Consider the following 230,686-nt stretch of genomic DNA (forward strand, 5'->3'; position numbering starts at 1 on the left):
AGCTTGCTCGCGATGAGGCCAGGTCAGTCAACCTCCATGTCGACTGATACACCGCCATCGCGAGCAAGCTCGCTCCCACAGGTTTTGTGCCAACTGAAAAGTCGCGGTCAGCTCACCACTTCCAGCATCGGCTGCTGACTGGAGCCAAGCGTCAGATACTCCACTAACTCGGCCAGCGGCAATGGCCTGCTGATCAAATATCCCTGCACCTGATCGCATTCAAACCCACGCAGCAGATCCAGTTGCTCCGGCGTCTCCACACCTTCGGCGACCACCTCAAGGTTGAGGTTGTGCGCCAGGTTGATCATCGCGTGGACCAGTTTGCGGTTTTCCTCACGCTGCTCCATGCCGCCGACAAAGCTCTTGTCGATCTTCAGCAAGGTGATCGGCAGGCTGTTGAGGTGCACGAACGACGAGAACCCGGTGCCGAAGTCGTCGAGAGAGAAGCGCACGCCAAGGCGCCCGAGGGCGTCCATGGTCTGCTTGACCAGTTCGCTACGGCGCATCACGGCGGTTTCGGTCAATTCGAATTCCAGCCACTGCGCCTCGACACCGCGCTCGGCAATCAGGCGACTCAGGGTCGACAGCAACTGGCTGTCCTGGAATTGCCGGAACGACAGGTTGATCGCCATGTGCAACGGTGGCAAACCCAGCTCAAGCAGCGCCTGCATGTCGCGCAAGGCCCGAGAAATCACCCAGTAGCCCAGCGGGACAATCAGACCGCTTTGCTCAGCCAGCGGCACGAATTCACTCGGGGGCAACAAGCCACGCTCGGCATGGCGCCAGCGCACCAGAGCTTCGAGGCCGACGATTTGCCCGTCCTCAAGGTTGAGGCGTGGCTGGTAGTGCAATTCCAGCTCATCGCGGCGCAGCGCCCGGCGCAGCTCGGTTTCGAGGTCGGCGATGCTGCGGGCATTGCGGTTGATGCGTTCGTTGAAAATGTGAAAGGTGCAGCCCTGGGTGCTTTTGGCCTGCTGCATAGCGATATGTGCATGCCACATCAGCGGATCCGCACCGGTCCGGGCTCGGGCGTAGGCAATGCCCAGGCTGGAACCGATCAGCAGGCTTTCACCATCGACCCAATAAGGCTCGGCCAATGCTTCGCTGATGCGTTCGGCCATCCATTCGGCACGCTGGGGAGCGCGACGGGTGTCGATCAACAGAGCGAATTCATCACTGCCCAGACGTGCCAGTTGATCGCCGGCCTCAAGCTGACTCTTGAGCCGCGCCACCACTTGCAGGATCAGGCGGTCACCGGCCTGATGGCCAAGGGCATCGTTGGCATAACGAAAGTTGTCGAGGTCAAGATGACCGAGGGCCAGGCCACGACCGTCGTTTTCCGCCAGCCGCGCTGTCAGCAGCGTCTGGAAGCCCTGGCGATTGGCGATGCCGGTGAGCGGATCTTGCTCGGCCAGGCGTTGCAGAGTGTTTTCCAGGACTCCACGCTCGCGCACATGGCGCAGGCAACGGCGCAACATGCCGGGATCGAGCAGATCGCGCACCAGCCAGTCACTCACACCGTCAGGCGGGGTCAGCGGCTCATGGTCGAGCAGCAACACCGTCGGCAGGCTGCAACGGCCCGGCGCCGGTTGAAGTTGCGGGATGGTCAATAACACCGCGCTGCGGTTGTCATCAAACAGGCTGCTGACCGACTCCCAACTCGGCGCGCTGATGAGCACGGCCGAGCTCCCCATAGGAGCCAGACACTCGCGCAACAACGCTGCCCACGCTGGCTCTTCGGCCAGTAGCAGCAAACGCAAGGGTTCGACAGGCGTAGACAAGCTAGCTCCCTAGACTCTGCAAAGATGTAGGCGACGGGCATTATGCCGTTCCGATGACCAATGACAATGACATCAGTTGGCAAAACGAGCCCTTTGTAACTGGAATTACGAACATTAGCCGCAAATTCGTTGCGCATCCTGCGTGAAAGTAACAAAACCGGCAATTGCAGAAAGCGCGGTACGTCACAAGTCGGACAGAGCAGCACAATTCGCTGAGCCTGTTAAAATGCCGGCCCATTTTGTGACTGACTCCTGAATTTACCTATGTCCCGACTCAATCCCCGGCAGCAAGAAGCCGTGAGCTACGTCGGCGGCCCTCTTTTGGTGCTCGCCGGTGCAGGCTCCGGCAAGACCAGCGTGATCACGCGCAAAATCGCGCACCTGATCCAGAACTGCGGCATTCGCGCCCAGTACATCGTCGCCATGACCTTTACCAACAAGGCCGCCCGTGAAATGAAGGAACGGGTCGGCACCCTGCTGCGTGCCGGTGAAGGGCGCGGGCTGACGGTCTGCACGTTCCACAACCTGGGCCTGAACATCATCCGCAAGGAGCACGTGCGGCTGGGCTACAAGCCGGGCTTCTCGATCTTCGACGAGACCGACGTCAAGGCCCTGATGACCGACATCATGCAGAAGGAATATTCGGGCGACGACGGCGTCGACGAGATCAAGAACATGATCGGCGCCTGGAAAAACGACCTGATCCTGCCGGCCCAGGCCCTGGAAAATGCGCGCAACCCCAAGGAACAGACCGCCGCCATTGTCTACACCCACTATCAGCGCACGCTTAAGGCGTTCAATGCGGTGGACTTCGACGACCTGATCCTGTTGCCGGTGAAGCTGTTCGAAGAGCACGCCGACATCCTGGAAAAGTGGCAGAACAAGGTGCGTTACCTGCTGGTCGACGAATACCAGGACACCAACGCCAGCCAATACCTGCTGGTGAAAATGCTCATCGGCAAACGCAACCAGTTCACCGTGGTGGGCGACGACGACCAGTCGATCTACGCCTGGCGCGGCGCTCGCCCGGAAAACCTGATGCTGCTCAAGGAAGACTACCCGTCCTTGAAAGTGGTGATGCTGGAGCAGAACTACCGCTCCACCAGCCGCATCCTGCGCTGCGCCAACGTGCTGATCTCGAACAACCCCCACGAATTCGAAAAGCAGTTGTGGAGTGAAATGGGCCACGGCGACGAGATCCGCGTGATCCGCTGCCGCAACGAGGACGCCGAGGCCGAGCGCGTGGCCATGGAAATCCTCAGCCTGCACTTGCGCACCGACCGCCCCTACAGCGATTTCGCGATCCTCTATCGCGGCAACTACCAGGCCAAACTGATCGAACTGAAGTTGCAGCATCACCAGGTGCCGTATCGTCTGTCCGGTGGCAACAGCTTTTTCGGACGTCAGGAAGTGAAAGACCTGATGGCTTACTTCCGTCTGATCGTGAACCCGGACGACGACAACGCGTTCCTGCGGGTGATCAACGTGCCGCGCCGCGAGATCGGTTCGACCACGCTGGAGAAGCTGGGCAACTACGCCACCGAGCGCAAGATCTCGATGTATGCCGCCACCGACGAGATGGGTTTGGGCGAGCATCTGGACAGCCGCTTCACCGATCGCCTGTCGCGCTTCAAGCGTTTCATGGACAGGGTGCGCGAGCAGTGCGCCGGCGAAGACCCGATCTCGGCCCTGCGCAGCATGGTCATGGACATCGACTACGAGAACTGGCTGCGCACCAACAGCTCCAGCGACAAGGCCGCCGACTACCGCATGGGTAACGTCTGGTTCCTGATCGAGGCGCTGAAGAACACCCTGGAAAAAGACGAAGAAGGCGAGATGACCGTCGAGGACGCCATCGGCAAACTCGTCCTGCGCGACATGCTCGAGCGCCAGCAGGAAGAGGAAGACGGTGCCGAAGGCGTGCAGATGATGACCTTGCACGCCTCCAAGGGCCTGGAATTCCCCTACGTGTTCATCATGGGCATGGAAGAGGAAATCCTCCCGCACCGTTCCAGCATCGAAGCCGACACTATCGAAGAAGAACGTCGCCTGGCCTACGTGGGCATTACCCGCGCGCGCCAGACCCTGGCCTTTACCTTCGCCGCCAAGCGCAAGCAGTACGGCGAGATCATCGATTGCGCACCGAGCCGCTTCCTCGATGAGTTGCCGCCGGACGACCTGGCTTGGGAAGGCAACGACGACACACCGACCGAAGTCAAAGCCGTGCGCGGCAACAACGCATTGGCGGATATACGCGCGATGTTAAAGCGCTAGAATTGACCACTTTTATATGACCTTCGGCGCACAGGCGCCAAAAGAGGACAGCTTCATGGAAGCCCTGCACAAGAAAATTCGCGAAGAAGGCATCGTGCTTTCCGACCAGGTCCTGAAAGTCGACGCCTTTCTGAACCACCAGATCGACCCGACCCTGATGAAGCTGATCGGCGACGAATTCGCCACGCTGTTCAAGGATTCGGGCATCACCAAGATCGTCACCATCGAAGCCTCGGGCATTGCCCCGGCGATCATGACCGGCCTGAACCTCGGCGTGCCGGTGATTTTCGCCCGCAAGCACCAGTCCCTGACCCTGACCGAAAACCTGCTGTCGGCGACCGTGTACTCGTTCACCAAGCAGACCGAAAGCACCGTGGCCATCTCCCCGCGCCACCTTACCAGCAGCGACCGCGTGCTGATCATCGATGACTTCCTGGCCAACGGTAAGGCGTCCCAGGCACTGATTTCGATCATCAAGCAGGCCGGCGCCACCGTGGCGGGCCTGGGCATCGTGATCGAGAAGTCGTTCCAGGGTGGCCGTGCGGAACTGGACTCGCAGGGTTATCGCGTAGAGTCCCTGGCCCGCGTGAAGTCGCTGGCAGATGGTGTTGTGACCTTTATCGAATAAAGCCGCCACAACGCACATCCCCCTGTGGGAGCGAGCTTGCTCGCGATTGCATAGTGTCAGTCGACATCTTCGTTGACTGATACACCGCTATCGCGGGAACGCTGCCGCCTCCGGCGCATCCAGCGCTGCCTTGCCCAGGTCCAGCACCTCGCTCAGCTTGAACTTGCTCTTGAGCCAGTTCAGCGCCCGCAACAGATCCCGCTCGACCTCGGTGAAATCACAGCCCAGCGGATACTCCGGAAACAGCTGCGGATGCCGCGCCTGAATCTCCTGCAAGCGTTGCGGACTGTTGTCGGCAAAACGCGGATCGAGACGGAAGTCCTTCGGCAATTTGCCGACCTTCTGCGCCTGCTCGATCAATCCCGACTGAAAACGCGAGTCGCTGATATTCAGCAGCGCCTCGATCACGGCCGCATCGGTTTTGCCGCGAAGATCGGCGATGCCGTATTCGGTGATCACGATGTCCCGCAAGTGTCGGGGAATCGTGCAGTGGCCATACTCCCAGACGATGTTCGAGCTGACGTCGCCGCCGGACTCGCGCCAGCTGCGCAGCAACAACACCGAGCGCGCGCCTTGCAGTGCATGGCCCTGAACCACGAAGTTGTACTGCCCGCCTACGCCGCTGAGCACACGTCCGTCTTCAAGCTGATCCGCCACCGCGGCACCGAGCAAGGTCACGGTGAACGCGGTGTTGATGAACCGCGCATCCAGGCGCTGCAAGCGCTTGAGTTCTTCCTGGCCGTAAAGCTCGTTGATGTAGCTGATGCGGGTCATGTTGAATGCAAGCCGCTTGCTTTGCGGCAACTCGCGCAAGCGTTCGTAGTAGCTGCGCGGACCGAGGAAGAATCCGGCGTGCACCGAGATGCCATCAATTTGCGCGGCCTCATCCAGGGTGCCGGCATTCGCCTGCTGTTGGGTCGCCACGTCCGGGTAAACCTTGCGCCGCACGATCCCGGCATCGGCTAGCACCAGCAATCCGCTGACGAACATTTCGCTGCAGCCATACAGGCCTTTGGCGAAGGGTTCGATGCCGCCTTCGCGCTCGATCAGTTGCGCCCACTGACTGAGGTTCACCTCGGCGAGCAACGCCTTGTAAGCGTCGTTGTCGGCCTGTCGCGCCAACAGCGCCGCCGTCAGCGCATCGCCCATGGAACCGATGCCGACCTGCAAAGTGCCGCCGTCACGCACCAGAGTGCTGGCGTGCAAGCCGATGAAATGGTCCTGACACCCCACCGGCATGTTCGGTGTGGAGAACAGCGTGGTGTTGTCCTTCTGGTCGATCAGAAGGTCGAAGGTGTCGATGCCGAGCTCCGCATCGCCGGGCATGTAAGGCAGATCGTTGTGCACCTGGCCGACCATCAGGATGGTTTCTCCGGCGGCGCGGCGCTTGGCAATCATCGGCAACAGGTCGAGGGTGATGTCCGGGTTGCAGCTCAGGCTCAAGCGGTCGGGATGTTCGGCATCGCTGGCCACCAATTGCGCCACCAGGTTCAACCCGGCGGCATTGATGTCCCGCGCCGCATGGCTGTAGTTGCTGCTGACGTAATCCTGCTGCGCCGTGGCACTGTTGAGCAGACTGCCGGGCTGCATGAAGAATTGCTGGATGTGGATGTTGCCCGGCAACGTATCGCGACGCAGGTCGGCGAGGAGATCCAGCTCCGGATAATCTCCGAAAACCCGCTCGATAAAGGGTTCGAGAAAGCGCTTTTGCAATCCGTCGCCCAAGGGCGGACGGCCCAGGCACAGCGCGGTGTAGATCGTCAGCCGCCGCTCGGGCAGTTGCGCGATACGTCGATACAACGCGTTGACGAAGTGGTTGGGTTTGCCCAGGCCCAGGGGCAGGCCCATGTGGATATGCGTCGGCAACCGTGCCAAGACGTCATCGACTGCCTGTTCGATAGAGCACAGCTGAACCATCGGATCCTCCCTCATGCGTCATGACTTGGGGTTGGACCGAGCTTGCCGGGTCTTTGCCGCAATGAACAGCCACCGGGGTCAAATCACAGGCACAAAAAAGCCGCTCGAAAGCGGCTTTTCAGCAGGAAGACCCAGGCTTATTTCAGGCCGGACATCTTCTGGATGGCGCCTTTGAGCTCGGCGTCTGCACAATCGGCGCAGGTGCCTTTTGGCGGCATCGAGTTGATGCCGGAGATCGCCTTGGCGAGCAGGCCGTCAACACCACCTTCTTTCTTGGCACGCTCGCCCCAAGCAGCGGCATCACCGATTTTCGGCGCGCCCAGCAGGCCTGAACCGTGGCAAGCGTTGCAATGTTTTGCAATCACTTCATCCGGGGTTTTCGCACCACCGCCGCCACCCGCGGAAGCGGCCACTTCCATGCCCTTGCACTCTTTACCCTGAACACAAACCTGGCCGACTGGCTCAAGGCGTTTGGCGATATCGTCGTTGGTCGCAGCTTGAGCGCTGACACTGACAGCCCATAGGGCCAATACGGTTGCTGGTGCAGCCAGCATTTTCATAATTAGGTTCACGCGTTCACCCTCAATGGTGGCTAGTCACGCCTACGGCCACGGTTCGCAGGCGGGCGCAAGTATAGCGGTAAGCCCGTCGCACTGAAACAACCCTAAAGTCGGAAGGGTCTTAGGCTGCGGCGGAAAAACGGCCCGGGCGCCTCTGCGATGCTGGCAGGACGCCTCTTCTCTTAGAAATTCGCCGGCGTGGCTGCGCTGATTAGTCGCGCTGGCGCATCGAACGGATTTCGGAAACGGTGTGGCTTGGTACTTTCAAAGTAGTAGCTATCGCCGGCTTCGAGGACAAAAGTTTCGAGACCGACCACCAGTTCCAGTTTTCCTTCGACCAGGATGCCGGTTTCCTCGCCCTCATGGGTGAGCATCTCGTCACCGGTGTCGGCGCCTGGCGGATAGATTTCATTGAGGAATGCGATAGCCCGGCTCGGGTGCGCCCGACCGACCAGCTTCATGGTCACGGCGCCATCGGAAATATCGATCAGCTCGTTGGCCTTGTAGACGATCTGGGTCGGTTTTTCCTGCAGGATTTCTTCGGAAAAGAACTCGACCATGGACATGGGAATCCCACCCAGCACTTTGCGCAGCGAACTGATCGAAGGGCTCACGCTGTTCTTTTCGATCATCGAAATGGTGCTGTTGGTGACACCCGCCCGTTTGGCGAGCTCACGCTGGGAAAGGCCTTTGAGCCTACGGATGGATTGCAGTCGTTCACCGACGTCCAAAGCTTGCGCCTCCAGGATTCAAAATTGTTGGGATAGTGAACGTTATCATGGCGACAGCGTTCAGTATTTACAACACTTTGACCTGAATCCTGTTCAGCGAGGCGACTTCCGGTCTGGAGCCCCGCGCACTAAGCTCCGGAATAGAGCAGTGGCACCCGGCGCAGGTTGCAGAAAATCTGGTAAGGAATCGTCCCGGCTGCCATGGCCACATCGCTGGCGAGGATGTTTTTGCCCCACAACTCGACGATCGAACCGAGACCGGCCTGCGGCACATCGGTCAGGTCGATGCAGAGCATGTCCATCGACACCCGGCCGATCAACTGGCTGCGCTGCCCGGCAACCAGCACTGGCGTGCCGGTCGGCGCCAGACGCGGGTAGCCATCGGCGTAACCCATGGCCACGACGCCAATGCGCATCGGTTTAGGGGTGATGAATTTGGCGCCGTAACCAACGGGCTCGCCAGCCGGCAATTCGCGCACACTGATCACTTTCGATTCCAGAGTCATAACCGGTTGCAGGCGCGAGGCCACTTCGTTGGCTTCTTCGAAGGGCGTGGCACCATAGAGCATGATGCCGGGGCGCACCCAATCGCTCGGAATCTGCGGCCAACCGAGCACCGCCGGCGAGTTGCGCAGGCTGACCTCGGCGGACAAGCCCTTGCGCGCGGCTTCAAATACCGCCACCTGATCGGCGCTGGCTTGCTCGTGCAGTTCGTCGGCACGCGCAAAGTGGCTCATCAGCACCACTTTCGCGACCTTGCCGCTGGCCAGCAGCCGTTGATAGGCCGCCTGATAATCCGCCGGATGCAGCCCCACGCGGTGCATGCCGGAATCGAGTTTGAGCCACACGGTAATCGGTTTGCTCAACGTCGCTTTCTCAATGGCTTCGAGCTGCCACAGCGAATGCACCACGCACCAGAAATCATGCTCGACGATCAGCGCCAGCTCATCGGCTTCGAAAAAGCCTTCCAGCAGCAGGATCGGCGCACGAATGCCCGCCGCCCGCAGCTCCAACGCCTCTTCGATGCAGGCCACGGCAAACCCGTCCGCCTCGGCTTCCAGCGCCTGGGCGCAACGCACCGCGCCATGGCCATAGGCATCGGCCTTGATCACCGCGAGGGCTTTGGCCCCCGTGAGTTCACGGGCGATTCGGTAGTTGTTGCGCAGGGCTTGAAGGTCGATCAGGGCACGGGCAGGACGCATGGCGGCAGACTTCTGGTCGGGTAATCGGGAAGAAAAACCGGTGCTGGCTGACAGCGTGAACCACCAACAGCACCGGGAGAGGGATCTTTTTTGACAGGCTTATGGCAGAGCGGCGACAACCGACAGCTCGACCAGGATTTGCGGTTCGCACAATTTCGATTCAACCGTGGCACGAGCCGGGGCGACGCCTTTTGGCAGCCACTTGTCCCACACCGCGTTCATGCCTTCGAAATGCGCATCGATGTCTTTCAGGTAAATCGTCACCGACAACAGATTGTGCTTGTCGGTGCCCGCCAGATCGAGCAAACGCTCGATGTTGGCGAGGGTTTCACGGGTCTGCTGTTCAATCCCGGCGTTCATGTCATCGCCGACCTGTCCGGCCAGGTAAACCGTGCCGTTATGGGTGACGATCTGACTCATGCGCTCATTGGTGAGCTGGCGCTGGACTGACATGCTTTGCAGGCTCCTGGGTTTTGCTGCCATAACGGGAAATATCGAGGCCTTCGGCGCTGATCTGTGGCTTTTTCTTCGCCATCAGGTCAGCCAGCAAGCGACCGGAGCCACAGGCCATGGTCCAGCCGAGCGTGCCGTGGCCGGTGTTCAGGAACAGGTTCTTGAACGGTGTGGCACCGACAATCGGGGTGCCGTCCGGGGTGGTCGGACGCAGACCGGTCCAGAAGCTGGCCTCGGCCAGATTGCCGCCCTGAGGATAAAGGTCGTTGACGATCATCTCCAGGGTTTCACGCCGACGCGGGTTCAGCGACAGGTCAAAACCGGCGATTTCAGCCATGCCGCCGACGCGGATGCGGTTGTCGAAACGGGTGATCGCGACCTTGTAGGTCTCGTCGAGAATAGTCGAAGTCGGGGCCATCGCCGAGTTGGTGATCGGCACCGTCAGGGAGTAGCCCTTGAGCGGGTACACCGGCGCCTTGATCCCCAGCGGCTTGAGCAGCTGCGGCGAGTAGCTGCCGAGTGCCAGCACGTAGCGGTCGGCGGTTTCCAGCTTGCCGTCGATCCACACGCCGTTGATCCGGTCACCAGCGAAGTCGAGGCGCTGAATGTCCTGGCCGAAACGGAATTGCACACCTAGGTTCGCAGCCATCTCGGCGAGCTTGGTGGTGAACATCTGGCAGTCGCCAGTCTGGTCGTTCGGCAGGCGCAGGGCACCGGCGAGGATGTCCGTGACGCTGGCCAGCGCTGGCTCAACGCGGGCAATGCCTTCACGGTCGAGCAGTTCGAACGGCACGCCGGACTCTTTCAGCACGGCGATGTCTTTCGCGGCGCCGTCGAGCTGGGCCTGGGTGCGGAACAGTTGGGTGGTACCGAGGCTGCGGCCTTCGTAGGCGATGCCAGTCTCGGCACGCAGTTCATCGAGGCAGTCACGGCTGTACTCGGACAGACGAACCATGCGCTCCTTGTTCACCGCGTAACGGCTGGCGGTGCAGTTGCGCAGCATCTGTGCCATCCACAAGTACTGGTCGATGTCGGCTGTGGCCTTGATTGCCAGAGGCGCGTGACGCTGCAACAGCCACTTGATGGCCTTGAGCGGCACGCCCGGCGCGGCCCACGGCGAGGCATAACCCGGCGAGACCTGTCCGGCGTTGGCGAAACTGGTCTCCATGGCAGCAGCCGGCTGCCGGTCGACCACCACCACTTCGAACCCGGCACGGGCCAGATAATAAGCACTGGTGGTACCGATGACGCCGCTACCCAAGACCATGACGCGCATTTTCAAATCCCTCATCGCGGCTAACCGCTGACGTTTGTTATTCAGAGCTTCAGATGCGCGCAGTGTAAAAAAGATTTGCCAGTGCTTTTCACTATATAAGCGCTTATATTTGGCGACAATTCTCGGCAAAAACCCTTTTCACGGAGGCGCATCCCCTATGCGTACCAACACTCAGACCAAACGTGAGCTGGACAAGATCGACCGCAACATCCTGCGGATCCTGCAAGCGGACGGGCGGATTTCCTTTACGGAGCTTGGGGAAAAGGTCGGGCTCTCGACCACGCCCTGTACTGAGCGGGTCCGGCGTCTGGAGCGCGAAGGGATCATCATGGGCTACAACGCCAGGCTCAATCCGCAGCACCTGAAGGGTAGTCTGCTGGTATTCGTCGAGATCAGCCTGGACTACAAATCCGGCGATACTTTCGAAGAGTTCCGACGTGCGGTGCTGAAATTGCCCCATGTGCTGGAGTGTCACCTGGTGTCAGGGGATTTCGACTACCTGGTGAAGGCGCGGATTTCCGAGATGGCTTCGTACCGCAAGTTGCTGGGCGACATCCTGCTCAAGCTGCCCCACGTGCGCGAGTCCAAGAGCTATATCGTGATGGAAGAGGTGAAAGAGAGCCTGACCTTGCCGATTCCGGATTGAAGATCTTTTAAACCAACACCTGCCGAGTGCTGGCCATGTACTCGAACACCTGCTTCTCCACCCGCGGATGAATCAATTCCACCGGCCCGCGGCCATTCGGGCACGGCAAGGTCTTGGTGGTGCCGAACAACCGGCAGATCAGCGGCCGCTCGTCATACACCGTGCAACCATTCGGCCCCAGATGCACGCAATTGAGCTCTTCCATGGCGGCATCCTGCTCGGCGCGGGTCTTGCGCGGCAGACGCGACATTTCTTCGGGCGAGGTGGTCACCGGCCCGCAGCAGTCATGGCAGCCGGGAACGCACTCGAACGAGGGAATCTGTTGTCGCAATGTGCGGATTGTCTGGCTGTTGCAGCTCATTGAAACGGTGACCGATAGCGGAATAGAGCGCGATTCTGACGCAAAAGCACCGATCCAGACAGCACCAGCCGACCAATGTTGCCCGTTCGGGAAGGTCCGGCTTATGCTCCGTCAGGTTTTCCAAACGCAAGCATCAGGAACACGCAGATGAATGCCCGTGCTCAACAGCCTGCCCTGAACCATGCCGCGTCCTACTACGCCGCCAGCAGCCTGCCGCAGCCCGAACTTCCTGCGCTCAAAGGCGAGGTGCTGGCCGATGTCTGCGTGGTGGGCGGCGGGTTTTCTGGGTTGAACACGGCGCTTGAGCTGGCCGAACGCGGCCTCAGCGTGGTGTTGCTTGAAGCCCATAGAATCGGCTGGGGCGCCAGTGGACGCAATGGCGGGCAGCTGATTCGCGGCGTCGGCCACGGCCTCGATCAGTTCACCAACGTCATCGGTGCCGAGGGCGTGCGGCAAATGAAACTCATGGGCCTGGAAGCCGTGGAAATCGTCCGGCAACGGGTCGAGCGCTTCCAGATCCCCTGCGACCTGACCTGGGGTTACTGCGACCTCGCCAACAAGCCCCGCGACCTTGAAGGCTTCGCCGAGGACGCCGAAGAACTGCGCAACCTCGGCTACCGCTACGAAACCCGTTTGTTGCAAGCCAACGAGATGCACACCGTGGTCGGCTCCACGCGTTACGTCGGCGGCCTGATCGACATGGGCTCAGGACACCTGCATCCACTGAACCTGGCCTTGGGCGAAGCTGCAGCGGCACAACGACTGGGGGTCCGACTGTTCGAGCACTCGGCCGTGACCCGCATCGACTATGGCCCCGAGGTCAAGGTCCATGCAGCCGAGGGCTTGGTGCGCGCCAAAACCCTGGTGCTGGGTTGCAATGCCTACCTCAATAACCTCAACCCGGAGCTCAGCGGCAAAGTCCTGCCCGCCGGCAGCTACATCATTGCCACCGAACCGTTGAGCGAAGAACTGGCTCACGCCCTGCTACCGCAGAACATGGCGGTCTGTGACCAGCGGGTGGCGCTGGACTACTACCGGCTCTCGGCGGACCGGCGCCTGCTGTTTGGCGGCGCCTGCCATTACTCGGGCCGCGACCCGAAAGACATCGCCGCGTACATGCGTCCGAAAATGCTGGAAGTCTTTCCGCAACTGTCTGGAGCGAAGATCGATTACCAATGGGGCGGCATGATCGGCATCGGCGCCAACCGCCTGCCGCAGATCGGGCGACTCAAGGACCAGCCGAACGTGTACTACGCCCAGGCCTATTCTGGTCATGGCGTGAATGCTACGCACCTGGCCGGCAAGCTGCTGGCCGAAGCCATCAGCGGGCAGCACAGTGGTGGTTTTGATTTGTTTGCCCAGGTGCCGCACATCACCTTCCCCGGCGGCAAGCATTTGCGTTCGCCGTTGCTGGCGTTGGGGATGTTGTGGCATCGGCTTAAAGAGTTGGTCTGAAAGATTCCCTGCGTCTTTGCCGACGCTATCGCGAGCAAGCTCGCTCCCACAGGGAATGATGGTGTTCACAAGATTTGTGTTCACCGCCGTTCCTTGTGGGAGCGAGCTTGCTCGCGATGAGGCCCTGAAGAACTCTGCAAAACTCAGATCCTCCAGAAAGGCTTCAGCCCCTCCTCCCGCGCCTGCTCCCGCGTCAGCCCGATATCCTTGAGCTGGTCGGCCGTCAGGGCCAGCAAGGCCTTGCGCGTGTGCAGGCGACGCCAGAACCGGTCCCAGCGACTCAGGCCGGACGACGCATTGTGCATGCCCGCCTCCCGCGTGCCGTTGTTCTGCCCGGTCGCCAGTTCCTGACTGTGTAACGTCAGCCGCACATCGCTCAAACCGTTCATCTTGGATGCTCCTGTTTACTTGGGTAGCCAGAGGTTCCATGATGCGTGGGCGCGCAAAAGCATTACAGATTCAAAGCACCTGTATTAAATCAATACAGTTTTGCCGATTCCGCTACTGAATCCTGATTTTTCGCCTGATCTGTACTGGTTAACCGAATCACCCCTATCGAGGCTGCACCATGACCCTTTACGTCAACCTCGCCGAGTTGCTCGGCACACGTATCGAACAGGGCTTCTATCGCCCCGGTGACCGGCTGCCCTCGGTACGGGCGCTGAGCGTCGAGCACGGCGTCAGCCTGAGCACGGTGCAGCAAGCCTATCGGGTGCTGGAAGACAGCGGGCTGGCCACGCCACGGCCAAAATCCGGCTACTTCGTTCCCGCCAGTCGCGAATTGCCGGATTTGCCGGCGGTCGGTCGACCGGCGCAGCGCCCGGTGGACATTTCCCAATGGGATCAGGTGCTGGAACTGATTCGCGCGGTCCCACGCAAAGACGTGGTGCAACTGGGCCGCGGTATGCCGGACATCACCAGCCCGACCATGAAGCCATTGCTGCGTGACCTGGCGCGAATCAGCCGGCGGCAGGACATGCCCGGTCTGTATTACGACAACATCCACGGCAACCTCGAACTGCGCGAACAAATTGCTCGCCTGATGCTCGATTCCGGCTGCCAGTTGAGCGCCAGCGAACTGGTGGTCACCACTGGATGCCATGAAGCGCTGTCCACCAGCATTCGCGCGATCTGCGAGCCGGGGGACATTGTCGCGGTGGACTCGCCGAGCTTTCACGGCGCAATGCAGACCCTCAAGGGCCTGGGCATGAAAGCCCTGGAAATCCCCACCGATCCGCTGACCGGCATCAGCCTGGAGGCGCTGGAACTGGCCCTGGAACAGTGGCCGATCAAGGTCATACAGTTGACCCCCAACTGCAACAACCCGTTGGGCTACATCATGCCAGAGTCGCGCAAACGCGCGTTGTTGACGCTTGCGCAACGGTTTGACGTGGCGATCATCGAGGACGATGTGTATGGCGAACTGGCTTACACCTATCCACGCCCGCGCACGATCAAGTCCTTCGACGAGGACGGTCGCGTCCTGTTGTGCAGCTCGTTTTCCAAGACCCTGGCACCGGGCCTGCGTATCGGCTGGGTCGCGCCCGGCCGCTATCTGGAACGGGTGCTGCACATGAAATACATCAGCACGGGTTCCACCGCGCCACAACCGCAGATCGCCATCGCCGAATTCCTCAAGGGCGGGCACTTCGAACCGCATTTGCGGCGGATGCGCACGCAATACCAGCGCAATCGCGACCTGATGATTGATTGGGTGACCCGCTACTTCCCGGCCGGCACCCGCGCCAGTCGTCCGCAAGGCAGCTTCATGCTGTGGGTGGAATTGCCGGACAGCTTCGACACCCTGAAACTGAATCGTGCACTGCACGACCAGGGCGTACAGATTGCCGTGGGCAGCATCTTTTCCGCCTCCGGCAAGTACCGCAATTGCCTGCGCATGAACTACGCTGCCAAGCCAACACCGCAGATCGAAGACGCGGTGCGCAAGGTCGGTGCGACAGCGATCAAACTGCTGGCGGAAACCGATCAGCTGAGCGACTGACTTTTATTCGGGAATCAGCGTCCATATGCCCATCTGCGCCGCCAAACGGAACGATCCTACGTGAGAGTCAGACAGCCCCTGCTTGCTCTTCTGCTGCTCGCCACGTTCCTGGGCGGCTGCTCCAGCTTCGATGTACAGCGTGTGCCGAGCCAGGCGTTACCGGCTTCAGACTCCGCATTCGGCCGCTCGGTCCAGGCGCAGGCCGCACCTTACAAGGGGCAATCGGGCTTTCGCCTGCTATCGGACAGCACCGAGGCCTTCACCGCCCGCGCCGAACTGATCCGTAACGCCCAAAGCAGCCTCGACTTGCAGTACTACATCGTGCATGACGGCATCAGCACGCGCATGTTGATCCAGGAATTGCTAAAAGCCGCTGACCGGGGCGTGCGGGTGCGGGTACTGCTCGACGACACGGCCAGCGACGGCCTGGACCGGGTCATCGCTACCCTCGCCGCGCATCCGAACATCCAGATCCGCGTGTTCAACCCGCTGAACCTGGGCCGCAGTACGGGGGTGACGCGCACCGTGGGCCGGCTGTTCAGTCTGTCGCAACAGCATCGACGCATGCATAACAAGTTGTGGCTGGCGGACAACAGCATGGCCATCGTCGGCGGGAGAAATCTGGGGGACGAGTATTACGATGCCGGGCCCAACATGAATTTCACTGACATCGACATGCTCAGTGTCGGTCCGGTTGCCGAGCAACTCGGGCATAGTTTCGACCAGTACTGGAACAGCGCCCTGAGCAAGCCGATCGACGAATTCCTGTCGAGCAAACCCACACCCCAGGACCTGGAAAACACCCGGGCCCGACTGGAAGAGTCCCTGACGGAAACGCGCAAACAGAATCACGCGCTCTACAAGCACTTGATGACCTTCACCACCCACCCACGCCTGGACATCTGGCGCCGCGAGCTGATCTGGGCCTGGAACAAGGCATTGTGGGATGCGCCGAGCAAGGTACTGGCCAAGGGCGAGCCCGATCCGCAGTTGCTGCTGACCACGCAACTCGCACCTGAACTCAGTAACGTCAGCAAAGAGCTGATCATGATCTCGGCCTACTTCGTGCCCGGCCAGCCGGGACTGGTGTACCTGACCGGGCGCGCCGATGCCGGCGTTTCGGTGAGTTTGCTGACCAATTCACTGGAAGCCACGGACGTTCCCGCGGTACACGGTGGTTACGCGCCCTATCGCAGGGCGCTGCTGGAGCACGGCGTGAAGCTGTACGAACTGCGTCGCCAACCCGGCGAGGAAGGCAGTAGCGGTAGTGGGCCGCATCTGTTTTCCAGCAGTTCCTATCGCGGCTCTGACTCCAGCCTGCACAGCAAGGCGATGATCTTCGACCAGCAGAAATCCTTTATCGGCTCGTTCAATTTCGATCCGCGCTCAGTGCTGTGGAACACCGAAGTCGGCGTGCTGGTGGACAGCCCGGAGCTGGCCACTCGTGTCCGCGAACTGGCGTTACAGGGCATGGCACCGGCCCTGAGTTATCAGGTGGAGCTGGAAAACGACCAGATCGTCTGGACCACCGAAGACGACGGCAAAATGCACACCCTGACCAAGGAGCCTGGGAGTTGGTGGCGGCGTTTCAATGCGTGGATGAGCAATACGGTCGGGCTGGAGAAAATGCTCTAGGCCGGATCGGCAAGCGCACCAAACGCCCCTTGCCGCGACACCACAATCAACACGCCCAAGGCCCCCACCGCCATCAACAACGGCAACGCATGACCGTTGATCCACTGGCTGCCGGCACCCGCCAGCAGCGGCCCGATCAGACAACCAATCCCCCACAGCTGTGCAATATGCGCGTTGGCCCGCACCAGTGCGTCGTCGCGATAACGCTCGCCGATCAGGATCAACGACAAGGTGAACAAGCCGCCGGCACTGGCGCCAAACAAGACCCACAGCGGCCAGATCAGCAGCGTGTCGATCAGCATCGGAATCGCCAGGCTCGACAACAGCAAGACGACTGCGCAACCGGTAAACAACGCCCGGCGTGACAAGCGATCGGCCAACGCACCAATCGGCAATTGCAGCACCGCATCGCCGACCACCACCGTACTGACCATCGCCAGGGCGATCTCCGTGGTGAAGCCCTGGCGCAGGCAATAGACCGGCAACAACGTCAGAATCATCGCCTCGAACGCGGCGAACAGCGACACCGCCCAGGCAATCGCCGGCAGGCCACGACAGAACTGAAGCAAATCACGCAGGGTCACGCTGCTGGCCTCGCTGCTCGGCGCACCACTGCGCCCCAGCAACAGAAACGGAGCTGCCATCAACAAACCGACACCCACCCAAAAGCCATAATCGTGCTCGGTGCCAAGGAAGCCCAGCAACACCGGCCCGGCCAGCTGACTCAATGCGTAGCTGCTGCCATACAGCGCCACCAGCCGCCCGCGCCATTGCTCGACCACCAGTTGATTGATCCAGCTTTCACCGATGATGAATACCAGGGTCAGGATCACCCCGATCATCAACCGCAAGACCAGCCAGATCGGATAGCTCGGCAACAACGCCAACAAACCGATCGAAACCGCCCCGGCCCACAGGCACAGGCGCATCAGATTGGCCGTGCCGAATCGCGCCGCCAGATGGCTGGAGATTTTCGCCCCCAGCAGGACGCCGATGGCCGGCATCGCCGCCATCACGCCAATGGCAAACGAGCCGTAGCCCCAGCTTTCCAGGCGAAACGACACCAGCGGCATGCTGACACCCAAGGCCAGGCCGACACTCAGGACAGATGCCAAAACGGCGAAATAAGTCGCCCAACGCATGTTCCACGCTCCTGTGGATATTTTATGTACAACACAAAACAATGTGGGAGCGAGCTTGCTCGCGATAGCGGTACAACATTCAACATTGAAGTCGACTGTTACACCGCTATCGCGAGCAAGCTCGCTCCCACAAGGGAACTGTGTCGTTCGGGAGGCCTGGTACTCAACAGGCCTCCGTCACTGACTTACAACTTGATCCAGGTCGCCTTCAGCTCGGTGTATTTGTCGAACGCGTGCAGCGACTTGTCGCGACCGTTGCCGGACTGCTTGAAGCCACCGAACGGAGCGGTCATGTCGCCGCCATCGTACTGGTTGACCCACACGCTACCGGCACGCAGTGCGCGAGCGGTGAGGTGAGCCTTGGAGATGTCGGCAGTCCAGACCGCAGCGGCCAGGCCGTACGGTGTGTCGTTGGCGATCGCGATGGCTTCTTCTGCGCTGTCGAAAGCGATGACCGACAGCACTGGTCCGAAGATTTCTTCCTGGGCGATTTTCATCGCGTTGCTCACACCATCGAAAATCGTCGGTTCAACGTAAGTGCCGCCAGTTTCCTGGAGCGTACGCTTGCCACCGGCCACCAGCTTGGCGCCGTCGGCATGACCGGATTCGATGTAGGACAGCACGGTGTTCATTTGCTGGGTATCGACCAGTGCACCAACGTTGGTCGCCGGGTCCAGCGGATTGCCCGGCTTCCAGGTTTTCAGGGCCTCGATCACTAGCGGCAGGAATTTGTCCTTGATCGAACGCTCCACCAGCAGGCGCGAACCAGCGGTGCAGACTTCGCCCTGGTTGAAGGCGATGGCGCCAGCTGCGGCTTCGGCAGCGTCTTGCAGGTTCGGCGCATCGGCGAACACGATGTTCGGGCTCTTGCCGCCGGCTTCGAGCCAGACGCGCTTCATGTTCGACTCGCCGGAGTAGATCAGCAGTTGCTTGGCGATCTTGGTCGAACCGGTGAACACCAGGGTGTCGACGTCGTTGTGCAGGGCCAGGGCCTTGCCGACGGTGTGGCCATAACCCGGCAGCACGTTCAGCACGCCTTTCGGGATACCGGCTTCGACAGCCAGTTCAGCGATGCGGATGGCGGTCAGCGGGGATTTTTCGGACGGCTTGAGGATCACCGAGTTACCGGTGGACAGCGCAGGACCGAGTTTCCAGCACGCCATCATCAGCGGGAAGTTCCACGGCACGATGGCGCCAACAACACCCACCGGCTCACGGGTCACCAGACCCAACTGGTCGTGCGGGGTGGCTGCCACTTCGTCGTAGATCTTGTCGATGGCTTCGCCGCTCCAGCTCAGGGCTTGCGCCGCGCCGGGAACGTCGATGTACAGGGAATCGCTGATCGGCTTGCCCATGTCCAGGGTTTCAAGCAGGGCCAACTCTTCGGCGTGCTGTTTCAGCAGGCCGGCGAAACGGATCATGGTGGATTTGCGCTTGGTCGGCGCCAGGCGCGACCAGACACCGGAATTGAAGGTGGTGCGAGCGTTTTCCACAGCGCGCTGGGCATCGGCGGCGTCACAGCTGGCAATCCTGCCCAGCAGACGGCCATCGACCGGGCTGATGCACTCGAAGGTCTCGCCGGAAACGGCGGCGGTGTATTCGCCATTGATATAGGCGCGGCCTTCGATTTTCAGGTCGCGGGCACGTTGTTCCCAGTCGGCACGGGTCAGGGTGGTCATGCGAGTGTCCTCCTCTTATTGATACGACACCCGCGTTCTTCGCGGGCGCTGTCAGGAATTCTGCCCGGCCAGCCTGCTTTTCGGCCCAAGGCATCCACCACCCTAAACCAGCCGCACATGAAGTTTCAATATATTTGACAAAACGCCGGCAAACGGCCTTGCGATGTTCATTTTAATAAACATAGACTTTGAGCCTTTCTACGTAATCACGGGGATAACAACAATGAACATCCAGAACGTCGTCGACTTCAGCCAGGCCACCACCGCCGCCGAACGCTACCGCCCAGACGCAGCCAAAGTGCTCAAGGGCGACCCGGAGCAAGCGGTTTATAACCACTACAACAGCCCTTGTGGTCAGTTGAACGCTGGCGTGTGGGAAAGTGAAGTCGGGCAGTGGACGGTGAACTTCACCGAGCACGAATACTGCGAGATCCAACAGGGGGTTTCGGTGCTGCGTGACAGCGAGGGCAATGCCAAGACCCTGCGCGCAGGCGACCGCTTCGTGATCCCTGCCGGCTTCAAGGGCACCTGGGAAGTGCTGGAGCCGTGCCGCAAGATCTACGTGGCGTTTGAACAGAAGGCTTGAACCCACATCGAAACAGTCGCTGACATCCTGCCGCTGGCCCAGGACAGCGACGCCGGGTAAGACTTGCTGACAGGTGCCACGTATTTCATCGTCGGGACGGTAACGCACAGGACGTGCAGCCACCCGGCGACGTGGGCGCCCCAACCAACAGTCATGCAAGGAGGCAACATGCCAGTCTTACCCGATCAATGCGATCTCGCCATCGCCCAATACACCATCGGCCAGAAATGCACCCCGCAACTGCTTGAAGAGGTTCGCGCCTTGGCCAACGGCGCGCCAGTGCGAGCTACTGGACCGAAGTACCCTTCGAGCTGGGACCTGCGCCCACGACGCATCAACCTGCATACCAATGCCGACAGAATCATCGTCAGCATCAACTGTGGCTGATTCGTTTCGGCGCTGACGGAACAACCTGATTCCCGCGCAACAAAAAAGGCCCGTATCTCGCGATACGGGCCTTTTTCGTAAGAGGGAAAAATCAATTACTTGATTTTGCCTTCTTTGTAGATCACGTGCTTGCGAACAACCGGATCATATTTCTTGATCTCGATTTTGTCCGGGGTAGTACGCTTGTTCTTGTCGGTAGTGTAGAAGTGACCAGTACCGGCGCTCGAAATCAAACGAATCAATTCACGCATGATTAGCTCCCTTAAACCTTGCCATCGCGGCGAAGTTCGGCCAGCACGACAGTGATGCCACGCTTGTCGATGATACGCATGCCTTTGGCAGATACGCGCAGACGCACAAAACGTTTCTCTTCTTCAACCCAGAAGCGGTGATGCTGCAGGTTCGGCAGGAAACGACGACGGGTTTTGTTGTTTGCGTGGGAAATGTTATTCCCGGTTACCGGACCCTTACCGGTAACTTGACATACTCTAGACATGCCTCAGCCCTCTAAAACCACATGCCCAACCCGGCATGGGTTGGCCGCTTAATCTCTCAGTCATTTGGCGCCAGGCGCCGCGTTTCTTTAGAGGTCTTACCGGCTACACCTACAGTGAAGGAACCGGGCCCCTAGAAAAGAGCGCTGCTTTATACCAGAAAGACTGGAGAGCAACAACATTCAGTGTGCGTAGAATTCACAAAAACCCCGCTTTCCGGGCTCCGAGCGCCTTGGACAAAGGCTATCGTCGATGGCGACCGCTCGTCGCAGAGAATCGCTCATCGAGCCAACCTGGGGTTTTGCTCAACCGCTGCACAGCAAAATCAGTCGCCTATAGTCCTCTCAAAATGAAAAAGGGGATAGTCATTTGCAAAAGAGCCCACTAGGGTAAGCCTTTTCCAGACTGCACTTGCAGATGGGCCTTCGATCTGTAAAGGAAGCCGACCATGCGCCTCGCTGTCCTACCGCTGTTGCTCGCCCCGCTTCTGCTGAGTCCACAAGCCTTTGCCGCCGCCCTGAGTGTCTGCACCGAGGCCAGCCCTGAAGGGTTCGACGTGGTGCAGTACAACTCGCTGACCACCACCAACGCCTCGGCCGATGTGCTGATGAACAGCCTGGTGGACTTCGACACGGCCAGTGGCAAAGTGGTCGCCAGCCTCGCCGACAGCTGGGAAGTCAGCCCCGACGGCCTGACCTACGTCTTCAAGTTGCACCCACAGGTGAAATTCCATCGCACGGAGTACTTCACCCCAACGCGTGACCTGAGCGCCGAGGACGTGATTTTCAGCTTCGACCGCATGCTCGACCCGGCCAATGCGTGGCACAAAGTCGCCCAGAGCGGCTTCCCGCATGCGCAATCGATGCAGTTGCCTGCACTGATCAAGAAAATCGACGCCCTTGACCCACAAACCGTGCGCTTCACCCTCGACCACCCGGATTCGACCTTCCTGGCGACCCTGACCATGGGCTTCGCCTCGATCTATTCGGCCGAGTACGCCGACAAACTGATGAAGGCCGGCACGCCTGAGAAGCTCAACAGCCAGCCGATCGGCACGGGGCCGTTCGTATTTACTCGCTTCCAGAAGGACGCCTCGGTTCGCTACAAAGCCAACCCCGAATACTTCGGCGGCAAACCTTCTGTAGACCCGCTGATCTTCGCCATCACGCCAGATGCCAACGTGCGCCTGCAGAAATTACGCCGTAACGAATGCCAGATCGCCCTGTCGCCCAAGCCTCTGGACGTACAGGAAGCGCTGAAAGAGCCGGCCCTGAAAGTCGAAAAGACTGACGCGTTCATGACCGCATTCGTCGGCATCAACAGCCAGCATCCGCCGCTGGACAAGCCAGAAGTGCGTCAGGCCATCAACCTTGCCTTCGACAAGGCCAGCTATGTCAAAGCCGTGTTCGAAGACACCGCCGAGGCGGCCAACGGTCCGTACCCACCCAACACCTGGAGCTACGCGAAAAACCTGCCGGGTTACCCTCACGACATCGCGAAGGCCAAAGCCTTGATGGCCAAGGCCGGACTCAAGGACGGCTTCCAGACCACCATCTGGACCCGCCCTTCCGGCAGCCTGCTTAACCCCAACCCAAGCCTTGGCGCTCAACTGCTGCAGTCTGACCTCGCGGAAATCGGCATTCAGGCCGAAATCCGCGTGATCGAATGGGGCGAATTGATCCGCCGCGCCAAGGCCGGTGAGCACGACTTGCTGTTCATGGGTTGGGCCGGAGACAACGGCGACCCGGACAACTTCCTTACGCCGCAGTTTTCCTGCGCGGCGGTCAAGTCCGGCACCAACTTCGCCCGCTACTGCAATCAGGATCTGGACAAGTTGATCAGCGCTGGCAAGACCACCGGCGAGCAAGGTGTGCGCAGCAAGCTCTACGAACAGGCCCAGGCGCAGATCCAGCAACAGGCGCTGTGGTTGCCTCTTGCCCATCCGACCGCGTTCGCATTGACGCGCAAGGATGTCGAGGGGTACTCGGTCAGCCCGTTCGGTCGGCAGGACTACTCGAAGGTGAACTTCAAGTAGTCCACTTCAAACGCAAAACCTGTGGGAGCGGGCCCCGCTCCCACATGGACTCTACTTAACGCCAGTCCCTCCTACATCCACCCATACTCAGCCATCGACAACGGATCGCCGTCGCCGATGATGAAATGGTCAAGCACCCGCACGTCAATCAACTCCAGCGCCTTTTGCAGGCGCTTGGTCAGCACCCGGTCGGATTGACTGGGGTCGGTGTTACCCGAAGGATGGTTGTGGCAGAGGATCAATGCCGCTGCGTTGTGGGCCAAGGCCCGTTTGACGACTTGGCGAGGGTGAACGCTGGTGTTGTCGATAGAACCGCGGAACAGCACCTCAAACGTGAGCACCTGATGCCTGGAGTCCAGAAACAGGCAACCGAATACTTCATGAGGCTCGTGGCGCAGCATCGATTTGAGGTACTCACGTACTGCCTGCGGATTTTCCAGCACCGATCTATGACGCAAACGTTCGGCCAGATGGCGTCGGCCCATTTCCAGTACTGCCTGTAACTGCGCGAATTTTGCCGGCCCCAGCCCCAAGTGCCCACTGAACGTTTTGAGATCGGCTTCCAACAACGAACGCAGACTGCCAAATTGACTCAGTAGATGTCGCGCCAGGTCCACCGCACTTTTTCCGGCCACGCCGGTTCGTAGAAAGATAGCCAGCAACTCGGCATCGGAAAGACTCTCCGAACCCTGCTCAAGCAACTTCTCCCGTGGCCGTTCCGCCGCCGGCCAATCGCGAATACTCATAGCACCTCCCTGTCTGTGGGCACCGCTGTTCCGTAGCGGTCGCTGTGATATCGTAGCCCATCTTTTTTGCGGGCGAATTCACCCTGGGGAGGGGGTTTCGCCACGTATGTCACCAACGAATTGAAAGGCAGGCCTATGCAGCGGCTGTATCGGAAACGCATTGTTCTGGGCGTCGGCGGCGGTATCGCTGCCTACAAAAGCGCCGACCTGGTTCGCCGTCTGATCGATCAGGGCGCCGAAGTGCGCGTGGTCATGACCCGTGGCGGCGCAGAGTTCATCACCCCGCTGACCATGCAGGCCCTGTCCGGGCACCCGGTCCACCTGGACCTGCTGGACCCGGCGGCCGAAGCGGCCATGGGCCACATCGAACTGGCTAAATGGGCCGATCTGGTACTGATCGCCCCCGCCACGGCGGACCTGATCGCCCGTCTGGCCCAAGGCATTGCCGATGACCTGCTGACCACGCTGGTATTGGCCACTGACGCGGTAGTCTCCGTGGCTCCGGCGATGAACCAGGCCATGTGGCGCGATCCGGCGACCCAGGCCAACCTGCAAACCCTCGAAAGCCGCGACATCAAGGTCTTCGGCCCGGCCTCCGGCAGCCAGGCCTGCGGCGACGTCGGCCTGGGACGCATGCTCGAAGCCATTGAACTGGCCCAGTGCGCCGCCGACTGCTTCCAGCGTCAGGCGCTGACCGGCAAGCACGTACTGATCACGGCCGGCCCGACCCAGGAAAACATCGACCCGGTGCGCTACATCACCAACCACAGCTCCGGGAAAATGGGCTTTGCCCTGGCCGAAGCCGCCGTGGAAGCCGGTGCCCGCGTAACCCTGATCACCGGCCCCGTGCACCTGCAGACCCCCGATCGCGTCACCCGCATCGATGTGGTCAGCGCCCGCGACATGCTGGCCGCCTGTGAAGCAGCGATCCCTTGCGATCTGTTCATCGCCTCGGCAGCAGTCGCGGACTACCGCCCGGAAGTCGTTGCCCCACAAAAACTGAAGAAAGATCCTACGAACGGCGACGGCTTGTTGCTACAGATGGTGCGTAACCCGGACATCCTGGCCACCATCGCCACCCGCCCCGACCGCCCGTTCAGTGTCGGTTTCGCCGCCGAGACCGAACACCTGCTCGATTACGCTGCGCGCAAGTTGAAAGACAAGAACCTAGATTTGATCGTCGCCAACGACGTCGCCAACCCGAGCATTGGCTTCAACAGCGAAGAAAACGCCTGCAGCGTCATCGACCGCGAGCTTCACGCCACACTTTTCGCCCAGACCAGCAAGAGCAAGATTGCTCGCCAGCTGATCACTTTTATCGCCGAACGTCTGAACCAGGTTTAATTTACATGCACGCTTTGCAAGCCAAGATCCTCGACCCCCGCATCGGTACCGAATTCCCGCTGCCGCAATACGCCACACCGGGCTCTGCCGGCCTCGACCTGCGCGCCATGCTGGAACAGGACACCGTGATCAAGCCGGGTGAAACCGTGCTGATCCCTACCGGCCTGTCGGTCTACATCGGTGACCCGAACCTGGCGGCGCTGATTCTGCCGCGCTCGGGGATGGGCCATAAGCACGGCATCGTGCTGGGCAACCTGGTGGGGCTGATCGACTCCGACTACCAGGGCCCATTAATGGTCTCCTGCTGGAACCGTGGCCAGACCGAATTCACCATGCCGGTCGGCGAGCGTCTGGCACAACTGGTGCTGGTGCCGGTGGTGCAGGCTCACTTCGAGATGGTTGAAGAGTTTGTAGAAACCGAGCGCGGCACTGGCGGTTTCGGCCATACCGGTACCCGTTGATCCGGTCACGCTCTTCTGTGGTGGGGGATCTGGCTCCCTCGCCACAAAATTCAAATTGTCATCTGCAAGGTTTAGCTCCGGAAATCAAGGCATTGCCCGGTCAAACCCTTGCCGCCAGGGCCGTCATGGCCATTTCACACCACGAACTCTCTGTGGAAAACGCCGTCATACCCTTCAGTTTGAACCTGCCGCCGAAGAATCGGCGGCCTGTCCAGCCACTTTCGAGATGGAGCATTTCCACAGATGAACACCCCGGCCAAAGTCGCACCCAAGTTCCCTGACAGTATCTTTCGCGCTTACGACATCCGCGGCACCGTCCCGGAATTCCTGAACGCCGAAACCGCTTACTGGATCGGCCGCGCCGTCGGCTCCCAAAGCCTGGCCCAGGGCGAGCCAAACGTGTCCGTCGGTCGCGATGGCCGTCTGTCCGGCCCAGAACTGGTCGCGCAACTGATCAAAGGCATCGCCGACAGCGGCTGCCACGTAAGTGATGTCGGCCTGGTCCCGACTCCGGCGCTCTACTACGCCGCCAACGTATTGGCCGGCAAATCCGGCGTGATGCTCACCGGCAGCCACAACCCGTCGAACTACAACGGCTTCAAGATCGTCATTGCCGGCGACACCCTGGCCAACGAACAGATCCAGGCCCTGCACGACCGCCTCAAGACCAACAACCTGAGCAGCGGCCAGGGCAGCATCACCCAGGTCGAGATCCTCGACCGCTACACCACCGAAATCGTCCAGGACATCAAGCTGGCCCGTCGCCTGAAAGTGGTCGTCGACTGCGGCAACGGCGCGGCCGGCGTGATCGCCCCGCAACTGATCGAAGCGCTGAACTGCGAAGTCATCCCGCTGTTCTGCGAAGTGGACGGCAACTTCCCGAACCACCACCCGGACCCGGGCAAGCCTGAAAACCTCGTGGACCTGATCAACAAGGTCAAGGAAACCAAGGCCGATATCGGCCTGGCCTTCGATGGCGATGGCGACCGTGTCGGCGTAGTGACCAACACCGGCAGCATCGTCTACCCTGACCGCCTGCTGATGCTGTTTGCCCGTGACGTGGTGGCACGTAACCCGGGCGCCGAGATCATCTTCGACGTCAAATGCACCCGCCGCCTGATTCCGCTGATCAAGGAATACGGTGGCCGGTCGTTAATGTGGAAGACCGGTCACTCGTTGATCAAAAAGAAAATGAAACAATCCGGCGCCCTGTTGGCCGGCGAAATGAGCGGGCACATCTTCTTCAAGGAGCGCTGGTTCGGTTTCGATGACGGCATCTACAGCGCCGCACGCTTGCTGGAGATCCTCAGCAAGGAAAAATCCTCGGCCGAAGAGCTGTTCGCGACCTTCCCGAACGATATTTCTACGCCGGAAATCAATATCCATGTGACCGAAGAGAGCAAATTCAGCATCATTGATGCATTGCACGATGCGCAGTGGGGCGAAGGCGCTGACCTGACCACCATTGACGGCGTGCGAGTCGACTATGCCAAAGGCTGGGGCCTGGTACGCGCATCCAACACCACACCGGTGCTGGTGCTGCGTTTCGAGGCCGATGACGAGGCTGAACTGCAACGCATCAAGGATGTGTTCCGCATCCAGCTCAAGCGCGTTGCACCTGATCTCCAACTACCGTTCTGATTCACCCGGAGCCCTGAATGACCCTCGAACGCGAAGCCGCCGCCAACACCGCCAAGGTCCTGTCCGAAGCGCTGCCTTACATCCGCCGATATGTCGGCAAGACACTGGTGATCAAATACGGCGGCAACGCGATGGAAAGCGAGGAGCTGAAAACCGGCTTCGCCCGCGACATCGTGCTGATGAAGGCCGTGGGCATCAACCCGGTGGTGGTTCACGGCGGCGGCCCGCAAATCGGTGACCTGCTCAAGCGACTGTCGATCGAGAGCCATTTCGTAGACGGCATGCGCGTCACCGACGCCGCGACCATGGACGTGGTGGAAATGGTCCTCGGCGGCCAAGTCAACAAGGACATCGTCAACCTGATCAACCGTCATGGCGGCAGCGCCATCGGCCTGACCGGTAAAGACGCCGAGCTGATTCGTGCGAAGAAGCTCACCGTTACCCGCCAGACCCCGGAGATGACTACCCCGGAAATCATCGACATCGGTCATGTGGGCGAAGTGGTCGGGATCAACACCGACCTGCTGAACCTGCTGGTCAAGGGCGATTTCATTCCGGTGATAGCGCCCATCGGTGTCGGCGCCAACGGCGAGTCGTACAACATCAACGCTGACCTGGTGGCCGGTAAAGTCGCCGAAGCGTTGAAAGCCGAGAAGCTGATGCTGCTGACCAACATCGCCGGCCTGATGGACAAGTCGGGCAAGGTCCTGACCGGCCTGAGCACTGCGCAGGTCGACGAACTGATCGCCGACGGCACCATCTACGGCGGCATGCTGCCGAAGATCCGTTGCGCACTGGAAGCGGTCCAGGGCGGCGTGGGCAGCTCGCTGATCATCGACGGCCGCGTGCCGAACGCGATCCTGCTGGAAATCTTCACCGATACCGGCGTGGGCACCCTGATCAGCAATCGCAAGCGTCACTAAGCGATCGCGCAAACAAAAAGACCCCGCTCGGCCTGGCTGAGCGGGGTCTTTTTATTTGTGTCGCTTTCCCTGTGGGAGCGAGCTTGCTCGCGATAGCTATTTATCAGCCAACATAGCCGTCGACTGACACTCCGTCATCGCGAGCAAGCTCGCTCCCACAGGTATTTCACAAAGCCATCAGACGCCGAACTGCGCGCGGTAGGCTTCCACGGCTGGCAGGTGCTGCTTGAGTTGTGGATCGTCCGCCAGGAATTCCAGCACCTGGTTCAGCGACACAATGCTGATGACCGGAATGCCAAAGTCACGCTCGACTTCCTGGATCGCCGACAACTCGCCGTTGCCACGCTCCTGACGGTTCAGGGCAATCAGCACGCCGGCTGCCTTGGCGCCGTCCTGGGAAGCGATGATTTGCATCACTTCACGGATCGCGGTGCCAGCAGTGATCACGTCATCGATGATCAGAACCTCGCCGGTCAGCGGTGCGCCGACCAAGCTGCCACCTTCACCGTGAGCCTTGGCTTCCTTGCGGTTGAAGCACCACGGCAGGTCACGGTTGTGATGTTCAGCCAGGGCCACGGCAGTGGTCGCCGCCAACGGGATGCCCTTGTAGGCCGGGCCAAACAGCACGTCGAACGCAATGCCGCTTTCAGCAATGGCGGCGGCGTAGAAACGACCCAACTGCGCCAGGGCCGAACCCGAGTTGAACAAGCCGGCGTTGAAGAAGTAAGGACTGGTACGCCCAGACTTCAGGGTGAACTCACCGAAGCGCAAAACGCCGCGATCGATGGCAAAACGAATGAAATCGCGCTGATACGCTTGCATGAAAAAAACCCCAAATACCACGGATTTAGCTAATTAGCTTGACGCCGTGTATCATACACGCACGCGATTTTTGGGGCCATTTATGCGGATCATCAGTGTGAACGTCAATGGTATTCAGGCTGCAGTCGAGCGTGGTTTGCTCAGTTGGCTGCAGGCACAGAATGCCGACGTCATCTGCCTGCAGGACACCCGTGCCTCCGCCTTTGAACTGGATGACCCAGCCTTCCAACTGGATGGCTACTTCCTTTATGCCTGCGATGCTGAAGTCCCTGCCCAAGGCGGCGTGGCTTTGTATTCGCGGTTGCAACCGAAGGCTGTCATCAGCGGTCTCGGTTTCGAGACGGCCGACCGCTACGGGCGCTACCTGCAAGCCGATTTCGACAAGGTCAGCATCGCGACCTTGCTGCTCCCTTCGGGGCAGAACGGCGATGAAGACTTGAACCAGAAGTTCAAGCTAATGGACGACTTCGCCCGTTATCTGGATAAACAGCGGCGCAAACGTCGCGAGTACATTTATTGTGGCTCGCTGTACGTGGCGCAACAGAAGCTGGATATCAAGAACTGGCGCGACAGCCAGCAATCTCCTGGCTTCCTGGCCCCTGAACGTGCCTGGATGGACGAGATTGTCGGCAACATGGGTTATGTCGATGCCCTGCGTGAAGTCAGCCGTGAAGGCGACCAGTACAGCTGGTGGCCGGATAACGAACAGGCGGAGATGCTCAACCTCGGTTGGCGCTTCGACTATCAACTGCTGACGCCGGGCCTGCGCCGCTTCGTACGTAGCGCACGCCTACCACGCCAGCCGCGGTTCTCGCAACACGCGCCGCTGATCGTGGACTACGACTGGACGCTGACCATTTAAGCGTCGTTTCGCAGACACAAAAAAAGCCGACAGCAATGTCGGCTTTTTTGTGGGTACTTGTTTTTGCTTTTCTGTGGGAGCGAGCTTGCTCGCGATGACGATGTATCAGATACCGATGCAGTGGCTGTCAGACCGCTATCGCAAGCAGGCTCGCTCCTACAGGGGATCTTCGTTGATCATTATTTGATCAATCGCCAGGTGAACGGATACCGATAAGGCTGCCCTTCATTGGCCTTCACCCCGGCAATGATCGTCAGCACAAGCGCACCGATCGCGATCAGGCCAAACAGGAAGAACCCGATAATCAACAGCATCAGCAGGAAGCAGATAGCCGAGGCGATCGCGACAGTGATCTGGAAATTCAGCGCCTCCTTGCCCTGGGCATCGATGAACGGGTCCATCTCGCGCTTCATCTGCCAGAGAATCAGCGGGCCGATGATCGTGCCAAAGGGAATCCAGATCCCCAGCAAGGCGGACAGGTGACAAAACATCGCCCACTGACGCACCTCTTGGCTCGGCGTGGGCAGCGGCAGTTGCTCGTCACTCATGGTGTCCTCCTTGTCTGGAGCGGTCCGGTCAGTCGGCCAGTGCGGCCTTTTGCAGTTCGAAAATCTCGTTCATGCCTTTCTTCGCCAGCTCCAGCATGGCGTTCAGCTCTTCAGGCTGGAACGGCGCGCCTTCGGCAGTGCCCTGGATTTCGATGAAACCGCCAGCGCTGGTCATCACCACGTTCAGGTCAGTCTCGGCGGCCGAGTCTTCCAGGTAGTCGAGGTCGAGCACAGGCTCGCCCTTGTACATGCCCACAGAAACAGCGGCGATCATTTGCTTGACCGGGTCGCCGCCCTTCAGGCCGCCACGCTTCTTGATGACTTTCAAGGCATCGATCAGCGCAACCATGGAGCCGGTGATCGACGCTGTGCGGGTGCCACCATCGGCCTGGATCACATCGCAGTCGACGTACAGAGTGACGTCACCCAGCTTGGACATGTCCAGCGCAGCGCGCAGAGAGCGACCGATCAGACGCTGGATTTCCAGGGTGCGGCCGCCTTGCTTGCCACGGCTGGCTTCACGCTGGTTACGCTCGCCGGTAGCACGCGGCAGCATGCCGTACTCGGCAGTCAACCAACCCTGGCCCTGGCCTTTCAGGAAACGCGGTACGCCCGGTTCAACGCTGACGGTACAGATGACCTTGGTATCACCGAACTCGACCAGCACAGAACCCTCGGCGTGTTTGGTGTAGTTGCGGGTGATGCGGATCGAGCGGAGCTGATCGGCAGCGCGACCACTTGGACGTATCATAGGGAATACCTGTACTGGGGACGGAAAACTGCGGAGCATTATAGAGCCGACGGCCGCCACTGGGCACTTCTAAAAAAATCTGCCGACGACCGATGGCTCTGCACCGCGCGTCGGCGAAGACCTGCCGCTCTTTGTCACACCGTGTGTTTGGGCGCATCCGCGCCACTGCGCTACAATCCTGCGCCTTTGCTGCCAGTCGGCTTTAATTCATTGATATCGGATTCCCGGAACCTCGGTTCTGTGCCGATCTGCCTTGCGAGGTACCTCCATGGTGCACAGCATGACCGCCTTCGCCCGCGTCGAGAAAGCCGGCGTCCAGGGCACCCTGAGCTGGGAACTGCGCTCGGTCAACAGCCGCTACCTGGAACCCCACCTGCGTCTCCCGGAATCCTTCCGTGACCTCGAGGGCGCTGTTCGTGAGGCCCTGCGCCAGGGAGTATCGCGGGGCAAGCTCGAATGTACCCTGCGCTTCACCGAAGAAAACACCGGCAAAGCACTGCAAATCGATCAGGAGCGCGCCGCGCAACTGGTCGCCGCGGCCGAGACCATCGCCAGCCTGATCAAGAACCCGGCCGCGCTGAACCCGCTGGAAGTCCTGGCCTGGCCCGGCGTCCTGGTAGGCGACGCCACCGACCCGCAAGCCTTGAATGCCGAAGCGCTGGCACTGTTCAATCAGGGCCTCAAAGAACTGAAGGCCGGCCGCGAGCGCGAAGGCGCGGAACTGGCGCGGCTGATCAACGAGCGCCTGAGCTCCATCGAAGAAGACGTGGTGACCTTGCGCGAACTGGTCCCGCAAATGCTCGCCACCCAGCGCCAGAAAGTCCTCGACCGCTTCGCCGACATGAAGGCCGAGATGGACCCGCAGCGCCTGGAGCAGGAAATGGTCATGCTCGCGCAAAAAAGCGACGTCGCCGAAGAACTGGATCGCCTGAGCACTCACATCATCGAAGTTCGCCGGGTGCTCAAATCCGGCGGCGCCGCCGGCCGGCGCCTGGACTTCCTGATGCAGGAACTCAACCGCGAAGCCAACACACTGGGCTCCAAAGCCTTCGACCCGCGTAGCACCCAGGCTGCGGTCAACCTCAAGGTGTTGATCGAGCAGATGCGCGAACAAGTGCAGAATATTGAGTAAGGCTACCCCGACATGACACACAGCACCGGCACCCTGTACATCATTTCCGCCCCTTCGGGCGCGGGCAAGAGCAGTCTGGTCAAGGCCCTGACCGACGCCAAACCGGAGATCCGCGTCTCGGTCTCCCACACCACCCGCGCCATGCGCCCCGGTGAAGTGAATGGCGTGAACTATCACTTCGTCGAACGCAGCGAGTTCGTGAAGATGATCGAGCACGGGGATTTCCTCGAGCGCGCCGAAGTGTTCGGCAATCTCTACGGCACTTCGCAAAGCCACCTGCAGCAGACCCTGGACGAAGGCCACGACCTGATTCTGGAAATCGACTGGCAAGGTGCCGAGCAAGTACGCAAGCTGATGCCTCAGGCCCGCTCGATCTTCATTCTGCCGCCGTCATTGCAGGCCCTGCACCAGCGTCTGACCAATCGCGGCCAGGACAGTGACGAAGTCATTGACGGCCGGATGCGCGAAGCCGTCAGCGAAATGAGCCACTACGTCGACTACGACTACCTGATCATCAACGACGATTTCGCCCACGCGCTGCACGATCTGAAGGCGATTTTCCGCGCCAATCAGCTGATTCAAAAGCGTCAGCAGCAGCGTCACGGCAAATTGCTGGCTGAATTGCTCGGTTAATCAGCTCTTCCCAAAACCGCTGCAAGGGCTTTACATTGGCACTTGCAGCGCGTTGAAGGGCTTGGTCAAAAAATCAGCGCTTCCCTAAACGCTGGTGATTTTTTAAACTGTCGAGTCCGCTCGCCCATCCGGGCAGCGCGCATATTGCATTTGCTACGAGGAAGACCATGGCCCGCGTAACCGTTGAAGACTGCCTAGAACACGTGGATAACCGCTTTGAGCTGGTCATGCTCTCTACCAAGCGTGCCCGTCAACTGGCCACCGGCGGCAAAGAGCCGAAAGTAGCATGGGAAAACGACAAGCCTACCGTCGTCGCCCTGCGCGAAATCGCTGAAGGCCTGATCGACTACGCAGCTATCGCCGAAGCCGAAATCGTTGAAGATGAACCGCTTTTTGCTGCATTCGAGGACGAGTCCAACGAGGCCGTCTAAGCCTATGCCTGGTCGACGTAGCACGGCGCGGGATAAAAGCTTACGGCAGGAGATATCATGCCGAGCATAGACGCCCTCGCCGATCGCTTATCGACCTACCTCGGCAAGGACCAGGTCAACCTGGTCCGCCGAGCGTATTTCTACGCCGAACAAGCCCACGATGGCCAACGCCGCCGTAGCGGTGAGGCGTACGTCACGCACCCCCTTGCGGTTGCGAATATTCTTGCCGACATGCACATGGACCATCAGAGCCTGATGGCCGCGATGCTGCATGACGTGATCGAAGACACCGGTATTGCCAAAGAGGCGCTGCAAGCGCAGTTCGGCGAAACCGTGGCCGAACTGGTCGATGGGGTCAGCAAACTGACCCAGATGAACTTCGAGACCAAGGCCGAGGCACAAGCCGAAAACTTCCAGAAAATGGCCATGGCCATGGCTCGCGACATTCGCGTGATCCTGGTCAAGCTGGCCGACCGCCTGCACAACATGCGCACGCTGGAAGTACTGTCCGGCGAAAAACGCCGGCGCATCGCCAAGGAAACCCTGGAAATCTATGCGCCCATCGCCAACCGGCTGGGCATGCACGCCATCCGCATAGAATTCGAAGACCTCGGCTTCAAGGCCATGCACCCGATGCGTTCCGCGCGGATCTACCAGGCGGTCAAACGCGCCCGGGGCAACCGCAAGGAAATCGTCAACAAGATCGAAGAATCCCTCAGCCACTGCCTGGCCATCGATGGCATCCAGGGCGAGGTCAGCGGTCGCCAGAAACACCTCTACGGCATCTACACGAAAATGCGCGGCAAGCGTCGGGCCTTCAACGAGATCATGGACGTCTATGCGTTCCGGATCATCGTCGACAAGGTCGATACCTGCTACCGCGTGCTGGGTGCTGTACATAATTTGTACAAGCCGTTGCCGGGGCGCTTCAAGGATTACATCGCGATCCCCAAGGCCAACGGCTATCAGTCGCTGCACACCACGCTGTTCGGCATGCACGGTGTTCCGATCGAGATCCAGATCCGCACCCGTGAAATGGAAGAGATGGCCAACAACGGCATCGCCGCCCATTGGCTGTACAAATCCAGCGGCGATGAGCAGCCAAAAGGCACTCACGCCCGCGCCCGCCAGTGGGTCAAGGGCGTGCTGGAAATGCAGCAACGCGCCGGCAACTCGCTGGAATTCATCGAAAGCGTGAAGATCGACCTGTTCCCGGACGAGGTCTATGTGTTCACGCCCAAAGGCCGGATCATGGAGCTGCCCAAGGGCTCCACGGCGGTCGACTTCGCTTACGCGGTGCACACCGACGTGGGCAACAGCTGCATTGCCTGCCGGATCAATCGTCGTCTCGCACCGCTGTCCGAACCGCTGCAAAGCGGCTCCACGGTCGAGATCGTCAGCGCCCCAGGTGCGCGGCCGAACCCGGCCTGGCTCAACTTCGTGGTCACCGGCAAGGCGCGCACGCACATACGCCATGCACTGAAGCTGCAACGCCGCTCCGAATCCATCAGCCTCGGCGAGCGCCTGCTGAACAAGGTCCTCAACGGCTTCGACAGCTCGCTGGAGAAAATCCCGGCCGAGCGCGTCAAGGCCATGCTGGTCGAGTACCGCCTGGAACTGATCGAAGATTTGCTCGAAGACATCGGCCTGGGCAATCGCATGGCCTATGTAGTGGCCCGTCGACTGCTGGGCGAGGGCGAACAGTTGCCAAGTGCAGAAGGCCCTCTGGCGATTCGCGGTACCGAAGGCCTGGTGCTCAGCTACGCCAAGTGCTGCACGCCGATCCCGGGCGACCCGATTGTCGGCCACCTGTCCGCGGGCAAAGGTATGGTCGTGCACCTGGACAACTGCCGCAACATCAGCGAAATCCGCCACAACCCGGAAAAATGCATCCAGCTCTCGTGGGCCAAGGATGTCACCGGCGAATTCAACGTCGAGCTGCGCGTCGAGCTGGAGCACCAACGCGGCCTGATCGCCCTGCTGGCCAGCAGCGTCAACGCCGCCGACGGCAACATCGAGAAAATCAGCATGGACGAACGCGATGGTCGCATCAGCGTGGTCCAGTTGGTGGTCAGCGTGCACGACCGCGTGCACCTGGCCCGCGTGATCAAGAAACTGCGCGCCTTGACCGGGGTGATTCGCATCACCCGCATGCGCGCCTAAGCCCCTAATTACAAGGAGTCCTACATGACCAAGACTGTTATCACCAGCGACAAGGCCCCGGCCGCCATCGGTACTTACTCCCAGGCGATCAAGGCTGGCAACACCGTTTACATGTCGGGTCAGATTCCCCTGGACCCAAAAACCATGGAACTGGTTGAAGGCTTCGAAGCCCAGACCGTCCAGGTGTTCGAGAACCTCAAGGCCGTGGCTGAAGCCGCTGGCGGTTCGTTCAAGGACATCGTCAAGCTGAACATCTTCCTCACCGACCTGAGCCACTTCGCCAAGGTCAACGAGATCATGGGCAAGTACTTCGACCAGCCTTACCCTGCCCGCGCCGCCATCGGCGTAGCAGCCCTGCCAAAGGGTTCGCAGGTTGAAATGGATGCCATCCTGGTCATCGAGTAATGCGTACGGCGCAGCCTCGGGCTGCGCCGACTGCTCTGCTGTAAAGAATGCTTGAAAGGATTCCACCCATGCGCAACGCGCTTGCTCTCTCGCTGCTCGCCCTGTTCCTGGGCGGATGTGCCAGCAACCCTGCCGACCGTGACATCAGCGGCACCTGGATCAACCAGGTGGCGATCGATGCTGCCGCCAAAGGCGTCCCCCTGCGTGAAGCGCTCCAGGCCTATGGCCCGAACCTGGAATGGGACATCAACACCAAGGCCGGTCAGGCCCGCTACACCAACGGTTTTGAAAATGTCGACGGCAAGCTGCTGGGTGAAGAGTCCGGCGCCTGGAAAGTCGACTTTTATGGCAGCTCGGCCAGTGAGCTGAAGCGTGACGGCAAGCAACTGAGCCAGTCCGCCAGCGACAATGAGCCTGAGCAAGTCTTCGACCGCGTACAAATCCAGGTACCGGATGGCGCACCGATGGGCGCCAGCTTCGAACGTGCGCTGTATTCCGCCTACATGGGCGGCGGCTGGACAATCGTCAACGGCCCAGGCGAAGGCAACACGGTTCAATTCCAGGCCGACGGCCAGGTGACCGGCCTGCCAGGCAGCGATCGCTATGCGTTGTGCCTGGCCGGCGATTGCGCATCCATGAGCGGTGGCAACGACAACATGTGGCTGCAACTCAATGGCCAGGGCAACGCCTGGATCTTTGCGCGCAAGGGCAAAGAGCTGGAGATTTTCCAGACCGTGAACACGGCGCAGGCGGACGAGATGCCCTCGTTCACCCCGGGTGAGCGCAAGTGGTTGCTCGAGAAGCAATGACCTACGCATAACCCATGTGGGAGCGAGCTTGCTCGCGATGAGGCCATAACATCCAACATCATCGGCCCATTCAGTCACACCCAGATACTCACGCAACCAACCCACCACATCGGCCAGCGCTGCAGGCGCGTCATCGACGCCAATGTAGACATCATCCAGCGCCACGCCACGCCGATCCGCCTCAAGCAGGCACGCCATCAACCCTGCGGCATCGTCGGCATGAATCCGATTGGCATACAACGGCGGATCAGTTACCACGCGATACCCCCGACGGACCTGAGTCAGTAGCCACTCACGGCCCGGACCATAAATGCCAGTCAGACGCACGATGCTCGCCGGAATACCGCTCTTGAGGGCAAGTTGCTCGGCTTCGAGCATCACACGCCCGGAATAGCCCGCCGCCACGGCCGGTGAAGACTCGTCGACCCATTCGCCGTTCTGCTGACCGTAGACACTGCTGCTGGACACGAACAACAGGCGATTGGGCATCTGCCCGTAGTCGTCCAGCCACTCCAGCACATGCTCCAGGCCCTGGACATACGCCGCGCGGTAACCGGCTTCGTCGTGATCGGTGGCCGCCGCGCAATACACCAGGTAATCCACGGCGCCGATTGGCCAGGTAGCCGGGCAGTCTTTGTTGAACAGGTCACCGGCCACGCCGATGACGCCCTTGGGCAGGCGTGAAACGTCGCGTCGCAGGCCATGGACCTCCCACCCTTCGGCCAGCAATTGTGTGGCCAGGCGGCTGCCGACATCACCGCAGCCGGCGATCAAAACAGTAGGCGCAGACATCAGAAAACTCCCATCGGAAAGCCACAGACTAGCGCCGGCAATAGACAGGCGGCTAGCAATGCAGGAAAAAAAGAGACGCTATTACTTTTGTTAACAAGAATTAATTGCAATAATGCCTTCCCACTTTTGTTCTCGGCCTTCGAGGCCTGGAAGAACATCACCCGTTTTTTCTCTCAGGTCCGGCCAGCATGACACGCAATCAATTCTCCGCTTCGCCAACCAAACGACCTCGCGCCTGGAGCGCGGTGGCCGCCCTGCTCCTCAGCCTGATGCTCGCGCCAGTCGCCGCTTTCGCCGATGCCCAGGCGCCAGCCACACCGGCCGCCACCGCACCGGCTCCAGCCGATCACGCTGCCCCGGCCGCCGCTCCGGTCGCGACCGATCCTGCCCAGGCCGCACCGGCAGAAGCGTTGGGTGAAGACGTCCCTGAAGTCCTCGAAGCCGACAACACCCTGGGCATGGCCCATGACCTGTCGCCGTGGGGCATGTACAAGAATGCCGACATCATCGTGAAAATCGTGATGATCGGCCTGGCCATCGCCTCGATCATCACCTGGACCATCTGGATCGCCAAGGGTCTTGAGCTGATGGGCGCCAAGCGTCGTCTGCGCGGTGAAATCGCCCAACTGAAAAAATCCGCCTCCCTCAAGGAAGCCAGCGCCACTGCGGCGAAGGAAGGCACCCTGGCCAACCTGCTGGTACATGACGCCCTTGAAGAGATGCGCCTGTCGGTCAACAGCCGTGAGAAAGAAGGCATCAAGGAACGCGTCAGCTTCCGTCTTGAGCGCCTGGTCGCCGCCTGCGGTCGCAACATGAGCAGCGGCACCGGCGTGCTGGCCACCATCGGCTCCACCGCGCCGTTCGTCGGCCTGTTCGGTACCGTGTGGGGCATCATGAACAGCTTCATCGGCATCGCCAAGACCCAGACCACCAACCTCGCCGTCGTCGCCCCCGGTATCGCCGAAGCCCTGCTGGCTACCGCGTTGGGCCTGGTTGCAGCGATCCCTGCGGTCGTGATCTACAACGTCTTTGCCCGCTCCATCGCCGGTTACAAGGCTCAAGTGTCCGATGCGTCGGCACAGGTCCTGCTGCTGGTCAGCCGCGACCTCGACCACCAGCCTGAGCGCAGCTCGCAACCGCACATGGTGAAAGTGGGGTAATCGGCCATGGGCCTGCATTTGAAAGAAGGGGCAGACGACGATCTGTCCGAAAACCACGAAATCAACGTTACGCCGTTCATCGACGTCATGTTGGTGCTGTTGATCATCTTCATGGTGGCAGCCCCGCTGGCCACCGTGGACATCAAGGTCGACCTGCCCGCCTCGACTGCCAAGCCGGCACCGCGACCAGAGAAACCGGTGTTCCTCAGCGTCAAGGCTGACCAGCGCTTGTTCCTCGGTGAAGACGAAGTGAAGGCCGAAGCACTCGGCGCCACCCTCGACGCCAAGACCCAGGGCAAGAAAGACACGACGATCTTCTTCCAGGCTGACAAAGGCGTGGATTACGGCGACCTGATGAGCGTGATGGACAACCTGCGCTCTGCCGGTTACCTGAAGGTAGGTCTGGTCGGACTCGAGACGGCAGCCAAGAAATGATCACGACGCGCCATAAGCTGACGCGTTACAGCGGTAGCCTGGCTGTAGTGCTGGGTGTTCACGCGCTGGCCATCGCGCTGGCGCTGAACTGGTCCGCCCGTCCGCCCATCGAATTGCCCCCGCAGGCAATGCTGGTCGAACTGGCACCGGTTCCTGCCCCGCCACCGCCTGCTCCGCCGAAGGTCGTCACGCCTCCGCAGCCACCGGCTCCGGTTGAAGAACTGCCGATACCCAAGCTCGCCGAAGCGCCGAAAGCTGAAATTGCCGTGCCCAAGCCCGTCAAGCCAAAGCCCAAGCCGCAGCCGCCCAAGCCGGTAGAGAAGAAACCCGAACCGCCGAAGGAAAAACCGGCCGAAGAAAAACCTGCCGAAGCGCAACAGACTCAGACGCCAACGGAGAAATCCGCCCAGCCTGCGCCGGGCCCTTCGCCGGCTCAACTGGCGGCCAAGGCCAGCTGGCAAGGCACGCTACTGGCGCACCTGCAGAAGTACAAAAAGTACCCGGCCAGTGCACAGGCGCGGGGCAAGGAAGGCATGAACCGTCTGCGTTTCGTCGTGGACGCCGAAGGCAATGTGTTGTCGTTTGAGCTGGTAGGTGCCTCGGGCACCGCCGATCTGGACCGGGCCACCCTGGAAATGATCCGCCGCGCCCAACCGCTGCCCAAGCCACCGGCCGACATGCTGACCAACGGCTCCATCGAAATCGTTGCACCCTTTGTGTATTCGCTGGAAAAGCGCCGCCGTTAAAACAGTACTGCCCTTGTGGGAGCGAGCTTGCTCGCGATAGCGGTCTAACATTCAACGTAGATGTCGAATGTTGGGCCCTCATCGCGAGCAAGCTCGCTCCCACAGAGGTTTCTGCCAGCAGGAAGGCCGCGTTCCAAGCCAAAAAGGCACCGAAAGGTGCCTTTTGCTTATCTGCCAGCGGCAAACCGGCATTGCCCGGTGTCACTCGACACTCTCAGTCTGATAACGTGCGTCTATCGATTGCAGCCGGTATGCTTGGCCCGCAACTACATGGACGCTTGCTATGACCCTCACAGAATTACGCTACATCGTTACCCTCGCCCAAGAGCAGCACTTCGGCCACGCGGCCGAGCGTTGCCACGTCAGCCAGCCGACCCTTTCGGTGGGCGTGAAAAAGCTTGAAGACGAACTCGGTGTGCTGATTTTCGAGCGCAGCAAAAGCGCCGTGCGCCTGACCCCGGTCGGCGAAGGCATCGTCGCCCAGGCGCAGAAAGTGCTGGAACAAGCCCAGGGCATCCGCGAACTGGCCCAGGCCGGCAAGAACCAACTGACCGCCCCGCTGAAAGTCGGCGCGATCTACACCGTCGGGCCGTACCTGTTTCCGCACCTGATTCCACAACTGCACCGGGTCGCCCCGCAGATGCCGTTGTACATCGAAGAAAACTTCACCCACGTGCTGCGCGACAAACTGCGCAACGGCGAGCTCGACGCGATCATCATCGCCCTGCCGTTCAATGAAGCCGACGTGCTGACCCTGCAGCTCTACGACGAGCCGTTCTACGTGCTGATGCCGGCGCAGCACCCGTGGACGCAAAAAGAATCCATCGACGCCAGCCTGCTCAACGACAAGAGCCTGCTGCTGCTCGGCGAAGGCCACTGCTTCCGCGATCAGGTACTGGAAGCCTGCCCGACCCTGACCAAAGGCAACGACGGCGCCAAGCACACCACAGTGGAATCCAGCTCCCTGGAAACCATTCGCCACATGGTCGCGTCCGGCCTGGGTATTTCGATCCTGCCGCTATCGGCAGTCGACAGCCATCACTACGCCCCCGGCGTGATCGAAGTGCGTCCGTTGTCGGCACCCGTGCCGTTCCGCACCGTGGCCATTGCCTGGCGCGCCAGCTTCCCGCGCCCGAAAGCGATTGAAATCCTCGCTGACTCCATTCGCCTGTGCTCGGTGGCCAAGCCAGCGGCGCAAGTCGCTGCGGGCTAAGCAACGGTCATGAACGAGTTGTCGCAAGTGTCGGTGACGGCACTCAAGGGGGTCGGTGAAGCCATGGCCGAGAAACTGGCCAAGGTCGGTCTGGAAAACCTCCAGGACGTGTTGTTTCACTTGCCCCTGCGCTATCAGGACCGTACTCGCGTGGTGCCGATCGGCGCACTGCGGCCAGGGCAGGATGCGGTCATCGAAGGCACCGTCAGCGGTGCCGACGTGGTCATGGGCCGGCGGCGCAGCCTGGTGGTCCGGTTGCAGGATGGCACCGGGGGCTTGAGCCTGCGGTTCTACCATTTCAGCAACGCGCAGAAAGAAGGCCTGAAACGCGGTACGCGGATTCGCTGCTACGGCGAGGCGCGGCCCGGTGCTTCGGGGCTGGAGATCTACCACCCGGAATACCGCGCCATCACCGGCGATGAACCGCCGCCAGTGGATGAAACCCTGACCCCGGTCTACCCGCTCACCGAAGGCCTGACCCAACAGCGCTTGCGCCAGTTGTGCATGCAGACCCTCACCCTGCTCGGCCCCAGCAGCCTGCCCGACTGGCTGCCGAACGAACTGGCCCGCGACTACCAATTGGCGCCGCTGGCCGATGCGATCCGCTACCTGCACAACCCGCCCGCCGATGCCGACGTCGATGAACTGGCCCTCGGTCACCACTGGGCGCAGCACCGTCTGGCTTTCGAAGAACTGCTGACCCATCAACTGTCGCAACAACGCCTGCGCGAAAGCATGCGCTCCCTGCGTGCGCCGGCGATGCCCAAAGCCACGCAACTGCCGGCCAAGTACCTGGCCAACCTCGGCTTCAACCCGACCGGTGCCCAGCAACGGGTCGGCAACGAAATCGCTTATGACCTCAGCCAGCACGAACCGATGCTGCGGCTGATCCAGGGTGACGTCGGCGCCGGCAAAACCGTGGTCGCCGCGCTCGCTGCACTCCAGGCTTTGGAGGCCGGTTATCAGGTCGCGCTGATGGCGCCCACCGAGATTCTCGCCGAGCAGCACTTCATCACCTTCAAGCGTTGGCTCGAACCGCTGGGCATTGAAGTCGCGTGGCTGGCCGGCAAGCTCAAGGGCAAAAACCGCGTGGCTGCGCTGGAGCAGATTACCAACGGCACGCCGATGGTGGTTGGCACTCACGCGCTGTTCCAGGACGAAGTGCAATTCAAGAACCTGGCGCTGGTGATCATTGACGAACAACACCGCTTCGGTGTTCAGCAGCGTCTGGCCTTGCGACAGAAAGGCGTCGGTGGGCGCATGTGCCCGCATCAATTGATCATGACCGCCACGCCGATTCCGCGCACGCTGGCCATGAGCGCCTACGCCGATCTCGACACCTCGATCCTCGACGAATTGCCCCCCGGCCGAACCCCGGTCAACACCGTGCTAATCACTGACACCCGGCGGGTCGAAGTCATCGAACGGGTACGCAGCGCTTGCGCCGAAGGGCGTCAGGCCTATTGGGTTTGCACACTGATCGAAGAGTCGGAGGAGCTGACCTGCCAGGCCGCCGAAACCACCTACGAAGACCTCACCGCCGCCCTCGGCGAACTGAAGGTCGGGCTTATCCACGGCCGCATGAAGCCTGCGGAAAAAGCTGCGGTGATGGCCGAGTTCAAGGCCGGCAACCTGCAATTGCTGGTCGCGACCACAGTGATCGAAGTGGGCGTGGACGTGCCCAACGCCAGCCTGATGATCATCGAGAACCCCGAACGCCTGGGCCTGGCGCAATTGCACCAGTTGCGCGGTCGCGTCGGCCGGGGCAGCGCCGTCAGCCATTGCGTGCTGCTCTACCATCCGCCGCTGTCGCAGATCGGCCGCCAGCGCCTGGGCATCATGCGCGAAACCAACGATGGTTTCGTCATCGCCGAAAAGGATCTGGAATTGCGCGGCCCCGGCGAAATGCTCGGTACCCGTCAAACCGGCCTACTTCAGTTCAAGGTCGCCGACCTGATGCGCGATGCCGATTTGCTGCCCGCCGTGCGGGATGCCGCCCAGGCATTGCTCGAGCGCTGGCCGACCCACGTCAGCCCGCTACTCGACCGCTGGCTGCGTCATGGCCAACAATACGGCCAAGTGTGACAACCGTCACGGTTTCTGAGGCGTGGCCCCAAGCAAGCTGGTTATACTCCTGCAATTGTTTTAGTCCGGATACAGACCATGACCGAAGTTGCCTTCGCACCCGACACCCCGCACGCTCCGTCGGTTATTCGGCTGATGCTGGGCAAGTTGGGCATTGCCTACGAAGAAGTGCTGGACCGTCATGGCCTGAATGCCGCGCGCAAAGTGCAGGCCGTTCTGCTGGATGACAGTGTTGGCGTGCTGATGGTGCTGTTCCCGCAGAGCCAATTGCTGGACCTCAATCGCCTCACTGAACTCACCGGTCGCCGCCTCACCGCCGTACCGACCGAACGCCTGACAAAAATGCTCGGCAAGCATAACCTCAGCTTGCTGCCGGGCCTGCCAGCGCTAACCAGCTCACCGTGCCTGTACGACGAAAGCCTGCTGCGCGAGCCGAAGTTGCTGATCAACTCCGGTGAGCCGGGCGTGCTGCTGGAAATCTACTGCGAAGACTTCAAGACCATGCTGACCAAGGCCAGTGCCGCCAACTTCGGCGAAAACCTGACCAGCATCCGTCCGAACCTCGACCGCCCCGATGACGACCGCGAGGAAATCACCCAGGCCGTCCAGGCGTTCACCGCGCGGCGCATCCAGCAGCGTCTGGAAGCGACCATCGAGATTCCGCCGCTGGCCGAAACCGCACAAAAAATCATCAAGCTACGCGTCGACCCCAACGCCACCATCGACGACATCACCGGCGTGGTCGAAACCGACCCGGCGCTGGCTGCACAAGTCGTGAGCTGGGCGGCATCGCCGTACTACGCCTCGCCGGGCAAGATCCGCTCGGTGGAAGACGCCATCGTCCGGGTACTGGGCTTCGACCTGGTGATCAACCTGGCGCTGGGCCTGGCCTTGGGCAAAACCCTGAGCCTGCCCAAGGACCACCCGCAACACTCCACCCCGTACTGGCAGCAATCGATCTACACCGCCGCCGTCATCGAAGGCCTGACCCGCGCCATGCCGCGCGCCCAGCGTCCGGAAGCCGGCCTGACCTACCTCGCCGGCCTGCTGCACAACTTCGGCTACCTGCTGCTGGCCCACGTGTTCCCGCCGCACTTCTCGCTGATCTGCCGCCACCTGGAGGTCAACCCGCACCTGTGCCACAGCTTTGTGGAACAACACCTGCTGGGTATCAGCCGGGAACAGATCGGCTCGTGGCTGATGCGCTACTGGGACATGCCTGAAGAGCTGGCCACCGCCCTGCGCTTCCAGCACGATCCACACTACGATGGCGACTTCGCTGAGTACCCGAACCTGGTGTGCCTGTCGGTGCGCCTGCTGCGCAGCCGTGGCATCGGCTCGGGCCCCGACGAAGACATCCCCGACGCCCTGCTCGAACGCCTTGGCCTGAGCCGCGAAAAAGCCAACGACGCGGTCAGCAAAGTCCTCGAAGCCGAAGTGCTGCTGCGCGAACTCGCTTCGCAATTCACTCAAGGCTGAAAAGCATCGCGAGCAAGCTCGCTCCCACGGGATTCAGGTGATCCCTGTGGGAGCGAGCTTGCTCGCGATGAATTTGACTCGGTTTAACTGACAGCCCTCAAGCCTTGGGCTTGGCCTTCTTCGGCTTCAAATACTTGGTCAGCCCCTGGAACCAGATCACCAGCGCAGGATTGCCCTTGATCTGAATCGACTTGTCCTGAATCCCCGTCATGAACGCCAGTTGCTTGTTCTTCGCCTGCATCGTGGCAAAGCCGTACGCGGCATCTTTGAAGGCAATCGCAAACGCAGGCTCGGCATGCACACCCGATTGGCTGGTGATGCGCTGGTCCTTCACACGGAAATGCCGCGCCACTTTCCCGTCCAGGGTCTGCAACTGAAACACCAGGTCCTTGTCACCCAACTGCTGCTGAAACGCCGGATTGGTCCGGCTGGCCTTACCCATCAACAAACCCAGCATCCACAGCAGAAAACGAAATTTCATGCGCACAGCCTCAAGAGAAAAATGAACGGCCGGGGCAGTTTAACGGCTTCAGGCGATAACACCAGTATCTGCTTGCGTTAGAAGAAGATCAGAACCATTACCCTCACGATGACCACCAAGTCACAATTATCAAAACCTCCCTCCAGACCGCTCCACACGCCACTTCTGCACCTGAAGAAACACATTCTGTAGGAGCTGCCGAAGGCTGCGATCTTTTGATCTCCCCACCCTGCAAACCTATCGGAAACTTCCTTCAAAATGCTGCGCTACGCATGAACTAGGCGAGTTTTGGATTCATCGATAACCTCTGATCGTCACCGCCAAAAACGGCGACCGGATGTGCAAGTCCGAAATCGGGAGCAAAACTTCTTAACCAAGGATTTACACCAATGACTCCGATACCCGACGCATCCGAAAACGAAGCCACATCCCCCTACGAATCCCTCGATTCCAAAAAACTCCACGAAGCCGCCGAACGCGCCCTCGATCACTATCTCGCCCCACCAAAACAGACACCAACGAAACGCAGCGGCCAACTCTTCAGTGTCTGCCCGGACATCAACACCGAAGCTCTCCTGGCCAACGCCTCGGAAGATCTGCTGTCCATCAGCGCCATCGCCGCTGACCTGGCTGACGATGTAGACGGCTCGCGCCGCTCAGTAGCCCTGGCGATCAGTCGCGTGGCTGAGGGGGCGCATTTGCTGGTAGAGCGGGCGCTGGATCATCTGGATGAACCGGAAATGGCGGCGATTCTCGCCAAGCAACAAAGCGGGCTCGGCTGATTCACCACCCACAAAAAATGGGCACCCAACCTTGGTTAGCGTGCCCATTTTTTATTCCACTCCCCCGCTGCGCGGGAGGTGAACACGGATTACGGATTAACGCTGTCTTTCAACGACTTGCCTGGCTTGAACGCTACGGTGTTGCTGGCCTTGATTTTGACGGGTTCGCCGGTTTGCGGGTTTTTGCCGGTGCGGGCACCGCGATGGCGTTGCAGGAAGGTGCCGAAGCCCACCAGCGTCACACTGTCTTTGCGGTGCAGGGCACCGGTGATTTCTTCAAGAACGGCGTTGAGAACGCGGTTGGCTTGTTCTTTGGTGAGGTCTGCTTTTTCAGCAATGGCTGCAGCGAGGTCTGGTTTACGCATGTGAGTGAAGCCCCTTTGACGGTTTGTTGTTGTTATGTCCGTGCTGCTCTCTGCGGAGCAGCGCCAAAAGCGCCGCAGGTGCTCTACTCTGCGGCAGACGGGAGTGAGGATGGCACGCAGTGAGGCCCCGCGCCAGTATCGGCGCGGCCATTGTTAGGGCAAAAGGGGGGTGATTCCGACAGAACGACCGGTATTTACGCCAACAGAGCCGGAAGCTCTTTGTTCAGGGCCAGTTTTTCCATCACGGCGGCACCGGTGAGCGCATAGCCGAGCAGCTTGCCCGCGGCATCGCGGCATAAAACCTTGATGTCGGCGCCCTGCCCTTCGACTGTCCAGATGCCCTCTGCGCCCCGTGGTGGTGGGGATACCACCAGCGGGCACACCGGGGTTTTGACGGTGATCGGCATCGGGCCATAGGTGACGGCGGTCGGGTTGCCGGCCAGGGTTTGCGCCAGCGCCCTCGCACAGCTCATCAGGGGCATCACGTACAGCAGGTTCAACCCATCGACCTCGGCACAGTCGCCCAGGGCGTAGATGTTGGCGTGGGAGGTCTTCAGGTGCCGGTCGACCATGATGCCGCGGTTGACCTGCAAACCGGCCGCTGCCGCCAGGTCGACACGTGGGCGCAGGCCAATGGCCGAGACCACCACGTCGCACGGGATCACCTGGCCATCGGACAGGTGTGCTTCCAGGCCGTCAGCCACACGCTGCAGGCGGTTGAGCACCGGCCCGAGGTGGAAGCGTGCACCGAGGCTTTCGAGGCCTGCCTGCACCGCAGCGGCAGCCGCCGGGTGCAACAGGGTCGGCATGACCTGCTCGCACGGCGCAACCAGTTGCACTTCGTAGCCGCCCAGGGTCAGGTCGTTGGCGAACTCGCAGCCGATCAGGCCGGCGCCGAGCAGCAGCACGCGGCGCTTGCCGGCCCCCGCCGCGCGAAAGCGTGCGTAGTCTTCCAGGTCGTTGATCGGGAATACGCAATCCGCCGCGTCGCCTTCAATGGGCACGCGCACGGTTTCGGCGCCCCAGGCCAGGATCAGGTCGCGGTAGATTACCGCTTCTTCACCGATCCACAGGCGTTTGTGGCCCGGGTCGATGCCGCTGATGCGCGTGTGGGTGCGCACTTCGGCCTTGAGTTGTTCGGCCATGGCGCCGGGTTCGGCCATGCTCAGGCCGTCGGCATCCTTGTTTTTGCCGAAGCCGGTGGAGAGCATCGGCTTGGAGTAGGAGCGCCCGTCATCGGCGGTAATCAGCAGCAGCGGGGTTTCGCTGTCGAGTTTGCGAAACTCGCGGGCCACGTTGTAGCCAGCCAGGCCGGTGCCAATGATTACGACAGGTGCGTTCATTCCTTACTCCTCAATTGTTCAGGCAGCGATTTCGATCATTTCAAAATCCATTTTGCCCACACCGCAGTCCGGGCACAGCCAGTCTGCCGGCACGTCTTCCCAACGGGTGCCCGGCGCAATGCCGTCATCCGGCCAACCGTCGGCTTCGTTGTAGATCAGGCCGCAGACGATACATTGCCACTTTTTCATCAGGTACTTCCTCAGGGTTCAGGCGTTTTGCCGGCCGGACGGTCGATGGTTGTAGCACTGCCGTCCAACTCAGCGCGTTTTGTACTGATCGGGGCCGTCGGATGCAAGCCTGTTCGGCGCAACGGCAGGCCATTTCAATCGATATCGGCGGCTGACATGTTAAGCTCGCCGCCTCATTTGCTGCCAATAATGACTCATTGTGCATCACACAGAATCCCCCTCTCCAGCTCCTCTCTGGCTCTCGCGCAGCGAACTGACGCCCCTCCCCGATGCCTCCACCCTCGACTGGCTGTTCGACGAAGGCTCGCTGACCAGACGTCTGATTCATCTGTCGAATGATGCCTTCAGCGTCTCGCCAATGTTCGAAGGCTGGCAGCCTTTGCGCACCGACGAATGCGCAGCGCTGGACCTGGCCGAAGGCAGTGAGGGCTGGGTGCGTGAGGTGTATTTGCGCGGTCATGGCGAGGCGTGGGTGTTTGCGCGCAGCGTAGCGTCACGCAGTGCATTGCAAGGCGACGGCTTGCACATGGACGAACTGGGTAGCCGCTCGCTGGGCGAATTGCTGTTTTGCGATCATGCCTTCCAGCGCCGGGCCATCGAGGTTTGCCATTATCCGCAAGCGTGGCTGCCCGCCGAGGCGCAATCGCCTGAGCTGTGGGGCCGCCGCTCGCGCTTTGACCGTGGTGCCTTGAGTGTTTTGGTGGCTGAAATTTTCCTGCCTTCCCTGTGGGACGCCGCCTGCGTCCAATCGGAGAACCATTGATGTACCAAAGCCTGCTCAAGTCCTTGAATCGCTTGAACCCTCGGGCCTGGGATTTCATTCAGCTGACCCGCATGGACAAGCCGATCGGCATTTACCTGCTGCTCTGGCCAACGCTGTGGGCGCTGTGGATTGCCGGCAAGGGTTCGCCGTCCCTGGCCAACATTGTGATTTTCGTCCTCGGCGTGGTGCTGACCCGCGCCGGCGGCTGCGTGATCAACGACTGGGCGGACCGCAAGGTTGACGGCCATGTGAAGCGTACCGAACAGCGGCCGCTGGTGAGCGGCAAGATCAGCTCCAAAGAGGCGCTGGTGTTCTTCGCATTGCTGATGGGCGTGAGCTTCCTGCTGGTGCTGTGCACCAATGCCGCGACCATTTGGCTGTCGTTGGGCGGTCTGACGCTGGCGTTCAGTTACCCATTCATGAAGCGCTACACCTATTACCCGCAAGTGGTGCTGGGCGCGGCGTTTTCCTGGGGCATGCCGATGGCCTTTACTGCCGAAACCGGTGAGCTGCCGGCTGTCGCGTGGCTGCTGTGGATCGCCAACCTGATGTGGACCGTGGGTTACGACACGTATTACGCGATGACTGACCGCGATGACGACCTGAAGATCGGAGTGAAATCCACGGCGATTCTGTTTGGCGATGCAGACCGGGTGATCATTCTGACGTTGCAAGGCTTGGCGCTTGGCTGCTTGTTACTGGCCGGGTCAAAGTTCGAGCTCGGTGGCTGGTTCCATCTCGGCTTGCTGGCGGCGGCGGGCTGTTTTGCGTGGGAATTCTGGTATACCCGCGACAGGGACCGGATGCGCTGTTTCAAGGCGTTTTTGCACAATCACTGGGCGGGATTGGCGATTTTCGTCGGGATTGTGCTGGATTACGCGCTACGTTGAAGCATCAAAAAGATCGCCGCCTTCAGCAACTCCTGCAGAGCAACGAAGGCAGCGATCTGGTGCGACAGGCTACAACCGTTACATATGCTCGCGAACGACGTGCCAGACGTCTTTTTTCTTGTCACCCGTCATGTCTCCGGGTTTTTTGTCGTCCTCGTAGTAGTACAGCGGCTTGCCGTCATAGGCCCATTGCATCTTGCCATCGTCACGCTTGACGACTGTCCATTTACCTTCGGCCTTGGCACCCGCCGGCGCCATCATTGGCGGCCAGTATTTGGCGCAGTCGCCGTTGCACATCGACTTGCCGCCCGCGTCCTTGTCGAACGTGTACACAGTCATGCCCTTGTGATCGACCATCATGCCGTCTTTCATCATCGCCGGGTCGGCGGCAAAGGCCAGTGTCGGCAGCGTTAACGCAGCAGTGACCAGCAAAGCCTTCCAGGATTGAGCAATGTAGTTCATGGAAACCTTCCTTTTGTGGTTGTCAGGATTCGGACTTAGAGCTTAGCCCAGGATCCAGCCAATCGCCGGCCGACTAAAATACTGTCACACGACTGCAATAATTCCGTTATCTAATGCGGCGCAAGACAGTTAAATGACAAGAGGATTAAGGGCATGGTTGGCAGGAGCATTCTGATCGTCGACGACGAAGCGCCTATTCGCGAAATGATCGCCGTTGCATTGGAAATGGCCGGCTATGACTGCCTGGAGGCTGAAAACTCCCAGCAGGCCCACGCCATTATCGTCGACCGCAAACCGGACCTGATCCTGCTCGACTGGATGCTGCCCGGCACGTCCGGCATCGAGCTGGCCCGTCGTCTCAAGCGTGATGAACTGACCGGGGACATCCCGATCATCATGCTCACCGCCAAGGGTGAAGAGGACAACAAGATCCAGGGCCTGGAAGTCGGCGCTGACGACTACATCACCAAGCCGTTTTCCCCACGTGAGCTGGTAGCGCGCCTGAAAGCCGTGCTGCGTCGCGCAGGCCCGACCGATGGCGAAGCGCCAATCGAAGTCGGCGGCCTGCTGCTGGACCCGATCAGCCACCGCGTGACCATCGACGGCCGTCCTGCCGAGATGGGTCCGACCGAATACCGCCTGCTGCAATTTTTCATGACCCACCAGGAGCGCGCCTACACTCGTGGCCAGTTGCTGGATCAGGTCTGGGGCGGCAACGTCTACGTCGAAGAGCGTACGGTCGACGTACACATTCGACGCCTGCGCAAAGCCCTCGGCGATGCTTACGAAAATCTGGTACAAACCGTGCGCGGCACTGGCTACCGGTTCTCAACCAAGGCCTGATGATCGCAGCGGTTCCACTTTCAAGGACGTATTTTTTTCGTGAACCAAAACTGGCATGGCACCCTGATTCGCCACATGCTGCTGCTGGTCACCGCCTGCCTGGTGATCGGCCTGATCACCGGCTATTACGGCTGGAGCCTCGCCGCAGGCCTGGGTCTTTACCTGGCCTGGACCCTCAAGCAATTGCTGCGTCTGCACGAGTGGCTGCGCCTGCACAAGCCCGATGAAGCGCCACCCGACGGCTACGGCCTGTGGGGCGAGGTGTTCGACAGCATCTACCACCTGCAACGCCGCGACCAACGGGTACGCGGGCGCCTGCAAGCAGTGATCGACCGGGTTCAGGAGTCCACCGCCGCGCTGAAAGACGCGGTGATCATGCTCGACACCGACGGCAACCTGGAGTGGTGGAACCGCGCCGCCGAAACCCTGCTGGGCCTCAAGACGCCACAGGACAGCGGCCAGCCGGTGACCAACCTGGTGCGCCATCCGCGCTTCAAGGAATACTTCGAGCAGGACAGCTACGCCGAGCCGCTGGAAATTCCTTCGCCGACCAACGACCGCGTGCGTATTCAGCTGTACATCACCCGCTACGGCAACAACGAACACTTGATGCTGGTGCGCGATGTGACACGCATCCATCAGCTTGAGCAAATGCGCAAAGACTTCATCGCCAACGTTTCCCATGAACTGCGCACACCGTTGACGGTGATCTGCGGCTACCTGGAAACCTTGCTCGATAACGTCGACGAGGTGAACCCGCGCTGGAGCCGTGCCTTGCAACAGATGCAACAGCAAGGCGGGCGTATGCAGACGCTGCTTAACGACCTGTTGCTGCTGGCCAAGCTGGAAGCCACCGATTATCCGTCGGACAACCAGCCGGTGCCGATCGACGGCTTGCTGCAATCGATCAAGAGTGATGCGCAGCAGTTGTCCGGCCAGAAAAACCAGAAAATCACCCTGGAAGCCGACCCGACAATTCTGCTCAAGGGCAGCGAGGCGGAGTTGCGCAGCGCGTTTTCCAACCTGGTGTTCAACGCGGTGAAATACACCCCGGCCGAAGGCAATATCCGCATTCGCTGGTGGGGCGATGACCAGGGGGCGCACCTGAGCGTGCAGGATTCCGGGATCGGCATCGATAACAAACACCTGCCGCGCCTGACCGAACGCTTCTACCGCGTCGACTCCAGCCGCAACTCCAACACCGGCGGCACCGGCCTGGGACTGGCGATCGTCAAACACGTTTTGTTACGTCATCGGGCACGGATGGAAATCAGCAGCGTACCGGGCCACGGCAGTACCTTTACTTGCCACTTTGCGCCGGCTCAGGTCACCAAATCACGGGTTATCAGCACCGCCGACTGATACCGGTCAGCACGCACCACTAGGCAACTGGCCGGTCAGCCGCTACATTGGCTGACTTGCGCCTGCCTTTCAGGTGCGGACTTTTCTTTCCTTTCGAATACACGGAACCCGCAAAACTCCATCATGGACCCTTCCCCTGGCTTGACCCTCGCTACAATTTTCGCCGACTTCGGCATGATTCTTTTTGCTCTGATCCTGGTTTTGCTCAACGGTTTTTTCGTTGCGGCGGAATTTGCCATGGTCAAACTGCGCTCGACCCGGGTCGAGGCCATCGCTGACAAAAACGGCTGGCGCGGGCACATCCTGCGCACCGTGCACAGTCAGCTCGATGCTTACCTGTCGGCCTGCCAATTGGGTATCACCCTCGCCTCCCTGGGCCTGGGTTGGGTTGGTGAACCTGCGTTTGCGCACCTTCTGGCGCCTGTACTGAGTGCCGTGGGCGTAGATTCCGCTGAAGTGGTCAAGGCGGTTTCGTTCTTCACTGCGTTCTTCATCATTTCCTACCTGCACATCGTGGTCGGCGAACTGGCCCCCAAATCCTGGGCGATCCGCAAACCCGAATTGCTGTCGCTGTGGACCGCCGTGCCGCTGTACCTGTTCTACTGGACCATGTACCCGGCCATCTACCTGCTCAACGCCAGCGCCAACCAGATCCTGCGCATCGCAGGCCAAGGTGAGCCCGGCCCGCACCACGAACACCATTACAGCCGCGAAGAACTGAAACTGATCCTGCACTCCAGCCGTGGCCAGGATCCGAGCGACCAAGGCATGCGCGTTCTGGCGTCAGCGGTGGAAATGGGCGAGCTGGAAGTGGTCGACTGGGCCAACTCCCGCGAAGACCTGGTCACCCTGGAGTTCAATGCACCGCTCAAGGAAATCCTGGCGTTGTTCCGTCGCCACAAGTTCAGCCGCTACCCGGTGTACGACAGCGAACGCCAGGAGTTCGTCGGCCTGCTGCACATCAAGGATCTGCTGCTGGAACTGGCGGCGCTGGACCACATTCCCGAGTCGTTCAACCTCGCCGAACTGACCCGCCCGCTGGAGCGCGTGTCACGGCACATGCCGCTGTCGCAGTTGCTGGAGCAGTTCCGCAAGGGCGGCTCGCACTTCGCCGTGGTCGAAGAGGCCGACGGCAACATCATCGGCTACCTGACCATGGAAGACGTGCTGGAAGTACTGGTAGGCGATATCCAGGACGAACATCGCAAGGCCGAACGCGGGATCCTCGCGTATCAGCCGGGCAAACTGCTGGTGCGGGGCGATACGCCGCTGTTCAAGGTTGAACGACTGTTGGGCATTGACCTCGACCACGTCGAAGCCGAAACCCTCGCCGGGCTGGTCTATGAGAGCCTCAAGCGGGTTCCGGAAGAGGAAGAAGTACTGGAAGTCGAAGGCCTGCGGATCATCATCAAGAAAATGAAAGGGCCGAAGATCGTTCTGGCCAAGGTGTTGATGCTGGATTGATGTGATTCGTTAAACCGCATTGATCCCAAAGCTTCAAGGCATCACTGCTTGCCCAACGCAAAGTTGGGCAGCGCGCCCACCGGCTGGTTGAACTGATACGGAATCGATACCAGCCCCAGCCCCGTATTGCGCTGCACCACAAAATGCAAATGCGGCCCGGTGCTGTTGCCGGTATTGCCGGACAACGCCAACGCGCTGCCGACCGTTACCCGCTGACCTTCCCGAACGCGGACCGAGCCTTTCTTCAGGTGCAGGTAAACACCCATCGTCCCGTCATCGTGCAGCACCCGCACGAAATTGCCGGATGCGTCGGTACCGCGCCCGCTCTGTCTGTTCTCGGTTTTCACCACCACCCCGCCTCGCGCGGCAATGATCGGTGTGCCTTCAGGCATCGCGATGTCTATGGCGTAACGGCTCTTGGGCCCGAAGTGGCTGTAGGGGCCATTGGCGCCCTGACTTATCCGGAATGGTCCGCCACGCCAGGGCAACGGGTACCGATAGCCCACCGTGGGCCCAGACGGGTCACCCAGGGAATACTTGAACTTCGGGACGTACGCGAGGGGCCTCCCACCTTTAGTCGCCGTGAGCTGCGCCAGGCGAACGCTGCTGCGTAGCGGTATCACCTGCCGAATCGTCCCTCCCGGCACACCGCTGCCGTTCTTCACCCCGGCAAAACTCAATTCGACTTCTACCGGCGCATACAGGTCATTGCGCACGTACACGCTGTGCACGCCGTTCTTCTTCATGATGACGAGGCGCACCTGACGCTCAAGGTGCTCGACCATGCCATCGCGAAAAACGAACACATGGGCGCCTTTGCTGGGGCGGTCGCTGTAGGAAACCACGCCATAGGCATCTTTGGATTTGTAGATGGTCATGGCCATGGCCGAGGTGGCGACCATGAACAGGCCACATAAAAGCAGCAGGCGCGTGAACATGAGCAAGGATTCTGTCGAGTGAGGCCTGGGAGTGAGCCTAGCAGCTGCAATGGACCCGAGTAGTCGACAGATGTTTCAGAAAGGGTGTTCAGCAGATGTGCGGTAACAGTGATGGCCCCATCGCGAGCAAGCTTGCTCCCACAGGATTCATGCCGGACCTGTGGGAGCGAGCTTGCTCGCGATGGCGGACTGTCAGGCGACGCGCCTCAAGCGCCTGGAATAAAGTGCTTCTGCGCCGTACCCCGCGCAATCAGGCGCGAGATGTAATCGAGCTTCTGCGCATCCTGATCGACAAAGCGGAAGGTCAGTTGCAGCCAGTCGCTGTCGGGCTTCGGTTCGTGGGCCACGACGGCGTGCAGATAGCCGTTGAGGCGGGCGATTTCGGCATTGTCGCCCTGCTCCAGGTCCAGCACGGCGCTGTCGAGGATCTGCGGCAGGATCTCGGAGCGCTTCACCACCAGCAGCGCTTCCTTGAGGCTCAGGGCCTTGATCACGCATTGCTGGATGCCGTTCGGCAAACGCAGTTGACCCTGGCCACGGCCATTGGCGGGTGCCGAAGAGGCCGCAGGCGCCTTGACCGGCGGACTGTTGAGCAAGCCTTTGGACGGTGCGGCTGTTGGCGTGGCGACGGGTGCCTTGCCACCGGTCAAGGCGGCGAGGGAGTCGTTAGCGAATGCCGGACTCGTTTTGGACGCGGCTACGTTGATCAAGGCATCGAGTTTGCCGACCTTGTGCAGCGCCTGCTTGACCTTGGTGAGCAGTTGCTCGTTGGTGAACGGCTTGCTGACGTAACCGGATACCCCGGCCTGGATCGCCTGGACGACGTTCTCCTTGTCGCCACGGCTGGTCACCATCACGAAGGGCATGGCTTTGAGGTTGTTTTGCTCACGACACCAGGTCAGCAGTTCCAGGCCGGACATTTCCGGCATTTCCCAATCACACAGGACCAGGTCGAATGCTTCCTTGGCCAGCATGGCCTGAGCCTTTCTGCCGTTGATCGCGTCTTCGACCCGCATGCCCGGGAAATAATTGCGCAGGCACTTCTTCACCAGGTCACGAATGAACGACGCGTCGTCCACGACCAACACACTGACCTTACTCATCCACCACCCCTTTAAAAAATCCCGGCCAGCATACCGCCTTGCTGATGGCACATTGCCAAAAACCTTCAGTCACGCCGGACTTTTCGTTCGCGGGTGCTGCTTTTCGAATTCGTCGGCCGCAAACAAAAACGCCCGGCCAAAAGGCCGGGCGCTTTACTTGGGCAACCTTACTTATCGTCAGTTTTGCCCGGAACATTAGCGGTTTCGCCACTGGTTCCTTCAACTTCTTCCTTCATGCGCTTGAGCCCCAGGTGCCGCACGTCAGTGCCGCGCACCAGGTAAATCACCAGCTCCGAGATATTGCGTGCGTGATCGCCGATACGCTCCAGCGAACGCAGCACCCAGATAATGCTCAGAACCCGCGAGATAGAACGCGGATCTTCCATCATGTAGGTCGCCAGCTCACGCAGGGCGGTCTTGTATTCGCGGTCGATGATCTTGTCGTACTGCGCCACCGACAAGGCCAGTTCGGCGTCGAAACGGGCAAAGGCGTCCAGCGCGTCGCGAACCATGTTGCGCACCTGGTCACCGATGTGGCGCACTTCGACGTAACCGCGCGGCGCTTCGCCTTCTTCGCACAGCTGGATGGCGCGGCGGGCGATCTTGGTCGCTTCGTCACCGATGCGCTCCAGGTCGATCACCGATTTGGAAATGCTGATGATCAGGCGCAGATCAGACGCTGCCGGCTGGCGACGGGCCAGAATGCGCAGGCATTCTTCGTCGATGTTGCGTTCCATCTGGTTGATCTGGTCGTCGATCTCGCGCACCTGCTGGGCCAGGCCGGAGTCGGCCTCGATCAGCGCGGTCACCGCGTCATTGACCTGCTTCTCGACCAGCCCGCCCATGGCCAGGAGGTGGCTGCGCACTTCCTCCAGTTCGGCGTTGAACTGCTGGGAGATGTGGTGTGTAAGGCCTTCCTTAGAAATCATGTTGTCTGCTCCGCAAAAGCTGTGAGCTGCAAGCTACAAGCTGCAAGCTGATGTGTTGTACCCGAACCGCCCTGACTTGCCGCTTGAAGCTCGCGGCTCGTGGCTGCTGCTAGCCGTAGCGACCGGTGATGTAGTCTTCGGTCTGCTTCTTCGCCGGATTGGTGAACAGGGTATCGGTGTCGCCAAACTCGACCAGCTTGCCCATGTACATGAACGCGGTGTAGTCGGACACCCGCGCCGCCTGTTGCATGTTGTGGGTCACGATGACGATGGTGAACTTGGATTTCAGTTCGTAGATCAGCTCTTCGACTTTCAACGTGGAGATCGGGTCGAGTGCCGAGCACGGTTCGTCGAGCAGCAGCACTTCCGGCTCAACGGCGATGGTGCGGGCGATCACCAAACGCTGCTGCTGACCACCGGACAGGCCCAGTGCCGACTCGTGCAGACGGTCTTTGACCTCGTCCCACAGTGCCGCGCCTTTCAACGCCCACTCGACGGCTTCGTCGAGCACGCGCTTCTTGTTGATGCCCTGGATACGCAGGCCGTAAACCACGTTTTCGTAGATGGTTTTCGGGAACGGGTTTGGCTTCTGGAACACCATGCCGACGCGACGACGCAGCTCGGCCACGTCCTCGCCCTTGCGGTAGATGTTGTTGCCGTACAGGTTGATCTCGCCTTCAACGCGGCAACCGTCAACCAGGTCGTTCATGCGGTTGAAGGTACGCAACAACGTCGACTTGCCACAGCCGGACGGGCCGATGAAGGCGGTCACGCGCTGTTTCGGGATGTTCATGCTGACGTCGTACAGCGCTTGTTTTTCGCCGTAGAACAGGCTCAGGCCCGGCACTTCGATGGCTACGGTTTCCTGCTCGAGGTTCAGGCTCTGTTTGTCGCGGCCCAGGGCAGACATGTTGATGCCGTGGGTATGTGCTTCGTGCTGCATGGGAGGCTCCCTGTGCTAACAAATTCGGTTCAGTGGGCTGCCGGCATCAGGGCCAGCAACACTTTCAATGTTTGGGCCAGCGATCAGCTGTCCAGCGCCTTGTACTTCTCGCGCAGGTGGTTCCGGATGTACACCGCCGACAGGTTCAATGTCGCGATCACCAGCACCAGCAGCAGCGCCGTTGCGTACACCAGCGGTCGTGCGGCTTCGACGTTCGGGCTCTGGAAGCCGACGTCATAGATGTGGAAGCCCAGGTGCATGATCTTCTGGTCCAGGTGCAGGTACGGGTAGTTACCGTCCACCGGCAGCGACGGCGCCAGTTTCACCACACCCACCAGCATCAGCGGCGCCACTTCACCCGCGGCGCGGGCCACGGCGAGGATCATGCCGGTCATCATTGCCGGGCTGGCCATCGGCAGCACGATCTTCCACAAGGTTTCAGCCTTGGTCGCGCCGAGGGCCAACGAGCCTTCACGCACAGTGCGAGGAATCCGCGCCAGGCCTTCTTCGGTGGCCACGATCACCACCGGCACTGCCAGCAGCGCCAGGGTCAGCGAGGCCCAGAGCAGACCCGGTGTGCCGAAGGTCGGCGCCGGCAATGCTTCCGGGAAGAACAGGCGGTCGAGTGAGCCGCCCAACACGTAAACGAAGAAGCCCAGGCCGAACACGCCGTAAACGATCGCCGGAACGCCCGCCAGGTTGTTCACCGCGATGCGGATCACCCGGGTCAGCGCATTCTGCTTGGCGTATTCACGCAGGTACACCGCCGCCAGCACGCCGAACGGGGTCACGATCATCGCCATGATCAGGGTCATCATCACGGTGCCGAAGATGGCCGGGAAGATCCCGCCTTCGGTGTTCGCTTCACGCGGGTCGTCGCTCAGGAACTCCCAGACCTTGCTGAAGTAGAAACCGATCTTGGTGGTCGTGCTCATGGCGTTCGGCTGATAGGCGTGCACCACTTTGCCGATGCCGATTTCGATTTCCTTACCGTTCGCATCGCGGGCGGTCAGGCTGTCACGGTTGAACTGCGCATGCAGATCGGTCAGGCGCGCTTCAACGTCCTGATAGCGGGCATTGAGTTCGGCGCGCTCCGATTCCATGTCCGCTTGTGCGGTGGCGTCGAGCTTGCCATCGAGCTCCAGCTTGCGACCGTGCAGACGGATGCGCTCGAGACCGGCGTTGATCGCGCCGATGTCGGTTTTTTCCAGGTTCTTGAGCTGTGCAGCCAGCTTGTTGACGCGGTCGACACGGGCCTGCAACTCAGGCCATGCGGCTTCGCCTTCAGCGACAACCTTGCCATCCTGTTTGACGTTGACCAGGTAGCCGTAGAAATTGCCCCACTCGCGACGCTCGATGGCCATCAGCTCCGGCGGCGTCGTCTGTTTGGTCAGCCACTCACCGACGATCCAGGTGAAGTCGTTGCCGTTCAGGTCACGGTTGCCGACCTTGATCAGCTCGCGGGTCATGAACTCAGGGCCTTCGTCAGGCACCGGCAGGCCGGCGCTCTTCAGGCGGGCACGTGGCACTTCTTCTTTCTGCACCACTTCGCCAATGACCAGGTGCTGGCCCTGGCCCGGCACGTCGTAGCTGGCATGGATCAGATCCGCCGGCCAGAAGTGACCCAGGCCGCGCACGGCAATCACTGCCAGCAGGCCAATGGTCATGATGACCGCGATGGACACCGCGCCACCGCTGATCCAGACGCCGGGGGCGCCGCTCTTGAACCATCCTTTCAGGGAGTTCTGTTTCACAGACTTCTACCTTTCTTAAAGCGACGAGTATTTCTTGCGCAGACGCTGACGAATCAGTTCCGCGAGGGTGTTCATGACGAAGGTGAACAACAGCAGCACCAGCGCCGAGAGGAACAGCACGCGGTAGTGGCTGCCGCCGACTTCCGATTCGGGCATTTCCACTGCAACGTTGGCCGCCAGGGTGCGCAGGCCTTCGAACAGGTTCATTTCCATGACCGGGGTGTTACCGGTAGCCATCAACACGATCATGGTTTCACCGACCGCACGGCCCATGCCGATCATCAGCGCCGAGAAGATGCCCGGGCTCGCGGTGAGGATCACCACGCGGGTCATGGTCTGCCACGGCGTGGCACCGAGGGCCAGGGAGCCCAGGGTCAGGCCGCGAGGCACGCTGAACACGGCGTCTTCGGCGATGGAGTAGATGTTCGGGATCACCGCGAAGCCCATGGCCAAGCCGACCACCAGGGCGTTGCGCTGGTCGTAGGTGATGCCCAGGTCGTGGGAGATCCACATGCGCATGTCGCCACCGAAGAACCAGTTTTCCATGAACGGGCTCATGTACAGCGACAGCCAGCCCACAAACAGGATCACCGGAATCAGCAGCGCACTTTCCCAGCCATCCGGGACTTTCAGGCGGATCGACTCAGGCAGGCGGCTGAAGGTAAAACCGGCGACCAGAATACCGATCGGCAGCAGCATCAGCAGGCTGAAGATGCCCGGCAAATGCCCTTCCACATACGGTGCGAGGAACAGACCGGCGAAGAAACCGAGGATCACCGTCGGCATTGCTTCCATCAACTCGATCACCGGCTTGACCTTGCGGCGCATGCCCGGAGCCATGAAGTACGCGGTGTAGATCGCAGCGGCAACGGCCAGTGGTGCGGCCAGCAGCATGGCGTAGAACGCGGCTTTCAGGGTACCGAATGTCAGCGGCGACAGGCTCAGCTTGGGTTCGAAGTCGGTGTTGGCGGCGGTCGATTGCCAGACGTATTTAGGCTCGTCGTAGTTCTCGTACCAGACCTTGCTCCACAGCGCGCTCCACGAGACTTCCGGATGCGGGTTGTCGAGCAGCAGCGGGTGCAACTTGCCGCCAGCTTCCACGATCAGGCGGTTGGCACGAGGCGATAGACCGAAAATGCCCTGGCCTTCAGCGACCGGTTCCACCAGCAAGGTGCGGTGGGCGGTACTGTGGAACACGCCAAGTTTGCCGGAAGCGTCGAGGGCAACGAAGCCCTTGCGACGCTCTTCGGCGGTGATTTCAACAATAGGCGTGGTGCCCATCTGGAAGGTGCGGATCTGCTTCAGGCGCTGTTCGCCATCCGGGTCGCGGGCCATGAACCACTGGGCCAGGCCACCTTTGGAGTCACCGATGATCAGCGAGATACCACCCACAAGCTGGGTGCTGGCGGTGACTTGCGCTTCACCGTCTTCAAGCAGTTTGTAGCGACCATTGAGGCTCTTGTCGCGCAGGCTGAACACGTCGGCCTGGGCACGCCCGTTGATCACATACAGCCACTGCTGACGCGGGTCGACGAAGATGTTCTTCACCGGCTCGTTCATCTGCGGCAGGTCGATGCGCTTCTGCTCGTTGGTGACTTCGCCGGTCATCATGTTCTCTTCGCTGGTCAGCGACAGAACATTGAGTTGCGAACCGGTGGCACCGACCAGCATCAGGGTCGAATCGTTGGCGTTGAGGCTGACGTGCTCCAGCGCACCGCCGGCTTCGTTGACCGCGATCGGCGCTTCGCCGTACGGGTACTCGACGGCCGGGGTGATGGTTTTCTTGCCTTCCGGGTAGCTGACTTTATAAGTGTGACGGAACACCAGTGCCTGACCGTTGGACAGACCAACAGCAACCAGCGGGTGACCTGGCTGGTCTTCACCGATGGAGGTCACGGTGGTGCCGGCCGGGATCGACAAATCGACGCGCTTCAATTCAGCGCCACTGTCGATGTCGAAGAACAATGCCTGGCCCTTGTCGGAAACCCGCATCGCAACCTGGTTCTGCTCTTCCAGAGAGATCATCAACGGCTTGCCGGCGTCTTGCATCCAGGCTGGCGTGATGGCGTCCTTGGCGGTCAGGCTGGCACCCTGGAACAGGGGCGCAACGACGTAGGCAAGGAAGAAGAAGATCAAGGTGATCGCGCCCAGTACGGCGAGGCCGCCAACGAGGACGTACCAGCGGGTCAGGCGATCTTTGAGCGCGCGAATGCGGCGCTTGCGTTGTAGCTCAGGCGTATTGAAGTCAATTCGCTTGGGGGGATTAGTAGTCATGTTGGAATTGGCCAGATCATTCATTCGCACACCCTAGCGATCCTGTATGACAGAAAGATGACAGTGCAGTGACGCAACAAATCCGCCGCTAGCGGTAACCAGCAGTGGATGGAGAATTAGAGGTGTATGGGGGCGGCTCCTGCCGCCCCCCATGTGAGTCCGGGGGGTTCACCCAGGACTCAATTTGTTACTTTTTTGCGACTTCAGCGCCGCCTTCCGCCAGACCCAGGTCAGCCAGAGCTTTTGCAGCTACTTTGGCCGGCAGTGGGATGTAACCGTCTTTCACTACAACTTCCTGACCCTGTTTCGACAGAACCAGTTTCACGAACTCGGCTTCCAGCGGGGCCAGAGGCTTGTTCGGGGCTTTGTTGACGTACACGTACAGGAAGCGGGACAGCGGGTACTTGCCGTTCAGGGCGTTTTCTTCGGTGTCTTCGATGAAGTCCTGGCTGCCTTTCTTGGCCAGGGCTACAGTCTTCACGCTAGCGGTCTTGTAACCGATGCCCGAGTAACCGATGCCGTTCAGCGAGGAGCTGATCGACTGCACGACCGAAGCCGAACCTGGTTGTTCGTTCACGTTTGGCTTGTAGTCGCCTTTGCACAGGGCTTCTTCCTTGAAGTAGCCGTAGGTGCCGGATACCGAGTTACGACCGAACAGTTGAACCGGCTTGTTGGCCAGGTCGCCGGTCACGCCCAGGTCACCCCAGGTTTTCACGTCGGCTTTAGCGCCGCACAGACGAGTGGACGAGAAGATCGCGTCGACTTGTTCCATGGTCAAGTGCTGAATCGGGTTGTCCTTGTGTACGAAGACAGCCAGGGCGTCCACGGCAACCGGGATAGCGGTTGGCTTGTAGCCGTACTTCTGCTCGAAGGCAGCCAGTTCGGTGTCCTTCATCTTGCGGCTCATCGGGCCCAGGTTGGAGGTGCCTTCAGTCAGCGCAGGTGGCGCAGTGGCGGAGCCAGCGGCCTGAATCTGGATGTTTACGTTCGGGTATTCTTTTTTGTAGTTCTCGGCCCAGAGGGTCATGAGGTTGGCCAGAGTGTCGGAACCAACGCTGGACAGGTTGCCCGACACACCAGTGGTCTTGGTGTAGCTCGGGATAGCAGGGTCAACAGCGGCAACCGCGTTGGCAGTCGCAACGCCAGCAGCGACAAAAGTCATTGCCGCCATCAAACGCTTCAGTTTCATGCCTTACTCCTAGCAGATAGGGTGTGTTATTCGGGGCCAAGTATCAGCAGGCCGTGTGAACACTCTATGGCTGAAATATGACAATTGGATGAAAGGCCAGCACTCCGCTAAGAAGGCTGGCCTTTCAGTTGTAACTATAGATGTGAGGAGTGCTGTGATCGTTCGCCGTCAGCGGCCCTTCTTCCAGAGATATGCACCTACCAGAATCCCGACCCCGCACAGCACCGCCACATAATAAGCAGGCCCCATCGCACTCTCCTTGAGCAACAGGCTGACGATCATCGGCGTCAGACCACCGAAAATCGCGTAGGCGACGTTGTACGAGAACGACAGACCGCTGAAACGCACCACCGGCGGGAACGCCTTGACCATTACGTACGGCACCGCGCCGATAGTGCCAACCAACAAGCCCGTCAAGGCGTACATCGGGAACAGCCAGTCAGGATGGTCGGCCAGGCTGTGATAGAAAGTCCAGGAACTGGCGAGCAACGCGGTACAGCCGATCACGAAGATTCGTCCCGCACCGAAGCGATCGGCCAGCGCGCCGGCAATGATGCAACCAAAACTCAGGAACACGATCGCCACGCTGTTCGCCTGCAGGGACGTAGTTGGCGAGAAGTGATAGACCGTCTGCAACACAGTCGGGGTCATCAGGATCAACACCACGATGGCAGCCGAGAGCAGCCAGGTCAGCAGCATCGAAATCGCGATGGCGCCACGATGGTCACGCAGCACTGCACGCAACGGCACTTCTTCGGCCAAAGCCTTGCGCTGTTGCAGCTCGGCGAACACCGGGGTTTCGTGCAACCAGCGACGCAGGTACACCGCGAACAGACCGAACACGCCACCCAGCAGGAACGGAATACGCCAGGCGTAATCCGACACTTCCACCGGGGTGTAGAGGCTGTTGATCGCTGTGGCAACCAGCGAACCGAGCAAGATGCCCGCCGTCAGGCCGCTGGTCAGGGTGCCGCAGGCGTAGCCGACATGTCGCTGCGGAACGTGCTCGGAAACGAAGACCCACGCCCCCGGCACTTCACCGCCAATGGCCGCGCCCTGGATCACCCGCATCAGCAGCAACAGGATCGGCGCCCACATGCCGATCTGCGCATAAGTCGGCAGCAAACCCATGATCAGGGTCGGCACCGCCATCATGAAAATACTCAGGGTGAACATTTTCTTGCGGCCCAGCAGGTCGCCGAAGTGCGCCATTACGATGCCGCCCAGCGGCCGCGCCAGGTAGCCGGCGGCGAAGATGCCGAAGGTCTGCATCAGGCGTAGCCACTCAGGCATGTCCGCCGGGAAGAACAGCTTGCCCACCACCGTGGCGAAGAATACGAAGATGATGAAATCGTAGAACTCCAGCGCGCCGCCCAAGGCAGACAGCGATAGAGTCTTGTAGTCGTTGCGGGTCAGCGGACGTGCGGGTTGGTCTGGCTGCGCGATGCTCGAGGGCGCTGTGGTCATGGCAAGGGCTTCTCTTATAGTCGGATCTGCAACCTCAACAACGCTGGCTGAGGTTTGGGCAGGTCCGGCACGATAGCAAATTGTTCGAAAAAGCACATAGAGGTGCGTTTTTGACGGTCAAAATGAGAACCGGACGGTCGTCGCGGAGTCTACCGACCGATATACTCAATGCTCACTCCGGTTTTTGAGGGGTTGCTGTGCGAAAACGCCTGTCAGGTTCATAGGCGATTTCGCAGAGTTTCCCTTTAGGCGCCTTATGGAAAACGTGACGAACGTAGTATGTTCGGTGCTGAATCGTTTTTCCCGAAGACGGCTACCACCAGCAATACCAACGAAGAGTCACGGGTCAGAGGCACCCCCGGCATGATAGAGCTCGAACAAGAAGATCCGATCCCGCAAGGCGACCTGGCCCTGCAAATCACCGCGCTTCCTCGCGAAACCAACGGCTTTGGCGATATCTTCGGCGGCTGGCTGGTGGCGCAGATGGATTTGGCAGGTACCGCGATGGCCAGCAAGGTCGCCGGCGGGCGTGTTGCCACCGTTGCGATCGACCGCATGGCGTTTCTGGTTCCGGTGGCGGTGGGCGCTCAGCTCTCCTTTTATACCCAGGCCCTGGAAATCGGCCGCAGCTCGATCAAGATGATGGTCGAGGTCTGGAGCGACGATCCACTGTCCAGCGAGTGGCGTAAAGTAACCGAAGCGGTGTTTGTGTTCGTTGCCATCGACGGCAGCGGCCGCACCCGTTCGGTTCCGCCGCGGGCTCGCTAAAAAGCTTCTAAACCTAGCAGGCGTTTTGCGGTCGATAGTCGTCCACGTTACTGATCGAGAGCTGTCCCATGAGCACGCCCAATGTTGAAGCCGTAAAGTTGGATGAACTGAACTGCTGGCGCATTCGCCACGGTCAGGCCGAATTACTGGTGGCCCAGCAAGGCGCGCACATCCTCAGCTATCAATTGGCTGGTCAACCGCCGCTGATCTGGCTCAACGACGAGGCCGTGTTCAAGACCGGCAAGAGTATCCGTGCCGGCGTGCCGGTGTGCTGGCCGTGGTTCGGCAACTTTGACCGCAACCCGCAAAGCGTGCAGGCGATGCGCACCAGCAATGAAGCGCCGTCGGCTCACGGTTTCGTGCGAGCGATGGATTGGGAACTGGGCAGCATCGAAGCCGAAGGCGAAACCCTGAAGGTCGAATTCCTCCTGCCCTACCCCGAAGGCGGCTTTCCCGGCTGGCCGCACCAGGTGGATTTGACGCTGAGCATTCGCCTCGACGAGCAATTGCACATCCATCTGACCAGCCACAACCGGGGCGCTGAAACCGTAAGCATCAGCCAGGCGCTGCACAGTTACTTTGCCGTCAGCGATGTGCGCGACGTGCATGTCGAAGGCGTGGACGGCCTCAACTACATCGAAACCCTGGACAACTGGAAAACCGTCACCCAGAGCGGTGATCTGCGTTTTACCGGTGAGACCGATCGCATCTACCTCGACGCACCGCCGCAATTGAGCATCGTCGACCCGGCCTGGGAGCGACGCATCGTACTGACCAGCAGCGGATCGCGTACGGCGGTGATCTGGAACCCGTGGATCGACCGCGCCGCCGCATTCAGCGACATGGCCGACGACGGCTGGCAGCGCATGCTGTGCATCGAGACGGCGAACGTGATGGGCGATGTGGTGAACCTGAAACCAGGGGCGAGCCACACCCTGGGTGTGAGCGTCGGTAGCGAGCCGCTCTAAGCAACACCACAAAACAAATGTGGGAGCGAGCTTGCTCGCGATGGCGGTGTAACAGGCAACATAAATGTTGAATGTTATGGTCTCATCGCGAGCAAGCTCGCTCCCACAGTTTTGTGTGCCATGCCATCTGACGGCGCGTTACAAATCCGACTCTTTCACCACTCGCACCGTCTGCGCATCCAGCGCATACGCCGCATCGGCCAGGTCATTGCTGACCTTCTCGACTTTCAGCGTTCCGGTGACCCACAGCGGCGTGTAGATATCGTTCAGCTTCAGGCCCTTTGGATAGCGCACCAGCACCAGCTGGTTGGGCGGTGGTGGCGGTACGTGGATGCAAGCGCCCGGGTACGGTACAAGAAAGAACAAGGTACTGCGGCCCTTGGCGTCAGACTCCAGCGGCACCGGGTAACCGCCAATGCGGATGTTCTTGTCGTTCATCGACGCAACGGTCTTGGTCGAGTACATCACCGCCGGCAAGCCTCTAGCCTGTTTCATTCCACCCTTGTCGGTGAAAGTGCCATTGGCTTCAGGAGAGTTGTGGTCGATTTCAGGCATGGCCTCGAGGGCCTTCTGATCCGACTTCGGCATCAATTCGAGCCAGTCGGTTTCCGGCAATTCGCCGGCATGGGCGAAGCCCGAACCCAGTAAAACAAGAGTCAGTAAAAGACGGCGCATGAAGGTGCTCGGTAAAGGGAAGAACAGGAAACGCCGAGCATTCTAGCCCTCCCGGCCGGTTTGGCGGAGAGGGCTTGTCGCCTGGATCAGTTCTTTTTGACCAGCCCGTAGATCACCAGCAGCACAACGGCGCCCACCAGCGCACCGATGAAGCCTGCTCCTTGGCCAGCCTGATAGATGCCCAGGGCTTGACCGCCGTAAGTGGCCGCCAGCGAACCGCCGATACCGAGCAGGATGGTCATGATCCAGCCCATGCTGTCATCGCCCGGTTTCAGGAACCGCGCCAGCAGGCCGACGATCAAGCCGATAAAGATGGTTCCGATGATTCCCATGGCATTTCCCTCTGAATTGGTTGGATATGCGAAAGCCTAGTCAGACTTTCGCATCCTGCCATGAGAGAACAGCGGTCCCTGAATGGTTCCGCCGCTGCCACATGAAACTATTCGGCGATCAGCGCTTCGACCTTGAGGATCTGCGCGGTGAGCGTTTCGCGATCCGCGCAACGCAGGTTGGCGTGACCGACCTTGCGGCCGACCTTGAAGGCCTTGCCGTAGTGATGCAAATGGCAATCGGCGATGGCCACGACTTTCTCGGTGTCCGGTACTTTGCCGATGAAATTGAGCATCGCGCTCTCCCCAACCTTGGCGGTCGAACCCAACGGCAGACCGGCAACGGCCCGCAGGTGGTTTTCGAATTGGCTGCACTCGGCGCCTTCGGTGGTCCAGTGCCCTGAGTTGTGCACCCGTGGGGCGATTTCGTTGGCCTTGAGGCCACCGTCGACTTCAAAGAACTCGAACGCCATCACGCCGACGTAATCCAGCTGCTTGAGCACACGGCTGGAGTAGTCTTCAGCCAGGGCTTGCAACGGGTGATCAGTGCTGGCCACGGACAGCTTGAGGATGCCGCTTTCGTGGGTGTTGTGTACCAGCGGATAGAAGCGGGTTTCACCGTCGCGGGCACGTACGGCGATCAATGAGACTTCACCGGTGAACGGCACGAAGCCTTCCAGCAGGCAGGCCACGCTGCCCAGCTCGGCGAAGGTGCCGACCACATCTTCAAGTGTGCGCAGGACTTTCTGACCCTTGCCGTCGTAACCCAAAGTACGGGTCTTCAGCACTGCCGGCAGGCCAATGGAAGCCACGGCAGCGTCCAGATCAGCCTGGGACTGAATGTCGGCGAACGCCGGGGTAGGAATTCCCAGGTCCTTGAACATGCTCTTCTCGAACCAGCGATCACGGGCGATGCGCAGGGCTTCGGCGCTTGGGTAGACCGGGACGAATTGCGAGAGGAAGGCCACGGTCTCGGCCGGAACGCTTTCGAACTCGAAGGTCACCAGATCGACTTCATCGGCCAGCTGACGCAGGTGATCCTGATCGCCGTAATCGGCTCGCAGGTGTTCGCCCAAGGCGGCTGCGCAAGCATCCGGCGCCGGGTCCAGGAAAGCGAAGTTCATGCCCAGCGGAGTGCCCGCCAGCGCCAACATGCGGCCCAACTGGCCGCCACCGATTACACCGATCTTCATCGTCAACAACCTCAGGCGATGCGTGGGTCTGGATTGTCCAGGACGCTGTCTGTCTGCTCAGCACGGAAGGTTTTCAGCACCGCGTGGAACTGCGGGTGCTTGGCGCCAAGGATACTCGCCGACAGCAGCGCTGCGTTGATCGCGCCCGCTTTGCCGATGGCCAGGGTGGCGACCGGAATGCCCGCCGGCATCTGCACAATGGAAAGAAGCGAATCAACACCCGACAGCATTGCGGACTGGACTGGTACGCCGAGCACCGGCAGGTGAGTCTTGGCCGCACACATGCCAGGCAAGTGGGCCGCGCCACCGGCACCGGCGATGATCACCTCGATGCCACGCGCCTCGGCTTCTTCAGCGTACTGGAACAGCAGGTCCGGGGTACGGTGGGCAGAGACCACTTTCACCTCGTAAGGGATGCCGAGCTTTTCCAGCATATCGGCGGTGTGGCTAAGGGTGGACCAATCGGACTTGGAGCCCATGATCACGCCAACCAGTGCACTCATCGTCGTGCCTCTTCTCTCTGGGCGCCCGCAGGCGCGTCAAAAAACAACAAGCCACGCAGGATGCGTGGCTTGATTGTACGAATTATGGCCGGTCGTAACCGGCCGAAGGCCGCGCAGTATACCGCAATGAGACAGATAAACAGCCCCCCGTGCGACCATCTGTCAAATGACCGGAGGCCCCGGTTTTATTGACTCCAAGGTCAGCCAACACACGCCGCAGTTCCCTTGTGGGAGCGAGCCCGCTCGCGATAGCGTCGGGACAGTCACCCTTGATGTTAAATGCCAGTCCGTCATCGCGAGCAGGCTCGCTCCCACAGGTTTCTTCGTCTGCCTCAAGAACCGGTTGTGCCTTGGGCCGCGCCGCCTTCAAGTTTGCGCCACAACAACCGCACGTTGGCCTTGCGCACAAGCGCACAGCGATACAGCCGAATCTCCAGCGGCACGTGCCATTGCGGGCCGCCGCAGACCACCAATTCACCGCGCGCCAGCTCGGCGCGCACACTCAGTTGCGGCACCCAGGCGATGCCCAGGCCTTCCAGCGCCATGCTTTTCAGGCTGTCGGCCATGGCGGTTTCGTAGATCGTGGTAAAGCGCAGCGCCCGCTGGCGCAGCAGCATGTTCACCGAACGGCCGAGAAAGGCCCCGGCGCTGTAGGCCAGTAACGGCACGCTGCCTTCGCCTTCCAGATCGAACAGTGGTTTGCCGTCGGCGTCCGCGGCGCAGACCGGCAGCATTTCCGTGTGACCAAGGTGCAGCGAGGGGAAGATTTCCGGGTCCATCTGCATGGCCGCGTCCGGGTCGTAGAACGCCAGCATCAGGTCGCAGCCGCCTTCGCGCAAGGCATGCACGGCGTCACCAACGTTGGTCGCCACCAGCCGCGTGGCAATGTTCAAGCCTTCGTTGCGCAACTGCGCGATCCAGCGCGGAAAGAAACCGAGCGCCAGGGAATGCGCGGCAGCGACCTGCATCACTTCGCCCTGCCCGCCCTCCAGGTGATGCAGATGGCGCAGCACTTCGCCCAGCTGTTCGACCACGGTGCGTGCGGTGACCAGAAACAGTTGCCCTGCTGCCGTCAGTTCCACCGGCGTGCGCGAGCGGTTGACCAGAGTCAGCCCGAGCGCGGCCTCAAGGCTGCGAATCCGCCGGCTGAACGCCGGTTGCGTCACGAAACGCCGCTCGGCGGCCTGGGAGAAACTGCGGGTGGCAGCCAGGGCACTAAAGTCCTCCAGCCATTTGCTTTCCAGATTCATTCCGTCCTCCCGGACACGCACCAATTTAGGTCACACGCTTGCCGTCAACCCGGCGTCACACGGGCATTATGCCGAATATGCATAGCCTAGTGTTTAACAGCATTGGCCCAAAATTCTCCACAGGCCTAGCATTCGCAGCGTTCCGGCACAGACCGGGTTCATATTGAGATGATTTCTATCATGTCCTCCGCTGCATCATTCCGCACAGAAAATGACCTGCTTGGCGCCCTCGAAGTACCGGCTCAAGCGTATTACGGTATCCAGACCCTGCGAGCGGTGAATAACTTCCGCCTTTCGGGCGTTCCGATTTCGCACTACCCGAAACTGGTTGTCGGCCTGGCCATGGTTAAACAGGCCGCTGCTGACGCCAACCGTGAGTTGGGTCACCTGAGCGAAGCCAAGCACGCTGCCATCAGCGAAGCCTGTGCACGTTTGATCCGCGGCGACTTCCACGAAGAGTTCGTGGTGGACATGATTCAAGGCGGCGCTGGCACTTCGACCAACATGAATGCCAACGAAGTCATCGCTAACATCGCGCTGGAGGCCATGGGTCACCAGAAAGGCGAGTACCAGTACCTGCACCCGAACGACGACGTGAACATGGCGCAGTCGACCAACGACGCCTACCCGACGGCGATCCGTCTGGGTCTGTTGCTGGGTCACGATGCCCTGCTCGCCAGCCTCGACAGCCTGATTCAGGCGTTCGCGGCCAAGGGTGAAGAATTCAACCACGTCCTGAAGATGGGTCGTACCCAGCTGCAAGACGCCGTTCCGATGACCCTGGGTCAGGAATTCCGTGCGTTCGCCACTACCCTGGGCGAAGACCTGGCACGCCTGAAGACTCTGGCGCCAGAAGTTCTGACTGAAGTGAACCTGGGCGGCACCGCGATCGGTACCGGTATCAACGCCGACCCGCGTTACCAGCACCTGGCTGTTCAACGTCTGGCGGTGATCAGTGGTCAACCGCTGGTTCCAGCAGCCGACCTGATCGAAGCCACCTCCGACATGGGCGCCTTCGTGCTGTTCTCCGGCATGCTCAAGCGTACCGCGGTCAAGCTGTCGAAGATTTGCAACGACCTGCGCCTGCTGTCCAGCGGCCCACGTACCGGCATCAACGAGATCAACCTGCCGGCACGTCAGCCAGGCAGCTCGATCATGCCAGGCAAGGTCAACCCGGTTATTCCGGAAGCGGTCAACCAGGTGGCGTTCCAGATCATCGGTAACGACCTGGCCCTGACCATCGCGGCCGAAGGCGGCCAGCTGCAACTGAACGTGATGGAGCCGCTGATCGCCTTCAAGATCTTCGACTCGATCCGCCTGCTGCAACGCGCCATGGACATGCTGCGCGAGCACTGCATCGTCGGCATCACCGCCAACGAAGCACGCTGCCGCGAACTGGTCGAGCACTCGATCGGTCTGGTGACCGCGCTGAACCCGTACATCGGCTACAAAAATGCCACCCGCATCGCCGGTCTCGCCCTTGAAAGCGGCCGCGGTGTGCTGGAACTGGTGCGCGAAGAAGGTCTGCTCGACGAAGCCATGCTCGCCGACATCCTGCGCCCGGAAAACATGATTGCTCCGCGTCTGGTGCCTCTGAAGGCATAACCCGACGCGTTACTTGTAGCACTGCTCACCAGGTCGAGGGACTAGACACCTCTCACCTTTTGAGGGCTTGGAGATCAATCTCCAGGCCCTTTTTTTTAACTGTTTGAAAGGACAAACGTCTTCTGTGGGGGCGAGCAGGTTCGCTCCCACAAGAGCCTGACAGCAAAAATGTCAGGTGTTTCAAAGGCTTCGCTTCACCGCATGCACCACAACCGTGCAGACGGACGGCACTGTCATCGGTATAGTGCCGCCCCTCTTCGCGTGAGCGGTCGTCGGTAGCGAGGCCACAACCCATGCGAAACCCGAACTAATAACAAACCCGCGATATGAAACCGGGACGAACTTCGAACCGCCCATTGTGCCGTGTGCCAAGGGGTGTAACTCGATGTGTCTGTCCGGTCAGCATTGTTGCCTACACAAAAAACAGCGAGGAATAATCCATGCTCGAAGTCATTAACGACTTCCTCTCAGGGAAAGTACTGATCGTGCTCATAGTCGGGCTCGGTAGCTACTTCACGATCCGCTCGCGTTTCGTTCAATTGCGCCACTTCTTCCACATGTTCGCGGTGTTCCGCGACAGCCTCAAAAGCAGCGCCGGGCAACTCAGTTCGTTCCAGGCCCTGATGCTCAGCCTCGCCGGCCGCGTCGGTGCGGGCAACATTGCCGGGGTCGGCATTGCCGTGACCCTCGGTGGCCCCGGTGCCGTGTTCTGGATGTGGGTGACCGCGCTGGTCGGCATGTCCAGCAGCTTCTTCGAATGCTCCCTCGGCCAGCTCTACAAGCGCTGCGATTCCGAAGGTCAGTTCCGTGGCGGCCCGTCCTATTACATCCAGCACGGCCTGCAAAAACGCTGGTTGGGCATGCTGATGGCGTTCCTGTTGCTGGTGACCTTCGGGTTCGCCTTCAATGGCCTGCAAGCCCACGCCGTGACGCACTCGCTGAACAACGCGTTCGGCCTCGACACCACTTACACCGGCATCGGTCTGGCCGTGCTGCTGGGCCTGGTGTTCATCGGCGGGATCAAGCGCATCGCCAAGGTCGCCGACCTGCTGGTGCCGGTGAAAACCCTGGTGTACATCGGCGTGACCCTCTACGTGATCGTGCTGCAGTTCGACCATGTGCCGGGCATGCTGATGACCATCGTCAAGAGCGCCTTCGGTCTGGACCAGGCCTTCGGTGGCCTGATCGGCAGCGCCATCGTCATGGGCGTGAAGCGTGGCGTGTTCGCCAACGAAGCCGGCCTGGGCAGTGCGCCGAACGTAGCGGCGGTGGCGGCGGTCGAGCACCCGGTGGCACAAGGTGTGGTCCAGGCGTTCAGCGTGTTCCTCGATACCTTCGTGATCTGCACGTGCACCGCGCTGCTGATCCTGCTCTCCGGCTTCTACACCCCGGGCTTCGAAGGCGACGGCATTGCCCTGACCCAGAACTCGCTGGCCGCCGTGGTCGGTGACTGGGGCCGGATGTTCATCTCCGTGGCCCTGGCGTTGTTCGTGTTCACCTCGATCCTCTACAACTACTACCTGGGCGAGAGCAACCTGCGCTTTTTGATCGGTGAAAACCGCAAGGCGCTGATGGGCTATCGCGCGCTGGTACTGGTGCTGATTTTCTGGGGCGCCATCGAAAACCTCGGCACCGTATTTGCCTTCGCCGACATCACCATGACCATGCTCGCGTTCGTCAACCTGATCGCGCTGTTCCTGCTGTTCAAGGTCGGCATGCGCATCCTGCGTGACTACGATGACCAGCGCGCCGCTGGCATCAAGACTCCGGTGTTCGACTCCGCCAAGTTCCCGGACCTGGACCTGGATCGCCAAGCGTGGCCGGCCAATCCACCTGCCGCTGTCGGCAAGACTGAAGTTGAGCCGCAAGGTGTACCTGTAGCGCAACGCTGACAGGTGAAATGACAGGCGCGCCCCCAGCGCCCGTCAGTTAAAGTTCGAAAAACTGTGGGAGCGAGCTTGCTCGCTCCCACAGGAACTCTTCCTTTCGGAGAATCCTCATGAATTCGTCGACCTACCCTGCCGCCCAGCACGTCATGGTGCTCTACACCGGCGGCACCATCGGCATGCAGGCCAGCGCCCACGGCCTGGCCCCGGCGTCCGGCTTCGAAGCGCGGATGCGCGAATACCTGCAAAGCCAACCTGAGCTGGTAGTGCCACAGTGGCGCTTCCGCGAGATGTCGCCGCTGATCGACAGCGCCAACATGAGCCCGACGTATTGGCAGCAGTTGCGTGAAGCAGTGGTCGATGCGGTGGATGCTCAGGGCTGCGACAGCGTGCTGATCCTGCATGGCACCGACACGCTGGCCTACAGTGCCGCCGCCATGAGCTTCCAGTTGCTCGGCCTGCATGCCCGCGTGTGCTTCACCGGTTCCATGCTGCCGGCCGGCGTCACCGATAGCGACGCCTGGGAAAACCTCAGCGGCGCGCTGGTTGCACTGGGCCAGGGCCTCGCGCCGGGCGTGCATCTGTACTTCCACGGCGAACTGCTGGACCCGACTCGTTGCGCCAAGGTGCGCAGTTTTGGCCGTCATCCATTCAAACGACTGGAGCGTCAGGGTGGCGGTGTGAAAGCCTCGTCGACACCCGCACGACTGAACTACAACCAGAGCAGGCAACTGGCGAACGTCGCGGTGCTGCCGCTGTTTCCCGGCATCAGCGCCGAGGTCCTGGATGGTTTGCTCGACAGCGACATTCAGGGCCTGGTACTGGAGTGCTACGGCAGCGGCACCGGCCCGAGCGACAACCCTGAGTTTCTCGCCAGCCTTGGGCGTGCGCGGGACAAGGGCGTTGTAGTGGTGGCCGTCACGCAATGCCACGAAGGCGGGGTTGAACTGGACGTCTATGAAGCCGGCAGTCGCTTGCGCGGTGTGGGCGTGTTGTCCGGTGGCGGCATGACCCGTGAGGCGGCGTTCGGCAAGTTGCATGGGTTGTTGGGGGCGGGGCTTGAAACAGACGAAGTCCGTCGGCTTGTCGAACTCGACCTGTGCGGCGAACTGAGCTGACACCACACCACACCTGTGGGAGCGAGCCTGCTCGCTCCCACAGGGGACATCACCCGGCATACAACTTGCTGCGCTCCAGTCATCCCAAGGCTGGAAGTCCTTATGCTCCACTCCCACCTCACCACGCTCAATGCGGTCTCCCTGGTACTCGATGCCTTCAAGGCCGACGGCTTGTCCAGTGAGGCACTACTGGCCGGAAGCGGCATCAGTGCGGCGGATCTGAACCGTGCCGACACGCGCATCACCACCAACCAGGAAATGCAGGTCTGTGCCAATGCCGTCGCCCTCAAGCGTGACATCGGCCTGGAACTCGGCCGGCGGATGCACGTTTCCTGCTACGGCATGCTCGGTTACGCCCTGCTCACCAGTGCCACCTTCGGTGACGCTTTGCGTCTGGCGATGCGCTATCCGGCGCTGCTGGGAACACTTTTCGAACTGAGCCTGGAAGACGATGGCGAGCGCATCTGGTTCGCCGCCGCCGATTACCGCGAGAGCCCGGCCATGGCGGTGTTCAACGCCGAGTTCTGCCTGGTGTCGCTGAAAGTCACCTGCGACGACCTGCTCGGCCATCCCCTGCCCTTGCTCGGCGCACGCTTCGAACATGCCGCGCCCGACTACGAAACAAGCTACGCCGAACACTTCAACTGCCCGCTGCATTTCGGTGCGCGCAACAATGCTTTCGCCTTCGACAAGCGCTGGCTCGACCAGCCGTTGCCGCTGGCCGATGTCATCACCCATCAAGCCATGGCCGAACGCTGCCGCAAACAGAACATCGAGTTCACCGGGCGACAGGCCTGGCTGGGAAGGATCCGCCAATTGCTCAGCGCGCAACTGAATGCCGCGCCCGGGCTGGAGGGGCTGGCCGAGCAAATGAACTGTTCGGCGCGGACCTTGCGCCGGCATCTCAAGGACATGGGTTGCAGCTATCAGGAACTGCTCGATGAACTGCGCTTCGAGCAGGCCAAGCAAATGCTTTGCGAGGATCAATTGCCGATCTATCAGATCGCCGAGGCCTTGGGCTTCAGCGAGACCGCGAGTTTTCGCCATGCGTTTGTGCGCTGGAGCGGTGTGGCGCCCAGCCAGTTTCGGCCCTGAGGACTGTAGTGGCCGATCTGCCGCTATCGCGAGCAAGCTCGCTCCCACAAGGGTTATGCGTCTTACACAAAAATCGCGAACACTGAGGCTCACCTGTGGGAGCGAGCTTGCTCGCGATGGCGGCCGCGAGAGCTCCGCACTATCAAGGGGCGAATTTCGGTCAAATGTTTTGGCCATATTGATCCCCTTTTGGCCTTTCCTGCCGTTCTCCTAAACCGTCTGCGCCGCAAGACTGTGTTCAACCGAATCAGCCTGCGGAGAACAAGAAATGCTGACGATCTACTCGGATGATCACCACCTGCACCACGGCCGTTGCGAATTGATAGACGGGCAACTCAAGCCCTGCTTCGAAATGCCTTCCCGTGCCGACCACGTCTTGCAACGGGTGAAAAACCAGAACCTGGGCCCCGTCGAAGCACCGAAGGATTTTGGCCTGGAGCCGATCGCGCGCATCCACAGCCGCGACTACCTCGATTTCTTCAAGGGTGCCTGGGCACGCTGGACCGAATTCAACACCGACGGTGACCTGCTGCCCTACACCTGGCCGGCCCGCACGTTGCGTCAGGTCAAACCGACCAGCCTGCATGGCCAGCTCGGCTATTACAGCTTCGACGGCGGTGCCCCGATCACCGCCGGCACCTGGCAAGCGGCGTACAGCGCAGCGCAGGTCGCACTCACCGCACAAACGGAAATCCAGCGCGGCGCCCACAGTGCCTTTGCCCTGTGCCGTCCACCGGGACACCACGCCGCCGGTGACTTGATGGGGGGCTATTGCTACCTCAACAACGCCGCCATCGCCGCCCAGGCGTTCCTTGATCAAGGCCACAAGAAGGTCGCGATCCTCGACGTCGATTACCACCATGGCAACGGTACCCAGTCGATTTTCTACGAGCGCAGCGACGTGCTGTTCACTTCTATCCACGGTCACCCGGAAGCCGAGTTTCCATTCTTCCTCGGCTATGAAGAAGAGCTGGGCGAAGGCGCCGGTGAAGGTTTCAACTTCAACTACCCGTTGCCCGCCGGTTCAGGCTGGGACACCTGGAGCGCAGCGCTGGAACAAGCCTGCAAAGAGATCGAAAGCTACGGCGCCGACATCATCGTGGTGTCCCTGGGCGTCGATACCTTCAAGGACGATCCGATCTCGCAATTCAAGCTCGACAGCCCGGACTACCTGGCCATGGGCAAGCGCATCGCCGGCCTCGGCGTACCGACGCTGTTCGTGATGGAAGGCGGTTACGCGGTGGAAGAAATCGGCATCAATGCCGTGAACGTTCTCGAAGGTTTTGAAAGCGCTCAATGAGGAAGTAGAACAATGAAAAGTCTTAAGCGCTTTATTGTGCCAGCCCTGTGTGCCACGGTACTCAGCGGCGCAGCACACGCTGAAGAACGCACGTTGCGCGTCTACAACTGGTTCGACTACATCACGCCCAAGGCCCTGGAAGACTTCAAGGCGCAGAACACCCAGACCAAACTGGTCTACGACATCTTCGACACCAACGAAGCACTGGAAGCCAAGCTGTTGACCGGCAACTCCGGCTACGACGTGGTGGTGCCGTCCAACGTATTCCTCGCCAAGCAAATCGAAGCCGGCGTGTTCCAGCCGCTGGACCGCAGCAAGCTGCCGAACTGGAATCACCTCGATCCCAAGCTGATGAAGCTGATCGAGGCCAACGACCCGGGCAACAAGTTCGCCGTGCCGTACATGTACGGGACCATCCTGATCGGCTTCAACCCGGACAAGGTCAAGGCCGTGCTCGGCGACAACGCGCCGGTGGACAGCTGGGACCTGATCTTCAAGGAAGAGAACATCAGCAAGCTCAAGCAGTGCGGCGTCGCCTTGCTCGATTCGCCGTCGGAGATTTTGCCGCTGGCCCTGCAACACCTCGGCCTGGACCCCAACAGCAAAAAGCCTGCGGACTACGACAAGGCTGAAGCACTGCTGATGAAGATCCGCCCGTACATCACCTACTTCCACTCGTCCAAGTACATGGCCGATATCGCCAACGGTGACATCTGCGTCGCGGTCGGATATTCCGGCAGCTTCTCGCAAGCCGCCAACCGCGCCAAGGAAGCCAAGAACGGTGTGGTCGTCGACATGCGTTTGCCGAAGGAAGGCGCGCCGATCTGGTTCGACATGCTCGCGATACCCAAGGGCGCGAAGAATCCGGAAGACGCCTACACCTTCATCAACTACCTGCTGCAACCCCAGGTGATTGCGCCGGTCAGTGACTTCGTCGGCTACCCGAACCCGAACAAGGACGCCACGGAAATGGTCGACCCGGCGATCCGCAACAACCCAAACCTGTACCCGACCGACACGGCGATGAGCACGCTCTATACCCTGCAACCGTTGCCCCGCGATGCCGAACGTGCGCGGACCCGGGCCTGGACCAAGATCAAGTCCGGGACCTGAATCCCCCCACGATCCAGCTGTCATCAGGACCTGCGCTTGCGCAGGTCTTTTTTTGCCCGCGAAATTTACTTACCGCACCCTCGCGATTGGACTGAACAGCCCGCCCCTTTCAGCGCACCTTCCACACCCTGCGCAATCGCTCCAAAGCCGATTCAATCGCCTTTTCGGGCACGGCGGCAAAACCCAGTACCAGTCCCGCGCGCTGATCCATCGGCGTCGCGGAATCAGGCAACCAGTAACTGCTCAAGCCGTTGATCTCGACATCGACGCTTTGTGCCAACTCGATCAGTTCGCGTTCACGCGCCACGCTGTCGACCGGCACGGTCATGTGCAACCCGGCGGCGACCGTGGGTAACGGGCCGACACCGGAAATCTCCGCCGGCCAGCCACTGAGCAGCGCATTACGCCGGCTCAGTGCCGCACGCCGCATGCGGCGGATATGCCGCTGGAAATGTCCGGCTGCCATGAACTCGGCCATTACGGCCTGGGTACTGACCTCGGAATGCCGTACATCCACCGCCCGACGCTGGGCAAACGCCTGCACCAGACCCATCGGCAATACCAGATAACCCAGGCGCAGCGCCGGAAAAGCAACCTTGCCGAAGGTTCCGACGTAGAGTACCCGGCCTTGTCGATCCAGGGCCGCCAAAGGTGCCAGTGGCGCACCGCTGTAGCGGTACTCGCCGTCGTAGTCATCCTCGACGATCCAGCCCTGCGTGCGTTCGGCCCAGGCCAGCAACTCCAGACGGCGAGCCAGGCTCATCACCACCCCGGTGGGGTACTGATGGGACGGGGTGACGTAGGTCAGACGGCAATCGCTCAGCTGTGCCAGTTCACCGCAATCGATACCCTCACTATCCACCGCCACCCCATGCAGCCGGGCACCTGCCACGGCGAACGCATGACCAGCCGCCCGATACCCCGGATTTTCAATCGCCACCCCGTCACCGGGTTCCACCAGCAGCTGTGCACAAAGGCTGATCCCCTGCTGCGCGCCACTGGTGATCACAATTTGCTCAGCCGTGCACTGCATGCCACGGGAACTGCGCAAGTAGGCGGCGATCATCCCGCGCAAGCGTGCATCGCCGGCCGGGTCGCCGTAGCACAGTTGCTGCAAATCCGGTTTACGCCAGAAAGCCGCATTCAGCTTGGCCCAGACCTCGAATGGAAACAGATCGAACGCCGGAACACCGACCCGAAATGCCCGGGGCGGACCGCTCGGCGGGCTGGGTAAATGGTTGTTTTTGACCCGTGCCAACGGATCGTTGTGGATAACTTTGCTGGATGGATCCACAGGTAAATCCAGCCAATTTGTGGATAAGGCTGTGGGTAAGCCTGTTGAAAAGCCTGTGGATACTTTTGTGGATAGTTTTTTTGCCGGCAACGCTGCTTGAGGCAGTTGCGCGACATAAGTGCCATCTCCGACTCGTCCCTCGATGAAGCCTTCGGCGTACAGCTGATCGTAGGCACGCACCACACTGTTACGGGAAATTGCCAGCGCCGCGGCCAGATCACGACTGGCCGGCAAACGCGTACCGCTGGCCAATCGTCCATCGAGGACGCGAAGTCGCAGGGCCTGATAGAGCTGGCGACTCAGCCCCTGGCGACGATCAAGTTCGATACCGGCCGGGTTGAACGACAGGGAAAGCGGCGCATCCGTCATGACAATGGACCCATGAAATTGGTCGTTAATGGCTCTTACAACAGACCAATAGCCTGCCTAGGATGAAGGCATTCGCCAAGGAAAATATCTCCATGTACACGCCGCGCGCTTTTGCCATCGACGAGTTGTCCCAACTACATGAACTGATCCTCGCCACCCGTCTCGCCATATTGGTGACCAATGGTGAAAACGGCCTGCAAGCCAGCCATGTACCGGTGCTGCTGCATTGCGAACAAGGCTCGAACGGCACGTTGTACGGGCATCTGGCCAAAGCCAATCCACAGTGGAAAGACCTGCGCGACGGCGCCGAAGCACTGCTGATTTTTGCCGGTGCCGACGCCTACGTCAGCCCTGGCTTCTACCCGAGCAAGGCCGAACACGGCAAAGTCGTGCCAACCTGGAACTACGTCGCCGTACACGCCTATGGCCGAGCCGAAACCTTTAGCGATGGCGGGCGGCTGCTCGACATCGTCAGCACCCTCACCGACCGTCATGAAGCTGGCCGCACCCAACCGTGGTCAGTGGCCGATGCCCCCGCCGATTACATCGACGGCATGCTCAAGGCCATCGTCGGTTTCGCCATTCCCATCGACCGTCTGGAAGGCAAGCGCAAGCTCAGCCAGAACCGCAGCCCCGCCGACATCGCCGGCGTACGCGAAGGCCTGGCCGCCAGCCCCGACGTCAACGACCAGACCCTCGCCCAATTGATGCGCTAAGGAAATCACCATGAGTCAAATCGACATTCGCCAAGTCACCGCCGGTGATCACGCGGCCTGGCTGCCGCTGTGGCAAGCCTACCTGCGCTTCTATAAAACCGAATTGCCGGAGGCCGTCACCCAAAGCACTTGGCAGCGCATACTCGATCCGAACGAGCCAACCCACGCCGCCCTCGCCTGGGCCGACGGTAAAGCGGTGGGCATGGTGCATTTCATCTACCATCGTTCGAACTGGGCCATCGAAAACTCCTGCTACCTGCAAGACTTGCTGGTGGTTCCGGAAACCAGAGGCACCGGCGTCGGCCGCCAGTTGATCGAGTTCGTCTACACCACGGCCAAGGCCGACGGCTGCAACAAAGTCCACTGGCTGACCCACGAAACCAACGCCACCGCGATCCAGCTCTACGAGCGCATCGCCGAACGCCCGGGTTTCATCCAGTTTCGCAAAGCCATCTAGGTTCAAGGAGAACAGCATGTCGATTTCACTCGCCGACTGGAAAGGCGTCCCGGCCCCCACGACTCAACTGATCGAAGGGCGTTACATACGCCTGGAAAAACTCGACCCGGCGCGCCACGGCGACGACCTGTTCAACGCCCTGCAAGGCCCGGGTGCCGACCCGAAGCTGTGGGACTACCTGCCTTACGGCCCCTTCCCGGAGCGCAGCGTCTTCAACGACTGGCTGAACAACCACGCGGCCAGCAGCGATCCGTATTTCTTTAGCGTGATCGACCGCGCCAGTGGCGAGGTCCAGGGCATTCTCAGCCTGATGTCCATCGTCCCGGCCCAGGGCCGCATCGAAATCGGCCACGTCACCTTCGGCGCCCCGATGCAGCGCTCGCCGAAAAGCACCGAGGCGGTTTACCTGCTGGCCAAGGAATCCTTTGCCCTGGGTTACCGTCGCCTGGAATGGAAATGCAACAACACCAACGCCCGCTCCAAATACGCGGCCGAGCGCCTGGGCTTCAGCTTTGAGGGTGTGTTCCGTCAGCACATGGTGGTCAAAGGGCAAAATCGGGACACCGCGTGGTACTCGATTCTGGACTCGGAATGGCCGGCGATTGGCGCCGGATTCGAGACGTGGCTGAGCGATGAGAACCAGACGGCTTCGGGGCAGGTTAAAGGGTTAGTGGAGTGTCGCGCGTAAAGCGCTTCCAGGCATTGCGATAGCCGGCCATGTCCCGATTTCCTGTAAGAAAAAACGTAAGTTCGAAGGGGCAAAAACTGTCTCCTTCGAACAGCCAGCCATTGACTACATGACAATCTGACACTCCCCGCACCACCGCCGGAACCGCCTGACATCGGTGTTGATAGCCTTCCTTTTAGAGTTTGGTCTTCTGACAAAGAGGCCAAACCCGATGCCTGTTCACCACAAATACCGACCACAACAACTCGCCTTGGCGATTGCACTTGTCTTGGGTTGCGCTGACGTTGCATCAGCCCAACAACCGGAGCCACCCAGTCCAGCGAACGCAGCTGTCGCAGCCTTCGGAGCCGACAAAGGCAACGCGTCTGACACTATCGAGCAGCTGCCCACAGGCACTACCGCCAACCTGGCCAAAGCGACGTTGAACAGTGACAGCTCCGTGACCGCCACGATGCTCTCGGCGATGCGTCAGTCAGCGGCCAACAAAAACGATAGCCGGGTCTGGCTACAGGCATTGGGGTATGGCGGCACGCTAGATCGTGAATTCGACGCCATGAAATACGCGACCCAAGGTCTGGTTCTGGGAGCGGATTGGGCATTTGATGAAGAATGGCGCATCGGCGTGATGGGCGGTCAATCACAGACTCACCTGGACAGCCGCGAACTCGATGGCGACCTCGATAGTTGGCATTTGGGGGCTTATGCCCTGCGCCAGAGCGGCCCAATGTCTTTGCGACTTGGCGCCAGCTACAGCAATCACGACGGCACCACTCAACGCCTGGTGGCCTTCAATGGTTTCAGTGACCACCCCAAAGGCAAGTACGACGCCAGCACCCAGCAGGTGTTTGCTGAAGTCGGGTACAACCTCGGCCGCGCCAACATCAATATCGAGCCATTCGCAGGCCTTGGCTACCAACGTTATCAGCGTAGCGGCTACACGGAACAAGGAGGTAGCGCAGCGCTGAAAGTCCATGACCAATTCCAGAACAACCTCAGCAGCACTCTCGGCCTGCACCTGGCGAAACTCAACACGCTGGATAACGGCATGCAACTGACACCACGTTTCAGCGCCAGCTGGAAACACCTCTACGGCGAGGTCTCTACCGAAACCCGCCAGCGACTGATCACCGGTGGTCGAAACGACACCGTCACCGGTGCGCCGCTGGATCGTGACAGCCTGAGTCTGGACGCCGCGCTGGAACTGTCACTGTCGCCTCGGCATACCTTGGGTGTCGGCTATAACAGCGAAGTCGGTAGCGACAGCCGCAGCCACGGCGTGACGGGTCAATGGCGGATGGCGTTCTGATCAGACACTGACCCACAAGGTATGCCGTGTTTTCCAGAACGGATTTGCGGGCAAAAAAAGGGGAGCACATGCCCCCCCGAGGTATAAAGCGTTGTATCGCGGCTGCTAACTCAGCCTTCGATCTCGATCAGGATCTCGCCCGGGTTCACCCGGTCGCCCTTGGCCACGTGAATGGCGGTAACTTTACCGGCGATGGCTGCCTGGACTTCGGTTTCCATCTTCATCGCTTCGGTGATCAACACAGCCTGGCCGGCCTTGACGGTGTCGCCCTCCTTGACCAGCACGTCGACGATGTTGCCCGGCATGGTGGTGCTGACGTGACCCGGCGCAGTGGCTTGCTTGCGCTTGCTGCTGCCGCCRCCGACGAACTCGTTGAGCGGCTCGAACACCACTTCTTCCGGCATGCCGTCGATGGACAGGTAGAAGTGACGCTTGCCTTCGGCCTTGACGCCGACGCCGGTGATGTCGACGCGGTAGGTTTCGCCGTGAACGTCGATGACGAACTCGGTCGGCACGCCTTCACCACCAGCCGAGACGACGCCGCCGGCTTCAGGAATCGGCAGCAACACTTCAGGTGTCAGAGTCCCAGCGGCACGTTCTTCGAGGAACTTGCGACCGATGTCCGGGAACATGGCGAAGGTCAGCACGTCTTCTTCAGACTTGGCCAGTGCACCGATATCGGCGCGCAGCTTGGCCATTTCCGGCTTGAGCAGGTCAGCCGGGCGAACGTCGATCACTTCTTCGCTGCCGATGGCCTGGCGACGCAGTTGTTCGTTCACGGTGCCCGGCGCCTTGCCGTAGCCGCCTTGCAGGTACAGCTTCACTTCGTTGGTGATGGTCTTGTAGCGCTCGCCGGCCAGCACGTTGAAGAACGCCTGGGTGCCGACGATCTGCGAAGTCGGGGTCACCAGCGGCGGGAAGCCGAGGTCTTCGCGAACGCGCGGAATTTCGGCCAGCACTTCGCTCATGCGGTTCAGTGCGCCCTGCTCTTTCAACTGGTTGGCCAGGTTGGAAATCATCCCGCCCGGTACCTGGTTGACTTGAACACGGGTGTCAACGGCGGTGAATTCGCTTTCGAACTGGTGGTACTTCTTGCGCACGGCGTAGAAGTACAGACCGATCTCTTGCAGCAGCTCCAGGTTCAGGCCGGTGTCGAACTCGCTGCCTTTAAGGGCGGCAACCATCGACTCGGTGCCCGGGTGGCTGGTGCCCCAGGCGAAGCTGGAGATCGCGGTGTCGATGTGGTCGGCGCCGTTTTCGATCGCCTTCATCTGGCACATTGCAGCCAGACCAGCGGTGTCGTGGGAGTGGATGAACACTGGCAGCGACTGCTCGGCTTTCAATGCCTTGACCAGTTCGCCGGTGGCATACGGGGTCAACAGACCGGCCATGTCCTTGATCGCCACCGAGTCGCAACCCATGGCTTCCATTTGCTTGGCCTGGTTCACGAAGGCCTCGATGGTGTGCACCGGGCTGGTGGTGTAGGCGATGGTGCCCTGGGCGTGCTTGCCGGCGGCTTTCACCGCTTCGATGGCGACGCGCAGGTTACGCACGTCGTTCATGGCGTCGAAGATACGGAACACGTCGATGCCGTTGACCGCGGCCTTGGCGACAAAGGCTTTGACCACGTCGTCGCTGTAGTGGCGGTAGCCCAGCAGGTTCTGGCCGCGCAACAGCATTTGCAGGCGGGTGTTAGGCAGCGCGGCGCGCAACTGGCGCAGACGCTCCCACGGATCTTCTTTCAGGAAACGTACGCAGGCGTCGAACGTCGCGCCGCCCCAGCACTCCAGCGACCAGTAGCCGACTTTGTCGAGCTTGTCGCAGATCGGCAGCATGTCTTCGGTGCGCATGCGGGTCGCGAGCAGCGATTGGTGGGCGTCGCGCAGGATCGTGTCGGTAACGTGGATTTGCTTGCTCATTGTTCTATTCCTCACAGGCCTGCGTGGGCGGCGATGGCGGCGGCGATGGCCAGGGCCAGCTCTTCGGGTTTGCGCTTGATCGAGTAGTTGGTCAGTTCAGGATGGCTTTCAACGAAGCTGGTGTTGAACTGGCCGCTACGGAATTCCGGATTGCGCAGGATTTCCTGGTAGTACGCGGCGGTGGTCTTGACCCCTTGCAGACGCATGTCGTCCAGGGCGCGCAAGCCACGGTCCATCGCCTCTTCCCAAGTCAGCGCCCACACCACCAGTTTCAGGCACATGGAGTCGTAGTACGGCGGGATGGTGTAACCGGTGTAGATCGCCGTGTCGGTACGTACGCCGGGGCCGCCGGGTGCGTAGTAACGGGTGATCTTGCCGAAGCTCGGCAGGAAGTTGTTTTTCGGGTCTTCGGCGTTGATCCGGAACTGCAACGCGAAACCGCGGTGCTGGATGTCTTCCTGTTTCACCGAAAGCGGCAGGCCTGACGCGATGCGGATCTGCTCGCGGACAATGTCGATGCCGGTGATTTCTTCGGTGATGGTGTGTTCCACCTGCACCCGGGTGTTCATTTCCATGAAGTACACCTCGCCCTCGGCGAGCAGGAACTCCACGGTACCAGCGTTCTCGTATCCCACGGCCTTGGCTGCGCGCACCGACAGGTCGCCGATATAGGCGCGCTGTTCCGGGGTCAGCTGTGGGCTCGGGGCGATCTCGATCAGCTTCTGGTTGCGGCGCTGGATCGAGCAGTCACGCTCGAACAGGTGCACCACGTTGCCGAAGCTGTCGCCAAGAATCTGCGCTTCGATGTGTTTCGGATTGACGATGCACTTTTCCAGGAACACTTCCGCGGAACCGAACGCCTTGGTGGCTTCGGAAATGACCCGTGGGAAAGCCTGTTCGAGTTCTTCACGGCTGTTGCAGCGACGAATGCCGCGGCCGCCACCACCGGAAGTGGCCTTGAGCATCACCGGGTAACCGATGCGATCGCCTTCGGTCAGGGCCTCTTCGATGCCCGCCACGTTGCCTTCGGTGCCCGGGGTAACCGGTACGCCAGCCTTGATCATGCTGCGGCGGGCTTCGGTCTTGTCGCCCATGCGGCGAATCACTTCAGCCGACGGGCCAATGAATTTGATCCCGCGTTCGGCGCAGATCTCCGCCAGTTCGGCGTTTTCCGAAAGGAATCCGTAGCCTGGGTGCAACGCATCGCAGCCGGTTTCCACAGCCAGGTTCACCAGCTTGCGCGGGTTAAGGTAACCGGCCAATGGCTCGGCACCAATGCTGTGGGCCTCGTCCGCACGCTTCACATGCAAGGCATGGCGGTCGGCGTCGGAATAGATCGCGACCGAGCGAATCCCCATTTCGGCGCAGGCACGTACGATTCGTACGGCAATCTCACCACGGTTGGCGATCAGGATCTTTGTTATCACTTGGAGGTTCCCTTGAGCCGGTGTACCCACGACCTGCTAGACCAGGTCGGCGAGTGACCAAATGTTTCAATTTGGTCGCAGGTCCACACTAGCGCCCACAAGGGATTAACAAAAATGAATAAAAATTGGGTCGCGCATAAGTAAAGACTTATAGTTGATTCATCAGCCAGCGACGAGAGCGACCAGATAATGCGTAAGTCATTGATGCGTATGACTTTGCGGCAATTGCAGATCTTCAATGAGGTCTGTGATTTGCGCTCCTACAGCCGCGCGGCCGAGGAAATGTCTCTCACACAACCTGCCGTCAGCCTACAGATTCGTCAACTTGAAGAGCTGATTGGCCAGCCCTTGTTCGATTACGTCGGCAAAAAACTCTACATGACCGAAGCGGCTGAAGCGTTACAGCGGGCCAGTCGGGATATTTTCGGGCGCCTGGAAAACCTCGACATGCAGCTGTCGGACATGCAGGGCTCGTTGCAGGGGCAACTGAAACTGGCGATTGAATCCAGCGCCAAATACTTCGTGCCGCATCTGTTTGCCGCGTTCAAACGCCAGCACCCGGAAGTGAACCTGCAACTGACGGTGGTCAATCGCGGCCAGGTCATTCGGCGCCTGTCGGACAACCGCGACGACCTGGTGATCATGTCCATRGTGCCTCAGGACATGGGCCTGGAATTCCTGCCGTTCCTGAACAACCCGATCGTCGCCGTGGCGCCACCGGATCACCCGCTGTGTCATATGGGGCCGCTGCGCTTGCAGGATCTGGAGCCCTACACACTGCTGCTACGCGAACCCGGCTCCGGGACACGGCTTGCGTGCGAAGAATACTTCAAAGAGAAGCGCGTGCACTTCAACCAGACTCAGGAAGTCTCGTCTGCCGAAGCTCAGCGTGAATGTGTGCTGGCAGGCCTGGGCGTTGCGCTGTTGACGCGCCACGCCCTGAGCCTCGAGCTGGCAACCGGTGGGCTGATCGAGCTACCGGTCGAAGAGCTGCCACTGTTTCGCAGTTGGTGCCTGGTGCAGGCCAAGGCGAAACGCCTGTCACCGGTGGCTCACGCCTTCCTGGCGTTTATCCGCAGCGAACGGATTCAGATCAGCGCGCTGGTTGAGCGTTTCGACGGGACGCCGAGGGAGATGCCTGCCAGAAATTGAGTTCCAATTCCGGGAAATCGCCTATTTCGGCCAGAAGCTGACGGCGTTCGCAGCGATCTTCAATGGCGCGACGGAATTCCATGCGGCGCTGATCTTCTTGCTGACGACGGGTTTTGACAGCGCTGTTGCGTTCTTCGTAGGGCATGGCCATTTCGAGTCTCCCAAGGCGAGTACGGGAGTTTCAAGATAGGCGCGAGGGATGACGGTTTGGCGGCTTGGACGTTACAGGGAGATGAACATTCAGAAGCAAAGATCGCAGCCTTCGGCAGCTCCTACGCAGGAACGCGAACACCTGTAGGAGCTGCCGAAGGCTGCGATCCTTTGATCTTAGTCGTCCAGCGCTTTCACCGACTTGGGCGACAGCCGCAAGCTGCGCAGGCTGCGCTTGACGCTCTTGAGGTGGTTGACCAGGCTCGGGCCACGCGCCATGGCCACGCCCATCGCCAGCACGTCGATCACCACCAGGTGGGCGATGCGCGAAGTCAGCGGCGTATAGATTTCAGTGTCTTCATGCACATCGATCGCCAGATTGACCGTAGACAGCTCGGCCAATGGCGTCTGGCTCGGACACAAAGTGATCAACGAAGCGCCGCTTTCACGCACCAGGTTGGCGGTGATCAGCAGGTCCTTGGAGCGCCCGGACTGGGAAATGCAGATCGCCACGTCAGTCGGCTTGAGCGTCACGGCTGACATCGCCTGCATGTGCGGGTCGGAATACGCCGCAGCGGTGAGCAGCAAGCGGAAGAATTTGTGCTGGGCGTCCGCCGCGACCGCACCCGAAGCGCCGAAGCCGTAGAACTCGACACGCTGGGCCTGGGACATGAGCGTCACCGCCCGCTGCAGTTCCAGCGGATCGAGTTTCTCGCGAACCTCCATCAGCGTATGCAGGGTGGTGTCGAAGATTTTCAGGCTGTAGTCAGCGACCGAATCGTCTTCGTGGATCGCAAACTGGCCAAAACTCGCACCTGCCGCCAGGCTCTGGGCCAGCTTCAGCTTCAGGTCCTGAAAACCGGAACAACCGATGGCACGGCAAAAACGCACGATGGTCGGTTCACTGATGCCCACGCTGTGGGCCAGGTCGGCCATGGAGCTGTGCATCACGGCCGCAGGATCAAGCAGCACGTGGTCGGCGACCTTGAGCTCCGACTTGCGTAACAGGTGGCGAGACTGGGCGATGTGTTGCAGCAGATTCAAAGGGCTGGACTCTTTGTTATTGGCAGGTGCCGGGGATGTAGCACGCTTGTAGTTATACTACATGAATTGGCTTTTTGCCTGCTCAATGCGTTACCGAATCCCTCGATTTCAGGTGCCCGCGCTTCATGTAGCACTGTTGCCCCGGTCGTAAGGCTTTACCTCGCCCCACAAAACCCTGCGGGAATCAGCCCATTCAATTCGAACATTGCTCTCGCAACAGGATCGCCAGCGCCTGTGACTCGACGGGCCGGCTGATCAGGTAGCCCTGCACCTCATCGCAGCGCTCGGCTTTCAAGAACTCAAGCTGTTCTCGCCGCTCCACCCCTTCTGCCACGACCTTCAGCGACAAGCCATGGGCCATGGCAATGATCGCCCGGGTGATCGCCGCATCCTCGGTACCCTCCCCCAAGCCACGAATAAACGCCTGATCGATCTTTACGTAATCCACAGGAATGCGCTTGAGGTAACTCAGGGATGAATAACCGGTGCCGAAATCATCGATCGCCAGCTTCACCCCGAGGTCACGCAACTGCTGGAAGGTCGCGATGATGTGTTCGACGCTGTCCAGCAGCTGGCTTTCGGTCAACTCCAGCTCCAGGAAGTGCGGCGCCAGCCCGGTTTCTTCCAGCACTTGGCGCACCAGACTGACCAGCTTGCCCTGGCGCAATTGATGCACCGACAGATTCACCGACACCCGAATCGCTTCGAGCCCCTGCCGCTGCCACTCACAGGCTTGCCAGCAGGCCTGACGCAGCACGAACTCACCGATCGGGCCGATCAATCCGGTTTCTTCAGCCAGGCCGATGAAATCCCCCGGCGGCACGCGCCCCATGGTCGGATGATCCCAACGCACCAAGGCTTCGGCGGCATTCAACTTACCAGTGGCAAGGCACAGTTTCGGTTGGTAAAACACCTTCAGTTGCTTGTCTTCGATGGCTTTGCGCAAGTGGTTTTCCAGCTGCAAACGCTCCAGCGTGCTGGCTTGCAAACTGTCGGTATAAAACTGGAAATTATTACCACCCAGGTGTTTGGCGTGTTGCATGGCCATGTTCGATTGACTGACCAACGCGGAAATTTCCCGCGCGCTGTCCGGCAACAAGCTGATGCCCATCGACACGCTGACCACCAGTTCATGCCCCTCAATGGTCACCGGCAAACGCAACTTGTTCGCCAGACGAGTCGCCACCCGGGCCAGGCTCGAAAGGTTGCCGTAGGAGTTGAACAGCACGGCAAACTCATCACCGGACAGGCGCGCGATGGTGTCTGCTTCAGGCAATGCATTTACCAGCCGCCGGGCCATTTTCTGCAACAACTGGTCGGCGACTTCATGCCCCAGGCTGTCGTTGAGTTGCTTGAACCGATCAAGATTGATATGCAGCAACGCCAGGCTGCGATAACCGCCCTGTCGCACTCGTTGATGAGCCTCGCTGAGTCGTTCGCGGAACATTGAGCGGTTGGCCAGACCGGTAAGTTCGTCGTAATGGGTCAGATAGCGCATTCGCTCTTCGGATTCTCGGCGGGCTGAGAGATCAGCGAAGAAGCCCACAATATGGCTGACATTTCCCCGGGTATCGCGCACAGCATTCAGTTGCAGCCATTGCGGATACATCTCGCCGTTCTTGCGGGTTTCCACCAATTCGCCCTGCCAGCTGCCCTGCTGTTCCAGCGCCTGATGAATTGCCGCGTAATGCCGACGCGCATCGCGACTGCATGGCAGCTCAATGACATTGCGTCCGATCATGTCCTCGATGTCATAGCCGGTCACCCGACTGAAGGCTTGATTGATCGCGATCAGGGCATAGTTCGGATCGAAAATCACGATCCCCTCGCTGGCCGCCTCGAACACGGTCGCCGCCAGTTGCTGCTGCTCTTCCAGGCCTTTGCTGACGCTGATGTCGCGGCGAGTGCCGACCATGCGAATCACCCGGCCGTTTTCGGCACGCTCGACCGCACGCCCGCGGTCCTCGATCCAGACCCAGTGGCCGTCGCCATGCCGCACGCGATACTCGATTTGATAGTCCTCGGTGCGGCCCTTCAAATGCTCGACCAGCGCCCTTTTCAGCGCAGGAAGATCCTCGGGGTGAAGGCGCGGCTTGAGGTGACGCAGTATTGCCGTGACCTGTTCCGGCTCCAGGCCGAACAATTCCTGAATCTGCGTGTGATGGACTTCGTCTGTTTGCAGATTCCAGTCCCACAACCCCAACTCGCTGGCCTTCAATGCCAGTGCCAGACGCGCCTCACTCTTGCTCAGTGCCTGGTTGGCGGCGTCCAGTTCCAGACTGCGCTGAGCGACACGGTTTTCCAGGTCGACCTGGATCTCTCGCAATTCGTCCTCGGCACGTCGGCGCTGCTCTATCTCCTTGGCCAGCTTCTGATTGAGCTGATCACTGCAGCTTTGCGCTTGCTGTAGATGTTCGATCAGTGCCTGGTTCTGAAAGCGTCGCATCAAGCCCCGATCGATCAATCGATTGACTTGCCAGGCAACCACGCTCAATGCACCGAGCAGGATCAGCCCGAACCAGCCCCAACCTTGCTGCTGTTCGTCACCCCCCCAAAACATATAGGCGATGGCCGGCAACAGGCAGGGCAAGGTGAATGACAGAAAGGCCGGCAAACTGACCGCATAAGCCACGCTGGCCGAGAGCGCTGCGGCACCGATGAGGCCGAAGACCCAGGCTTGCTGAATGAAGTTATCGGCGGGGACCAGGGCGATGCCGGCACCGGCCAGGGTCAGTCCGGTGAGGCCGGAGCCCAGCAAAAACATCCGTCGCCAAATGGGATGGGCCTGACGATTGGGAATGGCCGAATCGAAGGCTGCGACCTGAATCACCCGCAATGCCACCAAAGACAACAACCACACCAGCCAGACACTGACCAGGAAATAGCGCTGCGGACTCCAGAGCAAACCGGCGCAGACCAGGCCATTGATCAGCATGAACAACGTGGGCAGCAGCGAGCCCTGATACAAAAGGCGCGTGCGTTCGACCGCCATTTCCATGGCGTATTGTTTACGGATAACCCTGGGCTCCACAATGGGGCCCGACAGGTCGAAGCTGAGGGTCATAGGCGATGTTCTTGTTCTTATAATGATGAGCATGGGCCCGAAACTGCTCGGAGCATACACAAGCAATTGCCCGGACCAAACTGCTGCTGATCAATAAATGGCCAAATTTTTTCAGCCGCCGACACCCCTGAATACGCTACGGACACGCCCCGCCAACGCCTGCAGCCAATGACCGACCGGTCGTCCTCCGCATAACTTTCATCGGCTAAAGCAAAGCGGAGTTTGCCCGGGGTGACGCGGCCCCCTAGAATGCCCGGATGCGCGATGATCTCTCCCTTCTGCTGAACTCCCTCAACGATGCCCAACGCCAGGCCGTAGCGGCCCCCGTGGGTCGTCAGTTGGTCCTGGCCGGTGCTGGTTCCGGTAAAACCCGAGTGCTGGTGCACCGTATCGCCTGGTTGATCCAGGTCGAAAACGCCTCGCCCCACTCCATCCTGTCGGTGACCTTCACCAATAAGGCCGCTGCCGAGATGCGCCAGCGCATCGAGCAGCTGATGGGTATCAACCCGGCCGGCATGTGGGTCGGCACCTTCCACGGCCTGGCGCACCGCTTGTTGCGGGCGCACTGGCAGGAAGCCGGGTTGAGCCAGACTTTCCAGATTCTCGACAGCGACGACCAGCAACGGCTGGTCAAGCGGGTGATCCGCGAGCTCGGTCTGGATGAGCAACGCTGGCCGGCCCGTCAGGCCCAGTGGTTCATCAACGGTCAGAAAGACGAAGGTTTGCGCCCGCAACACATTCAAGCCAGCGGCGATCTGTTCCTGGCGACCATGCGCGGCATCTATGAAGCCTACGAGGCGGCGTGCCTGCGCGCGGGTGTCATCGACTTCTCCGAATTGCTGCTGCGTGCCCTCGATCTGTGGCGCGATCACCCAGGCCTGCTCGCTCACTATCAAAAGCGCTTCCGGCACATTCTGGTGGACGAGTTCCAGGACACCAACGCCGTGCAATACGCCTGGTTGCGCCTGCTGGCCAAGGGTGGCGACAGCCTGATGGTGGTCGGCGACGATGACCAGTCGATCTACGGCTGGCGCGGCGCGAAAATCGAGAACATCTACCAGTATTCCGAAGACTTCCCGGACGCCGAAACCATTCGCCTGGAGCAAAACTATCGCTCCACCGCCGGTATCCTGAAGGCAGCCAACGCCTTGATCGCCAACAACACCGGGCGCCTGGGCAAAGAGCTCTGGACAGACGGCGGCGACGGCGAAGCGATCAACCTGTACGCCGCCTTCAATGAACACGACGAAGCACGCTACGTTGTCGAAACTATCGAAAGTGCGCTGAAAACCGGCTTGTCTCGCAGCGATATCGCGATTCTGTACCGTTCCAACGCCCAATCGCGGGTTCTGGAAGAAGCCTTGCTGCGCGAGCGCATTCCCTACCGCATCTATGGCGGTCAGCGCTTCTTCGAACGCGCCGAAATCAAGAACGCCATGGCCTACATGCGCTTGCTCGAAGGCCGCGGTAACGATGCCGCGCTGGAACGGGTCATTAACGTGCCGGCCCGTGGCATCGGCGAGAAAACCGTCGAAGCGATCCGCGACCATGCGCGCCACAGCGATGTGTCAATGTGGGAAGCGATGCGCCAACTGGTGGCCAACAAAGGCCTGACCGGTCGTGCGGCCGGTGCCCTTGGCGCGTTTATCGAGCTGATCGAGAACCTCGCCGCCAAGTGCATGGAAATGCCGCTGCACCTGATGACCCAGACCGTCATCGAGCAGTCGGGGCTGATCGCCTATCACGAAGCGGAAAAAGGCGAGAAAGGCCAGGCCCGGGTAGAGAACCTTGAGGAACTGGTCAGCGCCGCGCGCAACTTCGAAAACAGTGAAGAAGACGAAGACCTGACGCCATTGGCAGCGTTCCTCGGTCACGCGTCGCTGGAGGCCGGCGATACCCAGGCCGACGAGCACGAAGACAGCATCCAACTGATGACCCTGCACAGCGCCAAAGGCCTGGAATTCCCTTACGTGTTCCTGGTGGGCATGGAAGAAGGCCTGTTCCCGCACAAGATGAGCCTGGAAGAACCCGGCCGTCTTGAGGAAGAGCGGCGTCTGGCCTACGTAGGCATCACCCGGGCCATGCAGAATCTGGTGATGACCTTTGCCGAAACCCGACGCCTTTATGGCAGCGAGACCTACAACAAGGTGTCGCGTTTCGTACGCGAAGTTCCGAAAGGCCTGATTCAGGAGGTGCGGTTGTCCAACAGCGTCAGCCGTCCGTTTGGTGGCAACCAGTCGATGAGTGGCAGCAACCTGTTCAGCGGCAGCGAGATTCCGGAAACCGGCTTCAGTCTGGGTCAGACTGTGCGCCATTCGATCTTCGGTGACGGCGTGATCCTCAACTTCGAGGGCGCCGGTGCTCAGGCCCGGGTGCAGGTGAACTTCAGCGAAGGCAGCAAGTGGCTGATGTTGGGTTACGCCAAGCTGGAAGCGATCTAGCTTTTCTGTAGGAGCGGGCTTGCTCGCGATAGCGGTAGATCAGTCGACATCATTTCTGGCTGTCAGTCCGTCATCGCGAGCAAGCTCGCTCCCACAGGTTTCAGGCCGATATCTGAATTTAAAGGTGCAAATGACATGGGCTCAGGCTTTTTTTCTTCCTGGACATTCTGGGCCCTGTTATCGGCGGCATTCGCGGCAATGACCGCCATTTTCGCGAAAGTCGGCATCGAAAACGTCAATTCCGACTTCGCCACCCTGTTACGTACGATAGTGGTATTGGTCAGCCTGGCCTTGATTTTGTACGCCACGGGCCAATATCAGTCATTGGGATCGATCTCTGCAAAGAGCTATCTGTTCCTGCTGTTGTCGGGCCTGGCCACCGGTGCATCGTGGATCTGCTATTTCCGCGCACTCAAGGTCGGTCCGGCGTCACTGGTTGCCCCAGTGGACAAACTCAGCGTGGTGCTGGTGGCTGTTCTTGGCGTTGTCCTGCTGGGTGAAAAACTCGATCTTCGCCAATGGGGTGGAATCGGTCTGATCACGACCGGGGTGGTCATGCTGGTTCTGCGACGCTAGGCGACCGTCCTACAAACCCTGTCCACTCATCTGACATATCAAAGTCAAAAGGCCTTCTTGCACTGACTGAAGCTGAACACGACCTGTCAGGCAAAAGCCCGAAACACTCTGCCGCTAGCCAGTAACACTTCAGCTGTGCAACATGGCGCGCGTGCCTTCCACAAATGGGAATTCCCTTTATGAAACGTTTTCTTAGCATCGCCATGGCGTTGTGCATCGGCCTGACGATGAGTCTCGACGTCAATGCCGCCAAGCGCTTCGGTGGTGGCAAAAGCGCCGGCGCTGCGCCGACGCACCAGACCAGCCAGATGGCTCCTTCTTCTCCAGGCATGGGCGGCGCCGCGGCGACCGCTGGTGCTGCCGGTGCCGCTGGCGCCGCGGCCAAGGCCGGTGGCGCTTCGCGCTGGCTCGGCCCTCTGGCCGGTATCGCGGCCGGTGGCCTGCTGGCCTCCATGTTCATGGGTGACGGCTTCCAGGGCATGCAGATCTTCGACATCCTGATCATGGCGGTCATCGCGTTCCTGGTCTTCCGTTTCATCGCCGCCCGTCGTCGCAAGCAGCAGGAGCAATACGCTCCGGCCGGCCACGCGCCGATGCAACGTGAGGCGTTCGAACAAAAGCCTGCCGGCGGTTCGATCTTCGGTGGCTCGGCAGCGCCTGTTGCCGCTCGCCCGGTGATCAACGCGCCAGCCTGGTTCAACGAAACAAACTTCGTCGAAGCGGCGCGCAATCACTTCCAGTCCCTGCAACAGCACTGGGACGCCAACGAAATGGACAAGATCGCCGAGTTCGTGACCCCGCAAATGCTGGAGTTCCTCAAGCGTGAGCGTGCTGACCTGGGCGACGGTTTCCAGTCCACCTACATCGATAACCTCAATGTACAGCTGGATGGTGTGGACGATCGCGCCGACAAGACCATCGCCACCCTGACCTTCACTGGCGTGTCGAAAACCTCGCGTTTCGACCAGGGCGAGGTCTTCAGCGAAAGCTGGAACATGGAACGCGCACAGGGCGAAAACCAGCCTTGGCTGGTGGCCGGTATCCGCCAGAACGGCTGATCCCGCGTAGAACTTCACCTGCTGTAAACAAAACCCCGGCTCAGGCCGGGGTTTTCTATTTCGCGGTTGCATCTATAGCAAGCTACTGTATAAACCGCCCCATATAAACCGCGCCATACAAGCAAGAGGATCCCGGACGTGGAAGAAATCATCGAACAACTGCGTGAAGCCAACGAACCGGTACCGGTCCCCTTGGAATTGCCCGACGAAGACCTGCTGGTCGAAATCGAAGAACAACTGTTCATCGACATTCCGTTCGTCTTCAGAGAGTTTCTGCTGACCGTCAGCGACGTGGTCTACGGCAGCCTGGAACCGGTCACCGTGACCGACCCGCAATCCCACACCTACCTGCCCGACGTTGCCGCCAACGCCTGGGACGCCGGCGTCGATCGCAGCATGATCCCGATCTGCCAGGACGGTGACGACTACTATCTGGTCGAAGAGGACGGCACCGTGGTGCTTTGGCAGGCCGAAGAAGAGCTGATCGCCGAAGAGACCTGGGAATCGGTGTGGCACTGGGCACGGGACGTCTGGCTGGAAAGCTGATCCAGTCAACGCCGCGGGGTGGTCAATGCCCGGACGACTCCTTGTGATTGTCGAGGGTTTCCAGCAACGCCACCTGCATCCGCGTATGCACACGAATGAACCAGCGCCACAGCAGTGCCGCCACGGCGGCCGCGACCACGGCGATCAATACCAGCAACTTGTTGGTCGGCAGAATACTGGCCGACAAGGCTGCCAACAGCAAAAAGATCACCAGCAGCGACAGGATCGGGATCACTTCAGCGATCACCCGTCGCACTCGCTGCGTGTGACGCCCGGCCATCTCCGGCTTCACACCCATTTCCGCCAGCAACATCGACAGCGCTTTTAGCTTGCGGTACGCCGCAATCAAAAAAGGCAGCGACAACAACAGCGCCCCACCCCAGATCAACGCCTTCTGCCAGCTCGGGTCGCTGATCCAGCCCTGCACGTAAGCCGACATGCGCTCGGCGAAGTACGCGCCCGAGAAGAAAATCGCGATCACGAGCGCCAGATTGACTCCCACCTGCAGCAAAATCCTCCGAATCATGGATGCCAGTAACGCGCCCTCACCCTGAGGCTGGATGCTGCGCAGCCATTCGCCGTACATCCCCAACACCCGTCCCAGGCGCTCTGGCATGGCGCCAGCGAGCTTGATCGACAATGGATCAGCCGCGCGGATCAGATAAGGCGTCAGTAAGGTCGTGATCACCGAAACCGCCACAGCAACGGGGTATAAAAAGTTACTGGTGACCTGCAACGTCATGCCCAGTGCCGCGATGATGAAGGAGAATTCGCCAATCTGTGAAAGACCCATCCCGACTCGCAGCGAGGTGCGTCCGTCATTACCGGCGATAAATGCACCAAGGCCACAGGACAGCATCTTGCCGAGCACCACGGCTACGGTGATTACGGCGATTGGCCAGGCGTATTGAAGCAGGATCGCCGGGTCGAGCATCAGCCCGATGGCCACAAAGAAGATCGCACTGAAAAGATCGCGAACCGGTTCAATCAAACGCTCGATTTTCAGCAGTTGCCGGGATTCAGCCATGATCGCGCCGATCAGGAATGCCCCGAGGACCATGCTGTATTCAAGCTTGACCACCAGCAGGCAGAAGCCAAAACACAGGCCCAGCACCGTGATCAGCAGCATTTCGTTGCTTTCGAATCTGGCGACGTAGGCCAGCAGCCGCGGCACCATCAGAATGCCAATGACCAACGCGACGATCATGAACAGCGACAGTTTGCCGACCGTGGAAAACACTTCGCCGGAGCTGACCGTACCGCTGACCGCGATGCTGGACAGTAGCGCGATGATGCCGATGCCCAGAATGTCTTCGACGATCAGCACACCAAATATCAGCTGCGCAAATCGCTCGTTCTTCAACTTCAGATCGTTGAGCGCCTTGACGATGATGGTGGTCGAGGAAATCGCCAGGATCGCGCCGAGGAACAGCGAATCCATGGTGTTCCAGTCGAACCAGCGACCAATCTCGTAGCCGATCCAGATCATCAGCACGATTTCCAGGAACGCCGCGATAAATGCCGTGGCACCGACCTTGAACAACTTGCGCAGGCTGAACTCCAGGCCCAGGCAGAACATCAGGAATATCACTCCGAGTTCGGCCAGGGTCTTGATCGTGTCTTCGTCGTGGATCAGGCCGAATGGCGGGGTGTGCGGGCCAATGATGAAACCGGCGACGATGTATCCCAGCACCACCGGTTGTTTCAGGCGATGGAAAACAACGGTTACCACACCTGCGATCAACATGATCACTGCCAGATCCTGAATGAAACTGATGGCATGCATGGCGTGAGACTCCCTGGATGGCATTGCTCGATCCCCGGAAGCAGGAAAAGTCTGATCGAGCAGAACAAAAATCGGAATTGCACGTAGGAAATGCCCTTGAGGCAGGGCTTTTTGCAGGGTAACACCGCGACTTATGGCAGAAAGGCGGTGCAATATATGGAAACAGATCGATCCGGCGTGACGGCGACCCTGCACCCGGCGTCCCGATAACTGTTGGTTTGAAAAAACCGCCGAGGCACCCGCAGAGGTGCATCCCTCAAACCTGGCCTTGACCCGTGAGAATGCTATGGAACCCGGAAACGCCCAGCTGTCGATGACGGTATTGATGACCCCCGACATGGCCAACTTCTCTGGCAATGTTCACGGCGGCACCCTGCTCAAATACCTCGACGAAGTGGCCTACGCCTGCGCCAGCCGATATGCCGGCCGCTATGTGGTGACCCTGTCGGTGGACCAGGTCATTTTCCGTGAGCCGATCCATGTCGGCGAACTGGTGACTTTTCTCGCCTCGGTCAACTACACCGGCAACACCTCCATGGAGGTGGGCATCAAAGTGGTGACCGAGAACATCCGCGAGCGCTCGGTACGTCACACCAACAGTTGCTTCTTCACCATGGTTGCGGTGGATGACCAGCGTAAACCTGCATCGGTACCGCCGCTGCAACCGGACAACAGCGAGAGCAAGCGCCGCTTCATCCAGGCTCAGCAGCGTCGCCAGATTCGTCAAGAGCTGGAAAAGCGTTATCAGGAGATCAAGGGCGACGCTTAAAGCTAAAGATCGCAGCCTGCGGCAGCTCCTACAAGTAGGTCACATTCCCTTGTAGGAGCTGCCGCAGGCTGCGATCTTTCTGCCCAAATCTGATTAAAAACTGATCGAGGTCGCCTCGAACCGCACCCGCGGATGGGCAATCCGGTCCTGAGCCCGAACCAGTTCCAACTCGTAGCTGGTACACGCCTGGGTTTCGAGCAGCACTTCATGCACCGCCGAAGCCGTGAATTCGAAGGCCGCCACCAGGCTATCACCCAACAGCACACGCGCCAGGAACAGCCCGGAAGTCAGATCGCCCACGCCCACCGGCTGACGCGGGAACGCCAGCAACGGGCGCTGCAAATGCCAGCTGCCTTCGGCCGTCACCAGCAGCATCTCGAAGACCTCTGCCGATTTGCCTGGGTAGTCCAGATGCTTGACCAGCACTGCTTTCGGGCCGCGCACCAGCAATGCACGCGCCATCGCCAGGCAATCGAACAGCGATTGCGGCTTGCGCCCGGAGAAGCTGTCCAGCTCCAACTGGTTCGGGCACATGAAGTCCGCCACGGCGGCGGCCTCTTCCAACAGGAAATCACTGACCTCCGCCGGAACACTGCAGCCCTTCTCCGGATGCCCCATGACCGGGTCACACAGGTACAGCGCCTTGGGATTCATCGACTTGATCCGTGCCACCCCTGTCAGGATCGCCCGGCCCTGGGCCGCACTGCCGAGGTAACCGGAGAGCACCGCATCGCAGTTGCCCAACTCGCCAATCGCCGCGATTCCTTCAACCAGGTCAGGTATCTGGTGCGGCGCCAGCACTTCACCAGCCCACTGACCGTACTGGGTGTGATTGGAGAACTGCACGGTGTTGAGCGGCCAGACATTCACCCCGACCCGTTGCATCGGGAAAACCGCGGCACTGTTGCCGGCGTGACCGAATACCACGTGGGACTGGATAGCGAGCAAATGCGGAGTACGTTTCATGCGGTGGATTTCCGTAAAACGATTGAAATTCTAGCCGCGCAGTATGCGACTAAACGCAGCCTGTACGACAGACCAGCGACACAGTTAAGCTGACACTATCTTGTTGGAGCACCCTGTTGATGCTGACCCTTGGAAATATATTCGTGCTGATGCTGTTCGCCACTGCCGGCGCATGGCTATGGCACAACCACGGCTTGCGCGAGCGCGCGCTGGAGCGGGTCAAGCAGCATTGCGGCAAACTCGGGATCGAATTGCTCGACGGCAACGTGGCCTTGAAAAGAATCGCGTTCATCAAGGATGCCAGTGGTCGGCGACGCCTGGCCCGTGTGTATAACTTCGAATTCACCGTGACGGGCGAAACCCGCCACAACGGCACCATCACCCAGTTCGGCGCTCACAGCGCACAGATTGAGCTGGCACCCTACCCGGTCCCGTTCGACGAAACCGAACCAGTGGTCGAAGTGGCGAAACCTCGCGCGGAAGTGATCGAGCTGAGCCAGTGGCGTCAGGACCATACCAAGTGGCGGCCTTGAGCCGTTAACCCGATCCGGATCGGCACGCTGCCAGCTCACGCTGCAGTCGCTCTGCATTCTGCGCTTCACTGAAAATCAGCTCGATACGTGAATCCTGCCGCCATTCACTGGGCTGCCAACCCAGCGCCGAGTTATCCACCACGTTCGCCGAGACCCAGCCGTGGGTACTGTGGATAACCAGCTTCGCCCGCCTCCAGCCAAGGCTTTCAAGCCACCGGCCAACCAGCGCGGCATCAAATACCTGGCTTGGGTGCCAACGCCAACCGATGCTCCAGCCACCGTCCTGTTCCTGACTCAAGCAAATGGGCAACGCGGGATCGCTCCAGACCGCCGGCAGCTGCGCCAATCCCTTGGGCACGACGAAGTTATCCACACCTGCCAGCGCTTTGGTATTCAGCCCCGGCAACTCGCTCAAGGGTAAAGCCGCCTGTTGCGTCCAGTACAGAGGGAGCGGCGGCAATTGCCCGGCGATTCGCTGGCGACTGTCTTCTTCGAGACCTTCAGACTTGTTCAACAACAGCAATCCCGCATGGCCCAGCGCTTGCTGTTGAACATCCGGCAACGGTTTGCCAGCGGCGAGCGACTGGGCATCCAGCACCAGCACACAAGGCTGAACAGCCAACACGCCTTGCCACGGCGCTTCGCTCAATTGCCTGAGCAACTGCGCCGGATGCCCCAGCCCTGAGGGCTCAATGAACAGCCGATCCGGTTGCGCCCTGCGCAACAAGCGACCAAGACCAATCTGAAACGGCGCCCCGTTGACGCAACACAAGCAGCCCCCGGCCACTTCCCCCAGTGCGATACCATCGGCGTCCTGGGTCAGTAGCGCAGCGTCGAGACCGATCTGGCCAAACTCGTTGATCAACACCGCCCACCGCTCTCCAACCGGGCGCTGGGCCAGCAGGTGTTTGATCAGGCTGGTCTTGCCGGCGCCCAACGGGCCGGCAATGACATGAGTGGGAATATTCTGCAGCATGGTCGATGATTTCTGAGGAGGTGATGGATGCGGTTAATTGGCTTGTCGTTGCTCCTGGCACTCGTTTCAGGCGAGGCGCTGGCCCAGGCTTGTGTGGTTCACAGCCAGGGCGAACGGCTTGATGTCCAGGTTTGCCAGCAGAACCGCAACATCCCGCCAAAACTCTTCGCCGACGGTTTCTGCCAACCGAACCTGGTGGGGCAGAAAGTCGAGGTGCAGTATGTCGATCAATGCCCCGGCGGCGCATTTGGTATCTGCAGCAACGCCCAAGTCGCCAATATGCCCTACCGACAGGATATTCACTATTACGGCGTTGCCACCGACGCGGCGTATTTGCAGCCGTACTGCGAGGCCCAGAGCCAGGGCATCTGGCTCAAGCCTTGAAGCACCAGTAGTGAATCAGGCGGCCTCTTCATACCAAGGGCCGAATGGATCAGGTAACAAACCCCAACCCTCAACGCCCAGCACCATTTCCTCATCGGTCAGCAGGCATGCGTCCAGTTCAGTCGTGAGTTGCGTGAAGTTGATGTTCTGGCCGATGAACACCAGTTCCTGGCGACAGTCCCCGCTGTCGGCGGTCCAGTTTTTCATGATCCCGGTGGTACTTTCTTCGTCTTGTGGCCATTGGTTTTTCGGTACGAAACGCCACCAGCGCCCGGCAAAGCCATAGCGCATCAAACCACCGGCCTGAGACCAGCTGCCGGCGTCCATGTGCTTGCTCGCCAGCCAGAAAAAGCCCTTGGAACGCAGCAGCTTGCCGTTGTCCCAAGGACCGTCGATGAAGTTGAAGAAACGCTGCGGATGGAACGGCCGGCGAGCCCGGTAAGCGCTGGAAGCGATGCCGTACTCTTCGGTTTCCGGCACGTGTTCGCCGCGCAACTCCCGCAACCATCCCGGTGCCTGGGCAGCCTTTTCGAAGTCAAAACGACCGGTGTTGAGAATCTTGTTCAAGGGGATTTCGCCCATCGACATCGGAATGATTTCCGCCCGGGCGTTGAGCCGTTCAAGGATGGCGATCAGTTCCTCGCGTTGGTGGCTGCTGATCAAGTCGATCTTGCTGAGCAAAATCACGTCGGCGAATTCGACCTGCTCAATCAACAGATCGGTAATCGAACGTTCATCGTCTTCCCCTAGTGTTTCTCCTCGGGAAGCCAGGCTTTCGGCGGCCTGGTAATCGAGCAGGAAATTCATGCCATCGACCACCGTGACCATGGTGTCGAGACGTGCGATGTCGTTGAGACTCTGGCCGTTTTCATCGCAGAAGGTGAAGGTTTCCGCCACAGGCAGCGGTTCGGAAATACCGGTGGATTCGATCAGCAGATAGTCGAAGCGGCCATCCCTGGCGAGCTGACTCACCTCCTCCAGCAAATCTTCACGTAACGTACAGCAAATACACCCGTTACTCATTTCCACCAGCCGCTCTTCAGCCCGGTTAAGGCTGACATCGCGCTGGACTTCGGTGCCATCTACGTTGATTTCGCTCATATCGTTGACGATGACAGCAACCCGCAATCCATCGCGATTACGTAGTATGTAATTAAGAAGTGTACTTTTTCCGGCGCCAAGAAAGCCGGAGAGAACGGTCACGGGGAGTCGATTGGACATCTGCATATTCCTCACAAGGATGCCCGGTCGCGGTGTCGGGCTTACTTTAATGTTATAGTATAACAACACAAATAAACCATCCCCTCTTGCCCAACAGGACAAAGGACTGGATGCTGAACGCGTTCCCTTCGTGAGAACCCCCATGCGCAACGCCCTGAAACCTGCTTTGATCATGCTTTCCCTGCTGGTGGCTGCCGACGCGACGGCCCAGATCCCGAGCCTGGCCAGGTGCACCCGCAGCGCCAACCTGCTGGCCTGTGTGGATGCGGATGGCAACGCCTACAGCGTCAACACCGCCGGTAGCACGATCTATCTGCGGGGGTTCGAAGCGGCCGGAAAACGCTATTGGGTGCAAACTAGCAGCCGCTACGGCCAGCTTACGTTTTTCACCGGCATCGCTTCCGATGGCGAGGCCTGGGTTGGCTACAACCGGCGCGTCGGCTGGACCACGATCAACCGGTTTTCCAGCTCCGGCGGCAGCAGCGCCAAGTTCACCTGCAGTCGGATCACTGGCTGTTAAGCCTCTTTGCTTTTCTGTTGATGGCGTGAAATCAGGCTGAGCATGTGGTGGCTGCGCATGATGAAAACCTGTTCATGAAAAAGGCATCGTCGATTTAATTGTTATACTATAACATGGCAAATCAACTCCCACGATGGACCTGCTCATGAATGCGCTGACTCTGCCGGATATCGCCGCGCAGGCCTCACGCCAAGCCCTGCCACTGGAGTGGGTGGGCATGTGCGGCATTGCTCTTCCTGTTTTGTTTGATGGCCAACGACTGAATGCAAAAGCCGATGCCGGCGTGAGCCTCGACGATGGCAATGCGCGCGGCATTCACATGTCACGGCTCTATCTGGCGCTTGAATTGCTGGAGCAGGAAAGCCTTTCACCCGCTTTATTGCGGCGGGTTTTGCAGCGTTTTCTTGAGAGCCATGAAGGACTATCCGGCAGCGCCCACTTAACTCTTCACGCCGATTTGTTGCTGAAAAGGCCGGCACTGATCAGTCCACTGGCTGGCTGGAAAAGCTATCCAGTCACCATCGAAGCACGTTTGAAAAACGCGATGTTCCACGTGGAACTAAAAATCGATGTGCCTTATTCCTCAACCTGCCCGTGTTCCGCAGCCCTTTCTCGACAGTTGATTCAGCAACAATTCGTCGATGACTTCGCCAACAAGCCATTGCAGCACGCCGACGTTTTAGCCTGGCTCGGCTCCACGAACGGCATAGTCGCCACACCTCACAGTCAACGCAGCAGCGCAAAATTGCGCGTACGGCTGGCTGATTTCCTGGATGAATTGCCTCTGATCGCCGTCATCAACGACGCCGAAGCCGCTCTCGGCACAGCCGTTCAAACAGCGGTCAAACGCGCCGACGAACAAGCCTTCGCCCTGGCCAATGGTCAGAACCTGATGTTCTGCGAAGACGCCGCGCGCCGTTTGAATCTGGCCCTGAAACGCTCTACGGGTATCAACGCCTTCCACATTCGTGTCATCCACGCCGAAAGCCTGCATGCCCATGACGCCGTAGCCGAAAGCCGTTTCAACTGGGAGGCCGCATGATTGCCTGCCACGCATTGCGCTGGGGCGCACCGGGTCAGCCACTCACGCCAGCGCTAGACTTCGAACTGCCGAAGGGCAGCCTGACCGCCATCATCGGTGCGAACGGTTCTGGCAAAAGCAGCCTGTTGAAGGTCATCGCTGGCTTGCAAAAACCGTTGGCCGGAAAGGTGCGACTGGATGTTCCCCTCAAGGGCGGTGTGTCGTTCCTGCCTCAGCAACAACACCTGGACAGGCAATTTCCGATCAGCCTTCAGGCATTGGTCGCCGCCGGTTTCTGGGGCAACAAACAGTCACCGGAGATCCGTAGCCAGCGACTGAAAACCGTCCTCGAAAACTGGTGCCTGAACGGCCTGGAAGATCGACCCTTGATAGCCCTTTCCGGCGGTGAATTGCAACGTGCCCTGCTCGCCCGATTGAGCCTGACCGACGCGTCCTTGCTGTTGCTCGATGAACCCCACGCGGCCCTTGATGAACTCGGTCAGACATTGCTCTGGAAACACATACAGGATTGGCACCTCGAAGGCCGGACACTGATGGTCGTGTGCCATGACCTCGCCGCTGTCCGCGAGCACATCCCAGACACGTTGCTGATCAAAAGCAGTGGTTGCGTATTCGGCCCGAGCACCGAACTGATCCGCCAAGCACCACAAGCGCAGGTGGCCTGATGATCGCTGCTGCGCATCTGTGGCAACCGTTCCACGAGTTCGTCTTCATGCGTCGGGCGCTGCTCGGTGGTTTGCTCCTGGCGTGTAGCACGGCCCCATTGGGCGTATTTCTGATCCTCAGACGCATGAGCCTGATCGGCGATGCCGTCGCCCACGGCATCCTTCCCGGTGCGGCCCTGGGCTTCTGGTTTGCCGGGTTGAGCCTGCCGGCGTTGACCATCGGCGGCCTCGGCGCTGGCCTGAGTATGGCCGGCCTTGCGGCCTGGATTACGCGGCGTACCGGCCTGCGGGAGGACGCAAGCCTCGCGGCGATTTACCCGATTTCCTTGGCCATTGGTGTGCTGATTCTCGGCATCGCCGGCAAACGCCTGGACCTGTTACACCTGTTGTTTGGCTCGGCGCTGGCAGTCGACGGACCGACCTTGACCGGCATGCTTTGGGTCTCGGGTCTGAGCCTGATTGCCATGGCACTGATCTACAAACCACTGCTGCTCGACACCCTCGACCCGCTTTTTCTGCAAACCATCAGCCGGCTCGGCCCACTGGCCCACGGCGTGTTCCTGACGCTGGTGGTGTTGAATCTGGTCATCGGCTTCCAGGCCATCGGCGCGTTGATGGTGGTCGGTTTGATGATGTTGCCTGCCGCCGCGGCGCGTTTCTGGAGTCGCCACCTACCGGTGCTGATCGTCGTCGCCGCGTTGCTCGGCAGCCTTTCGGTGTGGCTCGGTTTATTGATCTCGTTCTATTACTCGCTGCCCAGTGGCCCGGCAATCGTGCTGGTGGCTGGCGGTGGGTATCTGTTGTCCGTGGTGTTCGGGCCGGTGCACGGCTTGCTGCGCCGCCCGCCTTTGCTCACATCCCGATGAGGTGTTAACCGATGCGCGCTTTACTCGTGCTGTTCAGTTTGTTGGTGTCGATGTCACTGTCTGCCGCCGAAAAACTCCAGGTGGTCACTAGCTTCAGCATCCTGGCCGACATGACCCGCCAGGTCGGCAAGGATCACATCCAGATCACCAACATGGTCGGCCCGGACGCAGATGCCCACACGTACGAGCCGACACCGGACGACGCCAAGGCGCTGCTCAAAGCCAAACTCATCATCAAAAATGGCTTGGGTTTCGAGCCCTGGCTGGATCGCCTGGTGACCAGCTCCGAGACCCAGGCGCCAGTCATCAGCGCGAGCCACGGAGTCATACCGCGCAGCCTGGATGAAGACGGTGAAACCGTTCCCGACCCGCATGCCTGGCATAACCTGGCGAACACCGAGCTGTACATTGCCAACATCACCAAGGCGCTGATCGCCGCCGACCCGGCGAACACCGCCGACTATGAGCGCAACAGTAAGGCGTACCTGAAACAAGTCTACGCCCTGCTCGCCGAAGCCAAGGCCAAACTCGGCTCACTGCCACCGGGCAACCGCAAGATCGTGACGTCCCATGACGCCTTCGGTTATCTCGGCCAAGCCTACGGCATCGAGTTCATGGCGCCTCAAGGCCTGTCCACCGAGCGCGAACCTTCCGCCGCCGAAGTGGCCGCACTGATCATCCAGATTCGTCAGGCCAAGGTCAAAGCCGTGCTCATGGAAAACATCAAGGACGCGCGCCTGCTCAAGCAGATCGCCGATGAAAGCGGCGCGCAGATCGGCGGCACGCTGTACTCCGATGCCCTCGCGGCGAGCGGTCCGGCCAGCACCTTCACCGGGTTATTCGAGTACAACCTCAACACCCTGTACAACGCGTTGAGCAAGCCATGATCCGCAAGAACCCCTCTGGAGATTTACCGCTGATTGCCGAGTCGGCCTACGTCGACGAGACGGCGATCATCTGCGGCAAAGTGGTGATCGGCGAGAACGTGTTCGTCGGACCCTATGCGGTGATCCGCGCTGACGAAGTCGATGACTCAGGCGACATGCAGCCGATCACTACGCTGGTGGCCAAAACCAGCCACCGTGTCGCGGATCTGTTCGCCATTCCCGATCGCGGTTATCTTCGAGAAGGCTATTGGGCAGATCTGGTGCTGATCAAGCCCTAACCCGGCGGCATTGCCGTTTCCACGCAAACGATCCTGTCGCAATGCGGCTGGACACCCTTCGCCCGCCGGAGCTTTCGGCACAGTGTCAGCACCACGATCGTGTCGGGGCAACTTGCCTGGCACGACAAACGTCTTAATGACAGCTGCCAGGGTTTACCCCTACGGTTTATGCGATAACGCTCGTTAGAAGCACGTGAGTACGCCGACCATGATCCAGATCACCCTGCCCGATGGTTCATTGCGTGAATACGACCAGCCACTGTCCGTGCACGAGGTAGCCGCCAGCATCGGCCCGGAACTGGCCAGTGCGGCCGTAGCGGGCCGAGTCAATGGTGTACTGGTGGACTGCGAATACATGATCGAGGCGGATGCCCGGGTCAGTATTGTCACCCCCCGGGAGCCGGACGGCCTGGAGATCCTGCGCCGCTCCTGTGCCTTGATGCTGGCCATGGCGGTCAAGCAACTCCACCCTCATGCGCAAATGCGTGCGGGAAAGGAATTGGGCGATGGTTTCTTTTACGAGTTTGCAGTCGACCAACCGCTGACCCCGGCGGACCTGCCCCTCATCGAAGCGCGCATGCAGTCACTGGCCGCGACCAATCACTCGATCCGTCGTCGATCACCGCGCGAAGCAGTACCGCTGTATCGTCTGGGGGACACCGAATACCAGAGCCATGGACCGCATGTCCCCACCACCAAAGTCTTGCAGGCGTTTGCCCTCGATCACATCAGCGGCACGTTGCAACAACGGATCTACGGCACATGCTGGTCCAGCCACCAGGAACTGCAACAGTGGCGCGTTCCACCCCACGTGGTCGTCGTGAGCATGGATGACCGCCAGGCGACTTATGCACAAGCGGTGACCGAATCCTTGCGCCAACGGGGCGTGCGCGCCAAGGCCGACCTGCGGAACGAAAAAGTCCGCTACAAGATTCGCCAGCACAGCCAGACCGTGCCGTACCTGGTGGTGGTTGGCGAGAAAGAACAGGCTGGGGGATTTGTCAGTGTGCGCAGCCGCACGGGGGAGGATTTTGGCCGGATGGCTGTCGAGGCGGCGTGTGAATGGTTGAGTCGGCCGGGGATTCAGGGTGGCTGAATGGACGCTTTCGCAAGCAGGCTCGCTCCCACAGGGGATTGGTGATCGACACACAATCAATGTGGGGCGATCCTGCTCGCGAAGCTTTTAAGCTCTTGGCTTGACCGTGCCGCAATCCTGCCCCAGCCAGACAGCGCGGGATTCCAGGCTGCCCTTCTGCTGAATGCCGGTGGCGTTGAACATCCCGCTGACCTTGGTGGTGAACTCGCGATCACTGATGAATGTCGCCACGCCCGCACCCTGGGCTTTCGGGCAACTGAAACGGAATTTCCACTGATTGCCGGAGCGGTCGGTGATTTCCTGCTTGCAGCCCGACTGCGGATCGGTCAACGGAATGTTGTCGGTCTTGACCTGTTCCGGGGTCAGGCACGCCCGGATCCCTTTACCGCCCATGGTGATGCCCTGTTTTTCCAGCATTGCACGCTGCTCAGGGGTCATCTGGCTCTGGAGCTGACCGAGGATCAATTGCAGGTCCGGCATATTCTGCTCATCGACCTTCATGTTGCTCGTGGTCAGCTCCCACAATCCCGGCTGCAGCATTTGCGCGTGAGCCGCCACAGGAAGTGCCAAACCCAGTGCCATGGCCAAACCCAGCAGACGAACGTTCATCGAGTAACTCCTGATCAGTAGTGGCCGTTAGACGTCAGCCGCAGGCTTCGGTTCATGGGCCAATTAATTAGCGACATTCTGCACGGAACATGGTCTGTTAAGCACTGAATCTTCAGGAGCAAGGCAGCCCCCATGGATTATTTCGGACCGCATATTTTCGGTTATACCATCGCCCTGCTGCATTCGCTGGGCATGATCGCGGCCATACACGCCGTGTTGACCGTCCGTACCGCCCAAGGCTCGATCGCCTGGGCCCTGTCGTTGTTTTTTATCCCTTACCTCACGCTGATCCCATACCTGATGTTCGGCCGCAGCACCTTCGATGGCTATATCAAGGCACGGCGGCAGGCCAACGAAGAAATGCGCAAGGCTGTTTCCGAACTCAACTGGCGATCCTGGGTAGAAGAGGCGCTCACCGCCCGCGCTTCTTCTGCATACGCCTCACTCAGAGCGATGCCCAAGCTCGGACACATGCCCTGCCTGGCCAACAACCAAATGCGTCTGTTGATCAACGGTCATGACACGTTCGAGGCCATTTTCGACGCCATCAGCCAGGCGAAAGAAGCCGTGCTGATCCAGTTTTTCATCGTTCACGACGACCGCCTCGGCCAACGTCTGCAAACCCTGCTGTTGAAGAAAGCCGCCGAAGGCGTGGCGATTTACCTGTTGTATGACCGAATCGGCAGCCACTCCCTGCCCCACGGCTACGTGCAGGCCTTGCGTGATGGCGGGGTCGAGGTCAAAGCCTTCGCCACCCGCAGTGGCTGGCTCAATCGCTTTCAGGTGAACTTCCGCAACCACCGCAAGATCGTGGTGGTGGACGGCATTCTCGGCTTCGTCGGCGGGCACAACGTCGGTGACGAATACATGGGCGAGAAACCACCCTTGGCCCCTTGGCGCGATACCCACGTGCAAGTGCGCGGCCCGGTGGTGGCGTGCATGCAGGAGTCTTTCGCCGAAGACTGGTTCTGGGTGGCGCGTGCCCTGCCGCCACTGATCCTGCCCGAGGTTTATCCGGAAGACGGTGTGCTGTGCCAGTTGCTCGCCAGCGGGCCGGCAGACGCCTACGAAACCTGTTCACTGTTCTTTGTCGAAGCCATCCACGCGGCGACCGAGCGGGTCTGGATTACCAGCCCGTACTTCATCCCCGACGAAGCCGTATTCGCTGCTTTGCGCCTGGCAGTACTGCGCGGTGTGGATGTGCGTCTGCTGTTGCCTTCCCGGCCAGACCATCGAATCGTCTACGCCGCCTCCAGCCTCTACGCCTTCGAAGCGGTACGCGCCGGTGTGCGGGTGTTCCGTTACCAACCCGGGTTCCTGCATCAGAAAGTGGTATTGATCGACAGCGAAATCAGCGCCATCGGCAGCGCCAACATGGACAACCGTTCGTTCCGGCTGAATTTCGAAGTGATGTTGCTGACCGTCGACCGCGCGTTCGCCGCCAAGGTGGAACAGATGCTCAACGATGACTTTGCCAGCGCCCACGAAATCGCCAAAGAAGAAGGCCGGGAGACCCGCCGCGTCCAACAGGTCGGCATGCGGGTCGCCCGGCTTATTTCACCGATTCTCTAGAGGTAGATATCGTCACGGGTCCATGGCAGTTCATGACTGCCATCGGCGTGGGCCTTCACCGCGAGAATCTGATGCAGGTTGATCCAGCCCCGGGCAAACGCATAAGCGCAACCGGCCAGGTACAGCCGCCAGATGCGCAGGACCTGTTCCGGCACCAGTTTGGAGGCCGCCTCGAGATTGTCCTCCAGGCGTTCGCTCCAGTGATCGAGCGTGCGAGCGTAGTGCAGGCGCAAACTCTCGACATCGACGATTTCCAGCCCCGCCTCACTGATCTCGGCAGAGATCATCGACAGGTGCGGCAGCTCGCCGTTGGGGAACACATATTTCCCGATGAAATCACCGGCACCGCGTCCCACCGGACGGCCATCGGTGTATTTGGCGGTGATCCCGTGGTTCATCACCAGGCCGCCCTCTTTCACCGCGTCGAACAGGGTCTTGCAGTACTCGGCAAGATTGGCGTGGCCGACGTGTTCGAACATGCCGACGCTGACCACTTTGTCGAAACGGCCATCCTGCGGCAGATCGCGATAATCGAGCAGTTGCAGTTCGACCAGGTCTTCCAGGCCCTCCTCTTTTACGCGTTCCCGGGCCAGGGCCAACTGCTCCTTGCTGAGGGTGATACCGAACACTTTCGCGCCAAATTCTCGCGCCGCAAAACGCGCCAATCCGCCCCAACCGCAACCCACATCCAGCAGGTATTCGCCAGGCTGCAAGCGCAGCTTGCGGCACAGGTGACGGAACTTGGCTTGCTGGGCTTGTTCCAGGGATTCACTGCCGGTCTCGAAATAAGCGCAGGAATACGCCATGTCGCTGTCGAGCCACAGCTGATAGAACGCGTTGGAAAGGTCGTAGTGGTAGGAAATCGCCTTGGCGTCCATCTCTTTGTCATGGGCGCTACGAACCGGCTGATTGTCGTCGTTTTCATCCAGCAACGCCTGGCTCCATTCATCGCAGACACGGATCACATCGCTGATGGAGCCTTCGAGTTCCAGTTTGCCTTCGACAAAAGCAGCGCCAAGGGCGTCCAGGCTCGGATGGGTAAACTGGGTGACCATTTGCGGGTCCTTGACCACAATCGTGACACTGGGCGTCGGCCCCAGATTGAATTCATGGCCATCCCAGAGTCTCAGGCGAAGCGGTAATTGCAGATTCTGTAAGGCCGGTGGAAGATGCGCGAGCATGGAGAATCCCCCTTGTTTCAGACGTCTAAACAGAGGGTAGACCATCTTTGAAAAATAGCTGGCTATCGAATTAATAGCCGATTTCAATGATTCGCGACGCCTACACCTGCCGCCGCGAACGCACAAAAATGATGTGCCCTCATCTTCAATGACTACGAACCGGGCGCACAGTTCTAAAAAGTTGAAACCCGTGATTACCCGGTTTAGAGCATTCGTCTTCAGGCTTCGTCCTTGAGTTTGAGCAACGGCTCCTGGAACCGCAGCAAACGACCGGCATTGCCCAACACCAACAAGGTGCTGAGGTTATGCAGCAACGCCGCAATCATCGCCCCGGCAGCGCCAAGCCAGCCGAATGCGGCGAAGGCCACGATGGCCAGGGTCCAGCCCAGTCCGATGATCACATTCACCTGCAATGTCTGGCGGCACTGCCGACTCAGGCGCACGCAGGTGCCGAGGCGGCGCAGGTCACTGCCGATCAGCACGATGTCCGCCGATGCCAGGGCGATGTCTGCGCCACCGGCGCCCATGGCCACACCGACCACGCCAGCCTTGAGGGCCAGGGAGTCGTTGATGCCATCGCCGACCACCATCGGCCGGAAGCCACTGTCGATCTCTTTGAGCACGCGGTTGAGTTTGTCTTCGGGCAGGGCTTGCGCTTCGACGTCACTGATCCCGACATTCCGGGCGAGCGTTTGCGCGACGCTGTGCCGATCACCGGTGAGCAACAACTGGCGGCCCAACCCCAGATCACGCAACTCACCCAAGGCAAACTGCACCTCGGGTTTGACGCTGTCGGCCAGCAACAGCCAGGCAAGAAACTCCCCGTTGAGTGCCAACCCGGCAATCGGACCGTCGTGATCGGGCACCGCCGATGTGCTGATGCCCAGTTGCGCGAACAACTCCGGCCGACCGAGCGCCGCTTCACCCTGCCCGGTCATCGCCACCACGCCCAGGCCCTGGCGTTCACGAATGTCAGAAAGCAGCAGGAAATGCTCCTGGGTCACCAACCCCGCGAGCGCACGACTGACCGGGTGACTGCTGGCCGATCCGAGGCTGGCGGCGAGCTTCAGGACATGGCTGCGATCCTCCAGCGGACTGTCGATGGATTGTAGACGTAAGGTGCCGAATGTCAGCGTCCCGGTTTTATCGACTACCAGCGAGGTGAGGTCTGCCAACTCTTCAAGGAACGCGGAACTGCGGATCAAAATGCCGTGACGCGCTGCCACTGCCACTCCGGCAATCGCGGTGGCCGGTGCCGACAACACCAACGCACAAGGACAGGCCGCCACCAACACCGCGAGCATCGCTTGAGCGTTGTTGGTGATGAACCAGGTCACGGCCGCCAGCAGCAACACCAACACCATATAGCTGCCGGCGTAACGCTCCAGTAGTCGAGTGATCGGAGGTTTCGAGCGCTCGGCGTTTTGCATCAGGGCGATGACTTTGCCGAGGGTTGACTCATGGCCAGTGCGGGTCACTTCGATTCGCAGCAGGCCATCGAGGTTGATCGCCCCGCCGAACACCGACATGCCGACGCCTGCCTCCATCGGCACCGATTCGCCGGTAATGGAGGCGGTGTCCAGACTGGCCTGACCGGATAACACCCGGCCATCCGCCGGCACCCGGTCACCGGCGCGCACCTCGACCAGATCGCCCGCCTTGAGTGTGCCGTTGTCGACTTCAATGATGGAGCCGTCCGCCTGAACCTTGCGTGCGTGGCTGCGGGTCAGTTTGCCGAGGGCGTGAATTGCCTCCTGGGAACCGATCACGCTGCGCTCCTCCAGCACGTGGCCGAAGATCATGATGATCGGCAACAGCGCCGCCGTCAGCAGATCCCCGGTGGCCCAGGCACCCAGCATGGCCAGGGCAATCAATTGATCAGTGATGCCGTGCAGGCTCGGATATCGCAAGCTGTACCAGGCCGAGCGCATGACCGGTACGGCGACCAGCAACGAGGCAAAACCCAGCAGCAGCTGACTGACGCCAGTCTGCTCCGGCGCCAGCCAACGCCAGATCAAGCCCAGCGCGAGAAGGCCCAATGCGAGCATGGCCAGGGTCAACTGGCGCGCGGCACGACGCTGTTCGGCCGAAGACAACAGGCTCGGTGCGGCGGCGGTTTGAGCGGTCATTGTGCAGCTCCCTGAATGATCAGGCGGGAATCGTCTTTGGGATCAACCGTCGTGACCGATCCGGCCTGACCGAGAATTTTCGGCATCCGCTCGCGGTAAATACGCAGCAGCATTTGCGGGTCGGTACCTTGCTGTTGTGCCTTGGCCAGGCTCAACACGGTGGCCGTATCAGCCGACGCCTTGGCCAGTCGTTCACTCGCCTGGGCATGGGCCACCTGCAACGTGCGGTCGGCTTGCTCGTTGGCGGTCTGCGTCAACTTCTCCGCTTCGGTGCGTGCATTGGCGACAGCCTTATCAGCTTGCTGGCTGGCCGTCAGTACCGCGTTGAAAGCGTTCACCGCAGGACTGGGCAGACTCGATTGCACATCGACCCGCGCCACTTCGATCCCCAAGCCTTGCCTAGTTGCAGTGAGTTCGGCCAGCCGTTGATTGATGCCCTGCACCAGATCACCCCGCAAGCGCTCGCGTCTTTCCGCCGCCTGGCTATCGGCGCCGATCAACTCCGGACGAGCGACCAGAATGGTGTCCAGGTCCCGTGCGGCCGTGAGCGCGACCGCACTGCGGGTCACCAGTCGGTCCAGCGCCGGCAACACGTGTTCGCCCTGAAGCACGAACGCATAGGGCTCGGTGACTTTGTAGAAAACCCGCACATCGAGTTGCACCACTCCGGCATCCCCCGTTAACAGATAGCCGGACCCTGCGAGGGCATCGCTGATGGGCGTGGCAAAACTGGCCACGCGATCTGCCTGCATCGCGGCACCACTGCGCAACAGACCTTCCACTCGACGCTCAATCACCCGATCCGCCGCCGGCAACAAAATCACCTGCTCGAACGGTTGCGGCCAGGCCAATAACAGCCCGGCATTCTGAATGCGATCCAGCGCACCAAAATGTAAAACCACCGCACGATTTTGCGGATCGATCTGCCGCACATTGGAAAACGCCCAAGCCAATGCCGCCAACACCGTCACCGCGTACAGGGCGAGAAACGCCAAACGCCCGGCCTGAATCCAGGGGCTGCTCAACTCATTTGTTCCACGTGGAACCAAACTCATGGCTGCGATCCGGACTTGTTGTCGAGGCTCGGCGGACCGTCAACCAACACCCGGAACGGTGCGGCATCGGTGCGCAGAATCAGTTTGGTCCCGGGTGTCACCACCGTGCCCAGGGTGTCGAGCGAACGCAGCAGGTTGTAAAGCTGCGGCGATCCCGCGTAGGCGCGACCGTAAATCTGCGCCGCTTCAACCCGTGATTGTGCTTCGATATCCGCGGCTTTTACTGTGGCGTCGGCCTGCACAATTCGCGCATCACGTTCGGCGGCAGAACGAATTTGCGCGGCTTCTCGCTTGCCAATGGCCGTGCGTTCAGTGGCGATGGTTTCACGCTCGGCGCGCATCCGGTCGACGGTCGCGGTGAGCGTCACCGAAGGCAGCGTCAATCGTTCGATACCGACCTGCAATACGCGCACGCCATAAGTGGTGAGTAGCTGTTGATCGATTTGCTTGCGCAGTTGTGCTTCGAAATCGGCAATGCGTACCTGGCTGGCATCGGTATTCACCAAACTCGCCAAATCAAAACTGCTAGCGGTGGTTTCCAGTGCGGAGCCGACAAAGGTGCGAATCTGCCGCGCGGCTTCATCGGGCTGGTTCTGCACCGCGCGCATGAAACGTTGCACATTGTCCGAATCGCCCTGCACCTGCCACGCCACGTAGGCCTGAACGATGATGCGCAATCCGTCCCGGGTGCCCACGTCCTGCAAACCGCTGGACGTGGTGCGCAGCCGCAGATCCACCGGGATCGCCGCCTCGAACGGTGCCGGCCAGCGCCAGCCCAGCCCCGGTTCCAGCAAGACTCGCGATGGATTGCCGAAGCGTGTGATCACTGTGGCTTCTCCCGAACGCACCTGCACCAGACTCGCGGCTGCGACCGCAAACGCCACCAGCAATGCCGCCCAACCCATGCGGCGCCATGGGAATGGACCGGCCTCTTGCGGATCGCCGTGGTGATGATGGTGGTGACCGTGGTGATGATGCCCGCCATGGCCGTGATCGTGTCCGGCGTGGTCATCGTGATCGTGGGTATGGGACTGGCTCAATTGGCAGCTCCTGGCTGAGCGGTTTTACGCGACGGCGCAGGGTCAACCGGCAGCGTGAACGTACGGAGGTCGATGGTTGGCGCATTGCTGCTGCCGCCCAGTCGATGATCGAGAACCAGCAATTTGGCGTTGGCCAAACCCCGGGACAACTGACTGAAATACTGCTCCAGCACGAAGGCCTGGCCAGCGCTGGCATAGGCTTTTTGCTCGGCGTTGAATTTCAGGTCCGCGGCCTGGGCGCCAGCATTGATTTCTCGGGCGCTGGCCGTCGCCTGATCGCGGGCGATGCTGGCCTGCAACTGCGCCTGGTTGGTGGCCTCGGCAGCGGCGCCGCGTTCCCGGGCGATCAAGGCTTGCGCACCAATCTGCGCCGCTTGCACACCGTGATAAGCATTGGCTGCACCGGCCGGAGGGTGAATCGCCTCGACCACCGTGGCGAGAATCTCCACGCCGCTGTCGAGTTTTTGCAAATCAGCCTGGACGGCGCGGCCGATTTCTTCGGCCAGCCCTACCCTGTCCTCACCCAGCAAACCGTCGAGGGTGCGCGAGGCGAAGTCGTGAACCAGGATTCGGCTGGCGGTGCTGCGAATCAACATCGGCACATCGGCACTGTTATAGGTCGCGGCCAACGCCGCCTCATCGCTCAAGCCGATGCGATAGACGAAGCGCACGTCCATGTTGACGATCTGAAAGCTCTGCTTGTCGGCTCGACTGCTGGCGATCACCTGGGATTTGTCGTTCACATGACTGGCGTCCCATAGGCGATTGGCAATCGCCGGGGCCGGGCCTTCGGCGGGATCGGCCTGAGCGGGGGCCGAGGTTTCGCCAACACTGGTGGCCAACTCGTGAACCACCCCATTCTCGACGCTCAACATCCGGCCCAATGGCCACGGCAACCCCATATGCAAACCTGGGCCGAACACCTCCACCGGCTTGCCGAATCGCTCGTAGATGCCACGCCCTTGCAGCGCAATTTCGTGAATGCCCGTCAGCGACCAGCCAACGAGAGACACCACGGCCAGCACCGGCAGGAACGCCCGACGCATGAATGTGAAGGCCCAGATCTGCCGCAAATCGATGCCGAAGCGGTTATGCAATTCGTGCTGCAACGCCAGCAATGGCTGTGGTGGCCAGCGCAGCATGTCGGCGACAAAACTGCGCGCCATCAGCTCCGGCTCAAGGCGTTCGCGGCGAGGACTGAACAATGACAACACTGCACGCAGCAAAAGTTCTGCCGCCACCAGCCCCGGCAGCAGTCCGATCAACACCGCCAGGCGTACAGGCCATACCGAGGTTTCATCGGCAAACAACAGACAAAAAGCACCGAGCACCAGGCTGATGATCGCCACACGGATCAATTGCGCCAACGTAGCGGCTTCAGGCCATTGCGCGGTGTTTTCCTGCGCCAGATGGCGCTCCATCACCAACAGGCCGAACGCCAACAGTAAGGAGCACGCTGCCCCGACAGTGGCCGACAGGCCCAGCGCTGCCGGGGGCAACGTGAGGTTCCAGGCCTGTTCCACGCCCAATACCGCCAACAATGCCCAGCCGCCAAGCCACAACGTCGGCGCGCCGATTTGCCCGAGCAAGTGCTGCGATTGCCGGCCGATCCGGTCCAGCAAGCGTTCATACCACCCCGAAGGCACGACAGATTCGTCGACAACGACCTGCGGCACCACGGGATTCATGGCGCGGGCACGCCACTGGGCTACCCACCAGGCCGATTGCGAACCCGCCATCAACACCACAGACGCCGCGCTCAGGTTCAGCAACAACGCTGGCCACAGTGTTTGAGACGAAAACAGCCCGGCAAACAGCGCCAGCAGCACACCCACCGTCGCGAGTACGCCCGCACCGATGGCGAACTGGCGCAAACGCCGCCCTTGAATGAACGCCTGCTGAAAGCGCGGCAACCCGGCTAACGGCGTTTCATCAACATCGAGATCGACTTGCATACCACCCCAGAGTGTCTTCGCTTACAGGACAATTCGTTACGATATAACGAAAATGGTGAAATTTCCGTATTCAAGCGCGCTATCTAAAGATGCCCAACCTGTCGCTTACCTGAAGCCTTGACCGAAATGCGGCAGAACGCACATATTACGTTCGTAATTTTATCCAGGAACTACTTTTACCCATCCCTTCCCCTTTCGATCCAGGAGTACATCCATGAGCACTTATGACGTCGTGATACTCGGCGGAGGCCCCGGCGGTTACAACGCAGCGATCCGCGCCGGACAACTGGGTCTGAAGGCGGCCTGCGTGGAAGGACGCGCCACACTCGGCGGCACCTGCCTGAACGTCGGTTGCATGCCATCCAAGGCGTTGCTGCATGCCTCCGAACTGTACGACGCGGCCATGGGTGCGGAGTTCGCCAACCTGGGGATCGACGTCAAACCCAGCCTCAACCTTGCCCAGATGATGAAGCAAAAGGATGACAGCGTTACCGGGCTGACCAAGGGCATCGAGTTTCTTTTCCGCAAAAACAAAGTCGACTGGATCAAAGGCTGGGGCCACATCGACGGACCGGGCAAAGTCACGGTGACCGATAGCGCCGGCGGCAAGACCGAACTGAGCGCCAAGGACATCATCATCGCCACCGGTTCCGAGCCCACGCCCCTGCCCGGTGTAGACATCGATAACAAACGCATCCTCGATTCCACAGGCGCCCTGGCACTGACCGAGGTGCCCAAACATCTGGTGGTGATCGGCGCCGGCGTTATCGGCCTGGAACTGGGTTCGGTCTGGCGCCGCCTTGGAGCGCAGGTAACGGTGGTCGAGTTTCTCGAACGGATCTGCCCCGGCGTGGACATCGAAGCCGGCAAAACCCTGCAGCGCTCCCTGAGCAAACAAGGCTTGAGTTTCAAGCTGAGTTCGAAAGTGACCAGCGCCACCACCTCCGCCACCGGCGTGCAGCTCAGCATCGAGCCTGCCGCAGGCGGTACCGCCGAGTTGCTGGAAGCCGATTACGTGCTGGTTGCCATCGGGCGCCGACCTTATACACAGGGCCTGGGCCTGGAGAACGTCGGCCTCGCCACGGACAAGCGCGGCATGCTCGCCAACAAAGGGCATCGCACCGAAGCCGCCGGGGTCTGGGTGATTGGTGACGTGACCTCAGGTCCCATGCTCGCCCACAAGGCCGAGGACGAAGCCATGGCCTGCGTCGAGCAGATCGTCGGCAAGGCTGGCGAGGTCAACTACGACCTGATCCCCAGTGTGGTCTACACCAGACCGGAGCTGGCCAGCGTCGGCAAGACCGAAGAGCAGCTCAAGGCTGAAGGCCGGGCGTACAAGGTCGGCAAGTTTCCCTTCACTGCCAACAGCCGGGCGAAGATCAACCACGAAACCGAAGGCTTCGCCAAAGTGCTGGCCGATGAACGCACGGACGAAGTCCTCGGCGTGCATCTGGTCGGCCCGAGCGTCAGTGAAATGATTGGCGAGTATTGCGTGGCCATGGAGTTCAGCGCCTCGGCCGAAGACATTGCCCTGACCTGCCACCCCCACCCGACCCGTTCCGAGGCCTTGCGTCAGGCGGCGATGAATGTGGAGGGGATGGCGACGCAGATGTAAGACCCGAAGGGCTTGGGTGCCTGGTCTATTGCCATCGCGAGTAAGCTCGCTCCCACATTGGATTTGTGGTGTTCATACAATCACTGTGGGAGCGAGCTTGCTCGCGATGGCAGGCAACTCGGTCTACAGCGGCAGATGCTCCAGCGGCAACACCCCAGGGGCCTTCACCGTGTGAATCGCAAAGTTGCTGCGAATGTCGCTCACCCCCGGCAGCTTCAGCAAACGCCCGGTGAGAAACCGGTCATAGGCGCGCAAATCCGGCACCACCACCTGCAACAGAAAATCCGACTCCCCAGAAACCAGAAACGCCGAAATCACCTCGGGCAACGCCGTCACCGCCAGGCGAAAGGCTTCGGCTTGTTCGTCGTTATGACGCTCGACCTTGACCCCGACAAACACCGTCAGCCCCAACCCCACTTCGTCGCGATCCAGATTGGCCTGGTAGCCGCGAATAACCCCAGCTTCTTCAAGCATCCGCACCCGCCGCAAGCAAGGTGACGCCGACAGGCCGATCTCGTCTGCCAGTTGCACATTGCTCAGGCGGCCATCCCGTTGCAGCGCGGCGAGAATCTTGCGGTCGTAGGCGTCGAGTTTCATGGTTTGGCAGATCCAGATGGTTCATGCAAAAGAAAGTGACAGATTATGCCAATACAGAGCCCGATAGAAGCTGACAACGCAAGCACCTGCCCCGCCCTCCAGCCCTAGACTGGCACGACCGAATCGACAACGAATGGGGTGCAACATGGAAGGACTCTGGGTGTTTTTCATGGCTCTGGCAGTGGTCTATCTCCTGCCGGGGCCTGACATGATCCTGCTGTTGCAGACCGGTGCCCGCCAGGGCAAAGGCGCCGCGCTGGCCACGGCCGTGGGGTTGGGCATCGCCCGGGGGTGTCACGTGGCATTGGCTGCGCTGGGGTTGGCGGCACTGTTCAAGGCGGCTCCCTGGACCTTCGACGTGGTGCGCCTGGCAGGCGCCGCGTACTTGCTGTGGATCGGCATTCAGTGCCTGCGAACCACGATGCTGCCGAGCTTGACCAGCGCCGACACAACCGGCGAAAAACTGCGCTGGGGCGCAGCCATCCGACGCGGACTGTTGACCAACCTGCTCAACCCCAAGGCACTGTTGTTCTGCTCGGTGCTGCTACCGCAATTCATCAACCCACAGGCCGGGCCGGTGCTCGGGCAATTTGCGACGTTGGGCGTGGTGCTGGTCGGTGTCGGTTTGTTGTTCGACAGCGCATACGCCCTGGTCGGCGCGGCACTCGGCCGGTGGCTGCAACGCAGCCCCTCAGCCCAACGGTTGCAACAATGGTTATTCGGTAGCCTGTTGATCGGTTTCGCCGTGCGGCTGACCTTTGTGCAACAGGCTTGAGCCTTACTGCGCCTTGCGCCGGCGATTGATCAGGAATAATGCCGCCGCCGTGACCACAATCACGCCGCCATACTGCAGCGGCTTCTTGTACGGCCGCAGCGCTGAACGCACGGCATTGGTAACCTGAGTCACGTAGCGCTTGTCGGCGTTCTGGAAGTCGGGATACGGGCACTGATGACCGAAATGGAACGCCCAATCCACGTACGGCCCCTCTTTGACATAACGCTGGTAGAAAGCGTTTTCTTCTTCAAGACTGCTGTTCCAGCCTGCCGTCGCGCACAGCACTGCCGCAAAGGCCTGGCTGGTGTGAGGCAAATTGTCGGCCGCACGGCTGGCCAATGCCGTGGCCACAAAACGATAGTGATAACGCTCATCGGGCTGAGCAACGCTGGCCTGCTGGCGCTTCACTTCGTCTGCGGCCACCAGCGGGCCGACCTTCAGTTCCGCGCTGTCGAGCACGTAGTTGCCATCAAACGTGGCGAAGTCCGGGGCCATTTCGTAACCGAGAATCTCCATTCCCGCCTTACGCGCGACGACAGCCGAGTTAAACAGGGCTGCCGCCCGCGTCGTCGGCCACCAAGCGGCGTCGGCCTCTTTGCGCAAAATGGCATACGACTTGGCCTTGTTCTGCAAATCGACGTTATCGAAGTACGCCGGCGCCTCCTCATAATGCCCCTCGCGCAACAAACGCCGCCCCAGCAGATTGCGCAGGCTCGCCGCCACCGGCAACGGCACGTAGTTGTCGCGCTCCTGCTGGCTGAGCGGCGGCGGGGCCGGCACTTGTGTGTCGACGTAGTGCTTGAGTTCTTCAAGGGTCAACACGCGCTCGGCAACGGTGGCGGCGTCGAACCAGTAAATGCTTTGGCTGCGATACAGCTGATCGAAGGCTTGCAGGTAATCCCCGCGTTGCAGGGCCAGGATCGCACTTTCACCCTCGACCCGGCATTTGGGCTGGAGCGTTTCGTAATCGTAGTCCGGGGTCCGTCGCTCGCCCCAGGATTCATTCTGCGGGAAGGCCTGGGCCGCTTTGGCATAGGCTGCGGCGGCCGCGGTTTTATCACCCTCGCGCACCGCCAGTTTTGCCCGCAACCACCAAGCCAACCCGCCATCGCCGGCATGTTCGAGAAAGGCCTTGGCGCTGGCGTAATCGCCCTGTTGATAATTCATCGCCGCCAGGCGGTCGGCGTTTTCGAGACTGCCGCGAGTGCTGTTTTGCAGCAGCTTGATCATTTTTTGTTCGTTTGGCGGTTGATCGCCGAACGACCAGCCCAAGCGGCTGATCAGCGATGCGGTCACCAATTGCTGCACTGGCTGCCCCTTGAGCAACTCGGCCACTTGATCCTCCGGCAGCGTCATCAAGTCCGCCATCAACAACTTCAGCGATTCGTAGCCCACCGCGGAGCCGTGCAGCTTTTGCGTGGCGTACAGCTCGATGGCGCGGTTCCAGTCGCCGGCGGTGCGCACCACCCGGGCTTCTTCGCCGAGGCTGGCAACACCCAGCTCCAGTGGATCGCTGAAGCCGTCGATGCTCAGTTGCCGGGTTTGCTCAAAGGCCTTTCGGGATTGTTCGAGCAGATCCGGGGCCGCATCGGCTTCGACGCTCATGGCGAACAACGCGCGCCCCAGCGAATAAGCCGCCCAGGTACTGCGCGAAGCCCGTTGCTCTGCGGGCAAGGCCAGCACTTTCTTGAAATACCCGGCGGCCAAGGCAGGATCACCCGCGGCAAATGCCACGGCACCGGCCAGGTACAACTTGAGTTCGGACGGCAGTTGCGCCCCTTGGGTTTCAACCTGGCGGGCATCGGTCAGGCTGCGCAGGTGTTTCACCAACACTTGTTGCTCAGCGGAAAGTCCCACCTGCTCGGCCTGATCCCGCTGCGCTACAAGGTCAGGTTCATCCGCGTAGTTGGCGCCAGCGGTGACATTCTTCAACCCGTTGATGGCGTGGCCGAGACGGCTGATTTCGAAGCTGAAGTTGCCTTCCGGCAGTTCCGCCAGCGACTGGCCACGGTTATCCAGCAGGCGCATGGGGAAGTCCGGGCCGCAGGCCAGCGCCGAACCCAGCGGCAGGCTGAGGCTTAAGCAAAGCAAATGACGCGGCCAGTTACGGGTGAACATTCGAACCTCCTTGATCAATGTGTGCGCAGCGAGCCCAACCAATGGCACGCTGTCCGCCGGCCGGTATTCGGCCATCGCGCAGGCGGGTGAAGGTAAGCAGATCCGGGCTCTGTTGCAACGCGTAACCGGCCAAGGCATCGGCCCCCTCACAGCCACTGACCGCCAGTGTCAGGCGTTCGGGCCAGGCGCTGTCGAGATTGCCCTGGTTGCTGATGCCGATGTCATAGAGGCCATTGTCGGCCGAGAGTTGCAGTTTCAATTGACTGTCGAGGGCATCACCACGCGCCACGGCGCGCAAGGTGGTCAAACTCCAGGCCCGCCGGTCGTTGGCCAATGGCAGGCGAAACCAGATCAGGCCCGCCAGATGTTGGGGTGGATCGGCACGCAACTCGGTGCCGAGGGTGCGCAATGACTGCGGATCGGCGAGTAATTCCCGGCGCAGGCCTTCGCGCTCCAGCGTCACTTCGCTTTCCACCACCGGCGCGCCGCCCGCCGACGGCAGCAACGCCACGCCATAGGCCGGCAGCGCCAGATAGAACGGTTTTGTCGTGATGCGGCTCCAGGCCTTCGCCCATTGCCGGGCCTGATCGGCATCAAACAAGCCGCGACGCGGATCGCTCACCGCGTGCACCTGCAACACGCTGCTGTCGGCTGTGGATAACAGCGCCGGCAGTTCACGACTGTCGAGCCAGGACGGCAACGCGGTGATGCTCAGCGGCAGCGAAGTCGGCAACGCTGCCCGCAAATGCGCGAGAAACTCGCGGTACGCCAGTAGCCGGGCATTACCCGCATCGTGGTCGATTTCCACGCCAGCGAGGTTCAACCCTTGCCCCTGCCAATCGCTGATTACCTGGCGGATCTGCGCGGTGACATCCTCCTGATCCAGTGCCTTGAGCTGCCCATCCAGGCGAACCACTGCAATTACCGGCCGACCGTCGCGCCTGAGCAATACCGAATCAATTCGGGCACGGCTCCATCCGGCATTGGGGAAGGCCTGCAAGGCCAGCACCCGCAACGTCGAAAAATCGGCGCGGCTGTCCCTGAGGGCAGCGTCGTGGGCCGGCGTCCACTGCCGCTGCCAGACGTAAAGCTGTTGATCCAGCGGCGGTGCATCCTGTCTTTCGCAACCGGTGGTGAGCGCCAGCGCCATCAGCAAGACCATCGAGCGAGTGAAAAAAACCATTGAAACGCCTGTTCCTGAAATGCAGAAAGGGCCTCTGCGGCCCTTGTTCGTTCTGCCCTACCCTACTCAGCCATCGACCGCCGGGCAATGTTGGCCTGCAATCTACCTTCAGATATCGAGCACCAACGGCTGCGCTCCCTGCGCCGGAATCGCACAGCAAATCAGCACTTGTCCGTCATCCGGCACCTCCGCTGGCGGCAGTGGGTAATGCACCTGACCGCTGATCAAGCGCGTCTTGCAGGTGCCGCAGGAGCCGCCGCGACAACTGAATTCCGGACGCAGGCCACGGCTTTCCGCCAACTCCAGCAAGCTACCGCCCTCCGGCTGCCAGCGCGCCTCCTTGGCCGAGCGCTGGAACACCACGGGCACTGACGTGGTGGCGGCTGGCAGTTGCTCGATGACCAGCGCATCGGGGTCCGGACGCCGGCGCAAGGTCGACGGGCCGAAAGTTTCGGCATGAATCCGCGAATCGCGAATGTCCAGTTCGCGCAGGCCGTCGTACAGCGCCTGGGTAAAACTACCGGGGCCACAGACGACAAAATCCAGCTGATCGTAGTCCTCGACAGTCAGTAGATCCTTGAGCAGCGCGACGTCGATCCGTCCACTGAGGTCGAAGTCCTCTCCTTGTATCGCCTCGGCTTCCGGTTGACTGAGCAAACGCACCACCCGCACTGCGTCACCGGCGTCTTCGAGCAAGCGATCCAGCTCCCGGCGAAACGGCTGGTCAGCCAGTGTGCGCGAACTCTGGATGAACCATGTCGGCCGGATGCTGCGGGTGCGCAATCCCTGGTAAACCACCTCCCGCAGCATCGACAACAGCGGCGTGATGCCCACCCCGGCCGCCAGCAACACCAATGGCCGACGCTCATGGGGCGCCACGGTGAAATGCCCTTGTGGCGCCCGTGCTTCCAACAGGTCACCAACACGAATCTGCTCATGCAAATGCGTAGACACCCGCCCGTCACGCTTCACGCTGATGCGGAAAAAATCATCGGACGGCGCGCTCGATAAACTGTACGTGCGGATTTGCACATCGCCGTCAATGTTGAAGCGCAGGGGCAAATGCTGCCCGGCCTGGAACAGTGGCAACCCGGCCCCATCGGCGGACTCCAGGTAAATCGAGCGAATGCTGTGGCTTTGCGCTTCAATCCGCGCCACCCGCAACGGCCGCCATTGATCGCCCAGGGCCTTGGCCTGCAAACGCGCCTTGGCCTGCTCCCAGGTGCCAGTGAGCAAACTGGTGGGTGAAACACCGTCGAAACGCCAGCGCAACGCCAAGGCGGCGGGGCGACGTACCACCTGCTCGACATCGATTGTCCACAGGCGCTCGGCTCCCTGGAACGCCTCGACCTGAGGACCATCAAGGATGATTTCAGTGCGCCCACTGAGCTGCAGCAAATCACCGGTATTGAAATCGATGAATAACAATCCGGCCCGGGGATTGAGCAGCAGGTTACCCAAGGTGTTGAAATGCAGGTTGCCGGCGAAATCCGGAATGGTCAGGCGATTGCCTTCCACCTGTACGAAACCGGCCTGACCGCCGCGGTGAGAAACATCCACCGAACGTTCACTGTCGACGTCCACATAACTGGCAACGAAGAACGTGTCGGCCTCGGCGATCATGGCTTTGGCCGCGGCATCCAGTTCGTTGAAATGCTCAGCGACACGCGTCGAAGGATCGGTCAGCGGCACCGAGCGAAACTGGCGCAATTGAATGTACTGCGGGCAATTGCCGAAGGACTGATCCACCGTCACCGCGAAACCATCCGTGGTCATGGCGAGGACATGCCCATTGATGCGGTTGCGGCGGCGGGTGTGCAACTCGATGCCCAACAGGCCGATGGCCGAGCCGTCGTTCAACTGCGCGGGATCATCAAAGGCCGGCAGGCTGCGAAACTGCAGCAAGCCAGGTTCTGGCGAGTGGGCGAAACCGGGCTGCCCTTCAAGGATACTGGCCCAGGGATGACCGTCGGCATCCACCGCTGCGTACAGCATGAACGGCAATTGCTGATAGAAGGTGCGGTGCTGGTCCGGCATCTCGCGGCGAATCACCTTACGACCGAAGATCTCCATTCGTTCGGCAACGCCCACATGCGCCTGCAGTTGTTTCTCGCCGGCATGCCAGGGTGAACGGTCCATACGGCTGCTCCCTTGCGCCACTGGCGCAGAACGGGGCGGCCCGGCAATAGCGGGCCGCCAGCATCAGGCGGTTTTTTGCAGGCCGGCGACAGTGCGCGGCATGCCGACAAAACCCGGCAAGGCTTCGATGCGGGCCAGCCAGGCGCGAATGTTGGCGTACTCGTCCAGCGACACATTGCCCTCGGGCGCATGGGCGATGTAACTGTAGGCGGCGACGTCGGCAATCGTCGGATCAGTGCCGGCCAGATACGGCGTATCGGCCAGTTCGTGATCGATCACTTTGAGCACGGTATGGGCATAGGCAATCACTTCTGCAGCGTTGTAAGGCGCGCCAAACACAGTGATCAATCTTGCCCGGGCAGGGCCGAAGGCAATCGGACCGGCAGCCACCGACAACCAGCGCTGGACCTTGGCGGCCCCTACGGGATCAGCCGGCAGCCAGCGACCGTTGCCGTACTTTTGCGCCAGATACACCAGAATCGCGTTGGAGTCGGCCAACACCACGCCCTGGTCATCAATCACCGGCACCTGGCCGAATGCATTGAGCGCCAGAAACGCCGGTTGCTTGTGTTCGCCCTTGGCGAGGTCAACGAAGATCAATTCGGTCGGCAATTTCAGCAGGGACAGCATCAACTCGACACGATGAGCATGGCCGGAACGTGGGAAGTTGTAGAGTTTGATCGCTTGCATGGTCGACACCTCGGGTCAGTGGTGCTGTTCAGGAGAGAGATGGGTCGTATCTTCTACTCACATCCAAAACAACAGAATCACCAACCAACGCAATCCATTATTTCAGCAGGTGAAATAATTCAACGCTTGAGCGCCGGATGCTCACGCAGCGTCTTCACCGCGAAATCAACAAAACTGCGCACACGGGCCGGCGCTTTGCGTCCGCCCTGATAGACCACATGGATGGGCAACGGCGGCAGTTCGAAGTCGGCCAGAATGATTTCCAGTTCACCGGCGGCCACCTTGCTCGCGACTTGATAAGACAGCACCCGCGTGAAGCCCAACCCCAGACAGGCTGCCGTGATGGCCGCCTGATTTGCCGTCACCACCAGTCGCGGTTCTGCCCGGACACTCAAGGTTTCGCCGTCCTCGATGAATGGCCAACTCCTCAGTTGGCCAATAGCAGAGGTCGCGATAATCGGCGCCTGAGCCAGTTCCTGTGGATGCCTGGGCCGACCATGGCTGGCCAGAAACTGTGGCGATGCACAGATCACCCGCCGCACCTCACCCACGCGGATCGCATGCTGATTGCTGTCGGGTAGCTCGCCGATGCGAATGGCCACATCGACGCCCTCCTCGACCACGCTCACCACCCGGTCCACCAGCAGAGCATTGATGCAGACCTCGGGGAATTGCGTCAGGTAGCTCACCATCAGCGGCGTGACAAACAGCTCGCCAAACAAAACCGGTGCGGTGATGGTCAGTTGCCCACGAGGATGGATATGGCTGCCCGCGGCCGAGTCCTCGGCTTCCTGCACCTCGGCGAGAATTCTCCGACAGTCCTCCAGATATCGCTGACCGGCCTCGCTCAAATACACGCTGCGCGTGGTACGCGTGAGCAGTTGCGTGCCAATACGTTTCTCCAGCGCCGCCACCGCTCGGGTGACGCTGGCCGCCGACAGCCCCAAACGCCGCGCCGCCGCCGAAAAACTCTGTTCCTGGGCGACGGCAGCGAAGACCTGCATTTCCTGGAAGCGGTCCATGGGCATGTCCTCATTTCAGATAGTTAAATCGCAACCGAAGTCCGGAATTCTAAGCGCAGGTGTTCAACAACATAGTTGGGCGCCCGACCGTCAAGTAAATCAATAGGCTACTGCACTCAAGCGCCTGCGCCGTAAAAACGAAGCGTGTCACAAACCTCAAAAAACAGACCGGGGATTATTGATAATTAATGAGGATTATTATCTTGCGATGGCTGCGACTGTTCGCAATTATCCGGATCAGCCCGCTGCAACGGCTAAGATCTGACAGGAAAAACGAGCCATTGGCACTGCGTCAAACCAGTATCCGGGTAAGGGCTCATCGGCGGGCACCATCAACTGCAGCACAATTCCGGTCTGCGTAAACAGGCGGAAAATGCGACTGCTCCTATACTACAAGCCACCCTGTTACCTATTGAGTTTTGATAGGTACCTCGTTGAAATTTTCCATACTTGAAGTAAAGCGTTATTGGGTTGTTAACGCTTGGACGGCTGTCCTTCGATCCTGCTTTCAGGATTCACTTAGTAGGGAAGAGTTGAACTTCAACTGGCTGGCTAACCTGTGTGACACAGCAAGGAGTTCGAAAATGTTGCGCACTAACATTTCCGCTAGAGCACTGTCCGGTGGTTTGCTTGATGTTCTGATACGCGCCGGGCTGATTACCGTGCTGGTGCTGTTCTGCTTCCAGATCTTCCACCCGTTCCTCAACCTCATGCTCTGGGCGCTGATTCTGGCCATCACCCTGTATCCACTGCATGCGCTCATCAAACGCAAGGTGGTCAACAAGGACGGTCGTGCCGCCACCCTGATTGTGGTAGTCGCCCTGGCCTTGCTGATGGTGCCGATCTACCTGCTGGGCACCTCGATCAGTGAATCGATCCATGGCACCCTGGCGATCCTCAAGTCCGATACGCTGCAAATTCCGCTACCCAGCGAAAAAATCGCTTCCTTGCCGCTCATTGGCAAGCCGCTCTATGGCTACTGGATGCAAGCCGCTACCGACATGAGCAGCGTGCTGATGAAGGTGATGCCTTACATCAAGTCCGTCGGCCTGACCTTGTTGGGCAAAATGGCCGACGTTGGTGTGGGCTTTCTGTTGTTCATCGGCGCCCTGATCATTGCCGGCGTGCTCATGGCCTATGGCGAAAACGGCGAAAGAAGCGCCCTGGCCATTACCTCACGACTTTCCGGACCTGAGCGTGGTCCACGCATCACCGAGCTGTGCACTGCCACCATCCGCGCGGTCGCCCAGGGCGTGGTGGGCATCGCGTTCATTCAGATGCTGCTGGTTGGCGTGGGCTTCGTGCTCATGGGCGTCCCCGGTGCCGGCCTGTTGGCGATGGTTGCGCTGTTGATGGGGATCATGCAATTGCCAGTACTGCTGGTGACCCTTCCGGTGATCGCTTATGTCTTCGCCACCGAAGGGACCAGCCTGGCCACCATCGTGTTTGGCATCTACAGCCTGATTGCCGGGATGGCCGACAACGTCCTCAAGCCGTTGATGCTGGGTCGTGGCGTCGATGTCCCGATGCCGGTGATTCTGATTGGCGCCCTGGGCGGCATGGTGAGCGGCGGCTTCATTGGTTTGTTCATCGGGCCGGTTGCGCTGGCGGTGGGCTACCAACTGTTCTGGCAATGGGTCCAGGACCAACCGACTGCCGAGGTACTAAACGAGACACCCGAGATCGAGGCGTTGAACGAGACACCGAAGGTAGAGGCAATGAATGATCAGCATCCGGTCTGAGGAGTTTGCGCTTGATGCCTCGCCCTGCTCGCGTCAGCCGGCTGCTGCTCTGTGGCACCGTCGTTCTGGGGGGCTGCGTGCAACTGGGCCCGAATTTCCAGTCGCCGGCCCAGCCCTGGGTCGACCACTGGAACAGCCCGGCCCTGGAGATCGCCGGCCAACAACACGCGCAACCTGACAGCCGCCAATGGTGGCGCGTGTTCAACGACCCGGTGCTGGACCATTTGATGGCCGAAGCCGATGCCCACAACGCCGACCTGCACGTCGCTGGCCTGCGGGTCATGGAGTCCCGCGCGCAATTGGGTATTGCCCTGAGTGGACGCTACCCGCAATTGCAACAGGCCAGCGCCGACAGCCTGTACCTGAACCGTCGACAGTCGGGCGGCGCCAACCCCCAGGACACGCATTTCTGGCAACACAGCGTCGGCTTCGATATCGGCTGGGAGCTGGATTTCTGGGGGCGTTTCAGCCGTGCCATCGAGTCGGCCGACGCCTCCTGGTTTGCCGCCCAGGCCAACTACGAAAATGCCTTGGTGCTATTGCACGCGCAACTGGCGCAAAACTACTACGCCTTGCGCACCGCCGAGGCACGCCTGCAAATCGCCCGCAGTAACGCCACCTTGCAAAAACGCAGCTACGAGATCACCGAGCGCCTGTTCAACAGCGGGGCCGAAGCCGAACTCGACCTGCAACAAGCCAAGACCCAATACCTGGGTACCCTCAGTACCATCCCTGATTTCGAAAGCCAGGTCGCGAGTTTGCGCAATGCGTTGTCCACCCTGATCGGCCAGCCACCCGGCTCGATCCCTGACCTGGACCGCAACACCGGAGTGGTGCCACTGCTCGATACCGCAGTCTTGCAGGACGTGCCTGCCAACCTGCTGGTGCGGCGCCCCGATGTTCGCGCTGCCGAGCTGCAAGTGGCGGCGCAGTCAGCGTTGATCGGTGTGGCCGAGACCGACCTGTACCCATCCATCAGCCTGCTGGGCAGCATCGTCTGGTCCGCCAACTCGCTCAACGGTGCGCCCAATACCCTCGATATGGTGGCCGGCCCCAGTCTGCGCTGGGACATCTTCGATCATGGCCGGATCACCAACAACGTCCGCGTGCAGGATGCCCGTTTGCAGCAGTTGATCGTTATCTACCAGGACAGCGTGCGCCAGGCGGCGCGCGAAGCCGACGATGCCGCGACCAGCTTGATCAAGGCGCTGGAGCGCGACCAGATCCTCAGCGAAGCTTCGGTGGCCGCCGAACGCTCGGTGACCCTGGCCAATGCCCAGTACCGCGAAGGCTATTCGGATTTCCAGCGCGTGCTCGATGCCCAGCGCGCCCTGTTTGCCCAACAGGATATCTACCTGGTCAACCGTGGCACCGCCGTCAACAGCTTGATCGCCCTGTACAAGGCGCTGGGCGGTGGCTGGTACAGCGACCAGCCGATGATCGACCCGGCCACCCGCCAACAAATGCAAAAACGGACCGATTGGGGCGATCTGCTCGATGAACCAAAGGAAAGTGCCCATGACTGACAGCCAACAACCGGCCACCGAGAACGCCTCGGCACCCGCCGCCGACCCGGCCAGAAAAGCGATCAACTGGGTGGTGCTGCTGATCATCCTGAGCCTGATCTGGTACCTGATGGCCGACCGTTACACGCCCTACACGCAACAGGCACGGGTGCAGGCCTTCGTTGTGCCGGTGGCGGCTGAGGTATCCGGCCGGGTGACCAAGGTGCACGTACGCAACAACCAGGACGTCAAGGCCGGCGAATTGCTGTTTGAAGTCAATCCTGAGCAGTACCAGATTGCCGTCGATCGCGCCCGCGCCGACCTTGAGTCGACCCGTCGCCAGGTGGGCGCCAACACTGCCGGTGTCGATTCCAAGCAAGCGTCCCTGCGCGCGTCCCAGGCCAACGAGCTCAAGGCACGCCAGGACATCCAGCGGCTTGAACGCCTGTACCGCGAAGACCCGGGCACCATCTCGCTGCGCCGCCTGGAGATATCCCGCGCCACCCTGTCAGAATCCATCAGCCAGGTCGCCGCGGCCAAGGCCGAAGTGCAACGTGCGCGGGAACAACAGGGCGGTAATGAAGACGAAAACGCCCAGTTGCTCAGCGCCGCCAGCAACCTTGAAAAAGCCGAACTGGACTTGAGCAATACCAAGGTCCACGCGCGCTCCGCCGGCCTGATCACTGATTTACGCACCGATGTCGGCCAGTTTGCCGCTGCAGGTGCGCCGGTGATGACCTTGATCGCCATCCACGATGTCTGGATCAGCGCCGACATGACGGAAAACAATCTGGGAAGCGTCCAGCCCGGGACGTCGGTGTCCATCGTTCTCGACGCCCTGCCAGGGAAAATTTACCAAGGCCATGTGCGCAGCGTCGGCTATGGCGTTGATATCGGCCAGACCACCCAGCCGGGCAGCCTGCCGAAAGTGGAGAACAGCCGCGATTGGCTACGTCCTGCACAGCGCTTTCCGGTCATCATCGAATTCGAACCCGGTGAGCTGACCAGCCCGCAAGGCATCCGGTCCGGCGGGCAGGCCGAAGTCATGGCGTTCCCGAGCGAAGGTAACCCGCTGAATATTCTGGGTCGCCTGTTCCTGCGCCTGATGAGCTGGATGTCCTATGCGTATTGAGCGCCCGGCCCGGGTTCAGCGCGCCCTGCGTCTGAGCTTCGGTACGGCGCTGTGCCTGGCGGCGAGCTTCGGTCTGGCCTTGCCCATTCCCTTCCTCGCGCCGATGCTGGCGCTGATGATGCTGGCAGCGATGAACCGACCGTTGCCGTTCAAGGCCAGCCTGGGCCTGATCCTGATCCTTATGCTGACCACCGGGACCGGCCTGCTGCTCATTCCCCTGCTGCGTTACTACCCGTTCAGTGGCGTGCTGCTGGTCGGACTGTGCCTGTTCCTGGCCTTCGGTTATGGCCTGCGCGGCGGCAACCCTCTGGTGGCGACCTTCCTGGTGGTGGGCCTGACCTTGATCAGCTCGGCCGGAACCGCTGAATTCGCCCTGGCGCTTGAGGTGATCGTGGCCCTGGTCAAGGGCCTGTTCCTGGCCGTCACGACGCTGACCATCAGCCATTGGCTGTTTCCCGACCGCGCCAGCGCCCCCGCGGCCAAGCCCGGCCCGAGCCTTTCTCCCACCGAAAGCGGTTGGCTGGCGCTACGGGCCACGCTGGTGGTGCTGCCGACTTTCCTGCTGGCCATGGTCGACCCGGCCAGCTACCTGCCGATCATCATGAAAGCCGTCAGCCTCGGCCAACAAAGCTGCGTGACCAGCGCCCGCACCGCCGGCCAGGAATTGCTCGGCTCGACCCTGCTCGGTGGCCTGATGGCGATCCTTTTCTGGTGCGCGCTGAGCCTGTTCGTCAACCTGTGGATGTTCTTTCTGTGGATGTTGCTGTTCGGTTTGCTGGCGGCCAGAAAGCTCTATGGCCTGGCCTGGACCCGACAACCACCGAGTTTCTGGCTCAACAGCCTGGCGACCCTGATTATCCTGCTCGGCCAATCGGTACAGGACAGTGCTGCGGGCAAGGATGTCTACACCGCCTTCGCCATCCGCATGGGCCTGTTCATTCTGGTGACCTTGTACGCCTGTGTGATGGTTCATCTGCTGGATACGCGGCGCCAGCGTCGAATTACGACCGCCTAGAAACAGAAAAACCCCCTGAGAAGGGGGTTTTTCATCTGTGGATAACTTATTCCACAGTAACCGATTTCGCCAGGTTGCGCGGCTGGTCAACGTCGGTGCCTTTGAGTACGGCGACGTAGTACGACAGCAGCTGCAGCGGGATGGTGTAGAGAATCGGCGACAGGATGTCGTGGATGTGCGGCATGTGCACAACATGCGTGCCTTCACCGTTGGTCATGCCGGCCTTTTCGTCAGCGAAGACGATCAACTGGCCACCGCGGGCGCGCACTTCCTGAAGGTTGGACTTCAGCTTCTCCAGCAGTTCGTTGTTCGGCGCCACGGTCACCACTGGCATGTCGTTATCCACAAGCGCCAACGGGCCGTGTTTCAGCTCGCCGGCCGGATAGGCTTCAGCGTGGATGTAGGAAATTTCCTTGAGCTTTAGTGCCCCTTCCATCGCTACCGGGAACTGCGCGCCACGGCCGAGGAACAGCGTGTGGTGTTTCTCGGCGAACAGCTCGGAGATTTTTTCCACGGTGCTGTCCATGGCTAGCGCTTCACCCAGACGGGTCGGCAAACGACGCAGTTCTTCGACCAGCGTCGCTTCGACACCTTCGGCCAAGGTGCCACGAACCTGACCCAGGGAAAGCGTCAGCAACAACAGGCCAACCAATTGCGTGGTGAAGGCTTTGGTCGAAGCCACACCGATTTCGCGACCGGCCTGGGTCAACAGGGTCAGATCGGACTCACGCACCAGCGAGCTGATACCGACGTTGCAGATCGCCAGGCTGGCGAGGAAGCCCAGTTCCTTGGCATTGCGCAGCGCGGCCAGGGTGTCGGCGGTTTCGCCGGACTGGGAAATGCTCACGAACAAGGTGTCCGGCTGCACCACCACCTTGCGGTAGCGGAATTCGCTGGCAACTTCGACCTGGCAAGGAATGCCGGCCAGCTCTTCAAGCCAGTAACGCGCGACCATGCCGGCGTGGTAACTGGTGCCGCACGCGACGATCTGTACGTTGCGCACTTTGGCGAACAGCTCGGCCGCCTGTGGGCCGAATGCCTGTACCAGTACCTGGTTCTGGCTCAGGCGACCTTCCAGGGTGCGCTGCACCACGGACGGTTGCTCGTGAATTTCCTTGAGCATGAAGTGGCGGAACTCGCCCTTTTCAGCGGCTTCGGCACCGTCGCGATACTGCACGGCTTCGCGCTCGACAGCCTTGCCGTCAACGTCCCAGATCTGCACGCTGTCACGGCGGATTTCAGCGATATCGCCTTCTTCCAGGTACATGAAACGATCGGTGACCTGACGCAGGGCCAATTGGTCAGACGCCAGGAAGTTTTCCCCCAGGCCCAGGCCGATCACCAGCGGGCTGCCGCTACGGGCTGCGACCAGGCGATCCGGTTGCTGCGCGCTGATCACTGCCAAGCCGTAAGCACCGTGCAACTCTTTGACGGTCGCCTTGAGGGCCACGGTCAGATCGCGCAGATCCTTGAGCTTGTGATTCAGCAGGTGGGCGATGACTTCAGTGTCGGTGTCCGAGGTGAACACGTAGCCCAAGGTCTTGAGTTGTTCACGCAGGGCTTCGTGGTTTTCGATGATGCCGTTGTGTACCACCGCCAGATCACCAGAGAAATGCGGGTGAGCATTGCGCTCGCACGGTGCACCGTGAGTAGCCCAGCGGGTGTGGGCGATGCCCAGACGACCGACCAGCGGCTCGGTGGTCAATGCCTGCTCCAGCTCACTGACCTTGCCCGGGCGACGCAGGCGCTCGAGTTTTTCATCGTTGGTGTAGACCGCCACGCCAGCGCTGTCATACCCACGGTATTCAAGGCGCTTCAGGCCTTCGACGAGGATGGCGGTGATATTACGTTCTGCGACTGCGCCGACAATTCCACACATGCTATTTCTCCTGACTGACAGCCGCGCAAATCAAATTGATGCCGCGGGCCTGAATCTGATCGCGAGCCTCAAGCGGCAGGCGTTCATCGGTAATAAGGGTATGGACACTGCTCCAGGGCAGTTCCAGGTTGGGAATCTTGCGGCCGATCTTGTCGGCCTCCACCATCACGACCACTTCGCGGGCGACTTCGGCCATGACCCGGCTCAGCCCGAGCAGTTCGTTGAAGGTGGTTGTACCGCGAACCAGATCGATGCCATCGGCACCGATAAACAACTGGTCGAAGTCGTAGGAGCGTAATACCTGCTCGGCAACCTGCCCCTGAAAGGACTCGGAATGCGGGTCCCAGGTACCACCGGTCATCAACAGCACCGGCTCGTGCTCAAGTTCGCTCAGGGCATTGGCAACATGCAGCGAGTTGGTCATCACCACCAGGCCGGGTTGTTGCCCGAGTTCCGGGATCATGGAGGCGGTGGTACTGCCACTGTCGATAATGATGCGCGCATGCTCGCGAATCCGCGCGACGGCGGCACGGGCGATGGCTTGTTTGTATTTGGAAACCGGCTGACCAAGGTCCGCGACCAGCTCCTGAGGCATGGTGATCGCCCCGCCGTAACGACGCAGCAACAGGCCATTGCTTTCAAGTGCCGCCAGATCCTTGCGAATCGTAACTTCCGACGTTTCGAAGCGCTTGGCCAACTCATCCACACTGACTTCGCCCTGCTCATTGAGCAAGGCGAGGATGTTGTGACGACGCTGAGGTGTATTACGCTTCGACATGAGCTGGTAAGTTTCGTTTCGAAAGATAACGGAAGCAATCAAAACCTATCGGCGAAACTTCGTCAAGCGCCATGCGATAAAAAGAGCTGTGGATAACTTGCTCGCGATGGGCGTGAGCGATGATGCATTCTTTCTGGAAAAATGCGTCGCTCTCGAATTCATCGCGAGCAAGCTCGCTCCTACAAGGGAATTGTGGATAACTCAGCTCTTGTTGATCTTCTCCGGCCGCTTCCAGCCGTCGATGTTCTTCTGGCGAGCACGCCCGATGGCCAACTGGGATTTATCCACAGTCGAAGTAATGGTCGAACCGGCCGCCGTGGTCGCACCGGCGAGGATATCCACAGGCGCTACCAACGAGTTGTTGGAACCGATGAACACGTCTTCACCCAACACGGTTTTCCACTTGTTTGCGCCGTCATAGTTGCAGGTGATGGTACCGGCACCGATGTTGGTGCGCGCGCCCACCTCGGCATCGCCCAGATAAGCCAGGTGACCGGCCTTGGCGCCTTCGCCCATGTGAGCGTTTTTCAGCTCGACGAAGTTACCCACATGCGCGCGGGCTTCCAGCACGGTGCCTGGACGCAGACGCGCGAACGGGCCGGCATCGCTGCCTTCACCCAGAATGGCACCTTCGATATGACTGTTGGCCTTGATGACCACGCCTTTGCGCAGGGTGCTGTCCTTGATCACGCAGTTCGGGCCGATCACCACGTCGTCTTCGATGACCACCTTGCCTTCGAGGATTACGTTGATGTCGATCAGCACGTCGCGGCCTACTGTCACGTCTCCGCGCACGTCGAAACGAGCCGGGTCGCGCAGCGTCACACCCTGAGCCATCAAACGACGACCGGCGCGCAATTGATAATGCCGTTCCAGTTCGGAAAGCTGCTTACGGTCGTTGGCGCCCTGCACTTCCATGGCGTCATGCGGTTGCTCGGTGGCCACCACCAGACCATCGCTCACTGCCATGGCAATGATGTCGGTCAGGTAGTACTCGCCCTGGGCGTTGTTATTGGAGAGACGGCTCATCCAGTCGCCAAGACGGGCAAAAGGCAGCGCCAGAATGCCGGTATTGCCTTCGGTGATCTTGCGTTGGGCTTCATCGGCATCTTTCTGCTCGACAATGGCGGCAACCTTGCCAGCGCCATCACGAACGATGCGGCCGTAACCGGTCGGATCATCCAGTTCGACGGTCAGCAGGCCCAATTGCTCTGTACCCACCTGCTTGAGCAGGCGCTGCAGGGTTTCGACCTCGATCAACGGCACATCACCGTAGAGCACCAGCACGGTGTCGGACTGAATGAACGGCACTGCTTGAGCAACGGCGTGACCGGTACCCAACTGTTTATCCTGCAGGACGAAATTCAGATCATCCGCCGCCAGGCGTTCGCGCACGGCGTCGGCACCATGACCGATCACGACGTGAATGCGCTGTGGATCAAGTTGCCGGGCGCTGTGGATAACATGACCGAGCATGGAGTTGCCGGCAATCGGGTGCAAAACCTTCGGCAAAGCGGAACGCATACGCGTGCCTTGGCCTGCAGCGAGAATAACGATTTCAAGAGACATGACTGGCTACCAATCCTGGGTGGTCAGCGGCTGCGACCGGGTTGTAAAAATCGGAAAAGAAAAAAGGGTAGCCGAGGCTACCCTTTTTAATCAATCACACAACAAGTGCTGCCTTAGTGGCCGAACTTCTTGCGGATCTGCTGGACGGTGCGCAGCTGAGCTGCAGCCTCGGCCAGACGTGCGGCAGCAGAACCGTAATCGAATTCCGCGCCTCGCTCATGCAAGGCTTTCTCGGCAGCCTTAACGGCTTCCAGAGCTGCGGCTTCGTCCAGGTCGGCAGCACGTTGCACGGTGTCGGCAAGAACCTTGACCATGTTCGGCTGAACCTCGAGGAAACCACCGGAGATGTAATACACCTCCTCTTCCCCGCCCTGCTTGACCAGGCGGATCGGACCTGGCTTCAGATTAGTGATCAGCGGCGCGTGACCCAGAGCGATACCAAGATCACCCAGTGCACCGTGCGCAATCACCATCTCGACCAGACCGGAAAAGATTTCTCCTTCCGCGCTGACGATATCGCAATGGACTGTCATAGCCATCTGATTGCCTCAACCTAAATTAGCGCCCGTTGCCGGGCGCCGGGATTACAGTTTCTTGGCTTTCTCGATCGCTTCTTCGATGCCGCCAACCATGTAGAACGCTTGTTCTGGCAGGTGGTCGTAGTCACCGTTGAGGATGCCTTTGAAGCCAGCAATGGTGTCTTTCAGGGAAACGTATTTACCCGATGCACCGGTGAAGACTTCAGCCACGAAGAACGGCTGCGACAAGAAGCGCTGGATCTTACGAGCACGGTTTACCAACTGCTTGTCGGCTTCCGACAGCTCGTCCATACCCAGGATCGCAATGATGTCCTTCAGTTCTTTGTAACGCTGCAGAACGTACTGAACGCCGCGAGCGGTGTCGTAGTGGTCCTGGCCGATCACGTTCGGGTCCAGCTGGCGCGAAGTCGAGTCGAGTGGATCGACCGCTGGGTAGATACCCAGGGAAGCGATGTCACGGGACAGAACGACGGTAGCGTCCAAGTGGGCGAAGGTGGTCGCTGGCGACGGGTCGGTCAAGTCATCCGCAGGTACGTATACCGCTTGGATCGAAGTGATCGAACCTTCCTTGGTCGAAGTGATACGTTCTTGCAGAACGCCCATCTCTTCAGCCAGGGTCGGCTGGTAACCTACTGCGGAAGGCATACGGCCCAGCAGTGCGGATACTTCAGTACCGGCCAGGGTGTAACGATAGATGTTGTCGACGAACAGCAGAACGTCGTTACCTTCGTCACGGAACTTCTCGGCCATGGTCAGGCCGGTCAGTGCTACGCGCAGACGGTTTCCCGGCGGCTCGTTCATCTGACCGTAAACCAGTGCCACTTTGTCCAGAACGTTGGAGTCCTTCATCTCGTGGTAGAAGTCGTTACCCTCACGAGTACGCTCACCCACACCAGCGAACACGGAATAACCGCTGTGCTCGATGGCGATGTTACGGATCAGTTCCATCATGTTTACGGTCTTGCCTACACCGGCACCACCGAACAGACCGACTTTACCGCCTTTGGCGAACGGGCAAACCAGGTCGATAACCTTGATGCCGGTTTCCAGCAGGTCGTTGCCGCCTGCCTGTTCAGCGAACGAAGGCGCTGGACGGTGAATGCCCCAACGCTCTTCAGTAGCGATAGGACCAGCTTCGTCGATCGGGTTGCCCAGAACGTCCATGATCCGGCCCAGTGTCGCTTTACCGACCGGTACGGAAATGGCTGCGCCAGAGTCGACAACGTCCAGACCGCGCTTCAAGCCTTCGGTGGAACCCATCGCAATGGTACGAACCACGCCGTCGCCCAGCTGCTGCTGAACTTCCAGGGTGGTCCCGGCCGCGCTTTGTACAGTCAGCGCGTTGTAGATGCTCGGTACGCTGTCGCGTGGAAATTCCACGTCGATAACGGCGCCGATGATTTGAACGATACGTCCGCTACTCATAGCTGGATCCTCTGAATATTTGAACCGTTAAACCGCGGCAGCGCCGCCGACGATTTCCGAGATCTCTTGGGTGATCGCAGCCTGACGCGCCTTGTTGTAGACCAGCTGCAAATCGCTGATCAAATCACCGGCGTTGTCGGTAGCGTTCTTCATTGCGATCATCCGCGCAGCTTGTTCAGCCGCGTTGTTCTCGACCACCGCCTGGTAGACCTGCGACTCCACGTAACGGACCATCAAGCCGTCGAGCAGCTCCTTGGCATCCGGTTCGTAGAGATAGTCCCAGTGGTGCTTGAGGTCTTGATCCGGGGTTGCCACCAGTGGAATCAACTGCTCCACGGTAGGCTGTTGTGTCATGGTGTTGATGAACTTGTTGGACACCACGGACAGGCGGTCAATACGGCCGTCCAGGTAGGCATCCAGCATCACCTTGACGCTGCCGATCAGATCATTGATCGACGGCTCTTCACCCAGGTGGCTGATAGCTGCTACGACGTTACCGCCGAAGTTGCGGAAGAAAGCCGCACCCTTGCTACCAACTACACACAGATCGATCTCGACGCCGTTTTCGCGGTTTACCGCCATGTCCTTGACCAGAGCCTTGAACAGGTTGGTGTTCAAGCCACCACACAGACCACGGTCACTGCTCACTACGACATAACCAACGCGCTTTACTTCACGGTCGATCATGAACGGGTGGCGATATTCCGGGTTAGCGTTGGCCAGATGACCAATAACCTGGCGGATGCGCTCCGCGTAAGGACGGCTAGCAGCCATGCGCATTTGTGCCTTGCGCATTTTACTGACCGCCACTTTTTCCATGGCGCTGGTAATCTTTTGCGTGCTTTTGATGCTCGCAATCTTACTGCGAATCTCTTTTGCGCCTGCCATGTAACACCTATCAGGTTAGCAAGCGGGAGCCTTGCGGCTCCCGCTGCGGCTTACCAGGTTTGGGTGGCCTTGAACTTCTCGATACCGGCTTTCATGCCAGCGTCGATTTCGTCATTGAAGTCACCTTTCACGTTGATCTTCGCCATCAAATCGGCGTGATCGCGGTTGAAGAAAGCAATCAGCGCTTGTTCGAAGCTGCCGATCTTGGCGATTTCAACGTCAGTCAGGAACCCACGCTCAGCGGCATACAGCGACAGCGCCATGTCAGCGATCGACATTGGTGCGTATTGCTTCTGCTTCATCAGCTCGGTAACGCGCTGACCATGCTCAAGTTGCTTACGGGTCGCTTCGTCCAGGTCAGAAGCGAACTGGGCGAATGCTGCCAGTTCACGGTACTGAGCCAGAGCGGTACGGATACCACCGGACAGCTTCTTGATGATCTTGGTCTGAGCGGCACCACCCACACGGGATACCGAAACACCGGCGTTCACTGCAGGGCGGATGCCCGAGTTGAACATGGCCGATTCCAGGAAGATCTGACCGTCGGTGATGGAAATCACGTTGGTCGGAACGAACGCGGAAACGTCGCCAGCTTGGGTTTCGATGATCGGCAGTGCGGTCAGGGAACCGGTTTTGCCGGTCACTGCGCCGTTGGTGAACTTCTCTACGTACTCTTCCGAAACGCGGGATGCGCGCTCCAGCAGACGGGAGTGGAGATAGAACACGTCGCCTGGGTAAGCTTCACGGCCTGGTGGACGGCGCAGCAGCAGGGAAATCTGGCGGTAAGCCACTGCTTGCTTGGACAGATCGTCATAAACGATCAGCGCGTCTTCACCGCGGTCGCGGAAGAATTCACCCATGGTGCAACCGGAGTACGGTGCCAGGAATTGCAGCGCAGGAGATTCCGAAGCACTGGCAGCCACGATGATCGTGTTGGCCAGGGCGCCGTTTTCTTCCAGCTTGCGAACCACGTTGGCGATGGTCGATTGTTTCTGACCGATCGCGACGTAGACGCAGTAGATGCCGCTGTTCTTCTGGTTGATGATCGCGTCGATCGCCAGAGCGGTTTTACCGATCTGACGGTCACCGATGATCAGCTCACGCTGGCCACGGCCGACAGGGATCATGGCATCGACAGCCTTGTAGCCAGTCTGTACAGGCTGGTCTACCGACTTACGCCAGATCACGCCTGGAGCAACTTTCTCGACCGCGTCGGTCTCGGTGTTGCCCAGTGGACCTTTGCCGTCAACAGGGTTACCCAGTGCGTCGACTACGCGACCCAGCAGTTCCTTACCAACCGGAACTTCCAGGATGCGGCCAGTGCACTTGGCGCTCATGCCTTCAGCCAGAGACTGGTAAGCGCCCAATACAACGGCACCTACGGAGTCTTGCTCCAGGTTGAGGGCCATACCGAAGACGCCGCCCGGAAACTCGATCATCTCGCCGTACATTACGTCGGCCAGACCGTGAATCCGCACGATACCGTCAGATACGCTGACGACAGTGCCTTCGTTACGGGCTTGGGAGGTCACATCGAGCTTGTCGATGCGGCCCTTGATAATTTCACTTATTTCGGAAGGATTGAGTTGCTGCATTGCTCTGCTGCCCCTTCAAACTCAAGATTTCAATGCTTCGGCAAGTTTCGCGATTTTGCCGCGAATCGAGCCATCGATAACCAGGTCGCCGGCGCGGATGACGACACCACCAATAAGGGCAGCGTCCTCCGCAACTTGCAGGCGCACTTCCCGGTTGAGTCGTGCACTGAGAACCTTGGCGAGTTTGTCTTGCTGTTCTTGGTTCAATGCAAAAGCACTGGTCACTTCAACGTCTACCGACTTCTCTTGTTCGGCCTTGTACAGGTCGAACAGAGCGGCGATCTCCGGCAACAGCGGGAGACGGTCGTTTTCGGCAACGACGTTAATGAAGTTCTGTGCCTTGGCATCAAACTTGTCGCCGCACACGTCAATGAACGTGGCGGCCTTTTCTGCGCTCGTCAGTCGCGGGGCCTTGAGCACGCGCTGCATGGTGTCGTCTTCCGACACCGCTGCAGCCAGGCCGAGCATGGCTGACCAATTGGCCAGTTGCTGGTGGGCCTGAGCGTGCTCGAAGGCCGCCTTAGCGTAAGGTCGGGCCAACGTGGTCAGTTCTGCCATGATCGCCCTCGCTTAGATTTCAGCAGCCAGTTGGTTAACCAGCTCTGCGTGCGCGTTTTGATCGATTGTGGCACCCAGGATCTTCTCGGCGCCGCCGACTGCCAGCAAGCCCACTTGGGCACGCAGCGCGTCTTTGACACTGTTCAGTTCCTGTTCGATCTCGGCCTGAGCCTGAACCTTCACACGGTCAGCGTCGATACGGGCTTTTTCAACAGCCTCTTCGACAATCTGGTTACCGCGTTTCTTGGCTTGCTCGATGATTTCAGCTGCCTGAGCTTTCGCTTCGCGCAGTTGCTGACCCGCTTTCTCTTGGGCCAACTCCAGGTCGCGAGCTGCACGGCTGGCAGCGTCCAGACCATCAGCGATCTTCTTTTGACGTTCATGCAATGCCGCAATGACCGGAGGCCATACGAACTTCATGCAGAACAGTACAAAAATCAGGAACGCAACGGACTGGCCAATCAGGGTCGCATTAATGTTCACGCCAACACCTCGCAGTTACGTTGTCCATCACACCAAATTACCCGGAAGATCCGAGTAATTAGCCAGCGATTTGACCAACGAACGGGTTCGCAAAGGTGAAGAACAGAGCGATACCAACACCGATCATGGTTACGGCGTCGAGCAGACCGGCAACGATGAACATTTTAACTTGCAGCATTGGAACCATTTCTGGCTGACGCGCTGCGCCTTCCAGGAACTTGCCGCCCAGCAGGCCGAAACCAATTGCGGTACCCAGTGCGCCCAGGCCGATCAACAGTGCAACAGCGATAGCGGTTAGACCAACTACAGTTTCCATCTTTCCTCCCGACTTTTACGTCGTATGGTTTAGGTTTTTTTAATTTAAAGCGGTAAAACAAATCGTTTCAGACGCCCCGTGAGGAGCCCCCTCCCGTTTGACCGGGAGGGACATCAGACTAGTCGAAACTGGTCTTAATGGTTTTCTTCGTGCGCCATCGACAGGTAGACGATGGTCAGCATCATGAAGATGAACGCCTGCAGGGTGATGATCAGGATGTGGAACACAGCCCACGCCCACTGCAGTACAACGCCCAGGCCACTAAGCCAGAGCAGACCGCTGCCGAACATCACAGCAATCAGAATGAAGACCAGCTCGCCGGCGTACATGTTGCCGAACAGACGCAGAGCCAGGGAGATCGGCTTGGCGATCAGGGTCACGAATTCCAGCAGGAAGTTCACCGGGATCAGCAGGGCTTGAACGAAGATGTTCTTGCTGCCGAACGGGTGCAGGGTCAGCTCGCCGATGAAGCCGCCGAGGCCCTTGATCTTGATGCTGTAGAAAATGATCAGCGCGAACACCGAGAAGGCCATGGCCAGAGTAGCGTTCGGGTCGGTGGTCGACACGGCACGGAACGGGATGTGGTGGTCGCCGGAGATCAGGATGGCCAGCTGAGGAATCCAGTCGACCGGTACCAGGTCGACGGCGTTCATCATGAACACCCAGACGAAGATGGTCAGTGCCAGTGGTGCAACCACCGGGCTACGGCCATGGAAGCTGTCTTTCACGCTGCCATCGACGAATTCGACCAATACTTCAACGAAGTTCTGCAAAGCACCAGGAACACCGGTAGTCGCCTTCTTTGCCGCCATGCGGAAAAGGAGAACGAAAATCAGACCCAATGCGACCGACCAGCCGAGAGTATCGACGTGGAAAGCCCAGAAGCCCATTTCCTTGGCTTCTGCTGCGGTGTGGGCAAAGCCCCAGCCGCCGGTAGGGAGCTGACCGAAGGTCAGGTTCTGCAAGTGGTGCTGGATATAGCCCGAAGCGGTTGTTTCTGCCATGGTTGCCTCAAACGCCCTAAGGTCTCGAAAGTCTTGTTCTCATCAGCAGGGGAGCGAACCAGCTGACCGACTGAGTCAGCACGAAGGCACCGAATACTGCAATCGGCGCCAGTGGCTTCACACCTGCAAACACCAGTGCAAACAGCACTGCCGTCAAAATCAGTTTGCCTGCCTCGCCGGCATAAAAAGACCGGACGATGGACTGGGCTGCTCGGGCGCCGGAAAACCGAAATGCCCTGTGAGCGAAATAAACATTGGGTAGCAAGGCTATCAGGCCTCCGCAGAGTCCCGAGTACCCGGCAACGACTCCATATCGGTACCAGAGCGCCAAAGCGGCGACCAGCAACACGACAAATTGAGCCATTAACACCGGAAAAACTGCCAGGCGATGGAAGGGCAAGCGGTTTGGCGTGCGGGTTTCCATCTCTTTTACTCCCCAATGGTCGGCTGCCGAAACTCACTAACTTGGCATAATTTGTGCCGACAAAATGCGCGCAGAGTATAGGGGCGGTTCTGCCCCTATTCAACTGTCAGGTAGTGATTTCCGACTGCGCGCTACATGAGGAAATGTTTCAGCGGATATGTGCAAGTACACCTTGGAGTTCATCCAAGGAGTTGTAACCAATCACCAACTGCCCCTTACCCTTCTTACCGTGGCGGATCTGCACCGCAGAGCCTAGGCGCTCGGCCAGGCGCTGTTCGAGACGGGCAATATCCGGGTCCGGTTTTGCCGGTTCAACAGGCTCCGGTTTGCCACTCAACCACTGGCGAACCAGTGCCTCGGTTTGGCGCACGGTCAGCCCGCGTGCGACAACATGTCGCGCCCCTTCGACCTGTTGAATTTCCGGCAAACCGAGCAAAGCACGGGCATGACCCATTTCCAGGTCGCCGTGGGACAGCATGGTCTTGATGACTTCCGGCAAGGAAATCAGGCGCAACAGGTTAGCCACGGTCACCCGGGACTTGCCCACAGCCTCGGCCACCTGTTGCTGGGTCAGCTGGAACTCCTGCTGCAAACGCTGCAGGGCCACCGCTTCTTCAATCGGGTTCAGGTCTTCGCGCTGGATGTTCTCGATCAGTGCGATGGCGATCGCGGTTTCATCGGGCACATCGCGGACCATCGCCGGGATGGTTTCCTGGCCGGCTTGCTGGCTGGCGCGCCAGCGACGTTCGCCGGCAATGATTTCAAAGCGACCGCTGCCGATCGGGCGAACCACGATGGGCTGCATGACGCCCTGGGCCTTGATCGACTGCGCCAGCTCTTCGAGCGCCTGCGGATCCATGTCACGACGTGGCTGGTACTTGCCGCGCTGGAGCAGATCCAGGGGAAGGTGTTGCAGCTCACGCTGATCGGCCTGCACCGCTTGTTCTTCCAGCGAACTGACAGTCGGACCACTCAACAGAGCATCCAGTCCACGTCCGAGACCTCGTTTCTTGACGGCCATGGGGATTCCTTAAGTTGCCTGAGCAGCGGCGATGCGTGAGTTTTTGCGTTGACGACGAACCATTTCGCCCGCCAATGCCAGGTAGGCAACGGCGCCTCGCGACGCTTTGTCGTACGCCAGCGCCGGCATGCCGTAGCTTGGCGCTTCGGCCAGACGGATGTTACGCGGAATGACGGTGTCGTAGAGCTGCTCGCCGAAGTGTTCCTTGAGCTGCGCCGAGACATCGTTCATCAGGCTCAGGCGCGGGTCGTACATCGTACGCAGCAGGCCTTCGACCTTGAGGTTCGGATTCAGCAATTCAGAGATACGCTTGATGTTATCCACAAGGTCGCTCAAGCCTTCGAGTGCGAAGTACTCGCACTGCATGGGGATAATGACCCCGTCGGCGGCAACCAGTGCGTTCAAGGTCAGCATCGACAGCGACGGCGGGCAGTCGATCAAAATGTAATCGTAGTTTTCCCGGATCGGCGCCAGCGCACTGCGCAGGCGGCTTTCCTTCATCTGCATTTCCAGCAGCACCACTTCGGCCGCGGTCAGGTCGCGGTTGGCCGGCAACAGCTGGTAACCACCGTGTTCGGAATAGTGCATGGCCTGGGCCAAGTCACATTCGCCGATCAGCAGGTCGTAGACCGAGTTTTCCAGGCCATGTTTATCCACACCGCTACCCATGGTGGCGTTGCCCTGTGGATCAAGATCGATCAACAGCACCCGGCGCTTGGTCGCGACCAGGGATGCTGCGAGGTTGATGCAGGTGGTGGTTTTGCCCACGCCACCCTTTTGGTTCGCAATCGCGAATACCTTAGCCATTCTTGCTTGTGTTCCCAATCATGCCGTGCGGCGCAGTATCAGCAGATGGCGTTGGCCTTGGCAACCAGGTACGGCCAGGGCGTGTTCGCTATCGAGGTGGAAGTCTGCCGGCAATGCTACCAGCTCATCGGCCGGATGAACGCCCTTCATTGCCAGCCAGCGTGTTTCGCTATCGCCGAGGTGGCGAGTCCAGTTGCTGAAGTTTTCCATGCTGCTGAACGCCCGGGAAATGATCCCGTTGAACGGCTGGGCAGGCTGGAACGCTTCGACGCGACTGTGGATAACTTGCAGGTTATCCAGTTTGAGTTCGAGTTTCACCTGGGTCAGGAAGCGGGTTTTCTTGCCGTTACTGTCCAGGCAGGTCACCTGGGACTCGGGAAACAGGATCGCCAACGGAATGCCAGGCATGCCGCCGCCACTGCCGACGTCGAGCCAGCGACCGTTTTCGATGAACGACATCACACTCAGACTATCGAGCAAGTGACGGGAAACCATTTCGTCCGGATCACGCACAGCGGTGAGGTTGTAAGCCTTGTTCCATTTGATCAACAGGGCCAGGTAACCCAGCAGTTGTGCGTGCTGGGTATCTGTCAGTGTGACGCCAATCTGACGGGCACCTGTGGATAACTCTTCTGCGTGTTGCGAAGTGACCAACGAACTCAAGCGCTTTGCTCCAACTGACGGCCCGCGCCGCGTTTTTTCAAATGAATCATCAACAGCGAAATGGCTGCCGGCGTTACGCCCGGGATACGCGAGGCCTGGCCCAAAGTCTCTGGACGGGTCGCACCGAGCTTGCTCTGGATCTCTTTGGAGAGACCGGAAATAGTCGTGTAATCGATATCCACAGGCAGTTTGGTGTCTTCGCTGGCGCGCAAGCGGGCGATTTCATCCTGTTGACGATCGATGTAACCGGCGTACTTGGTCTTGATTTCGACCTGCTCGGCGACCTGTGGATCTTCCGCGCCCCCACCGGTCACGGCGATCAGACCAGCGTAGTCGATTTCCGGACGACTCAAGAGATTGAGCAGGTTGTATTCGTGAGTCAGCGGCGTGCCGAATTTTTCAGCAATCGCATCGCCCTGTTCGGTGCCCGGGCGTACCCAGGTGCTTTTCAGGCGCTGCTCTTCCAGTTCGATGCTTTCGCGTTTTTTGCAGAAAGCGGCCCAACGCACGTCATCGACCAGGCCCAGTTCGCGACCTTTTTCGGTCAGGCGCAGGTCCGCGTTGTCTTCACGCAGGATCAGACGGTACTCGGCGCGGGACGTAAACATGCGGTACGGCTCTTGGGTACCGAGGGTAATCAGGTCGTCGACCAACACACCGATGTAGGCTTCGTCGCGACGCGGGCACCAGGCATCTTTGCCTTGCGCGCGCAGTGCCGCGTTGGTTCCAGCGAGTAAACCCTGGGCACCGGCTTCTTCGTAACCGGTTGTGCCGTTGATTTGCCCGGCAAAGAACAGACCGCCGATGACTTTGGTTTCCAGGCTGTACTTCAGGTCACGCGGGTCGAAGTAGTCGTACTCGATCGCGTAGCCCGGACGCACGATGTGCGCGTTTTCCATGCCGCGGATCGATTGCACGATCTGCAATTGCACGTCAAACGGCAAGGATGTGGATATCCCGTTCGGATACAGCTCATGGGTGGTCAAACCTTCCGGCTCGATGAACACCTGATGGCTTTCCTTGTCGGCGAAGCGATGGATCTTGTCTTCGATCGACGGGCAATAACGCGGGCCGATGCCTTCGATCTCACCGGCAGCGGAATACATCGGCGAACGGTCGAGGTTCGCGGCAATGATTTCGTGGGTGCGCGCATTCGTGTGGGTAATCCAGCAGCTGACTTGCTTCGGATGCTGCTCTTTGGACCCCATGAACGACATCACCGGGATCGGCGTATCACCCGGTTGTTCGGACATCACCGAGAAATCCACAGACCGGCCGTCGATACGCGGCGGAGTACCGGTTTTTAAACGACCCACACGCAATGGCAGTTCACGCAGACGGTGAGCCAGCGCGATCGATGGCGGATCACCGGCGCGACCGCCGGAAAAATTCTGCAAACCGATGTGGATAAGTCCACCGAGGAACGTGCCGGTGGTCAACACCACGGAATCGGCGAGGAAACGCAGACCCATTTGCGTGACAACACCACGGACTTGTTCCTGGTCGACGATCAAATCGTCAGCGGCTTGTTGAAATATCCACAGGTTCGGCTGGTTTTCCAGGATTTCACGGACAGCGGCCTTGTACAGAACCCGGTCTGCCTGTGCGCGGGTTGCTCGCACCGCCGGGCCTTTGCGGCTGTTCAACACGCGAAACTGGATACCGCCTTTATCGGTAGCCATGGCCATCGCGCCGCCGAGGGCATCGATTTCCTTGACCAGATGGCTTTTGCCGATCCCGCCAATGGCCGGGTTGCAACTCATGGCACCGAGGGTTTCCACGTTATGCGTCAGCAACAGGGTTTTAACCCCCATACGTGCTGAGGCCAGTGCTGCCTCGGTACCGGCATGACCGCCGCCGATGACGATCACTTCAAAACGGGAAGGGAAATCCACCACGCACCTCGTGCCTGCTTAAGTAGGTAATTCAGGAATAGTTTGAGCTCAGGTTTTTGGACCTGGTCGACAAGTATAGGGACTTCGCCCTTCCTAAAGAACCCTTTGCACAAAATTTAACCAGCTGTGGAAAAGTCGGAGTTATAGAAATTAAAAAGAAAGAAATTTATTAAATCTTTGTTTTTATGTTTATTTCTATGCACATACATTTCTGTGGATAGATTGATACAGGCCTTTGTTTTCAATGTGTACAGAGATTCAAAACCCTGTGTTCATGTGCCAATGAGGCCCTTGGATAACCGGTGTAAGCCTGTGGATGAAAGGGGTGGTTATCCACAGAGGCGGTTATGTTCAGTTTTAGAGCCCTGTTATCAACTGACCTTAGCTACGGTTATTCACAGGGCTTAATCCACAGAAAAGTGCCGTTTGCTCGAAATTCAGGTACAGGAATTCCGCTCAAGCAGATGAAGTCCGCTCGGCACTGGAGGTTTTTTTCAGAAAAGGAGAAAGCAGACAGGCACGAATGGCCTGTCTGTGAATAACAGGAAGGCTACTTACCGATACAGAAGCTGGAGAAAATTCGCCCCAGCAGATCGTCAGAGCTGAAAGCACCGGTGATTTCACCTAGCGACTGCTGAGCGTGGCGCAAATCCTCGGCCAACAACTCGCCAGCACCGGCCAGGGTCAATTGGGCACGGCCATGCTCGAGGGCAGCACTGGCATGACGTAGCGCCTCAAGGTGTCGCCGGCGAGCGCTGAAGCTGCTTTCGGACGTTTGTTCGTAGCCCATGCAGGCTTTCAAATGGTCGCGCAGCAGATCCAGGCCCTCACCACCGGATTTCGCACTCAGGCTGATGGTGACGTGGCCATCTTCGCGGACCTCCAATGCAATGGCTTCGCCCGTGAGATCGGCCTTGTTGCGGATCAGGGTCACTTTCGCCGGATCAGGGCGGATTTCCAGAAACTCCGGCCAGAGTGCGAATGGATCGAGGGCTTCCGGCGCCGTAGCATCGACCACCAGCAATACCCGATCCGCTTCGCCGATGGCTTTCAAGGCACGCTCGACGCCGATCTTTTCCACATGATCATCGGTATCGCGCAGACCGGCGGTATCCACCACGTGCAGCGGCATGCCATCGATGTGGATATGTTCACGGAGCACGTCACGGGTGGTGCCGGCAATTTCGGTCACGATCGCCGCTTCACGCCCGGCCAGTGCATTGAGCAGGCTGGATTTACCGGCATTCGGACGACCGGCAATGACCACGGTCATGCCGTCTCGCAGCAAGGCGCCCTGCCCGGCTTCGCGCATGACGGTGGATAACTCGTCGCGCACCTTGTCGAGCATGCTCAGGACGTGGCCATCAGCGAGGAAGTCGATTTCCTCTTCCGGGAAATCGATGGCCGCTTCGACATAGATGCGCAGGCCGATCAGTTGCTCGGTGAGGTTATGCACACGTGACGAGAAAGCACCCTGCAGGGAGCGCAACGCGTTTCGCGCAGCCTGGGCAGAACTGGCTTCAATCAGGTCGGCAATGGCTTCGGCCTGGGCCAGGTCAAGTTTGTCGTTGAGGAAGGCGCGCTCACTGAATTCTCCCGGTCGGGCGAGACGGCATCCCAGTTCCAGGCAGCGCTTGAGCAACATATCCAGAACAATCGGACCGCCATGGCCTTGCAGTTCCAGCACATCTTCGCCTGTAAAAGAGTTCGGGCCGGGGAAATACAAGGCAATGCCCTGGTCCAGCACCTCGTCGTTTTCACTGAAAAACGGACCGTAGTGGGCAAATCGCGGCTTGAGCTCGCGACCGCTGAAAGCCTTGGCCGCAACGCTGGCCAACGGCCCGGAAATACGCACGATGCCTACACCGCCGCGACCTTGAGCGGTGGCGACGGCGGCAATGGTTTCACGAGGAACGCTCATAAACCGGTATCCAGACAAAAGTGACAGATAGCAAAACGCCCCACTAGGGGGCGTTTTGAGTGGTTATCCACAGTGTAAATCAGGCAGCTGCTTTGGTAGCCGCTTCGATCTTACGTGTGATGTACCACTGTTGGGCGATCGACAGGCAGTTGTTCACTACCCAGTACAGCACCAGACCAGCCGGGAACCAAAGGAAGAAGAAGGTGAAGATGATTGGCATCAGCTTCATCACCTTGGCCTGCATCGGATCCGGAGGCGTCGGGTTCAACTGCTGCTGGATGAACATGGTTGCACCCATGATGATCGGCAGAATGAAGAACGGATCCTTGATCGACAGGTCAGTAATCCACAGCATGAACGGCGCCTGACGCATCTCGACGCTTTCCAGCAGAACCCAGTACAGCGAGAGGAAAACCGGCATCTGCACGAGGATTGGCAAGCAACCACCCAGCGGATTGATCTTCTCTTTCTTGTACAGCTCCATCATGGCTTGCGACATTTTCTGCCGGTCATCGCCATGTTGCTCTTTCAGCGCGGCCAGTTTCGGTGCCACTGCACGCATGCGCGCCATGGATTTGTAGCTGGCAGCCGACAGCGGGAAGAAGATCCCTTTGATCAGCATGGTCAGGAAGATGATCGACCAGCCCCAGTTGCCGACAATGGCGTGGATATGTTGCAGCAACCAGAAAATCGGTTGGGCGATGAACCACAGAATGCCGTAGTCGACCGTCAGTTCCAGACCTGGGGACAACTCTTTCAGCACAGCCTGGCTTTTCGGACCGGCGTACAGAACAGCGCTGGTTTCAGCCTTGGCACCCGGCGCAACACTCATCGATGGGCCGGTGTAGCCGATGATGTAGTTGCCTTTGCTGTCTTTACGGGTCTGGACGACGTTGTTTTCGCCCTTGGCCGGAATCCATGCGGTCACGAAATAGTGCTGCAACCAGGCAACCCAACCGCCAGTGACGGTTTCTTTCAACGGCGCCTTGTCCATGTCCTTCATGGACACTTTCTTGTACGGCTCGGAACTTGTCCACAGGGCGGCGCCCAGGTAAGTCGCGGTGCCGGTAGCCGTGGTCGACGAAGGATCAGCGCTGGCGTCGCGCTTCAACTGGGCGAACATCGCACCGGTCCAGGGCTGGGCGCTCTGGTTGTCGATCAGGTAGGAAACGGTTACGTCATACAGGCCGCGTTTCAGGGTGAAACGCTTGATGTAGTTGACGCCGTCCTTGCTGAACTTCAGGTCCACGACCAATTGGTCTTGACCGTCAGCCAGCTGATAAACCTTCTTCTCCGAGGAATAAACCGGACGACCGGCCGGATTTGCATCCGGACCGTTGGTGCCGATCAGACCGCTTTGTGCCAGGTAAGTACGTTCGCCGCCGTTATCGAACAGCTGGAACGGAATTTCCGGGTGATCCTGACGACGCGGATACAGCGGCAGGGTCAGCTGGGCAACATCGCCACCTTGTGGGTCGACAGCCAGATCCAGTACATCCGTTTTGATCTGGATGAGGTCCTTGCTCACAGCCACCGGCGTTTCGGCAGGTGCGCTGGTGTCGCTTGCAGCACGTGGAATGTCGTCACTAGCGGAAGCGTTGGAGCCAGATGCCGTATCCGGCAGGCCCGATGCAGTCGTATTGGTGGCAACATTCTGAGTCGGCAGGGCAGCCTGGCCATAGTCCTGGTTCCATTTAAGAACCATAACGTAGGACACGATTGCCAGGGCGACGATCAGGATCGTGCGTTTGATATCCATGATTACTCGGCCATCGAAGAAGAACGGGAGGTAGGGATAGGTGGAACCGGGTCATAACCACCGGGATTCCACGGATGACAGCGACCTAAACGACGAAAGGTCAGCCAGCCACCGCGAAGAAGGCCATGATTTTCGATGGCTTCTAACGCGTAGCAGGAACAACTGGGGTAGAAACGACAGTGACTGGCCATCAGGGGACTAATGGCATAGCGATAAAACTGGATCGGAACGAGTGCCAGTTTACGCATCTGGACTGTCTACCCCTACAGTTTCGGTTTTGACTGCTGGTACTGGCGAACTGCGAGCCAGACGTTTCCAGAGTTTGCCGAAATGCTGAATCAATTCGGGGTTTTCTACGTCGCCCAAACCTTTGCGCGCGACGATAACAATGTCCCAGCCGACCAGAGAATCCTGGTTCAGGCGAAACGATTCGCGCATCAGACGTTTGAGGCGATTGCGCTCGACGGAGAGCTTTACGCTCTTTTTCCCGATAACCAACCCGAGACGGGGGTGATCAAGATCGTTGTTGCGCGCAAGGAGCAGGAGATTTTTCCCCGGAACCTTGCCGGTAGGGGAGTCAAAGACTGCCTTGAATTGCCGGGGGGTAAGCAGACGCTTTTCCCGACTGAAGTCCTGACTCACCTCCAGTGCCGGATTATCAAACTGCCAGACGCGCACGACCTTTGGCGCGACGACGCGACAGGACGGCACGACCGTTCTTGGTAGCCATGCGAGCACGGAAACCGTGGGTACGAGCGCGTTTGATAGTGCTTGGTTGGAAAGTACGTTTCATTGTCGTGTTACCTGGTTCGTCCACAACGGGCCGGAATGGCCCCCGTTTTAAGAGACCGGGGATTCTAGAGAAAGCAAGCCTTCAGGTCAATTTCCAACCAACGTTTCCTTATAAATAGATCTCCAGACGTTTTGTGCTGCACGAACCGCCGGTAAATATAAAAATAAGAAAGGAAAGTATTTAAAGCTTTTCTGTAAAGCTTATAAAAGCTAGGCCCGCATCCTTCTGTGGATAAGTCTATTCAGCCCTTGTTTTACCTGATGTACAGAGAATGACAACTACAGTGGAAAACGGTGTTCAGCCTGTGCTGCGCTGTCGGATAACCTGTGTGTGAAAGGAGGACTTATCCACAGGCAGGTTATCCACCGAGTTTCGCCCCCACTTGTGCAATGACCTTAACCCCGGTTATCCACAGAGCTTATGCACAGACCACTGGTCGCCTTTTTTGCGTATGAAACGGTGATTCTTCTTGGTCGATGAACCACCTTCGTGTGGATAAGTCGGCGTCTGGTCGCTACAATGGCCGCTTGTTTTTGCCTCACCGGCTTTCAACTTAGGGGATATCCGTGTCAGTGGAACTTTGGCAGCAGTGCGTGGAGCTTCTGCGCGATGAGCTGCCTGCCCAACAATTCAACACTTGGATCCGTCCACTACAGGTCGAAGCCGAAGGCGACGAATTGCGTGTCTATGCGCCCAATCGTTTTGTTCTGGACTGGGTCAACGAAAAGTACCTGGGGCGTGTTCTCGAGTTGCTCGATGAGCACGGCAATGGCATGGCGCCTGCGCTTTCCTTATTAATAGGCAGTAAACGCAGTTCGGCACCCCGTGCCGCGCCAAACGCTCCCCTGGCTGCTGCGGCTTCCCAGGCCCAGGCTGCACAAGCCCCCGCCAGTCCGCCGTCGCCGGCACCTGCCGCGGCTTCGACCAAACGTGCCACGCAAAAAGTAGCTGAGGTCACCGAGGAAGAACCTTCCCGTGACAGCTTCGACCCGATGGCCGGTGCGAGCTCGCAACAGGCTCCGGTTCGTGCCGAGCAACGTACCGTGCAGGTCGAAGGTGCGCTCAAGCACACCAGTTACCTGAACCGCACTTTTACCTTCGAGAACTTCGTTGAAGGTAAATCCAACCAGTTGGCGCGCGCCGCCGCCTGGCAGGTGGCAGATAACCCCAAGCATGGTTACAACCCGCTCTTCCTTTATGGTGGCGTCGGCCTGGGTAAAACCCACTTGATGCACGCTGTGGGTAACCATCTATTAAAGAAGAACCCGAATGCCAAGGTGGTGTACCTGCATTCCGAGCGTTTCGTGGCGGACATGGTCAAGGCCCTGCAACTGAACGCGATCAACGAGTTCAAACGCTTCTACCGTTCGGTGGATGCGTTGCTGATCGATGACATTCAGTTCTTCGCCCGCAAGGAGCGTTCCCAGGAGGAGTTTTTCCACACCTTCAACGCCCTGCTTGAAGGCGGCCAACAGGTCATTCTTACCAGTGACCGCTACCCGAAAGAAATCGAAGGCCTTGAAGAGCGCCTCAAATCCCGCTTTGGCTGGGGCCTGACCGTAGCGGTAGAGCCGCCGGAATTGGAAACCCGTGTGGCGATCCTGATGAAGAAGGCCGATCAGGCCAAAGTCGAACTGCCTCACGACGCCGCGTTCTTCATTGCCCAACGCATTCGCTCCAACGTCCGTGAGCTGGAAGGCGCGCTCAAGCGCGTGATCGCCCACTCGCACTTCATGGGCCGCGATATCACCATCGAGCTGATTCGCGAATCCCTTAAGGACTTGTTGGCGTTGCAGGATAAACTGGTCTCTGTGGATAACATTCAGCGCACTGTCGCCGAGTACTACAAGATCAAAATCTCCGACTTGCTGTCCAAACGCCGTTCGCGTTCGGTCGCTCGTCCGCGTCAGGTCGCCATGGCGTTGTCCAAGGAACTGACCAACCACAGCCTGCCGGAAATCGGTGATGTGTTTGGCGGTCGCGACCATACAACGGTCTTGCACGCGTGCCGCAAGATCAACGAACTTAAGGAATCCGACGCGGACATCCGCGAGGACTACAAGAACCTGCTGCGTACGCTGACCACTTGATGAACACCAGCGCAGCTTATTAAGGCAAGGGACTAGACCATGCATTTCACCATTCAACGCGAAGCCCTGTTGAAACCCCTGCAACTGGTCGCAGGCGTCGTCGAACGCCGACAGACCTTGCCGGTACTTTCCAACGTGCTGCTGGTTGTCGAAGGCCAGCAATTGTCGCTGACCGGTACCGACCTGGAAGTCGAGCTGGTTGGTCGTGTTCAACTCGAAGAGCCGGCGGATCCGGGTTCCATCACCGTGCCGGCGCGCAAGCTGATGGACATCTGCAAAAGCCTGCCGAACGATGCGCTGATCGACATCAAGGTCGATGAGCAGAAGCTTGTGGTCAAGGCTGGCCGTAGCCGCTTCACCCTGTCGACACTGCCGGCCAACGACTTCCCTACCGTAGAAGAAGGTCCGGGTTCGCTGACCTGCAGCCTGGAGCAGAGCAAGCTGCGCCGTCTGATCGAGCGCACCAGCTTCGCCATGGCCCAGCAGGACGTGCGTTACTACCTCAACGGCATGCTGCTGGAAGTCTCCGCTGGCGTGATCCGCGCCGTAGCCACCGACGGTCACCGTCTGGCGATGTGCTCGATGCAGGCCGATATCGGTCAGCCGGATCGTCACCAGGTCATCGTGCCGCGCAAAGGTATCCTCGAACTGGCACGCCTGCTCACCGAGCCGGACGGCAATGTCAGCATCGTGCTGGGTCAGCACCACATCCGCGCCACCACCGGTGAGTTCACCTTTACTTCGAAGCTGGTCGACGGAAAATTCCCGGACTACGAGCGTGTTCTGCCTAAAGGCGGCGACAAGCTGGTACTAGGCGATCGTCAGGCTCTGCGTGAAGCGTTCAGCCGTACCGCCATTCTGTCCAACGAGAAGTACCGTGGTATCCGTCTGCAACTGGCCAGCGGTCAGCTGAAGATCCAGGCGAACAACCCGGAGCAGGAAGAAGCGGAAGAAGAAGTGGGCGTTGAATACAACGGCGGCTCTCTGGAAATCGGCTTCAACGTGAGCTACCTGCTCGACGTACTGGGCGTGATGACCACCGAGCAGGTTCGTCTGATCCTGTCCGACTCCAACAGCAGCGCGCTGGTGCAGGAATCGGATAACGACGACTCGGCCTACGTTGTCATGCCGATGCGTCTGTAATCATGCTCAGCAGAAGCTAGATGTCCTTAAGTCGCGTCTCGGTCACCGCGGTGCGCAATCTGCACCCGGTGACCTTCTCCCCCTCCCCCCGCATCAATATTCTTTACGGCGCCAACGGCAGCGGCAAAACCAGTGTTCTGGAAGCCATCCATCTGCTGGGGCTTGCCCGTTCGTTTCGCAGCACCCGTCTGTTGCCGGTCATTCAATACGAACAGCTTGCCTGTACGGTATTTGGCCAGGTTGAACTGGCGGAGGGTGGGCATAGCGCTTTGGGCATCTCACGGGATCGACAAGGCGAATTCCAGATCCGTATCGATGGGCAGAACGCGCGCAGCGCCGCGCAACTGGCCGAGATCCTGCCACTGCAACTGATCAATCCGGACAGCTTTCGATTGCTGGAAGGTGCGCCGAAGATTCGCCGACAGTTTCTCGACTGGGGTGTGTTCCACGTGGAACCGCGCTTCATGTCAACCTGGCAGCGCTTGCAGAAGGCCCTGCGCCAGAGAAACTCTTGGCTGCGGCATGGTACACTTGACGCCGTTTCGCAAGCGGTTTGGGACAGGGAACTGTGCCAGGCCAGCGCTGAAATTGATGAATACCGCCGCGCTTATATCAAAGCCTTGAAACCAGTCTTTGAACAAACCTTGAGCGATCTGGTTGAGCTTGAAGGCTTGACGCTCAGCTATTACCGCGGCTGGGACAAAGACCGTGAACTGAGTGCTGTGCTCGCCGGGTCTCTTCAGCGGGACCAGCAAATGGGGCATACCCAGGCCGGACCACAACGTGCTGATTTGCGGCTCAGACTGGGCGCGCATAACGCTGCGGATATCTTGTCCCGTGGCCAGCAGAAGTTGGTGGTTTGCGCATTACGGATTGCCCAAGGTCACTTGGTCAGCCAGGCTCGACGCGGTCAGTGTATTTATCTGGTGGATGACTTGCCGTCCGAGCTGGACGAGCACCACCGTCGCGCGCTTTGCCGCTTGTTGGAAGACTTACGCTGCCAGGTATTTATAACCTGTGTAGATCACGAATTATTGAGGGAAGGCTGGCAGACGGAAACGCCAGTTGCTCTGTTCCACGTGGAACAGGGCCGTATCACCCAGATCCACGACCATCGGGAGTGAAGGCATTGAGCGAAGAAAATACGTACGACTCAACGAGCATTAAAGTGCTGAAAGGCCTGGATGCCGTACGCAAACGTCCCGGTATGTATATTGGTGACACCGACGATGGCAGCGGTCTGCACCACATGGTGTTCGAGGTGGTCGATAACTCGATCGACGAAGCTCTCGCCGGCCACTGCGACGACATCAGCATCATCATCCACCCGGATGAGTCCATCACCGTTCGTGACAACGGTCGTGGCATCCCGGTAGACGTGCACAAAGAAGAAGGCGTTTCGGCAGCCGAGGTCATCATGACCGTGCTGCATGCCGGCGGTAAGTTCGACGATAACTCCTACAAAGTATCCGGCGGTCTGCACGGTGTAGGTGTGTCGGTGGTGAACGCACTGTCCAAAGAACTGGTCCTGACCGTTCGCCGTAGTGGCAAGATCTGGGAACAGACTTACGTCCACGGTGTTCCGCAAGAGCCGATGAAAATCGTTGGTGAGAGCGAAACCACGGGCACCCAGATTCACTTCAAGCCATCGGCTGAAACCTTCAAGAATATCCACTTCAGCTGGGACATCCTGGCCAAGCGGATTCGCGAACTGTCCTTCCTCAATTCCGGTGTCGGCATCGTCCTCAAGGATGAGCGCAGCGGCAAGGAAGAGTTGTTCAAGTACGAAGGCGGCCTGCGAGCGTTCGTTGAATACCTGAACACCAACAAGACTGCGGTCAACCAGGTGTTTCACTTCAACATTCAGCGCGAAGACGGTATCGGCGTGGAAATCGCCCTGCAGTGGAACGACAGCTTCAACGAGAACCTGTTGTGTTTCACCAACAACATTCCACAGCGCGATGGCGGTACTCACCTGGTGGGTTTCCGTTCCGCACTGACGCGTAACTTGAATACCTACATCGAAGCCGAAGGTCTGGCGAAGAAGCACAAAGTCGCGACCACCGGTGACGATGCCCGTGAAGGCCTGACCGCGATCATTTCGGTGAAAGTACCGGATCCGAAGTTCAGCTCCCAGACCAAAGACAAGCTGGTGTCTTCCGAAGTGAAGACCGCTGTCGAACAGGAAATGGGCAAGTACTTCTCCGACTTCCTGCTGGAAAACCCGAACGAAGCCAAGCTGGTCGTCGGCAAGATGATCGATGCGGCGCGTGCTCGTGAAGCGGCGCGTAAAGCCCGTGAAATGACCCGCCGTAAAGGCGCGCTGGATATCGCCGGCCTGCCGGGCAAACTGGCTGACTGCCAGGAAAAAGACCCTGCCCTTTCCGAACTGTACCTCGTGGAAGGTGACTCTGCTGGCGGCTCCGCCAAGCAGGGACGTAACCGTCGGACCCAGGCCATCCTGCCGCTGAAGGGCAAGATCCTGAACGTCGAGAAGGCGCGTTTTGACAAGATGATCTCTTCGCAAGAAGTGGGTACCTTGATCACCGCGCTGGGCTGCGGTATCGGCCGCGACGAGTACAACATCGACAAGCTGCGTTACCACAACATCATCATCATGACCGATGCTGACGTCGACGGTTCGCACATCCGTACCCTGCTGCTGACCTTCTTCTTCCGTCAGTTGCCGGAGCTGATCGAACGCGGCTACATCTACATCGCTCAGCCACCGCTGTACAAGGTCAAGAAAGGCAAGCAAGAGCAATACATCAAAGACGACGACGCCATGGAAGAGTACATGACGCAGTCGGCCCTGGAAGATGCGAGCCTGCACCTGAACGAAGAAGCACCTGGTATCTCCGGTGAAGCGCTTGAGCGTCTGGTGAATGACTTCCGTCTGGTGATGAAGACCCTCAAGCGTCTGTCGCGCCTGTATCCACAGGAGCTGACCGAGCACTTCATCTACCTGCCAGCGGTGAGCATGGAGCAACTGTCCGATCACGCAGCGATGCAAGATTGGCTGGCTCAGTACGAAGTGCGTCTGCGCACCGTCGAGAAGTCGGGTCTGGTCTACAAGGCCAGCCTGCGTGAAGACCGTGAGCGTGGCGTCTGGCTGCCAGAGGTCGAATTGATCTCACACGGCCTGTCCAACTATGTCACCTTCAACCGCGACTTCTTCGGCAGCAACGACTACAAGACCGTGGTTTCCCTGGGCGCTCAACTGAGCACCCTGCTGGACGACGGCGCGTACATCCAGCGTGGCGAGCGCAAGAAGCCGGTGACCGAGTTCAAGGAAGCCCTTGAATGGCTGATGGCTGAAAGCACCAAGCGTCACACCATCCAGCGATACAAAGGTCTGGGCGAAATGAACCCGGATCAGCTGTGGGAAACCACCATGGACCCAAGCCAGCGCCGGATGCTCAAAGTGACCATCGAAGACGCCATTGGCGCAGACCAGATCTTCAACACCCTGATGGGTGATGCGGTCGAACCTCGCCGTGACTTCATCGAAAGCAACGCCCTGGCGGTGTCCAACCTGGACTTCTGATCCCGGTTGTAGGATCACAAAAAAGCTGCTGAAAATCACAATATGCTGCTTCGCCGCGCTTGAAAAAAGGCCAACCCACGCGGGTTGGCCTTTTTTTTGAGGAGCTAGCTGGAGCCCTCCTCGCCCAAGAGCCCTGCCCGTTGGATTGAGCAGTTCATGCAGACTGACAATTTCTCGTATAGGCGCCTCGCCTTCATTCCCCAAGATTCATTGGGATCATCACCGATGACGTGATCGTGCTGGGAATTCCGATAGGCGTTTCGGCTGGAGAAATGTGTCGGAAGCAATTCAGTGGGACCGCGTGGTGGTTAGCGTTTGAAGGTGTTCAGTTTTGGGGAAATGCTGGAGGGCTACTGAAGAAATTTACGCATGCCCTGGCATGGCGCAGGTTTACAGCTGGGCGATAGAAGCCGCTAAGTCATGGGTGAGGGCATTTGTGCGACAGCTCAACTCATGAGGCGAAAACTTCGTTGAGCGCAAAAAGCCGATACTAACTATCTACAACTTATGTCGACTACACGTAAGACTAATCCTATTAGTGTTAGTTGTTAATCATTCGACGTAAGTTTGTCTGTGATTTCCCTATTAGGTTTAGGGTTTTCTGAATGAAAATCTGCCGCGCGAAAGTTTGCGCGGTTTAATAGACTGGATTAGAATCGGGCGGTTAAAAATAAAGCGAGCTCCGTTTCCGGAAGCTCGCTTTATTCAAGCACTTAAACGATTTTGTTCGAGCAAAATCATAAGTCGCTTACGCTAAGTACTGATCTCTATTTTCACTACAAAAGGAGCAAACCAAATGTAGAAAACCTCAGCTTAGGGCTGATAGGGCAACAGAAAGAGCAAACCCAGCGCGTCGTTGCTTAGACCACAACACGCGCAATTTCTTCTTTTTTTCTTGCCCTGTCAATCCCTTCCCATCATTTCGACTGTAGCGAGTGATCTCGAGGGGGGAGTGTTCTCTTCAGGAAACTCCTACGTTCCTGTTGAGCGCCACGCCCCGTGCCGCTCGGAAACTCGATCGCTTAGAGGAAAGTGACATGGCAGTACGCAAGGTTGTCACCCGAAGATCTTGGCATTTCAGAGGGTACTTCCCGTCCCTCAAGAATGGCCATTCCGTACCCTTTGAATCAATCCTGGAAAGTGGATTTTTCCGTTTGCTGGAGCTTTCACCGGACGTGCGCAGCTATGAAGTGCAGCCGGTTCGTGAGTCTTTCGAAATCGAAGGCGAGCCTGCTCAGTACGTACCAGATGTCGAAGTAGAACTGTATGACGGCAATAGGATTTGGGTGGAAATCAAGCCAGCACCGCACACGAAAAATCACGCCACAGCCGCTCGTTTGGATGCAGCCGCGACCCATTTCAGTGTCACGAACCGTCGCTTCGAAGTGGTAACAGATGAAGTTATTTGGGCTGAGCCGCGGAGCACCACAGTGCTGGAGATTCTCTACCATCGCCGCGGGCCTAGCCTCACGACGCCTCAGTGGCTGGGCCTTTTCTCACGGATCAAGATCGAAAGCCCACAGACCATCGCGGAACTGTGCTTGGTAGTGGGTGAAGCTCAGGCTTGGCGCCTTTTGGGCCTCGGGAAAATTGGTGTCGATCTGGAAAAAACGCTCAGTTCTAAATCTCCTATCTACATTGAGGGAGGGCATCGCCATGCAGATTTTTACTCTTAAACCAGGCTTGGCTGTAACAATGAATGATCGGTACCTGGTATTTCGATCACGCCTTGTGGATCGGCGGCTTAATTTTGCGGATGAGCTGGGCGAGCCCGTTCTAATGAAGGAGAAAGACTTTTATGTGGGCTATGTTCAACGATCAATATGTGTAACTCCTGATCAACCAAAGCTCGGATATATTCCGCTTCAAAAAAATGCGCCACGAGACCTTTCCACTTATCTGCCTGAGCATAAGGAGGAGGCTTTAAGACGGCGACCATACGTAGAAGCCCTGCTGGCCTACTCTGGAAAGCTTCCTGGAAAGGAAGAACTCAAGGAGGTCATCGCCTCTGTGTGGGAGGAAGTTAAAAGCAGTGCCAAGGCGCCTTCTGTTGATACTGTTAAACGCTGGTTAAGCAGATATAAATGGAAGTCTGTCACAGCGCTAGTTCCGCTGCATGAGCAAAAAGGTCGCCACCGATTAATATATGGGGAGCTCGAAGAGTTGCTCTTGGGTGTGATTAACGAGCATTACTTGAATGATACTAGGGAGCCGGTTACCACAGTCATTGAAGAATTCAAAGGCAGGATTAAAGAGCACAATCTGAAAAAGTTGAGTGCTCAACATTTATCTTGTCCCTCTAGCATGACGGTGTATCGATATATACAAAGGCTAGACCCATATTTGGTCGACTCCGCCAGATTAGGCAAGCATACGGCCAATCAAAAACACCGGCGTGCAATTGGTCAGCTTCAGGTATCTGGACTATGTCATCGCTGGGAAATCGACCACACCCACTTGGATGTAATGCTGATTGACCCTGAGACGGGTCTAGTAATCGGTCGGCCTTATTTGACGGTGGTTCTGGACCGTTTTTCCCGAATGGTGATGGCTTATCTCCTGCATTTTGCAGCTCCCAATACGGAGAGCGTGCTGACGGTGATCGAAAAAGCCATTTGTCCCAAGGAAGCATTACTCCAGAACTATCCAAAAGTGGTTTGCAGTTGGCCGGCGCAAGGGCTTCCCCGTCAGATTGTTCCTGACAATGCGGCGGAGTTCCATGCAGGAGACCTGATGGTGGCTTTCGATGATTTGGGAATTGAAGTTTTGTACCCCAGGTCGCGCGGGCCACAAATGAAGGGCGCAGTGGAGCGATTTTTTGGTACCACTGCGCGGGGGTTCGTCCATCGATTGCCCGGGACCACTTTTGCGAATATTGAGGAGAAGGGAGAGTACGACTCAGTGGCCAACGCATGCCTCACATTCGAAGATCTCGACGCATTGGTAATGAAATGGATTGTGGATATCTATCATCAGAGCCCACATCGGGGGTTGGAGGACAGAACACCTGACCAGGTGTGGCGTGGGGCAGAGGCTAAGGCCGTGCTTCAGATGCCTGTAGACCTGGACGCACTGGAAGCAATCCTTGCCTGCCGAAAAAACCCGAAGTTACATCACTATGGTATCGAGGTTGGCGGCCAGTATTATCACTCGGATTTGCTCGCGGATATGAAACTACAGCACAACAACCCGTTTTCTGTAGACGCCCGTTACCGTGATGATATGGGTCACGTTTGGGTGTATGACGACCTGCGAAAAATATTTTTCCAAGTGCCCTGTAAAGATAAGCGCCTGGTTGGTGTGAGCCGAGACTTGTACAACGAGGCTAAAAAGCAACTCCGTCAGAGTGGCGTTCTCAATCCCGATGTAGATGCCCTCCTCCGCGCTTCGCGGGAAATACAACAGGACATTCAGCGTGCTAAAGACTCCAAGCGGCTTTCTGATCGACGCCGAAATGCTGCTTTGGCTCGTCATCGAAGTGGTGTACCGGTAGCGCCTATCGACTCTGCCACGGTGCTCGAGAATGTGCCTATACCAATTGGGGCGAATCTATCTGAAATCCCTGACCTGGTCGTCGAAACCACGAGCCGCCAATCCTGGCTAGACAGGAGGGTGTGAAATGAACGAGTCATTGAATGGTATTGATGATACTTCCCTCCGAAACGTTTTCATAAATACCTCAATAGCGAGGGCAGCCGCTTCAAGGCTAATGGATATCCATAACGAAAACCTACGAACGGGGACCAATCAGGGATTTCTCCTCATGGGTCCAAGTGGTGTTGGAAAAAGTGCTTTAGTGAAGAAGTACGTTGATTCAGTGAATACCGAACGTGCTATTGAAATGGAACGCTTACCTATTCTGTATTTGGATATGCCATCTGGACCTACGAAAAAGAATCTCGGTTCTACGTTACTGAAAGCTCTGAAAGACCCCTATGCGAATACCAATAGTGAGTCAGCCGAGGCAAAATTTTCTCGTGTGGTTACATTGTTGAAAAACTTGAATGTAGAACTCGTTATTTTGGATGAAGCTCAACACTTGGTGGACTATAAGTATAGCGATATGCTCGAGGCGGGGGACTGGATAAAGAGCTTGTTGAATACTTCGGAAGTATCCGTTGTGTTGATCGGAATGACACGCCTAGAACGCTTAAAAAAAGCTAATTCCCAATTTCGCAGGAGGTTTTCTGCATCGTACACCCTTGTGCCATTCGAACCAGGCAGCGAATTTTGGCCAGAATTTGCTGGAGTTATAAAGGCCCTGCAAAAAATGATGGCAGTCGACTCAGTGAGTTTAGTAACCGATGACATGATACAGAGGCTCTATTTCGCTTCCTTTGGCATATTGGACTATCTCGTAAAAGTATTGGAAAGAGCGGTTCGTTTGGTGAGGAGAGGACAATTCGATGGTGTAAATCTTGCCGCATTGGGTACAGCATTCAAAGATGAAGTCTGGCAATTGGCCCCAAGGAATCGCAACCCGTTTGATGCTGAGTTTAATTACCAGCCGTTGATTGCTCCAGATGAGCCTTACGAAATAATTAAGTAACGTTGGTGGGGCGCTAGGTTCTTCTAGCGACCACTTTGAGGATAATATGCTTAATTTGCCAGTAAAAGTGCTCCCGCATCATGATGAAAGCCTGGTCGGATTCTTAGGCCGTTTAGCCACTGCCAATGGTTTTTCTCATTCTTTTCTGATAAAGAAGTGCAGGGAGTTAACCGATGAAGAGGTGGAGTCGTTTTACAGAAAAAACGATGTGCCCTTCGTATGGGTTTCTTCGATTAAAGCGTTAAGCAAAACCAGAGGCAGCCTTGATCCTCTGTCAGCGTACTGCCCAAAGCATTGTCCGAAATGTTTAAGTGAGGGGCGATATTGGAAGTACGTGTGGGGGCTTAAGCTTTATAATTTTTGTGTTGAGCATTCGATGCAATTGGTTGATACCTGTCATCACTGCGGGATGAGGTTATGTTTTGCGGCATTTACCACATTTCGGTGCAGTTTATGTCATCGGGACATTCGTAAAAATCAAACTTGCTCGCTGGCCTCGACTTCAGATGTTTGTTTCTCAAAGTTATTGGAAAATCGGGCGCTTTCCAGGCCTCCGCTGAATGATTCTATTTTGTGCAAGCTATCGATTTTGAATTTGCATGAGCTGTTTCTAAATCTAGGTTTCATTGTTTCAAATCTTAAGGGGAAAAGGTGTAATGACGTGTTCATGTCATCAGAACTCTCCAAAATCAGCCACAGCGCGGGGGAAATTGCTTTTGGCTGGCCTGGTTCATTTTACGACTATTTGTATATTTGCCAAGGTAGTGTAGGTAACGACAAATGGCACCCAAAGACCTGTTATAGCAAAATATACCGGATTTCTTTCCAGAAACTGAAAAGCGATGCCTACGATTTTCTTCGGGAGGAATTTGAGAATTACTTACTTTCAAACTGGCGAGGACCGCTCAATCCCAAGGCTACTACATTTTCATCTGAGACCATTCAATCTCATCGTTGGAAACCGATAAAAGCGGTTGCTAACTCTCTAGGATTGGCTCCCTCAAAAATTAAAGTACTTCTGGAAAAGGGGCTTGTCTCATCCAGCACACTCCGTCATGACTGCGGAAAAATATCCACTGTAGTAGATATTGAAGAAGCTAAAGCTTTTGTGGAGAATGCTGCCAGGTCACGAAGCTTGAAGGATGCCGCAAAGCAGTTGGGGATCAATGAACGTAGAATTAGATCACTCGTTAACGGTGATTTACTTGTTGGCTATCGTTCAAATACTAAATCTCAAGCTCCATGGATTCTAGACTGTGATAAATTTCTCAATAAATTTTCGTTGTCGGCTATGACAACTGATGGTGATGAGTGTCTTACAATACGTAAGATTCTAACTTTTCATCTGCGAGAGGAGACTCAGTTTTTAGATTTTATAAAATCTGTTATAAGAGGGGAAGTGGTGTTGTATGGCGGTACGGAAGACACATCATTTGCTGGTTATAAATTAATTGCAAGTGACTATTTTTCTTGGAAGTGTCAATGGCTAAAAAAACATCATACAACGAAATCTCTGAGTGCCCGGGAGGTTGCTAGCGTATTAGGCGTTAAAGACAATGTAGTTTATGCGATGATTAACAATGGTCTACTTGCGCATGTGGTCGTTGGCAAGCAGCGTATGGTCAAGCCATCCGCGCTTAAGCAATTTCGTGAAAAGTATGTATTCAATCGTGAAATAGCTGATCAATTTCGCATGTCTCCGAAGATGGTAGTGGCTTGTCTTTCGGAAGATAAGTTTAGGCCAGCAGCAGGGCCGCATGTTTTAAACCACCCGTGTAGGCACTACATTTGGAAACGAACTGACAAACTATACGATTTCTTAATTTCAAATTTCGGAGAGGGGTGAGTCTGTGTGACTGAACATCAGCCACTCTGGTGCGAGTGAAAACTATTTTTTACCGTGTTAACCGCAGTGGTTAACAGTGCAAAAAGCAGGTTTACAACGTGTTCGATGAGGCTTCTTGCGGCGAGGCGGGACAATTCTGTACGGCTGAGGGGCTGCACACTTGGCCTTCATTTTGATTGTTTGTTGATCAACTCATACAGTCATGCTTCTTGAGGCGCATAGAGCGTTATCCACAGTGGTATCCACCGTTTCGGTGGATAACTAGATTCAAGACTTCGCAACCACTGACTGTTGGCACCGACGGCAAATTGACCCAGTTGCCGAGATGTCACTGATCCAGTCTGTTCCTCGCGAACCATTGCCTTTGCTGAGTTTGTGTAGATTTGGAGGTGGGTCAGTCTTGCGTCAGCACGTGGGTCAATTCGGCGTTGGCGTCAAGCTGCGCAATTGGCCCTGATTTTGATTGTTTTTTGATCAACACATCGCAGTCATGTATCTTAATGCGCGTAGAGCTTTATCCACAGATGTATCCACCGTAGTGGTGGATAAGTAGATATCAAGACTTCGCAACCACTGACCACCGCGCTGTTTTTGATCTCACTAACTGCGCAGCACCTGACGCCTTAAAGCGCTATGAGAGGGGGAGCAGCTGCACTTCACCCAAGCAGTGCTATTCAAGGTACATTTACGCCTATCAAATAAGGTCAGCACTGCTGGGATCGAGCGATCATGCCGGCTTGAAAGGGAATTGGGGTATGGACAAAAAGTCGCTTACCGAGCGGGACATTTGCACCAAGTTCATCGCGCCTGCGATCCTGTTAGCCGGCTGGGATATCCAGAAGCAAGTACGCGAAGAAGTCAGCTTTACCAAGGGACGCATCATCGTCCGTGGCAAATTGCATAGCCGTGGCGAATCCCGCCGTGCCGACTTTATTCTCTATCACCAGACCAACCTGCCGATCGCTGTCATAGAAGCGAAAGACAACAAACACGATATCGGCTCCGGCATGCAGCAAGCCCTCGGTTATGCCGAGTCACTGGACGTACCGTTCGTGTTCTCCAGTAACGGTGATGGCTTTCTATTCCACGACCGTACCGGCACCGGTACACAGGTCGAAACTGAGCTGAACCTTGACCAGTTCCCCTCCCCTGACGAGCTGTGGCAGCGCTATTGCCAATGGAAAGGTTTGAACGGTGATGCCCGTAAAAAAGTCGAGTCGCCCTACTACGATGATGGCTCTGGACGCATGCCGCGTTATTACCAAACCAACGCGATCAACCGTACCGTTGAGGCCGTGGCCAAGGGGCAGTCACGCATCCTGTTGGTAATGGCCACCGGTACAGGCAAGACCTACACCGCCTTCCAGATTATCTGGCGGCTGTGGAAGTCCAAGCAGAAAAAACGAATCCTCTTCCTGGCCGACCGCAACATCCTGGTCGACCAGACCAAGAATAACGACTTCAAACCCTTCGGCCAGGCGATGACCAAGATCGCCAAACGCCAAATAGACACGTCTTACGAGATCTACCTTTCGCTCTATCAGGCCGTGACCGGCACTGAAGAAGAAATGAATATCTACAAGCAGTTCTCCCGCGATTTCTTTGACCTCATCGTGATCGACGAATGCCATCGTGGCAGCGCCGCCGAGGATTCCGCCTGGCGCGAGATTCTCGACTACTTTTCCAGCGCCACCCATGTCGGCCTCACCGCCACGCCGAAGGAAACCAAAGAGGTGTCCAGCATCACCTACTTCGGTGAGTCGGTGTACAGCTACACCCTCAAGCAGGGCATCGAAGACGGCTTCCTCGCCCCCTATAAAGTGGTGCGCATCGACTTTGACAAAGATCTACAAGGCTGGCGGCCGCCCAAGGGCATGCTCGACAAAAATGGCGAGCTGATCGAAGACCGCATCTACAACCTCAAGGACATGGACCGCACCTTAGTAATCGAGGCGCGCACCCAACTGGTAGCGCAAAAGGTCACCGAGTTTCTCAAAGCCACCGATCCATTCCAGAAGACCATCATCTTTTGCGACGACATCAACCACGCCGAGCGCATGCGCCAGGCGCTGGTGAACCTCAACCCGGAGCGTATTGCCGAGAACCGCAAATACGTCATGCGCATTACCGGGGATGACCAGGAAGGCAAAGCCGAGCTGGACAACTTCATCAACCCAGAAGAGCGTTACCCAGTCATTGCCACCACCAGCAAGTTGATGACTACTGGCGTTGATGCCCAGACCTGCAAGCTGATCGTGCTCGACCAGCACATCAAGTCGATGACTGAATTCAAGCAGATCATCGGGCGTGGCACCCGCATCAACGAAGACTTCGGCAAGTACTGGTTCACCATCATGGACTTCAAGAAGGCCACCGAACTGTTTGCCGATCCGGCTTTCGATGGTGAGCCCGTCGTGATCTATGCCCCTGAAGGTGAAGAGTCTCCCGTACCACCTGATGACCTGGCGACGGATGAAGATGGCATCACCGCTGGCACCACGGCAGAAGCCGACGACCTTGAATTCACCGGCGATGATGACAAAAAGCGCATCAAATACATCATCGACAGCGTCCCGATCTACGTCATCGCCGAACGTGTGCAGTACTACGGCCCGGATGGCCGGCTGATCACTGAATCCCTACACGACTACACCCGTGTCTGCGTGCAAAAGCAGTTCGCCTCGCTGGACGACTTTCTGCGTCGCTGGAGCGATGCCGATCAGAAGAAGGTTATCATCGAGGAAATGGCCACCCAGGGTGTGATGTGGGAAGCCCTGGCCGAGGAGGTGGAAAAGAAACAGGGCAAGGTCCTCGACCCATTCGACCTCGTCTGCCATGTAGCCTTCGACCAGCCTGCACTGTCGCGTAAGGAACGCGCCGAGCAGGTGAAAAAACGCAACTACTTCGGCAAGTATTCAGGCGCTGCGCGCCAAGTGCTGGAGGCATTGCTCGACAAGTATGCCGACACCGGCATCGAGCATATCGAAGACATCAAAATCCTCCAACTCGACCCCTTCAGCCAGATCGGTGCGCCCATCGAACTGGTCAAAGCGTTTGGCGGAAAGGCCGGTTACAACAAAGCCATCCATGAACTGGAAGATGAGCTCTACGCCAGTTAAGCTGCCCGCCCCCCGAATTTTCGGCATAGGCAGCCCCACACTGCCTATTCCTTGAACCCACTGTTTTGCAGTAAGCCAGCGAGATTCCCATGTCCATCAGCAGCACCATCAAATCCATCCAGGACATCATGCGCAAAGACGTGGGTGTCGATGGCGATGCTCAACGCATCGGCCAATTGGTCTGGCTATTGTTCTTGAAGATCTTCGATGACCGCGAGATGGAATGGGAGTTGATGGACGACAACTACCGCTCGCCGATCCCAGATAGCTGCCGTTGGCGCACCTGGGCAGCCAACCCGGAAGGCATGACCGGCGACACCCTGAAGGATTTCATCGACAACAACCTGTTCCCGCAGCTGCAAAGCCTCCACGAATACAGCACCACCCCCTCCGCCTTCGTAGTGCGTAGTGTGTTCGAAGACGCCTACAACTACATGAAGTCGGGCCAACTGCTGCGCCAGGTGATTAACAAGATTCAGGAAGGCGTCGACTTCAACAAGGCTCAGGAGCGCCACGAGTTCGGCAACCTCTACGAGCAACTGCTGCGTGACCTACAGAACGCGGGTAACGCCGGTGAGTTCTACACCCCACGTCCTGTAACTGAATTCATGGTGCGAATGGTCGATCCCAAGCTGGACGAAATGGTCATGGACCCGGCCTGTGGCACCGGTGGCTTTCTCACCTGTGCCATCGAGCACAAGCGCAGCCGCTATGTAAAAACCGCTGAAGATGAGCGCACCTTGCAGGCCAGCATCTTCGGCGTAGAAAAAAAACCACTGCCGCACCTGTTGGCCACCACCAACATGATCCTCCATGGCATCGAGGTGCCCAGCCAGATTCGCCACGACAACACTCTAGGCAAGCCGTTGATCAGCTGGGGACCGAGTGAACGCGTGCATTGCATCGTCGCCAACCCGCCGTTTGGTGGCATGGAAGAAGACGGCATCGAAACCAACTTTCCCGCTGCCTTCCGTACCCGCGAAACCGCCGACCTGTTTCTCGTGCTGATCATGCAGCTGCTCAAGGACGGTGGTCGCGCCGCTGTAGTATTGCCTGATGGATTCCTGTTCGGTGAAGGCATCAAGAGTCGTATCAAGGAAAAGCTGCTGACCGAGTGCAACCTGCACACCATCGTTCGACTGCCCAATGGTGTGTTTAATCCGTACACCGGCATTAAAACCAACCTGCTGTTTTTCACCAAAGGCCTACCGACTAAGCACGTGTGGTTTTACGAACATCAGTACCCGACAGGAGTGAAGAACTACTCCAAGACACGCCCAATGCGCATCGAAGAATTTGCCGTGGAAGAGAGTTGGTGGGGCAGCGAGGCCGATGGCTTTGCCGCGCGAGTGGAAAATGAATTCGCCTGGAAAGTCAGCGTCGAAGAGCTGCAGGCCCGCAATTGGAGTCTGGACTGCAAGAACCCGCATATCGGTGAGCAGATCAGCCACGACCCGGATGAGCTGCTGCGTGATTACGCTAAATTGAATAGTGAAATCAGCGACTTGCGTGAAAAGTTGAAGGCCGTCCTCGCTGAAGCCCTGGAGCGTCAGGCATGACTGCGTTAGTGACCGACAACTTGCCCATATTGGCTGGTGCGCCGAATGGCATCAAGAAGCTGCGGGAGCTGATTCTGGAAATCGCGGTGCGTGGCAAGTTGGTGCCACAGGATCCGAGTGATGCACCGGCCAGCGAGCTGCTTAAGCGGATTGCCGTGGAAAAGGCGCGGTTGGTGGCTGAGGGCAAGATCAAGAAGCAGAAGCCGATGGCGGAGATTGGCGCGGAAGAAAATCCGTTTGAGTTACCAGAAGGTTGGGAGTGGGGGCGACTAAGTGACTGCTCGAAGCAGGTTACTGACGGAGAACATCTAACACCTCCTCGCACGTCAGATAAATCCCAAATCCCGTTGGTAACTGCCAAGAACGTCCGTGATGGGTACATGGACTATACAACGACTGACTTTGTGATGCGCTCCGTCGCAGAGAAGTGTTGGGAGCGTTGCTGCCCCGAAGAGGGGGATATCATGATGGTGTCGGTAGGTGCAACACTTGGGCGCCTGACTGTCGTTCCGACAAATCAAGAAATGGTGATCGTTCGTAGCGTTACGCTCATCAAGCCGTTGATAGTTAACGTCCAATATCTAGCATTAGCGCTGAAGTCGCCTACCGTTCAGCGGTCAATCTGGGCGGGAGTAAAGCAGAGCGCCCAGCCGTGTTTGTACCTGAGCCAATCAACTCAATTGCTCATTTCCATCCCGCCTCTCGCTGAGCAACATCGAATCGGCGCCAAAGTCGATGAGTTGATGGCCCTGTGCGACCGCCTGGAAGCCCAGCAGGTCGACGCCGAAAGCGCCCACTCCCGACTGATACAAGCGCTGCTCGACAGCTTGACTCAGGCCAAGGACGCTACCGACTTTGCCGCCATCTGGCAGCGTCTGGCGGAACACTTCCACACCCTATTCACTACCGAATCCAGCATCGACGCCCTCAAACAGGCGCTACTGCAACTGGCCATGTTGGGTAAGCTGGTGCCACAAAACTCAATGGAAGAATCCGGCGCGAAGCTGTCTGAACGTATTCTATTCTCCAGATCAGATAAGCGAAAAATAGTAATACTTGCTAAGGACGCCGTATCTTCGTTTATAGAACTGCTTCCGGAAACTTGGACGTGGAGCTCTGTAGATCAGATTTCCGCAGACGAACCTCGCGCAATTACGGATGGACCTTTTGGTGCTAATTTAAAGACAGAGCACTACATTGAGACTCCAGGGTATCGGGTTGTTCGACTGCAAAATATTGGCAATGGTGAATTTCGTAACGAGCATCGAGCCTATATCGATCAGGATCGATTTGAAAAAATTAGTAAGCATCAAGTTTTACCGGGAGATTTGATTGTTGCGGGTCTGATTGATACGTCAATTCGGTGCTGTATTGCCCCAGAAGGTATTGGTCCGGCCGTCGTAAAAGCGGATTGCTATCGATTCTCTGTCCATCCGCAGATTTCATCAAAGTACGTCCTCTATTACTTGAACTCAAAAATGGCACGAGAGTTTGCTGCGATTCACCATCATGGATTAACTCTTACGCGAATTGGATTAGGGAACTTTAGAAATATTCCCGTTCCTCTTCCGCCTGCGGAAGAACAACACCGTATCGTCGCCAAAGTCGATGAGTTGATGGCCCTCTGCGACCAACTCAAAAACCGCTTGACCCAGGCCCGCCAGCTCAACGAGCAATTGGCCAGCACTCTGGTCGAGCGGGCTGTCGCCTAAGGCACGGATATCAGGGACTTCAGGTAAGGATACTCATGCCCGTCAAAACACAAATCTGGACGGTAAACGGACAGCCCCATCAGCTCAGAGAGTGCATCCTACCCAGTGAACAGTTGCTGGAGGACATGATCGTCAGCGCACCACGCGTCCTGTCAGATGAGTGGATGCTGATCGGTCGCCAGGAAAGCACCGGGCTGGGTGGACGAATAGACCTGTTAGCCATTGCGCCTGATGCCTCGCTGGTACTGATCGAACTCAAGCGCGACCGCACACCTCGTGATGTGGTTGCGCAGGCGCTGGACTATGCGTCATGGGTGGAGCGTCTGGCTGCCGAGGATATCGCTGCCATCTACAAACGCTTCAATAAGGATGCTGACCTGGCTGCCGATTTCCGCAGGTACTTCGGCCTGCCGCTGGATGAGGATGCGCTCAACCAGAGTCATCAGATCATCATCGTCGCCTCAGGGCTTGACGCCAGCACGGAGCGTATCGTGGCCTATCTCAGTGAGCGGGATATAGCGATCAACGTGCTGTGTTTTCAGGTGTTCCAGCTTGGCGAGCAGCAGCTGATCAGCCGCTCCTGGTTGATCGACCCCGCCGAAACCCAGGTCAATGCCAGCAGCGGTAATACGGGCGGGCAAAGCGAACCCTGGAATGGCGAGTACTACTGCTCCTTCGGCCACAGCGCCACGCGTGCTTGGCAGGATGCCTTGGCGTTTGGTTTTATCTGTGGCGGCGGCGGCACCTGGTACAGCAAAAGCCTGAAGATGCTCGCACCAGGCGACCGAGTATGGGTGAACATTCCGCAGCAAGGTTATGTAGGTGTTGGTCGAGTAACCGGTTTGGCCACTGCAGCGACGGACTTCACCGTGAAACAGAACGGTATTGATGTACCGGTTATGCAAGCGGCCCTACATGGCACCTACCATGCCGAGCACATCAATAACTCTGATCTGTCCGAATACTTCGTGCCGATAGAATGGCTACATACGGTTCCGGTCGAGCAAGCCGTCAAGGAGGTCGGTATGTTCGGTAACCAGAACACCGTCTGCCGCCCGACCACCCCTAAGTGGCGCTGGACGATTGAGCGGTTGAAAGAGCGTTTCCAGATGCGGCTAGAGTAATGACCCAAGGAAGACGCATCCAGTCGTCGCAGTGATTCTTGAATCTCAGGATCCACTCGCGATGAAAAATTTTGTTGTAATGTTGATGGGCCACTTATAGTGCGTGGGCAGCAAAAAGTGACAGGTTGAGAGTTAGTATCTCGCTACTGTGAAACTCATCCAGGAACGCTGGGAGCCAAGGACATTAGGTGGTTGAATCCGTAAATGATTGCTGATATTGAAAAGTTTCTGAGGTCAAACCCCGGAGTGATGGCGAAAGATATCGCCCGCCATCTTGGCTCACAGAAAGCTGTGGTGAACCCCATTCTCTATAGGCACAGTGAGAGATTTGTTCGAAATGGGGACAACTGCTGGTTTTTGGTGAATCCTGAAAAGCTAACCATTTCACTCAAAGGGGATATTTGGGTCGGAAGCGCGTCGTTCGAAGAGGTACTAGTGGTTACCGGATCACCTTTGGATCTCGGCTGTTCTATGGTCGAGTTTGTCGTACCCAAGGGCTGCAAAATTATGATCGATGCAGCTGCGCGCATACTGGCACTTTGCAATCAGTTGGTGGCGCTGAAGAAGTCAGTTTCAATAGATTTCACTGCTTGCAAAACGACACTCAGTTACTTTAATCGTCTTGGTTTCTTTGACCATCTAGATGGTCAGGTCGAAGTGCTCCCGAACAGACCCAAGTGGTCCGGCGCCAAAGTTCATCACGGCAATAATGATGGAGTGGTTGAGCTGGCGTCGATTGACCATCGCTTACCCGATGAGACCATTCCTAAACGTCTGAAGACAAGTCTCGTTAGCTGCGCGGGTGAACGCTACTCACAATCCGCATTCACCGTGATTTCTGAGCTATTTGGCAACGTACGAGACCACGCACAATCAACGATCCCAGGTTTCGCAGCGCTCCAGCACTACCCAAAGGGCGGAAAAATTCAAACGGTAATATCCGACAGCGGTATTGGAATCGTAGGGAGCCTCCAGCCTGTCCTGGAACAAAAATACCCGGCTATTTTTAGGCAACTTGATTTTTCGAAGCCCGAAGCGGGGCCGGAGCTGGTGCTACAGGTGTTCAAGCAGGGACAGATTTCTAGTTCGAGTGATGATGGCCGCGGACTGGGCCTGAAACGTAGCGGGGATGTGGCGGCAGATTTCAACGCAACCATTTCGATCAGGCAAAAAAATTTCGAGCTGACTATGGCTTACTCGAAGGGAAAGCTTACTAGTGACTACCGTGTAGGCATGCCCACTCTCCACGGAACTCACATCTGCTTCGAATTCTTGATTGACAGCTAGATGGCTCTGGTTAAACTCAAAAAATGAATCAGAAATCTTATACCGTTAAGCTACGTGACCTCACCGAGGATGACCATCCCTTTGGCAATGTTCAGGGAAAAGCTACCTTTCGGAGACTTCTCGATGTCGTTGAGGCTCATCCTCAATACTCCATTTTCGGCATCTCGCTAGCTGAGATAGAGGCAACAGATGCATCCTTCCCTAGAGAAAGTGTTGTCGCTGTAGCCAAGCTCTTTAAAGGGGAGCGCGGTTTTTTTCTGAAGGATGTCAAAAACCGAGATCTTCTTGATAACTGGAGCTATGCGGCCCAAGCCAAAGATCAGCCTCTGACTGTTTGGACAGGAGACGATTTTGAGGTCATCGGCCCTGAGATCAGTTCGTCAGCGCAAGAGCTTATGGCTTGTGTACTTACCAAAGGCTCTATCACCGCCTCCTGGGCGGCAGAAACGCTCAAGATTTCAGTACCCAATGCCAGTACCAAACTGAAAAAGCTACTCGATCAGGGATACATTCTCAGGACCGAGGAGACCGCAGAATCCGGCGGCATCGAGTACGTTTACCAGGCTATTGGCCAATCTGCTTAAACAGCTTTACAAATCCAGAATGCTGGCGTAATGTTTCTTCGACGCCAAGGGGTTTGTTTAGCCCCTGGTTAAACTGGATAAATTAATCAGAATGGTGATTGATATGGCGACAAATCCTCCGGCAGGTGACGGGCATCGTAATGGGGCTGTCCGGGATCGTTCTCAGACTCAGACTCCCTCGGGTCACTGGGTCAAGCGTGATACAGATACCGGCCAGTTCATGGACGTAAAGACTTCGGACAAAACACCGTTCAAGGGCGTTCGCAAAGAGAAGTGAGGAGTACGGCTAATGAGTGCGAAATTTGAGATTTTCTTGGGTTCCAATCGGCAGTACTACTTCCGCCTTAAAGCGCCGAATGGGGAAAAAATCCTCGCCAGTGAGGCTTACACGACTAAGGCAAACTGCCAAAACGGCATTCAGTCGGTGAGGGCTCACGCGCCTCACGAGAGTTACTACAAAAGGTTGACGTCTTCCAATTACCAGTATTACTTCACTTTGAATGCGAGCAATGGCCAAGTGATAGGGACTAGTGAGACCTACACCACTACCCAAGCGCGTGATGCTGGTATTACTGCGGTGAAGGCATACGCACCAACCGCTCCGATTGTAGATCTGACCTGATTCTAGCGATTTGTCCTTGAGGCCCCTGCTGTTTAGGGGCTTTTTTTATGTGCTGAAAAGAGATTTAAGAAATACTCCCTCATGTGAGTATTGGAGAGCAGCTCCAAATTAGTAGTCACATTGTGCGCGTGAGTTTCCCGACCCTATTTTGACTAGCGCAATATTTCCGCTACCGCATGCTGTGGGCGGAAACTACCAGCGAGTAACCCATGCTTGCTTCACAATTGTTGCCCTACTGGCGTCTCCAGTTTGAGTTGTTTTACTTAATTAAGGAGTAGTTGATGTCCGAGAAAAATCCAGAAGTAAACGACCAAGAAAAGCATGATCAGACTGAGAAAAGCCGGTTTCAGACGGCTAAAGAGTACTACCGGATGGTCAACCGTTATCGCCGGAGAATGCTCATTGAGCGATTCCTTGAGCAGAACCCATTGGCTTGGTTTTTTAATCAGTTCCCTCCCCAAGAGATGTACCGAGCATCCCCGGGCAATCGTAGAAATACAAGACAAGAGATGCGCTATCACTGGCTCAGACAAAGGACTAGCTGGACGTTTCTGTCTTACCTAACTACCTCAACAGGAATTCGATTCGCCGCTGTTGGCGGCTTGGTCAGCGCTTTTTTCCAGGCTGCACCTGGGTTAAGAGGAACAGAGGTGAGTGGTGAGCCTTTCAACTGGCTGCTGATTGCAGGATTGCTTTATCTGATCGCGGGTGCGTGGTTTGCTTTTTGTTGCCCTTTACTCCTCAAGCAGACGCTGAAAGGAGCGCCACGCTATCTGGGGCAACATCGTAGGAGATGGTTACAGGCACTGGTGGAAGATGAGCTTCGGCGATGGTGGAAAAAGTTCGAGTGGTGGCCTCACCCATCACAGTTGCAACTAGAAAATAATGCACATGATCGAACAACTTTAGCAATCATGCGGGGCTATGGTGTCCCTGCATTTTCTGGTTTCGGAGTTTATGAATGTACGCATATAGAAAGTGCTTTATATGAATATAGTTTGATAACAAAAATCGGATTTTGGCGACAAGATAAATACAGTGACAAACTCGAAAAATTCTTTCCGTCGGTGATATATGAGGGTAGTCGTCCCCTCATTAGGAGTTTGTCTTTGAGAAGAGTCGATGAGTATCTTACGAAGCAAGGGGACGGTGCGAAGGTTGGGGATCTCATCGTGTACTGGTTCGACTCAGGTGTAGAGGTTTCACATGAAGTGCCGAAGCGCAGTGAAGTGAATATTACTAGGGAAACGGAGGGATTGAGCTACCTCTTCACTGAGGACAACGGTGCCTCAGTCTTTGCCGAAATTGTGGCGTTTTGGCAGGATAATATGCATCCATTGCGGAGACTGGTAATGATGCTATTGCTCTCAATGAGTGCTGCTTCGTTTGCCTGGTTCGTCTACTTGCAGCTGAACACTGTTATCACGGCTATATAGGTATTGGAAGTATGACAGGGGCCGCTAAAAATCCCCGGTCTACTGAATAGCTACTAGCTATGTCGACACATCCGAGCCTCATAATGAGGCCCGGCGCTCTAGATAATCGTTGGTTGGGCTGATCGACGCCTATCAACTCTACCCTAAATTCATATTTTTTAGCAGAACGATAGTCATTAGACAATTGGAGCGTTTTTTCCTACTAAAAGATAACTAAGCTTGAATTTTTTCTATTAATGAAGCACATTCTTTGTGGTTGGCCTTAAGCCACACCTGGAATGCACACTGCAGTATGAGGAACTCGTTAACTCTTGATCTCTTGGATAATTCAACAAAATAGTCGTGATGATTAATTCCGTTAACGGCTTCTAGATTAGCCTTGATGTTCCTCTTAAAGAGATCAGGGAAAGCCTCAAGAAAGTCAGCTAAAGACGAGTTTACTGCATCAATTAACTCTTCCTCGGGCGCTTTTTTTCCAGGAAGCATCAAGGAATAAGTTTTTTCGACGTCGTTGAAGGTAATACCTTTATCGATAATGTCGCCATCATACACAAGGAAAATTTTACTCTCGCCCTTGTCAATGATACGGCCATATATTTCAGAAAGATCAGACTCGCCATTCTTGCAAGAGAATACGACCGTATCATGTTTCCATGCAGGAAGAAAATTATCAAGAATGGACTCTAAAACAAATTTCGCCTTAGCATCTTCGACGAGCAGAATTTTTTTCTGCTCGTGAGTTATACCAATATTATTAAGAATCGATTTATTCGCTCGCTCAATGTTTAGTCTACCGCCCTCCTTGCTCACCGTGAACGAATGATTGTACCCAATCGCGTCTAGTATGTATGGGGAGTGGGTTGCAGTAATAATTTGAATGTTGTTGTTTTTCGATTTGGCAGAAAACTCAATGAAGATATGCGAAAGTCTCGTTTGAGCAAGAGGACTGAGGAACGTTTCCGGTTCGTCGATTAGAAATACATTAAACTCCTCAGAAGTTGCCATTATCCATATGATAAGTATCGCGTATATTTCTCCGTGAGAGAGCGTGAGAGTATCCCATACTCCATCTTTTTTCTCCGCTAATGAATATTGAAAAGTTTCTGTATCGTTAGCATGCTGACCCTCTGTATTTTCTAGGGTCAAAACAGATATTTTGCTAAAGTTTGAGTGAATCACGTAATTGACTTGGTCAATCAACTCTTGATTAAACTCAAAAGGCTCATACGCCTGAATGAGGTCCTCAAAATTTCCTTGAGATTTAAGTTGAACCGTTTTTCTTATACTTTGCGACACCAAATCAGCTGGACTAATATAAATCGACTTAGGGTCAGATTTGTGTATCTCAAATTCGTCTATCGTAGAAATCACGTCAGTCGATTCAATGCACTTCAGAAGCCTAGTTTTTCCAGAACCATTCAACCCGCAGAACGCATTTACTAAGTGAAATTTTAGCTCTCTTCCATCGGATGTGGATAAAGCATGTGTCGCTCCTTCATTGGGGTTGGCGAATATTAGCTTTCTACGCATGTCACCTAGCGATGCCAATTTCATTCTATAGTTCCCCAATGATTATTTGTTAAAATCTCATATGCCTCTTCTGTTTGGAGCTCATTTAGTTTGTGGCTTAGTGCGTTGATTGTGTTGTTTACGTGATCACTATTTGTGTCTGGAAGGATTTTAGCGTTTGAGGCGATATAATAGATAAAGAATCGTCGTATAATTAATGACTTAGAGTCGTTGACACTAGTGCTTAAGCGATAGGTGTATTCTTTTAGTAGCCAAGCATCAAGCACTGAAGAGGTGCTTAATATTTGTTCTCTGAAAGATAGTGCTTCTTTGTATTTAATTAGGAATATTTCTATCTCGGTGGGGGTAAAGACGTCAGAATGCTCAGATATAAACTCAATTATCGAGAATAAAGAAGGCTTGCTTAGTTTTAGTTTTCCTGTTTTGTTGATAGCATTAATAAGTAGTTGCAATGATGTCGATATTCTTTTTTCAATGTCGTGATCAAATGACATGTGTGACCGATATCTATCAGTAATTTCCGCATCAGTCATTTTACGTGATAGAGATTTTGTCTCTAGTGTAAGCATTACTCGAACAATCACGTCGTGATATGAAAGGCGAGTGTTAGAAAACCCAATTGTATCTCGGCTATAATTTAAGCTCTCCATTAGTAAAACAAGTTTTTTTACCTGCTCCCTAACCTTTCCGTAAAAAGTATTCCTTCTTTCGGCTGAGGTTAGTTTTACGCTTTGATTTAGTCGAAAAAATAGCTCAAATGGTTCTGATTCATTGTAATCAGTTATATCAAACATTCGTATTGAGTAGTTTTGAAATCTTTTTTTCACATGCTCAGGAAGGTCTTTGTAATAAAGATTGTGCAGACTTTCAATTTCGCTGTTTGATGGTTGAATTAGTCCATCAACTTTATATTTGTTGTTGTAAAAATCCATTACTGATGTTAGCCGTTGATGCCCATCTAAAACTGCTTTATCTAACCCATCTTCGCTAGACACCACAAAAACGGGTGGCATTTGCCAGTTTCTCAAAATGGTATCAATGAGCATCTGTTTTTTTGCAGTATTCCAGACTTCGCCTCTCTGGAAGTCTGGTTCTAAATCAATTTCATTTTCTTCTACTTGAGAGATTATAGTTCTAATAATAGGATCTTTTGACTCTAGCTTCATTTGGTTCGTATACCTTTAAAGTCAGCACATAGGATGGCATTGTGCCTTGTTCATGTTGCCGAATGCTAGGATCCGTACGAATCGTACCGTCTTAGGCAGCGTATAGTGTAGGCATGGTCTTGACTCACAATCTCCACAAGTATGCCTTACACCCATTCAAAGCGAGGCTTGCTTTTAGTAGAGGTGGAAGCTTTGACGAACACCGATCTGCTGGCGAAATTACAAGCTGAGAACGCTAGGTTAATTGCCTTGCTTGACGCTCATGGGATTGATTGGCACCTGCCTGAGCCGGTAAAAATTCAGGTCGTTCAAATTGAGCCTTTGCAGCAACTCAACACTGACGGCAAGGTTGCTCTATTCAGAAGCCTGTTTCGTGGTAGGGCCGACGTTTATCCCATCCGTTGGGAAAGCAAGTCAGGCAAGTCAGGATACGCGCCTGCCTGTGCTAACGAATGGCGACCTGGGGTTTGTGAGAAGCCGCGAATCAAATGTGGCGATTGCGGCAATCGTCAATTGTTGCCGCTGACCGATGAGGTGATTTTTCGTCACTTGGCAGGCGACGTGGTGGTTGGCATCTATCCTTTGCTCCCTGATGACACCTGTTACTTTCTTGCCGTCGACTTCGATGAGGCTGAATGGCGTGATGATGCCCGAGCTTTTGTTCAGTCGTGTCATGAGCTAAATGTCCCAGTGGCATTGGAGATTTCGCGTTCAGGCAATGGTGCTCATGCGTGGATTTTTTTCGACCGTAATGTTTCTGCTTACGATGCACGCCGCCTAGGTGCCGCGATCATCAGTCATGCCTGTGAGCGTACCCGCCAATTGGCACTCAGCTCCTATGATCGACTGTTTCCAAACCAGGACTATATGCCCAAGGGTGGCTTTGGGAACCTTATTGCACTGCCTTTGCAAAAGCGTGCCAGGGCCAAAAATAACAGCATTTTTGTAGATGACTCACTGGAACCTCATTCCGATCAATGGGCCTTTCTGGCCTCCATTCAGCGGATGAGCCCTGGGGATATTGAGCCGGCGATTATCCGGGCGATGGGTGACCGTGATCCCGTAGGCGTCGAGTATGTCGAGGACGAGGTGGATGCTGAACCTTGGAAAGATCGTGATTCGAGATCGCGTAAATTGACTTGTCCGTTACCTGCGTCTCTTCGTATCACACTGGCCAACCTGGTGTACTTCGAAAAATCGGAATTACCGCAGCCCTTGGCAAACCAGCTTGTCAGGCTTGCAGCATTTCAAAACCCTGAGTTTTATAAGGCTCAGGCCATGCGCCTATCGGTCTGGAACAAACCTAGGGTCATTGGCTGCGCGCAAAATTTCCCTAAACACATCGCGTTACCACGTGGATGCTTGGATGCTGCGCTGGAGCTTCTGGCGGGAAATGGAATCACCGCTGAATTCCAAGATGAGCGCTTTACAGGCGACCCCATCGACGTGAGTTTTCTCGGCACTTTGCGTTCTGATCAGGAAGTAGCGGTCAGCGCGATGCTTAGTCATGACGTCGGCATCCTGTGTGCCCCGACCGCATTTGGCAAAACCGTGAGTGCCGCTGCGTTGATAGCGAAGCGCAGTGTTAACACGTTGGTGCTTGTGCATAGGACTGAGCTGCTACGGCAGTGGCAAGAACGTTTGCAGGCATTTCTAGGCGTCGGCAATGGCGTCGTGGGAACCATTGGTGGCGGAAAAGCAAAACCCACAGGGGTTATCGATATCGCTGTGATGCAGTCTTTATCGCGGAAAGGTGAAGTTAGCGATAAGGTAAAAAACTATGGCCAGATCATCGTTGATGAGTGCCATCACGTGTCAGCGATTTCGTTCGAGGCGTTATTGAAGAGCGCTACCGCACGCTATGTGGTGGGACTTACAGCAACTCCGGTACGCCGTGATGGGCAACAACCTATCATCTTTATGCAGTGCGGACCGATCCGACACTCTGCTGCCCGACCGGCAAGTGCCCCTCACGATCTGTCTGTGGTGCCCCGATTACTTTCCAAGCCTATTGTCGCCCCCGACGGCTCAGGGATTCAGGACATGTTTCGACGCCTAGCCGACGATATCGAGCGTACAGCCAAAATTGTGTCCGAGGTTGAGCTAGCCTTTAGCCAAGGTAGGAAGATCCTGGTACTAACTGAGCGTACTGAACATGTGGACGCTCTCGAGGTGAAATTGCAGGGGCGCGTGCAAAACCTTTTTACACTTCATGGGCGCGTGCCCAAAAAACAGCGAATCGCTCGCATGCACGAGCTTGCCTCGCTTCCAGTTGATGCCCCACGTGTGCTTGTAGCAACTGGAAAGCTAGTTGGTGAAGGCTTCGATCATCCAGCTTTGGACACTTTGGTGTTGGCAATGCCCATTTCTTGGAAGGGTATTCTTCAGCAATACGCAGGCCGATTGCATCGAGCCCATGCGGATAAAACCGACGTGCGAGTGATCGACTTCGTTGACGTGGGGAATGCTGCGTTGCTACGAATGTGGGATAAGCGCCAGGCGGGGTACAAAGCGATGGGTTACCGAATAGCTGACTCCCTAGCCACTATGGACCTGCTCTAATACGGTACTCGGTTCCAGCTCGCGTGCCTCTCGTTCAACTTCGTACAAGGCCGCGATGTAGTGCAGCGCTTTTTCGGCGATCTGGCTCTTGTTGGTCGCGTGCAAATCGAAGAACTTGCAGCGCGCATGGGCCATGCAGCCAATCTCCGTGATGCCCAGTTCAAAGCTTGCCTTGTATCCAGAGCACTTGGGCGCTCGGACTGGCTGCTTGCCGAGTCATTGCGCAGTGGCAAGCGGGCGGCGGCGATCATGAGCTTGATCCAATCGGCTCGAATGAATGGGTATGGCCCGTATGCCTATTTAAGGATGTGCGGACGTGGCTGCCAACGAAGCGGGCGAGTGAGATCGGCCAACTATTGCGGCACCCATTGATGGAATGGCTATTTAGCTGATCAACATTAGTACTAAGGAGTTCGAAGCAAGGAACTACTCTTTGAATTTATGATTTGTACTGCGTTTGCTGCGCCGTCACCTTCATCGGAGGAAGTCATGGACAAGATCCTCAATTTCGTTGCCCTTCGGCCGGCGAAAAGGGGAGGGCTGACTTCGCTGATGCTCAGCGATTCATCTTATTTCCAGCGTGAGTTAGTCGATGCTACCGCAGGGCCTAATCCTCAGGCAGACGCGGTGACCACCGCGAAGTCATTTGTCGAGAGCGGCCGTTTTCTTAGAGAGGCAGCCGAAGTGAGCCATGGTTCGGAGTTCATGACTCTTTACGAATGGCTTGCTGACGATTTACCACGAAGAACGCCGGAAGAAATCGAGGCGAAGGTTCGCGAGGTTACGGGGAACTCCAAACCATCCGAGTGGATGGAAGATGTAGCCCGTGCGCGGGATAGCGTTCTTGCAGGCTACCTGCTGGATGCAGCAGGCCCCAGTGCCACCACGGCCTTGAAATTAGTGCGTACGTACGGCGTGATCGAGGCTGTCCTGAAAGGCGGCGCATCCTTAACTCAGCTCGCTTCGCTGCTGCACGCACCACTTGTCCTTCCGGAGTTTTTGCTAGACCTGCGCGAGAAAGCCGTGTCGGATGTCAAATCTCCCCGTCAATCTCCCGATGACGTCGCCATTGCTCTACTTAAACAGTTTGAAGCCGTCCGTGATCTACACCTCCGCCTGAGCCAAACGTTGATCGAAATTGCGAGTCACGATGAGGGCGAACTAGTGCTTCGCGAATTTGGAGAACAACGCCCGCTGTCATCGCTGTACCGCACGCAGGGTGTCGCGGATGTGATTCGGCGAGAACAGATTGAGCCGAAGCCACAGAAGAAATTCGACGTCGCCGACACCATAGTCGGCGCCTCAACGCTTCGACGCGCCGCCTCGCGGTTAAACGTCGTCTTTTCCGACACTGCCCTACGACTTTTATCCGAGCCTGCCCGCAAAACACTACGCGAAATGGACTTGGACCCCGCGGTTGCTACGGTTCACTTGATGGAGAGTCGGGTGACGTCTGCCTACGAGCAGGCTACCCGGAACCTCCGTGACCTAGCGATCCAACTTAGCCGTCTCGTATCGTAGGACAACGCCATGCCGGACCTCATAACAGATGTGAAGGTATCGAGAGGAGTAAGGGATCAGATTTCTAAGGCACTGCGTGAGTACTATGTTGACCCGGTGGATGATCCCTCCACAGCGGAACCGGTCGCCGAAGTGCCCCCTGAGTCATTTAGTAAGATCAAGTCACTTGGGATTGCGGACCTTTACTTGGTCAGAACTCACCTCAGCCACTACGAACGCGGAGAGGTCGCTTCCCTGGAAAACATCCTCGGCGGCGAGAAATTGACCCACACGATGCGACAGCTGAACGAGTTAGAAATCACCGACACGACGGACAGAGAGCAAACCAGTCTGCAGTCCCTCGCCCAGACGACGGCGGAGCAGAGTTCCGGCAAAACGACCACCCAAGCGGTTGGAGCGGGCCGCGGTCCACTCACCAGCGACGGGCCCGAGAGTTTCTCCAAGGCGGTCACCGATCAGGTGTCTTCAAGTTCGTCGAACCGAATTCGAAAGACATCCGTATTGCGCCAACTCCAGCGCACCGAAGAATTTATGGAGCACGTCCTCGAAAATACGACAGAAAAGGACGTCCGATTCGGCGTGTACCAATGGTTGGACAAGGTTTACAAGGCGCAAGTATACAAGTATGGCGCGCCCCGACTCCTCTACGACATCATCATCCCGGAACCCGCAGTCCTGTTCCGCGAGGCGCTCTCCCGCCCCCGCGGCCAGGCCGCGCTTCCGCCACGGCCAGCCAAGTTCACTGTCCCAGCAGACCAGATCTCGCTGTTCAACTGGTCCTACTATGCCACCGGTCATCAGGCAACCGGTATTGATGCGCCTCCTCAGGCTCAGATTATCGTCACCGAAAACTTCGGCCAGAAGGCAGCCGACCCTTTCAACACCGAACTCAATGCCAACACCCTCGAGATCGGTGAATGCCGTAAAACCCAGATACCCAAGGGGTACAAAGCGGTCACGTACCGTTTGGTGGCATCTGTCAGCGGATGGGAACCGTACGTGCTCCGCGCCATCATCGGATCCAAGACAGTGGCCCTTGATGGCGCGTGGTGGAACGGCAAGGTCTTCAGCGGAAAGCTTGATGGGGAGGTGGAGAGCCTACCGGTTGGCCTCATCGCCGACGGCAACGGTGTGAGTCCCAGCATCTCGACGTTGGTCATCGGCATCGAGATCATCTGCGAACCCACCGAGGAGGCCATCTCCGCCTGGCAGACCAAAGCCCATGGTCTGATCCTCGCGGCCAACCAACGGCGGTTTGCGGACTACGAGGAGCGGGTGGCCAATCGGGATGCCACTGCCCGGCTCCAACTACAGAGTTTGTCTCCGGAGCGGAAAGCCGCCATCATCCAGTCCGAGCTAAAACGCACCACACTGGCTGTGTTGACCAATCAGAACTTCAGCACTTTCAACGCCACTGAGGTCGACTCATTCGGCTTCCCTTATCCCGTTGCGGCCGCAACCATCGCGCTGTCCGCCTACATCCGGTTTTTCGAACAGGCAGTAGAGTGGGAGCATCTCCAATATGCACTCTTCCCCTACTTCTGGGGCTCCCGCTCATCTTGGGTCAGCAAGCTTCTAAACTCGGAAGCGGACCCGCAATTTGCAGCCTTCCTCAGCGCCGGGTCGACCCGCGTGGTTCTGCCGATCCGGCCGGGCTATGAAGTCGCCTTCGAACGCTTCCTCAACACCGGCAAAATCCCCACCACTGACGAGCTGCTCGACGTCGGTGGATCACTCTGGGTGTCTCTGGTCTCACAGATGAGGCATCAGGGCGCGGAGGATGGCTCCGAAGTCGCCGTGGGCGCTCCCTGGGAGTTCCGTTTGGCTTCGGACCTTGTCCGCGCCCGACGTGACGACCTGCTGCCGATGTGGTCGCTCACAGCCGGGGAGTGGGTCGAGAAACCAGATCCCAACGTCTGATTCCAAGACTAGGTGCATTCCATGGATCCCTTCGATGGACCGGCTAATGGAGCCAGCGGTTGGCAGATTGCTTATGACGCGCGCCGCGTACGTTATCTCGAGTGCCTGGCTAAGCAGGCGCTTGTGAAATCCGAGCAGTTTCATCGCTGGGACGACTCGGAACTCCGACGCGCCCCCGTACCCAAACCGGACAGTGAGACCGGCGAGATGATTTCGCCCTACCAGGCCAAGTACGCGACCATGTGCGATGCCGTCCACGATGTCGGGCTGGTCCGGCTGGATCCCGGGCTGGAATTGGTTTGCGACGCACTGAACAAACGTCCATACGTGCAGCGCGACGCCATCCAGCGGAAATGGCTCCTGGACGATAGCAGGGAAACGGCGCTCAGTCGTGCGCTTCTGGCCCGCGCCCACCCGGAGCGGCAGGACGAACTCTTCGGTTGGGAACGCACCGGCCTGGACCCGGACACTTACTGGGCCGGACACATCCGTTCAGCGCACATGGAGTACTTGCTGGAAACCGCTGACTTCGGCGCCAACGAAATCCTGCGGATAATGTACTTGCTCGATGACACGCCTGACCATCTGCATGACGCAGCCCTTGCCTGGCGTGACCCGAACCAGCTTCAGCGCGACGTGAACTTTCCGGCCGGCGGCTCGGTCGTGCTCCACACCTCATTTACCAACTTCAAATACTGGTTCGACGACCCGTTCCACTGCTCCGAATTCAAGGGACAGGCCAAGCAAATCCGGGAAGACAAAAACCTCAACAAGCACGAAAAGATGGAACCAGGCCAGGATATGACCTATTGGTCAGAGAACCATCGAATCCTCTTCGCAGCCGCCGAGTACCTAGCCGGCCAGTTCTGGCCTGACGAGATGTTCATCTCACAGCGCAACAACCGAAAGGAGGGCCCATCGGGTCCGCCGCGGCCAGGGGACATGACTGGCAGGCAACACATGGCTCACGCGCGTGTTCGGGTGCTGCGCTGGCTGAATGAACGTCTCCGCCTGGGCTTCGCGGAATGGAACGCACCCGGTTACTACAGGGAAGACGTCCTGCCGTTGCTGAATCTGGTTGATTTTTCCGCCGACAAGGAGATCCGTACCCGGGCTGCCATGGTCATGGACCTACTAGTCTTCGACCTCGCCGTGCATTCCCAAAGCGGAGCTTTTGCCGGCTCGTCCGGTCGGGCCTACTTCGAGAACAAGAACTGTGTCTGGGAGCAGCCGATCCGAGATACGAGCGAACTGTTGTTCGGCCAGCTTGGGCACTTCATGGAGTCCAGCAACGCCGCCGTCTCCCTCGCCACCTCGCCGGGGTACCGCCCCCCTGACGTGCTGATCTCGCTCGGCAAGTCCGGCCCCCAACGGTTCACCACCCGCAGCCGGATCTCGATTGAATTCAACGAGGCCTCGCGCTATGGAGTGGGCACGAGCACAGCGGAGGACATGGAGTTCTGGTGGAGTCGGGCCGCTTACGCGACGAAGCAGACCATCCTGGCTTCGCGTCGAGTGGCCACCGATAGTGGGTTGCTGGAGACGCCGCCGTTTAACAGTATTCTTCCGCTGATAAAGAAGGTCGCCGATGCCACCGACACGGCCGAAGATGTCGGGGGGGGCATCCTTGGCGGCATTGGCGGGGCCTTGGTCGGCCTCGCCGCCGCGGGCCCGGTCGGAGCCGTCGCCGGTGGCGTCGCTGGCGCTGTTGCCGGTGAATCTTTACCGAATTTCACGGAGGTGGATGCCGCGGACATGTTCTCGGTGTTCACTGAGGGATCGGTGCTGAGTCGAGCCAACATCTACTCCTATCGCACCGGAGGTGCCACACTGGCCAGTGTTCAGAACTTCCGTCGGGGCCAGGTGAATTTCCAGGGCTTGCCATGTGTGGCGGCCCTTTCCAAGGGCGCGATGGTATGGACCAGCTATCCATCGGCTGGCATTCAGGTGACGCTCAGCCTTGCATTCGGCCTCATCGACATCAACGAGAAAATCTACCCCGCGGACTCCCATGATGGCCCGAGCTGGTGGACCGGAAATGCGGTGCAGCCGCGGGTAGTTCAGCAACGCGGCGCCGCCATCACCGCGTACAAGGCCCAGTCGATCCAGAAAATGTTGTTTGGCGAGCGGACCCACGCTTGGTTTCCTAAGAACCAGTTCGACGAGACCCGTGGACCAGAGAGTGCCCGCTGCAATCATGATTCCGCACGCTGGTTTTTCGGCCGGTCCGGCGACAGCTACGTAGCGCTCTTTTGCGCTCTCGAAGCTACCTGGACCGACAACGGACCATGGAAGGACAAGGAGATCCGAGTCGGCGGCGACACGAATGTGTTCATTACCCAGATCGGCAGTGCCAGTGAGTTCGGCAGCTTCGAGTCGTTCATGGCCAAGGTCGGGCAAGCCCGAGTACATATATCCGGTCTGCACAGCGGCGCACAGCTCCAATGCAGCTACGACATCCCGTTTGGCGAACGCCTCGAACTGCACTACGACGACGGCCCCCGCTATGGCGGGGACCCCCTGCAGGACGATGAGTTTCCCCGCCACAGGAGCCCGTTTGCGCGAATCGAGTGGCAACAGGACCGCTATGCGATCCGCTACAACAAGTACTCCCTGGTGCATGACGTCGTGCACGGCACGCGAACGGTCGGCGGTACGTTGACGAAACTCAGCCATGACACCCCGCTCACCTTCTACGCGCAGAACATGGCGCTGCTACCGGGGCCGCTGTACAAGGGGATCGATTCTGATGCGGCTCTTGGCGTACTGATCCGCGTTCTGCGCGAACGTCAACCCGACATCGTGGGCCTGAGCGAGGTGTGGACCTCCTCCGATCGGGACCGGCTCACGTCGGAGTTGGTGCAACTGTACCCGTACACACTCGACGGGCCGCACGAGGCGGCCGTGGATATTGGGGTGGCCGACTTCGAATTAATGGGCGGCGGGCTCCTGCTCTTGAGTCGACATCCGATTGTTGCTCATGCGCAATCGCTCTTCCGCCAATGTTCCGGTGACGATTGCCTGGCCAACAAGGGCGTGCTGCACGCCCGGATCCAACTGATCGGTCATCCGTGTACCGTTGACGTGTTCCTCACCCACACCCAGGCAGCTCACCCCACTATCGGCGGGTCAGCGGCGGGCGCTCGGGCCGCCGTCGAGGCGCAAATTCGCCATCTTGCCGCCTTCATCCGCGCCAGCCGCGATGTGGTAGGCCCAGCAATTCTTTTCGGCGACTTCAATGTGGACTACTTCGCGCACCGTGACCTCTACGACTATCTGGTGAGCACACTGGGAAACCCGGTGGACCTGTTGCCAATGGCAAATGTCGCAGGTGTCTCCCGCCCGACCGGCACCAGCGAAAGCGACGATGGCGTCATTTCCTCGTTTCACAAGGACCATCCGACTCGAGATGTGGATGACACATCGCGGTTCGGTGCCACGATTGAGCGACTGGATTATCTATTCAGTTTCTCTGGATTGTTGTATTCGCACCACGGAACGGCATCCGCAGTGCTGATCGAGCAGTGGAGTCCTGGTCGAGACATGTCGGATCACTATGGTATTCAGACGTCGATAGACACCACGGTTCAGATTTTCCCTGCCGAGGTGGCAATCTCGTTTCTTCTAGTGCGGTTGCGCCGATTCCAGTGTCTCCAACCGACCGGCGGGCTTGGCGACGACGAGGTAACATTCACCCTGACCGCTAAGAGTTCCCGCACCGAGTTGGCCTCGCTGTCCACCCCCGAGGTAGGGGATGTTTCGGCGGGAGCGTGGCACGACTTTGACCTGGCGCCGTTGCAACTGCCAGACCCGGGCGAGGAATTGGCCCTGAGCGTCGAGGGGTGGGAGCTGGACGATCTGTCGGACAACGATTCGCTTGGCCGCACGCGCCTAACCTTTGACCGGGAAGAAATTCTAGCACTAGCCGAGAGCGGAATCTCTACGCTCACTTTTCCGGTGCTGCGCGGTGACCGCTCCGAATACGTTGTCGAGATCGAACTCCATATCGGCTTCTGAAGCGGCATTGCTACAAGGACATTGTTTTTTCATCCTGTGTTCTTTCCCAGAGACTCCCCCTGCGTCAACTGATCAAGTTACTCTGCAGAATTGGGGCTATTGAACACGTCGAAAGCGCCTACTGTCTAAGGCCCTGACTCTCTGGCCTTAATCCGTTTCATACGCGGATTTGTGTCCTTGCGGCCAAAGACTGAGCTATCGAAGGACGTGCCATGAGCAATCATTCTTACATTGAAGAATTCAAGATCGAGCCGGTCAAGCAAGTGACCGAGAAAGGCAAACCTGACGCTGATGTAACCGAGCGTCTATCAATCTTCACTACCCGCGACGTTGCCCAACGGGGCTGCCTGTGCCCGCGCTGTTGGCGCCGACGCCGAGGCGACCCAGTTGCCGAGATTTCACTGACCTAGTCTGACTCCTCGCGAATCATTGTCTGTGCTGGATTTGTGCGGGTTTGGAGATGGGGTAGTCTTGCCTCGGCACGTGGGTCAATTCGACGTCGACGTCAACATGGGGGGGCACCACCGTACTGAAAAGCACGATCGCCAAAGTCGCAAAATGGAGAGCTGGGGTTCTAAGATTCAAGGCCGCATAGGCAGAATCTTCGCCACCGACAAAATATCTCTCCAGCAGCTTCCGATTCGGCTCAATACTGCTGAGTTTGCCCCGACTGGCAGGTCAATGGATCGGTTAGGAGTGCTGACCAGCGTAACTTTCCACAATCCTTACCTCATCGAACGTCGATAGGCTTTGGCCAAACAGACTGTTCGCAACTGACCGTGACCCACGAAGTTCTACCGCCCCATGTCCAACGGCATCGTCAAACCATTGCTGGGTAATATCCAACTCGGTGAAACACCCCTCATTCACAACACCATCCCCACCTACAGCAATGTATGCCTCATGACTCAGTAGCGGCGCCACGTGCCGTTGCGGTGGTAAATCCATCGGGTAGCTGAAACGCGATTAGCAGGTTGTCCATCATCAAATTCTCTTTTTCTGTAGACGCGAATATGACGTCCACGAAAAATTTTGCACCCATCCAGGTATTGCAACGTTCTCGGTTTGGGGGATTGTCTAGCATCAAAAAAAGCTTGAGCTGATCGCGCGGATCTGGTTTTATTTCCGTCCTCAGAGCAGCCTAACTGGTCGCGCCGTGCAATCTGGTAGCTCTGATCACCCATGCTAATCCTATGTTGACGTGGCAATGCACACCTAACGGCGAATACAAGTGCAGCCTTCAAGCGTCGACTTTGAGGAGTAGTCATGCCTAAAGAAAAGTCCCTTGTCCGGTCTCTCTCCGACGACCTTATCGAAACCTGTGCGAAATCCGGCTACTCGCTGAAACGCACTGCGAGCTATCAACTGATTTACGCCACCCTCGGGACCATCTGCCCTGAGCTTGGGAACGAGAGAGTGATTCCGTTTGAGAAGGTCGAGAACGTACATCTAGGTTCAGAGGTACAGTTCAACCGTTTCGAATCCGTGGAACGTGCGCAGACCATTCTTAAAATTGATTACTGGTCTGCCACCGACCTAATCGCCATTGTGATTGCAGTCATCCAGAAGTCACGTATTCGCGTTGCTCAAGTCCGGTTGCTTCTGGATATGGAGATTCCTGCTTCGACGCGCGAGGCTTCCTTTAGTGCATTGTTGAAGAATCTCAAACTGAGTGATCAAGGTGTCACCCTGCAGCCAACCACCACAACCCTGGCGATCGCTGCCGGGTTAATCTCGAAGCCCGATACGTCGCTGAAGGCGCGACTCCATATGGCGGTTGACTGGCCACAACGACACCGCAGTGAGCTCATTGAGCTAGTGACGAGCGAAGTCTGCTACTTTTGGCCATTCCCGCCAGCATCACACCCAGAACTATCTGCAGCGAGCCTAGACAGGTTTTCTGGCGGCAATTTTGCGAGTGGTGAAATGGGGATGGGATTTTCCATCGTACAGGAAGCTCGGGAGCCCAATACCACACCGCGTTTTATGCCGCATTCAGTCAGTACCCAGCGGTACTTAGTTAGAACGCCGATTTGGTCCGCTCGCGTCACAGACGGTAAGTGGCGAATGAGCAATATTCTGCGTTCGTCAATTCGCGACGATATTCCGTTCTCCAAGAATCGCTTATCTGATTTGCTGCCAAATGGATTGCAAGGTTTAGCCCGGATCTTTGGTTGCAAACGCTGCGGCACCCTCTTCCTTGAGGAACGGGCAAATCAGCCTGACGTTTCAACCCAATGCGAATGTGACGTCAACAATGTCGTAGAGCACGTCGTACAGGCTCAACCTCCTATCTCATCAAACGCCCACTAATCACCCTATCCAGGTGGCAGGGCGAGGCTTGGCTTCGGAAAAGCCTACAGATAAGGGGAGTCGCTTGGCCCATAATTTCTTTGCGCTGCCACTTCTCACCCAGGCGAGTAAACGACGTAGAAGGAACATGAAATGAAAACTGAAATCTCGCAATGCCTTGAAGCTACTGCAGATGCATGGGAGGAACTGACGTCAAATCAGACCAGTCGTACAGGCGCTAGCGCAGGTCGCGTAGCATCAGCCCTGGCAAACGACGTTGACGCTGAAGTTCTCGCCCTGCAGGTCTCAAAAAACAGCAAGAAAAACAACCCGGATGCTCCCATCACCTTTACCGCGGCTGATATGGTTTCCGTCGCTTTGTGGTACTCCGCCAACAAAACGAGATCGGCTTTGCCGAAAAAACAAGCAGGGGGTCTTATCAGGGGTCAGCAGATTGATGACGGGAAGGCACCAAGCCCCTCGCATGCATACACAAACACACTGGTGGACGGTTGAGCGGCTGAAGCCTGAAGCCTGAAGCCTGAAGTGAGAGCGTTTCTATTCGGACGCATCTATTCTGTGATGAGAGTAGGTTTTTCTCATTTATTTTGTGAATTCCAACCGGAGGACTCACAAAAAAGATGATTTTCTACCAGCCATTGCTGGAGCTTTCGAATCACCTATTTTGTGAACCTACACCGGTCGACGCCAACGAAAAGGCCAATGCATCTGCATTGGCCTTTTTTATTGCCTGCGTTTCACTCGCTCGCCGGCGTCACACTTTCCAACCGATACCCATACCCATAAATCGTCAGCAACTGCCAACCGCGATCCGCCGTCAGCCCAAGCTTGTTGCGCAGGCGATAGATGTGAGTGTCCAGAGGTCGTGACGACGACATTTCTTCATGGGGCCAGAATCGTTCGTACAGGTAATCCCGCGACAGCGGTCGACCGAGGTTGCTGAACAGGCAATGCGCCAGGCGGTATTCGCGTTCGGTCATGACGATCGGTTTGCCGTCGCGAGTGACGGTCAGTTCGGCGTCGTCGAAAACCAGATCTTCGAAGCTCAACCCTTCGGCAGCCGCGCGATGTTGGCCATGTCGGCGCAGGACCGCGCCAACACGGGCCTTCAGTTCATTGGGGCGGAACGGTTTGCTGACATAGTCATCGGCGCCGGCATTCAGGGCCTGAACGATATCGCTTTCGCCGTCGCGACTGGTGAGCATGATGGCTGCAGGCGGCGCTTCCATATGTTCGCGGGTCCATAGCAGCAATGACAATCCCGTGAGGTCGGGCAGTTGCCAGTCGAGGATCAACAGGTCGAAGGTTTCCCGGCGCAGGTGGCGCAACAGGTCTTCGGCCCGTTCGAAGCTGTGCAGCGACCACGGCTGCTCTCCGGCTTCGGCCATCTGTTGCAGGGTTTGTTCGACCCGGCGCAGTTCGGCGGGCTCATCGTCCAGAATCGCAACGCGCATACACGGTGATTCCTTGTCGCTTGGGCAGCTCTTCATCGACGATAGCGGCTCAATCGACACAGTGAAAGTAAGCGGCCCGCCGTTGGTCGCAGCGTCCGCTATGATTCTTTGAGTCGACACCTCAGACGTAGGAACCATGAAGCCATTCACCCCGCCCTGCCCTGTTGGCCATGTTTGACCAACGCCGCCGTGAAAGCCGAGAGCCAAGCCAGGTACAGCGATTGTTTCGGCAATTGGTGCGCGAGTGGTTGTGGATAAGTCTTGTGCTGTTGCCGCTGACGACGTTGCTGTCCTATCGCGCGCAAATCAACTTGGGCGATGCATCCCCAGGCTTGAGCGCATGGCTTTCCCTTGGTCTGGTGACGTGCGTGCTTGGGCTGTTGCTGTGGCGCCCACGCCTGGCGCTCTGGCTGACGCTCACGGGGATGGCTTGTGCGTTGCTGACCAGCGCCGGCCTTGCGGAGTTCAAGCGGTGGTGGTGGTCACCGACGCCTGCGGTGCTGGGGATGCTGTTTGGTTATCTGATCTGGAACTGGCGGCGCCTCAGTGTGGTGCTGACCTATTTCGGTTGGGAATTGGCGCGGCTGGACAGCGAGCCGAAAGTCTTTCCGGAGCGCCGTCGTGCCCAGTATCCCGGTGGCGACCGTTTGCAGAAACAAATCATGGCGCTGGAACAAGCCATGAACCTGACCCGCGATACCCACCGATTCATCGCCGATGGTCTGGAATATTTGCCGGTGGCCACGTTGATCAGCGATCCCCAAGGCCAGATTCTGCTCGGCAACCGCAAGGCCCGTGACCTGTTTGGTGGGAATCTGGTCGGTGATGATGTGCTAGAGCGACTTGAACGGCTCGGTTATCCGGATATGAGCCGCAGGCCGGGTTCGCCTTTATCGACACTGCCGCTGCTGGAGTTCCGCGACCTCAAGGAGCGCAGCCTGCGACTGGAGCGCGCCGAACTGTTACCAGTAGACGGGGAAACCCCTGTCGGCTGGTTGTGGAACCTGACTGACCTGAGTGTCGAACGTGATGCGGAAGAGCAACGCGCAGTCCTGTTGCGTTTTCTGTCCCACGACCTGCGGGCACCCCACTCGGCCATCCTCGCGCTGCTCGATGTGCATCGCCATCAGGTGGGCGGTGATCTGCAACTCTTCGATCAAATCGAACGGCAGGTGCGCCGGGCACTGGAGCTGACCGATGGCTTCGCTCAACTGGCGAGGGCCGAGTCTGAGGCTTATCAGTTTCAGCCGAGTCTGTTTGCGATGCTGGTGCTGGATGTGTTCGATCAGGCGCTGCCCATCGCGCAGTTGAAACAGATCGAACTGGTTCATCAAGTGGAAGAGGAGGCACAGGAAAGTCTGGTTCTGGCGGATCAGTCACTGCTGACTCGAGCGTTGTTCAATTTGCTGGAAAATGCCATCAAGTACAGTGTTTCAGGTACTCGTATCCGTTTGCGCGTCAGTCAATGCGACGGCTGGTTGATCTGTGAACTCATCGATCAGGGCAAAGGCATAGCCGCTGAGGAGTTACCCGAACTGTTCAGCCAATACCGGCGCTTTTCTTCTGCCCAGGGTATCGATGGCGTGGGGTTGGGATTGTCGATGGTTAAAGCCGTTGTGGATCGACATGGCGGGCGAATCGAGTGTCAGAGCGAAATGGGTCAGGGCACGACATTCAGGCTGCAATTTCCGCTGTTTACAGAATGACAGCGAGCGATCCAGGTCGCCCTGTCATGTCGACAGTCAGCGATTGCTCCGGGCATAAAAAAACCGGCTATATAAGCCGGTTTTTTTACGTCCGAAAAAAACTTATGCACGCTTTTATGGTTTTTATCTCTCTGAGAAATATGTAAAAAAATCATAAAGTTACGTACATAAAACGACAGATTTCAATGAAACGGTACACAGGTTATCCACAGAATCTCAGACAGCCAGCCGATCGTTTGAAACCGGCGCTTGCGGAGCCGGTGGCAGCGAGCCCATTTCCCGTTGCATCTGCTCATTCCACGCCTGGACCCGGTCGTTCAATTCGGCAATGGCTCGTGGCCCGTTGCCTTCGGCATACATCGGCTCGCCAATGATCACAGTGATGACGCCCTGCTTCTTCGCCCAACCTGTTTTCGGCCAGAACTTGCCTGCGTTGTGCGCAATCGGCAGCACCGGCAATTCGGCGTTGACCGCCAAAGCGCTGCCACCGCGCGAGAACTTTCCGATGGTGCCGAAAGGAACGCGCGTGCCTTCGGGGAAGATCAGCACCCAGACATTGTCCTTGAGCAACTCATCACCTTTCTGCGCCACGTGCTTGAGCGCTGCTTTCGGGTTGCCGCGATCGATGGCGATCGGTCGCAGCATGGCCATGGCCCAACCGAAGAACGGCACATAGAGCAATTCACGTTTGAGCACCTGGCTCAGCGGTGAGAAGTAGGCAGAGAGAAAGAACGTCTCCCAGGTGCTCTGGTGGTTTGACTGAATGACGCAAGGCCGTTCAGGTACGTTCTCGGCCCCCTTCACTTCGTAGCGAATGCCCAGAAACACTTTGCTCAGCCACAGGGCGCAGCGGCACCAATACACGTTGATGAAGCGATAGCGCGCCTTGAAAGGCAGAAACGGCGCGATAAAAAAACTCAAGCTGCACCACAGCAAGGAGCTGGTGCCCAGCAGCAGGTAAAAGAGGAAGGTTCTGATGGCCTGCAGTATCGACATGGTGACGTTTACCGTTGCGGGCAATACCCGCCTGTATAAAGCGCACTCCTGATCAATCCTTTATCAGGAAATATCAGAAGCACTCTAATTGTGGATAAGTTCTGCGGCAATCGCCGCCAGATCGTCAAAAATCAATGTGCCAACCGGAATGGTTTTACCCAAAGTCTTTTCGCCTTTCCCGGTCTTTACCAAAACTGGCTGTGAATCGACGGCTTTGGCGGCTTCCAGGTCACCAAGGCTGTCGCCGACGAACCAGAGATTGGTCAGCGACACGTTGTAATGAGCGGCGATGGTTTTCAACATCCCGGGTTTCGGCTTGCGGCAATCGCAACCTTCGTCCGGCCCGTGCGGGCAATAGGCGATCAGGCCGACTTCACCACCCTGCTCCGCCACCAGCGCGCGCAAGCGCTCGTGCATGGCATCCAGGGTGGCGAGGTCGTAATAACCGCGAGCGATGCCCGACTGGTTGGTAGCGACCGCTACCGTCCAGCCGGCCTTGCTCAACTGCGCGATGGCTTCGATCGAACCGGGGAGTGGAATCCACTCCTCCACCGACTTGATGTAAGCGTCGGAGTCGTAATTGATCACTCCGTCCCGATCGAGAATCAGCAGTTTCAACAGCAATCCCTCAACCCAGCAGCGAAATGTCGGCAACGCCGAGGAACAAACCACGCAGACGCGCCAGCAACGCATAACGGTTGGCGCGGACTTTTGCGTCCTCCGCGTTGACCATCACGGCTTCGAAGAACGCATCCACCGGCTCGCGCAGTGCAGCCAGGCGTGCCAGGGATTCGCTGTACTGACGCGAGGCAGCCATTGGCTGTACCGCCTGGTCAGCCTGCTGGATCGCCGAGTACAGGGAGAACTCGTTGGCATTGTCGAAGTACTTGGCTTCCACGACGGTAGGCACCGAGCCTTCGACCTTGCTCAGCAGGTTCGACACGCGCTTGTTCACGGCGGCCAGGGCAGCGGCTTCCGGCAATTTGCGGAAGGCCTGTACCGCTTGCACGCGCTGGTCGAAGTCCAGGGCCGAGCCTGGCTTCAAGGCACGTACCGACAGATAGGTGGCGACGTCGACGCCTTCGTCTTCGTAACGGGCACGCAGACGGTCGAAGATGAATTCCAGCACCGAGTCGTTGAGGCCGGCAGACTTGACCTTGGCACCGAACGCGTCCACGGCGAAGGCCACGGCGTCGGTCAGATCCAGATCCAGTTGTTTCTCGATCAGGATGCGCAACACGCCCAGTGCGGCACGGCGCAGGGCATACGGGTCTTTGCTGCCGGTCGGCAGCATGCCGATGCCGAAAATACCCACGAGGGTGTCGAGCTTGTCGGCGATGGCCACGGCCGCACCGGTCAGGGTGCTCGGCAGTTCAGCGCCGGCACCGCGCGGCATGTACTGCTCGTTCAGGGCCAGGGCGACATCTTCCGGCTCGCCGTCGTTGAGGGCGTAGTAGTAACCGGCGACACCTTGCATCTCCGGGAACTCGCCGACCATCTCGGTCGACAGGTCGCACTTCGACAGCAGGCCCGCACGGGCTGCCCACGCAGCGTTGCCGCCGATGCGCTGAGCGATGAACGCCGCAAGCTTGGAAACACGTTCGGCCTTGTCGTAGACGCTGCCGAGTTTTTCCTGGAACACGACATTCTGCAGACGCAGGTTGAAGTCTTCGAGTTTCTGCTTCTTGTCTTGCTTGAAGAAGAACTCGGCGTCGGTCAGGCGTGGGCGAACCACTTTCTCGTTACCGGCGATGATCTGTTGTGGGTCTTTGCTTTCGATGTTGGCCACGGTAATGAAACGTGGCAGCAACTTGCCGTCGGCGTCCAACAGGCAGAAGTACTTCTGGTTGTCCTGCATGGTAGTGATCAGGGCTTCTTGCGGCACGTCGAGGAAGCGCTCCTCGAACGAGCACACCAGCGGCACCGGCCACTCGACCAGTGCGGTCACTTCATCGAGCAGCGCTGGCGGAACGATTGCCGTGCCTTCCTGACGGGTGGCCAGCTCTTCGGTGCGCTTGCTGATGATCTCGCGACGCTCGTTGGCATCGGCCAGCACGTAGGCGGCACGCAGGTCGGCCAGGTAGCTGGACGGCGAACCGATGCGCACGTTTTCCGGGTGATGGAAGCGGTGACCTCGAGAGTCACGGCCGGCTTTCTGGGCGAGGATGGTGCAGTCGATGACCTGGTCACCGAGCAGCATCACCAGCCACTGGGTCGGACGCACGAATTCTTCCTTGCGCGCGCCCCAACGCATGCGTTTCGGGATCGGCAGGTCGTTCAGGGAATCTTCGACGATGGTCGGCAGCAGGCTCGCGGTCGCCTTGCCGGCGATGCTCTGGCTGTAGCGCAGTTTCGGGCCGCTCTGATCGATTTCGCTCAGCTCGACGCCGCATTTCTTGGCAAAGCCCAGGGCTGCCTGGGTCGGGTTGCCTTCGGCATCGAACGCGGCCTGACGTGGCGGGCCGTCGAGGTTGATGCTGCGGTCCGGCTGCTGGGTGGCCAGTGCGGTGATCAGCACCGCCAGACGACGTGGCGCGGCATAAACGGTTTTGGTCTCGTAGTTCAGACCGGCGGCTTGCAGGCCCTTGTCGATACCGGCGAGGAACGCCTCGGCCAGGGTGTTCAGGGCTTTGGGTGGCAGTTCTTCGGTGCCCAGTTCAACCAGAAAATCCAGAGCACTCATTGTGCAGCCTCCAGCTTGGCCAATACTTCATCACGCAGGTCCGGGGTCGCCATCGGGAAGCCCAGCTTGGCGCGAGCCAGCAAGTAGGCTTGCGCAACGGAACGCGCCAGGGTGCGTACACGCAGGATGTATTGCTGACGCGCAGTCACCGAGATTGCCCGGCGCGCATCCAGCAGGTTGAAGGTATGGGAAGCCTTCAACACCATTTCGTAGCTCGGCAACGGCAGCGGCTGGTCGAGTTCGATCAGGCGCTTGGCTTCGCTTTCGTAGAAATCGAACAGTTCGAACAGCTTGTCGACGTTGGCGTGTTCGAAGTTGTAGGTCGACTGTTCCACTTCGTTCTGGTGGAACACGTCGCCGTAGGTCACTTTGCCGAACGGACCATCAGCCCAGACCAGGTCGTATACCGAGTCCACGCCTTGCAGGTACATGGCCAGACGCTCAAGACCGTAGGTGATCTCGCCGGTCACCGGGTAGCACTCGATGCCGCCCGCTTGCTGGAAGTAGGTGAACTGGGTCACTTCCATGCCATTGAGCCAGACTTCCCAGCCCAGACCCCAGGCGCCGAGGGTCGGCGATTCCCAGTTGTCTTCGACGAAGCGGATGTCGTGGACCAGCGGGTCCAGGCCGACGTGCTTGAGGGAGCCCAGGTACAGTTCCTGGAAGTTGTCCGGGTTCGGCTTCAGGACCACTTGGAACTGATAGTAGTGCTGCAGACGGTTCGGGTTTTCGCCGTAGCGGCCGTCAGTCGGACGGCGGCTTGGCTGCACGTAGGCGGCGTTCCAGGTTTCCGGGCCGATGGCGCGCAGGAATGTTGCAGTGTGGAAAGTGCCGGCGCCTACTTCCATATCGTAGGGCTGAAGTACCACACAACCTTGCTCGGCCCAGTATTGCTGGAGGGCGAGGATCAAGTCTTGGAAGGTACGCACGGCTGGCGTAGGCTGGCTCACGAAATTCACCTGTTTCTTGGGCTGCGATTTAAAGAGCGGGAGTATACCCGATTCGTTGCTGCGCACGCCCCCTGGAGCCTTATGCCACGCTGCTTTTGGTGTTCCGAAGATCCGCTGTACATGGCTTATCACGATCAGGAGTGGGGCACGCCGCTACGCGATGCGCAGGGATTGTTCGAGTTGCTTTTGCTCGAAGGGTTCCAGGCCGGCCTTTCCTGGATCACCGTGCTGCGCAAACGCGAGCATTATCGGCAGGTGATGTTCGGTTTTGATGTCCAGCGCGTGGCGCAGATGAGCGATGCCGAAATCGACGAGTTGATGCTCGATCCGGGCATCATCCGCAATCGCCTCAAGCTCAACGCCGCTCGGCGCAATGCCCAGGCCTGGCTGGCGCTGGAGGACCCTGTGGTGTTTCTCTGGTCGTTCGTCGGTGGCAAGCCTGTGATCAATCATTTCAAGGATCGCAGCGAAGTGCCGGCCGTCACGCCGATCGCTGTCGAGATGAGCAAAGGCCTGAAAAAAGCCGGTTTCACGTTCGTCGGGCCGACCATTTGCTACGCGTTGATGCAGGCCTCGGGCATGGTCATGGATCACACCCGCGACTGCGACCGCTACGCGCAGCTGGCGAACGGCGGTTAGAATGGCCGCCTCGCGCACAGCACAAGATCAGGAGTGACCTGTGGATAAGTTGAAAGGCGCCTTGCTGGTAGGCGCTCTGCGGCTGTTTGCCCTGCTTCCGTGGCGGGCCGTGCAGGCCGTGGGCTCGGCGATTGGCTGGGTCATGTGGAAAACCCCGAACCGTTCCCGCGACGTGGTACGGATCAATCTGTCCAAGTGCTTTCCGGACATGGACCCCGCCGAGCGTGAACGCCTGGTGGGCCAGAGCCTGAAAGACATCGGCAAGTCTCTGACCGAAAGTGCCTGTGCCTGGATCTGGCCAGCCCAGCGCTCCATCGACCTGGTGCGTGAGGTCGAAGGCCTCGACATATTGAAGGACGCCCTCGCCTCCGGCAAAGGCGTGGTCGGCATCACCAGCCACCTGGGCAACTGGGAAGTGCTCAATCACTTCTATTGCAGCCAGTGCAAACCGATCATTTTTTACCGTCCGCCCAAATTGAAGGCGGTGGATGAATTGCTGCAAAAGCAGCGGGTGCAGTTGGGTAACAAGGTCGCTGCTTCCACCAAGGAAGGCATCCTCAGTGTCATCAAGGAAGTGCGCAAAGGTGGTGCAGTGGGCATCCCCGCTGACCCGGAACCGGCCGAATCCGCCGGGATCTTCGTGCCGTTCTTCGCCACTCAGGCGCTGACCAGCAAGTTTGTGCCAAACATGCTCGCCGGCGGCAAAGCGGTCGGCGTGTTTCTGCACGCCCTGCGCCTGCCGGACGGTTCAGGCTACAAAGTGATCCTCGAAGCCGCGCCAGAGGCCATGTACAGCACCGACACAGCGGAGTCCTGTGCGGCCATGAGTAAAGTGGTCGAGCGCTATGTCGGAGCCTACCCGAGCCAGTACATGTGGAGCATGAAGCGCTTCAAGAAGCGTCCACCGGGTGAAGAGCGTTGGTATTGATTCAATTGGCATGATCTGTGGATAACCCTGGACTCGGGGTTATCCACAACCGTTCATTCAAGGGCGCAGAAGATGTCCGAACACCGCAAGTCATTGCGCATCAAGATCAGTCACGAAAGCATCGGCGATTGCCTGGGCCAGACACGCAACCTGTCGACCACCGGCGTTTACGTCAAGCATCCGAAACTGTCGGCGCTGCCTCATGGCGCGGTGGTCTACGGGCAGGTGCAGGACTTACCCACAGGTGCGCCGCGGGTACGCATGGAAGTGGTGCTGGTGGATGCCGAGGGCATCGGTTTGCGTTATCTCTGATCAGTGCGCCTGACGCTCGAGCTTCTTCAGGAACACCGTCATTTCCTTCTCGGCCTGCTTGTCGCCATGGCCGCGAGCTGCTTCCAGGCCTTGTTCCCAAGCCTGCCGCGCGGCTGCAAAGTCCGCCAGCGCCAGATGGGCCTTGCCCAGTAGTTTCCACGCCGCCGAATACTTCGGATCGAATTCGACGCAGCGTTGAAAGTGCTCCGCCGCCTTGGCGTTCTCCCCCAGATCCAGATAACCCTTGCCCAGGCCGAAGCGCAGCAAAGCGTTATCCACACCCTTGGCGAGCATTTTTTCCAGGGATTCGATCATCGGTGGATTCCTTTTTGAAGTGTGTCAGGAAGATGTCCAGGATCTGAAAGTCCGCTATCGCGAGCAAGCTCGCTCCCACAGTGGATCTTCAGAAACACAAATGCTGTGTACGACCGAGAACCCTGTGGGAGCGAGCTTGCTCGCGATGAGGTCCGTACGGTCAGCGCAAATTCCGGATCAGAAGAAGCTCAACCCCACATGGAATAGCTTCTCCACATCGCGAATATGCTTTTTATCCACAAGGAACAGAATCACATGGTCACCCGCTTCGATCACGGTGTCATCGTGGGCGATGATCACCTCTTCGTCGCGGATAATCGCACCGATGGTGGTGCCCGGCGGCAGGCCGATGTTCTCGATGGCCTTGCCGATCACCTTGCTCGATTTTGCATCGCCATGGGCAATCGCCTCGATGGCTTCTGCCGCGCCCCGGCGTAGTGAGTGCACGCTGACGATGTCGCCCCGGCGCACGTGGGCCAGCAAGGTGCCGATGGTCGCCAGTTGCGGGCTGATGGCGATGTCAATGTCGCCGCCTTGGATCAGATCGACATAGGCCGGGTTGTTGATGATGGTCATCACCTTCTTCGCGCCCAGGCGCTTGGCCAGCAGCGACGACATGATGTTGGCTTCGTCGTCGTTGGTCAGGGCCAGGAACAGGTCGGCGTCGGCAATGTTCTCTTCCATCAGCAGGTCGCGGTCCGAAGCACTGCCCTGCAACACCACTGTGCTGTCGAGGTGGTCCGAGAGATGACGGCAGCGTGCCGGGTTCATCTCGATGATTTTCACCTGATAACGGCTTTCGATCGCCTCGGCCAGACGCTCGCCGATTTGCCCGCCACCGGCGATGACAATGCGTTTATAGGTTTCATCGAGACGGCGCATTTCGCTCATGACCGCGCGAATGTTCGCTTTGGCGGCGATGAAAAACACCTCGTCGTCGGCCTCTATCACCGTGTCGCCCTGGGGCAGGATCGGCCGGTCACGACGGAAAATCGCCGCGACGCGGGTTTCCACGTTCGGCATGTGTTCACGCAACTGCCGCAGTTGCTGACCCACCAGCGGCCCGCCGTAGTACGCCCGCACCGCCACCAGTTGTGCCTTGCCTTCGGCGAAGTCGATTACCTGCAAGGCGCCGGGGTGCTGGATCAGGCGCTTGATGTAGTTGGTAACCACTTGTTCCGGGCTGATCAGCACGTCCACCGGAATCGCTTCGTTCTGGAACAACTGCTCCTCGCGGGTCAGGTACGCCGCTTCGCGAACCCGGGCGATCTTGGTCGGGGTGTGGAACAGGGTGTGGGCGACCTGGCAGGCGACCATGTTGGTTTCATCGCTGTTGGTCACGGCGACCAGCATGTCGGCGTCATCGGCTCCGGCCTGACGCAGCACCGTCGGGAACGAACCGCGACCTTGTACGGTGCGGATGTCCAGGCGGTCGCCGAGGTCGCGCAGGCGTTCGCCATCGGTGTCGACCACGGTGATGTCGTTGGCTTCGCTCGCCAGGTGTTCCGCCAGCGAACCGCCGACCTGCCCTGCACCGAGGATGATGATTTTCATCCAGTCACTCCATTGAATCCGTTTAACCGCGAGCGGCGGCGATCTTGATCAGCTTGGCGTAGTAGAAACCGTCGTGGCCGCCTTCCTGGGCCAGCAACTGGCGACCATGGGGCTGCTTGATGCCGGCTGCCGTGGCCAGGTCCAGTTCACGGGCGCCCGGCGTGCGGGCGAGGAAGGCTGCGATGACTTCAGTGTTCTCGGTCGGCAGCGTGGAACAGGTGGCGTACAGCAGAATGCCGCCCGCGTCCAATGTGCTCCACATGGCGTCGAGCAGCTCGCCTTGCAGCAGCGCCAGCGCGGCGATGTCATCGGGTTGGCGGGTCAGCTTGATGTCCGGGTGCCGACGAATCACGCCGGTGGCCGAGCATGGCGCGTCCAGCAGGATGCGCTGGAACGGCTTGCCGTCCCACCACGCCTGGGTGTCGCGACCGTCGGCGGCAATTAGTTCGGCGCTCAGTTTCAGGCGTTCGAGGTTTTCCCGCACCCGCACCAGCCGCTTGGCTTCCAGGTCTACCGCCACGACGCCCGCCAGTTTTGGCTCGGCCTCGAGAATGTGGCAGGTCTTGCCACCTGGCGCACAGCAAGCGTCCAGCACCCGTTGGCCCGGCGCGAGGTCGAGCAGATCAGCGGCCAGTTGCGCGGCTTCATCCTGCACGCTGATCCAGCCTTCGGCGAAACCCGGCAGGCTGCGCACATCGGCGGCGGCTTCGAGCACGATGCCGTCGCGGCTGTAGACACACGGCGTGGCGGCGATTCCCGCGTCAGTCAGCAAACTGAGGTAGGCATCACGGGTGTGATGGCGACGGTTGACCCGCAGAATCATTGGTGGATGAGCGTTGTTGGCGGCGCAAATGGCTTCCCACTGCTCTGGCCAGAATGCTTTCAGGGATTTTTGCAGCCAACGCGGGTGGGCAGTGCGCACCACCGGATCGCGTTCCAGTTCGGCGAAAATCGTTTCGCTTTCGCGCTGAGCATTACGCAGAACGGCGTTGAGCAAGGCCTTTGCCCATGGCTTTTTCAACTTGTCGGCGCAACCAACGGTTTCACCAATGGCGGCATGGGCCGGGACGCGGGTGTAGAGCAACTGATAAAGCCCGACCAGCAACAGCGCCTCGACATCGGCGTCGGCGGCCTTGAACGGTTTCTGCAGCAGCTTGGCCGCCAGTGCCGACAAGCGTGGCTGCCAGCGCGCGGTGCCGAACGCCAGGTCCTGGGTGAAGCCGCGATCACGGTCTTCGACCTTGTCCAGTTGGGTCGGCAGTGAACTGTTGAGCGAGGCTTTTCCGTTCAGGACAGCAGCGAGTGCCTTGGCGGCGGCCAGACGCGGGTTCATTGAGCGTCCGCCGCTTGACCGAGGACAGTGCCGATGGCGAATTTCTCGCGACGGCTGTTGAACAGGTCGCTGAAGTTCAGCGCCTTGCCGCCGGGCAATTGCAGACGGGTCAGGCACAGGGCCTGCTCGCCGCACGCGACGATCAGACCGTCCTTGCTGGCGCCGAGGATTTCACCCGGGGCGCCTTTGCCTTCAGCCAGATTTGCGGCCAGCACTTTCAGGGCTTCGCCATTCAGGGTGCTGTGGGTGATTGGCCACGGGTTGAAGGCGCGGACCAGACGCTCCAGCTCAACCGCCGGGCGACTCCAGTCGATGCGTGCTTCGTCCTTGTTTAATTTGTGCGCATAAGTGGCCAGGCTATCGTCCTGCACTTCGCCTTCCAGCGCTCCTGCCGCGAGACCGGCAATCGCTTCAACGACGGCCGGTGGGCCCATTTCAGCCAGGCGATCATGCAGGCTGCCGCCGGTATCTTCGGCGCTGATCGGCGTGGTGACTTTCAGCAGCATCGGCCCGGTGTCGAGGCCGGCTTCCATACGCATCACGGTCACGCCGCTTTCCGCATCGCCGGCTTCCACGGCGCGCTGGATCGGCGCCGCACCACGCCAGCGCGGCAGCAGCGAGGCGTGACTGTTGATGCAACCCAGGCGCGGAATATCCAGCACCACTTGCGGCAGGATCAGGCCGTAGGCGACCACTACCATCAAGTCCGGCTTCAGTGCAGCCAGTTCCGCTTGCGCGTCTTCGTTGCGCAGGGTCGGCGGTTGCAGCACCGGGATGTTGTTCTCTAGAGCAAGCTGCTTGACCGGGCTCGGCATCAGTTTTTGCCCGCGACCGGCCGGACGATCCGGTTGGGTGTAGACCGCGACGATCTCGTAAGGGCTGCTCAACAGGGCCTTGAGGTGTTCGGCGGCGAATTCGGGGGTGCCGGCAAAGACAATGCGCAGTGGCTCAGTCATGGGTGACGTCTCTTGAAAAGAAAAAGGCTTGCCGCAGCAAGCCTTTGAAGATGGGCATCAGGCGTTCTGGCGATGAAGCTTTTCCAGTTTCTTCTTGATGCGGTCGCGTTTGAGCGTGGACAGGTAATCAACGAACAATTTGCCGTTGAGGTGGTCGCATTCATGCTGGATGCACACGGCGAGCAAATCTTCGGCGATCAGTTCGTAAGGCTGGCCGTCGCGGTCCAGCGCCTTGACCTTGACCCGTTGCGGGCGATCGACGTTTTCGTAGAAGCCCGGCACAGACAGGCAGCCTTCCTGATACTGGCCCATCTCGTCGGTCAGCGGTTCGAACTCGGGGTTGATGAACACTCGCGGTTCGCTGCGGTCTTCGGAGAGGTCCATCACGACGATACGTTTGTGCACGTTGACCTGGGTAGCGGCGAGGCCGATGCCAGGCGCTTCATACATTGTTTCAAACATGTCGTCGACCAACTGACGCACTTCGTCGTCCACTACGGCCACTGGCTTGGCGATAGTGCGCAGACGCGGATCAGGGAATTCGAGGATGTTTAAAATGGCCATAAGCTTGATTAGTGCACGTGTGAAGTAAGGTCGGGTCGATGGCCTGGCGGGTCCGAAGAAATGCAGGCTACCGTTGTAAAACGTAGCTCCCTTCTGTTGACAAGCAAGTTTTGACAAGCAAGCCGGGAGCGAGCCACTGAGGGCTCTGGCGTTTCACGCGAACGTACATAATAAAGGGATTCACCGCATGAGGAAATCACTACTCGCCCTGCTGCTCCTGGCTTCGGCCGGTCTGGCGTACGGGCAAGTGCAACTTCGGGAAGATATTCCCACCATAAAGCTGTCGCCTCAGGTGCGCAGCAGCCCGGTGACCGAGGCTATCCCCGGCATTGCGCTGAAATCGATCAACAGCTTTCTGCTGAGCAACCGCATCGTCGACAAGGCCGAGGATTTCGACAAGGCGCCCTACATCGTCGCCGGCGATGCCGAACGCGTGCTCAGCGGCGCGGGTGACCGCATCTTTGCCCGCGGCCATTTCGACCCGGCGCAACCGGCGTACGGCATCTTCCGTCAAGGCAAGGTCTACACCGATCCGCAGAGCAAGGAAATCCTGGGGATCAACGCCGACGACATCGGCGGCGGCGAGATCGTGGCCATCGAAGGTGACGTCGCCACCCTGGAGTTGCAACGCACGACCCAGGAGGTCCGCCTCGGCGATCGTTTGTTCAGTGGTGAAGAGCACGCGATCAATTCGACCTTCACGCCGAGCGCACCGAGCCACGAGATCAACGGTTTGATCATCGATGTGCCGCGTGGGGTCACGCAGATTGGCGAGTTGGACGTGGTTACGCTGAACAAGGGGCTGCGCGACGGCCTGGCCGAAGGCAATCTGCTGGCGGTGATGAAGACCGGCGAAACCGTGCGGGACCGGATCACCGGCCAGCCGTTGAAAATTCCCGATGAGCGCGCCGGTCTGCTGATGGTTTTCCGTACCTACGACAAACTCAGTTATGGGCTGGTGCTCAGCGCTTCGCGCTCGCTGTCGGTGATGGACAAGGTGCGAAATCCGTAAGTGTGCTTCACAAGTTACCAACAGAGTTATCCACAGCTTATTCCCGTTTGTACGGGTGCTTATTACGATCAAGGATGATCCATGTCGCTGCCTGCTGTTACACCGGTTTCCCCCGCGGAACTGGAAGCTCGATTACGTCTGCACCGTTTGCCGGAACTCGGTCCGGCACGGTTCAAGAAGCTGCTTGAAGCCTTTGGCTCGGCGTCCAAAGCGATCAGCGCACCGGCCAGTGCCTGGCGCGCGCTGGGTTTGCCACTGGCCTGTTCCGAGGCCAGGCGTAGCACCGAGATCCGTGACGGCGCCAGTCATGCATTGGCCTGGCTGGAGCGCCCGGCCCAGCATTTACTGATGTGGGACCAACCGGACTACCCGGCCCTGCTGGCACAAATCAGCGATGCACCACCGCTGCTATTTGTCGCGGGCGATCCGGGCATTCTGGAAAAACCACAACTGGCGATGGTCGGCAGCCGTCGCGCGTCTCGGCCAGGGATGGATACTGCAGCAGCGTTTTCCCGCAGCCTGGCGGGTGCCGGTTTTGTCATTACCAGCGGCCTGGCCCTGGGCATTGACGCCGCCGCGCACCAGGCCGCACTCGATGTCGGCGGGCAAACAGTCGGTGTGCTCGGTACGGGACTCGAGAAGTTTTATCCACAGCGAAACAGACGCCTGGCGGACGCCATGATCGCTTCGGGCAGCGCAGTGCTTTCGGAGTTTCCGCTGGATGCAGGTCCCAGCGCCGGCAACTTCCCCCGGCGCAACCGGATCATCAGTGGTTTGTCACTCGGCGTGCTGGTGGTCGAAGCCAGTGTCGCCAGCGGTTCACTGATCACTGCGAGACTGGCGGCGGAACAGGGGCGCGAGGTGTTTGCGATGCCCGGGTCGATCCATCATCCCGGCGCCCGGGGTTGTCATCAATTGATCCGTGACGGTGCGGTGCTGGTGGAAACCATCGAACATATCCTCGAAGCCTTGCGCGGCTGGCAACGACTGTCGTTATCCACAGAAACCTGCACCACTGAATCGACTCACCCACTGCTGAAGCTGCTGCATGCCGCTCCTCTCACCAGTGAGGCGCTTGCCGACGCAAGCGGCTGGGCCTTGCCGAAAGTGCTGGTGGCGTTGACGGAACTGGAGATGGACGGTCGCGCCGTTTGCGAAAGCGGGCGCTGGTTTGCGCGGGTGAGCTAGGTTTTATAAACAAGATCGGTAAACTGCGCAGAGCCTTATTCTGGAGTGTTTTTCATGGTCAACAGTTGGCGTGTGCAACAAGCCGCGCAAGCAATTCGCGCTGGGGCGGTGATTGCCTACCCAACCGAAGCAGTCTGGGGCCTGGGTTGCGACCCGTGGGACGAGGAAGCGGTGGAGCGTTTGCTGCTGATCAAGGGCCGGTCTGTGGATAAGGGGCTGATTCTGGTCGCCGACAACATCCGTCAGTTCGATTTCCTCTTCGAAGACTTCCCCGAATTGTGGATGGATCGTATGGCCAGCACCTGGCCGGGGCCGAACACCTGGTTGGTACCGCACCAGAACCTGTTGCCTGAGTGGATTACCGGGGTGCATGAGACGGTGGCGCTGCGCGTCAGCGATCACCCGCTGGTGCGGGATTTGTGCGCGCTGGTCGGGCCGTTGGTGTCTACGTCGGCCAACCCGCAGGGGCGCCCGGCGGCACGTACGCGGATTCGCGTCGAGCAGTATTTCCGTGGTCAGGTGGATCTGGTGCTGGGCGGAAACCTGGGTGGGCGCAAGAATCCGAGCGTGATTCGCGATCTGGCGACCGGCAAGGTTGTGCGCCCGGACTAAAGCTGGATGGACATGTGGCGAGGGAGCAAGCTCCCTCGCTGAAAAGCGCTGGCTGATCTCTACGGTCAGCTTGCCGCTGATGATCATCTCGAACAGCTCATCTGCCATGCGTTGCAGGTTCTCGGCGTTGTTCGCATAAGTGCCCAGGGTTGGCCGGGTCACGTACAGCGAGCCTTTCCCCGCCAGAATCCCCAGGTTCACGCCGTCGACCGCGCCGGACGCATTGCCGAAACTCACCACCAGCCCACGCGGCGCGGCGCTGTCGAGTGAAGTCAGCCAGGTGTCCTTGCCAACGCCGTCGTACACCACCGGGACTTTTTTGCCGTCGGTCAATTCCAGCACGCGCTGAGCGACGTTTTCGTGGCTGTAGTCGATGGTCGCCCAAGCGCCGTTGGCCTTGGCCAGCGCGGCTTTCTCCGCCGAGCTGACGGTGCCGATCAACTTGACGCCCAAGGCTCTGGCCCATTGGCAGGCCAGGGAACCGACCCCACCGGCCGCGGCATGGAACAGGATGGTTTCACCACCCTTGAGTTCATAAGTCTGACGCAGCAGGTACTGCACGGTCAGGCCTTTGAGCATCACGCCGGCGGCCTGTTCGAAACCGATAGCGTCCGGCAGTTTCACCAGGTTGGCCTCGGGCAAGACGTGAACATCACTGTAGGCGCCCAGCGGACCGCTGCCATAGGCCACGCGATCGCCGACCTTGAAGCGGGTCACGTCGCTGCCCACCGCCTCGACCACGCCCGCACCTTCTGAGCCGACACCCGACGGCAGGGACGGCGGCGGGTACAGACCGCTGCGGTAATAGGTGTCGATAAAGTTCAGGCCGATGGCCTTGTTGGTTACGCGCACTTCCTTGGAACCTGGCTCGGCGGGTTGGTAATCCACATATTCGAGCACTTCGGGACCGCCATGGGCGCGGAACTGGATACGCTTTGCCATCAGAACTCTCCATAGGTCGTTTTACCAAGCGCCCTATCGGACTCCTAAGCTTGATCTTCGTCAACTGCGACGGGTCGACTTGCGATGTTATGCTACGGGCCCATTTGCGCAGGCTGAGCTCCAATGGAGCACCGCGTAGTTTTGCCCGATTCAAGGTGATGACATGACGACCCGCACCGAGGCCGTAAAAGCCTACCTGCTCGACCTGCAAGAGCGTATTTGCGCAGCCCTGGAAGCCGAAGACGGCGGCACGCAATTCGTCGAAGACGCCTGGACCCGGCCTGCCGGCGGTGGCGGTCGCACCCGCGTGATCGAAAACGGCGCGGTGATTGAAAAGGGCGGCGTCAACTTTTCCCACGTCTTCGGCAGCGGTCTTCCACCGTCTGCCAGCGCCCACCGGCCAGAACTGGCTGGCCGAGGTTTCGAAGCCCTGGGCGTCTCACTGGTCATTCACCCGCACAACCCCCATGTGCCGACTTCCCACGCCAACGTGCGTTTTTTCATCGCCGAAAAAGAAGGTGAAGAGCCGGTCTGGTGGTTCGGTGGCGGCTTCGACCTGACGCCTTACTACGGCAATGAAGAAGACTGCATCCACTGGCACCGCGTCGCCGAGCAGGCTTGTGCGCCGTTTGGCCCGGACGTCTACCCGCGTTACAAGGCCTGGTGCGACAGCTACTTCCACATCAAGCATCGTCACGAGCCGCGCGGCATCGGCGGGCTGTTTTTCGACGATCTGAACGAGTGGGACTTCGACACCAGCTTCGCCTTCATGCGCGCCATCGGTGATGCGTATATCGACGCCTATCTGCCCATCGTGCAGCGCCGTAAAAATGATGCGTTCACCGCCAAGCAGCGCGAGTTCCAGGAATTCCGCCGTGGTCGCTACGTTGAATTCAACCTGGTCTATGACCGCGGCACGTTGTTCGGCCTGCAATCGGGTGGGCGTACCGAGTCGATTTTGATGTCGCTGCCACCGCAAGTGCGCTGGGGTTACGACTGGAAGGCCGAGCCTGGCAGCGAAGAAGCGCGCCTGACCGAGTACTTCCTGCAAGATCGCGATTGGTTGGCCGAAGCCTGAACGAGGAATCCTGATGGACCGTTATGTCGTATTCGGTAACCCGATTGGCCACAGCAAGTCGCCGCTGATCCATCGCCTGTTCGCCGAGCAGACCGCGCAAAAGCTGGACTACAATACGCTGCTGGCGCCACTCGACGACTTTTCCACCTGTGCCCGGACGTTTTTCCTCGAAGGACGCGGCGCCAATGTGACGGTGCCGTTCAAAGAAGAGGCCTATCGATTGGCGAACACTTTGACGGCGCGGGCGCAGCGCGCCGGTGCGGTCAATACCTTGAGCAAACTGGCCGATGGCAGTCTGCTGGGCGACAACACCGATGGCGCCGGGCTGGTGCGCGACCTGACGGTCAACGCCGGGTTCAGCCTCAAGGGCAAACGCATCCTGTTGCTCGGCGCTGGCGGCGCGGTGCGCGGTGCATTGGAGCCGTTGCTGGCTGAGCAACCGGTATCAGTGATCATCGCCAACCGCACGGTGGACAAGGCCGAGCTGCTGGCGGAATTGTTCTGCGACCTGGGGCCGGTATCGGCCAGCGGTTACGACTGGTTGCAGGAGTCGGTGGACCTGATCATCAACGCGACGTCGGCGAGCCTGACGGGCGATGTGCCGCCGATTGCGGCCAGCCTGATCGAACCGGGCAAAACGGTGTGCTACGACATGATGTACGGCAAGGAACCGACCTCGTTCTGCCGCTGGGCCAGCGAACACGGCGCTGCGGTGGCGATGGATGGCTTGGGGATGCTGGCCGAGCAGGCGGCAGAGGCGTTCTTCCTGTGGCGCGGTGTGCGTCCGGATACGGTGCCGGTGTTGGCTGAGTTGCGTCGACAGTTGGCCTTGTAACCTACTGTAGGAGCGAGCTTGCTCGCGAAAAACCTGAGGGCGCTGTTGGGCATCTGGTTTTGCGCGTAATCGTTCACGACCTTCGCGAGCAAGCTCGCTCCTACAGAGAGCGGTGTTTCAGTCCTCAAACCGGATCGGGCATTTCTCCGCCCCTTCCAGCTTCCTCAGCTCTTCCACCACCTGCGGCCGGGCCCTTCGCAAGGTCAGGCTGCGATCTTGACGCAGCAGACGCCGCGCTTCCTGATGCAGCATTTCCACCCCTGAATAGTCGATGAAGTTGATCTGCTGCGCCTCGATCACCACGCGCGCGCCGTGCATGCGTTGCAGGCGTACTTGCAGGTAATGGCTGGCGCCGAAAAAGATCGAGCCCCCTACCCGCAGGATGTCTTCCTCGCCGTCTCGCACATGCTGCACCCGTGGTTGCGATGTGCGCTTGAGGTAGACAAAAAGCGAGGCCAACACGCCGGCGTAGATCGCCGTTTGCAATTCCAGCAGCAGCGTGGCGACGCAGGTCAGCGCCATGACCACAAATTCGGCGCGGCTGACCCGCAACAACGCGCGAATACCGCGATGGTCCACCAGCCCCCAGGCGATCAACAGAATGCTGCCGGCCATCGCCGGGATCGGGATGCGCGCGATCAGGCTCGCGCCGAAGATTGCAAACAGCGCCACCCACAGTGCCGAAAAAATCCCCGCCAGCGGCGAACAGGCCCCCGCTTCATAGCTCAGTCCAGAGCGGGTAAAAGAACCGGCAGACAACGACCCGGAAAAAAACGCACCGACGATGTTCGACAGGCCCTGGGCACGAACGTCCTGATTCGCGTCGAGCAATTGCTGCGAACGTGCAGAAATCGAGCGGGCAATCGACAGACTGGTGACCAGCCCGAGCATGCCGACCGCCACCGCGCTGGGCAGCAGGCGCAGGATCAGATCGAGATCCAGCGGCAACGGACTGAAAGGCGGCAGCTTGCCGGTGAAGGCGCTGACCAGTTGCACATGGCCGAACATTGATGGCCAAAGCCAGACCAACAATGCACCCAGCACCAGAGTGATCAACAGCGTCGGCCAGCGTGGCAACCACAGCTTGAGGATCACGCCCACCACCACTGTCGCCAGCCCCAGCGCCAGCGAAGGCTTGTCGATTTCGCCGAGATGGCGCAACAACGTGATGAAACTGTCCAGCGCGGTGGCCTGGCTGGGCAAGTCCAGTCCCAGCAGGTTAGGCAATTGACCGATGGCAATCACCACGGCAGCGCCCAGAGTGAAGCCGAGTACCACCGAGTGAGAGACGAAATTCACCAGGGCGCCGAAGCGCAGCAAACCCAGCAGCCACTGAAAGAGGCCGGCAAGAAACGTCAGCAACAGGATCAACATGACGTAGTCCTGCGACGCTGGAACGGCCAGAGGACTGACGCTGGCGTACAAGACAATGGAGATGGCCGCCGTAGGACCGCAGATCAGATGCCACGACGAGCCCCAGAGACAAGCGATCAACACCGGGATGATTGCCGCGTACAAGCCGTATTCCGGTGGGAGACCCGCGATGAGTGCGTAGGCAATGGATTGCGGCAACGCGAGAATCGCGCCGCTGAGGCCGACGATCAGGTCGCGACCGACGCTGGCGCGGGTTTGCCGGGGCAACCAAGTGAGGAAGGGGAAGAGTGAATGGCGGCTTGGCAGGGCCATGGGGCCTCTCGGGTGGGGTTTTACGGAAGAGTATCAGGCCCAGGCAATCATTGTGGCGAGGGGGCTTGTCGGATCGCCGCACCGTCCCGCTCGGCTGCACAGCAGCCGCAATTCGAGCAACCAGGTGACACTGACAGACCGAGATTGTCGAATTGGGAGCGCTGCGCACTCCAGCGGGAGCAAGCTCCCTCGCCACAGTTAATCATCAGAGTTTCGCTTTGATCGCCGGCAAAGCATCCTTGCCATCCACGGTCTTCACCCCATCAAGCCACTTGTCCAGCACCGCCGGGTTGGCCTTGATCCACGCCTTGGCCGCGTCGGCGTTGCTGACTTTCTTGTTCACCACCTCGGCCATGATGCTGTTCTCCATGTCCTGGGTGAAGCTCAGGTTGGTCAGCAACTTGCCGACGTTCGGGCAGGCCTGTGCATAACCTTTGCGGGTCAGGGTATGCACGCTGCCGGTGTCGCCGAAGTATTTCTCGCCACCCTTCAGATAGTGCATTTTCAGCTGCACGTTCATCGGGTGCGGGGTCCAGCCGAGGAAGGTCACGAATTTCTGTTTTTTCACCGCGCGGGACACTTCCGCCAGCATCGCCTGCTCGCTGGACTCGACCAGTTTCCACTGGCCCATGTCGAAATCGTTTTTCTTGATGATCTCTTGTAGCGAGATGTTCGCCGGTGCGCCGGAGCCGATGCCGTAGATCTTGCGGTCGAACTTGTCGGCGTATTTGTTCAGGTCGGCAAAGTTATGCACACCCGCGTCCCACACGTAGTCCGGGACGGCGAGGGTGAACTCGGTGCCATCGAGGTTCTTCGCCAGTTGCGTGACATCGCCGTTGGCGACGAACTTGTCATAGAAGCCCTGTTGCGCCGGCATCCAGTTACCCAGGAACACATCGACCTGGCCATCCTTGAGCCCGCCAAAGGTGATCGGCACCGCGAGGGTGTCGACCTTGGCCTTGTAGCCCATGCCGTCCAGCAGAAACCCGGTGATGGCGTTGGTCGCGGCAATGTCGCTCCAGCCCGGGTCGGCCATTTTCACGGTCTCGCAACTCTGATCGGCAAACGCCGATGCACTGCCCAGAGCCAGGAGCCCGACCGTCAGTACTGTGGATAACCTTTGCATGGACTTCCCCTTAACATTATTGGTTTTGGCAGGGTTGTGGATAACGTGCTTTACGCTCCAGATCGTCGAGGTCGATGTGGTTGCGCATGTACTGCTGACTGGCGTCCACCAGCGGCTGGTGATCCCAGCTCTTCAACTTGCCGAGGGTCAGCGCCTCGGCCACGAACCGCCGGCGCCGCTGGCTGGCGAGCACCTGCTGGTGAATCGCCGGAATGTTCCATTTGGCCCGCGCTTCGGCGAGAAAATCGTCGAACAGTTGGCGATGTTGCGGAGAATTGCTGAGTTCTTCCAGTTCGCGAGGGTCATTGTGTACGTCGAAGAGCAGGCAGGGGTCGTCTTCGCTGTAGATGAATTTGTAGGCACCGCGGCGGATCATCATCAACGGACTGATGGTGCCTTCGGCCATGTATTCGCCGAACACCTCGTCGTGACCGCCCTGCCCTTGCAGGTGCGGGACCAGCGATCGACCGTCCAGCGGCAAGCCCGGTTCCAGCGAGCCGCCGGCCAGTTCAACGAAGGTCGGCAACAGGTCGGCCGTGGAAACACTGGCGCTGACCCGGCCGGCGCCGAATTGCCCCGGCGCGCTGATCAACAGCGGCACCCGTGCGGCCATTTCGAACCAATGCATTTTGTACCAGAGCCCGCGCTCGCCGAGCATGTCGCCGTGGTCGCCGGAGAACACGATGATGGTGTCGTCGATTAGCCCGGTATCCTCGAGGGTTTGCAGGAGTTTGCCGACGTTGCTGTCGATATAGCTACACGCGCCGAAATAGGCGCGGCGGGCGTCGCGGATCTTATCCACAGGCAGCGGCTTGTCCCACAGGTCGTAGACTTTGAGCAAACGCTGCGAGTGTGGATCGAGGTCATGCGGGTCCGGAGTTGTGGGCAACGGGATATCGGCGTCGTCGTACAAATCCCAGAAAGCCTTGGGAATGGTGTACGGATCGTGTGGGTGAGTCATCGAAACGGTCAGGCAGAACGGCTGATCGCCATCCTCGCGGATATGGTCGAACAGGTACTGCTGGGCCTTGAACACCACCTCTTCGTCGAAATCCAGCTGATTGGTGCGCACGCACGGGCCGGCTTGCAGCACCGACGACATGTTGTGATACCAGGTCGGGCGCACGTCCGGTTCATCCCAGTTCACCGCCCAGCCGTAGTCGGCCGGGTAGATGTCACTGGTCAGGCGTTCTTCGTAGCCATGCAACTGGTCCGGCCCACAGAAATGCATCTTGCCCGACAGGGCGGTGCGGTAGCCGAGACGGCGCAGGTAGTGGGCGTAGGTCGGTACGTCGGCGGGGAAATCGGCGGCGTTGTCGTAGGCGCCGATCTTGCTTGGCAACTGGCCGCTGACCAGGGTGAAACGCGACGGCGCGCACAGGGGGCTGTTGCAATAAGCCGAGTCGAACACCACGCCTTGTGCGGCGAGGCGGCTGAGATGAGGCAGTTTGATGGGCGATGGGCCGTAGAACGGCAACATTGGCGCGGCCATTTGATCGGCCATGATGAAAAGAATGTTCTTGCGCTTCATGTGATCGCGGCATTCCATAGTGGATGTTTATGCGAGAGTGCTGGCTTCGAGAATGAAACCCTCGCACCTTGCGGTAAAGCCCACGCGCGGCAATGACTAGGATAAGCACAGCTTATGTATGACGCCCTTGGTGACCTGTCACTGGATCTGCTTCGGGCCTTCGAAGCGGCGGCCCGTCAGCGCAGCTTTACCGCGGCGGCGGTTGAACTGGGCACCACGCAACCGGCCATCAGCCAGCAGATCAAGCGCCTGGAAGAACAACTGGCGACACGCCTGTTCGACCGCATTTATCGTGGAATCGAACTGACTGAGGCTGGGCAGATTCTTTTCGAGCAGGTTCAGCTCGGTTTGCAGAATATCGACGCAGGATTGAGCGCAATCAGCGCACAGCAACAGCATGAAGTGCTGCAGGTGGCCACGGACTTTGCCTTCGCCGCCTATTGGTTGATGCCGCGCCTGCACCGCTTTCACGCGGCCAATCCGCAGGTGGATGTCAGCCTGGTCACCAGTGAGCGCAGTCATAACATGCTACGTACCGATATCGATGTGGCGGTGCTGTTCGGTGATGGTCGCTTCAAGCAGGGTGAAAGCCATTGGCTGTTCAGCGAGGAAGTGTTCCCTGTGTGCAGCCCGCTGTTGTTGAACGAACGCCCCCTACCCTTGCCGGCCCAGGCCTTGCTGGAGTTTCCGTTGCTGCATTTGCGTGGGGAACACAGCAGTAACTGGTTCGACTGGAGTGGTGTGTTCCGCGAGTTGGGCATCACCTCGCCCCCGGCGCCCGGTCAACTGCGTTTCGATAATTACACCTTGCTGATTCAGGCCGCGATTGGCGGTCAGGGCGTGGCCATTGGCTGGCGCCATCTTGTGGATAACTTGCTGGCGCAAGGGTTGTTGTGTCGACCGATTGCCGAAACGGCGATGTCGAGGCTGGGTTATTACGTGGTGCTACCCCAGCGCAAACGGCGCGGAGCGCTGATCCAGCAGTTTGTGGATTGGTTGATGGCCGAGCAGGCCAGCAGTGCGCAATCGCTCAACGGCCTGACGCTGCCGTCCATTGCGGTTTAGCTGTCGGTTGCGATGAAGTTGACGTGCTGGCCGATGTGCAGGTTCAGCTGCAATTCATCGGCAATGCCCACGGCGGTGCGGGCCAGCCGTCCGAGTGGTTCGGCCAACCCCGGCTCGAGGTTGCCACCGGGTTTGGCAAAATGTTCGATGGTCAGCCCCGGTACACCGCGCGGCTCGTTAACCAGCGTCCACTTCAATGGACTGCTCTGCAGTGCCTCGCGGATTTCCTCGGCGGCGTGACGTTGCAAGCTGTCCTCGGGTTCCGGATCGTCCAGCACGTCGAAATCACCTACCAGAAACAATCGGGCGATGTTTGCTGCCTGCATGCCAACGATTAGCGCATCCACTGCCAGCACCTGCTCGACCGGACCCGGTACGATAGTTTTTTCCACGTGTTCGCTGTTGAACGGTAAGCCTGGAGCGTCCAGTAAGCAGATGACCACGGAGCTGCCGGCCACACTCTGCTTGACCCGTTGCGCGTCGAACAGGTCGCCAGTCTTGGTGCGCAACCCCGGACGTGGTGCCAGTGCTGTGAGCTCATCGAGAATCGCGATCACTTCATGCTGGCGCCGCAGCATTTCAGCCATCAGCGCACTGCCCAGGCTACTCATGGCACCATAAAGCACTACTTTCACGACGGGGGTTTCGGCATTTTTCATGGCTGGGCTCCCTGTTTTCCAGCGTCTATATGACGTGTGACTCGCAGGAAACGGCGAGGGTCCGAACAGCTCTCGGAGGGACTCAGATGCAGCAGATTACAGGCTATCACGCCCACGTTTATTTCGATGCCAGCACGATTGGGCAGGCGCGGGCCTTGTGCGAACAGGCGGCGCAGTTGTTTCCATTGAAAATGGGCCGTGTACATGAGCGCCCGGTCGGCCCGCACCCGGACTGGAGCTGCCAGTTGGCGTTTGAACCGCAGTTCCTGGTCGATGTGCTGCCGTGGCTGGCGCTCAATCGCAACGGTTTGGTGGTGTTCCTGCACCCGAACACCGGCGACGATCTGCTCGACCACACCGAGCACGCCATCTGGATGGGCGCAATACGCCCGCTGGACCTGTCTATTTTTTGATCAGAGGGTTTCTTCAGCCTCGGCGGGCAAGTGTTCGTCCAGGTGCAGCCACGGCAAGCGGCTGTCGGTCCAGATGTGCCGCTCGGCCGGTGCTTGCTCGGGATGGTCGAGGGTGGCGATGGTCAGGTCGATGCTTTCCGGGCTCAGTTGCGTCACCAGCGCCAGTTGCGCCCCACAGCGGCCGCAGAAATATCGCGCGCAGTTGGATGAAGAATCGTACCGCGACGGCGTCCCGGCCAGCCATTGAAAAGCGGAGGCCGGCACGGTGATCCAGGTGGTCACGATGCCGCCGCTGACCCGTCGGCAAATCGAGCAATGGCAGTGGGCGATATCGTGCAGCGGCCCGCTGAATTGATAGCGCAGTTGCCCGCAATGGCAGCCGCCGGTGTGAAGTTCACCCATGTTCAACCTCCCGCCCTGTGTTCAGGGACTTGAAACCCAATCCGACGATCGGTTGCACATCCGGTCCTTGCTTTCATTGGCGAAAGCTGGCTGAAAGCTTCCCCGATTAGGATCGCCCCCACTACCGGCAACAGACCGGTTGGCCAATGCCAGCGTTTTATCGCTCGCACAGCCCATTTAACAACAACAATGGTGATTCTGATGTCCTCTTCTACCCGCCGCTTCGCTGCAACTCCGCCCGTACGTCTCGTGCTTCCCGTTCTGCGCTGATCCCGCCCGATCCGCCCATTCCCTAGCCGCGCTACGCCTGGAGTATTCCCATGCTGACTTTCCTTGGCTTCGCCATGGTCATCACGTTCATGTTCCTGATCATGACCAAGCGCCTGTCCGCGCTGATCGCCCTGATCATCATTCCGATCATCTTTGCCCTGTTCGGCGGTTTTTCACCGAAGATCGGACCGATGATGCTCGAAGGCATCACCAAGCTTGCGCCAACCGGCGTGATGCTGATGTTCGCTATTTTGTACTTCGCCCTGATGATCGACTCCGGCCTGTTCGACCCGGCCGTGCGCAAGATCCTCAAACTGGTCAAGGGCGACCCGCTGAAAGTTTCGGTCGGCACCGCCGTTCTGGCGCTCGTTGTCTCCCTCGATGGTGACGGCGCGACCACTTACATGATCTGCGTGGCCGCCATGCTGCCGCTCTACAGTCGTATTGGCATGAGCCCGCGGATCATGGCCGGTCTGATCATCCTCGCCGGTGGCGTGATGAACATGACCCCATGGGGCGGCCCGACTGCTCGCGCTGCCAGTGCATTGCATGTGGACCCGTCCGACATCTTCGTACCGATGATTCCTGCGATGCTGGCCGGTGTGGTGGCGATCCTGATCATTGCCTACTTCTACGGCAAGCGTGAACGTGCGCGCCTGGGTGAACTGCACCTGGTGGGCGATGAAGTCGACCACAGCGAAATCAGCGTTTCGCAGTTCCCGGATGCCCGTCGTCCGAAGCTGATCTGGTTCAACGGCGCCCTGACCCTGGCCCTGATGGGCACACTGATCGCCGGCCTGCTGCCGTTGCCGGTGCTGTTCATGGTGGCATTCAGTATCGCCATGATCGTCAACTATCCTTGCCTGCAACAGCAGAAGGATCGCGTCGCGGCTCACGCCGGTAGCGTACTGGCGGTAGTCGGGCTGATCTTTGCGGCCGGTATCTTCACCGGTATCCTGACCGGCACCGGGATGGTCGACGCCATGTCGAAAAGCCTGTTGGCGGTGATTCCGGATTTCCTCGGCCCGTACCTGGCTGTGATCACGGCGCTGGTGAGCATGCCGTTCACCTTCTTCATGTCGAACGATGCATTTTATTACGGCGTGTTACCGGTACTTGCCGAAGCCGCGAGCCATTACGGTATAACCGCGGTGGAAATGGCACGTGCCTCGATCGTCGGTCAGCCCGTCCACCTGTTGAGCCCGCTGGTTCCATCGACCTACCTGTTGGTGGCCCTGGCCGGTATCGACTTCGGTGACCACCAGCGCTTCACTCTCAAGTGGGCAGTGCTGGTTTGTACCTGCATACTGATTGCTGCACTGCTGTTGGGGACTTTCCCGGTGTTCAGCACTCTATAAGCCCAAGACTCACCACTTCGGGTCCAGGCTTCGCTGTTTGAAGCCCGGGCCCGTTGTGGTTTAACAATCGCTCAAAGGAATACACATGGAATGGCTGACCAACCCTGAAATCTGGGTTGCCTTCTTCACCCTGACCGCCCTGGAAATCGTCCTGGGTATCGATAACATCATCATGATTTCGATCCTGGTCAGCCGCATGCCCAAACACATGCAGGCGCGCACCCGGATTTTCGGTCTGGCGCTGGCCATGATCACGCGAATCCTGTTGCTGCTGTCGATCACGTGGGTCATGCGACTCACGGCGGACCTGTTCGTGGTGTTCGGTCAGGGTATTTCCGGGCGAGACCTGATCCTGTTCTTCGGTGGTCTGTTCCTGCTGTGGAAGAGCTCGCAAGAGATGTACCACGCGCTGGAAGGTGAAGACGAAACCAACGAAGAGCCTTCGGGCAAGGGCGGCAACTTTCTCTACACCATCATCCAGATCGCGATCATCGACATCGTGTTCTCCCTGGACTCGGTGATCACCGCGGTCGGTATGGTGTCCCACGTTCCGGTCATGGTCGCGGCAATCATCGTGGCTGTGCTGGTGATGATGTGGGCTTCCGGCACCATCAGCGAGTTCATCGACAAGCACCCGTCACTGAAAATGCTGGCGCTGTCATTCCTGTTGATCGTCGGTACGGTGCTGATTGCCGAATCCTTCGACGTTCACGTGCCAAAAGGCTATGTCTACTTCGCCATGGCGTTTTCGCTGGCAGTGGAAGCGATCAACATCAGGATGCGCACTGCCATCGCGAAAAAGAAGAAACAGCAGGATCCGGTAAAGCTGCGCAAGGATATTCCTGGCCAGTAACCCGGTAGCGGTAAATACGCAAAACCTGTGGGAGCGAGCCTGCTCGCGATGGCGGTCTGTCAGTCAACATCAAAGTTGAAGCTGATGGCCTCATCGCGAGCAGGCTCGCTCCCACTTTGTTTTTTGGCGGGTTGCATGAACGGGATTTCATGACGGTTTTGTTTCAATCCCCTCTTTGGCTATGCGATGCTGGCGCGCAGACCGTTAGCCAACTACAGCTTAAGTACAGAACGTAGAACGTCACGCGGTACCGTCAACTTGCTCCTTTGGGGCGCTACACCACAGGGGGTCATTATGCTCACCCTGCTCAATTTGCTTTCTGCAGTGGCCCTGCTGATCTGGGGCACGCACATCGTCCGAACCGGCATCCTGCGGGTCTACGGTACCAATCTGCGCCATGTCATTGGCCATAACATGTCCAACCGCTGGCTGGCATTTGTCTCCGGGATCGTCGTGACGGCGATGGTCCAGAGCAGCAACGCCACCGCCATGCTGGTCACTTCCTTTGTCGGCCAGGGCCTGATGGCGCTGACCCCGGCACTGGTCACCATGCTCGGTGCCGATGTCGGTACGGCGCTGATGGCGCGGGTGCTGACGTTCGATCTGTCGTGGCTGTCGCCTCTGCTGATCTTTGTCGGGGTGATTTTCTTTCTGTCGCGCAAGCAGACCCGACTCGGGCAGATGGGCCGTGTCGCCATCGGATTGGGTTTGATCATTCTGGCGCTGCAACTGATTGTCGAAGCGGCGCACCCGATTACCCATGCCAAAGGGGTGAAGGTGATTTTCGCCTCGCTCACTGGCGACATCCTGCTCGACGCCCTGGTCGGCGCGCTGTTCGCGATGATGTCCTATTCCAGCCTGGCCGCTGTGCTGCTGACCGCGACTCTGGCGGGCGCCAATGTGATTAGCTTGCCGGTGGCCATCGGGCTGGTGATTGGCGCCAACATCGGCAGCGGCGTACTCGCCTTCCTCAGCACCAGCATGCAGAACCCCGCTGGGCGCCAAGTGGCGCTGGGCAGCCTGCTGTACAAACTGATTGGTCTTTTATTGATCATTCCGGTGCTCGATCCACTGGTGCACTGGCTCGATGGCCTCGATTTCAGCCCTCAGGAAATGGTCATTGGCTTTCACCTGCTCTACAACACCGTGCGCTGCCTGATCCTGCTGCCCAGCGTCGGGCCGATGGCCAGGTTTTGTGCCTGGGTGCTGCCGGAGCGCCCGCAGGCCAACGGCACGGCCAAGCCCCGGCACCTTGACCCCACGGCGTTGGTCACGCCCGGTTTGGCGCTGGCCAACGCGGCCCGGGAAACCCTGCGCATGGGGGACCTGATCGACAGCATGCTCGAAGCCATGCTCGATGTTTTGCGCGGCAAGCAAACCGCCGTCACCCAGGAAATGCGGCGCCTGACCGACGATGTCGAAGCGCTCTACAGCGCGATCAAATTGTATCTGGCGCAAATGCCCCGGGAAGATCTCAGCGATCAGGACAGCCGGCGCTGGGCGGAAATCATCGAGCTGGCGATCAACCTGAAACTCGCCAGCGATTTGATCGAACGCATGCTGCGCAAGGTCCAGCAGCAGAAAACCTCGCAGCGCCGGTCGTTTTCCGAAGTCGGGCTGGACGAATTGACCGGGTTGCAGACGCAGTTGATTTCCAACCTGCGACTCGGGATGTCGGTGTTTCTCAGCGCCGACCCGGAAAGTGCCCGGCAACTGGTGCGTGAGAAACGTCGTTTCCGTGCACAGGAACGGCGCCTGGCTCACGCTCATGTCAGCCGCTTGCAACTTAAAATCGTGCAAAGTATCGAAACCAGTTCGTTGCACCTGGAGCTGATCGCCGACATGAAACGTCTGAATTCGCTGTTTTGCAGCAGTGCCTACGTTGTGCTGGAAACATCGGACACCGGTGCGCTGGTGGTCGACGATTTGAGCGACATCACTCATTCACCCTGAACGTCCACAGTTGCCTGAAGTCTGTTGAACTTACGCTAGTCGTACGGAAGCTTGTTATGCGTTGTCTGTTGTTCGCCTGCCTGTTGCTTGGTTCTTTTCCGTCGCTGGCCCTGGATCGCTTCCAGGTCGAGGGCTACACCCTGCGCAACGGTTTGCAGTTGCTGCTCAAGCCCGGCACTGACCGCGGGCATGTGGCGATCCGGCTGGTGGTCGGCGTTGGCCTGGACGATTTCAAGTGCGAAGAAAAGGAGCTGCCGCATCTGCTGGAACACCTGTTGTTCAGCGGTATCGACGCCAGCGGCGAAGGCGGCCTGGAAGAACGCATGCAGGCTCTGGGTGGTGAGTGGAACGCGTTCACCAGCAATGCCGATACGACTTTCGTCATCGAAGCCCCGGCGAAAAACCAGCGCAAGGTGCTCGACCTCCTGCTGGCGCTGCTGACCCAGACCCGTTTCGACGACAACGCCATCAACGCGGCCAAGCAAGTGGTAGAGCGTGAAGACGGCGGCCACTACTCGCACCTGCAGCGCTGGCTCGATCGTCAGGACCTCGGCCACACGGCCAGCAACCAGCTGGCCGTGGAACTGGGCCTCAAGTGCCCGGAGCGTGCGCAAGTCGATGACCTGACCCATGAGCAACTGGAGCAGGTGCGCAAGGACTGGTATGCGCCGAACAACATGACCCTGATCGTGGTCGGCGACCTCGACAAGTTGCTGCCGGCCTATCTGGAGCGGGCGTATGGAGCGCTGGAAGCGATTACCCCTGGCGAGCATCCGCCGCTGCCGCAAATCCAGGCCAGTGCCGCCCACGAGCGCACCCTGCCCCACGGTCTGGTCGGCAACGGCGCCAAATTGCACTGGCTGGTGCCGGAGCCGGTGCTGGACGACGGGCACGACCAAACCTTCGATTTGCTCAAGGATTATCTGGATTGGGCGCTCTATCGCCAGTTGCGCCTGACTCACGGTTTGTCCTACGGCCCCTGGGCGGAACGCGAGGTGTTCGGCGGCGTGGGTTTCATGAGCCTCAATGCCGACCTTGAACGCGACGACGTACTCGCTGCCGAACACGTGCTCGATGACTTGAAGGCCGGACTGCTCAAGGACGGCCTCAATGCCGACACCTTCAACCGCCTCAAGCAGGCCGCCATTGCCCGGCAGGCCTGGGCCGTACAAGGCAACAGCGCGTTGGCCGACTACTACTGGAGCGCCATCGGCGACTACGAGGACGGCCGTTTCGCCAACCCGGCCCAGGAGCTGCAAGGGGTGACGCTGGAAGAGGCGAACAAGGCCGTTCGTGAACTGCTGTTGCAGCCGGGGTATTTGCGGATCGAGAAGCCATTGTTCAGTTATGACCAGTTGATGTGGCTGGTGGTCGGGGTGGCGGGGGTGATCGTACTGATATTGCTGAGCTGGCGTTTGCATCGCAGGAAGTAACCACCCTGTTTGGCAAGAAAACTCCTTGTGGGAGCGAGCTTGCTCGCGATAGCGGATTGTCAGCCGACGAAAATGTTGGATGTGCCGGCCTCATCGCGAGCAAGCTCGCTCCCACAGGTCCGCGTCCACCAAACACTTTTGTGTGCAAGCAAACGGACCGGCCCCTCGCCACAGCGTCGCACCAACGGTACCCTGTCGAGGTTTTTTCCTACGACAACTGTGAACCCGCCGAATGCAAAACCTGACCCTTTTCGTACTGCGCATCCTCGAATTGATGAAGCGCTACCCTGGGGTCATCGCGCTCTGTGGTTTCATCTCCGGGGTGGGCAGTTTCATTCTGGTCGATCGCCAGCAAGGCCTGGCGAGCTGGATCACCACCATCATGCTGATCAGCTGGATCTGGCTGATGCTGGAAAACAGCCTGACCAAGCTGTTCACGCGCATTTTCAAGCGCGAAATCCCGGAGCCGTTGCTGCGTTACGCAACACAGATGATCCATCAGGAAAGCCTGTTCTTTGTCCTGCCGTTCTTCTTCATTACCACAACGTGGAACAGCGGCCAGTTGGTTTTCACCGGGCTGCTGGGCGTCGCGGCGCTGATTTCGATCATCGACCCGCTCTACTACAAATGGCTGGCGCCGCGGCGCTGGGCGTTTCTGGCCCTGCACACCCTGACCCTGTTCGCCGCCCTGCTCACCGCATTGCCGGTGATCATGCACCTGACCACCGCACAAAGTTTCAAATGGGCGCTGGGCATCTCGGTGCTGTTGTCGTTCCCGAGCCTGGCGTCGATCTTCCCGATTCGTACCGTACGCAGTGCGTTGGCGATTTTGAGTATCACCCTGGGCATTGGCGTCGTCGGTTGGGAGCTGCGCTCGTGGGTGCCGCCGGCGACGCTGTGGATGACCGACGTGGCCATCAGCACGCAAATGCAGGACCGCACGCCTGGCGCCAGCCTCAACGAAGTCAGTGCCGAGCAGATCCGCAATGGCGGGCTCTACGCGTATACCGCGATCAACGCCCCGCGTGGCCTGGACGAGCGGATTTATCACGTCTGGCAGTTCAACGGTAAAGAGGTCGACCGCATCCCTCTGGATATTCGCGGCGGGCGCAAGGAAGGTTACCGGGCCTGGACCCACAAGGAGAATTTCCCGGGCAACCCGGTCGGCAAATGGCAGGTTCGGGTGCTGACCGAAGATGGCCAGGTCATCGGCGTGCTGCGCTTCAAAGTCACGGACAGCACAGCGATCAAAGAAAAGTAGTGCGGTTCGTGCTATTACGTAGAGCTGCGTAATCACTGAACAAGCACGGAGCTTATGATCAGCAGCACAATGGCCGGCAACGCCCGATTAGACACGTCGATTACCCCTGCGCGGTTGCGGGTGACGGGCGACTGGACGCTCGCCCATTACGCTGACCTCAAGCTGTTGAGCGAAAAACTCCACGGCCAGTACGACGCCAACACCCCCATCGACCTCAATGGACTGGGCGCCCTCGACACCGCCGGCGCCTCGCTGTTGGTAGAGCTGCTCGGCTCCGAGCGCCTCGGCCGCTCCGCCGAACATCCTGATTGCACACTCTCCGCCGCCGATCGCGCGTTGCTGCAAACCGTCTACTGCTCGTTGACCGATTTCTGCGTACCGATCAAGGAGCCGGAAGTCAGCGTTACCATTCAGTTGCTGACCCGTATTGGTCGCGCGGTGGACATCGTCTGGCAGGACACCCTGCAACTGCTGGGTTTCGTTGGCCTGATCATCGAAACCATCGCCCGCGGACTGTTCCGGCCCAAACGCTGGCGCGTCACGCCGATGATCGCCCATATCGAACAGACCGGCCTCGATGCCGCCCCAATTGTTGCCCTGCTGACCTTTCTGGTGGGCGCCGTGGTGGCGTTTCTCGGGTCGACGGTGCTAGCCACTTTCGGCGCCACTGTCTTCACCGTGGACCTGGTGGGATTTGCCTTCCTGCGCGAGTTCGGTGTGTTGCTGACCGCGATCCTGATGGCCGGGCGCACCGCCAGTGCCTTCACGGCACAAATCGGTTCGATGAAGGCCAACGAGGAAATCGACGCCATCCGCACCTTGGGCCTCGATCCCGTGGAGTTGCTGGTGGTGCCGCGGGTCCTGGCATTGCTGATCGCCCTGCCGATGCTGACCTTCCTGGCGATGCTGTCGGGGATTATCGGCGGTGCCGTGGTCTGCGCGGTGGCGCTGGATATCTCGCCGGCAATGTTCATATCACTGCTGCAATCGGACATCGGCGTTCAGCACTTTCTGGTGGGGATCGTCAAAGCACCGGTCTTCGCCTTCCTGATCGCGGCGATTGGATGCCTTGAAGGCTTCAAGGTCAGTGGCAGCGCTGAGTCGGTGGGCGCCCACACCACGTCGAGCGTGGTGCAGTCGATTTTCGTAGTGATCGTAATGGATGCGATAGCCGCGATGTTTTTCATGGAGATGGGATGGTGAGTCGTGTCCCCCGAGCGCCCTCCGAGGCGGTGATTGAAGTACGTGGTTTGTGCAATCGCTTTGGTCGCCAGAGCGTGCACGAGAACCTAGACCTGGATTTGTACAAAGGCGAAATCCTCGCCGTGGTCGGCGGCTCCGGCAGCGGCAAATCGGTGTTGCTGCGCAGCATTGTCGGGTTGCGCGAGCCAAGCGAAGGCGTGGTGAAAGTCTTCGGCAAGAACCTTCCGACTTTGTCCGAGCACGAGCGCTCTCTGGTGGAACGACGTTTTGGCGTGCTGTTCCAGAAAGGCGCGCTGTTCTCTTCGCTGACTGTGACCGAGAACGTCGCCCTGCCGCTGATCGAACACGCCGGCTTGAGCCGCAACGATGCCGAGCACCTGGCAGCGGTGAAAATGGCCCTGGCCGGGTTGCCGCTGTCGGCGGCAGAGAAGTACCCCTCGTCGTTGTCCGGCGGCATGATCAAGCGTGCCGCGCTGGCCCGGGCATTGGCTCTGGACCCGGATATCCTGTTTCTCGACGAGCCCACCGCCGGTCTCGATCCGATTGGCGCCGCCGCGTTCGACCAATTGATCCTGACCCTGCGCGATGCCTTGGGCCTGAGCGTTTTCCTGGTGACCCACGACCTCGACACGCTCTACACCATCACCGACCGGGTGGCGGTGCTGGCGCAGAAAAAAGTGCTGGTGGCGGACGCCATCGACAAGGTGTCGGAAACCAACGATGCGTGGATTCACGAATACTTCCATGGCCCTCGCGGCCGCGCGGCATTGACAGCCGCCCAACAGCTCAAAGAGGTCTGACATGGAAACCCGAGCCCATCATGTATTGATCGGCCTGTTCACCGTGATTGTGGTGACGGCCGCGCTGCTGTTCGGCCTGTGGCTGGCCAAGTCCAGTGTCGACACCGAGTTCAAGGACTACGAAGTCGTATTCAACGAGGCGGTCAGCGGTTTGTCCAAGGGCAGTTCGGTGCAGTACAGCGGGATCAAGGTCGGCGACGTGATCTCGCTGCGCCTGGACCCGAAAGACCCGCGCCGGGTGCTGGCGCGAATTCGTCTGGCCGGCGATACCCCGGTCAAGGAAGACACCAATGCCAAGCTGGCCCTGACCGGGGTCACCGGGACCTCGATCATCCAGCTCAGTGGCGGCACGCCTCAGAGCCCGACGCTCAAGGGCAAGGACGGCAACCTGCCGACCATTGTCGCCTTGCCCTCGCCCATCGCCCGCCTGCTCAATGACAGCAACGATTTGATGTCCGGCGTGAACACGCTGATGCATAACGTCAACCTGATGTTTTCCACGGAAAACATCGAGCGCATCAGCAATACCCTGGAGCACCTGGAGCAAACCACCGGGACCATTGCCGAGCAGCGCGGCGATATCCGCCAGGCCATGCAGCAACTGGCCTCGGTCGGCAAGCAGGCCAACACCATGCTGGAGCAGACCACGGCGCTGATGCGCAATGCCAACGGGCTGCTCAATGATCATGGCAAGGAGGCGCTGGGCAGCGCCGAGCAGGCGATGAAGTCGTTGCAGGAGAGCAGTGCCACCCTCAACAAGCTGATCACAGCCAATCAGGATTCGCTCAACAGCGGCATGCAAGGCCTCAATGGGTTGGGCCCGGCCGTGCGTGAAATGCGCGAAACCCTGAGTTCGTTGCGCACCATTACCACACGCCTGGAAGCCAACCCCAGCGGTTACCTGCTGGGCAGTGAAAAGACCAAGGAATTCACGCCATGAAGCTGATTCGGATTGCCCTCCTCGCTGGCTTCACGCTGATCAGCTCGTGCTCGATCCTGCCCAAGCCAGAGCCCTTCGAGGTCTATCGATTGCCTTCGGCCCAGAGCGCATCGGCCAGCCATGGAACGCCGCAACGCTGGTCGCTGCGACTGAGCAAATTCCAGTCCAGCGAAGCGTTGAACAGTCCGAACATTGCCGTGATTCCTCAGGGCGATGTGATCAGCCACTACAAGGGTTCACGCTGGAGCGACCCGGCGCCGGTGCTGGTGCGCA

At 58.7% G+C, this 230,686-nt stretch carries 199 protein-coding genes and 10 pseudogenes (1 of these 209 cut by a window edge); 111 read left to right on the plus strand and 98 right to left on the minus strand.

The genetic code is table 11. From position 1 onward, the window contains the following. Positions 1 to 107: 107 nt before the first annotated feature. Positions 108 to 1,781 (minus strand): putative bifunctional diguanylate cyclase/phosphodiesterase, encoded by a 1,674-nt coding sequence (locus AC1D1M_RS12175; RefSeq protein ID WP_477775825.1) that lies wholly within the window; start codon positions 1,779 to 1,781, stop codon positions 108 to 110. A gap of 264 nt (positions 1,782 to 2,045) precedes the next feature. Here AC1D1M_RS12175 and rep point away from each other — a divergent pair, with 264 nt between their 5' ends. Continuing rightward, positions 2,046 to 4,055 carry a DNA helicase Rep gene (gene rep, locus AC1D1M_RS12180; protein WP_108217218.1) on the plus strand — a complete coding sequence of 670 codons (2,010 nt, stop codon included), beginning with the start codon at positions 2,046 to 2,048 and terminating at the stop codon, positions 4,053 to 4,055. A 55-nt stretch (positions 4,056 to 4,110) separates the two neighbouring features. Continuing rightward, complete coding sequence (locus AC1D1M_RS12185) at positions 4,111 to 4,683, plus strand: xanthine phosphoribosyltransferase (protein WP_223529233.1); 573 nt, start codon at positions 4,111 to 4,113, stop codon at positions 4,681 to 4,683. Between the two features lie 93 nt (positions 4,684 to 4,776). Here AC1D1M_RS12185 and AC1D1M_RS12190 read toward each other — a convergent pair. The 6 genes and pseudogenes from AC1D1M_RS12190 to dadA all read right to left on the minus strand — a co-directional run. Beyond that, positions 4,777 to 6,600 (minus strand): annotated as a pseudogene (locus tag AC1D1M_RS12190) (acetyl-CoA hydrolase/transferase C-terminal domain-containing protein); the annotation flags it as partial. A gap of 137 nt (positions 6,601 to 6,737) precedes the next feature. Then, a complete protein-coding gene (locus AC1D1M_RS12195) occupies positions 6,738 to 7,160 on the minus strand; it encodes a c-type cytochrome (protein ID WP_477776007.1) in 423 nt (140 codons plus the stop codon). Positions 7,161 to 7,342: 182 nt separating this feature from the next. Continuing rightward, on the minus strand, positions 7,343 to 7,891 hold the full coding sequence (locus AC1D1M_RS12200; RefSeq protein ID WP_007975150.1) for a cupin domain-containing protein: 549 nt from the start codon (positions 7,889 to 7,891) through the stop codon (positions 7,343 to 7,345). Between the two features lie 128 nt (positions 7,892 to 8,019). Beyond that, a complete protein-coding gene (alr, locus tag AC1D1M_RS12205; RefSeq protein ID WP_477775826.1) occupies positions 8,020 to 9,093 on the minus strand; it encodes an alanine racemase in 1,074 nt (357 codons plus the stop codon). Between the two features lie 99 nt (positions 9,094 to 9,192). Next, positions 9,193 to 9,546, minus strand: a complete 354-nt coding sequence (locus AC1D1M_RS12210; RefSeq protein ID WP_477763032.1) for a RidA family protein — start codon at positions 9,544 to 9,546, stop codon at positions 9,193 to 9,195. Further along, a complete protein-coding gene (dadA, locus tag AC1D1M_RS12215; protein ID WP_477775827.1) occupies positions 9,518 to 10,822 on the minus strand; it encodes a D-amino acid dehydrogenase in 1,305 nt (434 codons plus the stop codon). The genes AC1D1M_RS12210 and dadA overlap by 29 nt, the downstream gene beginning before the upstream one ends. 157 nt (positions 10,823 to 10,979) lie before the next feature. Between dadA and AC1D1M_RS12220 the strand changes: the two genes are divergently transcribed. Next, on the plus strand, positions 10,980 to 11,468 hold the full coding sequence (locus tag AC1D1M_RS12220) for an Lrp/AsnC ligand binding domain-containing protein (protein ID WP_007975155.1): 489 nt from the start codon (positions 10,980 to 10,982) through the stop codon (positions 11,466 to 11,468). A gap of 7 nt (positions 11,469 to 11,475) precedes the next feature. On the opposite strand, the gene AC1D1M_RS12225 is transcribed toward AC1D1M_RS12220, so the two are convergent. Then, complete coding sequence (locus AC1D1M_RS12225; RefSeq protein WP_007975156.1) at positions 11,476 to 11,829, minus strand: YkgJ family cysteine cluster protein; 354 nt, start codon at positions 11,827 to 11,829, stop codon at positions 11,476 to 11,478. Between the two features lie 147 nt (positions 11,830 to 11,976). Here AC1D1M_RS12225 and AC1D1M_RS12230 point away from each other — a divergent pair, with 147 nt between their 5' ends. After that, positions 11,977 to 13,284 (plus strand): NAD(P)/FAD-dependent oxidoreductase, encoded by a 1,308-nt coding sequence (locus AC1D1M_RS12230; RefSeq protein WP_477775828.1) that lies wholly within the window; start codon positions 11,977 to 11,979, stop codon positions 13,282 to 13,284. 143 nt (positions 13,285 to 13,427) lie between these two features. On the opposite strand, the gene AC1D1M_RS12235 is transcribed toward AC1D1M_RS12230, so the two are convergent. Continuing rightward, a complete protein-coding gene (locus AC1D1M_RS12235; protein ID WP_477775829.1) occupies positions 13,428 to 13,673 on the minus strand; it encodes a DUF1127 domain-containing protein in 246 nt (81 codons plus the stop codon). Between the two features lie 179 nt (positions 13,674 to 13,852). Here AC1D1M_RS12235 and AC1D1M_RS12240 point away from each other — a divergent pair, with 179 nt between their 5' ends. Next, on the plus strand, positions 13,853 to 15,286 hold the full coding sequence (locus AC1D1M_RS12240; RefSeq protein ID WP_477775830.1) for an aminotransferase-like domain-containing protein: 1,434 nt from the start codon (positions 13,853 to 13,855) through the stop codon (positions 15,284 to 15,286). A 60-nt stretch (positions 15,287 to 15,346) separates the two neighbouring features. Next, positions 15,347 to 16,921 (plus strand): phospholipase D family protein, encoded by a 1,575-nt coding sequence (locus AC1D1M_RS12245; protein WP_477775831.1) that lies wholly within the window; start codon positions 15,347 to 15,349, stop codon positions 16,919 to 16,921. Here AC1D1M_RS12245 and AC1D1M_RS12250 read toward each other — a convergent pair. Continuing rightward, the gene (locus AC1D1M_RS12250) at positions 16,918 to 18,063 is read right to left on the minus strand and encodes an MFS transporter (protein ID WP_477775832.1); all 1,146 of its coding nucleotides are present in this window, start codon (positions 18,061 to 18,063) and stop codon (positions 16,918 to 16,920) included. The genes AC1D1M_RS12245 and AC1D1M_RS12250 overlap by 4 nt on opposite strands. A gap of 185 nt (positions 18,064 to 18,248) precedes the next feature. Next, a complete protein-coding gene (locus AC1D1M_RS12255; RefSeq protein ID WP_477775833.1) occupies positions 18,249 to 19,742 on the minus strand; it encodes an aldehyde dehydrogenase in 1,494 nt (497 codons plus the stop codon). Positions 19,743 to 19,965: 223 nt separating this feature from the next. Here AC1D1M_RS12255 and AC1D1M_RS12260 point away from each other — a divergent pair, with 223 nt between their 5' ends. Both AC1D1M_RS12260 and AC1D1M_RS12265 read left to right on the plus strand, forming a co-directional pair. After that, positions 19,966 to 20,328: a cupin domain-containing protein gene (locus AC1D1M_RS12260; protein ID WP_477775834.1), complete on the plus strand. Its 363-nt coding sequence runs from the start codon at positions 19,966 to 19,968 to the stop codon at positions 20,326 to 20,328. A 168-nt stretch (positions 20,329 to 20,496) separates the two neighbouring features. Next, positions 20,497 to 20,715 carry a peptidase inhibitor gene (locus tag AC1D1M_RS12265; protein WP_150753847.1) on the plus strand — a complete coding sequence of 73 codons (219 nt, stop codon included), beginning with the start codon at positions 20,497 to 20,499 and terminating at the stop codon, positions 20,713 to 20,715. A 95-nt stretch (positions 20,716 to 20,810) separates the two neighbouring features. On the opposite strand, the gene rpmG is transcribed toward AC1D1M_RS12265, so the two are convergent. Next, positions 20,811 to 20,966, minus strand: coding sequence for a 50S ribosomal protein L33 (gene rpmG / locus AC1D1M_RS12270; RefSeq protein ID WP_003177274.1), 156 nt, complete (start codon positions 20,964 to 20,966; stop codon positions 20,811 to 20,813). An 11-nt stretch (positions 20,967 to 20,977) separates the two neighbouring features. Beyond that, positions 20,978 to 21,211, minus strand: a complete 234-nt coding sequence (gene rpmB, locus AC1D1M_RS12275; RefSeq protein ID WP_007975166.1) for a 50S ribosomal protein L28 — start codon at positions 21,209 to 21,211, stop codon at positions 20,978 to 20,980. Positions 21,212 to 21,657: 446 nt separating this feature from the next. On the opposite strand from rpmB, the gene AC1D1M_RS12280 reads away from it, so the two are divergent. Further along, a complete protein-coding gene (locus AC1D1M_RS12280) occupies positions 21,658 to 23,244 on the plus strand; it encodes an ABC transporter substrate-binding protein (RefSeq protein WP_477775835.1) in 1,587 nt (528 codons plus the stop codon). Positions 23,245 to 23,315: 71 nt separating this feature from the next. On the opposite strand, the gene radC is transcribed toward AC1D1M_RS12280, so the two are convergent. After that, positions 23,316 to 23,990, minus strand: coding sequence for a RadC family protein (gene radC, locus AC1D1M_RS12285; protein WP_477775836.1), 675 nt, complete (start codon positions 23,988 to 23,990; stop codon positions 23,316 to 23,318). Between the two features lie 135 nt (positions 23,991 to 24,125). Between radC and coaBC the strand changes: the two genes are divergently transcribed. The 4 genes and pseudogenes from coaBC (at position 24,126) to argB (ending at position 28,359) form a co-directional block, all read left to right on the plus strand. After that, positions 24,126 to 25,334, plus strand: a complete 1,209-nt coding sequence (gene coaBC, locus AC1D1M_RS12290; RefSeq protein ID WP_477775837.1) for a bifunctional phosphopantothenoylcysteine decarboxylase/phosphopantothenate--cysteine ligase CoaBC — start codon at positions 24,126 to 24,128, stop codon at positions 25,332 to 25,334. Between the two features lie 5 nt (positions 25,335 to 25,339). Further along, positions 25,340 to 25,795: a dUTP diphosphatase gene (gene dut, locus AC1D1M_RS12295; protein WP_007975171.1), complete on the plus strand. Its 456-nt coding sequence runs from the start codon at positions 25,340 to 25,342 to the stop codon at positions 25,793 to 25,795. Between the two features lie 264 nt (positions 25,796 to 26,059). Continuing rightward, a pseudogene (locus AC1D1M_RS12300) lies at positions 26,060 to 27,436 on the plus strand (phosphomannomutase/phosphoglucomutase); the annotation flags it as partial. 17 nt (positions 27,437 to 27,453) lie between these two features. Beyond that, positions 27,454 to 28,359, plus strand: a complete 906-nt coding sequence (gene argB / locus AC1D1M_RS12305) for an acetylglutamate kinase (protein WP_007996521.1) — start codon at positions 27,454 to 27,456, stop codon at positions 28,357 to 28,359. A gap of 177 nt (positions 28,360 to 28,536) precedes the next feature. Here the strand turns inward: argB and pyrE are convergent, their stop codons facing one another. Beyond that, positions 28,537 to 29,181: an orotate phosphoribosyltransferase gene (gene pyrE / locus AC1D1M_RS12310; RefSeq protein WP_007975175.1), complete on the minus strand. Its 645-nt coding sequence runs from the start codon at positions 29,179 to 29,181 to the stop codon at positions 28,537 to 28,539. 82 nt (positions 29,182 to 29,263) lie between these two features. Here pyrE and AC1D1M_RS12315 point away from each other — a divergent pair, with 82 nt between their 5' ends. Further along, positions 29,264 to 30,043 (plus strand): exodeoxyribonuclease III, encoded by a 780-nt coding sequence (locus AC1D1M_RS12315; RefSeq protein ID WP_003176915.1) that lies wholly within the window; start codon positions 29,264 to 29,266, stop codon positions 30,041 to 30,043. A gap of 179 nt (positions 30,044 to 30,222) precedes the next feature. Here AC1D1M_RS12315 and AC1D1M_RS12320 read toward each other — a convergent pair whose 3' ends face one another. Both AC1D1M_RS12320 and rph read right to left on the minus strand, forming a co-directional pair. After that, entirely contained in the window at positions 30,223 to 30,591 is a 369-nt protein-coding gene (locus AC1D1M_RS12320) for a DUF4870 domain-containing protein (RefSeq protein ID WP_103395943.1), read from the minus strand. A 28-nt stretch (positions 30,592 to 30,619) separates the two neighbouring features. Next, the gene (rph, locus tag AC1D1M_RS12325) at positions 30,620 to 31,342 is read right to left on the minus strand and encodes a ribonuclease PH (RefSeq protein WP_477775838.1); all 723 of its coding nucleotides are present in this window, start codon (positions 31,340 to 31,342) and stop codon (positions 30,620 to 30,622) included. A gap of 268 nt (positions 31,343 to 31,610) precedes the next feature. Between rph and AC1D1M_RS12330 the strand changes: the two genes are divergently transcribed. The 6 genes from AC1D1M_RS12330 (at position 31,611) to AC1D1M_RS12355 (ending at position 36,915) form a co-directional block, all read left to right on the plus strand. Continuing rightward, the gene (locus AC1D1M_RS12330) at positions 31,611 to 32,474 is read left to right on the plus strand and encodes a YicC/YloC family endoribonuclease (RefSeq protein WP_008047081.1); all 864 of its coding nucleotides are present in this window, start codon (positions 31,611 to 31,613) and stop codon (positions 32,472 to 32,474) included. A 12-nt stretch (positions 32,475 to 32,486) separates the two neighbouring features. Then, a complete protein-coding gene (gene gmk / locus AC1D1M_RS12335; protein WP_477775839.1) occupies positions 32,487 to 33,107 on the plus strand; it encodes a guanylate kinase in 621 nt (206 codons plus the stop codon). 167 nt (positions 33,108 to 33,274) lie between these two features. Next, the gene (gene rpoZ / locus AC1D1M_RS12340) at positions 33,275 to 33,538 is read left to right on the plus strand and encodes a DNA-directed RNA polymerase subunit omega (protein WP_007921129.1); all 264 of its coding nucleotides are present in this window, start codon (positions 33,275 to 33,277) and stop codon (positions 33,536 to 33,538) included. Positions 33,539 to 33,595: 57 nt separating this feature from the next. Further along, on the plus strand, positions 33,596 to 35,701 hold the full coding sequence (gene spoT, locus AC1D1M_RS12345) for a bifunctional GTP diphosphokinase/guanosine-3',5'-bis pyrophosphate 3'-pyrophosphohydrolase (RefSeq protein WP_477775840.1): 2,106 nt from the start codon (positions 33,596 to 33,598) through the stop codon (positions 35,699 to 35,701). Positions 35,702 to 35,725: 24 nt separating this feature from the next. After that, positions 35,726 to 36,106: a RidA family protein gene (locus AC1D1M_RS12350; protein ID WP_003229509.1), complete on the plus strand. Its 381-nt coding sequence runs from the start codon at positions 35,726 to 35,728 to the stop codon at positions 36,104 to 36,106. Between the two features lie 68 nt (positions 36,107 to 36,174). Further along, a complete protein-coding gene (locus AC1D1M_RS12355) occupies positions 36,175 to 36,915 on the plus strand; it encodes a hypothetical protein (RefSeq protein ID WP_223443786.1) in 741 nt (246 codons plus the stop codon). A 57-nt stretch (positions 36,916 to 36,972) separates the two neighbouring features. Here AC1D1M_RS12355 and AC1D1M_RS12360 read toward each other — a convergent pair. Then, positions 36,973 to 37,707, minus strand: a pseudogene (locus AC1D1M_RS12360) (NAD-dependent epimerase/dehydratase family protein); the annotation flags it as partial. 188 nt (positions 37,708 to 37,895) lie between these two features. On the opposite strand from AC1D1M_RS12360, the gene exbB reads away from it, so the two are divergent. The 6 genes from exbB to AC1D1M_RS12390 all read left to right on the plus strand — a co-directional run bounded on the left by exbB (position 37,896) and on the right by AC1D1M_RS12390 (position 44,825). Then, positions 37,896 to 38,867 (plus strand): tonB-system energizer ExbB, encoded by a 972-nt coding sequence (gene exbB, locus AC1D1M_RS12365; protein ID WP_477775841.1) that lies wholly within the window; start codon positions 37,896 to 37,898, stop codon positions 38,865 to 38,867. Positions 38,868 to 38,873: 6 nt separating this feature from the next. Further along, entirely contained in the window at positions 38,874 to 39,302 is a 429-nt protein-coding gene (exbD, locus tag AC1D1M_RS12370) for a TonB system transport protein ExbD (protein ID WP_007989589.1), read from the plus strand. Next, complete coding sequence (locus AC1D1M_RS12375; protein ID WP_477775842.1) at positions 39,299 to 40,048, plus strand: energy transducer TonB family protein; 750 nt, start codon at positions 39,299 to 39,301, stop codon at positions 40,046 to 40,048. The genes exbD and AC1D1M_RS12375 overlap by 4 nt, the downstream gene beginning before the upstream one ends. 283 nt (positions 40,049 to 40,331) lie before the next feature. Next, positions 40,332 to 41,261 (plus strand): hydrogen peroxide-inducible genes activator, encoded by a 930-nt coding sequence (locus tag AC1D1M_RS12380; protein WP_008047093.1) that lies wholly within the window; start codon positions 40,332 to 40,334, stop codon positions 41,259 to 41,261. A gap of 9 nt (positions 41,262 to 41,270) precedes the next feature. Continuing rightward, positions 41,271 to 43,346 carry an ATP-dependent DNA helicase RecG gene (gene recG / locus AC1D1M_RS12385; RefSeq protein ID WP_477775843.1) on the plus strand — a complete coding sequence of 692 codons (2,076 nt, stop codon included), beginning with the start codon at positions 41,271 to 41,273 and terminating at the stop codon, positions 43,344 to 43,346. A gap of 78 nt (positions 43,347 to 43,424) precedes the next feature. Beyond that, a complete protein-coding gene (locus AC1D1M_RS12390) occupies positions 43,425 to 44,825 on the plus strand; it encodes an aminoacyl-tRNA deacylase and HDOD domain-containing protein (RefSeq protein ID WP_477775844.1) in 1,401 nt (466 codons plus the stop codon). Positions 44,826 to 44,922: 97 nt separating this feature from the next. On the opposite strand, the gene AC1D1M_RS12395 is transcribed toward AC1D1M_RS12390, so the two are convergent. Next, on the minus strand, positions 44,923 to 45,306 hold the full coding sequence (locus AC1D1M_RS12395) for a hypothetical protein (RefSeq protein ID WP_008018281.1): 384 nt from the start codon (positions 45,304 to 45,306) through the stop codon (positions 44,923 to 44,925). A gap of 389 nt (positions 45,307 to 45,695) precedes the next feature. On the opposite strand from AC1D1M_RS12395, the gene AC1D1M_RS12400 reads away from it, so the two are divergent. After that, positions 45,696 to 46,088: a DUF6124 family protein gene (locus tag AC1D1M_RS12400; RefSeq protein WP_477775845.1), complete on the plus strand. Its 393-nt coding sequence runs from the start codon at positions 45,696 to 45,698 to the stop codon at positions 46,086 to 46,088. Between the two features lie 89 nt (positions 46,089 to 46,177). Here the strand turns inward: AC1D1M_RS12400 and AC1D1M_RS12405 are convergent, their stop codons facing one another. The 3 genes from AC1D1M_RS12405 to AC1D1M_RS12415 form a co-directional block, all read right to left on the minus strand. Further along, positions 46,178 to 46,453, minus strand: a complete 276-nt coding sequence (locus AC1D1M_RS12405; protein WP_003195589.1) for an HU family DNA-binding protein — start codon at positions 46,451 to 46,453, stop codon at positions 46,178 to 46,180. 194 nt (positions 46,454 to 46,647) lie between these two features. Further along, complete coding sequence (locus tag AC1D1M_RS12410; RefSeq protein WP_477775846.1) at positions 46,648 to 47,796, minus strand: NAD(P)/FAD-dependent oxidoreductase; 1,149 nt, start codon at positions 47,794 to 47,796, stop codon at positions 46,648 to 46,650. A gap of 18 nt (positions 47,797 to 47,814) precedes the next feature. Next, positions 47,815 to 47,985, minus strand: a complete 171-nt coding sequence (locus tag AC1D1M_RS12415) for a rubredoxin (protein WP_007995385.1) — start codon at positions 47,983 to 47,985, stop codon at positions 47,815 to 47,817. 199 nt (positions 47,986 to 48,184) lie between these two features. On the opposite strand from AC1D1M_RS12415, the gene AC1D1M_RS12420 reads away from it, so the two are divergent. Further along, positions 48,185 to 48,748 (plus strand): chorismate--pyruvate lyase family protein, encoded by a 564-nt coding sequence (locus AC1D1M_RS12420; RefSeq protein WP_477775847.1) that lies wholly within the window; start codon positions 48,185 to 48,187, stop codon positions 48,746 to 48,748. Beyond that, on the plus strand, positions 48,748 to 49,638 hold the full coding sequence (ubiA, locus tag AC1D1M_RS12425; RefSeq protein ID WP_477775848.1) for a 4-hydroxybenzoate octaprenyltransferase: 891 nt from the start codon (positions 48,748 to 48,750) through the stop codon (positions 49,636 to 49,638). The genes AC1D1M_RS12420 and ubiA overlap by 1 nt, the downstream gene beginning before the upstream one ends. 78 nt (positions 49,639 to 49,716) lie before the next feature. On the opposite strand, the gene AC1D1M_RS12430 is transcribed toward ubiA, so the two are convergent. After that, positions 49,717 to 50,100 carry a COG4315 family predicted lipoprotein gene (locus AC1D1M_RS12430; RefSeq protein ID WP_477775849.1) on the minus strand — a complete coding sequence of 128 codons (384 nt, stop codon included), beginning with the start codon at positions 50,098 to 50,100 and terminating at the stop codon, positions 49,717 to 49,719. A 153-nt stretch (positions 50,101 to 50,253) separates the two neighbouring features. Between AC1D1M_RS12430 and phoB the strand changes: the two genes are divergently transcribed. The 3 genes from phoB (at position 50,254) to AC1D1M_RS12445 (ending at position 53,769) form a co-directional block, all read left to right on the plus strand. Next, entirely contained in the window at positions 50,254 to 50,943 is a 690-nt protein-coding gene (gene phoB, locus AC1D1M_RS12435) for a phosphate regulon transcriptional regulator PhoB (RefSeq protein ID WP_003229608.1), read from the plus strand. Positions 50,944 to 51,018: 75 nt separating this feature from the next. Continuing rightward, positions 51,019 to 52,305, plus strand: coding sequence for a phosphate regulon sensor histidine kinase PhoR (gene phoR, locus AC1D1M_RS12440; protein ID WP_347912708.1), 1,287 nt, complete (start codon positions 51,019 to 51,021; stop codon positions 52,303 to 52,305). Positions 52,306 to 52,428: 123 nt separating this feature from the next. After that, positions 52,429 to 53,769, plus strand: a complete 1,341-nt coding sequence (locus AC1D1M_RS12445; protein WP_218431557.1) for a hemolysin family protein — start codon at positions 52,429 to 52,431, stop codon at positions 53,767 to 53,769. 41 nt (positions 53,770 to 53,810) lie between these two features. Here the strand turns inward: AC1D1M_RS12445 and AC1D1M_RS12450 are convergent, their stop codons facing one another. From AC1D1M_RS12450 to AC1D1M_RS12485, 8 genes are all read right to left on the minus strand, one after another. Further along, positions 53,811 to 54,707 carry a peptidoglycan DD-metalloendopeptidase family protein gene (locus AC1D1M_RS12450; RefSeq protein WP_477775850.1) on the minus strand — a complete coding sequence of 299 codons (897 nt, stop codon included), beginning with the start codon at positions 54,705 to 54,707 and terminating at the stop codon, positions 53,811 to 53,813. A gap of 206 nt (positions 54,708 to 54,913) precedes the next feature. After that, a complete protein-coding gene (locus AC1D1M_RS12455; protein WP_477775851.1) occupies positions 54,914 to 55,810 on the minus strand; it encodes a response regulator in 897 nt (298 codons plus the stop codon). Positions 55,811 to 55,977: 167 nt separating this feature from the next. After that, complete coding sequence (phoU, locus tag AC1D1M_RS12460; RefSeq protein WP_007992846.1) at positions 55,978 to 56,739, minus strand: phosphate signaling complex protein PhoU; 762 nt, start codon at positions 56,737 to 56,739, stop codon at positions 55,978 to 55,980. Positions 56,740 to 56,848: 109 nt separating this feature from the next. Then, a complete protein-coding gene (gene pstB / locus AC1D1M_RS12465; RefSeq protein WP_007971742.1) occupies positions 56,849 to 57,682 on the minus strand; it encodes a phosphate ABC transporter ATP-binding protein PstB in 834 nt (277 codons plus the stop codon). Between the two features lie 83 nt (positions 57,683 to 57,765). Beyond that, complete coding sequence (gene pstA / locus AC1D1M_RS12470; protein WP_046038904.1) at positions 57,766 to 59,436, minus strand: phosphate ABC transporter permease PstA; 1,671 nt, start codon at positions 59,434 to 59,436, stop codon at positions 57,766 to 57,768. 15 nt (positions 59,437 to 59,451) lie between these two features. Beyond that, complete coding sequence (locus tag AC1D1M_RS12475; protein ID WP_477776008.1) at positions 59,452 to 61,485, minus strand: ABC transporter permease subunit; 2,034 nt, start codon at positions 61,483 to 61,485, stop codon at positions 59,452 to 59,454. A gap of 412 nt (positions 61,486 to 61,897) precedes the next feature. Further along, positions 61,898 to 62,899 carry a phosphate ABC transporter substrate-binding protein PstS gene (locus AC1D1M_RS12480; protein ID WP_056726832.1) on the minus strand — a complete coding sequence of 334 codons (1,002 nt, stop codon included), beginning with the start codon at positions 62,897 to 62,899 and terminating at the stop codon, positions 61,898 to 61,900. A gap of 168 nt (positions 62,900 to 63,067) precedes the next feature. Next, a complete protein-coding gene (locus tag AC1D1M_RS12485) occupies positions 63,068 to 64,366 on the minus strand; it encodes an MFS transporter (protein ID WP_477775852.1) in 1,299 nt (432 codons plus the stop codon). A 363-nt stretch (positions 64,367 to 64,729) separates the two neighbouring features. Here AC1D1M_RS12485 and AC1D1M_RS12490 point away from each other — a divergent pair, with 363 nt between their 5' ends. After that, positions 64,730 to 65,134 (plus strand): acyl-CoA thioesterase, encoded by a 405-nt coding sequence (locus AC1D1M_RS12490; RefSeq protein ID WP_007942704.1) that lies wholly within the window; start codon positions 64,730 to 64,732, stop codon positions 65,132 to 65,134. A gap of 68 nt (positions 65,135 to 65,202) precedes the next feature. Then, positions 65,203 to 66,102: a D-hexose-6-phosphate mutarotase gene (locus tag AC1D1M_RS12495; protein ID WP_477775853.1), complete on the plus strand. Its 900-nt coding sequence runs from the start codon at positions 65,203 to 65,205 to the stop codon at positions 66,100 to 66,102. 138 nt (positions 66,103 to 66,240) lie between these two features. On the opposite strand, the gene AC1D1M_RS12500 is transcribed toward AC1D1M_RS12495, so the two are convergent. The 5 genes from AC1D1M_RS12500 to AC1D1M_RS12520 all read right to left on the minus strand — a co-directional run bounded on the left by AC1D1M_RS12500 (position 66,241) and on the right by AC1D1M_RS12520 (position 70,052). Further along, positions 66,241 to 66,777, minus strand: a complete 537-nt coding sequence (locus AC1D1M_RS12500) for a DUF3299 domain-containing protein (protein ID WP_477775854.1) — start codon at positions 66,775 to 66,777, stop codon at positions 66,241 to 66,243. 86 nt (positions 66,778 to 66,863) lie between these two features. Then, a complete protein-coding gene (locus AC1D1M_RS12505) occupies positions 66,864 to 67,109 on the minus strand; it encodes a GlsB/YeaQ/YmgE family stress response membrane protein (RefSeq protein ID WP_007928514.1) in 246 nt (81 codons plus the stop codon). Between the two features lie 107 nt (positions 67,110 to 67,216). Next, entirely contained in the window at positions 67,217 to 68,299 is a 1,083-nt protein-coding gene (locus AC1D1M_RS12510) for a 5-(carboxyamino)imidazole ribonucleotide synthase (RefSeq protein WP_477775855.1), read from the minus strand. Positions 68,300 to 68,310: 11 nt separating this feature from the next. After that, complete coding sequence (gene purE, locus AC1D1M_RS12515; RefSeq protein ID WP_046038893.1) at positions 68,311 to 68,802, minus strand: 5-(carboxyamino)imidazole ribonucleotide mutase; 492 nt, start codon at positions 68,800 to 68,802, stop codon at positions 68,311 to 68,313. A 332-nt stretch (positions 68,803 to 69,134) separates the two neighbouring features. Next, positions 69,135 to 70,052, minus strand: a complete 918-nt coding sequence (locus tag AC1D1M_RS12520; protein WP_008045548.1) for a LysR substrate-binding domain-containing protein — start codon at positions 70,050 to 70,052, stop codon at positions 69,135 to 69,137. A gap of 180 nt (positions 70,053 to 70,232) precedes the next feature. Between AC1D1M_RS12520 and AC1D1M_RS12525 the strand changes: the two genes are divergently transcribed. From AC1D1M_RS12525 to AC1D1M_RS12550, 6 genes are all read left to right on the plus strand, one after another. Beyond that, positions 70,233 to 71,657: an aspartate ammonia-lyase gene (locus tag AC1D1M_RS12525; protein WP_046038891.1), complete on the plus strand. Its 1,425-nt coding sequence runs from the start codon at positions 70,233 to 70,235 to the stop codon at positions 71,655 to 71,657. Between the two features lie 440 nt (positions 71,658 to 72,097). Then, positions 72,098 to 73,549, plus strand: a complete 1,452-nt coding sequence (locus tag AC1D1M_RS12530) for an alanine/glycine:cation symporter family protein (protein WP_477775856.1) — start codon at positions 72,098 to 72,100, stop codon at positions 73,547 to 73,549. A gap of 107 nt (positions 73,550 to 73,656) precedes the next feature. Beyond that, positions 73,657 to 74,661 (plus strand): asparaginase, encoded by a 1,005-nt coding sequence (locus tag AC1D1M_RS12535; RefSeq protein ID WP_477775857.1) that lies wholly within the window; start codon positions 73,657 to 73,659, stop codon positions 74,659 to 74,661. A gap of 102 nt (positions 74,662 to 74,763) precedes the next feature. Continuing rightward, positions 74,764 to 75,756 (plus strand): AraC family transcriptional regulator, encoded by a 993-nt coding sequence (locus tag AC1D1M_RS12540; RefSeq protein ID WP_477775858.1) that lies wholly within the window; start codon positions 74,764 to 74,766, stop codon positions 75,754 to 75,756. Between the two features lie 268 nt (positions 75,757 to 76,024). After that, positions 76,025 to 77,056, plus strand: a complete 1,032-nt coding sequence (locus AC1D1M_RS12545) for a histone deacetylase family protein (RefSeq protein ID WP_477775859.1) — start codon at positions 76,025 to 76,027, stop codon at positions 77,054 to 77,056. 12 nt (positions 77,057 to 77,068) lie between these two features. After that, entirely contained in the window at positions 77,069 to 78,169 is a 1,101-nt protein-coding gene (locus AC1D1M_RS12550; RefSeq protein WP_477775860.1) for a polyamine ABC transporter substrate-binding protein, read from the plus strand. Between the two features lie 109 nt (positions 78,170 to 78,278). Here the strand turns inward: AC1D1M_RS12550 and pdxR are convergent, their stop codons facing one another. After that, positions 78,279 to 79,832: a MocR-like pyridoxine biosynthesis transcription factor PdxR gene (pdxR, locus tag AC1D1M_RS12555; RefSeq protein ID WP_477775861.1), complete on the minus strand. Its 1,554-nt coding sequence runs from the start codon at positions 79,830 to 79,832 to the stop codon at positions 78,279 to 78,281. Between the two features lie 92 nt (positions 79,833 to 79,924). On the opposite strand from pdxR, the gene AC1D1M_RS12560 reads away from it, so the two are divergent. The 4 genes and pseudogenes from AC1D1M_RS12560 to AC1D1M_RS12575 all read left to right on the plus strand — a co-directional run. Continuing rightward, positions 79,925 to 80,548: an FMN-binding negative transcriptional regulator gene (locus tag AC1D1M_RS12560; RefSeq protein WP_477775862.1), complete on the plus strand. Its 624-nt coding sequence runs from the start codon at positions 79,925 to 79,927 to the stop codon at positions 80,546 to 80,548. A 10-nt stretch (positions 80,549 to 80,558) separates the two neighbouring features. Next, the gene (locus tag AC1D1M_RS12565) at positions 80,559 to 81,005 is read left to right on the plus strand and encodes an N-acetyltransferase family protein (RefSeq protein WP_477775863.1); all 447 of its coding nucleotides are present in this window, start codon (positions 80,559 to 80,561) and stop codon (positions 81,003 to 81,005) included. Positions 81,006 to 81,021: 16 nt separating this feature from the next. Then, complete coding sequence (locus AC1D1M_RS12570) at positions 81,022 to 81,693, plus strand: GNAT family N-acetyltransferase (protein WP_477775864.1); 672 nt, start codon at positions 81,022 to 81,024, stop codon at positions 81,691 to 81,693. A 307-nt stretch (positions 81,694 to 82,000) separates the two neighbouring features. Continuing rightward, a pseudogene (locus tag AC1D1M_RS12575) lies at positions 82,001 to 82,999 on the plus strand (autotransporter outer membrane beta-barrel domain-containing protein); the annotation flags it as partial. Between the two features lie 110 nt (positions 83,000 to 83,109). Here the strand turns inward: AC1D1M_RS12575 and oadA are convergent. Together oadA and AC1D1M_RS12585 are read right to left on the minus strand one after the other, a co-directional pair. Beyond that, positions 83,110 to 84,918: a sodium-extruding oxaloacetate decarboxylase subunit alpha gene (oadA, locus tag AC1D1M_RS12580; RefSeq protein WP_477775865.1), complete on the minus strand. Its 1,809-nt coding sequence runs from the start codon at positions 84,916 to 84,918 to the stop codon at positions 83,110 to 83,112. 11 nt (positions 84,919 to 84,929) lie between these two features. Next, on the minus strand, positions 84,930 to 86,345 hold the full coding sequence (locus AC1D1M_RS12585; RefSeq protein ID WP_477775866.1) for an acetyl-CoA carboxylase biotin carboxylase subunit: 1,416 nt from the start codon (positions 86,343 to 86,345) through the stop codon (positions 84,930 to 84,932). Between the two features lie 189 nt (positions 86,346 to 86,534). Here AC1D1M_RS12585 and AC1D1M_RS12590 point away from each other — a divergent pair, with 189 nt between their 5' ends. Next, the gene (locus tag AC1D1M_RS12590; RefSeq protein ID WP_477775867.1) at positions 86,535 to 87,497 is read left to right on the plus strand and encodes a LysR family transcriptional regulator; all 963 of its coding nucleotides are present in this window, start codon (positions 86,535 to 86,537) and stop codon (positions 87,495 to 87,497) included. On the opposite strand, the gene AC1D1M_RS12595 is transcribed toward AC1D1M_RS12590, so the two are convergent. The 3 genes from AC1D1M_RS12595 to AC1D1M_RS12605 all read right to left on the minus strand — a co-directional run bounded on the left by AC1D1M_RS12595 (position 87,439) and on the right by AC1D1M_RS12605 (position 91,755). After that, positions 87,439 to 87,648, minus strand: coding sequence for a PA3496 family putative envelope integrity protein (locus AC1D1M_RS12595; protein ID WP_046038865.1), 210 nt, complete (start codon positions 87,646 to 87,648; stop codon positions 87,439 to 87,441). The genes AC1D1M_RS12590 and AC1D1M_RS12595 overlap by 59 nt on opposite strands. Positions 87,649 to 87,824: 176 nt before the next feature. Beyond that, positions 87,825 to 88,691 (minus strand): transcriptional regulator HexR, encoded by an 867-nt coding sequence (gene hexR, locus AC1D1M_RS12600; protein WP_007954250.1) that lies wholly within the window; start codon positions 88,689 to 88,691, stop codon positions 87,825 to 87,827. 193 nt (positions 88,692 to 88,884) lie between these two features. After that, positions 88,885 to 91,755 carry an EAL domain-containing protein gene (locus AC1D1M_RS12605; RefSeq protein WP_477775868.1) on the minus strand — a complete coding sequence of 957 codons (2,871 nt, stop codon included), beginning with the start codon at positions 91,753 to 91,755 and terminating at the stop codon, positions 88,885 to 88,887. Between the two features lie 257 nt (positions 91,756 to 92,012). On the opposite strand from AC1D1M_RS12605, the gene uvrD reads away from it, so the two are divergent. The 4 genes from uvrD (at position 92,013) to AC1D1M_RS12625 (ending at position 96,376) form a co-directional block, all read left to right on the plus strand. Next, positions 92,013 to 94,196 carry a DNA helicase II gene (uvrD, locus tag AC1D1M_RS12610; RefSeq protein ID WP_477775869.1) on the plus strand — a complete coding sequence of 728 codons (2,184 nt, stop codon included), beginning with the start codon at positions 92,013 to 92,015 and terminating at the stop codon, positions 94,194 to 94,196. 135 nt (positions 94,197 to 94,331) lie between these two features. After that, positions 94,332 to 94,772 (plus strand): EamA family transporter, encoded by a 441-nt coding sequence (locus AC1D1M_RS12615; RefSeq protein ID WP_477775870.1) that lies wholly within the window; start codon positions 94,332 to 94,334, stop codon positions 94,770 to 94,772. Positions 94,773 to 94,951: 179 nt separating this feature from the next. After that, complete coding sequence (locus AC1D1M_RS12620) at positions 94,952 to 95,830, plus strand: Tim44 domain-containing protein (protein WP_056726809.1); 879 nt, start codon at positions 94,952 to 94,954, stop codon at positions 95,828 to 95,830. A gap of 138 nt (positions 95,831 to 95,968) precedes the next feature. Then, a complete protein-coding gene (locus AC1D1M_RS12625; protein WP_077430996.1) occupies positions 95,969 to 96,376 on the plus strand; it encodes an SMI1/KNR4 family protein in 408 nt (135 codons plus the stop codon). A gap of 22 nt (positions 96,377 to 96,398) precedes the next feature. Here the strand turns inward: AC1D1M_RS12625 and AC1D1M_RS12630 are convergent, their stop codons facing one another. Beyond that, positions 96,399 to 98,162 carry a cation:proton antiporter gene (locus tag AC1D1M_RS12630; RefSeq protein ID WP_477775871.1) on the minus strand — a complete coding sequence of 588 codons (1,764 nt, stop codon included), beginning with the start codon at positions 98,160 to 98,162 and terminating at the stop codon, positions 96,399 to 96,401. Positions 98,163 to 98,448: 286 nt separating this feature from the next. Here AC1D1M_RS12630 and AC1D1M_RS12635 point away from each other — a divergent pair, with 286 nt between their 5' ends. Next, entirely contained in the window at positions 98,449 to 98,931 is a 483-nt protein-coding gene (locus AC1D1M_RS12635) for an acyl-CoA thioesterase (RefSeq protein ID WP_056726807.1), read from the plus strand. A gap of 93 nt (positions 98,932 to 99,024) precedes the next feature. On the opposite strand, the gene pdxY is transcribed toward AC1D1M_RS12635, so the two are convergent. After that, a complete protein-coding gene (gene pdxY / locus AC1D1M_RS12640) occupies positions 99,025 to 99,897 on the minus strand; it encodes a pyridoxal kinase PdxY (protein WP_477775872.1) in 873 nt (290 codons plus the stop codon). Between the two features lie 119 nt (positions 99,898 to 100,016). Between pdxY and AC1D1M_RS12645 the strand changes: the two genes are divergently transcribed. After that, complete coding sequence (locus AC1D1M_RS12645; protein ID WP_150671913.1) at positions 100,017 to 100,430, plus strand: DUF3301 domain-containing protein; 414 nt, start codon at positions 100,017 to 100,019, stop codon at positions 100,428 to 100,430. Positions 100,431 to 100,434: 4 nt separating this feature from the next. Here the strand turns inward: AC1D1M_RS12645 and AC1D1M_RS12650 are convergent, their stop codons facing one another. Further along, positions 100,435 to 101,406: a CobW family GTP-binding protein gene (locus tag AC1D1M_RS12650; RefSeq protein ID WP_477775873.1), complete on the minus strand. Its 972-nt coding sequence runs from the start codon at positions 101,404 to 101,406 to the stop codon at positions 100,435 to 100,437. A 27-nt stretch (positions 101,407 to 101,433) separates the two neighbouring features. Between AC1D1M_RS12650 and AC1D1M_RS12655 the strand changes: the two genes are divergently transcribed. Next, positions 101,434 to 101,790, plus strand: a complete 357-nt coding sequence (locus tag AC1D1M_RS12655; RefSeq protein WP_477775874.1) for an NADH:ubiquinone oxidoreductase — start codon at positions 101,434 to 101,436, stop codon at positions 101,788 to 101,790. A gap of 15 nt (positions 101,791 to 101,805) precedes the next feature. Here AC1D1M_RS12655 and zigA read toward each other — a convergent pair whose 3' ends face one another. After that, positions 101,806 to 103,011: a zinc metallochaperone GTPase ZigA gene (gene zigA / locus AC1D1M_RS12660; RefSeq protein WP_477775875.1), complete on the minus strand. Its 1,206-nt coding sequence runs from the start codon at positions 103,009 to 103,011 to the stop codon at positions 101,806 to 101,808. A gap of 142 nt (positions 103,012 to 103,153) precedes the next feature. Between zigA and AC1D1M_RS12665 the strand changes: the two genes are divergently transcribed. The 8 genes and pseudogenes from AC1D1M_RS12665 to AC1D1M_RS12700 all read left to right on the plus strand — a co-directional run bounded on the left by AC1D1M_RS12665 (position 103,154) and on the right by AC1D1M_RS12700 (position 108,365). Beyond that, positions 103,154 to 103,531 carry a glutamine synthetase gene (locus tag AC1D1M_RS12665; RefSeq protein WP_477775876.1) on the plus strand — a complete coding sequence of 126 codons (378 nt, stop codon included), beginning with the start codon at positions 103,154 to 103,156 and terminating at the stop codon, positions 103,529 to 103,531. A 145-nt stretch (positions 103,532 to 103,676) separates the two neighbouring features. Beyond that, a complete protein-coding gene (folE2, locus tag AC1D1M_RS12670; protein WP_477775877.1) occupies positions 103,677 to 104,573 on the plus strand; it encodes a GTP cyclohydrolase FolE2 in 897 nt (298 codons plus the stop codon). Next, on the plus strand, positions 104,570 to 105,238 hold the full coding sequence (locus AC1D1M_RS12675; protein WP_477775878.1) for a metal ABC transporter ATP-binding protein: 669 nt from the start codon (positions 104,570 to 104,572) through the stop codon (positions 105,236 to 105,238). Before folE2 ends, AC1D1M_RS12675 begins: the two co-directional genes overlap by 4 nt. Continuing rightward, positions 105,238 to 106,104: a metal ABC transporter permease gene (locus AC1D1M_RS12680; RefSeq protein WP_477775879.1), complete on the plus strand. Its 867-nt coding sequence runs from the start codon at positions 105,238 to 105,240 to the stop codon at positions 106,102 to 106,104. Before AC1D1M_RS12675 ends, AC1D1M_RS12680 begins: the two co-directional genes overlap by 1 nt. 11 nt (positions 106,105 to 106,115) lie before the next feature. Next, complete coding sequence (locus AC1D1M_RS12685; protein ID WP_477775880.1) at positions 106,116 to 106,991, plus strand: metal ABC transporter substrate-binding protein; 876 nt, start codon at positions 106,116 to 106,118, stop codon at positions 106,989 to 106,991. After that, a pseudogene (locus AC1D1M_RS12690) lies at positions 106,988 to 107,158 on the plus strand (carbonate dehydratase); the annotation flags it as partial. The gene AC1D1M_RS12685 and the pseudogene AC1D1M_RS12690, both read left to right, overlap by 4 nt. Continuing rightward, a pseudogene (locus AC1D1M_RS12695) lies at positions 107,153 to 107,446 on the plus strand (dihydroorotase); the annotation flags it as partial. The pseudogenes AC1D1M_RS12690 and AC1D1M_RS12695, both read left to right, overlap by 6 nt. 31 nt (positions 107,447 to 107,477) lie before the next feature. Beyond that, entirely contained in the window at positions 107,478 to 108,365 is an 888-nt protein-coding gene (locus AC1D1M_RS12700; protein ID WP_477775881.1) for a His/Gly/Thr/Pro-type tRNA ligase C-terminal domain-containing protein, read from the plus strand. An 87-nt stretch (positions 108,366 to 108,452) separates the two neighbouring features. Here the strand turns inward: AC1D1M_RS12700 and AC1D1M_RS12705 are convergent, their stop codons facing one another. Beyond that, positions 108,453 to 108,974 (minus strand): DUF3617 domain-containing protein, encoded by a 522-nt coding sequence (locus AC1D1M_RS12705; protein WP_477775882.1) that lies wholly within the window; start codon positions 108,972 to 108,974, stop codon positions 108,453 to 108,455. A 132-nt stretch (positions 108,975 to 109,106) separates the two neighbouring features. Between AC1D1M_RS12705 and cls the strand changes: the two genes are divergently transcribed. Then, positions 109,107 to 110,546, plus strand: a complete 1,440-nt coding sequence (cls, locus tag AC1D1M_RS12710) for a cardiolipin synthase (protein ID WP_477775883.1) — start codon at positions 109,107 to 109,109, stop codon at positions 110,544 to 110,546. Here the strand turns inward: cls and cfaB are convergent. The 5 genes from cfaB to hflK (AC1D1M_RS12735) form a co-directional block, all read right to left on the minus strand. Next, positions 110,543 to 111,727, minus strand: coding sequence for a C17 cyclopropane fatty acid synthase CfaB (gene cfaB / locus AC1D1M_RS12715; protein WP_477775884.1), 1,185 nt, complete (start codon positions 111,725 to 111,727; stop codon positions 110,543 to 110,545). The genes cls and cfaB overlap by 4 nt on opposite strands. 218 nt (positions 111,728 to 111,945) lie before the next feature. Continuing rightward, the gene (locus AC1D1M_RS12720; RefSeq protein ID WP_477775885.1) at positions 111,946 to 113,856 is read right to left on the minus strand and encodes a cation-translocating P-type ATPase; all 1,911 of its coding nucleotides are present in this window, start codon (positions 113,854 to 113,856) and stop codon (positions 111,946 to 111,948) included. Next, positions 113,853 to 114,911: a protease modulator HflK gene (gene hflK, locus AC1D1M_RS12725; protein WP_477775886.1), complete on the minus strand. Its 1,059-nt coding sequence runs from the start codon at positions 114,909 to 114,911 to the stop codon at positions 113,853 to 113,855. Before hflK (AC1D1M_RS12725) ends, AC1D1M_RS12720 begins: the two co-directional genes overlap by 4 nt. Next, positions 114,908 to 115,951 (minus strand): protease modulator HflC, encoded by a 1,044-nt coding sequence (hflC, locus tag AC1D1M_RS12730; RefSeq protein WP_477775887.1) that lies wholly within the window; start codon positions 115,949 to 115,951, stop codon positions 114,908 to 114,910. The genes hflK (AC1D1M_RS12725) and hflC overlap by 4 nt, the downstream gene beginning before the upstream one ends. Next, complete coding sequence (gene hflK / locus AC1D1M_RS12735; RefSeq protein ID WP_477775888.1) at positions 115,948 to 117,906, minus strand: protease modulator HflK; 1,959 nt, start codon at positions 117,904 to 117,906, stop codon at positions 115,948 to 115,950. The genes hflC and hflK (AC1D1M_RS12735) overlap by 4 nt, the downstream gene beginning before the upstream one ends. Positions 117,907 to 118,120: 214 nt before the next feature. On the opposite strand from hflK (AC1D1M_RS12735), the gene lpdA reads away from it, so the two are divergent. Further along, on the plus strand, positions 118,121 to 119,521 hold the full coding sequence (lpdA, locus tag AC1D1M_RS12740) for a dihydrolipoyl dehydrogenase (RefSeq protein ID WP_477775889.1): 1,401 nt from the start codon (positions 118,121 to 118,123) through the stop codon (positions 119,519 to 119,521). Between the two features lie 123 nt (positions 119,522 to 119,644). Here the strand turns inward: lpdA and AC1D1M_RS12745 are convergent, their stop codons facing one another. Beyond that, on the minus strand, positions 119,645 to 120,118 hold the full coding sequence (locus AC1D1M_RS12745) for an Lrp/AsnC family transcriptional regulator (protein WP_057712676.1): 474 nt from the start codon (positions 120,116 to 120,118) through the stop codon (positions 119,645 to 119,647). 145 nt (positions 120,119 to 120,263) lie between these two features. Here AC1D1M_RS12745 and AC1D1M_RS12750 point away from each other — a divergent pair, with 145 nt between their 5' ends. Next, positions 120,264 to 120,893: a LysE family translocator gene (locus AC1D1M_RS12750; protein ID WP_477775890.1), complete on the plus strand. Its 630-nt coding sequence runs from the start codon at positions 120,264 to 120,266 to the stop codon at positions 120,891 to 120,893. Between the two features lie 3 nt (positions 120,894 to 120,896). Here the strand turns inward: AC1D1M_RS12750 and AC1D1M_RS12755 are convergent, their stop codons facing one another. The 5 genes from AC1D1M_RS12755 to AC1D1M_RS12775 all read right to left on the minus strand — a co-directional run bounded on the left by AC1D1M_RS12755 (position 120,897) and on the right by AC1D1M_RS12775 (position 128,045). Beyond that, complete coding sequence (locus AC1D1M_RS12755) at positions 120,897 to 123,011, minus strand: hypothetical protein (RefSeq protein ID WP_477775891.1); 2,115 nt, start codon at positions 123,009 to 123,011, stop codon at positions 120,897 to 120,899. Then, positions 122,998 to 124,194, minus strand: coding sequence for a DUF3142 domain-containing protein (locus tag AC1D1M_RS12760; RefSeq protein WP_477775892.1), 1,197 nt, complete (start codon positions 124,192 to 124,194; stop codon positions 122,998 to 123,000). Before AC1D1M_RS12760 ends, AC1D1M_RS12755 begins: the two co-directional genes overlap by 14 nt. A gap of 108 nt (positions 124,195 to 124,302) precedes the next feature. Next, positions 124,303 to 126,333 carry a 2Fe-2S iron-sulfur cluster-binding protein gene (locus tag AC1D1M_RS12765; protein WP_477775893.1) on the minus strand — a complete coding sequence of 677 codons (2,031 nt, stop codon included), beginning with the start codon at positions 126,331 to 126,333 and terminating at the stop codon, positions 124,303 to 124,305. 63 nt (positions 126,334 to 126,396) lie between these two features. Then, complete coding sequence (locus tag AC1D1M_RS12770) at positions 126,397 to 127,023, minus strand: glutathione S-transferase family protein (protein ID WP_477775894.1); 627 nt, start codon at positions 127,021 to 127,023, stop codon at positions 126,397 to 126,399. Positions 127,024 to 127,142: 119 nt separating this feature from the next. Beyond that, a complete protein-coding gene (locus AC1D1M_RS12775; RefSeq protein WP_477775895.1) occupies positions 127,143 to 128,045 on the minus strand; it encodes a LysR family transcriptional regulator in 903 nt (300 codons plus the stop codon). A 584-nt stretch (positions 128,046 to 128,629) separates the two neighbouring features. On the opposite strand from AC1D1M_RS12775, the gene AC1D1M_RS12780 reads away from it, so the two are divergent. The 4 genes from AC1D1M_RS12780 to AC1D1M_RS12795 are packed head-to-tail and all read left to right on the plus strand — an operon-like array spanning position 128,630 to position 133,439. Continuing rightward, entirely contained in the window at positions 128,630 to 129,787 is a 1,158-nt protein-coding gene (locus AC1D1M_RS12780) for an AI-2E family transporter (RefSeq protein WP_477775896.1), read from the plus strand. Between the two features lie 14 nt (positions 129,788 to 129,801). Beyond that, complete coding sequence (locus tag AC1D1M_RS12785) at positions 129,802 to 131,313, plus strand: efflux transporter outer membrane subunit (protein ID WP_477775897.1); 1,512 nt, start codon at positions 129,802 to 129,804, stop codon at positions 131,311 to 131,313. Beyond that, the gene (locus tag AC1D1M_RS12790) at positions 131,306 to 132,424 is read left to right on the plus strand and encodes an HlyD family secretion protein (protein WP_477775898.1); all 1,119 of its coding nucleotides are present in this window, start codon (positions 131,306 to 131,308) and stop codon (positions 132,422 to 132,424) included. The genes AC1D1M_RS12785 and AC1D1M_RS12790 overlap by 8 nt, the downstream gene beginning before the upstream one ends. Further along, positions 132,414 to 133,439, plus strand: a complete 1,026-nt coding sequence (locus tag AC1D1M_RS12795; RefSeq protein ID WP_477775899.1) for a DUF2955 domain-containing protein — start codon at positions 132,414 to 132,416, stop codon at positions 133,437 to 133,439. The genes AC1D1M_RS12790 and AC1D1M_RS12795 overlap by 11 nt, the downstream gene beginning before the upstream one ends. A 46-nt stretch (positions 133,440 to 133,485) precedes the next feature. On the opposite strand, the gene glmS is transcribed toward AC1D1M_RS12795, so the two are convergent. The 21 genes from glmS to rpmH form a co-directional block, all read right to left on the minus strand. Then, a complete protein-coding gene (gene glmS / locus AC1D1M_RS12800) occupies positions 133,486 to 135,318 on the minus strand; it encodes a glutamine--fructose-6-phosphate transaminase (isomerizing) (RefSeq protein ID WP_477775900.1) in 1,833 nt (610 codons plus the stop codon). Position 135,319: 1 nt separating this feature from the next. After that, positions 135,320 to 136,096 (minus strand): DeoR family transcriptional regulator, encoded by a 777-nt coding sequence (locus tag AC1D1M_RS12805; protein WP_150728262.1) that lies wholly within the window; start codon positions 136,094 to 136,096, stop codon positions 135,320 to 135,322. A gap of 201 nt (positions 136,097 to 136,297) precedes the next feature. Then, positions 136,298 to 137,665 carry a bifunctional UDP-N-acetylglucosamine diphosphorylase/glucosamine-1-phosphate N-acetyltransferase GlmU gene (glmU, locus tag AC1D1M_RS12810; protein WP_477775901.1) on the minus strand — a complete coding sequence of 456 codons (1,368 nt, stop codon included), beginning with the start codon at positions 137,663 to 137,665 and terminating at the stop codon, positions 136,298 to 136,300. A gap of 113 nt (positions 137,666 to 137,778) precedes the next feature. Further along, positions 137,779 to 138,204, minus strand: coding sequence for a F0F1 ATP synthase subunit epsilon (locus tag AC1D1M_RS12815; protein ID WP_007985046.1), 426 nt, complete (start codon positions 138,202 to 138,204; stop codon positions 137,779 to 137,781). Positions 138,205 to 138,249: 45 nt separating this feature from the next. After that, the gene (gene atpD / locus AC1D1M_RS12820; RefSeq protein WP_008045671.1) at positions 138,250 to 139,629 is read right to left on the minus strand and encodes a F0F1 ATP synthase subunit beta; all 1,380 of its coding nucleotides are present in this window, start codon (positions 139,627 to 139,629) and stop codon (positions 138,250 to 138,252) included. Between the two features lie 27 nt (positions 139,630 to 139,656). Beyond that, positions 139,657 to 140,517 (minus strand): F0F1 ATP synthase subunit gamma, encoded by an 861-nt coding sequence (gene atpG / locus AC1D1M_RS12825; protein ID WP_085723558.1) that lies wholly within the window; start codon positions 140,515 to 140,517, stop codon positions 139,657 to 139,659. 50 nt (positions 140,518 to 140,567) lie between these two features. After that, positions 140,568 to 142,112 (minus strand): F0F1 ATP synthase subunit alpha, encoded by a 1,545-nt coding sequence (gene atpA, locus AC1D1M_RS12830; RefSeq protein ID WP_008045678.1) that lies wholly within the window; start codon positions 142,110 to 142,112, stop codon positions 140,568 to 140,570. Between the two features lie 21 nt (positions 142,113 to 142,133). Then, entirely contained in the window at positions 142,134 to 142,670 is a 537-nt protein-coding gene (locus AC1D1M_RS12835; RefSeq protein WP_007934341.1) for a F0F1 ATP synthase subunit delta, read from the minus strand. 12 nt (positions 142,671 to 142,682) lie between these two features. Beyond that, positions 142,683 to 143,153, minus strand: coding sequence for a F0F1 ATP synthase subunit B (locus tag AC1D1M_RS12840; RefSeq protein WP_008064601.1), 471 nt, complete (start codon positions 143,151 to 143,153; stop codon positions 142,683 to 142,685). A gap of 58 nt (positions 143,154 to 143,211) precedes the next feature. Then, positions 143,212 to 143,469 (minus strand): F0F1 ATP synthase subunit C, encoded by a 258-nt coding sequence (atpE, locus tag AC1D1M_RS12845; RefSeq protein ID WP_003097235.1) that lies wholly within the window; start codon positions 143,467 to 143,469, stop codon positions 143,212 to 143,214. 134 nt (positions 143,470 to 143,603) lie between these two features. Continuing rightward, entirely contained in the window at positions 143,604 to 144,473 is an 870-nt protein-coding gene (gene atpB / locus AC1D1M_RS12850) for a F0F1 ATP synthase subunit A (RefSeq protein ID WP_477775902.1), read from the minus strand. A gap of 16 nt (positions 144,474 to 144,489) precedes the next feature. Next, on the minus strand, positions 144,490 to 144,897 hold the full coding sequence (locus tag AC1D1M_RS12855) for a F0F1 ATP synthase subunit I (RefSeq protein ID WP_477775903.1): 408 nt from the start codon (positions 144,895 to 144,897) through the stop codon (positions 144,490 to 144,492). A 148-nt stretch (positions 144,898 to 145,045) separates the two neighbouring features. Next, the gene (locus AC1D1M_RS12860) at positions 145,046 to 145,918 is read right to left on the minus strand and encodes a ParB/RepB/Spo0J family partition protein (protein WP_477775904.1); all 873 of its coding nucleotides are present in this window, start codon (positions 145,916 to 145,918) and stop codon (positions 145,046 to 145,048) included. Between the two features lie 9 nt (positions 145,919 to 145,927). Further along, positions 145,928 to 146,725 (minus strand): ParA family protein, encoded by a 798-nt coding sequence (locus AC1D1M_RS12865; RefSeq protein WP_095943037.1) that lies wholly within the window; start codon positions 146,723 to 146,725, stop codon positions 145,928 to 145,930. A gap of 18 nt (positions 146,726 to 146,743) precedes the next feature. Continuing rightward, positions 146,744 to 147,388 (minus strand): 16S rRNA (guanine(527)-N(7))-methyltransferase RsmG, encoded by a 645-nt coding sequence (gene rsmG / locus AC1D1M_RS12870; RefSeq protein ID WP_477775905.1) that lies wholly within the window; start codon positions 147,386 to 147,388, stop codon positions 146,744 to 146,746. Continuing rightward, a complete protein-coding gene (gene mnmG / locus AC1D1M_RS12875) occupies positions 147,385 to 149,283 on the minus strand; it encodes a tRNA uridine-5-carboxymethylaminomethyl(34) synthesis enzyme MnmG (protein ID WP_477775906.1) in 1,899 nt (632 codons plus the stop codon). Before mnmG ends, rsmG begins: the two co-directional genes overlap by 4 nt. A 550-nt stretch (positions 149,284 to 149,833) precedes the next feature. After that, positions 149,834 to 151,204: a tRNA uridine-5-carboxymethylaminomethyl(34) synthesis GTPase MnmE gene (mnmE, locus tag AC1D1M_RS12880; RefSeq protein WP_477775907.1), complete on the minus strand. Its 1,371-nt coding sequence runs from the start codon at positions 151,202 to 151,204 to the stop codon at positions 149,834 to 149,836. 79 nt (positions 151,205 to 151,283) lie between these two features. Next, entirely contained in the window at positions 151,284 to 152,963 is a 1,680-nt protein-coding gene (yidC, locus tag AC1D1M_RS12885) for a membrane protein insertase YidC (RefSeq protein WP_477775908.1), read from the minus strand. Positions 152,964 to 152,965: 2 nt separating this feature from the next. Further along, positions 152,966 to 153,211, minus strand: coding sequence for a membrane protein insertion efficiency factor YidD (gene yidD / locus AC1D1M_RS12890; protein WP_010207715.1), 246 nt, complete (start codon positions 153,209 to 153,211; stop codon positions 152,966 to 152,968). After that, positions 153,204 to 153,605: a ribonuclease P protein component gene (rnpA, locus tag AC1D1M_RS12895; RefSeq protein WP_056727027.1), complete on the minus strand. Its 402-nt coding sequence runs from the start codon at positions 153,603 to 153,605 to the stop codon at positions 153,204 to 153,206. The genes yidD and rnpA overlap by 8 nt, the downstream gene beginning before the upstream one ends. 16 nt (positions 153,606 to 153,621) lie before the next feature. Beyond that, complete coding sequence (rpmH, locus tag AC1D1M_RS12900; protein WP_003213577.1) at positions 153,622 to 153,756, minus strand: 50S ribosomal protein L34; 135 nt, start codon at positions 153,754 to 153,756, stop codon at positions 153,622 to 153,624. 566 nt (positions 153,757 to 154,322) lie between these two features. Here rpmH and dnaA point away from each other — a divergent pair. The 16 genes from dnaA (at position 154,323) to AC1D1M_RS12980 (ending at position 178,374) form a co-directional block, all read left to right on the plus strand. Then, complete coding sequence (gene dnaA, locus AC1D1M_RS12905; protein WP_477775909.1) at positions 154,323 to 155,846, plus strand: chromosomal replication initiator protein DnaA; 1,524 nt, start codon at positions 154,323 to 154,325, stop codon at positions 155,844 to 155,846. A gap of 39 nt (positions 155,847 to 155,885) precedes the next feature. After that, positions 155,886 to 156,989, plus strand: a complete 1,104-nt coding sequence (dnaN, locus tag AC1D1M_RS12910) for a DNA polymerase III subunit beta (RefSeq protein ID WP_007969885.1) — start codon at positions 155,886 to 155,888, stop codon at positions 156,987 to 156,989. 20 nt (positions 156,990 to 157,009) lie between these two features. Further along, positions 157,010 to 158,113, plus strand: coding sequence for a DNA replication/repair protein RecF (gene recF / locus AC1D1M_RS12915; RefSeq protein ID WP_477775910.1), 1,104 nt, complete (start codon positions 157,010 to 157,012; stop codon positions 158,111 to 158,113). A 5-nt stretch (positions 158,114 to 158,118) separates the two neighbouring features. Beyond that, the gene (gene gyrB / locus AC1D1M_RS12920; protein ID WP_223443611.1) at positions 158,119 to 160,536 is read left to right on the plus strand and encodes a DNA topoisomerase (ATP-hydrolyzing) subunit B; all 2,418 of its coding nucleotides are present in this window, start codon (positions 158,119 to 158,121) and stop codon (positions 160,534 to 160,536) included. Between the two features lie 1,037 nt (positions 160,537 to 161,573). Beyond that, positions 161,574 to 162,212 (plus strand): TnsA endonuclease N-terminal domain-containing protein, encoded by a 639-nt coding sequence (locus AC1D1M_RS12925; RefSeq protein ID WP_442096441.1) that lies wholly within the window; start codon positions 161,574 to 161,576, stop codon positions 162,210 to 162,212. Then, the gene (locus tag AC1D1M_RS12930) at positions 162,193 to 164,154 is read left to right on the plus strand and encodes a transposase family protein (protein WP_477775911.1); all 1,962 of its coding nucleotides are present in this window, start codon (positions 162,193 to 162,195) and stop codon (positions 164,152 to 164,154) included. The genes AC1D1M_RS12925 and AC1D1M_RS12930 overlap by 20 nt, the downstream gene beginning before the upstream one ends. 1 nt (position 164,155) lies before the next feature. Then, a complete protein-coding gene (locus AC1D1M_RS12935; RefSeq protein ID WP_477775912.1) occupies positions 164,156 to 165,085 on the plus strand; it encodes a TniB family NTP-binding protein in 930 nt (309 codons plus the stop codon). Between the two features lie 46 nt (positions 165,086 to 165,131). After that, positions 165,132 to 166,931, plus strand: a complete 1,800-nt coding sequence (locus tag AC1D1M_RS12940; RefSeq protein ID WP_477775913.1) for a helix-turn-helix domain-containing protein — start codon at positions 165,132 to 165,134, stop codon at positions 166,929 to 166,931. A 755-nt stretch (positions 166,932 to 167,686) separates the two neighbouring features. Beyond that, positions 167,687 to 170,050 carry an EcoAI/FtnUII family type I restriction enzme subunit R gene (gene hsdR / locus AC1D1M_RS12945; RefSeq protein ID WP_477775914.1) on the plus strand — a complete coding sequence of 788 codons (2,364 nt, stop codon included), beginning with the start codon at positions 167,687 to 167,689 and terminating at the stop codon, positions 170,048 to 170,050. An 89-nt stretch (positions 170,051 to 170,139) separates the two neighbouring features. Beyond that, positions 170,140 to 171,609 (plus strand): type I restriction-modification system subunit M, encoded by a 1,470-nt coding sequence (locus AC1D1M_RS12950; protein ID WP_477775915.1) that lies wholly within the window; start codon positions 170,140 to 170,142, stop codon positions 171,607 to 171,609. Next, positions 171,606 to 173,321 carry a restriction endonuclease subunit S gene (locus AC1D1M_RS12955; protein WP_477775916.1) on the plus strand — a complete coding sequence of 572 codons (1,716 nt, stop codon included), beginning with the start codon at positions 171,606 to 171,608 and terminating at the stop codon, positions 173,319 to 173,321. The genes AC1D1M_RS12950 and AC1D1M_RS12955 overlap by 4 nt, the downstream gene beginning before the upstream one ends. Positions 173,322 to 173,356: 35 nt before the next feature. Next, positions 173,357 to 174,445, plus strand: coding sequence for a nuclease (locus AC1D1M_RS12960; protein WP_477775917.1), 1,089 nt, complete (start codon positions 173,357 to 173,359; stop codon positions 174,443 to 174,445). Positions 174,446 to 174,649: 204 nt separating this feature from the next. Next, positions 174,650 to 175,732: an ATP-binding protein gene (locus AC1D1M_RS12965; protein WP_477775918.1), complete on the plus strand. Its 1,083-nt coding sequence runs from the start codon at positions 174,650 to 174,652 to the stop codon at positions 175,730 to 175,732. 23 nt (positions 175,733 to 175,755) lie between these two features. Beyond that, a complete protein-coding gene (locus AC1D1M_RS12970; RefSeq protein ID WP_477775919.1) occupies positions 175,756 to 176,316 on the plus strand; it encodes a DNA-binding protein in 561 nt (186 codons plus the stop codon). A gap of 289 nt (positions 176,317 to 176,605) precedes the next feature. Then, positions 176,606 to 176,938: a YegP family protein gene (locus AC1D1M_RS12975; protein WP_477775920.1), complete on the plus strand. Its 333-nt coding sequence runs from the start codon at positions 176,606 to 176,608 to the stop codon at positions 176,936 to 176,938. Positions 176,939 to 177,219: 281 nt separating this feature from the next. Beyond that, positions 177,220 to 178,374, plus strand: a complete 1,155-nt coding sequence (locus tag AC1D1M_RS12980) for a DUF308 domain-containing protein (RefSeq protein WP_477775921.1) — start codon at positions 177,220 to 177,222, stop codon at positions 178,372 to 178,374. A gap of 213 nt (positions 178,375 to 178,587) precedes the next feature. Here the strand turns inward: AC1D1M_RS12980 and AC1D1M_RS12985 are convergent, their stop codons facing one another. Together AC1D1M_RS12985 and AC1D1M_RS12990 are read right to left on the minus strand one after the other, a co-directional pair. Further along, positions 178,588 to 179,928, minus strand: coding sequence for an ATP-dependent nuclease (locus AC1D1M_RS12985; RefSeq protein WP_477775922.1), 1,341 nt, complete (start codon positions 179,926 to 179,928; stop codon positions 178,588 to 178,590). After that, positions 179,925 to 181,070, minus strand: a complete 1,146-nt coding sequence (locus AC1D1M_RS12990; RefSeq protein WP_477775923.1) for a GmrSD restriction endonuclease domain-containing protein — start codon at positions 181,068 to 181,070, stop codon at positions 179,925 to 179,927. The genes AC1D1M_RS12985 and AC1D1M_RS12990 overlap by 4 nt, the downstream gene beginning before the upstream one ends. Positions 181,071 to 181,262: 192 nt before the next feature. Here AC1D1M_RS12990 and AC1D1M_RS12995 point away from each other — a divergent pair, with 192 nt between their 5' ends. Beyond that, the gene (locus AC1D1M_RS12995; protein ID WP_477775924.1) at positions 181,263 to 183,632 is read left to right on the plus strand and encodes a TOTE conflict system archaeo-eukaryotic primase domain-containing protein; all 2,370 of its coding nucleotides are present in this window, start codon (positions 181,263 to 181,265) and stop codon (positions 183,630 to 183,632) included. Between the two features lie 15 nt (positions 183,633 to 183,647). On the opposite strand, the pseudogene AC1D1M_RS13000 reads toward AC1D1M_RS12995, so the two are convergent. Continuing rightward, positions 183,648 to 183,815, minus strand: a pseudogene (locus AC1D1M_RS13000) (IS66 family transposase); the annotation flags it as partial. Between AC1D1M_RS13000 and AC1D1M_RS13005 the strand changes: the two are divergent. The 7 genes and pseudogenes from AC1D1M_RS13005 to AC1D1M_RS13035 form a co-directional block, all read left to right on the plus strand. Continuing rightward, positions 183,816 to 184,024 (plus strand): annotated as a pseudogene (locus AC1D1M_RS13005) (transposase domain-containing protein); the annotation flags it as partial. Between the two features lie 97 nt (positions 184,025 to 184,121). After that, a complete protein-coding gene (locus AC1D1M_RS13010; RefSeq protein ID WP_477775925.1) occupies positions 184,122 to 185,153 on the plus strand; it encodes a hypothetical protein in 1,032 nt (343 codons plus the stop codon). 9 nt (positions 185,154 to 185,162) lie between these two features. After that, complete coding sequence (locus AC1D1M_RS13015; protein WP_477775926.1) at positions 185,163 to 187,073, plus strand: hypothetical protein; 1,911 nt, start codon at positions 185,163 to 185,165, stop codon at positions 187,071 to 187,073. 21 nt (positions 187,074 to 187,094) lie between these two features. Further along, on the plus strand, positions 187,095 to 191,090 hold the full coding sequence (locus tag AC1D1M_RS13020; RefSeq protein ID WP_477775927.1) for an endonuclease/exonuclease/phosphatase family protein: 3,996 nt from the start codon (positions 187,095 to 187,097) through the stop codon (positions 191,088 to 191,090). A gap of 212 nt (positions 191,091 to 191,302) precedes the next feature. Then, positions 191,303 to 191,404: pseudogene (locus AC1D1M_RS13025) on the plus strand (type IV secretory system conjugative DNA transfer family protein); the annotation flags it as partial. Positions 191,405 to 192,356: 952 nt separating this feature from the next. Then, positions 192,357 to 193,403: a hypothetical protein gene (locus AC1D1M_RS13030; protein ID WP_477775928.1), complete on the plus strand. Its 1,047-nt coding sequence runs from the start codon at positions 192,357 to 192,359 to the stop codon at positions 193,401 to 193,403. 132 nt (positions 193,404 to 193,535) lie between these two features. After that, on the plus strand, positions 193,536 to 193,898 hold the full coding sequence (locus AC1D1M_RS13035) for a hypothetical protein (RefSeq protein ID WP_477775929.1): 363 nt from the start codon (positions 193,536 to 193,538) through the stop codon (positions 193,896 to 193,898). Between the two features lie 242 nt (positions 193,899 to 194,140). Here AC1D1M_RS13035 and AC1D1M_RS13040 read toward each other — a convergent pair whose 3' ends face one another. After that, complete coding sequence (locus AC1D1M_RS13040) at positions 194,141 to 194,857, minus strand: response regulator transcription factor (protein ID WP_477775930.1); 717 nt, start codon at positions 194,855 to 194,857, stop codon at positions 194,141 to 194,143. Between the two features lie 170 nt (positions 194,858 to 195,027). Here AC1D1M_RS13040 and AC1D1M_RS13045 point away from each other — a divergent pair, with 170 nt between their 5' ends. After that, on the plus strand, positions 195,028 to 196,563 hold the full coding sequence (locus AC1D1M_RS13045; protein WP_477775931.1) for a sensor histidine kinase: 1,536 nt from the start codon (positions 195,028 to 195,030) through the stop codon (positions 196,561 to 196,563). Between the two features lie 216 nt (positions 196,564 to 196,779). Here the strand turns inward: AC1D1M_RS13045 and AC1D1M_RS13050 are convergent, their stop codons facing one another. From AC1D1M_RS13050 to glyQ, 4 genes are all read right to left on the minus strand, one after another. Beyond that, on the minus strand, positions 196,780 to 197,559 hold the full coding sequence (locus AC1D1M_RS13050; RefSeq protein WP_477775932.1) for a lysophospholipid acyltransferase family protein: 780 nt from the start codon (positions 197,557 to 197,559) through the stop codon (positions 196,780 to 196,782). Positions 197,560 to 197,643: 84 nt separating this feature from the next. Then, a complete protein-coding gene (gene gmhB / locus AC1D1M_RS13055; protein WP_477775933.1) occupies positions 197,644 to 198,183 on the minus strand; it encodes a D-glycero-beta-D-manno-heptose 1,7-bisphosphate 7-phosphatase in 540 nt (179 codons plus the stop codon). A 4-nt stretch (positions 198,184 to 198,187) separates the two neighbouring features. Further along, positions 198,188 to 200,242 carry a glycine--tRNA ligase subunit beta gene (gene glyS, locus AC1D1M_RS13060; RefSeq protein WP_477775934.1) on the minus strand — a complete coding sequence of 685 codons (2,055 nt, stop codon included), beginning with the start codon at positions 200,240 to 200,242 and terminating at the stop codon, positions 198,188 to 198,190. Then, complete coding sequence (glyQ, locus tag AC1D1M_RS13065) at positions 200,239 to 201,192, minus strand: glycine--tRNA ligase subunit alpha (RefSeq protein WP_003187265.1); 954 nt, start codon at positions 201,190 to 201,192, stop codon at positions 200,239 to 200,241. The genes glyS and glyQ overlap by 4 nt, the downstream gene beginning before the upstream one ends. Positions 201,193 to 201,273: 81 nt before the next feature. Here glyQ and AC1D1M_RS13070 point away from each other — a divergent pair, with 81 nt between their 5' ends. The 3 genes from AC1D1M_RS13070 to AC1D1M_RS13080 all read left to right on the plus strand — a co-directional run bounded on the left by AC1D1M_RS13070 (position 201,274) and on the right by AC1D1M_RS13080 (position 203,071). Next, positions 201,274 to 201,831, plus strand: a complete 558-nt coding sequence (locus tag AC1D1M_RS13070; protein WP_477775935.1) for a DNA-3-methyladenine glycosylase I — start codon at positions 201,274 to 201,276, stop codon at positions 201,829 to 201,831. A gap of 40 nt (positions 201,832 to 201,871) precedes the next feature. Then, positions 201,872 to 202,759 (plus strand): lysophospholipid acyltransferase, encoded by an 888-nt coding sequence (locus AC1D1M_RS13075; protein WP_008018389.1) that lies wholly within the window; start codon positions 201,872 to 201,874, stop codon positions 202,757 to 202,759. 72 nt (positions 202,760 to 202,831) lie between these two features. Beyond that, positions 202,832 to 203,071, plus strand: coding sequence for a PilZ domain-containing protein (locus AC1D1M_RS13080; protein WP_477775936.1), 240 nt, complete (start codon positions 202,832 to 202,834; stop codon positions 203,069 to 203,071). Here AC1D1M_RS13080 and AC1D1M_RS13085 read toward each other — a convergent pair whose 3' ends face one another. The 5 genes from AC1D1M_RS13085 to def all read right to left on the minus strand — a co-directional run bounded on the left by AC1D1M_RS13085 (position 203,072) and on the right by def (position 207,793). Continuing rightward, the gene (locus tag AC1D1M_RS13085) at positions 203,072 to 203,386 is read right to left on the minus strand and encodes a tetratricopeptide repeat protein (RefSeq protein ID WP_057397334.1); all 315 of its coding nucleotides are present in this window, start codon (positions 203,384 to 203,386) and stop codon (positions 203,072 to 203,074) included. Positions 203,387 to 203,563: 177 nt separating this feature from the next. Further along, positions 203,564 to 204,940, minus strand: coding sequence for a Trk system potassium transporter TrkA (gene trkA, locus AC1D1M_RS13090; RefSeq protein WP_046042728.1), 1,377 nt, complete (start codon positions 204,938 to 204,940; stop codon positions 203,564 to 203,566). 22 nt (positions 204,941 to 204,962) lie between these two features. Then, positions 204,963 to 206,273, minus strand: coding sequence for a 16S rRNA (cytosine(967)-C(5))-methyltransferase RsmB (gene rsmB, locus AC1D1M_RS13095; RefSeq protein WP_477775937.1), 1,311 nt, complete (start codon positions 206,271 to 206,273; stop codon positions 204,963 to 204,965). Continuing rightward, positions 206,270 to 207,229: a methionyl-tRNA formyltransferase gene (fmt, locus tag AC1D1M_RS13100; RefSeq protein ID WP_477775938.1), complete on the minus strand. Its 960-nt coding sequence runs from the start codon at positions 207,227 to 207,229 to the stop codon at positions 206,270 to 206,272. The genes rsmB and fmt overlap by 4 nt, the downstream gene beginning before the upstream one ends. A 57-nt stretch (positions 207,230 to 207,286) precedes the next feature. Beyond that, on the minus strand, positions 207,287 to 207,793 hold the full coding sequence (gene def / locus AC1D1M_RS13105; RefSeq protein WP_008045730.1) for a peptide deformylase: 507 nt from the start codon (positions 207,791 to 207,793) through the stop codon (positions 207,287 to 207,289). 187 nt (positions 207,794 to 207,980) lie between these two features. On the opposite strand from def, the gene AC1D1M_RS13110 reads away from it, so the two are divergent. From AC1D1M_RS13110 to tsaC, 3 genes are all read left to right on the plus strand, one after another. After that, a complete protein-coding gene (locus AC1D1M_RS13110; RefSeq protein WP_477775939.1) occupies positions 207,981 to 208,805 on the plus strand; it encodes a peptidoglycan-binding protein in 825 nt (274 codons plus the stop codon). A gap of 81 nt (positions 208,806 to 208,886) precedes the next feature. After that, positions 208,887 to 209,993, plus strand: a complete 1,107-nt coding sequence (gene dprA / locus AC1D1M_RS13115) for a DNA-processing protein DprA (protein ID WP_477775940.1) — start codon at positions 208,887 to 208,889, stop codon at positions 209,991 to 209,993. Between the two features lie 54 nt (positions 209,994 to 210,047). Then, on the plus strand, positions 210,048 to 210,605 hold the full coding sequence (gene tsaC, locus AC1D1M_RS13120) for an L-threonylcarbamoyladenylate synthase type 1 TsaC (RefSeq protein ID WP_057397341.1): 558 nt from the start codon (positions 210,048 to 210,050) through the stop codon (positions 210,603 to 210,605). 24 nt (positions 210,606 to 210,629) lie between these two features. Here the strand turns inward: tsaC and AC1D1M_RS13125 are convergent. Next, positions 210,630 to 211,547: pseudogene (locus AC1D1M_RS13125) on the minus strand (NADPH:quinone reductase); the annotation flags it as partial. 163 nt (positions 211,548 to 211,710) lie between these two features. Between AC1D1M_RS13125 and hemF the strand changes: the two are divergent. Together hemF and aroE are read left to right on the plus strand one after the other, a co-directional pair. After that, a complete protein-coding gene (gene hemF / locus AC1D1M_RS13130) occupies positions 211,711 to 212,625 on the plus strand; it encodes an oxygen-dependent coproporphyrinogen oxidase (protein ID WP_477754533.1) in 915 nt (304 codons plus the stop codon). Between the two features lie 13 nt (positions 212,626 to 212,638). Next, positions 212,639 to 213,460 (plus strand): shikimate dehydrogenase, encoded by an 822-nt coding sequence (gene aroE / locus AC1D1M_RS13135; RefSeq protein WP_477775941.1) that lies wholly within the window; start codon positions 212,639 to 212,641, stop codon positions 213,458 to 213,460. A gap of 117 nt (positions 213,461 to 213,577) precedes the next feature. Here aroE and AC1D1M_RS13140 read toward each other — a convergent pair whose 3' ends face one another. The 3 genes from AC1D1M_RS13140 to betC all read right to left on the minus strand — a co-directional run bounded on the left by AC1D1M_RS13140 (position 213,578) and on the right by betC (position 217,803). After that, on the minus strand, positions 213,578 to 215,146 hold the full coding sequence (locus tag AC1D1M_RS13140) for a SulP family inorganic anion transporter (protein WP_477775942.1): 1,569 nt from the start codon (positions 215,144 to 215,146) through the stop codon (positions 213,578 to 213,580). 205 nt (positions 215,147 to 215,351) lie between these two features. Beyond that, a complete protein-coding gene (gene choX, locus AC1D1M_RS13145) occupies positions 215,352 to 216,272 on the minus strand; it encodes a choline ABC transporter substrate-binding protein (protein ID WP_477775943.1) in 921 nt (306 codons plus the stop codon). A gap of 16 nt (positions 216,273 to 216,288) precedes the next feature. Next, positions 216,289 to 217,803, minus strand: coding sequence for a choline-sulfatase (gene betC / locus AC1D1M_RS13150; protein ID WP_477775944.1), 1,515 nt, complete (start codon positions 217,801 to 217,803; stop codon positions 216,289 to 216,291). Between the two features lie 114 nt (positions 217,804 to 217,917). Here betC and AC1D1M_RS13155 point away from each other — a divergent pair, with 114 nt between their 5' ends. After that, the gene (locus AC1D1M_RS13155; RefSeq protein ID WP_477775945.1) at positions 217,918 to 218,868 is read left to right on the plus strand and encodes a choline sulfate utilization transcriptional regulator; all 951 of its coding nucleotides are present in this window, start codon (positions 217,918 to 217,920) and stop codon (positions 218,866 to 218,868) included. Here AC1D1M_RS13155 and AC1D1M_RS13160 read toward each other — a convergent pair. Next, on the minus strand, positions 218,865 to 219,527 hold the full coding sequence (locus tag AC1D1M_RS13160; protein ID WP_477775946.1) for an NAD(P)-dependent oxidoreductase: 663 nt from the start codon (positions 219,525 to 219,527) through the stop codon (positions 218,865 to 218,867). The two genes, AC1D1M_RS13155 and AC1D1M_RS13160, sit on opposite strands and share 4 nt — an antisense overlap. A gap of 86 nt (positions 219,528 to 219,613) precedes the next feature. On the opposite strand from AC1D1M_RS13160, the gene AC1D1M_RS13165 reads away from it, so the two are divergent. After that, positions 219,614 to 219,940 carry a DOPA 4,5-dioxygenase family protein gene (locus tag AC1D1M_RS13165; protein ID WP_477775947.1) on the plus strand — a complete coding sequence of 109 codons (327 nt, stop codon included), beginning with the start codon at positions 219,614 to 219,616 and terminating at the stop codon, positions 219,938 to 219,940. On the opposite strand, the gene AC1D1M_RS13170 is transcribed toward AC1D1M_RS13165, so the two are convergent. Next, positions 219,941 to 220,342 carry a GFA family protein gene (locus tag AC1D1M_RS13170; protein WP_477775948.1) on the minus strand — a complete coding sequence of 134 codons (402 nt, stop codon included), beginning with the start codon at positions 220,340 to 220,342 and terminating at the stop codon, positions 219,941 to 219,943. Positions 220,343 to 220,662: 320 nt separating this feature from the next. Between AC1D1M_RS13170 and AC1D1M_RS13175 the strand changes: the two genes are divergently transcribed. From AC1D1M_RS13175 to AC1D1M_RS13215, 9 genes are all read left to right on the plus strand, one after another. Next, positions 220,663 to 221,970, plus strand: coding sequence for a CitMHS family transporter (locus tag AC1D1M_RS13175; protein ID WP_477775949.1), 1,308 nt, complete (start codon positions 220,663 to 220,665; stop codon positions 221,968 to 221,970). 85 nt (positions 221,971 to 222,055) lie between these two features. Next, positions 222,056 to 222,823 (plus strand): TerC family protein, encoded by a 768-nt coding sequence (locus AC1D1M_RS13180; RefSeq protein ID WP_477775950.1) that lies wholly within the window; start codon positions 222,056 to 222,058, stop codon positions 222,821 to 222,823. Positions 222,824 to 223,117: 294 nt separating this feature from the next. Further along, positions 223,118 to 224,776, plus strand: coding sequence for a Na/Pi cotransporter family protein (locus AC1D1M_RS13185; protein ID WP_477775951.1), 1,659 nt, complete (start codon positions 223,118 to 223,120; stop codon positions 224,774 to 224,776). A gap of 56 nt (positions 224,777 to 224,832) precedes the next feature. After that, entirely contained in the window at positions 224,833 to 226,209 is a 1,377-nt protein-coding gene (locus AC1D1M_RS13190) for a M16 family metallopeptidase (RefSeq protein WP_477775952.1), read from the plus strand. A 232-nt stretch (positions 226,210 to 226,441) separates the two neighbouring features. Next, positions 226,442 to 227,470 carry a DUF5924 family protein gene (locus tag AC1D1M_RS13195; RefSeq protein ID WP_477775953.1) on the plus strand — a complete coding sequence of 343 codons (1,029 nt, stop codon included), beginning with the start codon at positions 226,442 to 226,444 and terminating at the stop codon, positions 227,468 to 227,470. 54 nt (positions 227,471 to 227,524) lie between these two features. After that, on the plus strand, positions 227,525 to 228,673 hold the full coding sequence (locus tag AC1D1M_RS13200) for an ABC transporter permease (protein WP_477775954.1): 1,149 nt from the start codon (positions 227,525 to 227,527) through the stop codon (positions 228,671 to 228,673). Beyond that, entirely contained in the window at positions 228,667 to 229,473 is an 807-nt protein-coding gene (locus tag AC1D1M_RS13205; protein WP_477775955.1) for an ABC transporter ATP-binding protein, read from the plus strand. The genes AC1D1M_RS13200 and AC1D1M_RS13205 overlap by 7 nt, the downstream gene beginning before the upstream one ends. 1 nt (position 229,474) lies before the next feature. Continuing rightward, complete coding sequence (locus AC1D1M_RS13210) at positions 229,475 to 230,413, plus strand: MlaD family protein (protein WP_477775956.1); 939 nt, start codon at positions 229,475 to 229,477, stop codon at positions 230,411 to 230,413. Continuing rightward, positions 230,410 to 230,686, plus strand: the beginning of a protein-coding gene (locus AC1D1M_RS13215) for an ABC-type transport auxiliary lipoprotein family protein (protein WP_477775957.1). It continues 347 nt past the right edge of the window; 277 of the gene's 624 nt are visible here — the first part of the coding sequence; its start codon is at positions 230,410 to 230,412; the stop codon falls past the right edge of the window. The genes AC1D1M_RS13210 and AC1D1M_RS13215 overlap by 4 nt, the downstream gene beginning before the upstream one ends.

Source organism: Pseudomonas sp. P1_F7 (assembly GCF_056405655.1).

Excerpts from the sequence above, each read along its gene's own strand:
- rep (WP_108217218.1), top strand. The coding sequence starts at position 2,046 with ATGTCCCGACTCAATCCCCGGCAGCAAGAAGCCGTGAGCTACGTCGGC.
- AC1D1M_RS12185 (WP_223529233.1), top strand. The coding sequence starts at position 4,111 with ATGGAAGCCCTGCACAAGAAAATTCGCGAAGAAGGCATCGTGCTTTCC.
- AC1D1M_RS12195 (WP_477776007.1), bottom strand. The coding sequence starts at position 7,160 with ATGAAAATGCTGGCTGCACCAGCAACCGTATTGGCCCTATGGGCTGTC.
- alr (WP_477775826.1), bottom strand. The coding sequence starts at position 9,093 with ATGCGTCCTGCCCGTGCCCTGATCGACCTTCAAGCCCTGCGCAACAAC.
- AC1D1M_RS12210 (WP_477763032.1), bottom strand. The coding sequence starts at position 9,546 with ATGTCAGTCCAGCGCCAGCTCACCAATGAGCGCATGAGTCAGATCGTC.
- dadA (WP_477775827.1), bottom strand. The coding sequence starts at position 10,822 with ATGCGCGTCATGGTCTTGGGTAGCGGCGTCATCGGTACCACCAGTGCT.
- AC1D1M_RS12220 (WP_007975155.1), top strand. The coding sequence starts at position 10,980 with ATGCGTACCAACACTCAGACCAAACGTGAGCTGGACAAGATCGACCGC.
- AC1D1M_RS12225 (WP_007975156.1), bottom strand. The coding sequence starts at position 11,829 with ATGAGCTGCAACAGCCAGACAATCCGCACATTGCGACAACAGATTCCC.
- AC1D1M_RS12230 (WP_477775828.1), top strand. The coding sequence starts at position 11,977 with ATGAATGCCCGTGCTCAACAGCCTGCCCTGAACCATGCCGCGTCCTAC.
- AC1D1M_RS12235 (WP_477775829.1), bottom strand. The coding sequence starts at position 13,673 with ATGAACGGTTTGAGCGATGTGCGGCTGACGTTACACAGTCAGGAACTG.
- AC1D1M_RS12240 (WP_477775830.1), top strand. The coding sequence starts at position 13,853 with ATGACCCTTTACGTCAACCTCGCCGAGTTGCTCGGCACACGTATCGAA.
- AC1D1M_RS12250 (WP_477775832.1), bottom strand. The coding sequence starts at position 18,063 with ATGCGTTGGGCGACTTATTTCGCCGTTTTGGCATCTGTCCTGAGTGTC.
- AC1D1M_RS12255 (WP_477775833.1), bottom strand. The coding sequence starts at position 19,742 with ATGACCACCCTGACCCGTGCCGACTGGGAACAACGTGCCCGCGACCTG.
- AC1D1M_RS12260 (WP_477775834.1), top strand. The coding sequence starts at position 19,966 with ATGAACATCCAGAACGTCGTCGACTTCAGCCAGGCCACCACCGCCGCC.
- AC1D1M_RS12265 (WP_150753847.1), top strand. The coding sequence starts at position 20,497 with ATGCCAGTCTTACCCGATCAATGCGATCTCGCCATCGCCCAATACACC.
- rpmG (WP_003177274.1), bottom strand. The coding sequence starts at position 20,966 with ATGCGTGAATTGATTCGTTTGATTTCGAGCGCCGGTACTGGTCACTTC.
- rpmB (WP_007975166.1), bottom strand. The coding sequence starts at position 21,211 with ATGTCTAGAGTATGTCAAGTTACCGGTAAGGGTCCGGTAACCGGGAAT.
- AC1D1M_RS12280 (WP_477775835.1), top strand. The coding sequence starts at position 21,658 with ATGCGCCTCGCTGTCCTACCGCTGTTGCTCGCCCCGCTTCTGCTGAGT.
- radC (WP_477775836.1), bottom strand. The coding sequence starts at position 23,990 with ATGAGTATTCGCGATTGGCCGGCGGCGGAACGGCCACGGGAGAAGTTG.
- coaBC (WP_477775837.1), top strand. The coding sequence starts at position 24,126 with ATGCAGCGGCTGTATCGGAAACGCATTGTTCTGGGCGTCGGCGGCGGT.
- dut (WP_007975171.1), top strand. The coding sequence starts at position 25,340 with ATGCACGCTTTGCAAGCCAAGATCCTCGACCCCCGCATCGGTACCGAA.
- argB (WP_007996521.1), top strand. The coding sequence starts at position 27,454 with ATGACCCTCGAACGCGAAGCCGCCGCCAACACCGCCAAGGTCCTGTCC.
- pyrE (WP_007975175.1), bottom strand. The coding sequence starts at position 29,181 with ATGCAAGCGTATCAGCGCGATTTCATTCGTTTTGCCATCGATCGCGGC.
- AC1D1M_RS12315 (WP_003176915.1), top strand. The coding sequence starts at position 29,264 with ATGCGGATCATCAGTGTGAACGTCAATGGTATTCAGGCTGCAGTCGAG.
- AC1D1M_RS12320 (WP_103395943.1), bottom strand. The coding sequence starts at position 30,591 with ATGAGTGACGAGCAACTGCCGCTGCCCACGCCGAGCCAAGAGGTGCGT.
- rph (WP_477775838.1), bottom strand. The coding sequence starts at position 31,342 with ATGATACGTCCAAGTGGTCGCGCTGCCGATCAGCTCCGCTCGATCCGC.
- AC1D1M_RS12330 (WP_008047081.1), top strand. The coding sequence starts at position 31,611 with ATGGTGCACAGCATGACCGCCTTCGCCCGCGTCGAGAAAGCCGGCGTC.
- gmk (WP_477775839.1), top strand. The coding sequence starts at position 32,487 with ATGACACACAGCACCGGCACCCTGTACATCATTTCCGCCCCTTCGGGC.
- rpoZ (WP_007921129.1), top strand. The coding sequence starts at position 33,275 with ATGGCCCGCGTAACCGTTGAAGACTGCCTAGAACACGTGGATAACCGC.
- spoT (WP_477775840.1), top strand. The coding sequence starts at position 33,596 with ATGCCGAGCATAGACGCCCTCGCCGATCGCTTATCGACCTACCTCGGC.
- AC1D1M_RS12350 (WP_003229509.1), top strand. The coding sequence starts at position 35,726 with ATGACCAAGACTGTTATCACCAGCGACAAGGCCCCGGCCGCCATCGGT.
- AC1D1M_RS12355 (WP_223443786.1), top strand. The coding sequence starts at position 36,175 with ATGCGCAACGCGCTTGCTCTCTCGCTGCTCGCCCTGTTCCTGGGCGGA.
- exbB (WP_477775841.1), top strand. The coding sequence starts at position 37,896 with ATGACACGCAATCAATTCTCCGCTTCGCCAACCAAACGACCTCGCGCC.
- exbD (WP_007989589.1), top strand. The coding sequence starts at position 38,874 with ATGGGCCTGCATTTGAAAGAAGGGGCAGACGACGATCTGTCCGAAAAC.
- AC1D1M_RS12375 (WP_477775842.1), top strand. The coding sequence starts at position 39,299 with ATGATCACGACGCGCCATAAGCTGACGCGTTACAGCGGTAGCCTGGCT.
- AC1D1M_RS12380 (WP_008047093.1), top strand. The coding sequence starts at position 40,332 with ATGACCCTCACAGAATTACGCTACATCGTTACCCTCGCCCAAGAGCAG.
- recG (WP_477775843.1), top strand. The coding sequence starts at position 41,271 with ATGAACGAGTTGTCGCAAGTGTCGGTGACGGCACTCAAGGGGGTCGGT.
- AC1D1M_RS12390 (WP_477775844.1), top strand. The coding sequence starts at position 43,425 with ATGACCGAAGTTGCCTTCGCACCCGACACCCCGCACGCTCCGTCGGTT.
- AC1D1M_RS12395 (WP_008018281.1), bottom strand. The coding sequence starts at position 45,306 with ATGAAATTTCGTTTTCTGCTGTGGATGCTGGGTTTGTTGATGGGTAAG.
- AC1D1M_RS12400 (WP_477775845.1), top strand. The coding sequence starts at position 45,696 with ATGACTCCGATACCCGACGCATCCGAAAACGAAGCCACATCCCCCTAC.
- AC1D1M_RS12405 (WP_003195589.1), bottom strand. The coding sequence starts at position 46,453 with ATGCGTAAACCAGACCTCGCTGCAGCCATTGCTGAAAAAGCAGACCTC.
- AC1D1M_RS12410 (WP_477775846.1), bottom strand. The coding sequence starts at position 47,796 with ATGAACGCACCTGTCGTAATCATTGGCACCGGCCTGGCTGGCTACAAC.
- AC1D1M_RS12415 (WP_007995385.1), bottom strand. The coding sequence starts at position 47,985 with ATGAAAAAGTGGCAATGTATCGTCTGCGGCCTGATCTACAACGAAGCC.
- ubiA (WP_477775848.1), top strand. The coding sequence starts at position 48,748 with ATGTACCAAAGCCTGCTCAAGTCCTTGAATCGCTTGAACCCTCGGGCC.
- AC1D1M_RS12430 (WP_477775849.1), bottom strand. The coding sequence starts at position 50,100 with ATGAACTACATTGCTCAATCCTGGAAGGCTTTGCTGGTCACTGCTGCG.
- phoB (WP_003229608.1), top strand. The coding sequence starts at position 50,254 with ATGGTTGGCAGGAGCATTCTGATCGTCGACGACGAAGCGCCTATTCGC.
- phoR (WP_347912708.1), top strand. The coding sequence starts at position 51,019 with ATGCTGCTGCTGGTCACCGCCTGCCTGGTGATCGGCCTGATCACCGGC.
- AC1D1M_RS12445 (WP_218431557.1), top strand. The coding sequence starts at position 52,429 with ATGGACCCTTCCCCTGGCTTGACCCTCGCTACAATTTTCGCCGACTTC.
- AC1D1M_RS12450 (WP_477775850.1), bottom strand. The coding sequence starts at position 54,707 with ATGTTCACGCGCCTGCTGCTTTTATGTGGCCTGTTCATGGTCGCCACC.
- AC1D1M_RS12455 (WP_477775851.1), bottom strand. The coding sequence starts at position 55,810 with ATGAGTAAGGTCAGTGTGTTGGTCGTGGACGACGCGTCGTTCATTCGT.
- phoU (WP_007992846.1), bottom strand. The coding sequence starts at position 56,739 with ATGATTTCTAAGGAAGGCCTTACACACCACATCTCCCAGCAGTTCAAC.
- pstB (WP_007971742.1), bottom strand. The coding sequence starts at position 57,682 with ATGCAGCACGAAGCACATACCCACGGCATCAACATGTCTGCCCTGGGC.
- AC1D1M_RS12475 (WP_477776008.1), bottom strand. The coding sequence starts at position 61,485 with ATGCAAGACGCCGGCAAGCCGTTGATGATCTCTCTGGAAGAGCAGAAC.
- AC1D1M_RS12480 (WP_056726832.1), bottom strand. The coding sequence starts at position 62,899 with ATGAAACTGAAGCGTTTGATGGCGGCAATGACTTTTGTCGCTGCTGGC.
- AC1D1M_RS12485 (WP_477775852.1), bottom strand. The coding sequence starts at position 64,366 with ATGACCACAGCGCCCTCGAGCATCGCGCAGCCAGACCAACCCGCACGT.
- AC1D1M_RS12490 (WP_007942704.1), top strand. The coding sequence starts at position 64,730 with ATGATAGAGCTCGAACAAGAAGATCCGATCCCGCAAGGCGACCTGGCC.
- AC1D1M_RS12495 (WP_477775853.1), top strand. The coding sequence starts at position 65,203 with ATGAGCACGCCCAATGTTGAAGCCGTAAAGTTGGATGAACTGAACTGC.
- AC1D1M_RS12500 (WP_477775854.1), bottom strand. The coding sequence starts at position 66,777 with ATGCGCCGTCTTTTACTGACTCTTGTTTTACTGGGTTCGGGCTTCGCC.
- AC1D1M_RS12505 (WP_007928514.1), bottom strand. The coding sequence starts at position 67,109 with ATGGGAATCATCGGAACCATCTTTATCGGCTTGATCGTCGGCCTGCTG.
- AC1D1M_RS12510 (WP_477775855.1), bottom strand. The coding sequence starts at position 68,299 with ATGAAGATCGGTGTAATCGGTGGCGGCCAGTTGGGCCGCATGTTGGCG.
- purE (WP_046038893.1), bottom strand. The coding sequence starts at position 68,802 with ATGAGTGCACTGGTTGGCGTGATCATGGGCTCCAAGTCCGATTGGTCC.
- AC1D1M_RS12520 (WP_008045548.1), bottom strand. The coding sequence starts at position 70,052 with ATGAATCTGGAAAGCAAATGGCTGGAGGACTTTAGTGCCCTGGCTGCC.
- AC1D1M_RS12525 (WP_046038891.1), top strand. The coding sequence starts at position 70,233 with ATGTCCTCCGCTGCATCATTCCGCACAGAAAATGACCTGCTTGGCGCC.
- AC1D1M_RS12530 (WP_477775856.1), top strand. The coding sequence starts at position 72,098 with ATGCTCGAAGTCATTAACGACTTCCTCTCAGGGAAAGTACTGATCGTG.
- AC1D1M_RS12535 (WP_477775857.1), top strand. The coding sequence starts at position 73,657 with ATGAATTCGTCGACCTACCCTGCCGCCCAGCACGTCATGGTGCTCTAC.
- AC1D1M_RS12540 (WP_477775858.1), top strand. The coding sequence starts at position 74,764 with ATGCTCCACTCCCACCTCACCACGCTCAATGCGGTCTCCCTGGTACTC.
- AC1D1M_RS12545 (WP_477775859.1), top strand. The coding sequence starts at position 76,025 with ATGCTGACGATCTACTCGGATGATCACCACCTGCACCACGGCCGTTGC.
- AC1D1M_RS12550 (WP_477775860.1), top strand. The coding sequence starts at position 77,069 with ATGAAAAGTCTTAAGCGCTTTATTGTGCCAGCCCTGTGTGCCACGGTA.
- pdxR (WP_477775861.1), bottom strand. The coding sequence starts at position 79,832 with ATGACGGATGCGCCGCTTTCCCTGTCGTTCAACCCGGCCGGTATCGAA.
- AC1D1M_RS12560 (WP_477775862.1), top strand. The coding sequence starts at position 79,925 with ATGTACACGCCGCGCGCTTTTGCCATCGACGAGTTGTCCCAACTACAT.
- AC1D1M_RS12565 (WP_477775863.1), top strand. The coding sequence starts at position 80,559 with ATGAGTCAAATCGACATTCGCCAAGTCACCGCCGGTGATCACGCGGCC.
- AC1D1M_RS12570 (WP_477775864.1), top strand. The coding sequence starts at position 81,022 with ATGTCGATTTCACTCGCCGACTGGAAAGGCGTCCCGGCCCCCACGACT.
- AC1D1M_RS12595 (WP_046038865.1), bottom strand. The coding sequence starts at position 87,648 with ATGGCCATGCCCTACGAAGAACGCAACAGCGCTGTCAAAACCCGTCGT.
- AC1D1M_RS12605 (WP_477775868.1), bottom strand. The coding sequence starts at position 91,755 with ATGACCCTCAGCTTCGACCTGTCGGGCCCCATTGTGGAGCCCAGGGTT.
- uvrD (WP_477775869.1), top strand. The coding sequence starts at position 92,013 with ATGCGCGATGATCTCTCCCTTCTGCTGAACTCCCTCAACGATGCCCAA.
- AC1D1M_RS12615 (WP_477775870.1), top strand. The coding sequence starts at position 94,332 with ATGGGCTCAGGCTTTTTTTCTTCCTGGACATTCTGGGCCCTGTTATCG.
- AC1D1M_RS12620 (WP_056726809.1), top strand. The coding sequence starts at position 94,952 with ATGAAACGTTTTCTTAGCATCGCCATGGCGTTGTGCATCGGCCTGACG.
- AC1D1M_RS12630 (WP_477775871.1), bottom strand. The coding sequence starts at position 98,162 with ATGCATGCCATCAGTTTCATTCAGGATCTGGCAGTGATCATGTTGATC.
- AC1D1M_RS12635 (WP_056726807.1), top strand. The coding sequence starts at position 98,449 with ATGGAACCCGGAAACGCCCAGCTGTCGATGACGGTATTGATGACCCCC.
- pdxY (WP_477775872.1), bottom strand. The coding sequence starts at position 99,897 with ATGAAACGTACTCCGCATTTGCTCGCTATCCAGTCCCACGTGGTATTC.
- AC1D1M_RS12645 (WP_150671913.1), top strand. The coding sequence starts at position 100,017 with ATGCTGACCCTTGGAAATATATTCGTGCTGATGCTGTTCGCCACTGCC.
- AC1D1M_RS12650 (WP_477775873.1), bottom strand. The coding sequence starts at position 101,406 with ATGCTGCAGAATATTCCCACTCATGTCATTGCCGGCCCGTTGGGCGCC.
- AC1D1M_RS12655 (WP_477775874.1), top strand. The coding sequence starts at position 101,434 with ATGCGGTTAATTGGCTTGTCGTTGCTCCTGGCACTCGTTTCAGGCGAG.
- zigA (WP_477775875.1), bottom strand. The coding sequence starts at position 103,011 with ATGTCCAATCGACTCCCCGTGACCGTTCTCTCCGGCTTTCTTGGCGCC.
- AC1D1M_RS12665 (WP_477775876.1), top strand. The coding sequence starts at position 103,154 with ATGCGCAACGCCCTGAAACCTGCTTTGATCATGCTTTCCCTGCTGGTG.
- folE2 (WP_477775877.1), top strand. The coding sequence starts at position 103,677 with ATGAATGCGCTGACTCTGCCGGATATCGCCGCGCAGGCCTCACGCCAA.
- AC1D1M_RS12675 (WP_477775878.1), top strand. The coding sequence starts at position 104,570 with ATGATTGCCTGCCACGCATTGCGCTGGGGCGCACCGGGTCAGCCACTC.
- AC1D1M_RS12680 (WP_477775879.1), top strand. The coding sequence starts at position 105,238 with ATGATCGCTGCTGCGCATCTGTGGCAACCGTTCCACGAGTTCGTCTTC.
- AC1D1M_RS12685 (WP_477775880.1), top strand. The coding sequence starts at position 106,116 with ATGCGCGCTTTACTCGTGCTGTTCAGTTTGTTGGTGTCGATGTCACTG.
- AC1D1M_RS12700 (WP_477775881.1), top strand. The coding sequence starts at position 107,478 with ATGATCCAGATCACCCTGCCCGATGGTTCATTGCGTGAATACGACCAG.
- AC1D1M_RS12705 (WP_477775882.1), bottom strand. The coding sequence starts at position 108,974 with ATGAACGTTCGTCTGCTGGGTTTGGCCATGGCACTGGGTTTGGCACTT.
- cls (WP_477775883.1), top strand. The coding sequence starts at position 109,107 with ATGGATTATTTCGGACCGCATATTTTCGGTTATACCATCGCCCTGCTG.
- cfaB (WP_477775884.1), bottom strand. The coding sequence starts at position 111,727 with ATGCTCGCGCATCTTCCACCGGCCTTACAGAATCTGCAATTACCGCTT.
- AC1D1M_RS12720 (WP_477775885.1), bottom strand. The coding sequence starts at position 113,856 with ATGACCGCTCAAACCGCCGCCGCACCGAGCCTGTTGTCTTCGGCCGAA.
- hflK (WP_477775886.1), bottom strand. The coding sequence starts at position 114,911 with ATGAGTTTGGTTCCACGTGGAACAAATGAGTTGAGCAGCCCCTGGATT.
- hflK (WP_477775888.1), bottom strand. The coding sequence starts at position 117,906 with ATGCAAGTCGATCTCGATGTTGATGAAACGCCGTTAGCCGGGTTGCCG.
- lpdA (WP_477775889.1), top strand. The coding sequence starts at position 118,121 with ATGAGCACTTATGACGTCGTGATACTCGGCGGAGGCCCCGGCGGTTAC.
- AC1D1M_RS12745 (WP_057712676.1), bottom strand. The coding sequence starts at position 120,118 with ATGAAACTCGACGCCTACGACCGCAAGATTCTCGCCGCGCTGCAACGG.
- AC1D1M_RS12750 (WP_477775890.1), top strand. The coding sequence starts at position 120,264 with ATGGAAGGACTCTGGGTGTTTTTCATGGCTCTGGCAGTGGTCTATCTC.
- AC1D1M_RS12755 (WP_477775891.1), bottom strand. The coding sequence starts at position 123,011 with ATGTTCACCCGTAACTGGCCGCGTCATTTGCTTTGCTTAAGCCTCAGC.
- AC1D1M_RS12760 (WP_477775892.1), bottom strand. The coding sequence starts at position 124,194 with ATGGTTTTTTTCACTCGCTCGATGGTCTTGCTGATGGCGCTGGCGCTC.
- AC1D1M_RS12765 (WP_477775893.1), bottom strand. The coding sequence starts at position 126,333 with ATGGACCGTTCACCCTGGCATGCCGGCGAGAAACAACTGCAGGCGCAT.
- AC1D1M_RS12770 (WP_477775894.1), bottom strand. The coding sequence starts at position 127,023 with ATGCAAGCGATCAAACTCTACAACTTCCCACGTTCCGGCCATGCTCAT.
- AC1D1M_RS12775 (WP_477775895.1), bottom strand. The coding sequence starts at position 128,045 with ATGGACCGCTTCCAGGAAATGCAGGTCTTCGCTGCCGTCGCCCAGGAA.
- AC1D1M_RS12780 (WP_477775896.1), top strand. The coding sequence starts at position 128,630 with ATGTTGCGCACTAACATTTCCGCTAGAGCACTGTCCGGTGGTTTGCTT.
- AC1D1M_RS12785 (WP_477775897.1), top strand. The coding sequence starts at position 129,802 with ATGCCTCGCCCTGCTCGCGTCAGCCGGCTGCTGCTCTGTGGCACCGTC.
- AC1D1M_RS12790 (WP_477775898.1), top strand. The coding sequence starts at position 131,306 with ATGACTGACAGCCAACAACCGGCCACCGAGAACGCCTCGGCACCCGCC.
- AC1D1M_RS12795 (WP_477775899.1), top strand. The coding sequence starts at position 132,414 with ATGCGTATTGAGCGCCCGGCCCGGGTTCAGCGCGCCCTGCGTCTGAGC.
- glmS (WP_477775900.1), bottom strand. The coding sequence starts at position 135,318 with ATGTGTGGAATTGTCGGCGCAGTCGCAGAACGTAATATCACCGCCATC.
- AC1D1M_RS12805 (WP_150728262.1), bottom strand. The coding sequence starts at position 136,096 with ATGTCGAAGCGTAATACACCTCAGCGTCGTCACAACATCCTCGCCTTG.
- glmU (WP_477775901.1), bottom strand. The coding sequence starts at position 137,665 with ATGTCTCTTGAAATCGTTATTCTCGCTGCAGGCCAAGGCACGCGTATG.
- AC1D1M_RS12815 (WP_007985046.1), bottom strand. The coding sequence starts at position 138,204 with ATGGCTATGACAGTCCATTGCGATATCGTCAGCGCGGAAGGAGAAATC.
- atpD (WP_008045671.1), bottom strand. The coding sequence starts at position 139,629 with ATGAGTAGCGGACGTATCGTTCAAATCATCGGCGCCGTTATCGACGTG.
- atpG (WP_085723558.1), bottom strand. The coding sequence starts at position 140,517 with ATGGCAGGCGCAAAAGAGATTCGCAGTAAGATTGCGAGCATCAAAAGC.
- atpA (WP_008045678.1), bottom strand. The coding sequence starts at position 142,112 with ATGCAGCAACTCAATCCTTCCGAAATAAGTGAAATTATCAAGGGCCGC.
- AC1D1M_RS12835 (WP_007934341.1), bottom strand. The coding sequence starts at position 142,670 with ATGGCAGAACTGACCACGTTGGCCCGACCTTACGCTAAGGCGGCCTTC.
- atpE (WP_003097235.1), bottom strand. The coding sequence starts at position 143,469 with ATGGAAACTGTAGTTGGTCTAACCGCTATCGCTGTTGCACTGTTGATC.
- atpB (WP_477775902.1), bottom strand. The coding sequence starts at position 144,473 with ATGGCAGAAACAACCGCTTCGGGCTATATCCAGCACCACTTGCAGAAC.
- AC1D1M_RS12855 (WP_477775903.1), bottom strand. The coding sequence starts at position 144,897 with ATGGAAACCCGCACGCCAAACCGCTTGCCCTTCCATCGCCTGGCAGTT.
- AC1D1M_RS12860 (WP_477775904.1), bottom strand. The coding sequence starts at position 145,918 with ATGGCCGTCAAGAAACGAGGTCTCGGACGTGGACTGGATGCTCTGTTG.
- AC1D1M_RS12865 (WP_095943037.1), bottom strand. The coding sequence starts at position 146,725 with ATGGCTAAGGTATTCGCGATTGCGAACCAAAAGGGTGGCGTGGGCAAA.
- mnmE (WP_477775907.1), bottom strand. The coding sequence starts at position 151,204 with ATGAGCGTTCCTCGTGAAACCATTGCCGCCGTCGCCACCGCTCAAGGT.
- yidC (WP_477775908.1), bottom strand. The coding sequence starts at position 152,963 with ATGGATATCAAACGCACGATCCTGATCGTCGCCCTGGCAATCGTGTCC.
- yidD (WP_010207715.1), bottom strand. The coding sequence starts at position 153,211 with ATGCGTAAACTGGCACTCGTTCCGATCCAGTTTTATCGCTATGCCATT.
- rpmH (WP_003213577.1), bottom strand. The coding sequence starts at position 153,756 with ATGAAACGTACTTTCCAACCAAGCACTATCAAACGCGCTCGTACCCAC.
- dnaN (WP_007969885.1), top strand. The coding sequence starts at position 155,886 with ATGCATTTCACCATTCAACGCGAAGCCCTGTTGAAACCCCTGCAACTG.
- recF (WP_477775910.1), top strand. The coding sequence starts at position 157,010 with ATGTCCTTAAGTCGCGTCTCGGTCACCGCGGTGCGCAATCTGCACCCG.
- AC1D1M_RS12925 (WP_442096441.1), top strand. The coding sequence starts at position 161,574 with ATGGCAGTACGCAAGGTTGTCACCCGAAGATCTTGGCATTTCAGAGGG.
- AC1D1M_RS12930 (WP_477775911.1), top strand. The coding sequence starts at position 162,193 with ATGCAGATTTTTACTCTTAAACCAGGCTTGGCTGTAACAATGAATGAT.
- AC1D1M_RS12935 (WP_477775912.1), top strand. The coding sequence starts at position 164,156 with ATGAACGAGTCATTGAATGGTATTGATGATACTTCCCTCCGAAACGTT.
- AC1D1M_RS12940 (WP_477775913.1), top strand. The coding sequence starts at position 165,132 with ATGCTTAATTTGCCAGTAAAAGTGCTCCCGCATCATGATGAAAGCCTG.
- hsdR (WP_477775914.1), top strand. The coding sequence starts at position 167,687 with ATGGACAAAAAGTCGCTTACCGAGCGGGACATTTGCACCAAGTTCATC.
- AC1D1M_RS12950 (WP_477775915.1), top strand. The coding sequence starts at position 170,140 with ATGTCCATCAGCAGCACCATCAAATCCATCCAGGACATCATGCGCAAA.
- AC1D1M_RS12955 (WP_477775916.1), top strand. The coding sequence starts at position 171,606 with ATGACTGCGTTAGTGACCGACAACTTGCCCATATTGGCTGGTGCGCCG.
- AC1D1M_RS12960 (WP_477775917.1), top strand. The coding sequence starts at position 173,357 with ATGCCCGTCAAAACACAAATCTGGACGGTAAACGGACAGCCCCATCAG.
- AC1D1M_RS12965 (WP_477775918.1), top strand. The coding sequence starts at position 174,650 with ATGATTGCTGATATTGAAAAGTTTCTGAGGTCAAACCCCGGAGTGATG.
- AC1D1M_RS12970 (WP_477775919.1), top strand. The coding sequence starts at position 175,756 with ATGAATCAGAAATCTTATACCGTTAAGCTACGTGACCTCACCGAGGAT.
- AC1D1M_RS12975 (WP_477775920.1), top strand. The coding sequence starts at position 176,606 with ATGAGTGCGAAATTTGAGATTTTCTTGGGTTCCAATCGGCAGTACTAC.
- AC1D1M_RS12980 (WP_477775921.1), top strand. The coding sequence starts at position 177,220 with ATGTCCGAGAAAAATCCAGAAGTAAACGACCAAGAAAAGCATGATCAG.
- AC1D1M_RS12985 (WP_477775922.1), bottom strand. The coding sequence starts at position 179,928 with ATGAAATTGGCATCGCTAGGTGACATGCGTAGAAAGCTAATATTCGCC.
- AC1D1M_RS12990 (WP_477775923.1), bottom strand. The coding sequence starts at position 181,070 with ATGAAGCTAGAGTCAAAAGATCCTATTATTAGAACTATAATCTCTCAA.
- AC1D1M_RS13010 (WP_477775925.1), top strand. The coding sequence starts at position 184,122 with ATGGACAAGATCCTCAATTTCGTTGCCCTTCGGCCGGCGAAAAGGGGA.
- AC1D1M_RS13015 (WP_477775926.1), top strand. The coding sequence starts at position 185,163 with ATGCCGGACCTCATAACAGATGTGAAGGTATCGAGAGGAGTAAGGGAT.
- AC1D1M_RS13020 (WP_477775927.1), top strand. The coding sequence starts at position 187,095 with ATGGATCCCTTCGATGGACCGGCTAATGGAGCCAGCGGTTGGCAGATT.
- AC1D1M_RS13030 (WP_477775928.1), top strand. The coding sequence starts at position 192,357 with ATGCCTAAAGAAAAGTCCCTTGTCCGGTCTCTCTCCGACGACCTTATC.
- AC1D1M_RS13035 (WP_477775929.1), top strand. The coding sequence starts at position 193,536 with ATGAAAACTGAAATCTCGCAATGCCTTGAAGCTACTGCAGATGCATGG.
- AC1D1M_RS13040 (WP_477775930.1), bottom strand. The coding sequence starts at position 194,857 with ATGCGCGTTGCGATTCTGGACGATGAGCCCGCCGAACTGCGCCGGGTC.
- AC1D1M_RS13045 (WP_477775931.1), top strand. The coding sequence starts at position 195,028 with ATGTTTGACCAACGCCGCCGTGAAAGCCGAGAGCCAAGCCAGGTACAG.
- AC1D1M_RS13050 (WP_477775932.1), bottom strand. The coding sequence starts at position 197,559 with ATGTCGATACTGCAGGCCATCAGAACCTTCCTCTTTTACCTGCTGCTG.
- glyS (WP_477775934.1), bottom strand. The coding sequence starts at position 200,242 with ATGAGTGCTCTGGATTTTCTGGTTGAACTGGGCACCGAAGAACTGCCA.
- AC1D1M_RS13070 (WP_477775935.1), top strand. The coding sequence starts at position 201,274 with ATGCCACGCTGCTTTTGGTGTTCCGAAGATCCGCTGTACATGGCTTAT.
- AC1D1M_RS13080 (WP_477775936.1), top strand. The coding sequence starts at position 202,832 with ATGTCCGAACACCGCAAGTCATTGCGCATCAAGATCAGTCACGAAAGC.
- AC1D1M_RS13085 (WP_057397334.1), bottom strand. The coding sequence starts at position 203,386 with ATGATCGAATCCCTGGAAAAAATGCTCGCCAAGGGTGTGGATAACGCT.
- trkA (WP_046042728.1), bottom strand. The coding sequence starts at position 204,940 with ATGAAAATCATCATCCTCGGTGCAGGGCAGGTCGGCGGTTCGCTGGCG.
- rsmB (WP_477775937.1), bottom strand. The coding sequence starts at position 206,273 with ATGAACCCGCGTCTGGCCGCCGCCAAGGCACTCGCTGCTGTCCTGAAC.
- fmt (WP_477775938.1), bottom strand. The coding sequence starts at position 207,229 with ATGACTGAGCCACTGCGCATTGTCTTTGCCGGCACCCCCGAATTCGCC.
- def (WP_008045730.1), bottom strand. The coding sequence starts at position 207,793 with ATGGCCATTTTAAACATCCTCGAATTCCCTGATCCGCGTCTGCGCACT.
- AC1D1M_RS13110 (WP_477775939.1), top strand. The coding sequence starts at position 207,981 with ATGAGGAAATCACTACTCGCCCTGCTGCTCCTGGCTTCGGCCGGTCTG.
- dprA (WP_477775940.1), top strand. The coding sequence starts at position 208,887 with ATGTCGCTGCCTGCTGTTACACCGGTTTCCCCCGCGGAACTGGAAGCT.
- tsaC (WP_057397341.1), top strand. The coding sequence starts at position 210,048 with ATGGTCAACAGTTGGCGTGTGCAACAAGCCGCGCAAGCAATTCGCGCT.
- hemF (WP_477754533.1), top strand. The coding sequence starts at position 211,711 with ATGACGACCCGCACCGAGGCCGTAAAAGCCTACCTGCTCGACCTGCAA.
- aroE (WP_477775941.1), top strand. The coding sequence starts at position 212,639 with ATGGACCGTTATGTCGTATTCGGTAACCCGATTGGCCACAGCAAGTCG.
- AC1D1M_RS13140 (WP_477775942.1), bottom strand. The coding sequence starts at position 215,146 with ATGGCCCTGCCAAGCCGCCATTCACTCTTCCCCTTCCTCACTTGGTTG.
- choX (WP_477775943.1), bottom strand. The coding sequence starts at position 216,272 with ATGCAAAGGTTATCCACAGTACTGACGGTCGGGCTCCTGGCTCTGGGC.
- betC (WP_477775944.1), bottom strand. The coding sequence starts at position 217,803 with ATGAAGCGCAAGAACATTCTTTTCATCATGGCCGATCAAATGGCCGCG.
- AC1D1M_RS13155 (WP_477775945.1), top strand. The coding sequence starts at position 217,918 with ATGTATGACGCCCTTGGTGACCTGTCACTGGATCTGCTTCGGGCCTTC.
- AC1D1M_RS13160 (WP_477775946.1), bottom strand. The coding sequence starts at position 219,527 with ATGAAAAATGCCGAAACCCCCGTCGTGAAAGTAGTGCTTTATGGTGCC.
- AC1D1M_RS13165 (WP_477775947.1), top strand. The coding sequence starts at position 219,614 with ATGCAGCAGATTACAGGCTATCACGCCCACGTTTATTTCGATGCCAGC.
- AC1D1M_RS13170 (WP_477775948.1), bottom strand. The coding sequence starts at position 220,342 with ATGGGTGAACTTCACACCGGCGGCTGCCATTGCGGGCAACTGCGCTAT.
- AC1D1M_RS13175 (WP_477775949.1), top strand. The coding sequence starts at position 220,663 with ATGCTGACTTTCCTTGGCTTCGCCATGGTCATCACGTTCATGTTCCTG.
- AC1D1M_RS13180 (WP_477775950.1), top strand. The coding sequence starts at position 222,056 with ATGGAATGGCTGACCAACCCTGAAATCTGGGTTGCCTTCTTCACCCTG.
- AC1D1M_RS13185 (WP_477775951.1), top strand. The coding sequence starts at position 223,118 with ATGCTCACCCTGCTCAATTTGCTTTCTGCAGTGGCCCTGCTGATCTGG.
- AC1D1M_RS13190 (WP_477775952.1), top strand. The coding sequence starts at position 224,833 with ATGCGTTGTCTGTTGTTCGCCTGCCTGTTGCTTGGTTCTTTTCCGTCG.
- AC1D1M_RS13195 (WP_477775953.1), top strand. The coding sequence starts at position 226,442 with ATGCAAAACCTGACCCTTTTCGTACTGCGCATCCTCGAATTGATGAAG.
- AC1D1M_RS13200 (WP_477775954.1), top strand. The coding sequence starts at position 227,525 with ATGATCAGCAGCACAATGGCCGGCAACGCCCGATTAGACACGTCGATT.
- AC1D1M_RS13205 (WP_477775955.1), top strand. The coding sequence starts at position 228,667 with ATGGTGAGTCGTGTCCCCCGAGCGCCCTCCGAGGCGGTGATTGAAGTA.
- AC1D1M_RS13210 (WP_477775956.1), top strand. The coding sequence starts at position 229,475 with ATGGAAACCCGAGCCCATCATGTATTGATCGGCCTGTTCACCGTGATT.